Origin of the sequence: Leuconostoc miyukkimchii, from assembly GCF_019656055.1 — a bacterium.
Classification (GTDB): domain Bacteria; phylum Bacillota; class Bacilli; order Lactobacillales; family Lactobacillaceae; genus Leuconostoc; species Leuconostoc miyukkimchii.
Genome location: NZ_BPKY01000001.1, coordinates 1 through 230,686 on the forward strand (window position 1 = coordinate 1; position 230,686 = coordinate 230,686).

Sequence of the window (230,686 nt, forward strand, 5' to 3'; positions counted from 1 at the left end):
TTCAATTTGTACTTCTTTTGAGAACATAACAAACCCCCGTAAGTTTGGATTTACTCCAACTTACGGGGGTCAGTTCACTCAATAAACTTTTGAGGCTTTTTTAGTATCAAGACAAATAACGTAAGAATGTTATTAGATTAGCATTTGTTTTCGTTTTATGAGCGTTCATTCGAGTGGTTATTCGACTATTTGGTTATAAATAGGGTATAATATAGTGTTGTGACTTTTTCACATCTTTATATTTTGTCGGAGGAAAGACATGCCTGAAGATAACAAAAAAACAGTTTATACGCCTAATGATCCGCGTGGGTTAAATGAACCATTTTTACCAGTGTCTATTGCGAAACAAATTGATTTACCTGGTAATGAAAACGTTGCTGATGCCCCTTTAAAGGTAAGCGGACGCTATATTACAAAAGAATACGATATGGGAACAGGGCGCAACGAAAAAATCCAAGCGATTTTAAACCCTTTAAAGTCTAAAAAAGAAAAATTCTGGGGACTTAAAGGCATTTCTTTTGATGTTTTTGAAGGTGATGTTGTTGGGGTTGTCGGTGTTAATGGTTCCGGAAAATCAACTTTACTCAACATTTTAAGTGGCGCATTAGTGGAAACATCAGGTCGTTTAATTCTTAAGGGACAGACGTCACTACTATCTGTGTGGGACGGGTTGCGTGATAATTTAACAGGATTAGAAAATATTCGCTTGAAATCATTAATGATGGGACTATCGAATAAAGAAATTGACGCACAAATTGATGATATTGCGGATTTTTCTGAATTAGGTAAATTCATTAAACAACCTGTTAAAAATTATTCTTCAGGGATGCGTTCTAAGTTAGGATTTTCTATCGCAGTTCATCAAGATCCAGATATTATGATTATTGATGAGGCACTTTCTGTTGGGGACCAAACATTTACCAGAAAAGCTTTGAATAAGATGAAGGAATTCAAGGCAGCAGGAAAAACAATATTTTTTGTTTCTCACGCATTGGGTCAAATTGAAGAGTTCACTGATAAAACAATGTGGATTCAGTATGGCGAATTACGTGCCTATGGTGATACACCAACTATTTTACAAGAATATAAAGATTGGACAAAATGGTACAATCAACTAGACGATGACGTAAAAAAATCTTATGTTGCAGCGCGTAAGCAAGCACAAAATGATTTTAATCGAGCACAATTGGCAAAACGAATTGCAGAGGATCACCATTTATCAGATATTGAGAAGAAAAAGATTGCTCGTGATAACGCAGTTGGTGGTCGACTTACTTGGTGGAACTGGTTATTAGCAATCGCTGGAACTGGTGTTTTTGCTTATGCAGTCTATCTTTATGTTTATTTGGGACGGTAATTAAATTATGAGAGAAATTTGGCTTGTGCTGCGGGAGCAAATAAAATACTTCCCCGTCATGTTACGTTTGGCTCGCTATGAAACTCGTGCCAAATATAAAGATCATTCGTTAGGTGTTTTGTGGGACATTATTAATCCAGTGATGCAAATTGCAACCTATTGGCTAGTGTTCGGTATAGGATTACGTCAAGGTGGTACAACGGATGGCGTACCTTATGTTGGTTGGTTAGTTATTGGGCAGGCAACCTGGTTATTTTTGAATACATCATTTATGGATGCTACTTGGAGTATACGTAGCAATGTGCGACAAGTGTCTAAGATGAATTTTCCGATTAGTATTATGCCAACTGTTCGTACCTGGATTAACGTCATACCATTTGCAATAACATTGGCAGTAGGTGTACTCATTGCAGTGGGTTCAGGCGTTGACCTAACAATGCATGCTTTTCAATTTATTTATTATTTTTTAGCTATGCTGGCATTTTTACATGCGTTAGGTATATTTAATGCTACAATTACGGTATTATTTCCTGATTATCAGCAATTGATTCAGACAATTATGCGATTCGTCTTTTGGTTCTCTGGTGCAGTGATTGATATTGCCGATAAGTTGGGACCAACACATGCGCGTATTGGACGCTTAATTGAATTGAACCCATTCTATTACTTGATATCAGGTGTTCGTGATTCTTTTCTCAGTACAGGTTGGATTTGGGATCATCCTTCGCAAAATATTGCTTTTTGGATGTTCGTGTTAGTAACACTACTACTAGGATCGCATTTGCACTTAAAGTTCCGCGCTTATTTTGCGGACCTTGTTTAAAATAAGGTAAAAAGGGGTGTGGGCATAGCCCACCCCCTATTTGCATACATAATTAAAATAGGAGCTCTAAACATGACAGAACCAATTGTTCATCTACCAAAAAATTACGATAGACCAGTAACGGTTACCAAAAAGAGTCATCGAATTAATACACGTTTAAGTGTAGTTGTTCCAATGTATAATGTGGCATTATTTTTGCGAGAAGCTCTAGATTCTTTGTTACGTCAAGGTGTTAATGAGGTGATGCAGGTTATTCTAATTGACGATGGTTCCAAGGATGAATCATCTGAAATTGCCAAGGAATACGTTGAACAGTATCCTGACATTTTTGAGTTGTATATTTTTGAGAATGGTGGGTTAGGTGCAGCACGTAATCGTGGCACAAATCTAGCAGAGGGAGAATATATTACCTATGTTGATCCAGATGATATTGTAGTGGATTATTCTTATCGTAAAATGTTATCGATTATTGAGCGGACTAGTTCTGATCTTATTGGTGGAGCAGTACGCCGATTTAATAGTTCCGGCAAAACATGGACTTCTTATGTACATAACCAGGCATATCATGATACTTATGAAGCAACAACATTAGAAGAACACCCAGAAATGGTTTGGGATTCAACGGCTTGGAATAAAATATATCGATTAGATTTTATTCTCAAGTTTAGTTTGTATTTTCCAGAAAAAATGTTGTACGAGGATATGCCAACTGTTGTACCGATGTACAGTTTAGCTAAGACAATTGATATATTAGATGAAGTCGTTTATTGGTGGCGTGCGAGAGATGCGGGTGCACCTTCAATAACGCAAGCGACAGGACAAATTACTAATTTCACAGATCGTGTAAAAGGTATGAAAATAATTTTGAACAGTTTGAAGGCGTATAATGCGCCAAAAATTGCTCAAGACGAACAGTTACACAAGATGTTAGATTTTGATTTGACGTTACCATTCACGTATGATAATTTTTTGATTTTAGATCAATCATATAAGGATGCGATATACAATAATGTCAAATCTTTCTTAGAAATGTTAACACCACAACAATTTGAACAGTCACGATTTTGGTATCGAGCCTTGTACACAGTGTGGTTGTCTCAACCACAAGATGTGGTTGAAAAGGCAATCGAAAAGTATGCTAAGCGTGAATTTCACATAACATTTGATCGTCAAAATAAAACATTACATAGCACATATCAAGATGAGTTTGATTTTGAATTACCAACATTTTTAGCTGATTTTGAAAGCAAAACACGATTATATTCTGTTGTGAAGGAAGATGACAAAATCATATTAGAGGGTCATTTGTACCATCGTTATTTAGAAGTTACGAATGAAACAGATCGATCTTCTGCAACAGTTCGGTATATCAACAAATACAAAAACAAAATAGCTAACTTTACAGGTAAAGTAGTGTTCACTGAAGATCCTGATATTACAGCTTATAGTGGGTTTGATAATACACAAACTAAGGTTGAGAAACCAGCGCATGAATATCGATTCAGTCACTACCGCGTTGAGATGCCGTTAGCTGATTTTAAAGCCATCAATGAGTCAGTCTATATTGAGTTAGTACAGAATGTTCATGGTATTGAATTGAGCACACTGATTAGTGAACCTGTTCCAGGTGATAAACCTCGTCCTGAAGGATATGTGTTTGATGAAGATTTTATTCTGCCAAATTATTCATCAGATTGGCGTTTTAAAATCGACCGTTTTGAAGAGGCACCATGTGTGACGGCTAGTCAATACCATAAAAATAACTATACTTTTGTCATTCGCTATGCTAAAGCAATTGTTGCTTTGAGAGATTCACGTGATGAAACAGTAATTGAATTAGAGAAGGTTGGTAACAACTATACATTATCAGCTGAGGTTCAGCATCGATTAAGTCAGAATTCTTCGGATGCAAAGCGATGGTGGCAACTGATAACAACTGATGATCTTCAAGATAGCACGCAATTTGAATTAGTTCGTATGAATCAAACAGCTGTGGTTGAACCGCATAGTGTTGGACAAAACATGTCCGTATTTCATGTATCTAATCATGTTGCAACACTCGCTATTTCATGGGAATATCCGATTGTTAAATCATTAGAAATTATCAAAGATAAAGCGATTATCCAGTTTTGGTTAGGTGGTTGGACCAAAACTGCACTCTGGGTCAATTTAACTTTTGAAGAAGATGAATTAGAAAATCGTTATAAGGCAAGAAAGTTGTCGCATGGGTTTGGTGAGCGACAGCTTTGGGAAGTGGCTATGCCGCTATCGTTTGGTCAATATGGGGACAAGCAATGGTTGCATCCAAATATTTCTATGAAATTTATACAGCGGCCAGCATTCTCAATGCCATTGAGGTGGGGAAAATCAATTCATAAACTACTTCGTGAAACAGTTCCAGTTGGGAGGCTAGAATGGCGTTTTATATCTCATGATTCAGAAGAGCATCGACAAGTTGCTGTTAGACAAAACACCAATCGTAGTGATTTTAAAGAAATGAACCAAAAAGTTGATTTTTGGCAAAATGAGTATAAAGAGTACCTAAAGCAACCTTTGCTTTCAAAAACAATAGTCTATTCTTCTTTGTGGGGTGGTAAGTTTGATGACAATCCACGCGCTATTTATGAGTATTTAAATTCTCATTATGAAGGTTTTGAACACGTCGTTGTTATGAAAAATATACTAGTGAATACAACTTTATCTAATGTTCGATTTATATCATTTGGTACAAAGGAATATTGGTATTATCTTGCGCGTGCTAAGTATTTTGTCAACAATGTTAATTTTGAACAAACAGAACGTATTAAACGTCAGGGTCAGGTAGAACTTCAAACAATGCATGGGACACCGTTAAAAAAGATGGGATTTGATGTATTAAATGAATGGTCATCTGCTGGATACGAGCGTTATTTGAAGAAAAATAAAAATTGGGATTATTTAACAGTTCCATCTGATTTTGTTGCTAGCGTTGCACAGAATGCCTATCGACATCAAGCAAAAGTTTTGAACACGGGCTATCCAAGAAATGATGCGTTGTTCAAAAAGTCTGATACTACGGAAATCAATGAATTAAAACGTTTAATGAACCTGCCCGTTGATAAAAAAATTATATTGTATGCACCAACGTGGAGAAAGCGTGGTGATGTGACATTGGCACTGGAGTATGATAGTTTAAGTCAAAGTCTTCCGGAAGATGTGGTATTAGTAATTCGTGGTCACTATTGGACAAATGTTGTGGGTGTTCCTAATATGAAAAATATTAAGTTGGCTGATTTTAACTTTTCAATAGATGATTACTATCTTGTTGCAGATGCAATGATTACAGACTATTCGTCAACTATGTTTGATTATGCATTGTTAAATAAGCCGATGATATTCTATGTGTATGATTATAATTCATATACAATATCGAGAGGGTTGAATTTTGATTTTGAGACTGATGCACCAGGTCCATTAGTATATAATCAATCAGAACTGGAAGCAGCTATTGTAAACTTTGAATCGATACCAACTAATTATGCTGATAAAATTAGTCAGTTTAATCAAAAGTTTATTCAATATGATGATGGACATGCGAGTCAAAAGGTTGTCGAAGCAGTTTTTGCTGAGGATATTTAGTTATGAAAAACGAAATTGACTCGAAAATAAAACACATGAGTTTTAGGAGGATATGGCCCTACTTTGTTATTTTTACCGTTGCACTTATATATGCAATCCCTCAATTACATGTACGGGGAATTTATGTTGGTGCAGATAGTGCTTTTCATTTTAATCGTGCATTCGAAGCAATGGAACGTATTAAAAACTTTAATTTTCATAATACGCAAATGTCATTATATGGCTTCAACAAATCAGGAAGAGTTGTTAACGCATTGTATGGTCCAGGGCTAGGATATTTTTTTGGAATTATCTTACTGCTAACAAAATCATGGTTAAAATTTCAATTAATAACTAACTTTATATTAACAATTGGATCAATAGGATTAAGCTATTGGCTTTTCAATAAATATTCGAAACAACCTTTTCTTAGTCTAGTATTTGCAATTGTGTTGTCTTTAACTAGTCCTTGGTCAATTAGTTATTGGTATCAAAGCTCAGGAGGAATGCCTTGGGGAATGATGTTTATGCCGCTTGTAATTGATGCCGGTATTCAAATGTACTCTAATCGAGAAAAGCCAGTACGTATTTTGAGATTAGGTGTCATAATGGCTCTTATTTTGGAGAGCCATATGCTATCTTTTGTATTTGGTGTAAGTATTTTAAGTGTATTTTTTATTGCCGGTATGATTACTAATCCGAAACGTTTACAATTGTTCAAACAAAGTGTGGTTGCGGCTACTATTTCTTTGGGTTTAACGTTGGGTTATTGGTCAGACTACATAAGTATTGTTCATACTCAAAACATTCTAAGTCCATTTGTCAACTTAAACCCTGCTAATTTATCATCTAATATATTCCAGGGTTTGAATTTTTGGTTAATTGTTCTTTCAGTAACACTTATTATTTCGTTTTCTGGAAAGCTACAAAATTGGCAATGGATAGTATTTGTTACTGGAATTGGTTTTTTAATAGTTGCTTCAGGACCAAAGTTCATTCTCGAACATTGGAACAATATTGGGTTCTTACGTACGGTTCAATTTCCTATGCGTTTCACTTTGCCAGGGGTATACTTACTGTCTTTTTTTGTAGTAACTATGTTATCTCGTTTTCATGATAAATCTCCACAAAACAAGTCCTATATAATTGCTATTGCAGTAGGTGTATTATTAGTTTCAGGTTCGACAATTAAAAACTCTTTTTTAAATTACTATACAGTTAACCAAAAATTTTGGCAAAATCCTAATTATGTAACATCCAAATTTTCAACATCTAGGAACATTACACAAACAAACATAAAAAAAATTCTTGAAAATAGAAATGATGATTTTGAAAAAAGCATTAATGTGGTAAACTTCTCAGCACCTGACTACTTACCCGGTAGAGGTCAAGTTTATTATGAAGATGCAAATTATCGTGTTATAGAAAAAGAAATAATTAATCCGAGAATCATTGTTAAGAAGAGTCTTAGTAAGACAGGCAACTTGGTTGTAAAATGGCATCAACATAAGACACATGTTACAAATCTTCCGATAATTGTATATCGACAATCAGTTGTAAAACTTAATGGATACAAAATAACCCCTGAAAAAAATAACAACGGTGTGCTGAAGGTGATAGGAAATTCAGGATTAAATACTGTTGAGGTAGGGATTAAGGTACCAAAAATGGTACAAATAGCAAAATTAGGCCCTATTGTTGTTTCGGTGGTAGTAGTTGGGATACTAATTAATTCTAAAAGAAAGAGATGACTATGTCAGCAAAGTATGATGTGTTAGATGTCTTTAAATTGATCGCGGCATTTTTTGTGGTTGGAATACATGCATGGCCGCTGCCAGATATAAACAGTAATATTATTTTATTTCAAGGTTTAGGACGTTTTGCCGTTCCCTTTTTTCTCCTATCATCAGGATTTTTATTAGAAAAAAAATTACAAAACGTAATGGAGAAAAAAGTATACATCCTTCAATATGTTAAACGACTTTTTCTGTTTTATGTTGCATGGTGGATAACATATTTGTGGTTAACTCCTCTAACATGGGGGGGAGTTTATCGTTTTGAGGGTCAGCAGGGTATACAATTATTTAAATCAATTTTAAACCAATATATCTTTAATTTTTTTACAGGAAGCACATTTATTGGTTCTTGGTATATTTCGGCAACAATTATTGGTATAGTAATTGTATTTATTATGTTTGATCGAATATCGTATTTGATGCAATTTTTGATTGGTGTAACTTGGTTTAGTGTTTTATTAGTTATCCTATTACAAGGGAATAAAATTTCAAGTATCACAATCATTTTAAAATATTTGCCACATGTGTTACCAGCTGAGACGTTTTTAGTGGCAGTACCTTTTTTAATTTTTGGTCGTATTATTGCACGATATGAAGAAAAATTAAATAAAATCCCAATTGCATTATTGACTGTTACTGTAATAGGTTTATTACCCGTCATTGCTAAGGAAATATTTTTTTGGCGCTCAACAGGGAGTACAATTTCTAATGAACAGTTATTTTTCGCTGACATCCTAGCTATGGTTGTTTTGATAATTGCAATAAATACATCTACTCGAAAAATACAAATACCATCAGCTAAGCATTTACGTGGATTCTCTAGCTTTGTATATATGGGACAATTTGGTTTGTTAATTCTGGCTCCTATATTGCATAAATATTTTGGTATAATGTTTTCAAAATGGACAATGTATACTGTAATTATATTATTGCTATTTTTACTGTTTGAAACATTGAATTTATTTTCAAGTAAAAGAATGAAGTTTATAAAATATTTGTGGTAAAAATTTTATAATTAAAATTCTTTAAAAAAGTATAAACATGTGAATTACAAAATTAATAAGGAAACCAACAAAATGACTGAAAAAACAGTAGCAGCTGCGATTGTGACCTATAACCGTTTAGAGCTTTTGAAAGAATCATTAGCTGCTGTTCTGGCACAAACTAAATATTTATCACATGTGATTGTTGTTAATAATTTATCAACAGATGGTACAAAAGAATATTTGGATAATTTGGATGATGAGCGCGTTGTGGTTTACCATGCATCTGAAAATCTTGGTGGTGCTGGTGGATTTAATCAAGCAGTTCGCTTGTTTGGCGAAAAATTGCAAGATGATTTTATATGGCTTATGGATGATGATACGATACCAGAAGCAGCTGCGTTAGAGCATTTGGTTGATTTTATGCTGACACATCCGAAATCGGGTTTTGTTAACTCACAGGTGCGTTGGGGGAGTGTTACTGGAAATCCTTCATGGATGAACGTGACTGCTCCGAGAGCATTTACATGGCAGCGTTATCTCACAGATACTAAAAATCCTGCAGTCGAAGTTGTGAATTCAACTTTTGTGTCTGTCATGTTTTCTCGTGAAATGGTGGCAATGGTTGGGTTACCTCAAAAGGAATATTTCATTTGGGGAGACGACATGGAATACACGAATCGTATCGCCGACATTCAGCGTGGGTATATGGTTATGAACTCGCTTGCGATCCATAAATCTAAAGAAAATACTAAACCAGGTGACATCGTTGCTGAAGTCGATGATACGCGGTTATGGCGTTACAACTTTGAGTACCGTAACCGAGTTTTGACAGCTAGAAGAATATCCAAAAAAGAAATGATCAAAACTTTAATGGTTGCTATCGTACGTGATTTCCGTAAAACCTTACTAAAAAGTGGTGTTGCATATCGTGGTAAGAAGCTTGGTGTTATCATACGTGGTTTATGGCGCGGTTTGTTCTTTAATCCTGCAATTGAGTATGCAGAAGGGTTGCGTAAGCCAAAAACTAAGAGCCTTCACGACAAGGAAATGGATTTATTGGATTAACTTAGCTTCACAACATTCTGATACTAGCTTAATGACTGTTATTTTATATCAAACCAATATTTTTATGATGATTTAGTCTATTCGATGAGATAAAAGTTAAAATACTATTGACATTTTTTTATATTGTGGTTATGATATTATCAACGATGAAAAGATGAGTAGTTTGATATCAGTTTTAAGAGAGTTTACGTTTGGTGAGAGTAAACAACAAAGTCGAATGAAAATGGTCTTGGAGTACAGTTGTTGTGAGCATGGGAATAATACCATACAAGCATGAACCGGGAGAGCCCGTTATAGCTACCATGATTCCTGTGATGCTATTTTTATAACTAGCAGCGATCATGTATGAGGTGTGCTTTTTTTTGCATACGAAAACCGGGTGGTAACACGAGAAGTCGTCCCGCAATCTGATTAGGTTCAGATTGCGGGATTTTTTTGTGTCATTAAGGTATTAAAACATAGGGGAATGGTAGATAATGGCAAACAAGTTAAAACGTATGATGAGTGCGCGTCAGATACAAATGATAGGACTCGCTAGTGGTATTGGAACGGGATTATTTTTATCCTCTGCTTTTACTATTCATGAGGCTGGTGCATTTGGTGCAATATTAGCGTATTCTGTTGGTGCCTTTTTGGTTTACCTGGTGATGTTGAGTGTCGCAGAATTATCAATTGCCATGCCGCAAACAGGTGCTTTTCACTATCACGCGCAAAAATTAATCGGTCCGGCCACTGGATTCTTTGTTGCAATCTCTTATTGGCTTACTTGGACAATTGCACTGGGTTCTGAATTTACAGCATCAGGAATTATTATGCAAAAATGGTTCCCAAATATTCCAGTGTGGGCATTTTCAGGACTATTCATTGTTATCATCTTATTGAGTAATATTTTTTCAGTGAAAATATTTGGAGAAAGTGAGTATTGGTTGGCAGCCATTAAGGTCGTGGCAATTATTGCATTTCTTGTCATTGGTGTATTGATTCTAACTGGTGTGTTACATTCGAGTCAAACAAGAGAAGCTGGTTTTCAAAACATTTTTAGTCATGGTGTGTTCCCAAATGGTATTGGTGCTGTATTTACAACAATGTTAGCAGTTAATTTTGCCTTTAGTGGTACAGAATTGATGGGAATTACTGCTGGTGAGGCTAAAAATCCAAGTCAGGCTATCCCTAAAGCAATTAAAGCAGTGTGGTGGCGGCAACTTATCTTTTTTGTGGGGAGTATTACAATCTTAGCAGCCATTATTCCTTACAATAAAGCAGGTATTACTGAAAGTCCATTTGTAACAGTATTTAGTATGATTGGCATACCTTATGCTGCTGATATTATGAACTTTGTTATCCTAACGGGAATTATTTCAATGGCAAATTCTGGATTATATGCATCAACACGAATGTTATGGTCGTTAAGTCATGAAGGATTAATATCACCAAAATTTGAAAGAACTAATAAAAATGGCATTCCAGTATTAGCATTATTTGCGAGTTTAATAGGCGGCTTATTAGCCCTAGGTTCTAGTGTAATTGCTGCCGGATCACTATATTTGATTTTGGTAGAAGTTTCAGGTTTAGCTGTTGTGTTCGTCTGGGTGGCAATTAGTTGGTCGCATTATAAATATTATCAACTATTGAAACAAGAAAATAGATTACAAGATTTAAGGTATCCTAATTGGGCCTATCCTTTATTACCATTAGCAGGATTTATTGGTTCGTCGTTGTCAATTATTTTAGTTGTCTTTGATCCAGTTCAAAGGCCGGCGTTACTTTGGTCAGTACCATTTATTATTATTGTATACGGCTATTATTATTTACGATTTACACGACATGCCAAAGTAAATCTAAATCAAACAAAAAAATTTGAGGAAGAAATCCTATAATGACACAATTTAATGAGTTACTCGTGAAAGACAAAACAATTATATTAGATGGTGGGTTTGGTAGTGAACTAGAGAAAAGGGCAATAGATTTGGACAATAATCTATGGTCAGCCAGCGCACTGATTCAATCTCCCGATACTGTGAAAGAAATCCATCAAGATTATCTTAATTCCGGGGCTGAAATTTTAATCACTGATACGTATCAAGCAAATCCAAAAACTTTTACGAATGCGGGCATTAGTGAAGAGCAAGCATTTCAATTAATTGATGTGGCTGTACAACAAGCAAAAGCGGCAATTAAAGCTAGCCACAATAGTGCTGTAGTAGCAGGTTCAGTCGGACCTTATGGCGCATTTTTGGCAAATGGTGCAGAATATACTGGTGACTACAGCTTGTCTAGTGCAGAGTACAAAGCCTTTCATCGACCTCAAATAGCACGATTAATAGCAAACGATGTTGATTTAATCGCTTTAGAGACGTTACCTAATTTTGAAGAGGCAAAAGCATTAGCAGAACTATTGCAGGATGAGTTTCCTTTGATAGATGCATATTTTAGTTTTTCTACAGAAGCAGGAGATCACTTGTGGGATGGCACTAAACTGTCAGAGGCAGTGGCGTATTTTGAACCATATCAACAAATTAAAGCTATTGGCATTAATTGTACGGCACCTGAAAATATTTTAATCGCATTAGGAAACATCGTACCAAACACGACAAAAAAAGTCATTGTTTATCCAAATGCAGGAGAAATATATGATCCGATATCTAAGGCTTGGCTGACAAAAAGTGGACCAATTAATTGGCAACAGTTAGTGCCTGTTTGGCAGGAAGCCGGGGCCGATATTATTGGTGGCTGTTGCCGTACGAGTCCTACTGATATTAAAGCAATTTATCAAGCAGCTAAATAATATCGTAGTGTGTATTTAAGGGGAGGTTTAGTAGTCTATTGTAATAGACTATTTTATAATTAAAATTTATGACAAAAATAACAACAATTTATCAAAAAAAACAAGCGCCAGTACTATCTTTTGAACTTTTCCACCGAAAAAAGACAGTGCCATTGAATCGCTCTACCACACATTAAATGAGGTAGATCCGCAAGCACTTGGCGTCGACTTTATTAGCGTCACATATGGTGCTGGTGGTTCAGGTAATAGCGAAAAAACAAGACAGCTTGCCGAATATATTCAAAATACATATCATATACCGGCGTTACATCATTTAACAGGTGTTAATCAAACACCTAAGTCATTAAGAGAAAATCTAGATGCCATCCAATCAGCAGGTATAGAGAATATTTTGGCATTACGTGGTGATTTACCAAATGATGATTATGTCAACAATGATTATCCATTTGCAAAAGATTTAATTCAAGATATTAAGTCATACACTGATTTAAATGTTGGGGCAGCAGTTTACCCAGAAGGACATGTTGACAATCCAGTAACTGGTATTAGTTTAAATGGCGTCAGGGAAAAAATATTGAGTGGAACAGATTTTTTGATTTCACAATTATTTTTTGAAAATAATGTTTTTTATGGCATGCAGGATGCATTGCGAGCAAATTATATGAAGATACCAGTATCTGCTGGTATTATGCCAATCATTAGTAAATCACAAGTTGATAGAATGACGTACATGATTGGTTCCTCATTACCAGCACATCTGATTAAAATCGTCCATAAATATGAAAATGATCCCGAAAGCTTGCAGCAAGCAGGAATTGAATATGCCTTAGAACAGATACATGATTTAATCAATCATGGCGTTGATGGTATACATATTTACGCGATGAACAGATCAAAAGTTCTAGAAGACATGTTACCAGTTATTAATCAAGAAATTCAGAAAAAGGCATTAATAAAATAAGTTTATATTTTAAATTAAACGGAGAAGGTATGTAGTATGAGTGAGAGTAATTTAAAAAGAACGTTATCGACAAAAGATTTGGTAGTTTATGGCATTATATTTATGATACCGGTAGCACCAATAGCATTTTATGGCTCGTTCCTAGTACCTGCCAATGGCATGGTAGCCTTAGCTTATTTGGTAGGAATGGTCGCTATGCTTTTCACTGGTTTTAGTTATGCGACAATGTCGAACAAATATCCCTTTTCTGGCTCTGTATATACCTATATTCAGCAAGGAACAAATTCAGCTTTGGGATTCATTGCAGGATGGGGAATTTGTTTAGATTATTTCCTTATTCCAACAATTACTTATCTTATTAGTGCTACGTTTGGTAAACAGTTATTGCCATTTGTACCATTTTGGGCTTGGATTATTATTCTAACTGTAGTCAACACAGTCATTAATCTATTGGGTGTAGATGTTGTTTCTAAAATTAGCTGGGGTCTATTTGGTCTACAAGCGATCGTGTTATTGAGTTTTATAATTGGTACAGTGTTTGGGTTAATCAACGGAACGATACAGCCACATTCAATTTCATTATATAATCCACAACATTTTAATTTCTCCGGCGTACTTCAAGCAACAGGTATAGTAATTGTTTCATATTTAGGATTTGATGCGATTAGTACACTATCTGAGGAAGCAAAAGATCCAAAAAAATCTATTGGAAAGGCTATTTTATTATCCATCATTTCAATTGGAACGTTATTTGTGATAATAACAATTTTAGCTGGATTCGTCGCACCGGACTATACAAAATTAAATCCTGACACTGCATTTCTAGATATTCTAGGCAAGGTTGGTGGTCAATGGTTAGTTACGTTAGCCAATATTTCTATTATTTTGTCATTTGGATTTGCCAGTGGTCAAGAAGGTCAAACTGCTATTTCAAGAATTCTATTTGCAATGGGCCGAGATGGCATATTACCTAGACAACTGGCTTGGATACATCCAAAATACCGTACACCGTGGGTGGCAATTATTTTTGTAGGTATAGCAGCGTTAGTCACATCATTTCTACTAGACATGACAACAGTATCTAATCTAGTTAGCTTTGGTGCCTTATTCGGATTTATTTTGTTAAATTTTGCGGTAATATGGCAATTTTATATACGAAATTCGGATAAGTCTTTGATTAATACGATAAAGTATGCCATATCACCATTGATTGGCTTGCTGGTTAGTGGCTGGATATTCATCAGTTTGTCACCTATTGCTAAAATTGTTGGGTCGGTATGGTTACTTGTTGGTGTTTTAATTCTTGTTGCTAATACACGATTTTTTACAACAAGTATTCCCAGATTTAAATTTGAACAAGTTGCTGAATTAGAAAGAAAAGAGGATAAATAATATGGCAGAATCTATTAATTTATTACAAACGTTGCATGCACTTAAAGCTTCTAAATGGGTGGATTTGACACATGAATTTGGACCTAATAGTCCGCATTTTCCAGCGTTTGATCCAGCTCGTTTTGAAACTCTTTTTACAGTTGAAAAAGATGGATTTTATGTTAAAAAATATACCTTCCCTGGTCAATATGGCACTCATATTGATCCACCAGTTCATTTTGATGATTCAAAACAAGTTTACATTGAAGATTTAGAATTAAAAGATTTATTTTTGCCGCTTGTTGTCATTGATTTTTCCAAATCTGCTCAGCAAAATCCCGATCAATCTATAGGGGTTGCAGACATCAAAAATTGGGAAGAAGAGAATGGTGAGATTCCTGCTAATTCATTTGTCGCGTTGCGAACTGATTGGGGAAAGCGCTGGCCTGACGTGAAAAGTTTTGAGAATCAAGATGACAGTGGGCAAAATCACTATCCTGGTTGGTCAGTTGCTGCTTTACAGTATATTTATGAAACAAGACATGCTTTTGCAAATGGACATGAGACGTATGATACTGATACTGCGGTCGAACAAACAAATGGTTTACCAGCAGAATTTTATGTCTTGAGTCATGGCCATTATCAAGTAGAGTTACTAACCAATTTGGATCAAGTACCTGCAACTGGCAGCATCATATCTATTGGTGTACCAAAGGCAGAAGAAGCACCAGGTTTTCCAGTGCGAGCATTTGCTATTATTCCAGAAAAATAATAGCTAAAATAGTTAAAAAATGAATGAAAGGTCGTTATGGATGAGAGTCTTAAGTCAGATTGTTTATTATTTACATACTAATAAAATTGTGACAGCGGTTTTCTTAACTGGCAGCGGTGCGATGGATATTGTCATGTGACATGATACGTTTGTTTGTAGACGTTGAATGGTTCATAAAAAGGAGAATACACATGACACATCAAGTAAAATCATCTGGTTTGGGTTATCCAAGAATAGGTGAGCAACGTGAATGGAAGAAACTATTAGAACAATACTGGCATGGAAATATTGATGACAATGCATTTGAAGATACAGCTAAATCACTTCGCTTGGACAATTTAAAAAAGCAAGTTGCATTCGGTTTAGATGTTATTCCTGTAGCAGATAACTCAAACTATGATCATGTTTTAGACACATTAGCTGCATTTAATTTAATTCCCACAAGATTTGGGAGCTACAATAGGCCACTAACATTGAATGAATATTATGCTGTAGCACGGGGTAATAAAAACAATGTTGCGGCTGATATGACCAAATGGTTTAACATTAACTATCATTACACGGTACCAGAATTTGATCATACACAACCACGATTACTAGAGAACCGTTGGTTAAAGTATTGGCAAGAAGCGAAAAACGAATTAAATATTAATGGTAAGCCGGTAATTTTGGGGCCTATTACATTGATAAAATTAGGTAAGCTAAATGGTGACTATGTTTCAAATAGTGAATCTATTAACCAATTACTTGATCAAATCTTACCACTTTATGTTCAAGTTTTTGAAGAATTACAGGCAGCAGGAGTTGAGTGGGTGCAATTAGATGAGCCAACGTTAGTTAAGATTGAAGATGACTCAGAAGTTGCGCCATATCAACGTGCTATAGAAGCATTACGTGCAGCCGCACCTCAATTAAACATTGAATTACAAACTTATTTTGATGCAATTGATCCTTACGAAGCAATTACAAAACTACCAGTTCAAGCAATCGGACTTGATTTTGTGCATGGCCATGATGAAAATATTGAAAATATTCGTCAGTTTGGATTCCCAGAAGATAAAATTTTAGCTGCTGGTGTGATTGATGGGCATAATATTTGGGCTGCTAATTTAGATGAAAAGTTAGCGCTAATTAATGATTTAAAAAAATCGTCATCAGCACTTTGGATTCAACCATCTAATTCCTTACTTCATGTACCAATTACAAAAAAATATGAGACACAAGCATCACCAGAGTTATTTGGTGGTTTGGCGTTTGCAGATGAAAAAATACAAGAAATTGTTAACTTGACAAAAGCAACTAATGATCAAGATGTGACTGAAGCATTTGAAGAAAACCGACAAGCATTACGACAACTGAAAGAATCAGCTGCACGTAATAATGAAGCTGTGCAAGCCGCAATTGCCCAGTTACCAGACCAAAAATTCGAAAGACAAGCTGTGTATGCCAAGCGTCAATTGAAACAACAAAAAAGACTAAATTTACCCAAGTTACCAACAACTACGATTGGGTCATTTCCACAATCATCAGAAGTTCGCGCCCAACGCGCAGCTTGGAAAAAAGGCAAAATAACTGATGAACAATATCAACAATTTATCCAATCTGAAACAAAGCGCTGGTTGAAAATACAAGAGAAAATAGGACTTGATGTATTAGTACATGGTGAATTTGAGCGGACAGATATGGTTGAATATTTTGGTCAAAAATTAGCCGGATTTTACGCAACACAAAATGGTTGGGTACAATCATATGGCTCACGTGGTGTGCGACCACCAGTAATATTTGGTGATGTCAGCTATACAGAACCAATTACTGTCAAAGAAACGGCTTTTGCACAATCTCAAACTGACAAGCCGGTGAAGGGCATGCTAACTGCGCCGTTAACAATTATCAATTGGTCATTTGTGCGTGATGACATCCCACGTGCAACAGTACAAAATCAAATAGCGCTCTCATTACGTCAAGAAGTCAATAATTTAGAAGAAGCTGATATCAAAATTATTCAAGTTGATGAGCCAGCTTTGCGTGAAGGGTTACCTTTAAAAAAGCGCCATTGGCAGAATTATTTAGATGAAGCAGTCTATTCATTTAAAATTACAACAACTGGTGTACGTGATGATACACAAATTCATACACATATGTGTTATTCTGATTTTGAGGACATTATCGATACAATTTCGAATTTAGATGCTGATGTGATTTCAATTGAAACTTCGCGTTCACACGGGGAAATTATTTCGGCTTTTGAAAAAGTAGCCTATGATAAGCAAATTGGACTCGGTGTGTATGATATTCACTCACCACGTATTCCATCCGTTGATGAGATAGCTGAAAATATACGTAGAGGGCTGAAAGTCATTAATGACCAACAATTCTGGGTGAATCCTGATTGTGGCTTGAAAACACGTACTGAAGAGCAGACAATAGCAGCATTGACTAATCTAGAAGAGGCACGAAATCGTGTACTATCTGAATTAACAGTAGCCTCACGTTAGAATAACGTGATCAATTAAATCGTGCGAGTTAATACCCAAAATATTATTTTGGGTATTTTATTTTGATTAAATATGAAGTGAATAAAAAAACAGCTATCTGATAAAAGAACAGCTGTTTTTCAAAGAAAATATTGTATGTGATTGTATGATTAAGTTCATCATACAATATATCTCTGCGTATCTTAATTTATGAACTCGTTTACAAGCATACCCATCATGATGCTATCATGATATTGCCCTTCAGCGAAGAAGTGTCCACGAAGAACACCTTCTTCAATAAAGCCTACTTTTTTATAGATATGAATGGCAGCAGCGTTATCTATATCGACATACAAATACACTTTGTGCATGTTAAGTACCTTGAAAGCATACTCGACACCTGCCATCATAGCAGCTTGTGCATAACCGTTACCTTGATGATCTGGATGAATGATAATTTGAATTTCTGTATTTCTGTGCAAAGTGTCAATATAGACAAGCTCCACGACACCGATGAATTGATTATCATCTTCCACAACAAAACGTCGCTCAGTTTGATCTAATATATGGCGTTCGTACAAAATTTGTAGTTCTTCAAGTGATGTATATGCTTCCTGAAACCACAAAGCCATTACTTTTCGTGAGTTTTCTTGTTGATAAATATACGGTAAATCTTTCTTTTCAAGCGGTCTAATTTTCATTTTTACTCTTTCAGTTGCTTTCAGTCATTGTTTTGATGAAAAATCAAACCGCCACAGGTGCCTTAATGGCTGGTTCACTTTCATAATCTAATACTTTGATATCATCCATCGTGTAGTCAAATAAAGACTTGACCTCAGGATTTAACCATAGCTTTGGTAACTTATGCATGGGGCGTGAAAGTTGTTCAGTAATTTGATCAATGTGATTATTGTATATATGTGTGTCGCCAATGGTATGAACAAAATCACCAACTTCATAACCGGTTTGAGCAGCGACCATGTGTAGTAGGAGAGAATATGAGGCAATGTTAAAAGGCACACCTAAGAAAAAGTCTCCAGAACGTTGGTAGAGTTGTACGCTTAATTTACCATCAGCGACATAAAATTGACTTAAAACATGGCAAGAAGGTAATGGCGCTTGAGGCGTTGTCTCGGCATTCCAAGCAGTTAGAATCAAACGTCTGGAATCAGGCGTTGTTTTAATTTGTTCAATAAGCCGGCTCACTTGGTCAATGGTATCTGCGCCTGCAGTAAGTGAAGAGGTTTCCCAATTGCGCCAAAGCTTACCATAAACATCCCCAACATAGCCAAAGGTTTCCATAAAATCGTCATCAGTAAGAATTTTATCAACAAAAATTGCTTTTTGTTGTTTATATTCGGCGGCGAAAGCTTCATCTTCTAAAACACGATGTCCAAAGTTAGTCATATCTGGTCCGGTATACTGATCAGACTCAATCCAATTTTTAAAAGCCCACTCGTCCCAAATATGGTTGTTATGTTGTAATAGGAAACGAATATTATTATCCCCACGTAAGAACCAAAGTAGTTCAGACTTAATTAAACCAAAGTACACTTTTTTAGTGGTGAGCAATGGAAATCCTTCTTGTAGGTCAAAACGCATTTGTGTACCAAACAAAGAATGTGTACCAGTTCCGGTACGATCTCCCTTTAAACTGCCTTCATTGATTATTTTTTGTGCCAGATCCAGATATTGTTGTTCATTTTTTGACATATTATATTTAGTACGTAAATGACTACTTCACGCATTTCCTTTCAGGGTTTACCTTACTTAAATACTAACGAAAAGTCAGCTATTAATCAAGTTTAAAAACTAGTGATGAGTTGAAGCAGGTTATCGCGTTTTAAAATAAAAAAGCCGGTTAAAAGTTACTGATATTCGTTTTCTAAAATAAAAAACTGTGATAAAATTAATTATAGTTCGTTATTAACAGAAAATTTATAGATTACGTATTGGATTATTCAAAAGAAATAAATTGGTTGAGATCAATTTGCGCTGCAGTCTGTTTTGAAAAAGGTACTTGTTGTAAAGTAACGTGTTTTGTAGCTAACAGTTCTTCGGCGAAAGCGTCATTATGATAGTCGCGCATAAAGTTGATTTTTGTTATGCCAGATTGGAGAAGAAGCTTTGTGCATTGTACACAAGGTACGTCTGTAACATACACTTCAGCTCCTGCAACACTAATACCCATTTGTGCAGCCTGCATGAGTGCGTTTTGTTCAGCATGAACAGCGCGTATACAGTGACCATCAACAATCAAGTCACCCACATCTGTACAGTGAGGTGTTCCTGATACTGAACCATTGTAACCACTAGCTATGATTCTGTTGTTTTGAACAATAACGGCGCCCACATGTAGGCGAGTACAGGTTGAACGTGTTGATAAAATAGCAGCTTGCGCGATAAAGTATTGATCCCAACTGATACGATTTTGTGACATACGGTACTCCAGTGAATTTATTTTGTTAAGAAGAATATAACATAAAACACAGAACAAGCGAAGGAGCTTTTTGATGACTGAAATACTTGATGGGGCGGCAGTAGCCAAAATAACAAATGCAAAGACTGCTAAACGTGTATCAGATTTAGGGAAACCAATTACACTAGCAGTTGTCTACGATCCAGAAAATGATGGTAGTCGTTTGTATGTTGGCATGAAGTCAAAAAAAGCAGCGGCTCTTGGTATTGCAACAATGGATATTCCAACAGATGCCCATGCAACAACCGAAAGTGTTACCAAATTAATTGAGAAACTTAATGCGGATGATAATATAACTGGTATTTTGGTTCAAAGTCCACTCGCTAAAGGGGTCAAGGAGCGTGAAATATTTTCAGCTGTAGCACCTCATAAAGATGCGGACGGTTTAGGAGCCACTGTACAAGGCATGTTATTTGGGGATGCCTTGCAGGATTACACAGTTGCTGCCACGCCACAAGGCGTGATGACCTTGTTGAATCATTATGGTATTGAAATAGCAGGGAAAAGGGCATTGGTCATTGGTCGCTCTCAATTATTTGGTCGACCAATGTTTGCGCTATTAACCAATGCAGATGCAACAGTAACATTAGCTCATCGTTATACGCCAGAAGAGCAACTAAAATCCTATTTAAAAGAAGCCGACATCGTTGTGGTCGGTGTTGGAAAGCCAAACTTCATTAACGGAGCTGACTTAAAGGTTGGTGCAGTAGTAGTTGATGTTGGTATGAATTATGTTGATGGCGTTGCAGTTGGGGATGTCAACTTTCAGTCTGCACAAGGCGTTGCTAGCTACATTACACCAGTTCCTGGTGGTGTTGGTCCAATGACAATTGCAACATTGCTAGAAAATACAGTGACATTAGCAGAAAGATCTTAAGTTGTATATTAAAATGGGTATCGGCAATTAAGTATTGCTGACACCCATTTTAATTCTGTTATTAAGACTATGAAAAATAAATATTGTGATGTAGGTTACAATTAGGATTGAAATCGTGGCCACAATTCGGGCATTTTATGTTTTTGCTGTAGGTATTGCCAGTCATTTCTAATTGGCAAATACCACACATGACACTAACGTGAGTCATTGGCATGGGTTGAAAGATATGATCTTTTAAATCATCATGACAAAGATAACAGGCAAAGTATGTGTCACATTCATGACATTTGTTAGCAATAACGTCAAATGAATCATGCCAATGTATACAACGACCGGCTTCATCAATACCAATACCTAAAATCGTAATCTTAGGCATGGCTTAAAGCAGTGAACCGTTGCCGTAAAGTGAGTGTCAGTATTGTTGCTACAATAGACTTGACGATATCACCAGGAATAAATGTGAGTTGAAAAATAAGTGCTTTTGGCAAGGGCATGTTGGTGGTAATATGAAGACCGACTGCACCAGAAAGATCAATAAGAATAACACCAAAAACAATAATAGTTAGTAAGATAGTAACAAAATTAACACGATTAAAACGGGTGAGTGCTTGTAAACTCAAACCAATGAATAGTGCAGCCACTGGGTAAGCCCAAATATATCCAGCTGTTGCGCCAAAGAAAGGTGCGATACCACCAGATCCACCAGTCAATACAGGTAGACCTAAAGCAGCCATTAGCAGCCAAATGATAATAGCTAATAAGCCATTTCGCCAGCCCAGTATAGCTCCAGCTAGCATGACACCAATGTTTTGAATTGTCAGTGGCACAGGTCCAAGAGGAATTGCTGGTATATAGGCCATGACAACAAGAATGGCGACCATAACAACAGTTAATGTTAATTTTTGCGTTTTCATAACGTCTCCCTTAGTAAACTTTTTTATTTTTATAAGTTTACTATACTTTTTTTAAGTTGTCAATAAAACAAAAAAGTGCAAGCATACAATTTCGTATGCTTGCACTTTTTGTTTGTGAGTTTAATCGTGATAAAAAAAGTTTTGAACAGCCTGAACAGCTGTTTCATTGCCAACAAAATACAATGTATCGCCGCGTTCAATTACCGCGTACGGTCCAGGAGAAACGACAAGCTCATCATTGTGTAGTAAGGCAACAATAGTTGTACCTGTTGTTTGCCAAAGGGTTAAACTACCAATTGATTGCCCAAATTTTTGACTCTCGTCGCGAAGCTCTAATTCGTAGGGACTCAAGGGACTATGACGTTGGATACGTTGATTTTGTTCAAATAAAAGTGCTAAGGAATCTTCCAATGCTTTAATTTCTTGTTTTTGATTGGCGATTAAAGTATTAATTTGCGTATGTATACTCTGAATATCCAATGTTTCTTGTGCTTGATTTAAAAATGCTTTTGCCTTTTCGCGTGACAAGACTTCAACACCACTACCATGGATTGGTTTGACAATTTGTAGATCTGCTAACACACTGACGGCTTTACGTGCCGTTTCCGATGATACACCAAAAGCAGCTGATAATGTAGATCTAGCATGTAGTTTACTACCTACGGTGTATTCATTATCGGCTATTTTTTGTGCCATTTGATATGCGATTTTTCGGTATCGAGGTTCTCTGATTGTTTGCATATTGTTCTCCAAAAAAAGGTACTGGTTTGACAAAAGTGACAACTTGTGACAAAATAGAAGACATCACTTAGTGGCAATCTGTTTCAAAAAACAAGTTGTCACTTTGAAGTATAAAATAATTCGAAGAAAGAGTCAATGGTGAATGATGCGAATTGCATTGTTCACTAAACAATGGAGGATTCATGGCTAAAGTAGAGATCAAGCATCTCACAAAAATATTCGGTAAGCGACCTAAAGCTGCACTGAAAATGGTAAAACAGAAAAAAAGCAAAGATGAAATCGTCGAAAAAACTGGTAGTACAGTTGGTGTATATGATGTTAATATGAGCATTGAAGAAGGCGAAATATTTGTTATCATGGGCTTATCTGGTTCAGGAAAGTCTACCTTGATTCGATTGCTGAATCGCTTAATTGAGCCAACTGAAGGTCAATTGTTTATCGACGGACAAGAAATAACAAAATTTAACAAAAAACAAATGTTAGATATTCGTCGTCAAAAAATGAGCATGGTATTTCAAAACTTTGGATTATTTCCACATCGTACATTACTGGAAAATACCGAATATGGTTTAGAAATTCAAGGTATCAATAAAGAAGAACGCCGTCAGCGTGCTGAACAAGCTTTGGATAATGCGAAGTTGTTGAGTTATAAAGATCAATATCCTAGTCAATTATCAGGTGGTATGCAGCAGCGTGTTGGTCTTGCTCGTGCTTTGACAAATGATCCCGATATTTTATTAATGGATGAGGCGTTTTCAGCCTTAGATCCACTTGTACGTGGCGAGATGCAAGATGAACTATTAGAATTACAGGCTAATGTTCAAAAAACAATTATTTTCATTACACATGATTTAAATGAAGCATTACATATTGGTGATAACATTGCAATCATGAAAGATGGACAAGTACAGCAAATTGGAACAGGTGAAGAAATTTTAACCAATCCTGCTAATGACTATGTTAAATCATTTATTGGTGGTGTTGACCGTTCAAAGGTTTTGACCGCAGAAAGTATTATGATTCCGTCTTTAACGACTAACATTGACGTTGACGGGCCAACTGTGGCATTGCGTAAAATGGCAGACGAGGAAGTTTCTGGATTGGTGGCTGTGAATCGTAAGCGTGAACTTTTAGGCTATCTCTCATCAGATGAGGCGCTTAAGGCACGACGTAGTCAAACACCATTGAAAGATGCTATATTACCAATGCCAACTGTTGAACTCGATACGCTAGTGGCAGATATTATGCCAATCATTTACGATGCACAAACACCAGTCGCCGTCATTGATAGTAATAACCGTGCACGAGGTGTCATTATTCGAGGTTCTGTTTTGGAAGCGTTAGCCGATACGGAAGGAGATGAAAACGATGCCTAATATACCGAAGTTACCACTAGAAAGCTGGGTAAGTGATGCCGTAAATTGGCTTACTAATCATTTGTCTGGATTATTTAACCTGATGCAAAAGGGTGGGCAAAACATTATGGATGCCCTTACCAATGGATTGACAGCTATACCAATGCCATTGATGATTATTGGTATCACTCTGATTGCTATTTTAACAACACCTAAAAAATATGGTTTTCCATTGTTTGCTTTTGTTGGATTAGTTTTAATTGCCAATCAAAATTTATGGTCTGATTTGATGAGCACGGTGACACTTGTCATTATGGCTTCCGTCATTTCGTTGATAATTGGTATTCCATTAGGAATTTTAACTGCTAAATCACCAAAAACAGCAGCAATTGTTAAACCTGTCTTAGATTTCATGCAGACAATGCCTGGTTTCGTTTACCTTATTCCTGCTGTTGCTTTCTTTGGAATAGGTGTTGTACCTGGTGTGTTTGCATCTATTATCTTTGCATTGCCACCAATGGTTCGAATGACTGACTTAGGTATTCGTCAGGTTCCCGTTTCTTTAGTAGAAGCTGCGGATTCATTTGGATCAACAACTTGGCAAAAATTAATCAAATTAGAATTACCAAATGCTCGTAATACAATTTTAGCCGGTGCAAACCAAACAATTATGTTAGCATTATCTATGGTTGTTACAGCATCTATGATTGGTGCACCAGGACTTGGTCGTGGTGTGTTATCTGCTGTGCAACGTGCTGATGTTGGTTCTGGATTTGTTAATGGTCTTGGTTTAGTTATTTTAGCGATTATAATTGATCGTTTTACACAAAAACTAAATACAAAACCAGAACAAAAAGTTGCCAATAAACCTTGGCGTCGATGGACAATATTGGCTACAGTTATTATCATGATTGGTGGTGGTATTGTTAACGCGGTAACCACGCAAAAAAGTTCCGGTCAAAAAGTCAATTTAGGCTATGTTGCTTGGGATTCTGAAGTTGCTTCAACAAATGTATTAGCTGAATCAATGCGTCAACATGGTTATGATGTTAGCACGACGCCACTTGATAATGCTGTCTTATGGCAATCTGTTGCTAATGGCCAAATTGATGGTGCGGTTAGCGCATGGTTACCTTATACACATAAAGCACTATATGATAAGTATAAGAATGATCTATCGTTACTTGGTCCTAACTTGCATGGTGCAAAAACGGGACTTGTCGTACCTAGTTATATGAAAGTCAATTCAATTGCTGATTTAACTAATGAAGCTAATAAAACGGTTACTGGTATTGAACCTGGTGCAGGTGAAATGGCCACGGCAAAGAAGACACTTGAAAGTTATCCAAACCTTCAGGGATGGAATTTACTGGGTTCATCTTCAGGAGCCATGGCAACGGCTCTTGATAAAGCATACAAGTCTAAACAAGATATTATTGTTACCGGATGGTCACCACACTGGATGTTTAGTAAATACTCTTTGAAGTACTTAAAAGATCCTAAGGGAACAATGGGTAAAAACGAAAGTATCAACACAATTACTCGTAAAAACTTGAAAAAGGACAATCCTAAAGTTGAGAAAATTCTAGATAAATTCAACTGGACAAAAGAAGATATGGAAAGCGTCATGCTCGATATTCAAAACGGTCAAACGCCAAAACAAGCGGCTGACAAGTGGTTGAAAGCAAATCCAAAACTTGTCCAAAGTTGGTATAAATAATTCCTAATTAAGAACTTATTTATTTCAATATCTAAACTAAAAAGCACTAAGTGAGCTATTTAATGTAACTCACTTAGTGCTTTTAATTTGCTATAAATTATCGTTAAGTTTTTTATCTTGATCAATAATCCAATTATTGAGTGTATGGTCTTCAATTCTAGTAGGATGTTTTTTTAGAAATTGGCGATAAAGTGAGCCGATACGTTTACTAAATATGAGTGTATTAGGAGCGACTAAATCATCACTCAATAACTGATAAGTACGAATTGTGTAGCTGATAAATGTGAGTTGCTTAGCTATTGCTGTTTCGTCTAAGCCATGCTCTTCGTTTAATAAATGCTGACGTGCAGCGTAACCAAGTGCCTGTTGAAAGCGATTTAAATTTGTTGGCTCAATACTTGAATCAGGACCAATGGCTAGTATTGTTGCCTTAAAGCGTTCAATTGCTTCAGGTGTTGCTTTGTTAGTTAACTCAAAGCGTTGAAATGCAACACCGTCGGTTGTTTCGCGCGTTTCATACTTGTACCACTTATTATTTGTTAAAAAGAAGGGAGTAACAGTCATCATATGGCTCCAAATCATATACTAGTTTTTATTTTTAATATTTTTAATGAGTTGAGACATGATCTTATCATCACTGTAAGATAAGACATTTTTAGCATAGATACTTTGACCCATCCAAGCAAGTGAAATCATAGCAACGACAGCAATTAGGAGTGATATAATTGCTGCTGGCCATGTTTCAACTTTGGTAACTAAGCGTACAGGCATCATACTTTGGGAGATAAAAGGAACATAACTTAATACCTTAATAGCCAAGTTATTTGGCATGTTAGTCATGATAAAACTAAACATATAACCAATCATTGCTAAAAATGTAATCGGTTGTACGGCTTGTTGGACTTGTGCATTATCATTAACAAGTGATGCAATCATGGCTGTTAAAATAAGATATAACGCAACTGCGACTAAAATAAAACTAATAGCATATAGCGTGAATCCAAGCGTGATACCTGAAAACATTTGGATCACGTTACTAAACAGCTTGTTGTTTTGTAATACGATATAGCCAATGACACCTGCAACAACATAGATTGCCATGTGTGTTACTGCAAGAGCGAAGATACCAATCATTTTTCCGAAATACTGAATACTGGCTGAAGTGGCGGCTAATAATGTTTCCATAATTCGTGATGATTTTTCGTTGGCAATTTCAGTTGCAATCATTGACGCATACCACATCACAATCATTGTTGTAACAATACCAATAGCTACGGCAATACCGTAATTTGCCATATCAGAACTATCACCGTTTGTAGATTCATTATTTGATTGTTTGACGACTGACTTTAAATTAAAAGGTTTAATCAAGTTTTGTGTCTGTTCAGCGGTCAAACCGTAATCAGCGGCCTTTTGGCTACGTGATAGATTACCTAGAACACTAACAATTGCTTCTTTATTAATGCTATTACTTTTTGGTTGTGTAGTTAATGTGGCATTGTCGTTGTCAATGGTTAATATGCCATCTAAATCTTGTGAAGCTAAAGATTTGTTTGCTTGTTTGCTGTCTGTAATTTTTGAAACGTCAATTTCTAGAGATTTTTCATCACGTTTAAAAATTTGTCGTACCTGTGAATTACCAATTATTGCTACTTTTGGTGTGGTATTACCTTGCATTTGAGAGATACCAAACCCAATAGCACCAAGAATTACTGCAAATATGAGTGGGGATAAAACAAGTAACCAGAAACCTCTAGTTTTAAAGTGGCTGCGGTAGGTTTGTTTAATGACAATAATTAGACTTTTATTCATGATAAGCGACCTCCTGACGGAAAATATCATCGAGTGTTGGGGGTTGTTGTGAAAATGCTGGAATGTAGCCGTTACGTGTCACATAGTCAAAAATGTGATGGCCAACAGATTCATTAGCGATTGTTATATCGAATCCAGCACCTTGTTGTTTGATATTTGTAATACCAGCAATGTTTGAAAGCTCTGATGTTGAAAAGGGCCCTTCAACATAGATTTTTGTGCGACCAAACTTTTCACGAATCTCTTGTACGCCACCTTGTAATACAATTTTACCTTGTTTGAGCATAGTTAAATTATCAGAAATTTTAGTGACATTGTTCATATCATGACTTGAAAAAATAATCATAGCACCATTATCACGCATACGAATAATTTCATTCATCATAATGCTCGTGTTGACGGGATCGAGACCTGAAAATGGCTCATCTAATATAATAAATTCAGGATTGAAAATAAGCGATGCAATCATTTGGATTTTTTGTGCATTTCCTTTTGATAGTGATTGCACTTTATCAGTTGCTTTACCTACGACATCAAGACGCTTTAACCAGTCAGTTAGGGCAGTCTTAGCATCTGAGCGTGACATGCCATGTAGCTCAGCAAAATAGAGAATTTGTTCTTCAATGGTTAGTTTCTGATATAGGCCGCGTTCTTCGGGTAAAAATCCGATTTTTTGTTTGTCGGATTGGGTTATTGGATGATTATCCCAAGTGATTTTACCAGACGTTGGAGTAATGAAATTTAAAATCATGCGAAATGTCGTTGTTTTGCCAGCGCCATTTTGACCAATTAGTCCCATAACTTTACCAGGTTCTAATGTCATGTTCATGCTATTAACAGCAATGTTATTGCCAAATGTTTTGTTGATATTTGTTAGTTGAATCATATATTTTTCCTTTATAATATTTTCTTGAAAAACCAACGTAATAATAATTGTAAAATAAATATTAAAGCCAGTGGAGCTAGCAGGTACCAAATATACTGTGTGAAGAATATGCTTAATACAAAGGCTAAATAGGCTACAACAACTATTATCTTAAGTAAGAATGCATCAGCATACTGGTTTGCAGTTTGAATGCGTTCATCGGTTGCAGCTATCTTTTTACGATGAAGAGTCGTGGGATTAGATAAATAGACCATGCTAGTCAGCTTGATTCCGATTGCACCGCCAAATAGACCACTGTATAGACCTGATGTGAAGCTGCCTAATTTATGACCATAAAAATAGTAGACCAGGAAACTATTTGCAAATAAAAAGCAGGATAATAATATAAAAAATACAGTGAAAAAGTTGGATTGGTATCTCATTAAATTAGCATAATCTTCGTCACTCATGCCTTGCTTTGGTCTCTCGAATAGTTTCTTCAACATTTATATGCCCTCCTTCAAAAATAAAAACTTCTTCTATTGATAATCCAAAAAACTCAGCAATATCATGCGCTAAAAACAACGAAGCGTTATACTTACCCTTTTCTAGAGAGATAATAGTTTGTCTAGTTACTTCCAAAACATCGGCAAGTTCAGCTTGTGTCATTTTGTGAGATTTTCTGAGTTCCTGAATGCGATTTTGCATCAATACAACCTCGATTGATATGAATTTATTGTTCTTATAAAGTATAGCAAGCTTGACATTAAAAGTAAAGTTTACTATACTTTTTTGTTTAAATTTGCATTTTTAATAAAAAAGAACTATAACAAAGATATAGATAAGGGGGCCATAAAATGGCAGATGAAAAATATCAAACTTTAGATCTTCCTATGAGTGAAGTCTTTGACTGGAGTGAGGAACAAACCCCATTACGTGATGCACTTTGGAATCATTATATGGAAGAAAGCAATAAGAACACATCATCAACTTTGAAGCACTTAAAAGCTTATCAAGCGATGAACGGTAACGAAATTAAAGTTGAAGCCGAAAAGGTGTTAAAGTAAATTAAAAAGGCGAGCAGGGTGCTGTTCGCTTTTTTGATTTCTAGTATTTGTTGTGGAAATTGTTGACGTATTAACTTTTTTTCTGTATACTTATATCTTGTTATGGCGCTATGGTCAAGTGGTTAAGACGTCGGCTTCTCAGGCCGAAATCGAGGGTTCGACTCCCTCTAGCGCTATTAAGTATTGTATGGCGTTGCATAGGGTTGCAAAAACCTTGATGTAGCGCCTTTTCTTATAAAAAGCATTTCATTACATTGCATGGTATTTCAAGCAAAATAACACATAAATAACACATAAAATTAAATGATGATTGAGCGACAGGACGGCATTTGAGCCGTTTTTTGTTTGACCAAATAACACAAAAATAAAATGTGGTACATAAATGACATATATACGGAATTAATTGTATATATACAGTATAATATTCATAAGTATAACTAAAATTAGTTTTGTCATTTCAAATGACGAAACTAGGGAGGCAACTATGACGACCACATGGACTAATCGTGAAATATTAAAAATCTATTTTCGATGGATAATAGATTTACAGATTGAGTACATGAACAATTATCCAGATATGAATAATGATTATAGACGTGAGAATGAAGTTTTTATAAAAACAGTTAAAACAGATTTAGATGAGTTTAGTTGCAAACTGTCGCCAGAATTAAAAGAGATGTATGTAGCCAAGTCCAAGTATAAGGATAATAAACCGTTTATAGAGTTCTATAACGTTGTAGCACCTACGGGCTACATTATGGCTTTAAACAAAGAATTAAACGCCTTAGTCAGCAAGATAGAACGACCTCAGGAGAGATTATATGAGTGATTTATTAGTGGTAGAAACAAGTAATTTAGATATTCTAACTGATTATTTTACAGGAAGATACACATTTTACTTGGAGTTTATACAATATTCAGACGAATCAGTTACTGATAAGAAACGTTTTGTATTAGAAGTCTTGGGTAAATTAGATCCATTTGTTAGCAATATGGAATCAGATTTGTTAAGCATTTACGTTGATAAGTACAGGACACATAAACCTTTCATCTTTTACGCTAATAACTTGGCACAACAGGCTGTCATAAATTCACTTAATAAGAAATTAAACAGACTGGTTAAGGACATTAAAAGACCGCAAATAGCTTTTAAATGTCAATCAACAGGTTTGCTATCACACAATGTTATAGCGACACAGGAGGCAATATAATGGCAGATAGTACAGATAAGATGTTGAGAGATTACTTCTCTGGTCGATTGAAGCTCATGTCAGAAATTGATCCAAAACATAAACAAGAGATTGCTGATATAACATTTTGCTTGTCAGTCGTCCAACCGGAACACAGCCAGGTTATTAAACGTTACTACAGTGATAAGTTCCTAACATGGGATGAAGTAGTCATTGAAGCAGGTAAAGGTAATTCTACTTTAAAAACTTGGCGGAGTGACTTTAAAACATTGTTAAATATCATCTTGCAACACGGGGATGAGTTCATAAACTTACGACAAGAAGCATTGCAAGCGTAGTGCTTTTTTTGTTTACAATAAAAAAACACCCCCGCCCCTATGTACCAGGAGGAAACGTCACAAGGTGGCGTCCTGAAATCTTAAGAATGCAGAAATCAAAACTTTTTATAAGGCGTTTTTAGAATATAAAATGCTGATATATAGGCATTTCTAACTAAAAATAGGCGTTTAGGGGTAGCACAAACATTGGCCATTAGTAGCGTGATTTGATGTAAAAGCAGTCAAGTTTTTAACATACTATGACAAATAGCTATTCATTTGTTCTGCCCATTTTGAAGGAACAAAGTAAGTTACATTAAAAGAGGCAATGTTGTTTATAAAAAAGGGGTCGGTATTATAGATTTGTGTTAGTTCTTCCAAAGATTCGGCCTGAGCTATAATCATGCCACCTGTTCGTGGTTCTTTTCTACCAGACATAATAAAATGCCCTGATTTATAGTACCTATCTAAGTATTCAATATGAGCTGGTAAATAATGTTCAACATCAGCAATCGGTTTGATATAAGTTAATTCAATTATAAACATATTTTTTTCTCCTAATAATATTTATTAATTAAATAATACTAAAGTGTTTTTTTCTTGTCAACTGGACGCGCTAATGAAGTAAATCCAAAAGTAGGGTAGGAATAAGGGGTACTTTTTACGGTAGTTTGGACGTAAAGCACCTCAAACCCTTGTGGCTGTAGTTCTAAATTGTCCCCGTTTTAGAAATCATAGTGTTGTAAACGTTGATATAACGGCATTTCTGTGGTTTATAGTAGAATTTATAAACGCCTTTATATCAACGTTTGTGGCATAGCCCCCCTATAAAAAAGTTTTCAAAATTCAACATTTTTATAAGACGACGATATGTGTGCGCTCTTTAATCTGGTAAAAAGGGGCGGGGGTGTTTTGTATTCAGCCAACCTGATTAGCAAATTACTCGCTATCGTTTGAAACGATAACGAAATCCGTTATCAATATAATTGATATCGAGGTCAATCAGATTGACAGCGAGCAATGTGACTGTAACCACGGTTGTTAGGGTTGCTGTTACATGCACACCTAAAAATGACGACAAATAAAAAGGGGCCGGTAAAATACAGATACCTGACGTAGCAAATTGCGACACCAGCTTAAACTAAATACATATGTTATTGAGTTGCATACGATAGCGTATATCTTACTAACAAAGCACAAGTGTAGGTAAAACTACGGTTGTTGTGTGTCGTGATACATTTAATAAGTTTCATCCCCGAACACGTCCGTATAGTATATTTGCTGATATTCAACGCACGCTAGGTTAAATATAGAGTTTAATATATAAACGAGTACATTTATACTAAAACAATTAACAACGCTTAAAACGCCTCTCATAGCGTTAAAATAGACACAATAAAACCACGACCTAGCTTAGAGCTAGAGCGTGGTTTTTAAATTATATACTTTGTATTTCTCTGATTTTTAAGAATAGCATCGTACTGTTTACTTATTTCATCAGCATGTTTTTGTTTGTTAATATTTACTACACTATATAGCAACAGTGCCTTATTAATTAATTTATCAATGTGCTCAATTTTGTCGTTGTAAGTACGCCAGTGCATCCCTTTAGGTTTATTATGTAGTGACAAGGTTATTGGGTCATAACGTAAATAGCTGGAAAATACCCACTCAAATGCGGGATTTAATTCCGTCCGGGCTTTCGATAATTGACGATCATAATAAAAGAATTGTGAAACACTATCACGTTGTATTTTATTTTCTTGCAGTGGGTAATATAGTTTGGCACAAGAACTACAAGACATTACTGATTTCACATCATATAATGTGCCTTTACGTTTACCACAGATAGGGCATACAAGCCAATAACGCACACCACCATAATTAGGGGATGTTGTCGTGAGTTCTATTTTATGGCCATTGAATCTAACGTAATCCTTAACACTGTGAATATTAGAGACAACATCCTTTATATTTAGTTGTTTATAGTCTGTAACTGTACGCATATCCTGTCTAAATCATTAAGCAAATTTTGTGACATGTTGTAACCTTAATTGATTGTATAGGTCTATTATACTTGATATGGTAGGCGTTACAAACGTTGTCACAATGTGTAACCTTGTTACAAAAAAGGTTACACTTTAATGGTCACAAGGTCATAAAAAGGTGTCACATTTAGCGTTGCAACCTTTTATTTTCTCACGAGGTGATAAGTAACACAAAATAATACTGTATGAAACATCCTAAATTAAATAGTTAGAATAAATAAAAAACGCCCCGACTGATCATACCTGAACCTCAACCGTAAGATTATAAAAAAATTCTTGGTATAATGGAGTTGATTAAATATATTATAGATGAAAGGCTGCTAGTCAAACAGTGTACACTTTTACAATGCTTGTCACAATGATGTTTATCACATTTATTATAGGATTTATTGGAGGAATTTTATTTATCTGTAGCTATGATAATGATTAGTTTTTTAACACTGTATCACCAATATCAATACTACTTGAATAAATGGGAGATGTGCCGGTTATCTGAAGAGGATTGACATCTAATATGTTGGTTTGAGAAATTGGGAAAGTGAGCTTCGGGCTTGTCGACTGCGGTTTAACCATAGTGACCCTTTCAAATACGTTAGCTGCATAAACAGTAGCTTTAGTAGCACCTGGGACTGTTTCTAATACCTTACCGGAATCAGGATCTTTAATTTCTATACCTTCTTTGGATCTAATGGTAAATTTATCTCCTTCTTTTATACCATCTGCTTGGCCACCTGTAATATATAAGGTTGTTGAATCTATAATTTTTGCTACTTTAAAGATTTTCATTATTAATTTCTCCTGTTGTTTCATTTGTTAACAAATTTTGTAATTCTTCACTACTTGATTTAACGTGTTCTCGTTGTTTTTCAGTTAGCGTTGCATATGTTAAATTCACAAGCCCTGTAAGTTGCATAATCTGAATGTCTTTTTCTCTAATTATATTTGAAAGCATGGCACGATCCGACACTAATCCTGATATATTTTCCTGCAATTCTTTAATTTTATTGTCATTTGTAACATTTTGGCCATCTTTCGATAACCTAAGTTTTTCTCGTATGTCTAATGCCCATAATATAGTTGTCAAATTATAAAGAAAAAATATCAGCGCTATTTGAACAAAAATAGTCTCAATAGAATCGTGCCAGACCGAAAAAATAACAGCCCAAAAAGTTGATATTCCGGCATAAAGTTTCCAAGTATTTGGCATGAGAAATTTAATTAGTTTCACAATGGCTATTACCTCAAAAAAATTTTAACTTTTTAACGTGAATGCTTGGCACGTATGTATGCACTCTGTGAGTGCTTTTTTTATTAATCGAAGTTGTATTGTGTATGTGCCTTAATGAACTGCCGAACACCGTCACGCGGATATCTGGTACGTCCATTGCTGTCTTCAAATTTTGGAAAACCTCTCATATTGACTAGATCGCTATAATTGTTATTGTTATATCCAGTCATCTTTTGGAGCTGCTTAACGTTCATTAAGTCTGGGAAAAATAGTATCTCTTCTTTTTCAATGTTAGTCATATATTAATACACCTTGCTTTTGTAAATTTAATTGTATATGGCTATGCTAAGAAACGCCATGAAGTCATATAGTTTGCAGTGATAGTAGCGAGATTATTTACTTATTTTAGAGACTGCATTGTCCATGACTTGTTAAGTTAAATGAAATTAATAAAAAAGAGGGATTCCTAGGAATCCCTCGAGCCATTTGGCTCTATATAAGTTAGATCAGCGTATAACTAATCGGTGCCTGTAGCACTATAACGTCGATTATACGCATACTAATCAAAATAATCAAGAGGGACTAAATTATTGAAGATAGTTTGGTTTTTAATTTGTTGATTGAATTCTCAGATAAAGAGATGTTTCCGGAAATAGTATATTCAGATACTTTTTTAGCTCTTAATTTACTGACGGTTGTAATGTTATTAACGTCAGCGTAAGTAGACTTTGTATATCGTTCCATTCTTTCTTCTAATTTGTTGAATAGTTGAATTTCATTTTGTAACTCAACTATTTTATTATTAATTTCGTTCGTTTTATTCAAAAATATTTCTGCTTTTCCAACGAATAGTTTAACATTTTTTGCTTTACTGAAATTGCGATGGGTCTTCAAATTGTTTAAAGTATTATAAAAATCATCGTTTGAATGTAGATCAGAACTTATATTTATTTTAAAAGAAGATGTGTCCTCAATACCATTTTCTCTAAGTACAGTCGTTTCAATTTCATTAGAAAAAGAAAAATGAGTATTTGAATCCTGAAATTCTTTAATAAAAGCATCTTTTTCTTTCTCAAGTGATTCTATCTTTTGTAAGCAAGAATCACTTCTTTTATTTAGTAACTTTGAACATTCTTCCATAACTTCATAATCAAGGGAGACATAACGATTCTTTTCTTTAGAAGTTAAAGGAACAACTATAATATTACGTTCATGCTTGTTATCTTCTTTATTTAAGACGACACCAAAATGACCACCACTTATCTCTCCGCCAATCCTTACGCCAAAGTCAACCATCACAATCGTTCCCTGATTAAATTTTTTATAATAATTTCCAATTTTATGATTCTGTTCTAGAGATATTAATGAACTAAATTTTCCGGTCCAAATGGGCAATAATTGAGTTTTAAAGTCTTGTGAATCAGAAAAATATACCTTTCTAAATGATTCAAAATTAGCATTTTTTGTTTTGGCATCTATCTCTATCATCTCGCCTTACCTCTCGTATTTAAATTACAAAATGTTTTGCAACGCTTTTTAATTGAATAATCAGCAGGGATGTCATCCCCATATATTGATTAAGTCACTTACCGATAGTAGGTGGCTTTTATTTATAGAAAAAATAAGTCATAACGCTAATAAAACTTGCCAATAACATCACTATTCCTGACACACGATACTTTTCATTCTTTTCATTTTTACTTAGTATTAAAAATGCTAGTCCAGTCGTAGCCATTGGAAAGGTTGCTAATAAGTCCATGAAGTTCCCCCAAGTTATATATTCTTCAAAACAGCACTCTCGAGCGACATAGGTATACCAAAGTATGCCATGAAGTCGTATAGTTTCTGGTGATAGCGATGAGATTATTTGCTTATTTTAGAGACTTCATTGTCTATGACTTGTTAAATTAGATGAAATTAATAAAAAAAGAGGGATTTCTAGGAATCCCTCGAGCCGTTTAGCTCTATATAAGTTAGATTAGTGTATAACTAATCGGTGCCTGTAGCACTATAACGCCGATTATACGCATACTAATCAAGAGGGACTAAATTATTGAAGAAAGTTTAGTTTTTAATTTGCTGACGGTTGTAATGTTATTAACGTCAGCGTAAGTAAACTTTGTATATCGTTCCATTCTTTGTTCTAATTTTTGAATAGTTGAATTTCATTTTGTAACTCACTATTTTATTATTAATTTCGTTCGCTTTATTCAAAAATATTTCTGTTTTTTTAACGAATAGTTAAACATTTTTTGCTTTACTGAAATTGCGATGGTGGCTTCAAATTGTTTAAAGTTATTATAAAAATCATCGTTTGAATATAGATCAGAACTCATATTTACTTTAAAAGAAGATGCGTCTTCAATACCATTTTCTCTAAGTATGGTTGTTTCAATTTCATTTAGAGGTATTTGTTTTTGTTAAATATACAGTCTTCGTCAACTGTATATTTAACAAATGAACTGATAATGTTCTTGATGTGGAAAACAGACGATTTAACATGTGTTTTTCCATATTCATTGATTAATTTTTGAAAATCGGCGGTTGTTATATCTGAAAGTTTTTTATTCTGCTACTTTTCTTTTGATAAGTTATAAATAGCGTTATGATAGGCTTTACTTTTTGTTTCTAGTTGTGGTTCTTTAAAAACTATGTACCAGTCATAAAGCATGTCAGCGATTATACTGTCTTTGGTATTTAATTTATTGTTTAGTTTTTAACTTTCGGATCCAATAGCCCAATTATTTGCCTTTTTTGTGATGAATCCAGATTTTGTCTTCTTTTTGTACGTTCCATTAATAAGAATAGAAAAACTTGCCGACCAATTTTTACCACGTTTGTAGATTGAGGCATTATAAAAATGCCCCGTGCGTTTTAATTTTAATTTTTAGCACACCCAACAGTCTGTCCGGAAGGATTGTTCTTTTTATTTATGATGAAGATACAAGAAGAATAGTAATGCGGCTGCTATTATGATACCTGAAACTGCGTAGAGCACGATATATAAATACTTCAAATGAAATAGGGTGTAATTAAAAAAGTGTGCCATTATATTACTCCTTTGTACGCCCGAAAGGGCGTGTGTTAATATATCCGAGTTCTTTCTTTGTCGCCATGAATCACTAGATATTCAGATACCTTAGCAGTTTTGTTGAGATAATATCATAAAACTTTCTGTGCTAATAACTGTTGAACCTGCGCAAGAGCTTCGCCTTTACCAAATTGTAGCTTTTCAGAAGGTTCTACTTGGCCAGAAATCCAAATTTTCACTTCACCATCTAAATCGAAATGTCCAGCGGTCTCTGTTGCAAATTTAGAGATTCCACGGTAAGCAATAGATTTATATTCTACTTTTTTAGCTGTTAAACCTTGTTTGTCTGTCAAAATCAAGCGTTTATTTGTAAAAATAACCAAATCACGTACTAATTTGAAGGCATTTTCAATATTTTCACCTTCAATCAATAAGGGTGAAATTTCTTCGCGCACAGATTCAATGTTAACACTACCAGCATTACCTAAAATACCATCTAATAATCCCATTTTATATCTCCTTAAACCTTTTAATGTGACTGTTTAGCACTTATGTACGCCCATGAGGGCATCGTTACATGATGTTAGCGTTCTGATTTACGGAATCCTGCAGCTTGTGCCTCGGCTTCACTATTAAAGTAAACGGCATTTGATGAGTTCATATGGTATCCCGCTTGACCAGGAACATGGTATATATGAGATCGCGCATTACCAATAATTTGTTGGCTAGATCCTGTGTAGGTCTGTGTTGTATCTGTAGCGTTTTGTTGTGTTGCATTCGAGACTGAGGCAGCCTCTGCTGCTTGTTCGGATTGAACACGCGCTTGAGATTCAGCAACAGAATTGGCTTGTGAGGCACTTGCTGATTCTTGACTAGCTTGTTTTTCTGATGCGATAGATGATTCAATGCTGGATCCTTCTTTTTCAGAAACTGCTATACTAGCCTCCTTAGCTTTAGAGCTAGCAAAGGCTTTAGAACTGGCCTCTTTAGCCTTAGAACTAGCAACAGCTTTAGAACTGGCCTCTTTAGCTTTAGAGCTAGCAACAGCTTTAGAACTAGCTTCCTTAGCTTTGGAACTAGCGGCAGCTTTTTTAGAGGACTCATTTTTTGCTAACTTACTGGAACTAGTTTGTTTATTGCTTTGGCTACTGTTATTTGAACTGTCTGCCGTAGCCCCAGCAGCAATAAGACTAACTGACATTACAACAAGCGAACTAATGATAGCTTGTTTAAATTTTCGAAAAGGTTTATGCCTTGTTTTGTTAATAATCCAATAAATTGGAAGCACAACACTAGTTAAAAAAGCTATAGCAAAAACAAAAGTAAAAAAATCACTCATCCCTAAAATCCTCCCAAAACTTTTTAACGTGAACGCTCGGCACGTATATGAGCCTTAATGATGCTTTTATTCGTTTAAAATGTTGTTAGGTTGCTTTTGTATGATGATTGTCCAATACCAAAATTATATTAATATTATTATGTTAACTATACCAAATAAAAACATATTTTTCAGTTTTGACCCAATTTATTCTTTATTTCTTGTAACTCTGATTTTATATCTTGTAATTCCTTTTTCAGTAAAATATTTTCTTTGTCCGACTGTTCATCAACGAAAAATGCTGTCACAGTACTAGTCACACTTCCAATTAGACCAATTCCCAGTATCATTAATACAACTGCAATGAGTCTACCGACCTCTGTGTGAGGGGATATATCACCATAACCGACTGTTGTTGTAGTAGCAATTGCCCACCATAAAGAGTTCATATAGTTGACACTTTCAGCAACAGAGTATATTTCAGCGCCAATCAATATGAGTATGACTGTTGTGATGATTAGATAAATGAATCCATTTGTATTGAAAAATCGTTTAATGTTCTTCTGTATTTTCCCAGTGAATCCTACAATTCTAATCAGGCGTAATAATTTTATAACACGTAACACTCTGAACGCTCGAAAAAAATAGAATATTGAGTCGAACGGAATAATTGCCAATAAATCAAAAATATTCTCTTTTAAAAAAACCTTTTTATCTTGTGCTTTGAACAGTCTAACAACATAATCAACCCAAAAAAAAGTTAAAATACCTTTGTCTGTGTAATTATATGGGTAAACGTTGATATTGACAATATTTGAAATATCTAATAATGCTAAAAAAATTGATATTAGCGAAAACAAAAGGACGGCAAAGTAGTAAAATTTTTTCATCATATTTAAACCATTTAATTTATTTTGCAACGTTTTGTTCTTCAAGCGGGAGCAAAATTTTGAGCGTGAACCAATTTGATTTTGAATTAATGGTCATTTTGCCATTATATTTCTCAGTAATGTATTTGATGCTTTTTAAGCCATAGCCGTGATTTTTTTTATCTTGTTTAGTGGAAGATGGTAATTCTTCAGTGAGTTGGGGAGAGTTTTCTGTATAGTTTTCAACTGAAAAAATAATAAAACCTGCCTGTTGCTTAATATGTACATTAATTAATCTTTTTTCGGTATCGTTAACTTGTAAGCTGGATTCAATGGCATTGTCCAAAGCATTTCCGAGTAAGCTACACAAGTCCATGGTATCAATACTATTTAAGATTTTACCGTCAGCAATACACGTAAAGGCAATTTGATTTTTGATGCATTGAAAATTTTTGTGCGTTAAAATAACGTCAGCAATTGGATTCCCAGTTTTAATGTAGGATTGATACTGTCGAATATCTTTTTCAATTTGTTGTACATATGCTATACGCTTAGGTGTATTTTCTTCTAGTGAAATGACAGCTAATTGATGTTTTAAATCGTGCAAACGCTGGTTAATCAACTCGGTGCTTTCACGAAAGGTTTGATATTGTTCATATTGAGATTGAAACATATTATTCATTTCGGAAAGATCTTGATGCAAAAACATTTCATAACGTTGATTTTCTTGTAGAGAAAGTAAAAGGACACCACAAAAACCAATTGACGTACGTAATATGAAAATCGCAAGTGAATCACCTAGGCTTAAAAAAGTGCCACTGAGAATAAATCCTAAATTACTGATAAAAAAAATAATAATGGCAGTAATTGCCGCACTATAAGAATCGTGTAGTGCAATATTATTAATTGAATACTGATAATTTGGTCTTGTTTCCATACGGTAAAACATGAGTAATAGAAGGACATAACTTGTAAGTACAAAACACGTTTCAACTAACCAGTAATTTGTGAATGGCAAAATTAACCAACAAAAAACCAGCCAAGTAGCTGAAGCCCAAAACTCAGCAAAAATAAAAGCTTTACAAAGATGATAAACAGAGATTTGAAATGGCACTTTTTCTATTAATAGCAGTGTTAAAAACATATAACCAATATTAAGTAGCATGCCTGGTAGCCACATCAACAATGGAAATGTACCGGCTAAAAACTGAAAGAAAATTTGCCCAATACTAAGCAAAAGTAATTTAAGTACCCATGTGTTCTCTCTTTTTCTTGCCGGAAGTTGAAGAATCATTAATAGGGTAGCCAAAACTTCGGCAAGAGCAGTAAATATTCGGGGAATATTAGGTAGCACGATTGTCATTTTAATTATCTACCTTTCCTAAATAATTCGTAAGCGCTTGGATAAACAATTTCTTTCTAGGACGGCTAATTTGTAAGTCATAATGTCCAACTTGAACAATATTGCCAGTAAAGTTATTGACATGAGCTAAGTTAACCAGATAACCATTGTTGCAACGGAAGAAATTTTTTGATGTCAGTTCACTTTCAATTTTTTTCATAGAACCTATCGTTTCTATATTTTTTTCGACCGTATGGAAGATGAGGTAATGCCCATCACTTTCTACAAAATAGAGATTATTTAAGAGAATTCGAATCATACCATTTTTATTTTTGATCAGAATTGATTTGCTAGTTTCTAAAATTTTGCGTTGGATTTTCTTAAAATGTTCAGTGAAAACAAAATAGGATAATGGCTTTAATATGAAGTCAAAAGCATTAACAGAATAGCCTTCCACTGCCCATTGTACATAGTTAGTTAAAAATACGATGATCACGTTTTCGTCAACTTGGCGAATCTTTTTAGCAGCAGTCATACCATCCATGATTGGCATTTGTACATCGAAATAAATGACATCAAAGTTAGAGCGGTAATTATCCACTATTTCTAACCCATTTGAGAAATATGTGACTGTTATTGGTATTTGCTGATCTGTACTATATGTTTTTATAAATTCACCCAACTGCTGCTGTATTTCTTTTTTATCATCAACAATTGCAATACGCATCGAAAACTTTCCTCCTAGTAGTTTTATACAAAATCATTATATCAATTTTGGTAAATTTCTGTTGTCTTACATTTTGCATTTATTTGCGTTGATGACAGCTTATGCATGAAAACAGTCAAATTATGATTAAACTATATATAAGCGCTTACATTTTTGGTAAAGTACAGGTGGTGGTGAAATAGTATGATAAAAAATAAAAACTTAATCAGTAAATTATCGCTGGAAGAAAAAGCGTCGCTTTTATCTGGCAAGTCGACTTGGGAAACTGTTAATGTTGACAAGGTTATACCTAGCATGTTTTTGTCTGATGGACCACATGGGTTACGAAAACAGTCTGGCGCAGCAGATCACTTGGGATTAAATGCGAGTGATCTTGCAACTTGTTTTCCAACAGCCGCAACGCTAGCTAATAGTTGGGATGCTGAAATGATTACGCAAGTGGGACACGCATTAGGCAACGAGGCAAAAAACTTAGACGTGCAAGTGGTATTAGGTCCAGGATTAAATATTAAAAGAAATCCTCTGGGCGGTCGTAATTTTGAATATTATAGCGAAGATCCATATTTGTCAGGTAAATTTGGCGCTGCAATGATTCGAGGTATTCAAAGCACACAAACAATTGCAAGTCCTAAGCATTTTGCTGCGAATAGCCAGGAGTATCGCAGAATGGCATCTAATTCTGTCATTGATGAGCGTACATTAAGAGAACTATATACCACGAACTTCGAAATTGCGGTAAAAGAAGGTAGCCCAAAGGTTATTATGTCGGCTTATAATCAAATTAATGGGACATATGCTAATGAAAATGCTTACCTCTTGGAGGATGTTTTACGTAAAGAATGGCATTTTGATGGTTTTGTTGTGACTGATTGGGGCGGTGACAATAATCATGTTGCAGGTGTTGCAAATGGTAGTAATTTGGTTATGCCAACACTTGGACTTAACGGTACATTAGAATTGGTTGATGCTGTTAATAGCGGTGAGTTGCAAGAAGAGGTTATCGATGAACGTGTTGATGAATTGTTGTCCGTTATTTTAGAGTCTACCGCTGTTAAAAAAAGTCCAGTAGAAATAAACTGGGAAAAGCAACACCAAATTGCGCATAAAGCTGCTGAAGAAAGTATCGTCCTGTTAAAAAATAATGATGATATTCTACCACTAAAAAAAGATACTAAAGTTGCCTTAGTTGGTGACTTTGCAGAAACACCACGTTATCAAGGTGCAGGTTCTTCATTAGTGAACACGAAAAATTTAGAGACAATTACTGAATCTATTAAGAATTATCAACTCAATACTGTGGGATTTGCACAAGGATATATGCGTGCAAATAAGAAGACCAATGAAGAACAATTAAGAAATGAAGCTATTGAATTGGTTAAAAAAAGTGATGTCGCAATTGTTTTTCTTGGCCTAGATGAAATATCTGAAAGCGAGGGTGCCGATCGGAAGCATATGCGCATTCCTGCTGCTCAAGAACGTCTTTTAGATGAACTAGCTAAAACAGCTATTCCCCTTGTCGTTGTTTTATCTGCAGGTTCTGTTATTGAAACACCATGGGTAAATCAAGTATCAGCGTTAGTGCATGGATATCTGGGTGGTGAAGCAGGTGCTAGTGCTATGCTTGATGTTTTAACTGGTCGACACAATCCATCTGGTAAATTGGCTGAAACTTATCCAGTCAAGTATGAGGATACACCATTTGCAGATGAGTTTCCGGCTAAGAAAAAAGATTCGTTTTATAAAGAAGGTCTGTTTGTCGGTTATCGCTACTACAACACAACTAATAAAAAAGTTCGCTTTCCTTTTGGTTTTGGTTTGAGCTATACGACATTTCAGTATGCTGATTTAAAAGTTAATCAAGAACAGGTGAGCTTAACCATTACAAATACTGGAACAACTGCTGGTGCTGAAATTGTTCAATTATATGTTGGGAAGAAGGATTCGTTGCTTGTTAGACCGGCAAAGGAATTAAAAGGGTTTACTAAAGTTTATTTGGAACCCGGTGAATCACGCCAGGTTACAATGCCATTTGATGATAAGACCTTTAGATACTATAATGCTCAAGCACACAGTTTTGAAATTGAAGATGGTAATTACCAGCTCTACCTCAGTGGTAATATTGAGGATGTGCGATTGTCTTCAGAAATTCATGTTAGTGGTAAAAAAGTCCAAAATCAAGCGAATTTGTTTCCAAAATATTTTTCTCATCAAATTTCTGATATAACATTAGCAGATTTTTCTGATCTTTATGGTGAAAAGCTGAGTGAAGACAATAATACTGGTATCTTAAAATTAGAGCAAAACAGTACAATTTCTGATATGGCATTTGCTAAAAGTTGGCTTGCAAGATTAGTGAGTCGATATTTAAGCCACGCTTTGAAAAAAAGCGAATCCAGAGGACAGCCCAATCTTAATATTTTGTTCATCTATAATATGCCTTTTCGTGCTATTAGCAAAATGACCAATGGAGCAGTCAGCTCACAAATGGTTGACGGTATGTTGCAGATAGTTAATGGGAAATTTTGGCGTGGATTAATAAAGTTAGTGCAAGAATTTTACATCAATAAGAAAAAAATTAAAAATAGAACTGTTTAGGACGGTAATGCATATGGATAATATTGTTGGGGTTACAAAAAAGTTTAAAAATAGCCATCCCGATTTATATGAATTTATTGTATTTAATATTATGAGTAATGTTGCGACCATAACAAATTTTCTTGTATTGTGGCTGGGTACTGGGTTATTATTTAATAAAATAGATGGACCATTTCATTGGTGGTTTTTTGACTACGGTACTGCGCAAGGTGGATTAGGAGGGTTTTTGAGTTTCCTACTCGCATATATCTGTGCACAGATAGTTAATTTTATTGTTCAGCGTAAAGTGGTTTTTGGTTCGAAAGTTCAAATTAGTCAAGTGATTTATATCTATATTTTAACTGTGGTTGTTGTAGGAATCATCTCGGTGTGGTTACCGCCTTATATTATTAAGCAGTTAGCACCAATTATTGGCGTATGGGCGGCGACAGTCGCAAATGTTGTAAACATTGTTGTTCAGGTTGTCATTAATTATCCAATGATGAAATTTGTAATTATGAAGTAGAGAAAAATATGAAATTATTAAGTATCATTGTTCCTTGTTATAATGCAGAATCTTTTATGGAACGCTGCGTAAATTCACTGATTTTGGGAGGTGATGAGATTGAAGTTATTTTAGTCAATGATGGTTCAACTGATAAAACGAAACAAATCATTGATTGGTATGTCAAAAAATTCCCACAAATTGTGGTCGCGATTCATCAAAAAAATGGTGGACATGGTGCTGCCATTAATAGTGGATTGAGGGAGGTAACAGCCGAATACGTGAAAGTCGTAGACAGTGATGACTGGCTTGATGTGGAGGCACTGCATCAAATTTTGAATTTTCTACGTGGGAATCTCGCAACAAAACAAAGCATTGATATGATAATCAGCAATTATATCTATGATAAACAAGGTAGTAAGCATAAAAAAGTGATTAACTATCCAAAAATCCCAAAAGACCAAGTATTATCATGGGATGATTTACACTTTTCAGTTGGTCAATATCTTTTAATGCATTCGGTTATTTATAGAACTGATATTTTAAAAAATGATGCAAAATTAAAATTACCACAACACAGTTTTTATGTAGATAATATTTATGTCTTTGAGCCTTTAGTTTATGTGAAAAAAATGTATTATCTTGATCTTGATTTATATCATTATTTCATCGGGCGCGAAGACCAATCTGTTAATGAAAAAGTGATGATTAAAAAAATTGACCAGCAATTGGCAGTTAATCGTCAACTCGTTAATTTTTACACTGAAAATGTTGATTTTGATACTGCAGTTGGGAAATACATGGGTAGATATGTTGAAATTATCACAACGATTTCATCGATTATTTTGTTAAAAGAAAATACAATGAATAGTTTGCAACGTAAAAAAGATTTATGGGATTTTATTGAACAGCAAGATGAATTATTATACAGAAAAATGCGTCGTCGCGTATTTGGAATTGGTGTTAATTTAACAGGAAAAATTGGTAGAAAAACCGCTGTGATTGCCTATCACATGGTACAAAAAGTTTATGGATTTAATTAGGATATTTTTGTTTGTTAAATCAGTTTTAATGTTATAGTTAAACTAAAAGCAACGAAGTATGAATAAATAATCAGATTTGTTGCTATTTTTTTAAAAGTAAAAGTAAACGCTTACATTTATTATTTTATAGTGAAGGATAAGGAAAAATGAAAAAATATCGTGGTCTTGTTATTTCTTTTATTATCGCAATAGCAGCAATTGGAGGAGGCGTGTGGTATATCAACGGCATACTCGCAGGGGGCATTGTTACAATGGCCGATATTATGGCGACTGTAAACAAAGTCATCAAATACTTCATCCCTTTGGTATTGCTTTTAGTAGTGATTATAATTTTATTCATCGTCTTTAGAAAACGAGACAAAAAGTTTAAATTTTGGTTGAAATGGGAATCATGGATTGTGTTTTTAGTAGCAGTGGTGTTAACTTTGAACGTTGTATTCTTGGTACCAATGTCAAGTTTGTTTAACTTAAATTATGCGAAAATGGGCACAGTCAGTAAACAAACACTTAAAAAAGGTGATACTGTCGCCCAAAATATCAGCCAAGAAGGCACAGTATTATTAAAAAATACAAACAATTATTTGCCACTTGAAAATCAAAAAAATATTAATGTTTTTGGCTGGGCATCTACTAACCCAGTTTATGGTGGCACGGGTTCTGGTGGTTCGGTTTCGAGTAATTCAGTGGATATTTATCAAGGTTTAAAATCAGCAGGATTCCAAACAAACAATGATTTGCGTAAATTTTATACTAAATATCAAGCACAACGGCCAGTAATCTCAATGATGGCACAAGATTGGACGTTGCCTGAACCAACACTCAGTAAGTATTCTAATAAACTCATTAATGATTCAAAGACATTTTCCAATACTGCATTAGTGGTTATCTCTCGTCCAGGTGGAGAAGGTGCTGATTTACCAAAAGACGTTAAGGCGAAAGGCATTACCTATAATGGCAACAAAGGAGACTTTAAAAAAGGTGATACGTATTTAGAGTTGACCAAATCAGAGCGTGATATGTTAAAAATGGTTAATTCAAATTTCCAAAACATTGTTGTATTGGTTAACTCTGCTAATCCCATGGCGTTAGGTTGGATCAATGAATACGATCATATTAAAGGGGCGCTATGGATGGCAGGACCTGGAGAGAAAGGTTTCTCTGCTTTAGGACAAGTTTTAAGAGGAGAAGTTAATCCGTCTGGACGAACAGTTGATACTTATGCTTATAGTATCAAGGATTCACCATCTTTTAATAACTTTGGAGATTTCAAATATTCGAATGGAAAATATAGCTTTGTAAATTATTCTGAAAGTATTTATGTTGGCTATAAATTCTACGAAACTTTCTATAAAGATAATGAAAGAGGCTATCAACAGGCTGTGCAATATCCATTTGGATATGGTATGAGTTACACGAGCTTTACGCAGAAAATGAGTAACTTGAATCAGTCAAGTGATGGAAACATTAGCTTTAATGTAACGGTTACAAATACTGGAAAAACTACAGGTAAAGATGTCGTTCAGGCATATTACACAGCACCATATACTAACGGTGGCATCGAAAAGTCAGCGACTAATCTATTAGATTTTAAGAAAACAAAGAATTTGGAACCTGGTGCTAGCCAAACTGTCAGTTTTGAACTGAACCGCTCAGATATGGCGTCATATAATGAGAAAGGTAGCGGATCGTATACTTTGGATCAGGGTAATTATCAAATTCAAGTGAAAGAAAATTCACATGAAGTTTTGGATTCAAAAAATTATCGTGTTAATCAAACAATTGTTTATGGAAAGAATAACAAGCGATCTTCTGATAAAAAAGCGGCAACAAATGAATTTGCAAATGCCGCCGGAAAGGTTGAATATTTAAGTCGTAAAGATAATTTTGCTAATTACAAACAGGCCACTGCTGTACCAAAAGCAGAAAAGCTAAGTGACAAGCAAAAAGCACAATTATCTGCTCTATCTGCTACAAATGATGCTAGTGCGATTGAAAAAATGCCTGTTACGAATCAAAAAAGTTCTCTTGAATTGGCTGATCTTCGTGGTAAAAGTTACGACAACAAGAATTGGGATAAGTTGTTAAACCAACTATCTGTTAGCGATATGAATAGGTTGATAACTTATGGTGGCTACCAAACAGTCGCCATTGACTCAATCAAAAAAGCACACACTTATGACTTTGATGGGCCTTCTGGATTTACTAGTTTCATGATTCCTGTTAAAGCAACCACATTTCCGGTAGCAACAATGATTGCTGCTACTTGGAATAAAGATCTTGCACAAGATCGCGGTAAAGTCATGGGTAAGCAGGCAAATGAGTTGGGTATTTCCGGATGGTATGGACCAGCAATGAATATTCATCGTAATGCTTTGTCTGGTAGAAACTTTGAATATTATTCTGAAGATGGGACATTATCTGGTGATATGGCTGCCAATGAAATCAGTGGTGCAAAACAATATGGTGTTTATGCTTATATGAAGCACTTCGCCATGAATGATCAAGAAACAAATCGTCTTAATAAGTTATTGACGTGGTCTTCTGAACAAGCAATCCGTGAAACTTATCTCAAACCATTTGAAATTGCTGTTAAGGATGGTAAGGCAACAGCAGCGATGTCATCATTTAATTATATTGGTGACAAGTGGAGTGGTGCGAACGATGCGCTATTACAAAAAGTGCTTCGTGGAGAATGGGGTTTCCGTGGTATGGTTGAAACTGACTACTTTGGTGGTTACGGCTTCATGAATGGTGATAATGCTATTAGAAACGGTAACGACGTGATGCTTTCAACGACAGGAGAAAGTGGATCAGCTATTACTGGCACGGATAAACCGGCGACAGTTAAAGCAATGAAGAATGCAGCGCATAATATCTTGTACACGGTGGTTAATAGCAGTGCATATAAAAATTATAATAAAGGTGATAGCCTAAAACTACCATGGCAAAAAACACTAATGAACTACAATATTTTAGCATTTGCAATATTTATAATGCTGCAAGGTTTGGCAATTTATTTGTATCGTCGTCAATATAGAAAATAATTTTAATTTTCTAAAGATATAGACAAAATCTAAGTACAGAAAAAACAACAAACATAATTAATTATGTTTGTTGTTTTTAGTTGTTATTCTCTAATATAGTCAATAAAGGATAGCGATTTCTTAAATGATTAAATAGATAAATAATTGCTGGATGAACTATGAAGAAAAATACTGGTACAGCTACGAAGAAAGTCTTCATCCAGTTATCGAAGTATCCAAGAAGGAAATGGGGATACAATTGACGGTGCATTTCAGTAAACCAGACCATCATTACGGACACGTTAAATGCGATGACAAGTAGTGGGACACTAACATGTTTTGGAATACGTTCAGTGACAATACTTGGAAAATATTGATGCAGTTTAAGTGCAATTGGTAGCGTCACATAGGCTCTTAGATAATAGATAAATGCAACAATAAATGGATAGACAATTAAAATTCGCAGAAACATACTTTCAGAAAATCCGTAACGAATGACTGTATTGTAACTGGCCATGATAGCCACCATGGTACTAATTAAAACCCAAGGTAGTGTGTTAGGATGATGCAGTACTTTGTGAAAAAATTGTTTAAATGATGTCATATATTTTTATTTTCCTCATGTTTAAAAAATATTAATAAAAAAATGTGAGCAAGATGATAATCAAAAATCACAATGCAGTCAAAAAAGTTGTTATTCCAAAAATGATGCCGGGAAAATTAGCAGTAGCTAGTGGTATATCCCGTTCTTCTTTGACCAAACCATAGACAACCCATAGGCCACAATTAATAGCAGCTACGAGTGGCTGCACAGGGTTACCTTTTGATCCTGATAAATTATCTATTATCTGGGGAATATAAGACACATACATTAAAATTGACATGATTGTGGCAGTCCAACTCAAATAAGTTATAAAATCTTTGCTTTTCATTATTCTCCTCTTAATAATAAGTATACGCTTATTTTGCTTATTTAATCAAATATGAACACGTTTGATACTTTTGATAGTAGGGTCTGTATATTTTTTTGAAAATAAGTTTTATGATATGATTATTAGCATAGGGGAGAATTATGACTAGAAAACTATTTTGTGAAATATCGCCATTAACGTATAAAATATCTTATGAGTCGCGAATTGTAAAACGTAAAGTATCGGATTATTTGTTAGGTCAGCTAGCAGTAGAAAAAATCTCAGATCAGCTACCTTATCTCGTATTTAGTCACAAATCACTTATGCGGCGTGGATTAAGAAGGGTGCCGGTTCCTGTTGAAGAAGCAAAAGTGGCTAATCTAAAATTGGCAGCGCCAAAAGTTAACCATATTCTCATTAAACCTGGAGAAACATTTTCTTTTTGGCATTTGGTGGGTCGGTGTACTGAAGCAGCCGGTTATCAAAATGGTTTAATGGTAGCAAACGATGGTGAGTTGAAAAAAGGAACTGGTGGTGGGCTGTGCCAGTTTAGTAATTTAATTCACTGGATGATTTTACATACGCCATTGGATGTTGTTGAAAAATATCATCATGAGCAGGTAGATATGTTTCCGGATGCAAACCGCGAAGTACCGTTTGGAAGCGGTACATCAATTGTGTATAATTACTTAGATTATCGTTTTAAAAATAACACAAATACGACATATCAATTGGTCACATATGTTGGCGAAACGCATTTATGTGGTGAACTTTATGCGTCTGATACTCAAGAGGATATTTATGAAGTTGGTATAACAGATGAACATTTTGAATTAGAAGACAGTACTGTTTACCGTTGTGGTCAAATATATCAATATCAGTACGATAAAGATCGTCATTTGGTTAATAAGACATTAATAAAAACAAATCATGCTAGAGTAGCCTATGATACAAGTCAATTATCTGTCATAACAAAATCATAATTAGTCGCTGTGTATTTTGAATCCGGTCATGACAGCACCTTTAAATGTAGACACAGGTTAGTAATACCAAGTGTTTTAGACTGAAATTGAAATAGGCTATGATATAATGAAGAAATTGAATTAAGGAGGATTGCTATATGTTGTTGACCACTATATTAATAGGCATTGCTGCTGGATTCATTTCTGGTATGGTGAAAATTGGTTGGGAGGCAATATTGCCACCTAGAAGTCAGGCTAGAGATGAAACTAATCCACCACAACAGCTATTACAGCAAATGGGTGTGCCACGTCGTATAACACATGCCTATGTTTATTATTCTAAAGATCAAAAAGTGCATTATGTCGCCCTGATATTACACTTTTCTTTTTCCATCTTTTTTGCGGTTCTTTTTGCACTAACATATAAAACACTACCCATTGTTGGTTTATGGCAGGGTAGTTTATATGGGATTATTATTTGGGTTGCATTCCATATTATTCTTATGCCATTACTCAAGACGGTCCCATCTCCAGTAAAACAACCATTTCCTGAGCATTTTTCTGAATTTTTCGGACATATTGTATGGTCGTGGACTATTTATCTAGTTGTGGTCGCTTTGTTAGGGCAGTAATATATGAATGATGTTACAATTTTAATTTCAAGGCTCGTTTAATTTAACTTTTGGTTTAATATAGCCTAATAATGTGGTAGTAAAGCGACCCAAGGGTCGCTTTTTTTTCGTTCAAAATGTTACAATAATAGCATGATAACACGTGTTGATAATGTTGATATACTGCCAGGTGTTGGCCCAAAACGCCTAACTGCTTTACATGAACTTGGTATTTTTACAATTGAAGATTTGATTAGTTATTTTCCATTTCGATACGAAGATTTAGGTGAAAGATTACCTTCTGAAACTTTGGATGGCGACAAGGTGACATTTAAAGGCATTGTTAGTGCACCACCGGTTGTCACACGATTTGGAAAGAAAAACCAAACACGATTTGGTTTATTAATTGCGCGTGAAAATATAAGAATCACTTTTTTTAATCAACCTTGGATTGCGCAAAATATCGATGTCGGTCAAGAAGTTGCTGTCTATGGCACCTATAATGCTGCTAAGGCAGCGCTTACTGGGATGAAAATGATTAATGCTAGTACTGATGCGCTTGATCCTATTTATCCATCATCTAAGCAAATTACAGCTAAAACCATTCGTCATTTGATTGAATTAGCTTGGGCAGATATTCGAGGCACCCTGGATTCTTTAGTGCCTATAGAAATTAGAACAAAATATCGTTTATTAGACCGCAATACACAAATTGAGTCCATGCATTTTCCAGTAGATATGACAGCAGCAAAGGCAGGACGTCGTAGTGCAGCATTTGAAGAATTTTTTATTTTTCAAATGCGTTTACAATTGCTCAAACTAGCTGATCAAAATTTTGCTGGCGAAGGTGTCGTTTATGATCCAAGTGCACTTGGAAAATTTGAATTAAGTTTGCCTTTTAAGTTAACAAAGGCACAAAAAAAAGTTATTGCAGAAATTTTGCAAGATCAAAAACGCGCAAGACATATGAACCGATTATTACAAGGGGATGTCGGTTCTGGAAAAACGGTTGTTGCAGCAATGGCAATGTATGCTGTGGTGACAGCGGGAATGCAAGCTGCTATCATGGCGCCAACTGAAATTTTAGCACAACAGCATGCGCTTAATATGGCACAATTATTTGAAAATGCAAATATACCATTGCGTGTTGAATTATTAACTAGTGGTTTAAAAGTATCAGCTCGTCGGCAACTACTAGAAGATTTAGTGAATGGTGAGATTGATATTTTAGTTGGCACACATGCTTTACTGCAACCAGATGTTGCCTTTCATCATCTAGGGCTGGCTGTTATTGATGAACAACATCGGTTTGGTGTGAATCAACGTGCCGCATTGCGTGAAAATGGCGTTAACCCAGATATTCTAGCCATGACTGCAACACCTATCCCAAGAACACTATCAATTACGGCATATGGGGAAATGGATGTCTCAGTAATCGACCAATTACCTTCAGGTCGAAAAGAAATTAAAACCACGCGAATGAGCCATAATCAACTTGATAATGCGATTGCATTTGTTAAAAATCAAATTGATGTGGGGGCACAAGCATACATAGTGACACCATTAATTGAGGAATCTGAGTCACTTGACGTGCAAAATGCTACAGCAATGTACGAAGCTATGCAATTAGAATTACCACAATACAAGATTGGTTTGCTACACGGTCGTTTATCAAATGAAGAAAAAAAGAAACTGATGGCTGAATTTAAAGATAATCAGATTCAAATATTAGTGGCAACCACAGTTATTGAAGTTGGTGTGGATGTACCAAATGCGACTGTGATGCTTATTTTAGATGCTGATCGTTTTGGTTTAGCACAACTTCATCAATTACGTGGTCGCGTTGGCCGTGGCAGTAGACAATCTTACACTATTCTTGTGGCTGATCCCAAAACAGATTATGGCACTGCCAGATTAGATGCGATGGTTGAAACCACTAATGGCTTCATATTAGCCCAAAAAGACTTGGAATTACGTGGTTCAGGCGATATTTTGGGTACAAAACAATCGGGTGTGCCAGAGTTTATGGTGGGCGATCCGATTAAAGATCTTACCATGATGGAAATTGCGCAACAAGAAGCCATTAAGTTAGTGAGTGAAGAAAATTGGGATAGAAAACCAAACAATCAAGCACTGGTTGACTATTTATCGCGAACCATGGCACACTATCGACACTTTGACTAAAATTGTATGAACGACATTTTAAATTATAAGCAATAGGAGATTTTCCACAAATGGCCAAAGTTACTGAAACACCGATGATGGTACAGTATCATGAAATTAAATCACAATATCCAGACGCCTTTGTTTTTTATCGCCTAGGTGATTTTTATGAATTATTTGAACAAGATGCGATTTTGGGAGCAAAAATTCTAGAATTGACTCTTACAGCACGAAACAAAAACTCTGAAAATCCAGTGCCTATGGCTGGAATTCCGCACCATGCTGCAAAAAACTATATTGATATTTTAGTTGATCAAGGTCATAAAGTGGCTATTGTTGAACAAATGGAAGACCCAGCTGTTGCTAAGGGTATGGTCAAACGCGATGTGGTGCAACTGATAACACCTGGCACTAAAATGTTTGATGGTGCAAGATCTGATAAACAAAACAACTATCTGGCAGCAATTTTGCCAAGTAATAGCACATGGACAATAGCATATATTGATTTATCAACTGGTGAATTGAAAGCCACGACAGTCAATCGATTTGCTGATGTGATAGATGAATTAAGTTCGTTAGAAGTTAAAGAAGTTGTTTTGCGTAAAAATGATGAAGAAACCGTTGCGCAGCAAATCGCGACACGTCTTGGTGAACGTGGTTTGGTTATCTCAATGCAGACGTCAATTGAACAAAATGCGACAGTAAGTTTTCTGACACAGCCATTGTCTAAAGAAAATGAATCTGCGACAACAGCAATGTTGCTTAATTATATATTTGATACGCAGCGTCGTAACTTGGATCATATCGTGCCAGCAATTAGTTACGAACGGTTGTCATATTTAAAATTTAATCAAGATACACGTACAAATTTAGATTTAGTTGAGAACACACGCACAAAAAAAAGAGCGGGATCTTTGCTAGGATTAATAGATGAAACACACACAGCGATGGGTAGTCGCTTGCTTAAACAATGGTTATTAAAACCGCTACGAGACCAAGAAAAAATTGAAGCACGACTGGATTTGATTCAAGCTTTTCAGGATGATTTTTTTACACGCGGTGCACTACAAGATAATTTGAAAAATGTTTATGATTTAGAGCGGTTATCTGCACGTGCCGCCATGGGGACAATGAATGCTCGGGAACTAGTTCAGCTTAAACGCTCATTATTAGCAATTCCAGAAATTAAAACAATTTTGTCTCAGACAACAAGCCTTTTAAGTCTGGCTGGTGAAAAACTAGATGATATTGCTGATTTAGCCAAACTCGTTGAAGCAGCAATAGTTAGTGATCCACCGATCAGTGTACGTGATGGCGATATTATTAATGATGGCTTTGATGATAAAATTGACAGTTATCGTCAAGTTTTGCATGATAATCAGCAATGGTTAGCGCAATTAGAAGCAGATGAGCGTTCAGCGACGGGTATAAATTCATTAAAAGTTGGCTATAATAAGAATTTTGGTTATTTCATTGAAGTAACCAAGGCAAATATTAGCAAATTAGAAGAGAATCGTTATGAGCGTTTGCAAACATTAACTAACGCCGAAAGATTTGTCACACCTGAATTAAAAGAACACGAACGTCTCATTATTGAAGCACAAGTTAAAAGAACACAACGTGAGTATGAGTTGTTTGTGACCATACGTGATCGTGTAAAATCAGACATCAGTCGTGTTCAAAAACTAGCACAACAAATTGCCCGTCTTGACGTGTTATCCGCACTAGCTGATGTAGCAGATAATCAACGTTTTATTCGCCCTACTTTTACAGCCAACAATACTATTGAAATCAAGCAGGGACGACATCCTGTAGTTGAATCTTTATTAGAGGCTGGCTCTTTTGTTGCCAATGATGTCTTGCTTGATAAAAATATAAATATGCAACTCATTACTGGCCCAAATATGGCTGGAAAATCTACATATATGCGTGAATTAGCCCTGATTGTTATTTTGGCTCAAATGGGTAGTTTTGTACCGGCAACGTCTGCTGAGCTGCCAATTTTTGATCAAATTTTTACGCGCATTGGTGCTAATGATGATATTGCTATGGGACAATCAACATTTATGGTCGAAATGGCAGAGGCTAATCATGCCTTACAGGAAGCTACGGCGCATTCATTGGTTTTATTTGACGAACTAGGTCGCGGTACAGCAACATATGATGGTATGGCGTTAGCTCAAGCGATTATTGAATTTTTAGATGCTCATATTCACGCAAAAACGTTATTTTCGACACATTATCATGAACTAACAACGCTTGCTGATCAACATGATGGCATTCAAAATGTTCACGTAGGTGCTGTAGAAGATGACTCAGGGCAATTGCATTTTTTGCATCAAATACAATCAGGACCAGCAGATAAGTCTTATGGTATTCATGTTGCTGCATTAGCAGGTCTACCAGATGAGTTAATTCACAATGCCACGAGAATTTTGTCTGAATTGGAAAACCAAAAAGCAGTTGTAGTGACACAAAATCATGTCGAAACTGATTTTAAAATGAAAACAGATGAATTGTCTGAACAGGTAGCCTTATTTAATGTTTCTGATGTTGATTCAGAAACGAAGAAACTAATTGAAACGTTGGATAGTTTTGATATTTTGAATATGACACCAGTTGATGCAATGAATGCATTAAATACATTAAAAAAATTGAGACAATAGGAGGGGGCGCCTGCCCACGTGGACAAAATGGGAAAAATACATGAATTATCAAACTTATTAGCCAACCAAATTGCCGCTGGTGAAGTGATTGAGCGACCAGCAAGTGTTGTTAAAGAACTCGTTGAAAATGCAATCGACTCAGGCGCAACGCAAATTGAAGTCGTTGTTGAAAATGCAGGTGAAACGCTCATCCGTGTTGTTGATAATGGAACTGGTATTGAAGCAGAAGATGTACCATTAGCATTTACAAGACATGCAACAAGTAAAATAGTTGATCGCCATGATTTATTTAATATTGTGTCCCTTGGTTTTCGTGGCGAGGCGTTGCCTTCAATTGCAGCAATATCAGATGTTACGTTAAACACGACAACGGAGCGCAATTCAGAAGGTGTCATGTATCATATAAAAGGTGGCAAACAAGTGAGTGCAACACCTGCCAATGGTCGTCGGGGTACCATAATTTCTGTACGTGATTTGTTTTATAATACACCAGCGCGATTGAAGTATCTTAAGCGACCACAAACAGAACTCTCAAAAGTTGCTGATATCATGAATCGCTTGGCGTTATCATATACCAATATCGCATTTTCCGTGTCTGCTGATGGACGATCATTGCTCAAAACAACTGGAAATGGCAATCAACAGCAAGTTATTGCAGCAATTTATGGTCGTGATGTCGCACAAAAAATGTTATCCTTTGCTAGCGAAGATGATGATTTTAATATTACTGGCTATATTTCTTTGCCAGAGCTCACACGTGGTTCACGTGAATATTTAACAATATTAGTCAATGGCCGTTTTGTTAAAAATTTTTCAATTTCAAATGCGCTTATTCATGGTTATGGTTCAAAGTTAATGGTGGGCCGTTTTCCAATGGGTGTTGTGAATATCAATACAGATCCTATTTTAATTGACGTGAATGTGCACCCGCAAAAATCCGAGATTCGTTTATCAAAAGAATCAGAGTTAACTGAATTATTGGTAAAAACAATTAAAGACAGGTTGGCTGGTGAAAATTTAATTCCTGACGCATATGCTAATTTGTATGGGCAAACACAAAAAACACCACACAAAAGGCAAGAAACAACCCAATCTGCACCCTGGGTTCAAACAGATAATGAAGTAACAGTACCCGCCAATCCCATTAGTAACACAGGATCTCATGTTACCGAAATCAGTATTACAAATCGTTTAGAATTATCAGGAAATAATATCAGTTCATTTGTTGACCGTTACACCAATGAATCACATTTACCAGTATTTGATGAGGTTGCAGTAAAACAAACAAAAATAAAGGAATCTGTTGAAACTTATCAGCCAGCCTTTACTGAACCCGATATTGCAAGTCAGAAAACATTGGATTTATCCTCAGAAAAATCAACTGGTTTTCCAGATTTATCATATATTGGTCAAATGCACGGTACTTTTTTATTTGCGCAAAGCGAGAATGGTTTATTTTTAATTGACCAACATGCAGCACAAGAGCGAATAAATTATGAATATTATCGTCAAAAAATTGGTGAAGTCAGCACCGATAAACAAAGACTGTTAGTACCGATTACAATCAATTATACGGCATCTGATATGTTGAAAATTGCTGACAATGAACAAGAATTATTAGATGTTGGCTTGTCAGTTGTACCATTTGGACCGACGACTGTAATTGTTCGAGAACATCCAACGTGGTTTGAAAAGGGTCAAGAAGAAGCGACTATTCGTGAAATGATTGATTGGATTTTACGTGAAGGTTCGCTAACGGTTGCTGAATTTAGAGAACGGACAGCGATTATGATGAGCTGTAAGCGAGCGATACGCGCTAATATGCACTTGTCTGACGGACAAGCAAAAACATTGATACAAACATTATCTCATGCAGAAAATCCATATAACTGTCCTCACGGTCGACCCATTTTGACACAATTTACAATCACTGAAATGGAAAAAATGTTTAAACGTATTCAAGATTCTCACGAAAAATGGGAGACATACGATAACCATCCCTACTAATTAAAAGCGATCAATTGTTTCGCTGAACATGAAGGAAAATAGTAATGAACAATAATGATATAATTATCCGATTACGATATGCACTTAATATTAAAAACGCAGATATGATTAAAATTTTTAAATATGGTGGGATATCGATCGACGAAAATCAATTACATGTTTTGCTCGCTAAGCAGGATGAGGGAAGTAAACGTGATGAAAAAGTTACGACCAAAACGTTAGAATCATTTATGAATGGTCTCATTATTTCCCAGCGTGGACAAAAATTTGGTGCTGATTTAAAGCCTGTACCACCAACATTTGATATGAATGCAGAGGCAGATATTAATAATGTTGTCATGAAAAAACTTAAAATTGCGATGTCTTATACTAGTGATGATTATATGAGCTTTTTAAAAACAGCAGGAATCACGATTTCACCTAACGAGCTTAGTGCAGTTTTGAGACGATCAGATCATCGTAATTACAAGCCGGCTGGCGATAGGTATTTAAGAAACATTTTAAAAGGTATGGCTATGGAATATCGGCCAGATGATGTTAAAAAAACAGCACGAAAATAATAACTTGTTAGCGCTTTCAATTTCATGTACAATCAAAGTGAAGTAACATATAAGGAGAATAATATGACAGAACAAACGTTGATGTTAATCAAACCTGATGGTGTTAAACGTGCTATGATTGGAAACATTATTAATCGTGTTGAAAACAAGGGGTATCGTATTATTGATATGAAAATGGTCGTGCCAACAGAGCAGTTACTTAACAAGCATTATGCTGAACATGTAGGAAAATCATTTTACCCGGCTCTTTTAGAGTATATGACATCTGGACCAGTTGTTGTGATGATAGGAGAAGGCACAAATGTCGTTTCAGGCTGGCGTGCAATGATGGGTGAAACCAATCCAACAAGCGCAATGCCTGGCACAATTCGTGGTGATTTAGGACGAGAGTGGGACGAGCCTGCCATGATGAATGTTGTTCACGGATCAGATAGTGTCACAACAGCAAAGTATGAAATTAGCTTATGGTTTGATTAAATTTATTGCTTGACAAAGGGTCTAATGATCTTTTAGTCAAGTTTTTTTATTCATTTTAGGTGGTCTAGCTAAAAGTTTGGTAAAATAGAAGATATAGACTCGGAGTTAAAAAATGCAATTAAATAATATAACAATACTTGAAAAACAAACTTTGGCACCCTATGCACACACACAAGCTGGTGGTGTCGTAGATTATTTAGCGTTACCTAAAACACATCAAGAACTACAACAACTATTATCGTGGGCAAAATTACAAAAACAATCAGTTCACATTTTTGGTAGACTGTCTAATTTAGTTGTGCGAAATGGTGGTTTACGTGGATTATCTATCTTATTGCATGATATGCATCATATTCAGGTGCAAGAAAACACGATAACAGCTGATGCCGGTGCAGATTTGATTTTAGTAACAGAAATGGCTATGTCACATGGTCTTGCTGGGTTAGAATGGGCTGCAGGTATTCCAGGATCTGTTGGTGGTGCGGTATTTATGAATGCGGGCGCCTATGGCGGGCAAACCGATATGGTTGTATCGGCAGTTACAGCAATCATGCCAGATGGACATATTCAAATGTTTTCTGCACATGAGCTTGAGTTTGGTTACCGAAAGTCTGTTTTTCAAAAAAATGGTGGTGTTATATTGAGTGTCACATTTGCATTGATACCAGATTCTAAACGTAACATACAGTTAAAAATGGACGATAATAATTTTCGACGGGCAGATAAGCAGCCATTGAACTATCCTTCCAATGGTTCAGTTTTTAAGCGACCAGAGGGTTATTTTGCTGGTAAATTAATTATGGATTCAAATCTTCAGGGTGCACGCATTGGCGGTGTTGAAGTATCAAAAAAACATGCTGGATTCATGGTGAATGTTGGTAATGGTACTGGTAATGATTATGAAGATTTGATCAAATACGTTCAAGCGACGGTTAAAGATAAATTTAATGTGACGTTAGAAACCGAAGTACGTATCATGGGAGAACGTTAAGTTTATGGTCATAATAGAATTAATTGTTATATTAATTGTGTCAGTTACAATATCAAACGTCATTTCACATTTTATTCCTGATGTACCAATCAGCTTATTCCAAATTGCTATTGGACTTGTATTATCATTAATATTTGGTGTTTTTATTCAAGTTGATTCACACTGGTTTATGTTATTATTTGTAGCGCCATTGTTATATAATGATGCTTGGCGATTTCCAAAACATGAACTTTGGGAATTGCGAGGACCTATTTTAGGCAACGCAATTGTACTCGTTTTACTGACAACATTGGTTGGTGGTTTTTTTATACACTTATTGATGCCACAGTTTCCAAAATCTGTCGCTTTGGCTTTGGCAGCCGTTGTTTCACCAACAGACCCTGTTGCAGTCCAAGCCATTGCTAGGCGTGTTAAACTACCAAGTAACGTGTTACATATTGTTTCAGGTGAAAGCCTTATAAATGATGCGAGCGGTCTTGTAAGTTTTAATACAGCGATTAAAGCGACTGTTGCTGGTACTTTTTTACTTAGTGGGGCGATAGGTAATTTTTTTTGGATGACAGTTGTTGGACTAACCGTTGGATTAGTATTGGGAACACTTTTAAATTGGTTAAATGATGTATTTGATCGTGTGGGCCTAAATGATGTTGTATTTCATACAGTAACAACATTGTTAGCGCCATTTCTGATTTATTGGGCTGCAGAAGATCTGCTACACTCTTCAGGTGTTATTGCAGTTGTTGCAGGGGCTATTTTAACAAAAGTATTAAGTGACCAACATGTTGATGCGCGTAGTCCAGAGGTTGCAGTAACAGCTGTTAGAACATGGGAAATATTTGTATATTTACTCAATGGTGTTATTTTTGTGTTACTAGGTATCGAATTACCACCAGCTGTTTCTGCAGTAGTTCAAAGTACACAAATGCATACAGGACGAGCCATTTTTTATGGTATTGTTGTTTGGTTCATTGTTTTCATTATTAGAGTAATTTGGGCATATGGTAATCAAAGCATTTTATATGTTAAAAATAGGGACATCAAGCCATCGTTCAAAACAGCTGTGACATCTGGATTAACAGGCGTACGAGGGGCTGTTACAATGGCGGCTGTTATGACTGTGCCGACAGTTATTAGTGATGGTTCAGCTTTCCCACAAAGGGATCTATTAGTCTTTATAGCTGCTGTAGTTGTGATTGTTAGTTTGCTTGTGGCAACAATAATGCTACCAATTGTGACTAAAGAACGTTCAGCTCATGATTTTACGCAACCAGAAATGTCAGATTCGGAAGTGACAACAAATGAAACAAGCAAACCGGAAATGACTGAATCACAGGCGCGTATATTTGCTATTCAAGTCGGTATTCAAACCTTGCGTGAACAGCAACGAGAAGAGAATCGTGCAATTATTTATGAGCTAATTACTCGTAAACAAAGAACAATTGTACGCATTAAGCGTCAATTGATCGGTGATAAAACTGGATATAAAAGTGTGGATGATTCAGAGTTACGACTAATTGCACTGAAAGCACAGCGTGATCGATTGCAACAGTTGCTTGTTAATGAAGATATTTCACCACTAACATTCTCATCACAATCTAGACGTTTAGAACGATTAGAAAATTTGATAAATGCGGACAAGTACTATCATTTTTCTTCACAATGGTTATGGGTGCTTATCCGACGAGGTTTCCGTAGTGTACGTGTATGGCTTTCTGATGAAACGAGTGAAAAGATAAGAAATGAAACTTCATTAGCTGTGCGCGAAACATCCAAGTCAGCAATTAAAGCATTATCTGTTCATATGGAGCAGCATAACGGGGATACGGTCACAAATCGTGTAGAACGTCAACATGCTTATAATTTGATTGTTAGCTATCGCTATCGTATTGAAAACGAAAAGCATGAGGATACGCAACAGCAACGTGAAATAGATGACAAATTGCGCATGGACTTAGAGTTAAAAGCATTAAATGCGCAACGTGAGACGATTCAAAATCTATACGAACAAGGCAGAATTACCCGACAAGCAGGTATTAATATTAGGCAGTTTATTAATTTTTCTGAAACGTCTGCGCTGGCTGGAAAAGATGAATCGTGATTTTAAAAATCAGTTATTGTAATTCGTTACCAACAGAAATAAGAAAATAGTGTGCAACAAGCGCTAGTATTTAAACGACATAAAGGAGAAAACATGTTATCGTACCTAACAACGAATAATTTTATGCACGCAGTAGATATCATGATTATTTGGTTTTTACTGTATAAAATTATTCAATTTATGGAAGGCACACGTGCATTACAAATTCTATTTGGCGTTGGCACGGTGATTTTAGTCAAAGTCGTTAGCTGGTATCTTGGATTGATGACCTTATCATGGGTAATGGATCAATTGATTACTTGGGCACCTATTGCTTTGGTTGTTATCTTTCAACAAGAAATTAGGCGTGGGTTGGAAAGTTTGGGACGTCGCTTGACCGTTCGCCGTGCACGAATTGATAATGCGGTCGAACATCAGTTAATCAAAAGCTTAGATTCAGCATTACAATATATGTCCAAAAGGCGTATTGGTGCCTTGATTACTATTCAACGTGAAGCCAATTTAGATGAATATATTAAAACGGGCATTAAGTTAGATGCTAATATTACTGGTCAATTATTAATTAATACCTTTATACCAAACACGCCACTTCATGATGGTGCAGTGATTATAAGTAAAGATCGTATTGCTGTAGCAGCAGCCTATCTACCACTTTCAGAAAGTACGCGAATTCCAAAGGAGCTCGGAACCAGGCATCGTGCGGCAGTTGGTATTTCTGAGGCGAGTGATGCCATCACTGTAGTGGTTTCAGAAGAAACTGGCGAAATTTCCATTACGCAAAAAGGTGATTTACTCCGTCATATGGACCAAGAGAGTTATATTAACTTTTTCGAACGTCAGTTTTTACCTGCTATAGATGGTGCTGTTGGTAAAAATCATTGGTGGCGTAAAGGAGGGCGAATACGATGAAAAAAATAGGACAGTCAAGAATTGTTAATGTTGTCATTGCCTTTGTCATTGCTATTTTGTTATCATCCTATGTCTTAAGTACAAAATCCACAAGCTCTACGACGAACGGTTCAAATAATTTTTCAACATTGATTCCAGAAAAAAAAGCATCACTTAATGTTGCCTTAAATGTTCAGTTTAACAATGATAAGTATGTTGTTATTGGAGCACCAGCAACGGTGCAGGTCGATATTCAAGGATCAGGAGCATTGGTTTCTGCAACCCAAAGTCGAAATGATATTCAGGCAACTATAGATTTACGTGGTTTAAAACCTGGTAAGCGAACCGTTGCTGTGGCATTACGCGGTGTCAACGCATCGCTTACTTCAACAATTAATCCACAAAAAGTAACAGTGACAATTGCCAACAAAACCTCCAAAACTTTGCCAGTTGACGTGAGTTATTCTAGAGAAAATATTGCACAAGGGTATACAGCCAGTGACCCAACTTCAGACGTCAAACATATTACAATTAGCGGTCCTCAGACTAACGTTGATGCAGTTAGCACTGTTGTAGCACGTATGGATTTACCAACTGGGGCAAAAGAACCACTCACCCAGTCTGTTAGGCTTGTCGCATTGGATCGAAATGGTAATGAAGTTGAAGTGAATTTGGATCGTCGTACGGTCAATGCATCATTAACGATTGCACCCGAAGATTCAAAACGACTATCATTAGTCGCTGATGCTAAAAATGGTGGCGCTAACAATTATCAGATTAACTTTGATCCCAAAACTGTTATAGCATATGGATCATCCGATATACTCAATACAATGACTAGTATTACAGTGCCAGTTGATGTTGGCAACATCAGCAATAAAGAAACGATTGAAGTCGAGTTGCCTAATATTTCTGGTATTGTACATTATGACAGGTTGAAAGTTAAGGTAACAGTATCACAACAAGAAAAAAGTAGCAGTAGTAGTGATAGTTCAAGTACAAACGCGAGTTCATCTTCTGCAGGATCATCCAGCTCATCGGATTCCAGCGATACAAGTGATGCCAATTCTGCAAGTAGTAACTAGAGAATGTGAGAGAAAAACATGTCAGATATTAAATTAAAATATTTTGGAACAGATGGTGTGCGTGGTATTGCAAATGAAACATTAACACCTGAACTAGCCTTTCGTTTAGGTCGTGCAGGTGGTGCAATTTTGACGCAACACGCAGAGGGTAATAAAAAGCCCGTTGTGATCGTAGGACGCGATACGAGAATCTCTGGTGAGATGTTACAGCAATCAATTATTTCCGGGTTTTTATCAGTGGGAATAGATGTTTTACGTTTAGGAATTATTACGACACCAGCAGTTGCTTTTTTGGTACAAAATTTAGAGGCAGATGCTGGTGTACAAATTACAGCATCGCATAATCCAGCAGCAGATAATGGTATTAAATTCTTTGGTAAAGATGGTTTTAAATTATCTGATGAACTTGAATATGAAATTGAGCAGTTGTTAGATGAACCAAATGATACATTACCAAGACCCAGCGCTGACGGATTAGGTGTTGCTAATAACTATCCTGAAGGTGCTCTCAAGTATATGAGCTTTTTACAAAAAACAATTCCAACCGATCTAGCAGGTATGCGTGTCGCACTTGACGGCGCCAATGGGGCTACAAGTGGTTTGTTGGCACGATTATTTGCGGATTTGAATGCAGATTTTGTTACCATGGGAACGGAGCCCAATGGTTTAAATATTAATGACGGTGTCGGTTCAACACATCCGGAGGCATTGGCAGAGCTTGTTAAAAATGATGATGTACAGGCTGGTTTGGCGTTTGATGGCGATGGGGACCGTTTAATTGCAGTTGATGAGAATGGTGAAATTGTCGATGGTGACAAAATTATGTTTATCATTGGTAAATTCATGAACGAGCAAGGGCGCCTCAAGCATAGTACCGTTGTGTCCACAGTGATGAGTAACATTGGTTTTTACAAAGCATTGACAGAAAACAATATGACAAGCGTAAAGACTGCTGTGGGTGATCGTTATGTCATGGCAGAAATGCTTGAATCAGATTATAATCTTGGTGGTGAACAATCTGGACATATTATTTTCCGTGATTGGGCTACAACTGGGGATGGCCTACTGACTGCCTTACAACTGCTTTATGTTATGAAAGAAACAGGAAGCACACTATCAGAATTAGCTAGTGATGTTCAAGTTTATCCACAAAAGTTAGTAAACATTAAGGTCAAGGATAAAGTTGCTATTCAACGAAATCCGGCCGTAGTAGGTAAGATTGCTGAAGTAGAGGCAGAAATGGCTGGGGATGGTCGTGTTCTTGTACGACCTTCAGGAACAGAATCATTGCTTCGTGTCATGGCTGAAGCACCGACAACTGAACTTGTAGAACGTTATGTTGAAATGATTGCTTCAGTTGTTCGTGATCAGTCGACTAACTAAAACCAAAAAAGTGCTAAATTTATTAAAAATAAGGCGCTTTTTTTGATATAATAAGATATAAAACTATGATCTCAAAGGAAAGAGCCGTGTCACAAGACATTTTTAAAAAACATTTATTAACAGAATTCAATATTCAATTTAACGATGAATCTTTGCTGCAGGAAGCTTTGACACAGCGTAATTATTTAAATGAACATCAAGAGGTCAGTGGTCGTGATTATCAACGATTAGAGTTTTTAGGTGACTCTGTGATGCAAGTTTCGGTGGCTGAATATCTTTTTAAGCGTTATCCTAACTGGCATGAGGGACAACTCACAGAGATGCGAATCACAATGGTTCAAACACGATCATTTGCACATTTTTCACGCGTAGCGCATTTGAATGAGGGCATTCGTCTAGGTAAAGGTGAAGAAATGTCTGGTGCACGTAATCGTGATTCACTTTTAGAAGATATTTGGGAAGCCTTCATTGGTGCTTTATATTTGGATCAAGGAATGGATGCTGTACGAGCATTCTTAGACCAAACATTATTTGCAGCAATAGATACCGATTTTTTTGACAGATTTATTGACTTTAAGAGTCGGTTGCAAGAGAAACTTCAAAAAAACGGTGCGGTCGATATTTATTATCGTACTGAAAGTGAGCAACAACTACCGGATAACTCACAACTATTTGAAGCCAGTGTATCGGTTGCTGATCGTGAGTTAGCACGTGGTACTGGAAAATCAATCAAAGATGCTGAAAAATCTGCAGCACGCACAGCACTAAAATTATTGGAAGATAAGTAGTCTATGAAACTTAAATCACTTGAAATCAGTGGCTTTAAGTCTTTTGCTGATAAAACAATTATTGAATTCATGCCTGGTATGACTGGTATTGTTGGCCCTAATGGTTCTGGTAAATCCAATATTATTGAGGCAATACGTTGGGTTATGGGCGAACAAAGCGCCAAGGACTTACGTGGCACTAAGATGTCAGATATTATTTTTGGCGGCACCAATAAGAGAGGTGCTTTAAGCCGTTCCGAAGTATCGATGACTTTTGATAATTCAGATCACTACGTCAAGTCAGAATTTAACGAAATTCGTATCACTAGAAAGTTGTATCGTTCTGGAGAGAGTTCATATCAAATTAACGGTGTTGATAGCCGATTGCGTGATATTCATGAATTATTTATGGATACTGGACTTGGTAGAGAAAGTTTTTCAATTATATCTCAAGGGCGTGTGGAAGGCATATTCAATGCTAAACCAGAAAATCGACGTGGCATTATTGAAGAAGTTGCAGGCGTTTATAAGTATAAACAAAACAAAGAACGTGCCCAAAAAGAATTAGTGCAAACAAGTGATAATCTAGCACGAGTTGCTGATATCATTCATGAAATTCAAGATCGAATTGCGCCACTTGCAGAACAATCAGCACAAGCAACGGACTATATTGCACAAAAGGAACGCTTTGAAAAATTAGATACGTTAAGCTTGGCTCTGACATACCAGAATTTAGAAATACAAATCAAAGAAGCAACGGACAAAGTTGAAACACAAGATACTCGTGTTAACCAAATCAAATCGTCGCTAGATGTCGTTCATAAGTCACTGTCAGAACAACGTCAAGAGCGTGTGAGTACACAACTCAAACGAGATAAATTACAACAAGATATCTTATACAATACACAAGAACGAGAACGATTAATCGGTGCTAGAAATCTTAGTACACAACAAATTGAGGCCTTAGAACAAAGTATTATACAAACGGGTAATCAAGAAACAGACTGGTTAACACGTTTAGATAGTATTGACTCTAATATTGATGAAATAAATGCTGAAAAGAAGCAGTTACAAATACAAAAAGGTAATTTGCAAAACCAAATTTCAGCTTTTGATGTCGCGATCCAAGCAACTGTACAAAATGAATTACAAGGAAAAATTGACAATCATCGTCACGATTATATTCAAACCATGCAAGATATTGCGGCCTTGCGTAACGCAGTACAATCTGATGAAAAATCAAAGGAACGTTTAACTAAACGAGCACAGTCGTTATCACAACAATTGACAAAGGAATCTTCAATTTTAACTACTTTACAGGAGTCCTTAAAAGAAACAAATCAAAATGATAACCCGCATGTTGAACAGTTACAGCAGAATGTTGATAAGCTGCAAGATCGTTATGAACAAGAAATACTGAATCATCAAAAGCATGAAAAACGTTGGTACAGTGTCCTAAATGATTTAAATAAATTACGTAGTCAGCGAGATGCCTTATCTGCACTAGATGATTATGCGGGGTTCTATCAGGGTGTACGTGCGTTAATGCAACCGCATACACGACAAAAGTTTTCTGGTATTAAAGGTGTCGTTGCTGAATTGATGAATGTTCCAGCTGATTATACGCAAGCAGTAGAAACAGTTTTGGGTGCTGCATTACAACAGGTTGTTGTAGATACCACAGCAACAGCCAAGCAAGTGATTCAATATCTCACTCAAAAGCGTGCTGGTCGTGTGACTATTTTGCCGATTGATACAATTAAACCCAAGTATCTAACTGCCATTGAAAATATTAGATTGATAGATGGATTTATAGGTATTGCAGCTGATTTAGTTGAAATGCCTGTGGATATGGGTGCTATTAAGTCAAGTTTATTAGGTAGTACAATAATTGCTAAAGACTTGAATGCAGCAACGCAAATTGCAAAAACTGGAAAATATCGTTTTAGGGTTGTGAGTTTAGATGGTCAGGTGGTTAATGCTGGTGGGTCAATGACGGGTGGCGCACATCAAAAATCTAACACAATGATTTTGAGTCGTCAAAATGAATTGAGTCAGCTAAACGTTAAAGTTGAAGAGATAACTCAGAAAACTGAGTCATTGGAAGCTACTGTACAAAAACAAAGTGTCCAAACAGATACACTAAAAAAAGAATTGGCGTTGGCACAAAAATTATTATTAACAGCTAAGAATGAAACAGCACAAGTTGATTATGATTTAACGCGAAAGCAGGATGCAGTTAAGCAACAGCAACGTGTTGTGCAAGTGTTGCAGATGGAAAATCAAGATATTAATACACAACTGAATGATAACAATACTCAGTTACGTGTTAATGTTCAAAAAATAGAAGCAGCACAGATTTTACAAAAGGAACAAGAGCTTGAGGAAAAACAGTTAGATCAAGCACTTTTAGATGTTTCAAATCAATCACAAATTAGCAGTGAACAAAAAAGTATTGTTCAGACAGCTTATGCAACGGTTCAGACTAAAATAGATAGCTTAGGTGCACAGCTTGCACAATTAGGTACGCAACGTGACGATGCGCAAATGCAATTAAGTCGCATTCAAAAAGAACTAGAGGCAGCTAACAATCAATTGGGTCATGCTAAAGCAGACGCTAAAAATGTAGAAAAAGTTGATGGTATAACAACGCAACTTCAGGTTATGCAAACTCAGTTTGATGAATATACTACTGTATTAAATCAATTGTCAGATTCAATCATCATACTAGAAAATCAATTTACAAAACAACAAGAAACTCTACGAATCAATGTTAATACACAAAATCATTCAGTTGCAGAATTAACACGAATTAAGACGCAACTTGATAGCATAAAAACCCAATTATTAACACAATATGATATTGTAGATATAACAGATATTGTCAAGTCACATCAAATTGATGAATTATCTGAACTTAAAACGCAGTTAGGTTTATTACGGCGTAGTTTAGATGAAATTGGTTCAGTTAATTTGAGTGCAATTGCAGAGTATGAATCAGTCAATGCGCGTTTTGAATTTTTGACCAAGCAGCGCAATGATTTGAAAGATGCGCGTGATACGCTGTTGCAAACAATTGATGAGATGGATAGTGAGGTTCAAATCCGTTTTAAACAAACATTTGATGCCGTTGCAGCAAAATTCTCAATTATTTATGAGCAAATGTTTGGTGGTGGTCGTGCCGAAATTCGTTTAACAGATCCAAAGCATCTTTTGACTACTGGGATAGACATTATAGCGCAACCGCCTGGAAAAAAGTTTCAGCAAATGAGCTTATTGTCTGGTGGCGAAAAAGCATTGACGGCTATCACGCTGTTGTTTGCAATTTTACATGTCAGACCTGTACCATTTGTCGTTCTTGATGAAGCAGAAGCGGCATTAGATGAAGCAAACGTTGATCGATTTGCTAATTATTTATATCATTTTTCTGGTGATACACAGTTTATTGTTATCACACATCGTAAGGGTACAATGATGAAAGCTAATTTATTGTATGGTGTGACAATGCAGGAAGCTGGTGTATCTAAAATGATTGCTGTGGATTTGGATAAGGCAGCAGAAAGCGTAGGCTAATATGGGATTATTTGATATTTTTCGCAAAAAGAAAACTGAAGAAATTGATGAAGCAGTAGAATCAACAGATGAATTAGTATCCGAGCAAGAAAACTCGGATGAACCGTCTGATGAAATCGAAGTAGCAAATCAAAGTAGTGATGAAACACAGACAACAACACCTGAATATGTTTCTGAAAACCAGGAAATAACAGCAGAAGTTGAAGAACAACAAATATACGATAAAGGGTTAGAAAAATCGCGTACTGGTTTTTCTGCAAGATTCAATAAATTTTTAGCAAATTTCCGTTCAGTCGATGAAGATTTTTTTGAGGACTTAGAAGAAACTCTAGTTGGTGCTGATGTCGGTTTTGATATGGCAATTAAAATTTCAGACGAATTGCGTGAAGAAGTGAAATTAGAAAACGCTAAACGCAAGGAAGATGTGCGCGATGTCATTATAAAAAAATTGGTTGATCTGTATGAAGCTGATGGTGTGAATGAAGATGGCACAATGCATTTTAATTTGCAGGGCACAACTGTTATTTTATTAGTTGGCGTTAACGGTGTTGGTAAAACCACGACAATTGGTAAACTTGCCACCAAGTATCAGCAACAAGGTAAGTCAGTTTTACTTGCAGCAGCAGATACTTTTCGTGCTGGTGCAACCAAGCAATTACAGGAATGGGGCAAACGTGCAGGAGTTCCAGTAGTGTCTGGTAAAGAGAAAGCTGACCCAGCCTCAGTTGTCTTTGAAGCCGTAACAAAAGCACGTGATGAAAACTATGATGTTTTATTTGTTGACACAGCTGGTCGCCTACAAAATAATGTTAACTTGATGCAAGAACTAGAAAAGATGAAACGTATTATTAAGCGTGAGATTCCTAGTGCACCACATGAAGTACTTTTAGTACTTGATGCTACAACAGGTCAAAATGCATTGCAACAAGCAAAACTATTTAAAGATTCTTCAGATGTTACTGGTATTGTTTTGACAAAAATGGATGGTACTGCAAAAGGTGGTATGGTTTTTGCCATTAGAAATGAGATGCATTTGCCTGTGAAGTGGGTTGGTTTTGGCGAAAAAGCCAGTGATTTACGCGAATTTAAATCAGAAGAATTTATTTATGGGCTGTTTAAGGATCTAATTGCATGAATTTTAAAGAGAAAAATCATATTAATGCCTTATTTGGTTTCTATGGCGAGTTACTAACGACCAAGCAACAAGACTATTTACGTTACTATTTTGAAGACGATTTTTCAATTGTTGAAATTGCAGAAGTAGAAGTAGTCAGTCGCCAAGCAGTATCTGATAATATTAAGCGTGGTATTGACCAACTTGTAAAATATGAACAAGTTTTACATCTTCAGGCTAATTTTGAAGCGCGTTCGAAAATTGAAATTGCAGTACAAGATTACATTGCAGTGTATTATAATGAAGATGTAAGACTTAAAGAACTTGTTTCTCAACTTATGGCACATGAGATTGAAGACTAAAATTATACTCTAAAAAGGGGAAAAGTGTTCGGTGTTTAAAAATATATATGGTTATAAAATTGTATATTTTATGCGTTCACTCTAATATTATATTATGGCTTTTGAAAATTTAACTGAGCGCCTTTCTAAGGCGATGAAGAATCTAACCGGTCGTGGCCGGGTGAGTGAAGAAGATCTCCGTGCAACAATGCGGGAAATTCGTTTAGCGTTGTTAGAGGCCGATGTTAATTATGGCACAGTGAAAAAATTTGTTGCCAATGTTCGAGAAAAGGCAAGTGGTGCTGATATTTTAGAAGGTTTAAATCCAGCACAACAAATTGTCAAAATAGTTAATGATGAGTTAACAGCAACAATGGGTGAAGAGGCAGTGCCTTTGAATAAATCACCTAAAATTCCTACAATAATCATGATGGCCGGCTTACAAGGTGCAGGAAAAACAACAACAGTTGCCAAGTTAGCTTATAAATTAAAACAAGAACAACATGCACGACCACTATTGATCGCTGCTGACGTTTACCGACCCGCAGCAATTGATCAATTGGAAATATTGGGACGTGACTTGGAGATACCAGTTTTTCAAATTGGAACAGATGTTGATCCACGAGAAATTGTTCGTCAAGGTTTAGCGCAAGGTATTGCAAATAAAAATGATTATATATTCATTGATACGGCAGGGCGTCTGCAAATTGATGAAGAATTGATGCAAGAACTTAAGGATATAGCAAATATAGCACAACCAAACGAAATTTTACTAACCGTTGATGCTATGACTGGACAAAATGCGGCTGAAACAGCTAAAGGCTTCTCAGAAGCACTTGATTTAACAGGTGTTGTTCTAACTAAATTAGATGGTGATACGCGTGGTGGTGCGGCGTTATCAATTCGTGATGTGACTGGTAAGCCAATTAAGTTTATTGGACAAGGTGAAAAGCCAACGGATCTTGATGTTTTCTACCCTGAGCGTATGGCATCGCGTATCTTGGGTATGGGTGATGTTCTTACACTGATTGAAAAAGCACAACGTGATTTTGACGAAGAAGCGCAAGCTAAACAGCTTGAAAAAATGCGCCAAAACACTTTTGATTTCAATGATTTCGTTGCGCAACTCAAACAAGTTCAGAGTATGGGACCAATGGAAGATTTATTGAAAATGATTCCAGGTATGGCGAATAATCCTGCTTTAGCAAATGTGAATATTGATGCTAAGCAATTTTCACACTTAGAAGCTATTGTGAGTTCAATGACACCGGCTGAACGTGAAGATCCAGACTTGATTAATCCTTCACGTCGTCGCCGTTTGGCTGCTGGTGCTGGTCGTCCAATCGTTGAAGTCAACCGTATGATAAAACAATTTGACCAGATGCGTAAAATGATGAATCAAGCGACAAATGGTAATTTTGGTGGTATGGATAAAATGATGGGTGGTGCCGGTTTAGATATGTCCGCAATGATGGGTGGCGGGGGTATGCCATCTGGTAATTTTGGTCAGAAGGTCCAAAACTTTGCAATTAAGCAAGCGGCACGTCGACTGCAAAAGGCCAAAAAAAAGCGTGGTAAAAAGTAATGAAGCGGCTAGAAGTGGTATTGCCTACGTTCGTTTTTGTTGTCTTACTTGGTGCTAATCTACTCAATGCGCCTCACTTGTCGTTGTTAGTCATAGTAAGTGTTGTACTATTATCTGCGATTCCGAGTCTCGTGGTGTTTGGTTTGATTAAATTTTTAACGTGGTGGATGTTGCGTTAAAAATATTTTTTTAAAATCAATGTGACATGACGAAAGCATTTGAAACTAAAGGAGAAATATGTCGATTAAATTAATTGCCTCAGATCTTGATGCGACGTTTTTAAAAAACGATAAAACATTTAATGAAGTCTTATTTCAAGAAGTACTTGATAAATTACATGCAAAAGGTGGACAATTTGTTGTTGCCACTGGTAACCATGTTCAGAAAGTTCAAGACTACTTTAAAAATTTTGATGGTCAGTATCAATTAATTGCAAATAATGGTGCTGAGGTTATTTTGGATGGTAAATTAACTCATGTTTGGTCAGTGCCAGAAGATGTCCCTGCTATAATTGATAAACTAGCTGATAAGTATGTTGATCAAATTCAGTTGGGCGTATCATTTGTTGCCGCTGATAAGGCTTTTGCAATTGTTAAACGACCTAACGACGAGCAACTTGAATTTTCAAAAAAATATTTTGAAAATTTGACAATTATTCAGTCTGTTACTGAAATAAATGAGCCAATTTTAAAAATATCTTTGGTTTTACCTGACTTAGAGTATGAATTTATGCGCGAAGTGAAATTACTTCTGGGAAATAGAATTCATGTCACGACATCAGGTTATGGTGCGATTGATATTGTGAATTCTGAGGTTAATAAAGCAAATGCCTTGAGCTATATTGCAGATACACTTCACATCTCCCCCTCTGAAATCATGGCTTTCGGTGATGGTTTAAATGATTTAGAAATGTTGGAATATGTTGGGCAACCTTTTGCTATGACGAATTCAGACCAAGAACTGTTTCAACATGATTTTTCACGTAGTGTGACAGATAATGATAATGACGGTGTTTTGAAGACAATTTTAGAAAAATTATAACACGCTTATTAGCGTGTTTTTTTGTGAATTTTTTTAAATGATTGTTAGGTATTACAATTATAAATGGAAAAAAACTATTATAATTGGCATGATCTAATACTTTTTGTCAAAAATTAGATGAGTATTTCCGGAAGTATGTGGCAAGTAATTCAATAGAAATGTAAGCGCTTTCTTGATAAACTAAAGGTAGTTAAATTAAGTAGGAGGAAGGAAAATGCAGAACAAATTACCAAAAGACTTTCTTTGGGGTGGCGCTGTTGCTGCGCATCAATTAGAAGGTGGTTGGCAAGAAGGCGGTAAAGGCCTTAGTGTAGCTGATGTTATGACTGTTGGCACACCTACTCATGAGCGATCAATTACAGATGGTGTGATGGCAAACGAGTATTATCCCAATCATGAAGCAATTGATTTTTATCACCGTTATAAAGAAGATATCGCTTTGTTTAAAGAAATGGGTTTTAAATCTTTTCGGACATCCATTGCTTGGACTAGAATATATCCTACAGGAGAGGAAACTGAGCCAAACGAAGCAGGTCTTCAATTTTATGACGATTTGTTTGATGAATTGATAAAAAATAATATTGAGCCGATTATTACGCTCTCACATTTTGAATTACCATATAATTTAGTGACGAAGTATGGTGGTTTTCGTAATCGAAAGTTAATTGATCTGTTTGTTAAATTTGCTGTGACTTGTTTTGAACGTTATAAAAATAAAGTTAAATATTGGATGACGTTTAATGAAATTAACAACCAAGCAAATTATGAAAGCGATTTTCTAGTATTTACTAATTCAGGTTTGCGATATAAGCCAGGTGAAAACCGAGAGGAAGGCATGTATCAATCAGCTCATAACGAACTGGTAGCAAGTGCACGAGCAGTCAAATTAGGGCATGAAATTAATCCGGATTTTCAAATTGGTTGCATGATTGCAATGGGACCAGTTTATCCGGCAACAATGAATCCAGACGACGTTTTGGCAGCTCAAAAAATGATGGAGAAAAACTATTTCTTTGCAGATGTGCATGTCAATGGTGTTTATCCAGCGTTTTTGAAAAAATATTGGGCACGAAAGGGATTCGATATTAACATAACAGAACAGGATTTGGAAGATTTAAAAAACGGAACAGTTGATTACATCGGATTTAGTTATTACATGTCACATGCTGGTAAAAAAGAAAGTAATATCCAATTTGATGACATGACGCCACAAAATAGCACAGTTCGTAATACTTATTTAGAGGCAAGCGATTGGGGTTGGCAAATTGATCCTAAGGGTTTGCGTTATGCACTGAATTGGTTTACGGATAAATATCATTTACCATTATTTATTGTTGAAAATGGTTTCGGTGCGTATGATAAAGTTGAAACGGATGGAGCCATACACGATGATTATCGTATTAGTTATTTAAGAGAGCATATTCGTCAAATGACTTTGGCTGTAGTAGAAGACGGTGTTGATCTAATCGGCTATACACCTTGGGGATGTATTGATTTAGTATCAGCTGGTACTGGCGAAATGGATAAACGTTATGGTTTTATCTATGTGGATAAAAATAATAAAAACGAAGGAACATTAAGGCGTAGTAAAAAAGATTCGTTTTATTGGTATAAGGCAGTCATCGCTTCAAACGGTGATAACCTTGATTAGAAAGGAAGATATATCATGAAAAAAGCGTTAATTATTTGTGCGGCTGGCATGTCATCATCAATGATGGCTAAGAAAACTACTGATTATTTTAAGGAACGAAATATTGATATTGAAATGGATGCTATTACAGCAACAGAAGGTGAGGAAGCAATCCGTGAAAGCGATTTTGATCTATTTTTAGTTAGTCCTCAGACCACTATGTACCTTGATAATTTTAAAAAAGTAGGCCAAGAAGTAGGAAAACCTGTCGTTTCAATTCCATTCAATGCCTATATTCCGATACCAATGGGCATTGAAAAGATGGCTAAATTAGTTGAAGCAAATACTTGAATGTGACGTGAGGCATGGCTAATGATGAAGCAAAAAGAGAATGATTTACTACGTTATTTACTAGATAACCAAGATCATTTTGTGACTAGTGAGGAACTTGCTGAAGTCTTATCATTATCATCAAGAACTATTCGCAATTATGCTAAAAGATTAAAAACGCAGTTAAATATGCATGGTGCAACATTTGAAGCTAAGCCAAGTTTGGGTTATCGATTACACATTTCTCAGCCAGTTGCATTTGATTTATATTTGACTAAAAATTATCAATTAGCTGATGATTCTGTTGAAATTGATGTGTCAGACCGTCAAAAGTATATTTTAAATAAACTTGTCATTGAGAATGAGGCATTTCCAATTGATGATCTCATGGATCGTTTATTTGTTACGCGTTCAACTTTATCAAAAGACTTGTCCATGATTCGAAAAGAGTTAATGCCATATGAGTTAGTCATTGACAGTAAACCAAATAAAGGCATATTTATTACAGGATTAGAACGTAACAGACGTCATTTTATTTTAGACTATTTTTTTAATCATAGTGATAATTCATTGCAACATTATATGTCAAATAAGTCATTTTTTAAAAGGATTAGTTTCGATCAAATAACAATTATCGTACTTGATGAATGTCGTGAGTCGGGTATTCATCTGACGGACTTTACAATTCAAAATATTGTTTTATATCTTGCTTTAAGTGTACAACGCATGGCAGAAGGATTTGAATTACAAAACATACAACTTGATGACAAAGTAGAAACACGAAGTGTATACATTGTGGCTCAAAAAATTATTCGTCGTATTGAAAATGGGTATCAAATACATGTACCAGAAAGTGAAGTTGAGTACCTCACAATTCAGCTATTAGCTAACGGAAAAAATACGACAATAATTAGTGATGCTGGTATACATGATGATATTGATTCTGTTTTACAAAAAATAGAATTAGAAATCGGATACCCAATATCACAAGACTATGAACTCAAAAAAAATTTAATTGAACATTTAAAACCGATGCTTGTGAGATTAGAACAAGGGTTACAGTTGAAGAATCCTTTATTACATGAAATTAAAACAAATTATTTACCTTACTTTTTAGATGCTAAGCGCTATATTAGCTGGTCCACATATTTATCGCAATTTGAAATAAATGATGATGAGGTAGCGTATTTGACACTTCACTTAATGGCAGCTGTAGAAAAATATCAAGACTTCAATAAACCACGAACCTTAATCATTTGTGCAACCGGTTATGGCTCTGCACAATTGTTGAAAAACCGTTTAAAAAAAGAATATAGTGAGTATCTAAATATTGTTGGCGTTAAGGGCTACTATGAAGTTGATAATTTGGCCTTAGCGGACGTTGATTTAATCATCAGTGCAATAGACTTATCAACGCAAATATTCAAGGTTCCTGTAATACAAGTCAGTATTTTTCTAACAGAAAGTGATATTAAAAAGATCAATCATTTCTTTTATCATTCACGTACAAATTTAAATCATCATATTGAAATTAATGACGAAAGTTCGCTGGAGAATGATCAGTTGAATTACTTTGAGCAATTCACGGATGAATCGTATTTTAAAATATGGCAAGACTCGACCACGCGAGAAGAGGTATTGGATCAGTTAAGTGATATGGTAACTAAAAATGAGTCAACAAGTTTTAAAAAAGAGTTATTAGATCAAATTGATCAAAGAGAATTGTTAAGCGCAATCACTTTTAGCAATACAATTGCGGTACCACATCCAGCAAAAGCTCTAAGTAAAGTACCTCAAATCGCTATTGGTGTGATACCAAATGGTCTAAAATGGTCGGATAAATATACAAATATCAAACTTGTATTTCTTTTGTCACCGTCATATTGGAATAATCAAGGTTTGACAGCGATAACGCAAACAATTGTTGCGTTAGTCGAAAATCCAGAAGCGCAATCAGATTTGATTTCAGTAAAAGATTTTTATGATTTTCAACAAAAATTTGTATTATTGATGAAAGGGGGTAGAAAGCATGAATTCAGAAGAAATACAGGTCATCGCATTTGAAATTATCTTTCATAGTGGTAACTCACGTACCAATGTACACGAAGCTTTTGATGCTATGCGCCACAAAGATTTTGAATTGTCAGACCAAAAGCTATCAGATTCAAATAAAGAGTTATTATTAGCACACAAATCACAAACAAAATTGCTTCAAAATTATGCTTCTGGAACAAAAATTGATATGGAAATTATATTAGTTCATGCGCAAGACCATCTCATGACTACGATGACCTTACGAGAAATGGCAATTGAAATGCAAGCCTTATATAAGGAGGTTAAAACAATTGAAGACAGCAAAGAATCAACAAGGTAAAATGATATTACCAAAAAAATCTAAGTTGATGACCGATGACATTGAAAAAAATCGTAAAGATATGAGTCTCAAGAATATGCAATTTAATCGTTTTCTTTTTATTCGTTATGCGACGGCTTTCTTTTTCTTTGTTAATTTGTATTGGGCATTAATCATGAGACAGACCTTGATTGTACTAATTCCGATAGCTATTATGATAGTTGCTTCGCTTGCTATTGTTGAGCAAATTAAATTATTTGGTCAGCATGATAATCAATTAAGGTACTCGAAGTTTTACTTTAGATCACAATTATTAGTCAATATTGTACTCATGGTGAGTACAATAACACCAGAATTTGTAACATTATTTCGATTTGTAAATAATACGAGTCAAAATAGATTAATCATTTTAGTAACGTTATTACTTGGATCTATTATTGTTATGTTAGTTAACCAACGATTAAATTTAATTGCAAGTAACCATGATAAGTACTATTCACGTTTGGTAGCTTATCAAATTGCTCTCAAGAATAACAAGGAGATGAAATAGTTATGGAAAATGGACGTTTGTTTAATTTCTTACAAAAAATGCTATTAAAGCCAATGACAAAAATAGCACAATATAGGATAGTTCGTGCTATTATGGCGGCAGGAATGGCTTCAATTCCGTTTACAATTGTAGGATCAATGATATTGGTATTAAATATATTACCAACAGTATTTCCGTTTTTAACCACGTTTTTTAATGCAACATTCTTTAAGTTTAGTGACCTCTATATGATTGCTAATACTGCGACAATGGGAATTTTGGCAATGTATTTCAGTTTAGCAATTGGATTTGAATTAACACGCATCATTCAAACAGAGGACAAACTAAAAGTTGCGCCATTAAACGGTGCTTTCTTATCAATGTTTGCTTTCTTTATGTGTTTGCCAGAATTAGTTATGCGTGATGGTAAGATGGTTTTATTTAATGTTTTCAATGATAACGAAAAAGTGATTAATGGCTTTAGAATGACGAGCACAATTGATAGAATTGGTACAAGTGGCATCTTCACTGCTATTATTATGGCAATTTTAGCAGTATCATTGTATAGTTTCTGTGTGAGACATAATTGGACGATTAAAATGCCAGATGCTGTACCAGAAGGTGTTTCACGTTCCTTTACAGCACTGATTCCTACATTTGTTATTGCTCTTGTCGTAATAGTAATTAATGGTGGATTAGTGTTACTTGGAACAGATATTTTCAAAATGATTGCTATTCCATTTAGTTTCGTAACAAGTATGACAAGTACTTGGTTAGGTGTTATGGTTATTGAATTCTTGATTCATGCATTGTGGATTGTTGGTATTCATGGTGCTAATATTATCTCGGCATTTATTACACCAATTGTCTTAGCTAATATGGTAACAAATTCGCAAGGAGCCAACATACCTTTTGCCGGCGAGTTTAATAATGCGTTTGCCATTTTAGGAGGTTCAGGAGCAACATTGGGATTGTGTATATTTATTGCATTACTAGCACGTTCGGAACAATTGAAAGTGTTGGGACGTGCATCAATCGTACCGTCACTATTTAATATTAATGAGCCATTGATATTTGGCTTACCTATTGTTTATAATCCTTACCTTGCTATTCCGTTCTTCTTGGCACCAATGGTAACAGCATCAGTTGCATATGCAGCGATCAATTTCCACTTTATTCGACCTATTGTTATTCAAGCACCTTGGCCTTCTCCAGCAGGTGTTGGGGCATTTATATCTACTGTTGATTGGAGAGCGGCAATCTTAGCTATTATCTGTGTTATTATTGCCTTCTTAATTTATCTACCTTTTATTAAAATATATGATACAAAACTATATCGTGATGAACAAGGTATCACTGAAGCTTAAAATAACGTATCGTTGCAACATTGGTGTATACTCTGCTACAATGTTTTGAAGGAGTGACAGCATATGAAAAAAAAAGATGGGCACACACATACACGTTTTTCACATCATGGTTCTCATGAAAAACTAGAAAAATATATTGAACGAGCAATTTCACTAGGATTCACAGAATATGTCGTCACAGAACATGCGCCATTACCACAAAAATTTTTGGCTGAGTTCACTGGGCCAACTGACTCACGAGATAATTCTGCGATGCATTTAGATGAGTTGCCACTATATCAACAGGATGTTAAAGCTGTTCAGGAAAAATATGGTAGTCAGATATCTATTAAAAGTGGTTTTGAGATTGATTATTTATCTGACTACGAATCTGATATCAGGCAATTTATAATAGCCCAATCAGAATGGCTAGATGAGCTGGTTTTGTCAGTTCATTTTTTGCCAAATCACGATGCTTTTGTTGCACCAATTGACTATGACCCAGAAACTTTAAACACCTACTTTCCAGAAATTAAGCAAGCACCCCAAAGTGTTTTTAAAAATTATTTTGATACAATTCAAAAAAGCCTTGATTTTGCTGAAACATTACCTAAAAATGTAGTTATTAGAATTGGACATATGACATTAATTAGGAAATATCAAAAGTATTTTAATTTACCAAAATTTGATAGTAACAATCAAACACTCATTGATCAGTTATTACTAAAAATTAAACAAAATGATTTTCAATTAGATTTCAATACGGCCGGTTTTGCTAAGTCATATAACGGAGAAGCTTATCCAACACCAGACATTGTTAGAAAGGGGCAGCAACTTGGCATTAAATTTGTCTATGGATCAGATGCGCACGAAGTGAGTGCTATTGGTCAATTTTATGATTTAGCAGAGGCAATTGTTTCACAATGAGTAAGATAAGTATTGACATATAAATAAATGGGTGTATGATTAAGATAATCTAATACAAAATACTAAAATCGGAAGAGTAATCAAAATCACGCTGTACAGGAAGTGCTTAAGCTAACGCATTGAGATGAGCGCCTGCGTATTTGATGAAACACACCGATGAGTAGAATGATTAAATCATTCGGAAACTCCCGATACCGAGTATGCCTGTAATATCAGGTTAATGAGTAGGTGAATGTAAGTTTACCTAGAATCAAGGTGGGAACACGTGAAAACGTCCTTGCAAACTATTATTGTTAGTTTGCAAGGACGTTTTTAATTGTAAAAAATATTATAATTTGGAGAGATTAATGAGCGATAAAATTTTAGCAGCAGGGTCACATGACGAATTTGGTGAATCCTTGGTTCAAAAGCAACAAATATCTCATTTAATTAGCAAAACACTGAACACGAAAAAATTTATTGCAATTAACACACCGTTGATTGAAAGAGAAAGTGTGTTTGAACAGTATCAACCTGATAATGTTTTTCATTTGCGTGATCAGATTGGTGGTAATTTGGTTTTGCGACCAGATTTAACATTACCTATTGCCCGCTTTTTAGCTTCTAAGGCACATCAAAAAGATGTACAGAAATTTTACTATATTGGTGATGTTTTTCGACGAACAGATTATTTATCAGGAGAGTATAATCAAGAAACTCAAGCTGGGATTGAATTGATAGGTGATGCGAGTTTTGATGCTGAAATTCAAGCATTAGACATCATGTTGGATTTCGCACAGCAATTTGGTATTGCAGATGTGCAGGTTGTCATCAGTGACACAAGATTAATTGATCGTGTTTTGGCTACGTTAAACATTAATAATGCACAACAAGATGCACTCAAACAGGCGATTGAAAGTAAAAACATGACAGCATTTGAGAAGGTGCGCGTAACAATTGAGGATTTTCCAGAAAATTTACAACGTTGGCCGTTAGCATTCGGTGAAGACGGTGAAACAGTGATGTGGCAGTTACAAGACTTGCCTGAATTTAATGATATTGTTGCACGGTGGCTAAAATTAGCAGATTTCGTTCATAAACAATATCCAGATGTGGCAGTCACAGTAGATCTTGCAGCAGCATCACCGCAACCATATTACACAGGCACCATCATACGTGGATTTGTACCGAGTTTAGGTCGTTATCTTTTCAGTGGTGGTCGGTATGATCGCTTACTGGAAAATTTTCAAAAAAATAGTTTACCGGCAGTCGGTATGGGACTAAATATCGACACGATCATGGCAGAATGGCGACATGAAGCAATTGATCATCAAAGAATTGATCCAATTGTTGTTGTTTTAGCTAAAGGACGTGTTGCAGAAGATACCAAGCCATTACTAAAAGCTGCTGGCGTTGACATCACACCGCTAGAACATCCAGAACGTAAACTCATATTTGATAGTCCGGATGGTATTTATCGTTTTATTCTTGTTAAACCAGATGATGTTGTTAAGTATCTTGATCGCGGTATCGGGGATGTTGGTATTGTTGGCTCTGATACAATTGCCGAACAAATTCAAAATCATTACGACGTATTAAATTTACAAACTGGACAAGCAAAATTTGTACTTGCAGCATTATCAGATTTCAATATCAATGACATTGAACGTAAACGCATTGCAACGAAGTATCCCAAAGTAGCTAGTCAATATTTTTCTAAACGCGGTGAAGACGTTGAGTTAGTCAAATTATCTGGTTCTGTAGAATTAGGACCATTAACTGGTTTATCAGATGCGATTATTGATATTACACAAACGGGTCATACTTTACACGAAAACAATTTAGTTATTTATGACACAGTTGCTGATGTCGCAACACATTTACTTGTTCGTCCGGGTGCATTATTGCAATTTCAAACAGAGTTGAAGCGACTCATCGAGAATATTATGACGTTGTTAAGTGAGAAAGTATAAGGGAAAAATGATGCAAATTATAAAAAATGAATCAATTCAGCAAATTAAAGCACGCATACGCCAACAAACAGAAAAAACTAGTAATCCAGTAATTGAGTCACAAGTGGCAAGTATCATCGAAACAGTGAGAAAAAATGGTGATCGTGCTTTGAAAACATATGCCAAAAAATTTGACGATGTTGCTTTAGATCAACTCAAAGTAACCAATGAACAAATTGAATTAGCAATACAAAGTGTTGATCCTGCAGTGATTAAAGCTTTAAATAAAGCGGCGGAAAATATTCGATCATTTCACCAACTTGAGACACAAGAATCCTTTGAGGACGCATCACGTCCTGGTGTGATAAGGGGAACCAAAGTTACCCCGTTATCAGCAGTCGGTATTTATGTACCTGGAGGAACTGCAGCTTATCCGTCATCTGTTTTGATGAATGCCATACCGGCAAAAATAGCAGGTGTTAAAAATATTGTGATGGTTACACCACCGCAAAAAGATGGGGTAAATCATGCAGTTTTGGCAGCAGCAAAAATAGCAGGCGTTGATAGTATTTATCAGGTGGGTGGTGCGCAAGCGATTGCGGCGTTGGCATATGGCACAGAATCAATTCCACAAGTCGATAAAATTACAGGGCCAGGAAATGCCTATGTTGCTACTGCAAAAAAAGCAGTTTATGGGCAAGTCGCCATTGATATGATTGCTGGGCCATCAGAAATCGGTATTTTAGCAGATTCATCCGCACAGGCAGCTGACGTTGCAGCTGATTTGATATCTCAAGCAGAACACGATGTTAATGCACGAGCAATTTTAATTACTAATTCGGAAAAATTAGCAGATGCAGTGTCTCAGGTGCTAACTGAGCAGCTAAAAACGTTGCCAAGAAGAGCCATTGCAAGTGAAGCAATCAATAATAATGGTTTCATCTATCTAGTTGAAACCATTGATGACATGATTGATCTCATGAATGCTGTTGCACCGGAGCATTTAGAAATTCAATTAGAAAATGCATACCAATACATTAATAAAATAACAAACGCTGGATCAGTCTTTTTAGGAAAATATGCATCTGAACCATTGGGAGATTACTTAGCTGGACCAAATCATATTTTACCTACTGGTGGTACAGCTAAATTTAGTTCTGCATTAGGTGTCTGGGATTTTCAAAAACGTATTCAATATTTACAATATTCACAAGAAGCACTACGCGAGGATGCTACGGATGTTACAGCGTTGGCTCGTGAGGAGGGACTAGAGGCACATGCGAGAGCAATTGAAGTACGCCAAATCACCTAAAACAATCAAAGCCATTGATAGATTGTTTCGTCACGAGCTATTATCTGAAAGGAATTGAATCAGCCATGTCAAGAACAGTAACTATTACACGAGATACATTTGAAACACAAATTGTACTGACACTCAACATTGATGAACAAACGCCGATTTCAATCGACACTGGTATTGGTTATATTGATCACATGCTGACACTTTTTGCTAAACATGGTCGATTTGGGTTACAAGCGCAGGTTAAAGGCGATTTGAATGTTGACTCACATCATACGACAGAAGATATTGGTATTGCTTTAGGTGAGGCGTTTGCAAAAGCTTTAGGGGATAAAGCTGGTATTGAACGTTATGGCGCACAATTTGTTCCAATGGATGAAACACTGACACGCGCGGTCGTTGATTTGTCTGGCCGTGCCTATCTAGTTTTTATTGCAGAGTTAACGACACCCATATTAGGGACATTTGAAACAGAAGTTGTTGAGGACTTTTGGCAAGGTTTTGCGGATCAAGCACATGCGAATGTTCATATTGAAGTATTATATGGTCGTAATACACACCATAAAATAGAAAGTGTTTTTAAAGCAATGGCGCGAGCGATGCGTCAAGCAGTAACGCTTAATCCTGAAATTGAAGGGGTTAATTCCACAAAGGGAGTGATTTAATGTCAAAAGAAGAACCATTTATTGCAGTTATTGATTATGGGGCGGGAAATATTCGTAATGTTATGAAAGCGATAGCTTATGTTGGTTTGCCCGCTAAACTGACTAAAAATCCGACTGAAATTTTATCTGCAGATGGCGTTGTTATTCCAGGTGTTGGTGCTTATAAATCTGCAATGGATAAAATTCATGCCAATCAACTATTAGAACCAATTAAAAAAGCTGCTAAGCTTGGAAAACCAATTCTTGGTATTTGTCTAGGTATGCAATTATTGTTTGATTCTTCTACCGAATTTGGTGAGACGAAAGGATTTGGGCTCATCCCAGGAGAAGTTGTTGCATTACCAGCAAATGAAGGTTATAAAGTACCACAAATGGGATGGAATCAAAATAATATTACTATTAAAAATGTATTAACACGCGGTATAGAAAATGAGTATACCTATTTTGTTCATTCGTATTATGTTAAGACCAGTGATCAGTACATTGCAGCAAGTGTTGATTACGGTGTCAAAGTACCGAGTATCGTGATTAAAGATAATATTATTGGCGCACAATTTCATCCAGAAAAATCAGGTGAAGTTGGTTTACGCGTTTGGCAAGCGTTCGCGGACATGGTCTCAGATAAGGCGGTGCTAATATGATATTACCTGCAATTGATATACTTGGTGGTCAATCAGTTCGATTATTAAAAGGTAATTATAATGAAGTTACAGTGATTAATTCTAATCCGATCCGCCAAGCACTACAAATAAATGCTGCTGGTTTACGTGCTTTACATGTGGTCGATTTGGATGGTGCAAAGACTGGTTTGTCAGCAAATATTGAAACAATTATTGAAATAAGACAGAAATTTAATGGTTTCATGCAAGTTGGTGGAGGTATTCGAACATTCGAACAAATTGAAACATATAAAAATATAGGTGTGAACCGTGTTATTCTTGGCTCAATTGCACTAAAAAATCCTGATTTAATACAGCAAGCTGTTAAAAAATATGGTGATTTAATTGCAGTTGGTATCGATGGTACGGATGGCAAAGTTGCTGTTTCAGGTTGGCTAGAACAATCTGACGTATCGTTTGAAACGTTATTATCTGCTATGCAGGACATAGGAATTAAAAACTTTATTGTGACTGACGTCTCTCGTGATGGCACACTTCAGGGACCAAATGTAGCCTTGTTATCAAGTTTGCAGCGAACTTTTAATAAAGCTAACATCATCGCCAGTGGTGGTATTGCACGAATAAGTGATTTAATTGCACTAAATGAAGCAGGTATACAGGATATTATTATTGGCAAAGCTTTGGCAGCGGGCACGATATCACTAACAGCATTGGCTGCCTTGGAGGTGTAATATGGCATTAGCAAAACGTATCGTACCAGCACTTGACGTTAAAAATGGTCGTGTAGTCAAAGGCGTTAATTTTCTTAATTTACAAGATGTTGGCGATCCGGTTGATACAGCTATTGCTTATCAAAACGCTGGCGCAGACGAACTGGTATTCTTGGATATTTCTGCAACATTGGAAGGTCGAAGTACCATGATAGATATGATTGAACGTGTATCATCAGCTGTTTTTATACCGTTGACTGCAGGTGGCGGTGTTACTGATTTAGAAAGTATGCGTGCAATTATTCAAGCAGGCGCTGATAAAGTATTTTTAAATTCAGCAGCAGTGAGTAATCCAGAACTAATTCGCCAAGGCGCAGAATTATTTGGTTCACAAGCTATTGTGGGTGCCATTGATTCAAAATGGGACGAAATTGAACAAAAACATCGTGTGTATGTTTCCGGAGGTACCAAAGCGACGAGTTTAGAGACAACAAACTGGGCGAAAAAGATGGTGCAGTATGGTGTTGGAGAATTGTTGGTTACTAGTATGAATACTGATGGTACAAAAAACGGGTATGATATTGCATTATACCAGGAACTAGACAAAATAATTAATGTACCAATTGTTGCGAGTGGTGGTGCTGGCAAGTTAAGTGATTTTTCCGCAGTATTTAAATCTGGACATGTAGATGCCGCATTAGCTGCTTCTGTTTTTCATTATGGTGAAATTGAAATAGCTGATTTAAAAAAGCAGTTACATAGTGAGGGGATGGTGATGAGATTATGACAACAGAGCAGGTACCTAATTTCAACAAACCTCACCAAAATAATCTTGTACCCGCCATTATAACTGACGCGGCAAACGGTGCAATTTTAATGTTGGGCTATATGAATGAAGAAAGTTATGCATTAACCAAATCAACTGGTGAAACATGGTTCTGGTCACGAGAAAGAGAAACATTATGGCATAAAGGTGCCACTAGTGGCAACACACAACGTGTTGTATCAATGACGCTAGATTGCGATTTAGATACAATACTTGTTCATGTCATACCAAATGGACCAGCATGTCATACTGGTGCATATTCCTGTTTTTTCAATAGTGTCACTGGTAACCAGCTCCAAAATAAAAATCAAGCACAAATATCTAATCAATGGACTGATGGCTATTTTCCAATTAATTATCCGTCATCACGAGTAAAGGAAGCAGAATAATGGCACAACAAACAATTGAATCACTTTATGAACAGGTTGTGGCGCGTAAGCAAACCCCAGAAGAAGGTTCATATACAAATTATCTTTATGATAAAGGATTAGATAAGATTCTTAAAAAAATTGGTGAAGAATCAACCGAAGTTATTTTAGGTGCAAAAAATACAAATGATGAGTTAATTTATGAAACTGCTGATTTGTTGTTTCATTTAATGGTATTATTGGTTGAAAAGGACGTGACGCTTGATGACATCAAAGATGAATTAGGTAAACGTGAAGGTCAGAAATCACGACTGCATGAGCGAAAGGATTGGAGAACAAAATAATGAAAGAATCAATCAAGAATATGACAGCCTATCAGGCAGAACTACCAGCTGAAACCGTTAAAACTAAATACGGTCTCAATCGTTTAGCACGGTTATCCGCCAATGAATCAGTGTATGGACCATCACCAGAAGTTGTTAAAGCTATTCAGGCAAGTGCAGATGATATCTTGGGTTACTACCCAGACGGACAAGCCACTTTATTGCGCGAGGCAGTTGCGAAACACGACGCTGTTGATCCTGAAAACTTGGTGTTTGGTGTTGGTGCTGATGAATTGATTCAATTGCTTACACGAACAGTTATCACACCTGGCTCAAATATTATCGTGGTAGACCCTACTTTTGGTGAATATGCCATGCACGCGCAAATAGAGCAAGCTGATACTAAAAAAATACCAATTAATACAGCAACGGGACACGTTGATTTTGAAGCAATGTTAGCAGCTGTTGATAACAATACAACCATGGTGTGGCTCGCTAATCCGAATAATCCAACAGGTGTTTTTGAAAAGCGGGTTGATATCTTGTCTTTCTTGGAGCAACTACCAAAGTCTGTGATATTGGTTGTTGATGAAGCTTATTATGATTTTGTGAGTGAATCTGATGCCACCGTTGCTACAGATGTTAAAACTTATGAGAATCTGGTTGTCTTGCGTACACTGTCAAAAGCCTATGGCTTAGCGAATTTGCGTGTTGGATATGGTATCATGCAAGATCCGTTGTATAGTGTAATGCAAGCAGTGCGTTTACCTTACAATTTAAATACATATCAAATTGTTGGTGGAACAGCAGCGATAGAAGATCAGTCCTATTTAAATGAAGTTGTTGATAAAACAAGAGCGGAAAGAGACAAATTCCAAGTATTCTTACGTGATAATGAGTTTACTTTTTATGATTCTGAAACTAATTTCATTTGGATTAAAGTCGGTGATACTAAAAAAGTCGGTGAATATCTCTTGTCAAAGGGGTACCAAGTTAATGATCGGTTAAATCCTGAATGGATCAGAATTGCCTTGGGAACAGCAGATGATAACGTAGGCATTCAATCAGCATTATTAAATATCACAAAGTGATATGCGTAAAATAGACTAGTCTGTTACTGAAACTAATCATGATTATCATGCTTATGATAGTCAAAGATAATATTTTACTGTTTTTGCTATATCTAAGAAACCAATAATATGGTAAAATTTATTAGTAAAAGACGTTTTCGTGTCTAACGTTCGTGTTTTGCTAAAAAATAAAATGTATATCCACAGAGGGACACTCACGGATAGGCGCAAACAGGTCTGTTATTGACAATGGACTTTCTCCGATAAACCTATCCCGTCTGAAAGCAGCTGAGGGTGTACTAGGAGAAAACTATGTCTGGTGTAATTGTTGTTGGTTCCCAATGGGGTGATGAAGGTAAAGGAAAGATTGTTGATTTTTTTGCGGAAAACGCAGATGCAGTTGTTCGCTACCAAGGTGGTAATAATGCGGGACATACAATATGGCATGGTGAAACCAAGTTTGAGTTGTCAGCATTACCTTCCGGTATTTTAACTGAAGGTCAATTGGCTATCTTGGGGAATGGTGTTGTTGTTAATCCTGAGGCATTACTTGCAGAAATCGCTAAAGTGCAATCAAAAGGTATTTCAATTGAAAACCTGCGTATCTCAAATCGCGCGCATGTGATTATGCCATATCATATTGCGCTTGATAAGGCTGCGGAATCCGCATCAAACAATCGTATTGGTACAACAAAAAAAGGAATCGGTCCAGCTTATACAGATAAGATTTCTCGTGTGGGTATTCGCGTAGCTGACTTGATTGACCCAACAGTTTTTGCAAAACTACTTAAAGAATATTTACCATTTAAAAATGATCAGCTAACCAAGTTGTATGGTGAAGATGCGTTAGATTATGATGAAATATATAATACTTATGTTGAATATGGTCGCCAATTAATGCCATATGTGACAGATACATCTTACTTATTAGGGCAGTTAATGGCCGATAAAAAGCGTGTTGTATTTGAAGGTGCGCAAGGTATTATGTTAGATGTTGATCATGGCACATATCCATACGTCACCAGTTCAAATCCAACCGCTGGTGGTGTTATGAATGGTGCAGGTGTGGGACCAAAGCAAATTCAAGATGTAGTGGGTGTTATTAAAGCTTATACATCACGTGTTGGTGAAGGACCTTTCCCAACAGAACTACATGATGCTATTGCAGATCACATACGTGAGGTAGGACATGAATATGGTGTTGTCACAAAACGTCCTCGTCGTATTGGTTGGTTAGATGCTGTAGCATTACGTCATGCGGTTCAAGTTTCTGGATTAACTAAATTAGCAATTAACTCTCTTGACGTTTTGTCTGGTCTAAAAGAATTGAAAATTGCGACGTCTTATACTTACAAAGGCGAACAAATTCATCATTTCCCAGCTTCAGATGCGTGGTTTGAAGGTTTGGACGTCAATTGTGAAGTATTACCTGGTTGGGATGAAGATATCACTGCAGTAAAATCTTTTGATGCGTTGCCAATTAACGCACAAAATTATTTAAAGCGCATATCAGAATTACTAGAAGTTGACTTACTAAGTTTTGCAGTTGGTCCAAAGCCAGAAGAAACACATCTTTTAAGTGAAGTTTGGCAATAAACGAAATCAGTGAATTGAAAGTAGACATATGAAAATACGAGCAGCAGATTTACTTTTTGTTAGCAATAAACATGGTGATATTGATGAAGCAATTGCCCAGTCCACGGGTCAGTATGTGCATGTTGGTATTGCTGTTAATCAGAATCAGGTCATTCATGCGACTTCAAAGTATGGTGTCATCATACAAGATATGACTCAGTTTATGGCTGAACAAATGCATGTTGATGTTTACCGCCCTTTAGTCAAAGATGTTAGTGGTGTTGTTGAACGTGCCAAAAAATTTGAATCACAACCTTATAACTTTTCTTTTTATCCTGACGGTTTGGGATTTTATTGTTCTCAGTTGGTAGCAGTGGCTTTTAAAAACATCATCTCTTTTAATGAACAACCAATGAAATTTGGTGATAATGAGCATGAAATATCTGATTTCTGGGTAAATTATTATTTAAAATTAGGTGTTGATGTACCGCTAAATCAACCAGGAACCAATCCTAGTGATTTAGCGGCTGCAGAAGAAATAGAGTATATAGGTACACTTTAAATGTTGTTACTATAAGAAAAAAGCGTTCTCACAGATGTGAGAACGCTTTTGTTATGCTTTGACATATTCATTTTCAGAAACAATAATATCATCTGTAATGCTGTCAATATCAGCGTATAGATCAGTAACTTCGGGATGTGCAAGATAGTAATCTGCTAAGCTGTCAGCGATTTTATCTTGAAGGACACGACGCAATGGACGTGCACCCAGTGCTGGACTGTAACCAAGCTCAACTAATTTATTTTTTGCTGCATCACTGACACTAACATGTAAATTGTTATCAGCTAAATTACTGTTCATATCTGATAACATAAGATCGACAATTGTTAGTAAATGTGTTTTTGATAATTGCTGGAATTCAATAATGTCATCGAATCGATTCAAAAATTCAGGTCTGAAATAGTTTTCTAAACGCTGTAGTAACTTGTTTTGAGCATCTAATTGATTGAATCCCATTGGCGCGTTACCTGTGTCGGTTGAACCAGCATTTGATGTCATAATGATCACTGTGTCTTTAAAACTAACAACATGACCTTGCGCATCAGTGAGGCGACCATCATCTAAAATTTGTAAAAACATGTTCATTACATCAGGATGCGCCTTTTCAACCTCATCAATCAAAACAAGTGAGTAAGGGTGACGACGCACTTGTTCAGTTAATTGACCAGCTTCCTCATAGCCAACATATCCTGCTGGTGCACCAATCATTTTTGAAACAGCGTGCTTTTCCATATATTCAGACATGTCAAAACGAATTAGGGCATCTTTACTACCAAACATTTCTTTTGCCAGTTGTTTTGCGAGTTCAGTCTTACCAACGCCTGTTGGACCAACAAATAAGAATGAGCCAATGGGTCTACCAGATTTAGTGAGGCCGATACGATTACGTCGAATAGCTTTCGCTACTGTCTCGACTGCAAAATTTTGTCCAATAATATGCTGTGACAACTGATTATCTAATTCTTGCAGTTGGTTAGCCTCATTATCCTTTAAATCACCAACCGGTATGTCTGTTTTATCTTCAATGATTTGGATAATGTCTTTTTCAGTGATTAATTGTGGTTTAAACATCTCAGGATGTGCTTCAACTTGTGCTTTTTGAGACTCAAGTTGATTTGTTTGATCACGCCAATAACTAGCTTTTTCAAAATCTTCTTTATCTATAGCATCTTGTTTAAGCTTATCAGCAGTGTCTATCTTAGTTTGAATAGCTTTTGGATCAGGAATTGTCATCGTAAGATTTTTCCGAGATCCAGCCTCGTCAATCAAATCAATGGCCTTGTCTGGTAAAAAGCGTTCAGGAATATAACGGTCAGATAGTTCAACTGCGGCGGCAATAGCTTCATCACTGAAAAGCACATGGTGATATTCTTCATAACGTTTTTGAATACCATGCAATATTGTCATTGTCGCTGCTTTTGATGGTTCTTCGATTTGAACTTGTTGGAAACGACGCGCAATTGCACCATCTTTTTCAATTTTACGATATTCATTTAATGTTGTCGCACCGATTAATTGGAACTCACCACGGGCTAGGGCAGGCTTTAAGATATTACCTGCATCCATACCACCTTCAGCATTTCCTGCACCCATGATTTCATGTATTTCATCAATAAATAAAATAACATCATCGTTGTCAGCTACTTCTTTCATTAACTGGCGCATTCTTGCTTCAAACTGCCCACGCATAGCAGTGCCTTGTACCATCGCAGACATGTCTAAACGAATAACATCTTTAGAACGCAATTTTTCTGGTACTTTGCTTGCCACAATTGCTTGCGCTAATCCTTCGACAACTGCTGTTTTACCAACACCAGGCTCACCTATGAGAACGGGATTGTTTTTTGTACGACGATTAAGAATTTCAATTGTACGCGCAACTTCGGAGTCGCGACCAATAACAGGATCCAGCTTGCCATCACGTGCTTGCTGCGTGAGGTTAATACCATATTCCTCTAGTAATGTAGGTCGTTTGTTGGTTTTATCTTTTTTATTTTTTTGTTGGCTAATATTAGATTGATCAGGTTGCTGTGCAGATTGCATTTGCTCGTTCATAGCACGCATCATTTCATCAAAATTAATGTTGCCAAATCCAAATGGGTCTTGTGATGCCATAATCTTAAGTAGTGTGAAACATCGTAACAAACGAACTTATCGTCTGTGATTTCACACGTCTCCTTTCTATAACATGGTTTAATTATAACACCCTAAGATTAAATTGCAATTAAAATTAGCACTCTTTTGTTTTGAGTGCTAAAAAGAATTATTGTATACTATATTATGAGGTATTAGTAATGAACTACGAAAAACTTTTAGAGGATTTACGTGATAGCAAAATAGATCAAATCGACATTACGCCAGAGACTTTCCCTGAATTTCAAAGGGTATGGCGGGATTTTCCTTCTCAAAATCGTATTCGAGGTGTTGCAGGAAAGTCAGGAAATGTCAAATATGTTCGGGCAAATTAGTCGGCAGAAGAAGTCGTTTTTATGCTACAATACTATAAGTTAAACATAAAATAAGGTATGCACATTTTTGATTTTAAAAAGCATAAAAGGGGCAGCATAGTGGCATTTTCATTTGGACAACGAAACGTTGGCATCGATCTTGGTACGGCCAACACATATGTATATATTGAAGGACGCGGCATTGTATTACGCGAGCCTTCTGTTGTAGCGCGCAATACGCAAACAAACGAAGTCGTCGCAGTAGGATCGGAAGCAAAAGATATGCTTGGCAGAACACCAGCTAGTATAGCAGCTATTCGCCCGATGCGTGATGGTGTTATTGCAGATTACGATACCACTGTGGCAATGATTCGTTACTACTTGCAAAAAGCATTAGGTGGACGTATTGGGAAACCATATGTCACAATTGGCGTTCCTTCTGGTGTTACGGCTGTTGAACGACGCGCAGTTATTGATGCAGCTCGTGTGGCTGGTGCCCGTGATGCATACGTAATTGAAGAACCATTTGCTGCAGCTGTTGGTGCAGGTTTGCCAGTCATGGATCCAACAGGATCGATGGTTGTTGATATGGGTGGTGGCACGACTGATGTTGCTACAATTTCCTTAGGTGGAATTGTTTCTAGTCGATCAATTCGTATAGCTGGTGACAAGCTCGATGAAGCAATTGCTAATTTTGTACGAAATAAATATAATGTTACAATAGGTGAACCAACAGCTGAGCGTTTAAAAATTGAAATTGGGGCAGCATCTCTGGAGTTGGCACGAACATTGCCAGATACTTCGGTACGTGGTCGAGACTTATTAACTGGCTTACCAAAGACAATTGATGTGACAGCTGAAGATGTTGCAACAGCTATTCAAGAACCGGTCCAAGAAATCGTTGTTGCGATTCGTGAAACGTTGGAATCCACGCAACCAGAATTGGCTGCAGATGTTATCGACCATGGTATGGTTTTAACTGGTGGTGGTGCAATGCTTAGAGATATGGACAAGATTATTCAAGAAGCTACAAAGGTACCAGTCTTAATTGCTAATGAACCGCTTGATGCCGTAGCTATTGGTACAGGTGAAGCGTTAAAATCTATTGACGTGATGCGGCAAAATTAATATTTAATTAGGATAATTTGAACACCAGCGTGGCGCTTGCGCTACGCTTTTATTTTTGAAACAAGAGGACAACAACATGCGTAAAATATTTTCGTCACGTGCCGTTGTAACAATTATTATTGCATTCATCTTGATTGTAGGTTTAATCGCTGGATCTAATTGGTGGGCAAAACGAACGAATACACCACCATTTTTACAACGTTTTGGTAATGATTTGGCGGGCGGCGTGAGTCGTATTATTTCAGTACCGACTGCTGCAGTTGGCAGAACGGCAAATAGTATTGGTAACTTAGTTGATACATTTGAAGAAAACCGTGAACTTAAATCAAAAATTGATGAATTTGCTCAAGATAAAGTGCGATTACAAACGGTCGAAGAAGAAAATAAATCACTTAAAAATCAGCTTAAACTCAAAGCAACATTGACAGATTATAAAACAGTTTCAGCAGTGACTATTAGTCGATCACCAACAACTTGGCAATCACAACTTGTCATTAACAAAGGATTGAAGTCTGGTCTTAAAAAAGGGATGCCGGTATTGTCTGGTGCTGGCATTATTGGTCGAATCAGTGAAGTTAATACAACCAATTCTAAGGTTGCTTTAATATCTGATACGAGTGAAGATGCTAACCGCTTTGCCATTACGATCAAAGGAGATAATGGTGATGTCAATGGTATTGTAACAAGCTTTAATCGTGAGAAAAATCAATTAATTATGGGACAGGTAACATCAGAAAACAAGATTAAATCTGGCGATTTAGTCGAAACGTCAGGTTTGGGTGGTGTTATTCCGTCTGGTTTGTATGTTGGAAAAGTGTCTAGCGTTACAAAAGACGATTATGGCTTATCAAAACGGATAAACATTCAACCAGCAGCTGACTTAGGGAACATCACGACGGTTGTAGTTGCTGTGTCAGAGATTGGAGAATAATAATGGCGTTTTGGCAGTTAACGCGTTTGCGCGTGGTATATCCAGTAGTGCTAGTATTTTTATTATTTGTTGATGGTTCCATAATGGCTAGTATGAGTGGTATTTTTACGGTTTTTCCATGGTATGTGCTGCCAACACTTACTTTGAGTTGGTTGTTTTATGGTGTTCAGTTTGATGCAGATAAAGATATGCCCTTTTGGGTCTATGTGCTTCTCATTGGCGTACTGTTTGATATGTACTATACGGGTATTTTCGGAACTTACACGTTAGCATTTGGAGCTGCTGTTGCTGTTATGAAACAACTGCATAAATTACTAGATGAACGACTATTAAGTGGTATATCAGTATATTTCCTTGGTATAGTCGTTTATTTGGTTGTAGCCTATGTTGCTGGTTTTATAATTGGTATTGCAAATATCTCTTTGACACATTTTTTCTTATTTGAAATGTTACCAACCATTACCTTAAATACCGTTATTGTGGCAGTATGTTATTATCCAATTTTGTCATTGTTTCAATTTTCAAGATAGCTATTGACAAAATTCAAAAAAAGACTATACTAAGATTTATATTAAAAAACGTTGAGCAAAAGAGTAGTTTAACATTTTCAAAAGGGAGTTTGCGGGTAGTGTGAGCAAATGGCTGTGTTAAATGAACCACATTTGCGAGTGTGTGATTGAATTAAGTAGGTTACACCGGGGTTGCCCGTTATTGCATACAGTCTTTTGACTTGTTGAGGTATTTCCAGTGATGGATATATGATAAGAGGTGGCACCGCGGAAAACGCCCTCTGAATACAATTGTATTCAGAGGGCGTTTTTGTGGTCGTAAAAGACTGACAGAGTAGTTTTGTGTGAACAAAATTAAAATCTGAGGTGGTACCACGCTTAGCGTCCTCTTGCAATTTATTATATTGCAAGAGTTTTTTTAATTAAAAAATGAGTTATGATAAAAAAGGAGTAGACAATGAACTATTTGCTAGAAATCTTACCAAGCCTTTTGTCAGGTTTGAAAATGACTTTAGGGGTATTCTTTTTCACAATCATTGGATCCGTACCACTAGGTATTATTGTGTCCTTAGGTATGAAATCTGAATATTTCACAATTCGTTGGTTAATTAACGGTTACATTTGGGTTATGCGTGGTACCCCGTTGCTATTGCAGTTAATTTTTGTTTATTATGGATTAGGCATGATGGGTGTTACTTTTCCGAGATTTGAAGCGGCAATTTTTGCTTTTATTATTAATTATGCGGCTTATTTAGCAGAAATATTTCGTGGTGGCTTACAGTCTGTACCGCGTGGACAATATGAGGCAGCTAAAGTACTAGGGTTTACACGAACACAAACATTTTTTAAAATTATATTGCCACAAGTTATTAAAATTATTGTGCCATCATTTGGTAATGAAGTTATTAATCTGGTTAAAGATACATCATTGGTCTATGTTATTGGACTAGGTGATATTCTACGCGCAGGAAATATTGCGGCTAGTCGAGATGTAACTTTGATTCCCTACTTGCTTGTTGGTCTGATTTATTTGCTTATGACGGCAATTGTCACTGTGCTACTAAGACGCACTGAAAAACGTTTAAATATTTGGAGATAAGCTATGTTAAACATTAAGAACTTAACAAAAGAATATAGTAGTAACATCATTTTTCGAGATTTAAATTTAACTGTTTCAGATGGGGAAGTGTTGAGTATCGTTGGACCTTCAGGTATTGGTAAAACAACTTTAATTAAAATATTAGCAGGTTTAGAAACTGCTAATGCAGGTGAATTAACTTTAAATGGGGAAAATTTACCTATTGATGGTACTCGCTCAGATGCTAAGGTTGGTCTTATATTTCAAGATTTTAATTTATTTCCGAATTACACTGTGATAGAAAATATCATATTGGCGCCAATCAATGTCAGTAAAATCGACAAAGCAACGGCTAAAAATCAGGCACGTGATATTCTTGAAACGTTGGGTATGCAAGACAAAGCAGATCTTTATCCGTTTCAATTATCTGGTGGACAAAAACAGCGTGTAGCGATTGCTCGTGCACTGGCTATGAAACCTCAAATTTTAGCTTATGATGAACCAACCAGCGGATTAGACGAAGATTCCACTAAACAAGTTGCTGAAGTTGTCAAAACACTAAAACAACAGGGTGTAACACAGATGATCATTACGCATGATCAGCCTTTTGCAGAAATGATTTCTGATCGTGTGTTTGACTTCGCCAAGGAGGTATTACGCTAATGGTAAGTATGAAAAAGAAAATCATTGTAAATACAATTGTTGGTTTGTTGTTTATTGGCGTTGTGGCATGGATTTCTGTGGCTTTAAATTCAACTGCTAAGCAAAGTAATCAAACTACAATACAAACTGATGAGTGGCAACGTATCAAACAAGATAAGCAAATTACTATTGGATTAGATGATACGTTTGTTCCTATGGGATTTCGAGATAAAAATGGTAAGATTATTGGATTTGATGTTGATTTGGCCAATGCCGTGTTTAAAACAATGGGGATCCAAGTAAAATGGCAACCAATTGATTGGTCAATGAAAGAAACCGAGTTGAATACTGGCAATATTGATGCGATTTGGAATGGTTATACTAAAACAGCTGCACGAGCCAAAAAAGTTGCTTTCTCTAATTCATACCACAAAGCAACACAGGTTTTAGTCACACTAAAGAAAAATAATATCAATCGTTTTTCTGACATGCAAGGCAAAGTATTAGGTGATCAAACGGCATCAAGCGGTGATGAGAGTTTTAATAAATATCCAAACATTTTGAAAAAGTATGTTAAAGATCAAAAAGTAATAGGTTATGATACTTTTGATAAGGCTTTTAATGACTTAAATGCTGGACGAATTGACGGTCTGTTAATTGATGAAGACTATGCACGTTATTATGTGGCACATCAAGCAAACCCTCAAAATTATACGGTTACGGTTGGTGGATTTTCAGTTGATGAAACGGCTGTTGGATTCCGAAAGTCGGATAAACAGTTACGTCAAGCAGTGAACGAAACATTAGCCAAATTCAAAGAAGATGGCCGAATGAGTCTGATCGAAGATAAGTGGTTCTCAAACTAGTGAAATTAAATCTAAAATGTCATAATGAGCACAAGGAATGTCTGTTTACAACAATTTCTTCGTGCTTTTTATATGTCAAATTGTCTAGTATTTAGCCTATTTTTTGAGGAATTTTGTCATGAAATCATTAAAAATGGTAAACTGGTATTACTACTATAAACTTGAAAAGAGATGACATGTTAAGGGATTCGCTGTGGATATTGATAGTAATACTTCTAGTTATTAACACGTTCGGTGCAATTATCACAGTGTTTAGTCAAAAACGTGATATCGCTACAATATGGGCGTGGCTGCTTGTTTTAATGATGTTACCAGTTGTTGGTTTTTTTATTTTTTTCTTGGTAGGAAGCCGTATATCTAATAAAAAGATTTTTCGTTTAAGAACCCAAGATCAACGCGGAATGGAGCGTATTGCAAATAATCAACGGCAACAACTACAAAAAATAGAGAAGTTATTACCAATTCCCGATTCTGCCTCAGAGCTTGTACGATTGTTTTTATCTGATGACTCAGTTTTAACACGTGGAAATGACATTAAAACGTTCACAGATGGCTATGACAAGTTTAATCAACTATTTGAAGATATCAACGAAGCCACCCATCATATTCATTTAGAATATTTTGCAATTTTTGATGACGAGATAGGCAACCAATTAATTGATTTACTGATAAAAAAAGCACGTGAAGGAATTGAAGTTCGCGTTGTCTTTGATCAGTTTGGATCGCATGGACAACATCGTAACATGTACAAACGTTTACGTGAAGCCGGTGGGAAAGCAGCGCCATTTTTGATGAGACGCTTTCAATTACTAACGCTGCGTTTTAATTTTAGAAATCATCGAAAAATAGCAATTATTGATGGTGTGATAGGCTATATTGGTGGTTTTAATATTGGGGATCAGTATATAGGTTCCTCTAAAAAATTTGGTTATTGGCGAGATACGCATGTTCGTATTCATGGGGATGCTGTTCTATCAATGCAGAACCGGTTTTTAATGGATTGGAATGCGACTGCTGAAGGAGACGAAGTACTTAAGGAAACAATAGATTACTTTCCTGAAATAGTACAATTACCTGGTCGGGCCATGGTTCAAATTGTCTCAAGTGGTCCGGATAATGATAAGTGGCAGATTAAACAAGGATTCATGAGAATGTTTGCCTCCGCTAAAACTGACATTATGATACAAACACCATATTTTATTCCTGATGCAGCCATTTTAGAAACCCTTGAAATTGCTATTATGTCAGGTGTACGCGTCAGATTAATGATTCCAAATAGACCTGATCATCCAATTGTGTATCGAGCAACGGAGTATTATGCTAAAGAATTAATCGAATTAGGTGCAGAAGTTTATCGTTATGATGGTGGTTTTTTACATAGTAAGGTAGTTAGCATCGATCATGAAATCAGTACTGTTGGTTCAGCGAATATGGATATTAGATCATTCGTATTAAATTTTGAAACAAATGCTTTTGTGTATGATCCGGAATTTGCATTGCAATTAGAAACATTTTTTGAACAAGATACTGAAAAGTCAACACGTTTAACGACAGAATATTTTGAAAAACAATCATTCTGGTTGACCTTTTTACAAAAATTTAGTCGGTTATTTTCCCCAATCCTATGAAAAAAATAAAAATAAAAAACGGTGTGAACCTTGTTGTTCTGCCTACAACACAATTTAAAACATTGCACATAGCTATCGATTTTGCCGCACCATTGGAAATCGATACTGTTTCAGCGCGTTCATTATTGACTTATCTAACAGCCGTGAGTTCAAAAAAGTATCCTAATCAACAAAAAGTTGCTCAAAAAACAATTGATTTATATGGGGCACAATATCAAACTGATGTTTTGCGTTTTGGTCAAACACATCATGTGCGCTATTCGCTTCAAATGCCAGCACCAACCTATATTGATACAGACGGTAATTTGTTGCATGATGCTTTTGAATTTTTACATGATATGATTTTTGATCCATTAGTTAGGGCTGAACAATTTGATCAAAATACGTTTGAAAAAGAACAGCAAAGTCTAATGAATGAATTGGCTAGTTTGTCTGATGACAAACAACGTTATGCTGCATCTAAGTTACGAGAATTGACTTACGCAGTTCCTGCAATGGCCATATCCTCTTCAGGACGGGTTAATGATGTTAAGGAACTCACTTCTAAAAGAGTTTATCAAGCTTATGAAGAGATGCTTGCAAACGATACGATGAATATCATTGTTTATGGTGATGTGGATGAAACACGTATTATTTCTGAATTAAAGAGTTGGCCACTTCTAGATCATCACGAGCCAGTACTCCAACCTTTTTATAGACAGAACTCTCGTGAGATCCTTGCTGCTGCAACTAATACACAGGCAGATATCAATCAAGCGATATTAATGATTGCATATCGTTTGGCTATTGCACCTGACGATCCACAGCGTTTTGTTGCGTTGGTGATGAATGCAATGTTTGGTGGTTCACCACTATCTAAACTGTTTATGAATGTGCGCGAAAAGGAGTCATTAGCATACAGTATTTATTCACGGTGGCAAAATGATACCGGATTTATTACTGTGGCGGTTGGACTTGATTCGGAAAAAATTCAGCAAACTGAGTCTATGATTCAAGCACAATTATCAGCCATTCAAGACGGTGATTTTAGTGAGGAAACTTTATTGGCAATTAAGGCTAGTTTAATCAATGATTATTTAAGTCAACAAGACTCACCAAACAGTGAGATCGCATTAATTTTTTCAAGGTTACTAACAAATCGTGAGACAAGTGTGACTGATTGGGTAAACGCTGTGAACGCTGTGACATCAAAAGATGTTGCTGCTTTAGCTCATGAGGTTACCATCCAAAGTCGCTTTACTTTAATGCCTGAGGCCTGATCATGCAAGAAAAAAAATATATAAAGCTGAAAGAAAACATATTAACAGAAATATTGGATAATGGTTTGAAGGTTGTGATGATCCCTAAACCTGAGTATCATAAAACATTTGCTGTTATCACGACACCTTTTGGCGCATTGGACCAAAAATTTCAAATTAATAATGACGTACCAATTACAATTCCTGCTGGTACGGCACATTTTTTGGAACATAAGTTGTTTGAAAAAGAGAATAGTGATGCTTTCACACGTTTTGGTGAGCTTGGTGCTGATGCTAATGCTTTTACCAACGCCTATCAAACAAGTTATTTGTTTTCTACGACCAAAAATTTAAAGCTATCGTTGACACACTTATTAGATTTCGTGCAAGCACCATATTTTAGTGAAAAAACAGTCGCAAAAGAGCAAGGAATTATTGGACAAGAAATCCAAATGTATGATGATGATCCAAACTGGGCAGTGTATATGGGACTTTTGGATTTGATGTACCCAGGTTCACCGTTAGCTGCAGACATTGCCGGTACTGAATCTACAATTGCTCAAATTACACCTGATTTATTATATAGTATTCATCGTGCCTTTTATCAACCTAATCAACTCACACTACAAATAGTAGGTCATTTTGATCCTGATGACATTTTGAAAACGATTGCTGATAATCAAGCAACCAAAAGTATTGAAACAGTCGATGTGCACAGATTTGAAATGCCAATTAATCAACCAAAAGATACAACAGTAATTAAGAAATTTGATGTGTCACGTCCAAAGATTGCTTTAGGTATACGATTAAATGAAAGCAAAGTAACTGGCAGTCAAGCGACTAAATGGGTACTAGCAGCTGATATTTTGTCTGATTTGTTGTTTGGTGAACAGACAGATTGGTATCAAAACCTGTATAATAAAGGTATCATTGATACTGAGTTTGAAACATCGTTTGATTTATTAAGGAATTACCAATTCGCAAGTTTTTTCTCTGAGACAACTGAATATGAAGCGTTGACTTTGGCAATACAAAGTCAAATCACTCACTATAAATCTGCTCTTGATGGTAAGAAACTTGAGTTTGAATCCTTGCGGCGTGCAACACTAGGCGAAGGTATTCAACGTTTGAACTCTTTGGAGAGTATTGCTTTACGCGGTGACGACGTATTGCATGGAACAAACTTATTCGATAAAATTATGTTATTACAAGATTTAACGTATAATGATATATTAGAGGTAGCTGAAAAAATATATAACGGCACTAATCTACAACGATTTATTCTACAGAAATGACATTTGAAAAACTATGAGTGAAACATTAACAAATCAAATAGGCGAGCAGTTAAAGGCTGCCCGACTTAAAAAAAATCTATCGTTAGCTGATGTACAAAATTCAACGAAAATTCAATTACGTTATCTTGAAGCGATTGAGAATAACAATCTAGGTATTTTACCAGGTGATTTTTATGTGCGTGCATTTATTCGACAATATGCGTTGGCTGTTGATTTAAATCCTAATGATTTATTAGGAGAAAACGGACCATCATCAATTTCTCGGAGTAATGATTTAAGTCGTGCACACCGCGACAACGACGGTGTTGTACGCGCAGGATTAGATAAAACACGATCAGCCAAGTCTCAATTATCAAATATGTTGCCAACGATTTGGATAACTATGTTAACAATTTTAGCGTTGGTTATTGTTTGGTTCATATTGACGCACTTGAATTTTAGTGGTCAACAATCAAGTGACAATGGTGCGGTGTCTGTGTCAACTTCCACAGTCCCATCTAGTAGTACAAACCAAAGTAGTTCGAATGAAGCCAGTTCAGCAACTAGTAAAAAGACTGAGAAAAAGCCAGCTGCAGCTCAAATTAAATTGGGCACACCGCAACAAAATGTGGCGTTACAAACAACGGTTTATAATCTATCAGGACAAAATACTAAAAAACATACAATTAAAATCACCGCTCAAGGTACAGGAACCAACGTCAAAGTGACAGTGGGTGAAAATATTTTATTAAACGAGATGGTTACTGCTGATAGAACGATTGATGTACCTGCCGATTCAGATGCGGTCAATGTACAATTTACAAATGTTATAAATGCGACTATGACTTTTGACGGTCAAAGAGTCAATGTGATAGATTCAGCAACGCCATTTTGGAATGTGCTTATGAATTTGAATAATTAAGAGGAAATCATGAATCTACCTAATAAACTAACTGTTTTTCGTATTATTTTAATCCCTATTTTTATACTTTTATTAACTATTCCATACACTTGGGGAACTTTAGTTCTTACAGGTACGGTCGTGCCCGTGAACTGGTTAATTGCTGCAGTTGTGTTTGCGGTTGCATGTTTGACAGATTTTTTAGATGGTAAAATAGCGCGTAGTCAACATCTTGTAACAAATTTTGGTAAATTTGCAGACCCTTTAGCAGATAAACTACTAGTAATGACCGCTTTAATTTTCTTAACAAGCTTTCATGTTGTCCCAGCCTGGATGACTGCTGTTATTATTATTAGAGAGTTAGCTATCACAGGGTTGAGAACATTGATTGTTGAAAATAACGGAAAAGTTTTAGCGGCACAAATGCCAGGTAAAATTAAAACTTTTTCACAAATGTTTGCTATTTTATTTTTATACATTAAAAATGTACCATTTGCATCAATTGGTTTTCCCATAGGAGATATTCTACTATGGCTTGCTGTTATTTTTACAGTCTATTCAGGTCTTGACTATTTCTGGAAAAATCGATACGTTTTCTCAGATGGCATGTAAAAGCGCAATGAGCGCTTTTTTCGTATCATGTTATTGAAGCGAACGTTATCGAACAATTGTTCGCAAAATGCTTGCTTTTGGCGACGAAAACAGGTAAACTAATGAAGAAATATAAAAGGAGTTAACCACAAATATGGTAACTAAAAAAACGGCTAAAAAAGATGATGTAGATAGTCAAGCTAAGGGTCGCAAAGCGGCACTTGATGAAGCGCTGAAAAAAATAGAAAAAAACTTTGGAAAAGGTTCAGTTATGGTGTTAGGAGATAATACACTAACACAAGTTGAAACTTATCCATCTGGATCTGTGAAGTTAGATGTAGCACTTGGTGTTGGTGGTTATCCAAAGGGCCGTATTATCGAAGTTTATGGTCCAGAATCATCTGGTAAAACCACAATAGCATTACATGCCGTTGCAGAAGTTCAAAAAGCCGGTGGAACAGCAGCATATATTGATGCTGAAAATGCTTTGGATGTTAAGTATGCTGAAGCACTAGGCGTTAAAAAAGATGAGTTGTTATTGTCTCAGCCTGATACTGGTGAACAAGGTTTGGAGATTGCAGATGCACTGGTTCAGTCTGGTGCAGTGGATATCATTGTTGTTGATTCAGTTGCTGCGCTAGTACCACGTGCAGAAATTGAAGGAGAAATGGGAGACTCTCACGTTGGCCTTCAAGCACGTCTGATGAGTCAAGCACTACGTAAATTGGCTGGTACATTGAATCGAACGGGTACAATTGCTATTTTCATTAATCAAATTCGTGAGAAGATTGGTGTGATGTTTGGTAATCCTGAAACAACGCCTGGTGGCCGTGCTTTAAAATTTTATTCAACAATTCGCTTGGAAGTACGCCGGTCAACGCAAATTAAAGACGGTACTGAAGTAACTGGAAACTTGACTAAAGTAAAGGTGGTTAAGAACAAAGTTGCGCCACCATTTAAAGTTGCAGAAGTAGATATTATGTATGGTAAAGGTATTTCACAAACTGGTGAAATTCTAGATTTGGGCGCTGAACAGGAAATTATTCGAAAGGCTGGAGCCTTCTATTATTATAATGATATTAAAGTTGGACAAGGTCGTGAAAAGGCTAAAGAATTTTTAGATGCACCCGAAAATGCTGAGATGCGAGAAGAAATTTATGCTAAAGTGCGTGATGCATTTGGTATAGGAACTGGTGAGACATTATCTGATCAAGTTGATGAGGATATTTCTGATGAACCTGAAACATTGCCTTTGTCTACTGATGACGATGATTTAACAGATGAACCAATTGTATAAATAATGTAAAAAAAGAAGAAATGCTAGGGCATCGCTTCTTTTTTTGTTACAATGCAAGTAGATAAACATTTGGAGAGGAATGCACTTAACGTCTAAAGGGTGTATTAAAATCATGACAAAAATTTTAGTAGTTGATGATGAACCAGCAATTTCAACATTGTTAAAATACAGTTTAGAACAAAACGGTTATCAAGTCATTGTGGCAACCGATGGCAAATCAGCTTATGATTTGATAAGTGAACAATCTTTTGATGCGGTTTTACTTGATTTAATGCTACCCATAATGGATGGTATGACCGTGTTGAAAAATGTGCGGCAAGATAAAATAACAACGCCGGTGCTTTTGGTTACAGCTAAAGGTGATGAGTTTGACCGTGTGTTTGGTTTAGAATTAGGGGCAGATGATTATATCACGAAACCATTTAGTCCTCGAGAGGTGGTTGCTCGCTTAAAGGCTGTATTACGGCGATCGCAGACTGATCAGGTGAAATCCAAAAAAACAGATATTATTGAAATTCAAAATATTGTGATTGATGATGATAAAAAAATAGTAACCAGATCTGGTGACACTTTAACATTGACGCCAAGAGAATATGAGCTATTATTATATTTCTCTCAAAGGGTTGGTCGTGTAATTGATCGCGAAACAATCCTAACAGCAGTATGGGGATATGAATTTGTCGGTGAAAGTAGAATGGTAGATATGCATATTAGTAATTTAAGAGAAAAAATTGAAAACAATCCTAAATCACCTCAGTTATTAAAAACGGTGAGAGGATTTGGCTACACACTTGTAAATTAAATTGTAAATTTCAATTTACAAACTTTACAGAACTATGACTATTTTACGACCATTTCTTTGACGTAACGCGTGTAATATATAGTTTGTAAACAAGGAAAGGCATCCAAGAGCCTCTACTACAGCCCAAGTTTACACTACATATGCTTCATGCGAAGCTGAAAAGGGAGAGTATTTCATGAACAAAACAATTGTCGGCGTCGTTGGTATTGGTGTTGTAGTTGCAGTTGGTTTTGCTATTTATAATAATACGCAAGCAACGGAAAGTAAGCAGAAAGCAACACCATCAAAGCTTACTGGTAAAGTACTGGCGCTAGGATCAACAGCTTTGCAACCATTAGCGGAGCAAGTGGGTACATCATTTCAGGAAAAAAATCCCGGATTGACGATTACGGTTCAAGGCGGTGGTTCAGGTGCTGGTTTAAGTCAAGTGGCAAATGGTTCGGTCCAAATTGGAAATTCTGATGTTTTCGCTGAAGAAAAAGAAGGTGTAGATGCCTCTAAATTACAGGATCATCAAGTAGCTGTTGTTGGTATTGCACCAATTGTCAATACTGACGTGCAGGTTTCAAACATCTCTAAAAAACAATTACAAGATATTTTTACAGGCAAGATTACCAATTGGCAAGAAGTTGGAGGTCAAGACAAAAAAATTGTTGTGATTAATCGTGCTACTGGTTCAGGTACACGATCAGTTTTTGAAAAAAACGTTTTATCTGATGGTCAAAGCGCGATTCAATCAACCGAACAAGATTCAAATGGCACAGTTCAAAAAATTGTATCAACAACACCTGGAGCAATTTCATATCTAGCGTTTGCTTACTTAGATGCATCGGGTATTAAAGCCTTGAACATTGATAAGGTGACACCTGACAAGAAAAATGTTGAAGACAACTCTTGGTCTATTTGGGCATATGAACATATGTATACTAAAGGTACACCAAATGGTGCAACGAAAGCTTTCCTAAAATATTTTGCTACAAAAGAAGTTCAAAAAAATATTGTACCAAAACTTGGCTACATTGGATTAACCGACATGAAAGTTACTCGTGATGCAACCGGTAAAGTTGAAAACAAGTAATTGCATCAAAAACCGCGAAAGCGGTTTTTTTGTTATGATAGTTATATTGGAGTATGCTATGAAAAAAAAATTACTTAAATTTATATATCTCTTAGTTGTCAATCTAATAATTAGTGCAATTTTTGGTATTGGCATGTCTTTTAATATGCAACAATGGGCGTTTATCGTTACTTTGATGCTTCTGGTAACACTCAGTGGTGTTTATATGGCAAAATTTTGGGAAACTAGACAATATAAAGAACTACAAGTTATGCAAGAGCGCATGCTAGCAACTGTTGAGGGTCACGAACCACGTGGTGTGTTAACAGAGCCAGATTCGTCATATTTTAAGTTGATTCGTCAATTTAATACATTACAAAACTATATTCGACAATCACAGGAAAAATCTCAAAGAGATGTGACAAACTATCAATCGCTATTGGCGAGTTTACCAGTAGGTGTGATTAATGTGAATAGACGTCATATGATTGATGTATTTAATGAAACTGCCGCTGACTTATTAGGGTTGCAACAACCAAATACACCGATTTTGGAGAGTCTGGTTATTCGACAATTTACTTTGTCGGAATTAATTACACAAACTTTCAATACAAGACGAAACCAACAGTCTATTTTAAATCTACAAATAAATGGTGAAATAAAACAATATGAGGTGACAACGTTGTTTCACCAAGGAGATCTTACCAACTCGGAGGTCATGATTATTTTGTATGATCTCACATCTGTGTTACAAGTTGAACGTATGCAGTCAGATTTTTTAGCCAATGCTTCGCACGAGCTTAAGACACCACTAACTGCAATTACCGGTTTTGTTGAAACACTACAAGGATCTGCGGGTGATGATGCTGCGACACGAAAACAATTTTTACAGATAGTTGCTGAAGAGGCGCAACGTTTGTCGTCTTTGGTTGTTGATATTTTATCCTTATCACGGGTACAACAAAAAAATGACACTATGCCTACTAAATTAATGATTAAAAATATGATTGATGAACAGTGGCAACACATTCAGCCTGCTGCTGCGATCAAAAATGTGACTTTTAAAAATGAAGTTGCAGAGCATATTTCTGTACAAGGAACCAAAAACGATGTCGAAACAATTTTACAAAACTTGCTCATCAATGCTGTAAAGTATAATGTGAACAATGGTAGCATTAACGTCACGATGTATAAAGATCATCAACATTGGCAAATTAATGTTAAGGATTCTGGTATTGGCATTCCTAAGAATCAACAATCCAGAATTTTTGAACGCTTTTATCGTGGGGATGAGTCTCGACAGCGTCAAATTGCTAGTGGAACAGGACTAGGATTAGCCATTGTTAACGAGATTGTAAGTAAGCACAACGGAGAAGTAAAAGTGAACTCACAAGTTGGTGTTGGGACCACTATTAGTGTGACGTTACCATTGTAATTATTTTCTTTACATAACCTTTACAAAACACAGCTAATACATTTACATCATTTTAAGATAATATAAGGGTAGTAGTTTAATCTTGGGAGGCATTATCATGTCGAAATCGCATCGCGGAACAATTGTGACTACAGTTGTTGCCGTCGCCGTTGTAGCAGCACTTGGAACTGCTTACGCAACACGAGAAAAAGGTAGTTCAGGAACGTCAATTACAGCTGTTGGTTCAACGGCTTTACAACCGTTCGTTGAAGCAGCCGGTGAAGAGTATGCAAAAACTAACCTTGGCACTTTTATTAACGTGCAAGGTGGTGGGACCGGAACAGGCTTGAGCCAGGTGTCACAGGGTGCTGTGGATCTCGGTAATTCGGATGTATTTGCCGAAGAAAAAGATGGTATTGATGCCAAAAAGCTAGTAGATCATCAGGTTGCTGTTGTTGGTATTGCACCACTTTTAAATAAGAATATTGGTATTACTGATTTATCAATAAAACAACTGCAAGCCGTGTTTACCGGTAAAGTAACTAACTGGAATCAGGTGGGTGGTAAAAATCAAAAAATTGTCATCATTAACCGCGCTGCTGGTTCTGGAACACGCGCAACATTTGAAAAATTTGGTTTAAAAGGTGCACAAAGTATCGAAGCACAAGAGCAAGACTCATCTGGTATGGTACGTTCAATTGTTGCTACAACACCTGGTGCAATATCATATACCGCTTTTGGTTATATTGATAAAACTGTTGTTGCAGCTTCAGTCGATCATATAGCACCAACAAATAAAAATGTTGCAGCCGGTAAGTATCCAATCTGGTCGTATGAACATATTTATACAAATGGTAAACCTAAACCAGCAGTTGCTAAATTTTTGAAGTACCTCACATCAGAGGAAATACAAAGTACTTTGGTACCGAAACTAGGCTATATTTCCATTCATGACATGCGTGTCATACGTCAAGTGGATGGTGAAATAACGGTAAAATAAGGCAAGATTGCGTGTTTTAAAAAATTGCAAATTTGTCTTATCATTATTGTTTTTACAAGAAAAGAAAATGCGCCTAATGATATTTGATGCGCTGGAGATAAAATGGATAAGATTACACAGAAGTTAATGCAAAAATCTGAATCAACGAAAAAGGATTCATTGGGGCGTGCCATTAGTTTGGCAGCGTTGTCATTGATTGTTATTGTTGTTATCTCGATTTTTACTTTCGTTATGAGTCGCGGTTTGTCAACTTTTTTTCATGACGGTGTACACGTTAAAGATTTTTTACTTGGATCAACATGGAATCCATCAGTTATCAACCCACAGACTAAACAACCCTATATTGGTGCCTTGCCAATGATTCTGGGATCATTTATTGTAACATTTTTAGCAGCAATTGTCGCGACACCTTTTGCTATTGGAACATCACTATTTATGACCGAAATTGCACAAAAACGTGGTGCAAAAATTATGCAACCAATTATTGAATTATTAGTTGGTATACCATCAGTTGTTTATGGTGTTATTGGTTTGACAGTTATTGTACCGTTTATAAGACAGATTTTTGGTGGTTCAGGATTTGGTATTTTGTCTGGAACAATTGTATTATTCGTGATGATTTTACCAACAATTACATCAATGACTGTTGATACCTTAAAATCAGTACCACGCCATTATCGTGAATCTGCTTTAGCAATTGGCGCAACACGTTGGCAAATGATTTACAAGGTTGTGTTGCGAGCAGCGACACCGGGTATTTTAACTGCGATTGTGTTTGGTATGGCACGTGCTTTTGGTGAAGCATTAGCTGTTCAAATGGTAATTGGAAATGCTGCCTTAATGCCACATGACTTGACATCTCCTGCTTCAACATTAACATCAGTACTGACGATGGGTATAGGAAATACCGTCATGGGTTCATTACAAAATGATGTTTTGTGGACGTTGGCAATGATTCTACTTTTGATGTCGTTAGTATTTAACCTAGTTGTGCGAGCAATTGGGCGTAAAGGAGAGCTAAAGTAATGAATGCAAAAACTGCTGATAAAATAGCAACGGGTGTGATTTATGCAATTTCTGGCATTGTGGCTTTAATTTTAATTTCAATGTTAGCGTTTATTCTAATTCGTGGTGTGCCTCATTTATCTTGGCACTTCTTAACATCACCAGCAAGGGCTTTTGAAGCTGGTGGCGGTATTGGGATTCAACTTTTTAATTCCTTTTATCTATTAATATTAGCTATGTTGATTAGTTTTCCAATCGCATTAGGCGCAGCAATTTATTTAAATGAATACGCAAAAAAAGGACGATTTACAAGTATTGTACGTACCGCAATTGAAATTTTGAGTTCTTTACCTTCGGTTGTTGTTGGTTTGTTTGGATTTTTGATATTTGTTGTTCAGTTTGGCTTTGGATTTTCTATTCTATCTGGTGCTATTGCACTAACTATTTTCAATTTACCATTATTAACTCGTTCAATTGAAACGAGTTTAGCACAAATTCCTAATTTGCAACGTGAAGCTGGTTCAGCATTAGGATTATCACGATGGGAAACTGTCATACATGTTATTTTACCCGCAGCAGTACCTTCGATTGTCACAGGTGTCGTTTTATCCGCAGGTCGTGTTTTTGGTGAAGCTGCTGCGTTAATTTATACGGCTGGGCAATCTGCACCTGCGTTAAACTTTGCTGATTGGAATCCATTTAACATTTCAAGTCCATTAAATCCGATGAGACCTGCTGAAACATTGGCGGTTCATATTTGGAAAATTAATTCGGAAGGTATTATGCCCGACTTAAATGCTGTATCTGCCGGTGCATCTGCTGTCTTGATTATTGTTGTCTTGCTATTTAACTTTAGCGCACGCAAAATTGGTGCAAAGCTATATAAAAAGCTGACAAGTGCCTAAGTATAATTAGTAATATTTCAAATTAGCGTAAACAAATAGAGTTATGGAGAAAAAATGGTTAATAATAGTGATTTAAAACCAGTGAGTGAATTTATCACGGAAGATAAACCAGAACGCTACATTCATGATATGAGTACCGATAAACATGAAATTGCAATATCAACAAAAGATCTGCAAGTGTATTATGGGGATAATTTAGCGTTAAGTGAAGGCGATCTGGCGTTTGAACGTTACAAAATTACGAGTTTAATTGGTGCGTCTGGTTCAGGTAAATCAACATTTTTACGTTCTTTGAATCGCATGAATGACAGTGTTGCCACTGTTAAAGGAAATATCATGTATCGTGGCCTTGATATTAACAAAAAAGCAATTGATGTTTATGAGATGCGACGCCATATTGGCATGGTATTCCAACGTCCAAATCCTTTTGCTAAATCAATTTACAATAATATTACTTTTGCCCTTACTCAGCGTGGACACTACACGAAGCAGGAACTTGATGAAATTGTTGAAACAAGTTTGAAACAGGCTGCATTGTGGGACCAAGTTAAAGATGAATTGAATAAGTCAGCCTTATCATTGTCTGGTGGTCAGGCACAACGGTTAGTTATTGCACGAGCGCTAGCATTGAAACCTGATATTTTACTATTAGACGAACCATCCAGTGCATTAGATCCGATTTCTTCTGCTCAGGTTGAAGATACATTGCTTGAATTGAAAAATCAATATACAATTATAATTGTGACACACAACATGCAGCAAGCTGCGCGTATTAGTGATTATACAGCTTTCTTCCATATGGGAAAGGTCATTGAATATGATTTAACACGTAAAATTTTTACTAGGCCTAAAGTTGCGTTGACAAATGATTACATTTCGGGGAACTTCGGATGACAGATAGTAAACAAAAAAACATACTTGAGACGCGTGATGTGAAATTATGGTACGGTCAAAAGGAAGCATTGCATGGCATTAATTTAAATTTTCCTCAAAAGGGAATCACAGCGTTAATTGGACCCTCTGGGTCAGGGAAATCAACTTATCTACGTGCAATCAATCGGATGCATGATTTAGAAGAAAATATAACTGTTACTGGATCATTTAATTTTAATGGTACTGACATTTATGCACCAACAACCGATACGGTTGATTTGCGTAAACGCATTGGGATGGTGTTCCAACAGCCTAATCCTTTTCCATTCTCAATCTATGAAAATGTTATTTTCGGTTTGAAATTGGCAGGAATTAAAGACAAGTCAGCGTTGGATGAAGCGGTAGAAAAATCTTTAAAACAGGCTTCACTATGGGATGAGGTAAAAGACGATTTACATAAGTCAGCACTTGGCTTGTCTGGTGGACAACAGCAACGAGTTTCCTTGGCTCGTGTTCTGGCAACATCACCAGAATTATTATTATTAGATGAACCAACGTCAGCTTTAGATCCAGTTTCTAGTCATAATATTGAAGAAACACTATTGAACTTACGTAATGATTATGCGATGATTATTGTTACACATTCAATGTCTCAAGCGTCCCGTATTTCAGACCGCACAGCTTTCTTTTTAAGTGGTAATTTGATTGAGTTGGACGACACGAAACATATTTTCTTGAACCCACAAAAACAAGAAACACAAGACTATGTTAGTGGACGGTTTGGGTGATCACATGGAAGCTACAGTTAAGAAAAGGAGAAACACTATGCGACGATTATTTGATGAAGAGCTAGCAGATTTAGATAATTCATTCACAGAAATGGGTATGCTCGTTGCCCAAACAATTCAAAAATCTGTGCAATCTTTTGTAGATCATGATCGTGAAGGGGCAAAAGCCATTTTAGAAAATGATCATCAAATTAACGAAAGAGAAGCAGCAATTGAGAAAAAAACTTTTGAAATGATTGCGTTATACCAACCCGTAACGACTGATTTGCGTGAAATTGTGACTATTTTAAAAGCTGTTTCAGTCTTAGAACGAATGGGTGATCAAGCGCGCAATATTGCAAATTCAACGATTCGTGTCAAAGGAACTAAGCACATTTCAGGTGTTGAAGTGGCACTGGGCGAAATGGGCGAACAAGTAGCTAAAATGGTGTCTGCTGTTATGGACTACTACATTAAAAATGATGCATTAGGTGCAGAGTCAATTGCTGAGCAAAACCAAACCTTATCAAAACGTGCAGCACAAGTACGCTTTGATTCCGTTGAAGGCATGAAGGAAGATGCAGAATTAGTTGATTCAGCCGCCGATTACTTGGTAATTGCAGGATATTTGAAGCGTATAGGCGATTATACAACAGACATTGCAGAATGGATTGTTTATAAGCGGACTGGTAAAATTATCGAGCTAAATCCTGGATACAATTACTTTATTTAATTGAGTAAAATTTTGTTGTCGTAGGCGACTATGTTGCAATTAATAAGTCTTTTAATGAACGATTAGATTGAATTTTAATCGTTTTTTGTGTCTCATAGTGAAAAGTTTTGGTATAATGAAGGTATTGTATATTATTCATCAAGCGTATGATAACAATATGTTAAGCGCTTACAAAATGTTACACTAGGAGGAAATATGCGTTTTTTAGCACGATTAGCGATAACAATGCTTGTCTTTTTAATTATATCAGCACTTTTCCCAATTGAATTTCGTGTTGATAACTGGGTAACTGCTTTAGGTGCAGCATTAGTTTTGGCGGTATTAAACACCATTATCAAGCCAATATTAACTATATTGACATTACCCTTAACGTTTCTAACATTTGGTTTATTTACCATTGTTATTAATGCCATTATGCTAGAAATGACGGCCAATCTTGTTGGTGGTTTTGAATTTGCAAGCTTTGGTTGGGCAATGTTCACAGCCATTATTTTGTCAATTGTAAACACACTCTTAACAAGTGATTTAGGCGTACACGTAGAAAGAAAATAAAATGGCACAAAATTCTGTAACAGTTAGACAATTAGTAGAAAACACACGTCTAGATATTGTGGCTGGAGAGCAATATCTAGAACGTTTAATCACCACAGCAGATATTTCACGACCTGGATTAGAAATGACCGGTTATTTCAATTACTATGCACCAGAACGTGTGCAATTACTTGGTATTACAGAAACATCATTTTCAGAACGTATGGGTCATGAAGAATTACTGATGGTTTTTCGGCGAATGGCAGATATTAAAACACCAGCATTCGTTGTATCAACAGGTTTACCAATTAGTGATGAATTGAAACAAGCGGCTGATGAGGCAAAAATTCCAATTTTGACGTCTACTTTGACATCGTCACGGATTTTATCTAACATGACATATTACTTAGGCGGTCAGTTAGCACCGCGTGAAAATGTTCACGGTGTGTTAATTGATGTTCATGGTTTGGGTGTTTTGATCACTGGAGATGCTGGTATTGGAAAAACAGAATCTGCATTGGAGTTGATTCAGCAAGACAAAGCAAGATTAGTTGCCGACGATCGCGTAGACATTTATCAAGAAGACGAAGAACGTTTAATTGGTGAGCCCAATGGCGTTTTACGTAACATGATGGAAATACGCGGAGTCGGTATCATTGATGTACAACAGGTATACGGAGCGGTTTCTGTTCGTTCACATGCAACAATTGCTCTGAATATTCATTTATCAAATGGTAAAATTGGTGAGGCTAATTTTGATCGTTTGGGTAATGATAATGATACACTTGAAATTTTAGGTGTAAAAATCAAAAGAATGGTTGTACCAGTAACTCCAGGACGTAATACGGCGAGTGTGATTGATGCTGCTGCTGTAAAGTTCCGTACGGCTAATATGGGTATTGATGCCTTAAAAACACTTGAAGAACGTATGTCTGAAGAAATGATTAAAAACGAAAAAAAAGATCTGGAGAGCAAAAATGACTAAAATAGCTGTGCTCGGTGCCGGTTCTTGGGGAACTGCATTAGCTAATACTGCTTCAGAAAATGGACATGATGTCCGTTTGTGGACACATAATTCAGATCAAGTTGAAGAAATTAATCAGCGTCATACAAATCACAAATATCTACCTAATGCTGTATTAGTCCCATCTCTTATTGCAACTGACGACATGGCAACGGCTGTTAAAGAAGTTGAAATCGTTTTAAGTGTCGTACCCACCAAAGCGGTCCGAGAAGTGGCTAAACAGTTAGCAGCTGTCTTGACTGAACAATCGCATAAAATTATTCTAGCTCATGCAACTAAAGGGTTAGAACAAGGCACATATAAAAGAATTTCTGAAATGTTAGCCGAAGAGGTGCCAGAGACATATAGATCTGCCTTAGTCGTTATTTCGGGTCCATCTCATGCAGAAGATGTCATCAAACATGATCTAACTGCCGTTTCTATTGGTAGTTCAGATGAATATGCGGCACAATTAGTGCAACGTGTGTTGTCAAATGACACTTTTCGCGCATATACAAATCATGACTTACTTGGTTCTGAGCTATTTGCGGCTTTGAAAAATATTGTGGCGATTGCATCAGGGGCTTTAGTCGGTCTAGGCTACGGTGTGAATGCTCAAGCTGCATTGTTAACGAGAAGCTTAGTTGAAATGCGAGCACTTGGTTTAGCAATGGGCGCGGAAGAAAAAACACTTTATGAACTAGCTGGGATTGGTGATCTAATTGTCACTGGCATGTCTCCAAATTCACGTAATTATCGTGCTGGTCTCGGTTTGGGTGAAGGTAAGAGTTTGCAGCAAGTGACAGAGGACATGGGAATGGTGATTGAAGGCGTGAACACGACCAAAGCAGTTTATGATTTTTCGAAAACCTATCATGTCGATATGCCCATTACGGATGCCGTTTATCAAGTTTTATATGAAAATAAACCATTAAGAGATGTCATTAAAGAACTGATGGCTAGACCATTAAAATCTGAAGATTAATCAAAACTATGTCCTATAAGACAAATAAGAAAGAGAGTTATTAAAATGAAACCAGTACGTAAAGCAGTTATTCCAGCAGCCGGACTTGGCACACGCTTTTTACCAGCTACTAAAGCTTTGGCAAAAGAGATGTTACCAATTGTTGACACACCTACAATCGAATATATTGTGCGTGAAGCTATTGCCTCTGGCATTGAGGATATTGTGATTGTTGATGGTAAGTCTAAACGATCAATTGAAGATCACTTCGATTCAAATCCTGAATTAGAGAATAATTTACGTGACAAAGGCAAGGATGAACTATTAAAAATAGTACAAGAAACAACCGACATTAATATGTACTTTATCCGTCAATCACATCCTAAGGGACTTGGGGATGCTGTTCTCACAGCTAAAGCCTTTATTGGCGATGAGCCCTTTGTTGTCCTTCTTGGTGATGATTTGATGGAGGACGAGGTACCTTTAACAAAACAATTAATTGAACGTTATGAAGAAACTGGCGAATCAACTTTGGCCGTGATGAAGGTTCCTCATGATCAAGTTTCTGAGTATGGTGTAATTGATCCAGCAGCGGAAGCGTCTGATGGCCTGTACCGTGTCAAATCGTTTGTTGAAAAACCTAAACCAGAAGATGCCCCTTCAGACTTGGCAATTATTGGTCGTTACTTGTTAACACCTGAAATTTTTGAAGAGTTAGAAAATACACAACCAGGTAAAGGAAATGAAATTCAATTGACAGATGCAATTGACTCATTAAACAATCGACAACATGTCTATGCACATGAATTCAAGGGCAGTCGATACGATATCGGATCAAAAATTGGCTTTTTAGAAACTAATATTGAGTTTGGATTGAAACATCCACAAACAAAAGATCAGCTACGTGCTTATATAAAAGAGCTTGCAGCAAAACTATAATTAAATTACAAATGGTGATTAAGAAGTTAAAATTCGACAAATAACCTAAATGCGTGTAAAATTAGATTAACAAAAAGTAAGTGAAATGAGGTCGAACAGATGGCAGAAACAAAGCAATATGATGTTGTAATAATTGGTGCAGGACCTGCAGGAATGACGGCTGCAACTTATGCATCACGTGCAAATCTATCTGTTTTAATGCTGGATCGTGGTATTTATGGCGGTCAAATGAATAATACGGCTGAGGTTGAAAATTATCCAGGTTTTGATTCCATTTTAGGACCCGATCTTTCAGAAAAAATGTATGCTTCTTCAACACGTTTTGGCGCAGAGTATGGTTTTGGTACAGTAGAAAGCATTGAAATAGATGGCCAAAATAAAATAATTAATACTGATATGGATCGTTATATTACTAAAGCGATTATTATTGCAACTGGATCTGAGCACATACATTTGGGCACTGATGGTGAGGAACATTACCAAGGTCGCGGTGTAAGTTACTGTGCAGTCTGTGATGGCGCATTTTTCCGTAATGAGGATGTTGTCGTTGTTGGTGGTGGCGATTCTGCTATTGAAGAAGGACTATATTTAACCAACTTGGCAAAATCTGTTACGGTGTTACATCGTCGTGATAAGCTTCGTGCGCAACAAATCATTCAAAATCGTGCTTTTTCAAATGAAAAAATGTCATTTCGTTGGCATACAGAAGTCGTGTCAATCAATGGAGACGATGATAAGGTCACAAGTGTGAGTGTAATTAATAATCAAACACAAGAAGTTTCTCAAATTAATGCGAGTGGTGTGTTTGTTTATGTTGGTTTAAAGGCTAACACACAAGGTTTTGAAAATCTGAATATCACAGATGATGATGGTTGGATAATTACTGATGATCATATGAGAACAGCTATACCAGGTATATTTGCTGTGGGAGATGTCCGCGTTAAAGAGCTACGCCAAATTACAACAGCTGTTGGTGATGGCAGTATAGCAGGACAGGGTGTCTATGATTATATTAGTGCCTTAGCAGCTGAGACAAATGAACAAGTTATATAATGTTGAAAACAAATTTTTATAAATTTGTTTTTTTTTATATTTATCTCATGAAATCTCTTTTAAGGTTATAAAATCAATAGTGTAAAAAAATGATTATTTTCTGAAAACAATAGCATAATAATTTCACTTTGGAAAACGTTTGACAATTAAGGTGCAAGCGGTTACAATTATTTGTGTTAAGATGCACAATATAATTGTTTTACAGAACGGAACCGGTTCTATAATGTGTTAGAGGAGAAGATAATGCAAAGTCAAGATAAGTGGATTACCAAAGTTGCGTTTTTGGGTGTTTCATTCATGCTAACTAGCGCGTATGCAATCAATGGGGCAATGCCTCAGATGACGAAGGCGCTGAATGTTTCAGCCACAGAGGTGCAGGCTTTAGCAACAACACCATCTATTGTTGTCACAGTGTTCGTATTACTCAGTTCGTTTATTGCCGCAAAGTTAGGAGATAAAAAAACAATCATATTAGGCATGCTGTTAGTTGGTTTTGCTGGAATTGTGCCTTTCTTTGTGACATCTTATCCCGTTATTCTCATATCAAGAATGGTCCTTGGTGCAGGATTCGGTATTTTTAACTCATTAGCTGTATCAATGATCGCTGTCATGTATCAAGGGCAAACACGTTCAGTTATGTTAGGGTGGCGTGCAGCCGTTGAACAAATTGGACAGGCAGTTTTAACTTTTATCGCAGGATTGCTTTTAAATTTTGGTTGGCAAGCAACATTTTTAGTTTATCTACTCGCCTTTCCAATTCTATATCTCTTTTATGTTCGCGTACCAGATACGTCGGAAATGTTGGCAGAAAGAGAAAAGAATAGTACAAAAGAACAGTTATCGATTGATTCACCTCAAAAAATTAGTCCTTTGGTTTGGCTTTTGACATTATTTGCTGCTTTCTTAGTGATTGATTACATGGCTATTCAATTGAGCTTTCCATTTATGGCCCAGAACTTAGGTGTTAAAGGGTTAATTGTCTCTACAATCTTATCTCTTATGTTAGTTGCAGCAATGGTTGGTGGCTTAGTGTATGGGGGTATGCAAAAACTATTTGGACGATTTACCTTGCAAATTGGTTTAGTCTTGATGTTTGTGTCTAACTTCTTAGTTGCATTCTCAAATGGTAATTTTATCGTATTAACAATTGGTGTACTACTCATTGGATTTCCAATGCAACTGATTTCACCATTTATTTTTAGCCAATTACCTAATTTAGCACCATTAAAGAAGCAACCTTTTGTGACATCAGTTGTACTCATTGGCTTTAACGTCGGCGTCTTTGTCGAACCATTTGTGTTATCGCTATTAGCCAGAATAATGGGAAATCCAACTAGCAGTGTTTCTGAAGCAGCATACAGGACTATTCCATTGTTTGGTGTGATTCTATTAATAATTGCATTTGTGACACTTATCACTAATCGTAAAAAAATATAACATTTGCGCCTAATGGTGGCGCATTACAAGTAACCTAAGTTAATTTTAATGCCATAAATTGGTTTTATATAAGGAGAACAAAAAATCATGAAGAAACTTACTAATGAAGCGATGCTCATCACATACGCTGACTCACTTGGCAAAAACTTGAAAGAACTCGATCAAGTTCTTTCAAATGAGCTTAATGGTGTTGTAGGTGGTGTCCACGTCTTACCATTTTTCCCATCAACAGGGGATCGCGGATTTGCGCCTGAAGAGTATGAAACAGTAGATCCACAATTTGGTGACTGGTCTGATATTGATAAGTTAGCAGAAAAGTATTATTTAATGTTTGATTTTATGTTAAATCATATTTCACCACAATCAAAATATTTCCAAGACTTTTTGGAAAAAAAGGAAGAATCAGAATATTATGATATGTTTTTGAAGTATTCTGAATTCTGGCCTGAAAATCGTCCAACAGATGCTGATATTGATTTGATCTATAAGCGTAAGGATAAGGCACCATTTTCACCTGTTACATTTGCTGATGGCACGACTGATCAAGTATGGAATACATTTGGTGATCAACAAATGGATTTGGATGTTACTAAGGAAGTAACAAAAAAGTTCATTAAGGATTCATTGGTTAATTTAGCTCATCATGGTGCTTCTGTTATTCGTCTGGATGCTTTTGCTTATGCAATCAAGAAGTTAGATACAAATGATTTCTTCGTTGAACCTGAAATTTGGGCTATTTTGGATGAAGTACGCGAAATTCTTGCAGCTGAAGGTTCAGAAGTTTTGCCTGAAATTCATGAACATTACAAGATCGTACGTAAGATTACTGAACATGACATGTATTCATATGACTTTGCTTTGCCATTAATTACATTGTATTCATTGTATTCAGGTAAAACAGAACGTATTGCTGATTGGCTACGTCAAAGTCCAATGAAGCAATTTACAACATTGGATACTCATGATGGTATTGGTGTTGTTGATGCTAAGGATTTGTTGACACAAGAAGAAACTGATTTCACAACTGAAGAAATGTACAAGGTTGGCGCAAACGTCAAGAAAATATTCTCTTCAGCTGCATATAACAATTTGGACATTTATCAAATTAATACAACATATTACTCTGCTTTGGGTAACAATGATGCAGCTTACTTATTGGCTCGTGCAGCGCAAATATTTGCGCCTGGTATTCCACAAATTTACTATGTAGGTTTACTTGCAGGTGAAAATGATATTGAACTTTTGGAAAACTCAAAAGAAGGTCGTAACATTAACCGTCATTATTATGATTTAGCTGAAATTGCTGAAACAACAAAGCGTCCAGTTGTTTCTAACTTGTTTGATCTGTTGCGTTTCCGTAACACAAGTACAGCCTTTGATTTAGATGGTTCAATTGAAGTTGTTAACAACGGTGAAAATGAATTAGTAGTAACACGTACATCAGCTGATGGTAAGACAACAGCCACATTAGATGCTAACTTTGCTACAAAAAACTTTACTGTATCAGAAAATGGTAAAGAAATATTCACAACAAAGTAATTTTATCAATCAAAGCGCCCAGGCGCTTTTTTGATTACATAAAATCAGGATGCTGATTTTTATGTCGTGCAACAGGGTTAGATGATTTAAAAATTAAATTTTGTTATAATGAGAATAAAGTATATAGGAGAAAATAATGAGCTATCAAGAAAGTTTGGCACAATGGCAAGCAGCAAAGCTACCTGACTATTTAGCCGAGAATTTGACGTCATATACGCCAGAACAACAAGAAGATGCATTTTATCAAAATTTGAGTTTTGGTACTGCTGGTATGCGCGGTATTTTAGGTGCAGGGACTAACCGGATGAACATTTTCACAGTGCGTCAAGTAACAGAGGCGCTAGCTCGCTATATTGATGCACAGGGTGAAACAGCCAAAAAACGTGGTGTTGCAATTAGTTTTGATTCAAGACACTTCTCACCAGAATTTGCTAAAGATGCAGCGCGCGTGTTATCAGCGCACGATATTAAATCATATTTATTTAGTAGTTTACGACCAACACCTGAGTTGTCCTTTACAGTAAGAGAATTGGATGCTTTTGCAGGAATTATGATTACTGCCTCACATAATCCAAAAGAATATAATGGCTACAAGGTTTATGGTGAAGATGGTGGCCAGATGGTGCCGGAAGCTGTTGAAACAATTGTCACTGAGTTAGAAAAAATTTCAGATATATTTAATATTACACTTGATCTAGACGACAAAAATATTCAAATTATTGATCAAGAATTAGATGATAAGTATTTAGAAAACATTGCAACAATAACAGTTGATAAAGAACTTGTGGCTAATGAGGGTAAATCATTAAAGTTTGTTTATACACCTTTACATGGGACAGGACAATATATTGGTGAAAAAGCACTACAACAAGCAGGTTTTACTAATTATTCCATTGTCAAAGAACAAGCAGTGATTGATGGTGACTTTCCAACCGTAAAAAAGCCTAATCCGGAGGATGCTGCTGCCCTAGAAATGGCAATTAACTATGCACAAAATAACGGGGCGGATGTTGTCGTTGCAACAGATCCAGATGCCGATCGTATGGGCGCTGCTGTTAAATTAGCAGATGGTACTTTCCAAGTGTTAACTGGTAATCAAATTGCGGCAGTTTTAGTTAATTATTTGTTAACTGCTAAGAAAAATACAAACACACTACCAAAAAATGGGGCAATTGTGACCTCAGTTGTATCGTCACGTTTTGCGTCAAAGGTGGCGGATAGCTTTGGTGTAATTACCGCTGATGTGTTAACAGGATTTAAATATATTGCGGCTACTATTGATGAATATGAAGCCACAAAAGAACACACTTTTTTATTTGGTTTTGAAGAAAGTTTTGGTTACCTTGTTAAGCCTTTTTCACATGATAAGGATGCCATTCAAGCACTTGTTTTGTTCGCGGAAGTGTCTGCGTACTATAAGTCTCAAGGGAAAACTTTTGCAGATGGTTTGCAAGAATTATTTGAAAAGTTTGGTTACTTTGAAGAAAAGACGATTAGTTTAGATTTCCCTGGTATTCATGGTAATGACGAAATGGCTGCTATTATTGCAAAGTTCCGTGATAATCAACCAAGTAAAATTGGCGATTTGAATGTTATACGTACACAAGATTTTTCTACTGCCACTGAGACAACAGCTGATGGCGAGACAGCGAAGTTACCACAACCAAAAGCAAACGTATTAAAGTATTGGCTTGAAGATGGTTCTTGGGTTGCCGTGCGCCCTTCAGGCACAGAGCCAAAACTAAAGTTTTACATTGGTGTTGAATCTAGTTCACAAGCGATATCACAATCAAAAATTGATATCATTACAAGTGATTTAATGACGTATACAAAGTGATTCTGGACAAAACGTTTGTAATTTGATACAATACTTAAAGGCTTAAGTGCCATATTAACGATAATCCGCTGCGCGATTAGCCTACGGGCGAGTGTAAGATTGTCGACTAGGAGAATGACCAATGCGTCAAAATAGTATTTTAGAAAACATTACATCAGCACAATTACGTTCTGATATTCCTGACTTCCGCGCCGGTGACACTGTTAAGGTGTACGCTAAGATCGTCGAAGGTTCACGTGAACGTATCCAATTGTTTGAAGGCGTTGTCATCAAGCGTAAGGGTGCTGGCATTCAAGCAACATACACAGTTCGTAAGATTTCATCTGGTGTTGGTGTGGAACGTACATTCCCATTGCATTCACCACGTGTTGAAAAAATTGAAGTGGTTCGCTTTGGTGCCGTACGTCGTGCCAAGTTGTACTACTTGCGTGCATTGCAAGGTAAAGCAGCTCGTATTAAGGAACGTCGTCGCGACGTATAACCTTATTGAAAACACTCTATTGGGTGTTTTTTTTTTACAAAATAATCCTAAAACAGGGAAATATGCTTATAAAAACATGTAATATTTACGTAACAAAACAGAAAAAAATATGATACATAAATTAGCAAATTATAGTATATAATTAAGACATACTCGAATGATATTTGAGTTTCATTACTCCCCTAGTAATGTTTCAATCAGCCCCCCAATTACTGATTGAATTAACTGATAGCTTCGGTTATCGTCCCCCTGACCATTGCCCTCTTCGGTCAGGGGGTTTTTATGTGTCATTTAATTTTAAGAATACCATTAAATATATAACGTGTTGATAGGCGAACTTATGTTCGTTGTGTTAAAATATGCTTATGGCAGAGATTTTTATAACAACCGATAGACGTAAAATTTTACACGTTGATCTCGATGCGTTTTATGCACAAGTTGAGATGCGTGATAATCCATTATTACGTGATAAAGCACTCATTATCTCAGGTAACCCAGATGAGACAAAGGGACGTGGTGTCGTAACCACAGCAAATTATATAGCCAGAAAACTCGGGGTGCATTCAGCAATGAGTGCAGCGGAAGCAAAACGATTAGCTCCCAATGCTATATTTCTTTCGCCTAATTTTAATAAATATAGAATTATTTCTAAACAAATTCATGATATTTTTTATACAATTACAAATAAAGTTGAGCCAATCGCATTGGATGAAGCCTATCTTGATATTACAGAGCTACAACAATCAAGTACAGAGGTAGCTGGTTACATTCGTCATGAAATTCTGAGAAAAACTGGTCTGACGAGCTCTATTGGTGTGTCTCACAATAAATTATTGGCGAAACTCGGCTCTAAATTTAATAAACCAAATGGTGTAACCGTTATTACGTCAGAGAATATGCTATGCTTTCTTGATGAATTAGCTATTGGTGATTTTCGTGGTGTTGGTAAAAAAACGCGTGAAAAATTTGAAAAAATACATATAACCAATGGTGCGCAGTTACGTGGACTAACTTATGAAGAATTGCGGTCGTTATTTGGAAAAATGGGTGAAAATTTATATTGGCAAGCGCGTGGTGTTCATTTTGGAGAGGTTGCATGGCAACGTCAGCAACAATCTATTGGTAAGGAAGAAACATTTGGTCAATTCTTACATGATGAGGCAGATGTGCAATCAGAGTTTAGGAAGTTAGCGGTAGCAATGATAAATGTTATGAAATCACGACACCTTGCGGGTAGAACTTTTAACGTGAAAATTCGTGATGACGCTTTTAATACAATTACACGTGCAATCACAAGAGAAAGTCCATGGCCATTATCAGAGGATTTGCTTGTCAAAAATGCTCAAAATATATTTGAAGATGTTATAACCTTACCATTTTCAATTCGATTATTGGGCTTGTCGATGAGTAATTTGCAATCAAGTACTTTTGAGGAAATGACGTTGTTTTAAACGTGATATACTAGATAAAGACATACAAATTTAAGTGTATTCACGATAAATTAGAAAGATAGAATGATGGCAACAATTGAAGAACAACTATTACAGCAAATTAAAAGATATGATACGATTATTATTCATAGGCATCAACGCCCTGATCCAGATGCATTTGGTTCACAATTAGGATTGAAAGCGATTTTACAGGCAAGTTTTCCAGAAAAACATATCTATGCTGTCGGGAAATCAGTACCAGGCTTAATGTGGATGAGTGAAGATGATCAGTTCATGGATGATATTCCTGATAAAACTTATAATAATGCTTTGGTTATTATGGTTGATACAGCAAATTCACCTCGTATTGATGATCAACGTTGGTCTACAGGGTTAGAAACCATAAAAATTGATCATCATCCAAACGATGAACCTTATGGCGATTGGCAATGGGTAAAAGAAGGTCATTCGGCAACAAGCACAATGATTTACGAATTTTATGAATTGCTTAAGACGCAAGGCTTGGTAATGACTAATCAAGCTGCACGATTATTGTATATTGGTATTGTTGGTGATACTGGGCGATTCATGTATAGTATGGATAAAGAAACTTTCCGAGTTGTATCCGAATTATTTAATTATAATTTTGACTATCAGGCAATTCTCCATCACATGGAAACTATTTCTGAAAATGCTGCAAAGCTTTCGGGGTATGTTCTTCAAAATCTGAATATTTTACCTTCAGGTTTTGCATATGTTGTCTTAACAAAGGCTTTGATTAAAGAATTTGATTTGCGAGAATCAGGGACTGCGTTTGTTGTATCGTTACCATCAAAAATTGATAAAGTTAAAGCATGGGCCATTTTCGAAGAGCAGGATGAAGGCAATTATCGTGTACGATTGCGATCACGAACCATCGTGATCAATAAAATTGCTAATCAGTTTGAGGGTGGTGGACATCCAATGGCTTCAGGTGCTTGGGCACAAACAACGCAAGATATTGATCGTTTAATAAAAAATGTAGATATGGCCTTAACTAAACAATATGGGGTCGCAAAAATTAGTTCAGAAAATAACTGAACATATCGAAAGTAGAGAAAATTGATGGCAGAAACTGCAAACCAATTTGGACAATTTAATTTAAAAACAGAAATAATTACAGCCTTAACAGCAATAGGATTCACACAACCTACGCCAGTTCAAGCTAAGCTCATTCCTAGTATATTAAAAGGAAATGATGTTGTTGGTCAATCTCAGACAGGTTCTGGGAAAACACATACTTTTTTGATTCCAATCTTTAATCAATTGATTAAAGATGAACAGTATGTGCAAGCTGTGATAACGACACCATCACGTGAATTAGCTGCGCAAATTACAAAAGCAGCCAAAGACTTTGCAAACAAATTGGCAGAAGATATTACTATTTCGGAATTTGTTGGTGGAACGGACAAATTACGACAGATTAAGCAACTTGAAAAAAATCAACCACAAATTGTTATTGGCACACCTGGCCGTATTAAGGACCTTGCATCATCTGGTGCCCTCAAATTACATGATGTTAAGACATTGGTTGTTGATGAAGCAGATATGACGCTTGACTTGGGCTTTTTGAATGAAGTTGATTTCATAGCTGGGGCAATGCCCGAAAAGCTACAAACATTGGTATTTAGCGCAACAATGCCTGAAAAGCTAAAGCCGTTCTTAAAAAAATATTTAGACAATCCGCAATTTGAAGCTATTCCTGTATCAACGGTCATTGCAGATACAATTGATAATTGGTTACTTGCCACTAAGTCTAAAGATAGAAATGATGTTATTTATCAAGTACTGTCAATTGGCAATCCATACTTGGCTTTAGTGTTTGCTAATACTAAAGAACGCGCAAAAGAAATTGCTTCGAATTTGCGTGGACGCGGCTTGAAAATTGCAGAGATACATGGTGATATTGAACCTCGTGAACGTCGACGAGTAATGAAATCTATTCAAAACTTAGAATACCAATATGTTGTTGCAACAGATCTAGCGGCTCGTGGTATTGATATAGAAGGTGTATCTCATGTGATTAATGACGATATTCCTGATGAATTAGAATTTTTCGTACATCGTGTTGGACGAACTGGCCGTAATGGATTAGCAGGTGTCGCTATTACATTATATGGACCGGATGAAGAGCAAGAAGTTGCTGAATTAGAAGCGTTAGGTATTAATTTCAAAGCTAAACAGATTAAAGAAAATGAGATTGTTGATATTAAAGACCGTCGTGCGCGTAAACAGCGTGTCGCAACAACCAAAAAGTTAGATCCAACGATGGTAGGTATGGTGAAAAAGAAAAAGAAAATAGTTAAACCTGGATATAAGCGTCGTATTAAGGCTGCTATTCAACGTAAAGATCAAATGGATCGTCGTATCTCAAAACGAGAAGATATGCGTGCAGTCCGCAAAGAAAATAAGAAACGTGGCGAAAAATAATAAAAAGATGGTGACTTCATTTGAAGTCACCATCTTTTTATTATTATCGCTGTGTCATGCGTGATAGTGGGACAATGACTTTAGATTGGAGTATCTTAACAACTTCTGGATTATCCGGCAAGCTTGAATGTTGTGCGTTATCTCCAGAAAGGATTGTTTGTGTGTAGGACTTGACATGTTTTTGGTATATGTATTTACCGGCAATAACGCTTTGAATTGGTACAATACCGTCATCAGTGTAATCTTCGGTCCCAGCGATAGAATACATGGATAGGTTAGATGGTAAATTTTTACCACCTTGAACAAAATCTTTAAGCATCTCTGTTCGGTGTTGTAACGAAGACTCTGAAAAATTAAAGGGTGTGCCCAGGGTAGTTAAAGTTGGTACATTAAATGAGTCACTATCATAGTAATTTTCAAAATAATTAGTCCATATTAAGCCGCCATTGGAGTGACCTACTGCAGCAAAGGTCTTAAAATGATAACGCTCTTGCAAAGAATCTAGTGCACTGGTAAGCCACTGCGTTTGTTTTTTTATATTATCATAACCATCTTTATTATTTTCGAATCCGATAACTATAAATGGTTGCCGATCAGTAGCGTTAATATTACCTTGATAGACTAAGTCGCCATTTTTTTTAACCAGAACTTTTAAAATACTATGTGCTGGCCCGTTACTATTAATCGTAGTGAGTAAATTATCAAATCGATTAACAGTAGCGCTTGAACCTGGAATGAAAATAACAGGCGTCATACGAGAGTTTTGGAGCTTGGCTTGGTTAGTGCTAGTTTGGGAAACCCAATATTGACCGTAAAATCCCAAAATAATAATTAGTATAAGACTGAATCCTAAGATTATTCTATTTTTCATTAGGTACCTCTATCATCAGACGTTTAGTAAATGGATAATAAATTAGAAGAGAAAGACAAAAAATGAGAATTGCGATGATGGTGGATTGAATAGGTGTACTGCTTGCAAGTGTTGGCAGGAGAACATTTGGCATACCAGAAGGTGTAATAAAAACAACTGGTTGTGTGAAATGTAAAAAGACAGCCAGATAAGCAATCAAAGTGCCGATAATATTAATCAGGAGCATAGGTATTAACATCAATGGTCGCAAAAATATTGGTATACCAGCGTAAAGTAAAAAGTTATTATCAAACAAGCTTGGAAGCCAAGCTAGAATAGCCAATCGTCGGTATTTCTTTGACGCTGCAAATAATAGCAGTAGATTTAGAGCTAGTGTATTGCCAATGCCACCAAATAGCGTAAATGAACCATAAATACTATACAAATTTTCTGGAAACGGTAATGTTGAGATACTGTGTGTTAACATAGCATCCAAATTCGATATAACTGTATTAAGTGTTGTCTGGTTATTTGTCAACTCAGGTGGTATGGAGAAGCCTAAAACAAATAAAAAAGGTGCTAGAATGGCAATAAGTAGTAGCCCTAAAAAGCTTGTAAAAAAATTTTGAGATAAAAGTGTAGCAAACATTGTTTGTAATCGTGGCCACTGAATAATGGGATGAAGCATCACGTTAAATGAAATAATAATGATAGACCATAACAAATATTTTAAATTAAACGGTGATGTTGTGGCTGAAAAATGTTTATGAAGCCAATAATATGTGGCGCAACTTAGCAATGTTAAAATCGTAATTAATAGATATTGAATTGTGATATATGTTGGTAATTGGTCTTTTTGAAATAACAAGATATAAGTTGCTATAAAGTTAGTGACAATGGGAAGACTAGTATTTTTAACACCTCTTGCCGTCAAATAATGATATGTTAAGCCAATTACAAAAACCATTGCCACAGCGATATCCAAATTTGATAATATGAATCTGGCATGGTCAACAATTGTATCCGGAAAAATGGGATATTTTTTTAATATATTTGCAAATAATGCATCTGGAAATAAGATTAATTTGAAAACTAATCGGCAATAAATGTCGATTGCTAAAATGGGGATGGATTGTTGTATAGCAAGCGCTATCGACTGGAACGCGGGACGATGAATTAACCGATCATCCCAACGTTGTACGGTATTAATTAAGTAATTGAACATGGCGTCTCCAAGTTTAGGGAAATAATTATTACGATAAAAAAGTAGATATTTAAAATGTTTGTGCTATAATTGCTATAAATGTTTTTATAGTACATCAAATAAGTACTATGTCGATTATACATTAAATCACAGATACGGGGGTAACGTGAAATGTTTACACGTTTTTTTAGGCGACCGACTATCAATTTTGTTATTCGGACGCTATTTTATTTTGTTGTTATCTTAGCGCTTGTATATCTTTATAGTTACTCAGGCGTAGGCGAAGGACACTTTATTTACAATGAATTTTAACTTAGGACAATTAATATGATTACTGAAAATATCATAGAAGCTATCGACACAACTGCACAAGAACAAGGGCAGACGATTGCTTATGACGAATTAGGAAAAACGCAAACATACGCACAACTGAAACAATATTCAGATCATTTAGCCGCTTTTATAGAAACTTTACAAATTAGTGATGATGCACCAATTATGATATATGGTGGGCAACAATTCGAAATGATAGCCAGTTTTTTGGGTAGTGTTAAGTCTGGTCATGCTTATATTCCAGTTGATGTTAACTCCGCCGATGAACGATTGACTGATATTGTTGAAATTGGAAAACCTGCAGTAGTAATTGCGGTAGACGACTTACCTGTAAAAATACCAGACATTCCGGTGATTAATAAAGCGCAACTTACAAAAATCTTTAATACACCGAATAATTTTAAAATGACACACCCAGTTCATGATAACGATAATTTTTACATTATTTTTACATCAGGTACCACTGGCAAACCAAAGGGTGTGCAAATTTCACATAATAATTTACTGAGTTTTACTAATTGGGTGCTCGGAGATGAATTCAATTGGCAGTCCGAAAGTAATGTTCTCGCACAGCCACCTTATTCATTTGATTTGTCTGTTATGGACTGGGTACCAACATTAGTTTCAAAGGGAACTTTGAAAGCTTTACCAAAAACAGCTGCTGATGATTTTAAAACTTTGTTTAAAGTATTACCAACGTTACATTTAAATAAGTGGGTATCAACGCCTTCTTTTGCTGATGTAGTTTTACTTGATCCAGAATTCACACAGGAAAATCATCCGGATTTAGATGGCTTCATGTTTTGTGGTGAAGTTTTGACAAAAACAACAGCGCAAAAGTTATTGGCGCGTTTTCCAAAGGCAAGTATTTATAATACTTACGGCCCAACAGAGGCAACAGTCGCCGTCACCGGATTAAAGATAACAAAAGACACGATTGAAAATAACGATAAAATGCCAATTGGCTATGTTAAATCTGATACGAAAATCATCATTCAAGATAGCGATGGACAGGCAGTGCCTGACGGTCAACCGGGTGAAATTGTTATCGTAGGGCCATCTGTGTCACAAGGTTATCTAAACAATCCTGAAAAAACAAGCCAAGCATTCACGACAGTTAATGGAATTAGCGCTTATAAAACAGGTGACTTAGCCCTACGTGATAAGAATGGTTTGTTGCATTATAAGGGACGTAGTGATTTTCAAATCAAATTGCATGGTTTCCGAATTGAACTTGAAGAAGTTGCGCAACAATTACAACAAAGCCAATGGGTTGATCAAGCCGTAGCTGTACCAAGATATGATGCAGATGGTAAAGTGAAACAATTATTAGCAATTATTGTAGCTAAAAATAACAACTTTGAGAAACCAATATTATTAACTACTGCTATCAAGAACAATCTTGAGAATATTATGATGCCATATATGGTGCCAAGCCGCTTTATGTATCGTGATAAAATGCCATTAACACCTAATGGTAAAATTGATCTGAAGGGTTTGATTGCAGAGGTGAACGGTCATGGTTAATTTGCAGCCATACACTGACCCAATGTATTTTATTATATTATTGTTGGCACTATTACCACTGGCAATTGCTCTGTATTTTGGTAAGCGTTTATCTTGGTATGAAGTTATTGTGTCACTGGTATTTATTTTCTTGATGTTTAATGGCAAAAAATATCATGAAGGTTACGCTATTATTTTATTCATGATATGGCAATGGTTGCTTGTTTGGGCATACACGTTGTATCGTAAAAAATCAAATAATACAGTGGTATTCTATGTTGCAACAATCCTTGCAATTGTGCCGTTATTTTTAGTCAAATTAGCACCGGTAGCACATTGGACACATGTATCAACATTACTAGGCTTTCTGGGGATTTCATATTTAACATTCCGTTCAGTTGGTATGATACTTGAGACACGAGATGGTGCAATTAAAGAATTTAACCCTTGGTTGTTCTTGCGGTTTATGTTATTTATGCCGTCAATTTCATCAGGTCCAATTGATCGTTATCGTCGATTTGTCAAAGATATTACGACTGTGCCTGATCGAGAAAAGTATCTCGGCATGTTAGAAAAAGCAGTTTGGTATTTCTTTCTTGGCTTTTTATATAAATTTGTCTTATCTCATATCTTAGGAACATTATTGTTACCGCGATTTGAAAGTTTGGCTATATTATCAGCAAGCGTTCATCATGGTTGGTCATGGTGGTTGGTACCAGTTATGTATACCTATGGGTTAGATTTGTTCTTTGATTTTGCCGGTTATTCATTATTTGCTGTTGCCACAAGTTATGTCATGGGTGTCGAATTGCCAATGAACTTCGACAAACCATTCTTGGCAAAAAACTTGAAGGATTTCTGGAATCGCTGGCATATTACATTGTCATTTTGGTTCCGTGATTATATTTTTATGCGACTTGTCTTCATGATGATGAAGAAAAAATGGTTTAAGAGCCGTTTGACAACGTCAAATATTGCCTATATTATTAACATGTTGATTATGGGATTTTGGCACGGGTTACACTGGTACTATATTGCCTATGGTTTATTCCATGGTGTGGGATTAGTTATCAATGATGCATGGCTTCGATTCAAAAAGAAGCATAAAGTGCCACATAATAAATTTACAGAAGTATTTGCGATTTTTGTTACATTTAACGTTGTTATGGTGAGTTTCTTGCTATTTAGCGGATTTTTGGACAAATTATGGTTTAAGTAGTAGTATCTAACAGAAAGAAGGAAATAAACATGGCAGTAAAAGAAGAAGTAATTGAAATTTTAAATACAATTATTGGTGAAGACATCAATGACCAACTCGATGATGATTTCTTTGACAGTGGGTTGCTTGACTCGATGGCTACAGTTGAATTGTTACTTGATCTTGAAAGTAAGTTTGATATTCAAGCACCAGTATCAGAATTTAATCGTGATGAATGGAATACACCTAACAAAGTGATTGCCAAAGTTGAATCTTTGATTGGGTAACTCACTATGAAAAAACGGGGGTTATGGTGGATTTTTGGGCCAGTAATTGTGGCTTTCGCGCTCGTTATGGCATTATTGTTAGCACCGTTTTCGCTAATTCATATCACGCAAAAAAGTACGCGTGATTCATCTGTTTCTTTTTCCAAAAATATTTTTAAGGGAGAAGCAGTAAAAATGGCTGCATTTAATGATAAGTCTGAGCGCTATGTACCATTCTTTGGATCAAGTGAATTGTTGCGTTTGGATACAATGCATCCATCTATGTTAGCTGCTAAGTATCAGCGTAATTATCAGCCATTTTTATTGGGCCAAGCTGGTACAGAATCATTGACGCATTATTTAGGTATGCAGGAAATGACACCAGCCTTGCATAAAAAACAAGCGGTTTTCATTGTTTCTCAACAGTGGTTTACTAAAAAAAATACAAAAGTATTTTTCCCTGAGTTTTATTCACCACTGCAAACAGTTGATTGGCTGACTCACATTAAACAAATCACGCCAACAGATCGTTTCATAGCACAGCGTTTGTTGCAACAAAAACAGATTAAAGATAGTACATTTTATAATCATATGATTATAAAAATTAGTGATAATAAACCATTATCTAAAACTGATATCAATTTGTTACGCTTCCGTCACCGTGTCTTGTTACGTGAGGATCAACTTTTCTCTAATTTTTCAAGATCGGAAAATTGGTCGAAGCATGTTGAACCAGCAACCAAAAAATTGCCAGCTGAGGATAACTACTCTTTGTTATCACAGGAAGCAGAACGAACTGGTGCACGAGAGACAACAAATAATCCATTTCAAGTTAAAAATTCGTTTTATAAATATCGTGTCAAAATGCGATTAAAACAATTGGCAGGTAGTCAGGAAAAATTTGATTATCGTCAGTCAGATGAGTATGCCGATTTTCAGGCTGTATTAGCTGAGTTTGCAAAACAACATACTGACGTTTTATTCATCATACAACCTGTTAATCAGCGTTGGTCTGATTATACTGGTTTAAGAAAGAATATGTATTATCAGAGTGTTGATAAAGTAAAGAAGCAGTTACGTTCGCAAGGGTTTAACAATATAGCCGATTTCTCACATGATGGTGGTAAAAACTACTTCATGCAAGATACAATTCATATGGGTTGGCAAGGTTGGGTTGCGGCAGATAAACGTATTAAGCCATTTTTGCAAAATGGTTATCAGCCAACTGATTATCATATTAATAACAATTATCTATCACGTGACTGGCAAAATCTTATGCCAACAACTAAAAATCTGAATCAATTTAAATAAAAACCGCTAATGTATCACCATGAGATAAACCAAATTTGGCTTATCTCATGGTGATACACAGCGGTTTTTTTGTTGATTATAAACGAGGTGATTGTGACTCTGTTGGGAAGTTAAACGGATCAATGTTGTCGTCACCTGACATAGCGCTCAGGCTTTGGGGTTCATCTTTAGGTAAGTCAATATCGTCGAACTTGAAGGCTAGTAATGAATCAGTAATTGATTGTTCACGTGAGATGTCATCATCGCCACGGACATTGATAATTTTAGCATGCTCAATGTTCTCATGAGTTTGTCTTAGAAAAGATTCTCGTGCTGCGACACGTTGTTTAATATCAGACACATCAACGGTTTCGTTTAAATCAGTGACAACATCAAAGCTAACACCTTCATTTTTTTTCAAAAACTTGAAAGTTGCTTCTGCAATTGCACCAGTTTGTGTTTCAAGTTGTTGGGCTAAAAAGCCAGCTTCTAAACTAAAATCAGCAGATTTGTTAAGACTTAAGCGTTGCTGGACTAAATCGCCAGTTAAATACCAACGTTGATTTTTGTTATCTTGTGATGCAATTTCTAATTTACCAAAACCAGCATTATCAAAAAATTCTACAACAGAAGAGAGCGCATCAGTTGGAAACTGTCGTGCAATTTCTTTACCAGCCCAATAAAGAATGTGTGGATAGTCTTCTTGTAATAAGTTTTTTAAAAGACCGTCACGTAGGAGTGTCAAAGCAAAGCTATTGACTTGGAAGTTAGTTTGTAAAATTTTATCGTAATCATTGATGTTCATGAGTTTATATAAACCTTTCAGACTTTTATTATACCAAACTTTTGGCGGCTAGAACTTGCATTCTCAATTTTTTCATTCATAATTATAGATATGAATAAAAATAATCCAATCGGAATGGTTGATTCTGGTGTTGGTGGCTTGACAGTCATCAAAGAAGCCCAGAAACAACTACCTAATGAACAATTTATCTTTATTGGCGATACAGCGCGTATGCCTTATGGCCCAAGAACGACTGAAGAAGTGATTAATTATACTTGGCAAATGGCAGATTATTTGGTGACTAAAAAGAAAATCAAGATGCTAGTAATTGCCTGTAATACTGCAACAGCACGTGCTTTACCATATCTTGAGTCGAAACTGTCCATTCCAGTTATTGGTGTCATTGAACCAGGTGGAAAAGCAGCACATTTAGCAACAAAAAATAACAAAATTGGCGTGATTGCTACTGAGGGAACGGTTGAATCTGGTGCATATGATACAATCATACATCAATACGATACTGATACACTAATTGTCTCCCAAGGTGAACCAGATTTTGTGAAAATAGTAGAGGCCAATCAATATCAAGATCAACAGGCTCGTGATCTTGTAATGACACACTTAGCACCTCTTCAAGCATCTGGAATTGATACATTGATCTTAGGGTGTACGCATTTTCCGCTACTTGAATCAGCCATTCAAGCGGCTATGGGGTCCAAGGTCAAGTTAATTGATTCTGGTCGTGAAACGGTTCAAATAATTAAGCAAACGTTGGATGAATTGAACCTAAATACAGTAACTAAGCATAATCATGACTATGATGTTTATTACACAACAAGTCCAAATAGTGATGATACTTTTAAAATTATTGCAACAAATTGGTTAACACGAGATATTGCACTTGATGTACGTCATCTGCAAATTATAGGTTCTCAAAACCAACAACACTTAGAGGAGATTGCCATGCCTAAATTGATTGTAGCTAGCAATAATGCACATAAAATTTCTGAAATTGAGGCCATTTTAAAAAGTAGTCATATTAACCTCGAAGTGTTACCGTTACGTGATTTAGGTGGCAACGTGCCTGAAATAATTGAAGACGGGCATACATTTGAAGAAAACGCGACAAAAAAAGTACAGGCAATCGCTAAAATTGCACCAAATGATTATATTTTAGCTGATGATTCAGGTTTATCAATCAATGCTTTAAATGGTGATCCTGGAATTTATTCTGCAAGATATGCCGGTGATCATGATGATGATGCAAATATTGACAAAGTGTTAAATAATCTTGTAGACGTAAAGGATCGTTCTGCATATTTTAGTAGTGTCATGGTACTTATTGGACCTAATAAACCTAAATTAGTTGCTACTGGTAAAATAGGTGGCACGATTACGAACCAGCGGCATGGCGAAAACGGCTTTGGCTATGATCCAATTTTCTTTGTACCTACTTTCGAAAAAACGTTTGCAGAGCTAACAGCAGCGGAAAAGAATCAAGTGAGCCACCGTGGTTTAGCTTTACAGGAATTGGGAAAAAACTTGCCAAAATGGTTGAAAGGAGAGTAGAGAACAACATCTGTTCTCTACATGTAAATTTCATATGTCAAAATTTTTAATTGTATCAGATGTTCATGGAGATCGTGACATATTGTCACAAATTATCGATAAGTGGCGGCCCCATGTAGATGGTTTATTTTTCAATGGCGATTCTGAACTTTCAGCGCAAGATAACGTTTTTGATGGGGTATCAACAGTCATTGGTAACATGGATTACGACCCCAACTTTGCCGAATCCAATACGGTCACACTAAAAGATGTTACTTTTTTTCAAACACATGGCCATCTTTACGATGTACGCGCATTTAATGCTTGGGCCAACTTAGAAAAATTAGATACATCTGCTGAAAAAAACGGTGCGCAAATTGTATTATTTGGTCATACACATCTTGATGGTGCAGTTGCCTACAATAATAAGCTATTTATAAATCCCGGTTCAACGACATTGCCGAAGGGGCCACGATCTATTATTGGGGGCACATACGCCTTATTGCTGGTTGAACAAAATAAATTTATTGTACAGTTTTATAATCGTTCACATCAGCTATTAGAAGATTTAACGGTAGAAATGTCACGTTGATTTGGCAACCAGCCTTTTTAACTGTTGACTTATAAAGGTGGTAAAATTATAACTATGGTGGCACAACAAGAACCACAATTTAACCAATGGTATGACGAAAATACCACAGACGATAAATTATTACGTGATGCGGCGGCAAATGAAGCTGAACAACATAACGAATTATCATTGCGTCCGCAATTTTTGCGTGAGTATATTGGACAAACTGCCTTAAAAGATGAACTCAATGTTTATATTTCTGCGGCGAAACAACGTGAAGAGGCATTAGATCATGTGCTTCTTTTTGGACCACCTGGATTAGGTAAGACAACATTGGCAATGATTATTGCTAATGAAATGGCAGTGCATATTAAAACAACTTCTGGTCCAGCAATTGAAAAACCTGGTGATTTAGTAGCCTTGCTAAACGAGCTAGAGCCAGGAGATATATTATTTATTGATGAAATTCATCGTTTGCCAACAAATATTGAAGAAATTATGTACTCTGCAATGGAGGATTATTTCGTTGACATTATGGTGGGTCAAGGGCCAACAGCCAGAGCAGTACATTTTCCATTACCGCCATTTACCTTAATTGGCGCAACGACACGTCCAGGTATGTTGTCAAAGCCATTGCGTGATCGGTTTGGTATTATTAATTCAATGGCTTATTATACGCCAGAAGAATTACAAGAAATTGTTATCCGTTCTTCTGATATTTTCAAGGCACCAATTAAAACTGAAGGTGCTTATGAGGTGGCTTTGCGTTCTCGTGGCACACCACGTATAGCTAATCGCCTATTAAAACGTGTTCGTGATTTTGCTCAAGTTCAGGGTAAGGCTGCCATTGATAAAGATATTGTTGATGTTGCTTTGCATCAGTTACGCGTGGATAATCGCGGCTTGGATGAAACTGATCACAAGTTTTTAGGTACCATGATAACGTATTATAAGGGTGGACCTGTCGGATTGAATACAATTGCGGCCAACATTGGCGAAGAAGCTGAAACTTTAGAATCAATGGTGGAACCTTATTTGTTACAAATTGGCTTTTTGCAACGCACGCCTCGTGGGCGTGTGGTTACTGAAACTGCCTATGAGCATCTTAAAATACCATATCAAAAGGAATTGTAATGCAATATATTGTTTCGGATACACATTTTAATCACGATAAAATTTTGTTTTTTGATCAATCACGTGCAGAATCGCTTAGAAAACTTGGTATCGAACCAAATATTGAAAATATGGACAGTTATCTTGAAAAGGCATGGAATGATGTTGTAACAAATGATGATACTGTTTATTTTTTGGGTGACCTTGGCATGTTTGGAAAAAAGCAAGAGTTTGTTGCACAATTGATACGTTTAAATGGTAAAAAGGTATTTTTTAAGGGGAATCATGATCATACTGATCAAATAAAAGCTGCCTTAAAAACACCAGAAACAGGTATCGTTGAATTTGTTAAAACAGCCAAAGCGCTCAAAATAAATGGCATCCAAGTGTGGCTTAGTCATTATGCAATTGATCTACCATATCCAATATTATCTATACACGGACATATTCACGAAGCTGAGTACAAGTCAGCGGGCATGGTCAATCTGTCCTTAGATTCTGCATACATGCAAACTCGAAATTTCGGTGCGCCAATTAGTTTTGATGAACTGACGCCAACTTTAATTGCTCGTAAAGAGATGATTACACAAACATATCAAATTGAATCAGAAAATAAACGCTATGATCGTATGATAGAGCGGGCCTTTTCTGAAACAATTACAATTAATAAACCAACAGCAAGTCAACGGCATCAGTTGGCTTTACTAGTTGATTATCTCAACACACATGATTTAACCTATGCGGATGTTTTGGAAAAATTCAATATACCAAATGTTGACAAAGTCATTAATGAGGTAGAAAAAGAAAAGGTCGCGCTAACAGGATTTGAACTTGAACAGGCAGCTAAGACACAAGATAATAAGATTGAGGAAAAAGATGACTGAAGAAACACACTACCAATTATCAGATTTTGATTATAATTTACCAGAAGAGCTGATTGCTCAAACACCCTTGAAACAACGTGATTCTTCACGTTTATTGGTGCTTAATGCTGATAATGGTGCTTATGAAGATAAGCATTTTTATGATATTTTAGATTATGTGGCGCCTGGTGATGCGATTGTCATGAATAATTCGCGTGTTTTGCCAGCGCGGCTACATGGCGCACGACCTGAGACAGGCGGACATGCGGAAGTATTATTATTACGTCAGGATCATGGGGACGTTTGGGAGACGCTTGTTAAACCAGCTAAAAAGTCACCCGTTGGATCGACAATCGTTTTTGGTGATGATATCAAAAATCCTATTATGACTGCGACAGTCGTTGGCGAACTTGAACATGGTGGTCGATATATTGAGTTCCATTATAACGGTATTTTTATGGAACTATTGGAAAAATTAGGGGAAATGCCGTTACCACCATATATTAAAGAAAAGTTAGATGATCAAGAGCGATATCAAACGGTTTACTCAAAGGTTGAGGGCTCTGCAGCCGCACCAACAGCTGGTTTACACTGGACACCAGAACTATTAGATAAAGTCCGTGCTAAGGGTGTTAAAACAGTTGAACTCACCTTGCATGTTGGTTTGGGGACATTCCGACCAGTTGAAGAAGAAAATATTGAAGATCATCACATGCACAGTGAGTTTTATCAGTTGAGTCAAGAAGCTGCAGATACTTTGAATGATGTGCATGCTCACGGCGGTCGTGTGATTGCAACTGGAACAACTTCTATCCGTACCCTGGAAACTATTGGTTCTAAGTTTGATGGGAAATTACAAGCAGATTCAGGGTGGACTGACATTTTTATCAAACCAGGCTATCATTGGACAACAGTTGATGCTTTTATTACGAATTTTCATTTACCAAAATCAACATTAGTCATGCTAGTTGCAGCATTTACCGGACGTGAGAATATTTTGAACGCCTATCAGCATGCGGTAGATGATAAATATCGTTTCTTTAGTTTTGGTGACGCCATGTTTATTAAACGTTAATTTTATTCTTTGCGACAATTCTTGTTTTTTATATGATAAACTAAAAACATTGAGTTTAAGGGAGAATGAAACGTGTACGAGTATATCAATGGTTTAATTACAAATATTTATCCAGCTTATCTGGTTATTGCGGATCGTAGTGGCGTTGGGTATAAATTATTTGTAGCTAACCCTTATCGATTTGAACAAAATGTGGAATCTCATGTTTATGTTGAACAGGTTGTTCGTGAGAATGAAATGACGCTGTACGGGTTTATCGATGAGAACGAAAAAAAATTGTTCAATAAATTATTAAATGTTTCTGGTATTGGACCTAAAAGTGCATTAGCAATTTTAGCTAGTGGGGATGCTACTGGATTAATTCAGGCTATTGCAAATGATGACGCAACATATTTAACACAATTTCCTGGTGTGGGTAAAAAAACAGCACAACAAATTGTGCTTGATTTAAAAGGTAAATTGGATGATTTGGCTGATGATGCCGGTGTATCAACGACAGAAACGTCAACTGCACATATCAACCAAAACTTGTCTGACGCGTTAGCAGCACTTGAATCATTAGGATATAGTGCTAAAGAGGTTGCAAAGTTGGAAAAAACTTTGGCTTCTCAACATGATACAACAGATGGTTATATTCGTTCAGCACTGAAGCTTTTAGTTCACTAAAAAAACGTACCCAGTATTTTGAGGGGTACGTTTTTTAATGAATTGTTTTTAAAGCATCGTCGATTTGTTGTAGGATAATTTTTTGGTTCTCTTTTTTCTCTAAATCAAAAGTTTGTAAGTCTATTTTGATTTTTGGAGAGGCATCATATGCTTCAAACCAATCGCGATATGCCGACCACATACGGAAATAATATTGGCGTAAATCATCGTTATGGTCAAATTGTTCATAATCACGACCACGCTTTTTGATGCGGTATAAAATCGTTTCAAAATCTGTTTCTGCATAAACTAACAAATCAGGGGCTTTTTTAGGTAATTTTTGTAATTCAGCCATCATATTGTCAAGTAAATTTGTGTAGACACTCATTTCAGCATCGGTGATGTTACCATCTTTATGATTTTCTGACGTGAATAAAGCATCTTCATAAATTGAGCGATCTAAGACATTGTTATCATCTTCCAACGCTCTTTTAATCATGTCAAAACGACGATTAAGAAAATAAATCTGTAATAAAAATCCATACTGTTTTGGGTCAGAATAATAAAGTGGGAGTACGGGATTATCACCCACCGGTTCATAAAAGGCTTGCGTGCCAAAATGCTCAGCAATCAGTCCAGTTAATGTTGTTTTTCCAACGCCAATCATTCCTGCAGTAATAATCACCATGACGACCTCCAATAATTTAGTAACTTAATAACTATACAAAAAATCCATCCAAATGACAAGGTCAGGTTTTGGATGGATTTTCTATAAAAGACGAATATTAAGCCTTTTTTTCAGCTTCCAACAAATCGCGAATTTCAGTTAAAATTTCTAATTCAGGATTTACCGTAGCTGCTTCCTCTTTATTCTTACGGAAAAGACGGTTAATGACTTTAATTAATAGAAAGACCACAAAGGCTGTAATTAAGAAATTAATGACGTCATTCAAGAATGCACCATACTTAAAAGTGAGTTGCTGAGTGATAACAAGTTGTAGTTTTGCTAAATCTGAAGTACCACCAGTAACAAATGTGATAATTGGTCCAAGCAAATTATTTGTTAGTGACTTAACAATAGCAGTGAAGGCACCACCAATAATCACACCAACTGCCAAATCAAGTACGTTGCCACGCATGATAAAAGTTTTGAATTCTGAGAGCATAATAATAGTTGTGCATAAGAAATTATTAACTATATGCACTTTCCTTTCATTTCTAATATTCTCTATAACATTATTTTACCCGAAAACATCAAGATTACAATATATTCAGAAAAATTTGCTGTTTGTTTAATGTAAAATTGTAAAAAAGATCATTTTCAAACACACTGTAACCCCAGCTATATCCTATGAATCACACCTATTCTCATGAAATAAAATCCGAGGCATGATAAAATATAAATAATTGGTTGAAGGAGAAGACTATGAACGAAAAAGAGCAATGGGCTGCATGGCATGAGCAGTTAATTGATATTATTAATGATATCAACACACCACACACACTGGGTGGCATCACTAATGAAGCCAATCGTGCACACGACTCACGATTAGCACGACGTGCATTAGATAATCTTATTATACTAAGTGAAGAAATTAATGCTAAACGTCATGATTAAAACAAACCAAGGTATGATACCAAAAGATGCGCAAAGTTTACCACAATCTGTCAAAAAAATGTGGTTATTAATTAATCTTTTGGGCCTAGCAGTTATTTTAATTGTTGCTGTAGTGATCAATATATTTTTAAAATTTGACTGGCAGAATCCAATATTACTTGGCCTGAATGGTGTAGTAGGCATTCTGTTAATTATTGCAATTGTAGATATCGTTCTTATTCCGTATAATTATCATTTTTATAAGTATATTTTAAATGAAGATGCTATTTCTGTTTACAAAGGGTTCTTTTTGCGTAAATCAGAAACGATTCCATTAAATCGTATTCAAAATGTGGATACAAGGCAAGGCCCGATTCTCAGATTGTTTCATTTACACAATATAGTCATTGTGACTGCGGCTAATGCATTTAAAATTGAAGGAATTAGCGAAGATGTTGCACAATATTTAAGAACGCAATTAATTTCGGCTGCACGGCAAGCGCGTGAGGTAGAAACCGATGAATAATCGCAAACATCAGTCGAAGTTAGCGATCTTAGCAGAGTCGATTTCTGCCTTACGAACCATTATTTGGCCCATCATATTCATCTTTTTCCGAGGTGGCAATAGTTGGTACATACAAGGGTTGATAGTTGTTGGGCTATTAGTGCTATCAGTCATACTTGGTTTACTTAACTGGTGGTTCTTCACGTATCAAATTACACCCCATGAAATATCATTAACACGCGGTATTCTTGTTAAAAAACAGGCGCACATACCTTTTGAGCGTGTTCAGACAATTACACGAACACAGCCAATCTATTTTCAGCCATTCCATGTATTCAAAGTTAGTATTGAAACTTCTGGTAAAAATGATGATAAGTTATTATTTAATGCACTAGCCTTAAATGAAATTGAGAATATTGAGTCGCTACGCAAACAAGCGCAAACAAAACGGCATGAAGAGCAAGTTGTTAATGATCAAGAGCCAAAAATAGATGCACAGTATCAAATTAATAATCGAGAGTTATGCGTTTACGCTTTAACCTCATTAGGCAGCTTAGGAACAATTGGTGTTGCAGTTGCCATCTTAACAAATATTAATGATTTATTGCCTAATAATTTTCAGAATCAGTTTAACCATTGGATAAATAGTCAAACAGTTGCTAGTTATGCGATGCTAATTGCTATTGCTGTATTTGTTGGTTTTATTGGTGCTTTTTTACGTCTATATAATCGCTATTTTCAATTCACAATAAAACGTACTGCTGCTCAGTTATTTCTTTCACGCGGTCTGTTGACGAAACAAAATGTACAATTACGTATGTCTCGTATACAAGCGGTTCACTACGAACAGTCGTTGTTACGCCGTTTGGTTGGTCTGATGTCAGTGAGTGTTTTATTGGCTTCATCAGTGTCAAATGAAGAGGTAGATAAGCAAACGAGTATTATGCCTGTCGTAAAGGAAGATGACACGGATCCAGTATTGAAGCAATTTTTACCTGATTATCAGTTTGGTCGACCTCAAAAAGCGCCAATGGTTGAAAAAGCAATATTTTATCAGTTACGCTATGTCTTTTTCATAAATTGTGCCATAATCGCTTTTGTGTCAGTAGTATATACGTTATTTAAAACATTGACACATATTCAGATGCCATATGACTTCGCAATAATGAGTGGTGTATTTTTTGTACTACTTGTTTATTCGCTAGCTTCTGCATACGCTAAGATAGCCATGCAAGCTATTAGTGTTGATGAAAATTATATGATTATACAAATAGCGATGGGGTTTACCAAGAATATTTATTTCATACCGCGTGAAAAAATTCAGAGTTTTTCAACCACGCAAACGATTTTCATGGTAAATAAAAATGGACAACATTTTAACGTTATTATACGCGATGGTGATGGCAGGCGACAAGTCTCGTTGCGCTACCTTGATCAGGCTGCCCTAGACAAAATTACGAATTGGCTAGTTGATGTCAAGTAAAAACACTTGACATCAACTGTATTTAGTGCGATACTAGTTAAGTAAATTAAAGTGCAAAAAGCACAAAAGAAATTTGGAGGACATTAATATGTCAGTTAAGATCCGTTTGAAGCGTATGGGTGCAAAGAAGCGTCCATTTTACCGTGTTGTTATTGCTGATTCACGTTCACCTCGTGATGGCCGTTTTATCGAAACAGTTGGTACATATAACCCAATCTCACAACCTGCAGAAATCAAGTTGGACGAAACAAAGATTTTGTCATGGTTGAGCAATGGCGCACAACCATCAGAAACTGTTCGTAACTTGTTGAGCGAATCTGGTATTTTGGCAAAGCATGCTGAATCAAAGTCAGGTAAGAAGCCAGCTTCTGCCAAGGCAACAACTTCAGTAGCAAAGCCAACAGAAAAGAATACAGTTGCTGAAATTAAAGCTTATTTGGATGCCCAAGGCACAGAATACGCTTCTTCAGCTAAGAAAGCTGACTTGTTAGCTTTGGTATAAAAGTTAATTTGTTATAAAAGGAGTCAAACGTCATGTCATGGTGTTTGGCTTTTTTTGCGAAATATTCACATATCCGCTATAATAAAGTTATCCAAATTGGGAAGCGCTTTCTTTAACTTTGGAAATAACGGAGAAAATAATGTTAACAAAACCTAAATTGTTTTTAGATATGGATAACGTCTTGGTCGATACTTTACCCGTTTTAAATCGTATTGATATGACAAATCAAACAGTCGAAAAGCCAGATCAAATTCCTGGTATTTTTCGCCATTTACCACCAGTAGCCGGTGCAGTTGCTGCGGTTCAATCTTTGTCAGATGTGTATGAATTGCATATTCTATCGACTGCACCCTGGAAAAATGCCAGTGCTTGGCAAGATAAATTATCTTGGTTGGCACAATATTTTGGAGATGATGCGTCTAGCCCATTTTATAAACGAGTCACGTTAACCCATGATAAAGGCCTTGCCCATGGCGCAGGTGGAATTTTAATTGATGACCGTCCTTATCATGGCGCAAGTGATTGGCAGGATGCAAGCACAGATAGTCTATGGTTACAATATGGTTATGATCCAAAACTGATTTGGTCAAATGAACTTGTGTCTTATTTAAAACTAGTTGGTCAAGCGTACCAGACTTCTGGAAAACTACGTGAGAGTGCAGAGCAAGTTGCACAACAATCAGGATATCAACTTTTTAGTAGCGATGGCAGCTTTGAAAAAGCAGCTTGGGAAGCTTAACTTACAACGATGCAATAAAGAAATGTTATACTCTAAAGTTTAAAAATAATCCATAATTTTTTATACCGTGTAGCCTTGATTGGGTTGCACGGTATTTTTTTGAAACTTTATGAACTAATTTGGTGTTAATAACTTGCAAAAATGTTTAAAAAGGGTTATTATTGTTTTGTAAAGAAAGCGCTTACATTTAACGGAGAGAATCATGATAGTAGAGGAACGACAGAAACGATTACTCAGTGTGATCCAAAAAAACAAATTTATTTCATTACAAGAATTAAAGGCGGTAACGCAAACTTCAATATCAACGATTAGACGAGACATTGAAAATTTAACAGCAACAGGACATGTGCGTCGTGTACATGGTGGCGTTGAGTTTATCGAGCCAGACCGAACTGACCTAACAGTTAACCAACGTGTACCGATTTATCAAGCTGATAAGCGTAAAATTGCGCAAAGAGCCGTACAACAGTTAGCAGGCGGAGAAATCATTTTTCTAGATGCTGGATCGACTACAGGAGAAATGATTTCTTATCTGGCAGATAAGAAGCCTGCGGTGACGGTGGTAACCAATTCGGTTCATCATGCCGCTAGGTTGTCTGACCTCATGATTCCGGTGATGATTATTGGCGGTCAGGTCAAACAAACGACTGATGCTGTTATTGGTGCAGCTGCAGTGGCTCAAATTAATAGTATGGTATTTGATGTCAGTTTTGTTGGGGCAGATGGGTTGTCAGTAGATTTTGGATTGACGACACCAGACTTGGAAGAAGCAGCGATTAAACGCGCTGTTGTGGCTCGTTCACAACTCAGTTATGTTTTAGCAGATGCCAGTAAAATTGGCACGGCATCTTTTGCAAAAGCTGTTGATTTAGAACAAGTTGTGCTGGTGACGGCACAACTAACAACAGAACAACGTGCGCGATTAAAACATGAAATGACAGTTTTAGAGGCGGAGGGCACCTTATGATTTATACAGTTACATTAAATCCATCACTGGATTACATGACACGATTAGACAGTTTAACGCTTGGTGTAACCAATCGAGCACAATCTGAAACAATTTTTCCGGGTGGTAAGGGAATAAATGTGAGTCGTTTGTTAGGAAATTTAGATATTGATAATACAGCTTTAGGATTTTTAGGTGGCTTTACCGGTCAGTATCTTCAACAAAGATTAGCCCACACGCATATGAAACAAGCATTTACCCCAATTGCTGGACAAACACGCATTAACCTTAAAATCAAAGCAGCAATTGAAACTGAGATCAATGCTACCGGTCCGGCAATTACCGATCAAGAAGTTACCAATTTTTTAGACAACTTCGAACTGTTAACGCAACAAGATGTTGTTATTTTATCAGGGAGCGTGCCTCGTAGTTTGAATCCTGCAATTTATCAACAGTTACTTGTAAAAATTTTGGCACAAGGCGCACGCTTTGTCATTGATACAACAGGTGAGCAGTTGCAGTCGGCATTGGCTAGTCATCCTTTACTAGTCAAACCTAATCGTGGTGAATTGGCACAGCTTTATCATGTGAGCTTAGAAACGCAAGATGATTTTATCAAATGGGGTAGGCAATTAATTAGTGATGGCGCGCAGTATGCTATTGTGTCACTTGCAGGAGATGGTGCATTGTTCTTTACTGCTGATGCGCAGTACTTTGCTAAACCAGTATCTGGTCAGGTCAAAAATTCAGCTGGTGCTGGCGACTCTATGATTGCTGGATTTATTGGTACCTGGTTATCAACTAAAGATGACTTGGAAAGCTTTAAAATGGCTGTAGCAAGTGGTACCGCAACAACATTTAGTGATGATATTGCAACAAAACAAAAGATTTTAGATATTTACCAACAAGTTAATATTATCCCATTAGATAGGTGAGGCATATTATGAAAATTAGTGAATTATTAATACCCGAAGTCATGGTTTTAGACTTACAAGCGACTACAAAAGAAGCAGTTTTCAATGAAATGATTGACCAACTTTCAAAAGCGGGTCGCATTACGAATAAACAAGAATTTTTATCTGGTATTTTAGCGCGTGAAGCGCAGACAACAACTGGCTTAGGTGATGGTATTGCAATGCCCCACGCTAAAAATGAAGCTGTTAAATTACCAACAATTGTGTTTGGCAGATCTGAAAAAGGTGTTGATTACCAGGCAATGGATGGCGAACCTGTGCATTTGCTATTTATGATTGCCGTACCTGCTGACGCAAATAATACGCATTTAGAAGCCTTAGCCAGTCTATCGCGGTATCTTTTACAAGATGGTTTTACTGATAAATTGAAACAAGCTGAAACACCGACTGACGTCTTGGCATTATTTACAGAACAAGAAGAGACAGTGGCACCAACACATCAGGTCGCTGCTGACGCACCGTACTTGGTTGCCGTGACAGCATGTACCACAGGTATTGCCCATACTTATATGGCTGAGGAATCTTTAAAAAAACAGGCTGAAAAATTAGGCATTCAAATTAAAGTTGAAACAAATGGTGCTGGAGGCGTGGGTAATCGGCTGACTGATGAAGAAATTGCTCGCTCACAAGGTGTGATTATTGCGGCTGATAAAAAAGTTGAAATGGCGCGCTTTGATGGTAAGCCACTCATTAATCGGCCAGTCGCCGATGGCATTCGTAAGCCAGACGAATTAATAAAGTCCGCACTAGATCCAGCTGCACCTATTTATCACAGCCAAGAACCTCATGAAAATCATGTTGCTGGTGGCAATGGTGCACAGTCAATTGGTAAAGCATTCTACCGTCACTTAATGGGTGGTGTGTCAAGTATGCTCCCATTTGTAATTGGTGGTGGTATTGCCATTGCGATGGCATTCTTGATTGATCAAAGCTTAGGTGTCCCACAAAATGCTTTAGCTCAGTTAGGTTCCTACCATCCAATAGCTGCATTGTTTAAACAAATTGGTGGCGCTGCCTTTAACTTCATGTTACCTGTATTAGCAGGATATATTGCTTACTCCATCGCTGAAAAGCCAGGCTTAGTTGCGGGATTCGTGGCTGGTGCGTTAGCTGCTAATGGCTATAACTTTTACAACGTTGGGTTAGATCCAGCGCATGCGCCAATTCCTTCAGGTTTCTTGGGAGCTTTGGTCGGTGGTTTCTTGGCTGGTGGCGTGATGCTGCTACTCAAGAAGGCACTTCAAAAGTTGCCTAAGTCATTGGACGGTATTAAAACGATCCTATTCTACCCAGTATTTGGTGTCCTATTGACTGGGTTTGCGATGTTATTTATTAATATTCCAATGTCTGCCATCAATACTGGTCTTAATGGCTTCCTATCTGGCTTAGATGGGACAAACGCAGTACTTCTAGGGGCAATTCTAGGTGGCATGATGGCAATTGATATGGGTGGCCCAATTAACAAGGCGGCTTATGTCTTTGGCACAGGTACGTTAGCTGCGACAGTGTCTACAGGTGGTTCGACAATCATGGCCGCCGTTATGGCAGGTGGTATGGTACCGCCTTTGGCAATATTTGTTGCGACACTATTATTTAAACATAAGTTTAGTCAACAGGATCGACAAGCTGGCTTGACAAATATCGTGATGGGGCTTTCTTTCATCACAGAAGGTGCAATTCCGTTTGCCGCAGCTGATCCAGCTCGTGCAATTCCAAGTTTCATGTTTGGTTCGATCTTGTCTGGTGGTCTGGTTGGTTTGACTGGTATTAAATTACTTGCACCGCATGGTGGTGTTTTCGTTATAGCTCTGACGAGTTCACCGATACTTTATATTATTTTTATAGCAGCAGGTGCTGTGGTTTCTGGTATTATTTATGGGACATTAAAAAAAGCATAGTGTTGTTTAAAGTCTAATTGTTGATTATCACATTAGACTTTTTTTAATGCATGAAAATCAACGTTGGTAAGTAGACTATCTTTGTGATAGATGTTACTTTATAATGGTATAGTGAGTTATGTCGGATTAAAGTCACTTGACTCTAGTGACGACAAATTATTTGGAGGTTTTTATGTTATTAAATTTTATTAATGTGACCCTGGTGTTTAGTATTGGGTTACTATTGATGAACGTGATTGCTTTGGCAATTAGTCGACGAACTAAGTTCTTTTTACTAACAACGTTGATCGAACTCATTGTGATTTATCTGGTGTTATATATTCAAATGCCACCAAAGAACATGACAGCGTTGTTAAACATTAATCTGTTTCTAGCTATTGGGGCAGTTATTATTAATTTTATTGGCAATGTCGGCTTGTCTGCTGTAGATAAAATACGTGAATTGGGACAAGAAAGCAATCATAAGCATGCGCGTAATGTTAATGTGCCTGATAAACAAGTGCATTTTTTGCGACGTTATATCGTTGTTGCTTTGGTGCCAATTGCGTTGTGGTTTATTGTTGGCGCAACCGCATTTGTCACAAAAATTACAAGTATTGATAATGTTTATGAGTCTATTCCAACGCAAACAAAGCGTTCGGCAGAGTTATTGACTTCAGCTAAAGATATGCCAATCGCACTGGCACCAGATACTGCAAAACGTAAAATGCAGCAAAAATTTAGTGTCATTCCAAATTCAAACATGTATGAATTAGATGGTATTACAGCACAAACAGTTAATGGTGAGTACGTGTATGTTGCAACGGTTGAATTTAACGGATTCTTCAAGTGGCTAAAAAATAAATACGTTCCAGGTTATTTCATCATTAGTGCAACAGATGTTAATGCGCAACCTAGATTTGTCAAAGAACGCTTGAAATATACGACGTCAGCGTATCTCAATGATGATGCTGCCAGAAAAATCTATGCTAAAGCCCCAACCTATGCTAGTACTGGTCGTATGAATTTAGAAATTGACGATAAGGGTGTGCCTTATTATATTCAGACTTTGTATCGAGAATATGGTGTATCTGGACGTATGAAATTTAATGAGTTTAAAACTGCCGTGCTTAATGCACAAACCGGTGTTGTTAAAATTTATGATGCCAATAAAGCGCCAAAGTTCATTGATGCGCCCATTACTAGTTCTGCAGCCAATCAAATGAATGAATTTTACGGTCGATACCAAAAGGGTTGGTGGAACCAAACATCATTAGGTGCAAAGCGCGATGTCAAGGTGCCAACGGATAACGGCATTTATTCTGGTGGACAAATCACACCATTAATCGATTCAAAGGGTCATTTGGTATACTTTACGGACTTCACCTCTGGTAACAACGATCAAGACTCAGCATTGGGTTATTCATTAGTTGATGCCCGAACTGGTCAATTAACTTATTATCGTGATACGCGCTCAGGTCTGATGGATTCAGATGGTGCTATTAGTATCGCAGATAAGATATACCCCGAAAAGAAGTGGCAAGCGCATATGCCAATTTTGTATAATATTGATGGCACGCCAACATGGGTGGTTTCATTATTAGATACAAAGGGAATTTTCAAAAAATATGTCTATATCAATGCCATTGATAATGATATTGTCATTGACGGTGATAACGCCCAAGAATCATTAGATGATTATCGAAAAGATTTAGCAGAATCTGGGTCAAATAATCGTTCAACAGATCCAAAAACGCAGAAGACATTTACTGGTAAAGTATCTCGTGTGGCACTGGTTAATGATGGTAAGACAACAATTGTTAATTTTATGATTGACGGACAACCAACTGTCTTTAAAATAGATGCTGATAGTAATCCGACGGTTGTTTTCCTAAAATCAGGGGATGAAGTATCATTTAAGGCGAATGTTTTGGATCAAGCTAAAATCGCAACGATTGACGATATCACAATTAAAGATTTGAAATAATAAATGGAAAACGGTTATTGCGGTAACTGTTTTTTTATATAGAAATGATATAAAAAATGACGTATAATTAGCATACTTAGAGACTAGAAAGGTAGACATCATGATAACCTATGACACAGCACCGTTTTTGGATCGACAATTGACGCTTTTTAAAAGTCGTGATGCCCTTGTTTTCATCAGTCTGGCGGATGATGCATGTGCGGATTTTCATTCTTTCTATCCTGACGAACACGTGACACGTGATGAAATACCAGAAATGCGTTATTTTCAAAGTTATGCTGCTGGTCAATTTGTTGATTGGGCACAACTAAAAACTGCGTATCTCAAGGGAACGCCATTCCAGCGCGATGTCTGGCAAGCCATGAATAATATGAAATTATCTGAGACACTGACTTATTCTGAATTAGCAATCCGTGCCAACCATCCAACAGCTATTCGAGCAGTGGCCTCGGCAGTTGGCCGAAATCCATTAACGATTATCAATCCATGCCATCGTATTCTGCCAAAAAGTGGTGGGATTGGCAAGTTTCGTTATGGTTCAGTGATTAAACAAGCCATATTAGCATTAGATCAACAGCTGATATTAGTAAAGTGACAGTAAAAATCTGATATAATAACATTATGACAAATACAGAAAATTATTTTAAAGTTGGCACTATTGTGAATACACACGGCATTCGTGGAGAAGTAAAAATCATGGCAATTACTGATTTTGCTTCTGATCGTTTTAAAAAGGGTGCTGAGTTACAAATCGATACAAATCAAGGGTTTGTTCCAGTGAAAGTGCAAGCATCACGCATGCACAAAAACATGTGGTTAGTCTTATTTGAAGGCGTCACAAATATTAATGAGATTGAAAAATATAAAACACATGATATCTATGTATATGGCGAAGAACGTGCAGTATTAGGCGATGATGAGTATTATTATGATGAAATCATTGGTTGCCGTGTTGTCGATCTTGCTGGCAATGCGATTGGCACAATCTCTGAAATCATGGAAACTGGCGCCAATGATGTCTGGATTATCCAGCGTGATGGCAAGTCGGACGCCTTAATTCCTATGATTGATGATGTTGTTAAGCAAGTAGATGTTGAGAATAAGTTGGTAACAATTGACGCGCTGGAAGGGTTGATAGATTAATGCGGATTGATGTTTTAAGTTTGTTCCCTGATATGTTTACGCCCTTGAAACAATCGATTTTAGGCAAAGCAATTGATAAAGGGGCGTTAGATTTTCATGTCACAGATTTTCGTGACTATACCGACAATAAGCATAATAACGTTGATGACTATCCATTTGGTGGTGGTGCGGGGATGTTATTGATGGCGCAACCTATTTTTGATGCGATGTCTGCTGTTGAAAAGCAAGCTGGCAGTAAGGGACATGTTGTACTACTCGACCCAGCTGGTCGTAAATTTGACCATCATGTTGCGGAAGAATTAGCACAAAAGGAGCACTTAACCTTTATTGCCGGCCACTATGAAGGTTATGATGAACGTATTCGTGAATTAGTTGATGATGAAATATCGTTAGGTGATTATGTTCTAACTGGCGGAGAACTTGGTGCCATGGTTATTATTGACGCAACAGCACGATTTTTACCTGATGTCTTGGGGAATAATGTCAGTGCTGCGGAAGATTCATTTCAAGATAACCTACTAGAATTTCCACAATATACACGACCTGCTGAATTTCGTGGGCGGAAAGTACCAGATGTGCTAATGAGTGGTAATCATGCAAAAATTGCTGATTGGCGTCTCAAAGAGTCATTAAGACGCACATGGCAACGACGACCAGATCTACTAGCAAACCGCCCCCTAACAAAAAAAGAACGCGACCTACTAGATGATGTAAAGCACGAGTCCGAGCTTTAGCTCGCAACCGTGACTTATCTCAATGGAATGGTGGTAAAGCACGAGTCCGAGCTTTAGCTCGCAACCGTGACTTATCTCAATGATACAAAGAAAAAGCAAAGCACAAAATATGTGCTTTGCTTTTTTGTAATATTAACGTAATGGCATAGTTGTCTACTAATCGGTATACTTGAGGTATAAACATTAAAGATAGATTAAAATATTGACGTTTCGTTGATGTGATAAAAATTCTAATCTCATGATGGTAAACACGTTCCTAATAAAATTGTAGCTAGTCCTTAAAAGCCAATTCATCAGTCAAAGATTGTTGTGTCTTTAAAAAAGGGAAAAACTTAATACTTAAAGCTCACAATCTTATCAAGCAAGATGAAACTGGCAATCAGGCTGTCTATTGGCTATTTTATCGACACAGTTGATGAGAAGTGAGGATACTAAAAATGAATCAAGATGAATTTAAAGTATCAGTTGTTATAGCACATTACAATGCTGGAGAGTACATTCGTAAAGCGTTAGACTCTCTAGTTCGGCAAACAATGCCGCAAGAAGATTTTGAAATCATCATTGTTGATGACAAAAGTACGCAACCGTTGGATATTATTCAAGCGTATCGTGATAAAATATCACATTTAAAAGTAATTATTGAAGAAAAAAATCATGGCTATCCTAGTATTCCTAGAAATCATGGCATTGATAACGCACGAGGAACTTTCGTGATGTTGATGGATCAAGATGATAATCTAGCTGACGATACGTTACAGGCCTTTGTGACATTTGCTGGTGATGATTCGGATGTCATCATTGGTAAATATGCAGCAGGTAAAAAATTTAATGGTACACAGGTGCCATTTAAAATTAGACATAATATTAAAAATGCTGATATGGTAAAAAATCACATTTTAAGTACACTAGCGCCACATAAGATGTACCGTAGATCGATGTTAAATGCGCATCATGTTCGTTTCTATGACAGTGGCTATATTCCAGTCGAAGAAGATCAAGTGTTCAACATCAAGGCTTATTCGGTAGCTAGAAATATTTCGATTTTAGCAGATAAAAACTATTATTTTTGGAATCAACGAGATGATTTTGGTAATCTTGGCAAAAGTTCAACTTATACCTATGATGAACCATGGAAATTTTTAAATATTTTATCAGAAGTTTTTACTATTGTCGAATCATCACCCAAATGGACCACAGAATTAAAGTCACGGCTTAAAGCGATGTATATTGGTCGCTTATTCAATAGTGCGTATACTGATGTTCTTGAAATTATTAAGATTCAAAAAAATGAGCAACAAAGAGGCATATTAATTGCCGGTCTGAGAGAAATCATTAACAAGCGTATGGCTTATCCAAGTCTTTGGGATGTACCACAAGCGAGTCAGTGGCTTGTTCTGGGAATTAAGGAGGGGATGAACTATGATGAATTACTAAATCTCAAAACAGAGCTCTTTTTACCTAGTCGTTTATTAGTAGAACACACGTACTTTCTCAATGGTAAGCATGTGAGGGATATGAATATTAAAGGTCAATTTTATCCCGTGCCAATTGATTTTTTAGAAGATAGTGCGCCAATTGATGTCTGTTAACAGCGGATAATAATCTGTTGTGATGTTGTACATTTAAGGAGAAAAAAATGAAAGGTATTATTTTAGCTGGTGGTTCCGGATCGCGATTGTATCCGATTACGCGATCGACAAGTAAGCAACTTGTTCCAATTTATGATAAACCAATGATTTATTATCCACTATCTGTTTTGATGTTGGCAGGTATTAAAGAAATTTTACTGATTTCCACACCAGAGTATGTTAGTCAGTTTGAGGAGCTGTTTGGTGATGGCCATGATATCGGGCTCAACATCACATATGCTATTCAAGACCAACCGCGTGGGTTAGCAGATGCCTTTATTGTTGGTGCTGATTTTATTGGTCAGGACACAGTAGCACTAGTTCTAGGTGACAATATATTTTACGGGGCTGGGTTATCTGAAAAACTGCAAGAAGCGGCTCAAAAATCATCTGGTGCCACAGTTTTTGGTTATCAAGTCAAAGATCCAGAACGTTTTGGCGTTGTCGCTTTTGACAAACAGGGGAAAGCCGTATCAATCGTTGAAAAACCGGAAAAACCAGAATCAAATTATGCAGTGACTGGACTTTATTTTTATGATAATGATGTGGTCGATATTGCTACTAGCGTTAAGCCTTCAGCACGTGGTGAAATTGAAATTTCTGATGTTAATCAAGCATATTTAGATCGTGGCGACCTAGATGTTCAGGTTATGGGACGTGGTTATGCATGGCTTGATACGGGAACACATGATTCGCTACTTGAGGCTTCGTCGTTTATCGCTACGATTCAAAAACAACAAAATTTGAAAGTCGCTTCAATTGAAGAAATTGCTTATCGTATGGGATATATTGATCTTGCACAATTAGAAGCATTGGCACAGCCACTTAAAAAGAACGATTATGGGCAATATTTGTTACGACTTGTAGATGAAGAAAGTTAACAACGTTACATGAGTTTTAAATTCAAGCTGTCACTGAGACAATTAGCGTCTGAGTGACTTTTTATTACTCGGTATTTATGTGAAATAATTAATGATAGGTCACGATAACAATGACAAAAGACAAACTAAAACCAGCTAACTTGAAAACAACTGTCTCACAGATACAATATGGGACGGCACATGAATACTTACGAACATTGGGAAATCATACTATTCGAGATAGAGAACTTGTAGGTATTGCTAGACTAATGACACACTTTACTGAAGATGTGTCAGCTTTTCAGCATGTCTATATTGGTTATGCTATACCACAGTTGAGTAAAGAATTTGATCTATTAATAATTGATAAACAACACCATGTCATTAACATTGAACTTAAAAGTGATCTTTACTATGACGAAGAAAAAGTTAGGAAACAACTTGTCAGTAATAAGCATTATCTTGATCAGGTTGTGAGCCATGTGCAATTGTTTACTTACAATTCCGACATGGATGTGATTTATACTTTAACTGAGATGAACACTTTAGAAAAAATGAGTTTGAGTGATCATAATCGTTTCAGACAATCTCATTTTTACCAATCAATCATGAATTTTAAGAGTATATCACTTGGTGATATTGACCAATTACTTTATCCAAGAGTCTATGGCTTGTCGCCATTCAAAGATACGGCAGAATTTTTAGCTGGTAATTATCAACTTACTTACGCGCAAAAACAAGTGCAGGATAAAATGCTAACCATTCAGACTCCAGGCGTTTACGTAGTTAAAGTAACAACAGGGGTCGACAAAACATTAATGGTATATGACACAGTTAAAAGTCTGAAGCCTGATGCAACAGTATTAACAGTACATATTGGGCAATTGAATAAGGCACATAATGAGCTAAAAAAACATGCTGGTTGGGATATTTTACCTGAACGTCAGTTTTTAAAAAAAGTTAAAAGTGACCGTATGCAGTATTTTGACTATATTGTTATTGATGAGGCAGAAAAATTATCAGTGAAACATGTGAATATGTTGACGAAATATTTTAAGCAACAAAATACGATTGTTTTTTTGATTGGTGATCCAAATAGAAACAGTATATATTCAGGAAAAATGGATACTTTTGTGATACAAAAAGCAATATTTAGTGCATGAAAGTGTTATAAAAATAGACTATTAGTGATTTTTATCACTTTTTAGTATGTTTTAAAACCCCTAAATGATTAACGTTAAGCAAAAAATATGAGTAAAAAAAGAGATATAAATAAGCAAGTGTAACATTTTTGTAAAGACAACGTAATAGGTTAGTTTTCATTTAATATGTATACTAAAAGAATACATATTAATGTGAAAATAATATGATATTCATACAGTATGAGTAGTTATGGCGCAATTTTTATAGTTAGAGATGGAATTTTCGTTAAAATCAGATAATAATACTTTTTATCAAAAATTTTGAATACTTGGCTTGGATGGGAGTGTGTATGAATATTACGGCGTCGGGACATTCAGTTTACAGAAATTATATTAAGCGACCAATAGATCTTTTTTCGGCATTATTGCTTCTTATTTTATTGTCACCCATATTCTTAATAGTTTTTGTCGTGTTACGTCTCACAACAAAAGATAGTGCTTTTTATCAACAAGAACGCGTTGGACAGTACGGAAAAACGTTTCAAATTTACAAATTCAGAACACTGCCTAAAAACACACCAATTTTGGTTGGTAAACAGCGCGTTAAGATTAGAAACCGTGTTTCAAAGTTTGCAAGATTTTTAAGAAGTACATCAATTGATGAATTACCGCAGCTGATTAATGTTGTTAAGGGTGATATGAGTTTAATTGGTCCACGCCCTGTTGTGCCACAAGAAGCTGAGCTGACAGACTTACGAGAAGCATCGGGTGCACTGAGTGTAAAACCTGGACTGACTGGGTTGGCTCAAGTTAACGGGCGTAAACATTTAGGAAATATGCAGAAAGCTGATTTTGATGCGAAATATGCAGAACGCTTAACTTTTTTGGGTGATGTGGCTATTATTTTACGCACATTACCAATTATTATTGAAAGAGATGGTGTGAGAAAATTTTTCAAAAAAAGGTATTAATACTAACTTCCACAGCATCGTTTTTAGCGCAATTTAATCATCGTAATATTGAAATTTTGCAAAATATGAATTATGAAGTTCACGTTGCGGCAAACTTCACACATTATGGGACACTTTCTGGAAAAAGTAATCAGAAATTTATTGATTGGTTATATAAAAAAGGTGTGGTTGTTCATGATGTCAGTATTAGGCGTGGTCTTGGTAATTTATTAGATAATTTGAATGCACTATTGAAAATAAATAAATTGATGAAACAAGAACAATTCTCGTTTGTTCATGTACATACACCCATAGCATCTGTGCTAGGCAGAGTTATGGCTTTCAAAAATCGTGTGCCAGTTATATACACTGCACATGGTTTTCATTTTTCAAAAACAAGCGCTAAAGTTAATTGGTTAATTTTCCCGATAGAATGGTCTTTGTCTTATATCACCCGACAGCTGATTGTTATTAATCAAGAAGACTATTTGTTTGCGATACGACATCTACATGCTAAATCTATTGATTATCAGGCTGGTGTTGGCATTAACTTTAATCTAGTCAAAACGACAACATTGGCTGAACATATTGAAGCTAACAAAGCATTAAGAGATAAATTTAATCTACCTGATGACGTGCGTATCATTGTTTCGGTTGGTGAGTTATCTGCTCGAAAAAATCATCGTATCGTTATTGAAGCACTCAAGAAGATAGAAAGAACTGATGTACATTATGTCATTGCTGGTAAGGGTCATTTATTATCGTACTTGAAGTCACTTGCAGGAGAACTTGACATAGAATCACAAGTGCATTTTATCAATTATACAACGGCGATTAGAAGATTAAATTTGGCAGCAGATGTTGCGATTTTACCATCTTTGCGTGAGGGACTATCACGCGCTGGATTGGAAGCCATACGTGATGGTGCTTATCTACTAGGTTCTGATATTCGTGGCATTAAGGACTATATTGTCAATGATGACGTAGGCAAAACATTCGATCCACATGATAGTGAGGCATTAGCCAAACTATTAATACAAACAATTGATGAACCGCGTCATAAGCTCAATCAACAAAGTATTGACAACCTGATGATTTTTGATCGAAAAAACATCGATCGACAAATGCGAGCTGTGTATAAAAAAATAGGGATAGAAAATGCCAATTGATTTTGTAATACTTTGGGTGGATGATCAAGACCCTAAATGGCAATTAAAAAAAAATCAATATCAAATTGCTAGTCAAGAACTGAATAACAAAGAGCGTTATCGGGATTATGGCACATTGAAATATTGGTTCCGTATGGTTGAAGAAAATGCGCCTTGGGTTAATAAAATTTATTTGGTGACCGATCATCAAGTACCATCATGGTTGAATGCCAACCATCCCAAAATACACATTGTAAATCATGAAGATTTTATGCCACATGATGTATTGCCAACATTTAATTCAAATGCCATTCAGATGTATATTCATAACATTAAAGGCTTATCAGAACATTTTGTACTGTTTGATGATGATATGTTTATTGTCAAACCAATAAAGGAAAATATTTTTTTCAATAGTAAAGGCATCCCTAAAGATATATTGGGGTTTAATGTGATTAACCCGGTTGATGAGTTTGCCCACATATTTATTAATAATTTGAGTCTTGTGAATGCAGCGTACAATAAGCATTCAGTTGTTAAAAAACACTTTTTCAAAGTTTTTAATTGGCGGTATGGCATCATTAACTTGGTCAATTTATATTTATTGCCATTTCCGACCTTTACGCGATTTTTTGACAGTCATATTCCTTATGCCTATCAAAAGTCTCAGTATCGAACAGTTATGAATTTGTATGTAACACAGCAAAACAAAACTGGTCATCATCGTTTTCGCGAAATAACAGATATTAGTCATTGGTTGGTGAGATATCTGAGGTTAGTTCAAGGAAATTTTGTACCCATGCATAAAAGCGTGGGTAGGTTACAGTATTTAGGAGAACGATTTAATAAACATGTTAAGTTAATGACAATCTCTGATCGTCAAATGGACGATGAGCAATTTGATAAAACAGTTCGTCAGTTAAAGCTAGTTTTTGAAGATAAATATAAAAAATCAACATTTGAGAAATGAGCTATGAGTGAAGAAAAAATAAAAATTAGCGTTAAAAATATTACCAAGCGTTTTGAATTAATGAAGACACGTTCAGAAAAAATATTGAACATGCTCAGTTTTTCTGAAAAGAAAGACCGGGCTTTTTGGGCGTTGAAAGGCGTTTCTTTTGATGTATTCGCTGGTGAAGCAATCGGTGTCGTCGGTTTGAACGGATCAGGCAAATCAACGCTATTAAATATTGTGAGTGAAATTTATCCACAAACCACCGGAGAATTAACGATTAATGGGAATACTTCGATTATTAGTATAGGCGCTGGCTTGAAACCAGCTTTGACTGGTAGAGATAACATCCAATTAAAATTGTTGATGTCTGGATTAACAAAGAAACAGATTAAAGCCGTAGCACCAACGATTATAGCGTTTTCAGAGTTAGGTGATTTTATTGATCAACCAGTTAAAAGTTATTCGTCAGGTATGAAAGCTAAGCTTGGTTTTTCAATCATGGCACATACTGATCCTGATATTATGATTATTGACGAAGCACTTTCTGTTGGTGATTCAACTTTTGCCAATAAAAGTTTTGAAAAAATTAGAGAATTTAAAGCGCAGGGGAAAACAATTTTCTTTGTGAGTCACTCTGCAGGTCAAGTGAAGCAAATAGCTGATCGGGTCATTTGGATGCATTTTGGTGAAATGCGTGAGATTGGTGAAACTGCTGAAGTCATGCCTCATTATGAGCAATGGCAAAAGGACTTTAACAAAAAGCCTAAAAAAGAACGAGAACAATATATTGTCGATATGAAAGCTGCTCAGAAAAAATTTTCAGCGACAGATATTGCCGTTCAACAGTTAAATCTTACAATTCCAGAAGCTAATGATAGTTCACGTGTTGCACGCGAACAACGTAAAGAATTAGAATCTCAAAAAGATAAGCTAATTAAAAAAGCTACGAAACAAACACAAAAACAGATTCAAAATACTAAGTTTGGTATCTTGAACTGGCTTGTAATTCTAGTACTAGTTGGTTTAATAGCTTCGACTAGCACGCATGCTTTAGCTGATTCTCAAAACAAAAGAGATGAAAAAGCAATTAAACTAAAAAATAAACGAGACGACAAACAAAAGGCAATACAAAAAAAACCATCTACGTCTGACACGCAGAAGAAGTCCTCAGAACAAAGCGTACAAAGTAGTTCGTCAGTAGTAGAAAATAGCGAAGCAGTTCAGCAAGAACCCACGCCTCCTCTTGATGTTAATGGTAATGGCATACCTGATGATCAAGAAACTGATACAACTGTGGCGGATAGCAGTGTCGTACCTGCGCCGGCAGTACCAGTTGTGCCTTACACTGAACCTGTAGCGCCTGCTCCGGTCGTACCGCAGACCCCTGCTGCGCCAAGTGACTCGACAGTGTCGGAAAACAATGGTACCAGTACCACTACAGCACCTTCTGATAGTAGTAATAGTGTGTCTTCTGATGGAACAAGTAGTGGAAACGATGGAAATGGGGTAACACCATGATGAATGCGATGAAGATTGTGTGGAATCAGATTCTATATTTTCCACTAATTATTAGAATGGTTAAGTATGGGGATCAAAGTACGTATCAAAACTTCTTCTTAGGACAAGCTTGGAAAATTATTAATCCTATTCTTCAAGTCAGTGTTTATTTTGTTATTTTTGGATTGGGCTTGCGAAATATGAATCAGGGTGGTGACCCTTGGACATATGCGTCTTGGATGATGCTTGGTATGGCTATGTGGCGTTTTATGAATGAAGCCATAATGAACGGCTCACAATCTATTAAGAAACAAATTGGGATGGTTTCAAAAATGAAATTTCCACTCTCGATTTTACCATCAATATCCATTGCTTCTGCAATTTGGACGTTTATTGCTCTTGGAACAATTTCAACGATATTTATTTATGTTGGTGGATCCACAATTAACTCTCATTGGCCATGGGTATTCTATTACTTTTTTGCAGCAGTTTGTTTAAGTTATAGTTTTGCATTACTTAATTCAACCATTGTGATACTGATCCCAGATTATATAAGCATCTTAAGATTAGTAATGTCAATGGGTATGTGGTTGGCTGGGGTCATCTTTAGAATTGACAGTGTGGATAATGTTGTTGGGGATGTTTTGAGATTGAGTCCGTTTTACTATGTTGTGGATGGTATTCGGGATGCTTGGTTAAAATCAGATTACATGTTTGAAAGTCACTTTCAAACTGGAACCATTATTTTTTGGAGTACTGTTGTGCTATTTTTAATGTTAGGATCGTTCTTACATTTGAAATTTAAAAAAGATTTTATGGAATATTTATAATTTAATATATATGGTTCTATTTAATCGTGCATAACTATAATGAGGAGACTAATGGAAAAAGCACAAATAGTTAATATTACAATTATCAATGGTGAACTTGTGGTCACCTTAAGTAATGATTATGACATGTCCAAAATACCAAATATTTTAATTAAACATGATGATGAAGTCATTAAAATTAAACCCAATTTAGTTGAAAATAATGTTTTGTTTTTTTCTTTGAATAAAGTACCATTTGGTTTGAAACAAATTATTCGATTTACTGAAGTCAATCAAATAATTAATTTTTTAAGTAATCATACTCAAATTTTACCAAATTCAGTAGTAAGTCTAGCTACTACTAACAATGGTTTAATCTATCTGAATAAAACTGATCGTTTGGATCTACAGCTATTATCTCAAGATATTTTGGATAGTAATCAAGAAATAGTTTTTCAACTACCGGTTTTGAAATTAGTTAATAGAACCATTATTTTTAATGATTTGGAACGATGGTCTCTTTATAAAAACAATCCATTTGGTGACTTTGGTTATTTGATTCATACGGTCGATGGAAACAACTATTTTAAAAGAATAACTCAGTCTAGAAAAAATATAGATATAGAAACTCAAATTAATTTTGTTGTTGACAAATATGTTGTTGAACAAAATAAATTAACGGTGGAGCTTTCTTTACCATTATCTATTGAACATGCGCTTATTTCAGTTAACGATATTGTCATAGGCGGGCAAATTGACGATAGTAAGGTTACATTTAATTTTTCAAAATTAGATGAATTACCTTCTTATGATTCTGGAAGATGGCAGTTACAGATTTTAACTGGTGGACAATTGTTATGTGGTGAAATTTCTTTTCCAAAACAAAATTTTATTTTTATAACAGAAAAAATACTTATATCAAATAAAAAATTGCGACTTCTTGGAGATTTACACTATCAAAAATTACCTGCAGTAAAAGCATTTGATATGGCTGGTAATGTGTCTGTCTCTATTATACAAACTGAGTATGGTACATTGAGTTTAAAATTTTCTCATCTAATGAATCAAGTGGAGTTGATTCTAAGGCGAAGAGGAAAAAATATATTTAAGCGATTTAATGGTAAATTTGATTTCACAAGTAATGCTATGTCATTTAACATGTCACTTTTTTTCGACGAAAATACAGCAATTTTAGCTGGTCGCCGATGGGACTTATATATAATATCATACCTTGATGATAAAAAAGTTGTGAATCGCTTAGTTGTTGATGACGATATACATAAGCAAAAACATTTAAATTATGGTGCATTGATTGAGAATGAAGGTGTAGTTAAGACAACTTACAATCAAAAATTTCAATTTTATATCACAGAAAAAAAACAACTATCATTAGTTAAGAACAGCGAGTCAAAATTAATTGCCGAACGCTTTAACTTAAAAGCAGAGTTGATAAATCTTAATCTTAAAATAAATGGCAAATTTAAGTTTTTAGTAAGTGTACAGGGTGATTTATTATCTGAAATTAAGTTTGGTAATATACTACTTGTAAATCGTAATACTCAATCATACGACAAAATTGATTTACCAACACGTATCATTAAAAATACTAAAAAAGAGTGGGCTGCACAAGCAACCTTAAAATTGGATAATAAAAAATTAGTACCGTTTTATTGGGATATTTATATCGAAGTAGTTGATGAGAACGGACGTCAATCTTTGGTTAAAATTGAAAAGGCTGCAGCAAAGGTAAGAAACATTGTTAGAAAGAATGCATTGCATTTACAGATACGGCGCGCAGGTCAATTATTAGCACCGTATGTGACAGTTAATAATAATCTTGCATTTGTATATCACGCAACTCAGGATTTTGAAACACGTTTTAATTATTTAAAAGAAAACATGGCACGTGTTATCGAAAAAATATTTAGAAAACAACTCAAAAATAAACATATTTGGATTAGTTATGAAAAAAACGCAATGGGGGCACATGACAATGCATTTGCTTTCTTCGAATATATGTATAACCATGAACATCATGATCAATTCTATTACGTGATACGTAAAGATTCACCGGAATTTAAAAATTTAGCAAACATGAATAACAGAGTTCTTAAATTTATGAGTTTAAAATATTTTATATATATGTTTAGTTCTGAATTATTTATTAGTTCTGATACGAAGTATCATGGTTATAATTTACATCAAAGAGATTCTTGGCTAGGTCAACGCATGTCCCGCGTTAAAGAAGTATATTTGCAACATGGAGTTAACGGACTCAAACAAGTTCCTGCTTTTCATAAAAAAAGAGGATTATTAGATTTCATTGTTGTGCCTGATGAGTATGAAAGACGTATGGTTTTAGATCAATGGGGTTATGATGAACATCAAGTTACTACTACTGGATTAGCACGTTGGGATAAATACACGGATTTGACAGATACAATACCATATAAACAAATATTTGTTATGCCAACTTGGCGAAAATGGATGGACGGCATGACTCCCGAAAAGTTTGTTGAAACACCATTTTACCAACAGTATCAACAGTTTTTATCTTCACCTAAATTAAAAGAATTATTAACTAAAAATAATACAAGAATTGCTTTCTTTTTACATCCCTATTTCAAAAATTATGTTCATCTATTTAAAGTAGATAAAACTATTATAGATCAACACGATTATTTAGATGTGGATATGGGTAAGGAAATTCAAAAGTCATCAATGATGATTTCTGATTATTCAAGTGTTTTATGGGATATGTATTATTTAGAAAAACCGGTTCTGTTCTATCAATTTGATAGATCTGAGTATCTATTAACAGAGAAAAGTTACATGGATTATGAGACGGAACTTTTTGGTGATGAAACTTTTGATTTTAAAGAAACAATCGAAATTATAGAAGAATACATTAAGAGAGACTTTTTAGAAAAAGATCAATATAAAAGTATGAGAAATAAATATTTCTCATATATGGATAACAATAATAGTGAACGCATTTATCATGCGATCAAAGGGTGGAAAAAATAATTATTAAATGTAGTTATAAAACACTGTAATAGAAAGAAGTGAAAATATGAATTACTTAATATCACAAATTTCATATAATAACAATGCAATAGTATTTAGTTCAGATGTTGACATAAAAGAATTGTATTTGAATGATAAAATACTAAATTTATCAAGAATAAATGATAAATCATACAAGTTAGATTTTACTGATTTAACACTTGATGATTTTGAGTTTGGACGATTTCAAATATTTGCAAAAGTTGGAACAGAACTTGTACGTTTGAGAAGTTTTGATTTTGAAAAAATATTAGAAGCAGACCGCTATTTCAATGTTGATGGAACCTCAGGCGCTTTTGTCTATCTAACCATAAACGGATATTTGAACTTTGCTTATCTTAGTGGATCGTCTTACTTAAGAGTTATCGAACGTAGTTATGCTAATTTCAATTATGAATCGCATGATATTATGATAGATAATTTTAGTATTGATAATAACATTGCAACTTTATCTGAAATTCCAAAATTTAATGAAGTATTAGTTGCCTCTCAAAAAAATGAAAAAATGTATTCAGTACCATTTACTAGAGTTGATGGTATAACTAAGATTGATTTTTCTGTATTACTTGATAGCGATATCGATCGCTATTTTATATTTTTAAGAATTGCTGATAAAAACATTAGAATTCGCTATTCTGAAATCCTGAAGCATGATGTAGAACAGCGTTACTTCGAATTAAAAAAAGGCTACTCAGTCTTAACCCCTAATTTAGAATCGACTCAAAAATTTCTTTATTTTTCAGTTAATGGTCGCTTAGCATTTTTAAAATCTAAACAATCAAAATTTAAATGGTATAATTACACCGATTCAGTTGGTGTTGAATCTTTTAATTTTGATTTGTTTTCTAATAACTTGTCTGTTCATATGGTGAGCGATCTATCTGAGGGTTCCTATTTCTTGGAAATGCGTGATGACCAGCATGTATTTACAATAAATCCAATAAATAAGTCCAGCAAAGAAATAACATTTGATCTTAGTAATATTGTGGTTAATGATAAAATTAAGTATTTAATTTCACTGAAGTTTGTTAATCGAAATCAAGAAATATTTAATTCTCTTGTTAAAGTCAGTCACCAGAAATATAAGCAGTTAGCTACGAAAGATTATACAATTGACGTTTCTTTAGAAAAAGAATTATTATTTTTGACATTCAACGATAGACAGTTTTTTTATACTAAGAAAAACATGATTTTGTCCAACGCCAAATTTATTAATGAACATCAAATTTTAATTTCTCCTGAAAGTTTTGTGTTCCAAGTTATTCCTCAAATTGTTGCCCAATCAAGAACATCAAAAAAGGTAACTCTCTTATCAGCTGAACAGGTAGGACAAAATTATCTGGTTGATATTGATGCGATTAATGAACATGCTCAAAATGAAATTTTTGATATTTATGTTGTAATAGATAATAAAAAATATACTTTTAAAAATTTAGATGCTTTAACTATACCTGTAAAAAAGCGCTATCAAGAAATAGAGATAAATGATTTTCGATTGAGTGTTTATTCTACTTTGGGTGGTACTCTAGCTTTACGTAAAGATGAGATAGATCAAGAAAATAGACAACTATATAAATATAGAACTGATGATTTAGTTGTTAATGAGATAAAATCAAACGATAACTATCTTGCAATCAATTTACCCGATAAAGTTGTTAGTGTAACTGAAGTTAGTATTTTACCTCGTAAGGGGACCAATTTTCTTGATATTTTAGACTTTGAATTTGATAATGAAAATAATGATCTTAATATTTTTAATATAAATACACTTGTAGAAAGCCAAACAAAACAGTTGTTTAACTATTTTGCTGATTATTTATTAACTTGGATTGATGATAAAGGTACTGTGCACACAAGTTATTTGAAGGCTCTTAATTTTGATTCAATAGCGAAACCACTTCGAAAATTTAAGCCTTATAGGCCAGAACAAGAAAACAATATATCAGTACAAAATTATCTCAATGGTGCACATAATCTTTCTGTGCAAATCAAAAATTTGTATTATGCGGAAAACTATGACAATCTACCAATAGATAACAATATTGTTTTGTATGAAACTCGTGATGGTAAATCTTTCGTGGACTCTCCACTATACATTTTTAAATATTTGTTAAGCCACGAACAGTATAAAGATTTAAGACATATTGTAGTATTGGATGATTTAGATGGTCAAGCAGCAAAATATAACAAAAAAAAGTATGGAGATAAATTAATATTAGTTGAACGAGATACAGAGCAATATGCTAAATATCTATTGACTGCAAAATATTTAATTAATAATTCAACATTTCCAAGTTATTTTTTAAAGCGAGATGAACAAATCTATGTTAATACTTGGCATGGTACACCATTGAAACTTATGGGAATGGAGATGCCATACCCAGCTAACGCATCACAGAATGTTTTACGTAATCTTCTGATGACAGATTATGTTGTCGCACAAAATGATCGAATGTATGATATGTATACAAAATCATATCGTATGAACGGTATTTACTCTGGCCGTATAACAAAATTTGGTTATCCACGCATGGATTCTTTGATTAATGATAAAGTGTATGATTCTGAAGAACTATTGGAATTTGGTATAAAAATTAATAAAAAACTACCTACTATTTTATATGCACCAACTCACAATGGACAAAATCAGTCTAATCCGGGTGATGGTGTATTACATGTAGTTGACGATTTGGTACGGTTACGGTCCTACTTTGCACAAGATTACAATGTTCTTATTAAGGTCCACCCTTTTGTTTATGATTTAGTTAAGGACAATGAATGGTTGAAAGGGGCACTTATTCCAGATTATTTGGATACTAATTATGTATTAAAATTTGCAGATATATTAATCACAGATTTTTCATCAATATTTGTTGATTTTCTTGGAAAAAACAAACGAATTATATTCTTCGTCCCTAACTTTGAACAGTATGTTGAGGAAAGAGGTGTTTACGACAGTGTAGATAATTGGCCAGGCGAGGTAATCAATAATCTATCAGAACTTCGTGAATCTCTTAAACATAATGAAGAGGAATATTATGTTGATAAGCGCCAAAAATCTATTGATTATTATCTAAAGTTTGATGATGGAAAAGCGACTCAAAAGTTGGTTGAGACAGTATTTGATAAAATAGTTTATGAAAATGTCTTTATAGTTAAAAATAACAAAAAAAATATTTTAATCTACCCAGGTGGAATGGCAACTAATGGTATTACGAGTGTTGCCTTAAATCTAACTTCCAAGATAAACCACGATGAATATAATGTGTTCATCATAATGAATTCCGCAAATATCAATGAAGAAGATCAATTTAATAATTATCTTTCTCTTGATGAGAAAATTGTACCAATTTTTATTTTTGGCAGAAATATATTTGATGTAGAAACCAATATAGTAGATTATGAATATCAAACTTTTGGTATTCCAAAATCTGAGAGTATTTTGGCAACAAAACTTTATGGTAGGGAGGTGAAACGTATTCTGCCCAATGTTAACATTAATACTGCAATTGATTTTAGTGGGTATTCGTACTATTTTGCACGGTATATACTTGGTGCAAATGCTGATAATAGACTAATTTATATGCATAATGATCTGTATTCTGATGCAAGACGATCAATTAATGGGGAATTCCCGCATTACCATAATTTATCTGTTCTTTTTACCGCTTATAAATATTTTGATAAATTTGTTAACGTATCAAAAGCCTCTGAAGTTGTTAATAGAGACAAATTACAAGGTTTTGTAGATGTGTCACGTATGACGACTGTTGACAATCCGTTAGCAATTGAATCTATAATTGAACGTTCTAACGAACAAATTGATTGGGATGGTGTTAAAACAATTGACGGAAAAAAGATTGAATTTATTAATCCAAACTTCACCACCTATATTACTGCAGCGCGATTATCTCCTGAAAAAAATCAATTGAATCTTGTAAAAGCGTTTGCCGAATTTAGTAAGAAAAATCCGGAAAATAGATTATTTATCTTAGGAGATGGTCCGTTAAGGCAAGACTTGCAAAAAATTATCAAAGACACTAAGTCTGAAAGTAATATTTTTATGATGGGTAGAATTTCTAATCCTATGCCTTATATTAAAAATTCTGATGTATTTGTCCTACCATCTCTATATGAGGGGCAACCAATGTCTATGATGGAAGCAATGACTTTGGAAGTGAAGTACATTTTAAGCTCAAATATTCCACAGTCTGTTGAATTGTTGGAAAATGGTAAATTAGGGTATATAACTAATGGGACAACTAGTGAAGATATTCTAATAGGATTGCGAAACGTTGTAAATCAAGAGTATACAAAATTTGATCCTTATGCGCATAACCAGAAGGCGATGAATTTATTTTATGAAAAAGTAAAGTAGGAGAGCTCATTATGGTTAACGTTGACAAAATAGTTTCTGTAATTATGCCTACGCATAATGTTACAAAAAAAACAATTAATGGTATTCCATCAGTTAATTCCACAATTCAATCTTTTTTAAACCAAAAAATTGATGGTAAAGAGTTGATTATTATCGATGATGCAAGTTCGGATGAATCTCTAAAATATCTATCAGAATATATAAAAACGAACGATAAAAATAGAGAAATTAGGTTAATTGCTCTATCTGAAAACAGAGGACCAGGTGGAGCAAGGAATGCAGGGTTAGATGAAGCACTTGGGAAATATATATTTTTCTTAGATGCTGATGACTTAATAGGTGAAAATTCACTTAAAATTTTAATTTCTAAGGCAAAACATTGGAATAGTGATTTTATTTTAGGACAGTATGTGGCCCTGAAGAGAAACTATGCCAAATATTTTGCTAAAAATGGGGATGTCGTAGATGCTGATATTGAAAAAAATAGTTTGTTGAGCACTGTTGGACCTTGGGGTAAGTTATTCGTCCATGATATAATCACTCAACATAATATTAGATTTCCTGAAAAACTTATGATGTATGAGGATGCAACGTTTTTATTTGAGTATTTAGGATACTCAAATAAAAATAGCATTAGTGTTGCTGAAACGCCACATTATATTTTGCGAAATAATGATGAAGAAATGGACAATTTGACGAACAGAACAATTGATTTACCAGAACGTTTACGTGGCTTAGAATCTGTTCTATCGGCTGTTTCTAGCCACTCTTCAAGATTAAAAGCATTAGCATTTGAGAGGCTGTTTAACTATAAGAGTCAGTCAAATCCGTTTAAAATAATTTGGGATGATAAGGCTAAACAGGGAATGTATCTATCCGAGTATAGGAAAATATTGTTTAAATATAATGTTGATTCTTGGTTAAAAGTTATTCCATCTAGAGATATTCGTGTCACAGTAGAAACCTTACTTAAAAATTATGATATAGAAGATTTAATTAGTATTTCGTCATTCGCAGAAAAAAATATTAATAAATGGACATCGTTTTATTCAACTCAGCCTTTTTCATCAAATTTAAGAGAAATTTTATATATTGATCATGTTAATAAAGAGTTTTCAAAAAACAATTTTGTTGAATTTAAAATAGAAAACTCAAATGTAGTAACTTTTGAAAGTAACGAACATTTTGGGAAAACATTTATAATTTTTCAGAATCGTTATGATGACTCAAATTTTGTGAAATATCTTTTTCATGAAAATCGATTAATGATGGATATGAAAAAAGTGCGAACACAATTAGCGACTACTAATCAATTAACAGATGTGTATGTTGAATATGAGTATAGAAATGTAGTGATTAAAAAAATGTTAATGGTAAACAAGTGTGTTATTCCAAAAAATATGCTTTTTTATAAAAATTGGAGAAATGGATTGAGTTATAAGTTTGATAATTAATAGTTGCTGAATTTTAACACTTATTGCATTAGATATGGTTAATTTTTCCTGTTATATGTATAAGTGATAGCGTAAAGTTTTTCAAAGGAGAAAAATCATGAAAAGAATAATAACATACGGAACGTTTGACATGTTGCATTATGGACATATTAACCTGTTGAAACGCGCAAAAGAAATGGGAGACTATTTGATTGTTGTTTTGTCAACAGATGAATTTAATTGGAACTCAAAACAGAAGAAAACATATTTTTCTTATGAAAAGAGAAAGCAACTACTAGAGGCAATACGATATGTTGACTTGGTAATTCCAGAAGAGGCATGGGATCAAAAAGTTACAGATGTTAATTTGTATCAAGTTGATACGTTCGTAATGGGTGATGACTGGAAAGGACAATTCGACTTCATTCAAGAAGATACAGATGCAGAGGTTGTTTATTTAGAGCGAACACCAGAAATTTCAACGACACAAATTAAAAAAGATTTAAATAAAAAAAGCCTTGCAACTGAGCACGTATCAAAGGTAGAATAATCAGTTGTTATTTAGGAGAGGGAAAAATGAATGAGAAAGAAGTTAGTATACTAACTTCCACAGTCCCAGAATATTTTGGTGGAAGAACACAATCACTATTAAAGCGCGCACGATTATTTGATGAATTTGGCATTAATGTTCGCATAATTACTACGAATTTCAATCAAAATTATTCACGTATAATTAATTCACTAGTTGAACGTAATTATGTTAGTAAGAATGTATCTTTTTTAAATATCTTTGATTATTTCAAAGGAACCGATATCCAAGAAAATAATGTTGATTTATTTATTCAACAAAAATTTGGGAATATTGATCACTACGATGTCGTTAAACGTGATGAAAATATGGATTATTATGATAAAAATACGAGTAAACGTATTTTTTCGCTTCGCTATAACGATTATAAGATAATTCTTATTGATGAATTCATAAGTCAAAAACGACCAAAATACAGATATTATGTGAGCGACCAAGGCCAGGTTAGTAAAAAAAGAACCTATGTTGAGGGTACATGGAACATCATATGTGATGATATTTTAAAAAATGATTTTGAAACTATTGTTAGCTTTAAATTTGTTAATAATAAAAAATCAGAAGTTGTTCTTTTTTTAAAAAAGCAATTAATTTTTAAAAACGAAAAACAGTTTTTTAAATTCTTTTTTGATGAAATATTTCTTCCTAATGAAAAAGTCATTAATGATGCACGTTTACTTGATAAACCACTGTTGGATACAAATCAAAGTGTTGATAAGTTTTTTCAAATACACAGTACCCATCTTCAAGATCCAGCAGATTATCATTCTGGTATTAAAAAATCATATAAATCATTACTCAACTCTGATGAAAATATAAATATTATTGTGTTAACCAATGAACAGAAAAGGGTTATACTTGGCGAAGTACCTCATAAGGAAGATAAATTATACGTTATTCCACATTCAATTTCGAATAAGAAACCTATAAAAGTTGGAAATACACATCATGCGGTTATTGTTTCTAGATTAGTTAAAGAAAAAAATATTGAAGAGGGAATTATTGCCTTCAGTATGTTTCAAAAGATATATTCAGACTATGTTCTTGATATTTATGGAAACGGCGATAATTTGGAAAATCTCGAGCAACTGACCAACACTCTAAATTTGGGAAATAGTGTTATTTTCCACGGTTATACTGATAATCCTAATCACGCATACCAGGGAGCAGACTTTTCTATTGTTTCTAGTAACTATGAAGCATTTGCTTTAAATGTTTTAGAAAGTATAGCTAATGGAACACAGGTAGTAAGCTATGATGTTAATTTTGGTCCGAAGGAAATTTTAGGAAACTCTGCAGGATTTATTTCACAACAAAGAACACCAGAGTCACTTGCTCAATGTATGATTGAGGCGGTTGAAAAGCCGAAGTTATTAGAAGATATAGTATCGAGGGCCAATGAATATTCAGATAAAATATTTCTAGAACGATGGCTGAAAATTTTGGAAATACAATAGTTCGATTACTAATATTGGACGCACATATAGCAAAATTATTGTTAATAAGAAAGCAATTAATAGATGATTTTTACGAAAAAAAATAGTTTTTATATTAAAAGTAGGCATACCACAGATATTACTAGGGTTAATAATGACTTTTCTTTGAGAAAAAATAATCGTCAAAAATTGCAACGACAATTAGCATGGCGACCTGTATATTCTGATGCATATAGGTTAGAAAATGGAGAATATAAGCGATACCGTTTATCATTTAGTTATTTTTTCTTATTATTTTTTTTCTCTTATAAATATCAAACCAAATTAGAAAATGGTATGATTTGGTATCCGTTTGCTACAAAAAAAGGATACCTATCTTTTTCTTATAGATCAGATAACGGTTTTACAAAAAAAATGCGATATAAGCAGTTCTTTGGTACGGTATTAGCCAGTATAGTAAATATATGTTTTCCTTTCAGGCGTCCAAACTTAATTTTTGAAAAATTGAGTTTTAGAGCACAAGAGTCTGCGTTTTCATATTTTAACTATGTGAATAGATTCTATAAAAACGAAAAAAATTATTTCATTATAAAAAAGGAATCGCCAGATTATACAAAACTGGAAGGTTTATCTAATGTTGTTATACATGGTAGTCTCAAACACTTTTATTTATTAATAAGATCAAATTTGTTTATTAGCTCGGAAACACCTGGGCACGCGTACTTTTGGCGAGAAAACATGGGTCTCACGGCTAATGTTGTAAGAACAAAACCATATGTTTTCTTACAACATGGTGTATTAGGTTTTAAACAGCTTGACAACTTGTTTTATGGTGATAGACTCACTGCTCCAGTTCGTTTAATAACGTCATCTCAGTTCGAACAAGACATTGTGACTCAACAGCTTGAATACGATGTTGAGCGGGCACCGATTACTGGATTGGCGCGTTGGGATTTAATTGATTTAAAACAAGAACGGACCAATTTAAGAGATAAAGTATTATTATTCTACACTTGGAGACCTTGGTTGGATGATGTTGATGATGCAACATTTGTGCAATCGGAATACTTTTTGTCAATTAAAGTAGCCATTCGTTCACTTAAAGAAATGAATCTTGATAAGCAAATTGTAGTTATGATGCATCCTAAAATGCATGCAGCATTGAACGATAATGAAATATTAAATATTAAGCTTTGGACAGATGAAGATGGGCCACTAAATGAGCTCATGTCGTCTGTTGCGGTACTAATCACAGACTACTCATCGTTATCATGGGAAGCCTATTATCGAGAGATACCTGTTATTTTTGATATGTTTGATCAACAAAGATATGAAAAAGAAGTGGGCAGTTATATTGATTTAAATCAAGTACCATTTGGTAATAAGGTCATAAAGAATCTAATAGACAGCTTGGAAACTGTAATCAGTAGACAGTACCAATTAAGTGAAGAAGAATTAAAAAACAAGAAACGATATTTTGCTTTTGAGGATCAAAATGCTAGTCAACGCATTCATGAAGTTGTTAAAAATATTGATTTAAGAGCAATAAATCGTGATAAGAGACGTTTAATGTTCCGTGCGATTCTTCGAATAATATTTAAAAAGTAATTGAATAGTTAACAATTAAAATTAGCCAATAACAGATAAATATATCTGCTATTGGCTTTTTAATTGCACATAGTTAATTACTGGATTGTTTATTTTCGGTAGAGTTTGTCGATTTTTAAATGATTTATCAAGGTTATAAATTTAAATTGATTGTCATATAATTTAAAAACAAGCAAACTTTAAAGTTGCTTCTATTCTAGAAATAGCCTATTGTATAAGTTAAGTAGACTGAGTTAGTACAATTAAAAATAATTAAGAGTTATTTTTGTTAAACATTGCTGATGAATAGAGAATAAAAGGAGGGTTTTATGACTGAGATTTTTTTCGAAAAAGAATTAGCAGGGCGTCCAATCACTGCCATTCCAGGAATGATTGAATTTGATATTCCTGTTCACGGCGATAATCGTGGTTGGTTTAAAGAGAATTTTCAAAAAGAAAAAATGTTACCTTTAGGCTTTCCTGAAGCATTCTTTAAAGATGATAAGCTACAAAACAACGTGTCGTTATCACGTCAAGGTGTGTTACGTGGATTACATGCAGAACCATGGGATAAATATATCTCAGTGGCTGATAACGGTCGTGTTTTAGGATCTTGGGTTGATTTACGTGAAGGTGATTCATTTGGTCATGTTTATCAGACTGTCATTGATGCCAGCAAAGGTATTTATGTCCCACGTGGGGTTGCCAATGGCTTTCAAGTCTTGAGTGAAACAGTATCTTATTCATACTTGGTTAATGATTATTGGGCACTAGACCTTAAGCCGAAGTACGCTTTTGTTAACTATGCGGATCCTGCTTTGGGTATTACATGGGATGATGTTGAACACGCTGAAGTGAGCGATGCAGATAAAAACCATCCGTTGTTAAAAGATGTCGTACCGTTAAAAAGTGAACAACTGTAAATAGGAGAATATGCATGACTGAATATAAGAATATTTTAGTAACTGGTGGTGCTGGTTTTATTGGTGCCAACTTTGTCCGTTACTTGGTTGAGGAACATCCCGATGTTTTTGTCACTGTTTTAGATAAATTAACTTATGCTGGTAACAAAGCCAACTTGGCTGGTTTGCCAGAAAACCGTGTGAAACTCGTTGTTGGTGATATTGCCGATGCACCACTGGTCGACCAGTTAGTATCTGAAACGGATGCGGTTATCCATTATGCTGCCGAAAGCCATAATGATAATTCATTGAAAGATCCATCGCCATTCTTGCAAACTAACATTATTGGCACATACACTTTAATTGAAGCAGCGCGCAAGTACAATAAACGATTCCACCATGTATCAACTGATGAAGTTTATGGTGATTTACCATTGCGTGAAGATTTACCAGAACATGGTGAGGGCGTTGGCGAAAAGTTTACCCCAGAGTCACAGTATCGACCATCGAGTCCTTATTCATCAACTAAGGCCGGTTCTGATTTATTAGTTCGCGCTTGGGTCCGTTCATTTAACTTACAAGCAACTATTTCTAACACGTCAAATAACTATGGCCCATATCAACACATTGAGAAGTTTATCCCCAGACAAGTCACAAATATTCTCAGTGGCATTAAGCCAAAGTTATACGGTAATGGTAAGAATGTCCGTGATTGGATTCATACATATGACCATGCGACCGCAGTTTGGGCAATTTTGACACAGGGTAAAATTGGTGAAACTTATTTAGTTGGTGCCGATGGTGAAAAAGATAATATCACAGTATTGCGTGCTATTTTGAAAGACATGGGCAAGGCCGAGGATGATTTTGACTTTGTTCAAGATCGTTCCGGACATGATTTGCGTTATGCGATTGATGCCACAAAAATTCGTGAAGAATTGGGTTGGACACCAAAGTACACTAATTTTGAAGCTGGCTTAGCTGATACAATTAAGTGGTATGACGAACATCAATCATGGTGGCAAGCTGAAAAAGATGACGTTGAAGCTAAGTACGCACAAAATAATCAATAAATTAAAACTCACAACATGTGAGTTTTTTGTCTATCAGGGAGAATGTAAATGAAATTTTTAATCACAGGTGCGAATGGTCAATTAGGGCAAGAATTACAAAAGTTATTGCGTGAACGGCAATTAGATTTTGTGGCTTTTGACTCAAAGCAACTTGATATCACGAATCGCGAGAACGTTTTATCCGTTTTTGAACAAGAAAAACCAGATGTTGTCTTACACGCTGCTGCTTACACTAAAGTTGATTTAGCTGAAGATGATGGGCGTGCGCTAAATTGGCAAGTCAACGTTGACGGTACTAAAAATGTTGCGGATGCGACCAAAGCAATTGGCGCAAAGTTGGTTGCTGTTTCAACGGACTACGTGTTTGAAGGCACGAGTAATGATGAATACCATGAGACAGATGCTGTTAATCCGCAAAACGCCTATGGTCGCGCTAAATTAGCTGGTGAATTGGCCGTGATTGAAAGTGGTGTAGCAGCGTATATTGTCCGTACAAGTTGGGTATTTGGTGAGTTCGGCAATAACTTTGTGTTCACGATGCAACGATTAGCTGCAACACACCCCAAGTTAACAGTTGTTAATGATCAGTTAGGCCGACCAACTTGGACCCGTACATTGGCAGAGTTCATGGTTCATCTCGTTGATGTGAAAGCAAATTATGGTATTTATCATTTGTCAAATGAGGGCACGACGACTTGGTTTGATTTTGCTCGGGAGATCTTAAAAGATACAACAGTTGAGGTGGCACCAGTAACGAGTGCGGAATTTCCACAAAAGGCTTACCGACCAAGACATTCCGTGATGAGTTTGGATAAAGCCAAAGCTACGGGTTTTGAGATTATAAATTGGCGTGAAGCTTTGCGGGGATTTTTGACGGGTTTGAGTTTGAACGATACGAATGACTGACGAAAATTGAATTATATTTATTGTAAGTAGAAAGCGTTTGCATTGTCAAAAGACAATGCAAACGCTTTTATAATTAAGAAATACCAAGCCTATTTCTATATTTTTTTGGGGTGATATTTTTGGCGTGTTTGAATGAAGATGTGAAATGGCTGACACTTGCAAATGCTAAATTTTCTGCAATATCACTAATAGATAAATCGGTATTGATCAATAGCTGGGCTGCTTCTTCTATTTTTCTATGAATAATATAGGATTTAATTGATTCATGATATTTTTCTTTAAATATAGGATTTAAATTATTAATTGGTATAGTCAGTGTGAAGGCAATATCGTTTAACGTCAACTTTTGATTTGTATGTGCGTCAATATAATTTTTAATTATATCTGCAGTAGGTAAGCCGTGCTTTTGATTAAATTTTTTCATCTCTCTAAAGTATAACCATCCTAAGTCTATCAGTATTTTTTTTAGGTTTGTAAAATGTGATGATAATTCAATTTTATTGACAATCACACTTTGTAATTTAAGAGAGAGGTTAGTGGGATAACCGTGTGTAATAATATTACGATGAATAATTGAAACATAGCTAATTAATACGTTTTTTTCACCACGTGTTAAGTCGCCATATGATAAACGTTTACCATTAATGGGCAAATTAATAAACTGATTTAAAAAAATTTTAAATGATTTTTCATCTGAATCATTAATCGCCATCATTAAGTTAGTGCTTATAATTGATATGTCCCCTAATCTGTGGTCGTTAAGAAGTAAATCATAATTAGTTGAAAAATCAGTGTCTAATTTTCGAAAAAGTATTTGTTTTCTTGGTGTTTGCTTTTTTGTATAAGCGGCATAGAGTGCTTGACACAAAATTTTTTTATCACTCATGATGCGTATTAGGTTAGTTTCAAGACTGAAAAAATTTAAATTTTCTTGCTGAAACACAACAAAAAAAATTGTTGTGTTTTTTGATATTTTTATTCGTAATACAAAACCACTTGTAAAAATGAATATCTCATATATATTTTTTACTTTCACAAGATTAATTTTTCGAGTGAGTTTGTCAATATCTACTTTTTGTTGCGAATTAATGCTGTCACTGTAATAAGTTTGATTGTGTGGTGGATCAAGTAATAAAACAGACCCATCAAATAATTTAGCTAATAGTATTAAGTTATCCATAATGTTCCCCCTCCCCCGAACAGATCATACTAAATCAACAGCTCTAAAATTTAGTACGTTGATTTTTTCATTATAGCAATAAAATTTGTATCTTTTATGAAAAACAGTTAAATCAGTTGTTTTTTGATATAAAAAAGTTATTTTGTGATAAATGTTGAAAAAAATGATGTGATAGACTCAGTTTAGAATCATTTTAACATGAAAGGAAAACTAATTATGCACAAGAAACATATGTATTACAAATTGTTTACTAGTTTATAAGAGTAAATAATAAATTAGAGGCGTGAGAAATAAGGATTGGGGAGAAGAGTAATTATGCTTGATAAAAATAATAATAAGTTATTAAAGAAGAATGAAAATAAGCATTATAAGCTTTACAAAGATGGTAAGTTTTGGGTAACAGCTTTGGCTGGTATCACATTTAGTATGGTATCAACTTTCACTTCTGTGAGTGCGGATGTCACAACAGCAAATCAAAACAATCCCACAGTAACAGCAACGGCAAAGCCTACTGATGTAGCAACCGATGCTCAAAAGCAAGCTGCAAAAGAAACTATTGATAACGAATCTACCAAAATCACTGCTAATATTAATAATGACGCCAAACTGTCTTCAGATGATAAAACTAAACAGGGTCAAAACGTAGCTGACGTTGCTACGAAGGCTAAAAATAATGTTGACCAATCTACTACACCAGATGATATTAATAATATACAATCTGCTAGTATTACTAATATTGATAATCAATACGTTCCTGGTACTAGTGACGATAGTCAGAATTTAGACGAAAATGCAACTGATGATAATCAAAATCAAGCAGAAAGCGACAATACTACTCCGGCTGCTAAGGAACAAAAGGTAAATCAGGTCACAACGCCAACGAGTACTAATCAAACTAAAGACGTCGCAAATTCATCTACATCAGCAAATGATAGCCAAAATCAAGATATTGCAAGTTCAACGTCACCAGCAAACGATAATCAAAACAAAGATTTAAAAACAGCTGTAACGCCAACGAGTGATAGCCAAGACAAAGACGTTGCAGATTCAACAACACCAGCAAATGATAGCCAAAATCAAGATATTGCAAGTTCAACGCCACCAGTAAATGATAATCAAAACAAAAATGTGACAAAGCCTGTAACATCAATGAATGATAGTCAGAATTCTGAAGATACAAAAATTACAGTGCCAGTTAATAACTTGGCGCAAACAGACATAGCAGATACTGATAACAATCAAAAAAGTACTAATTTATTAATGCAACGACTAGCGGCAACTAATTTACTGGCAACCACTAGTGATGATGATATTAATCCATCAATATTACCACATGGTGATTTAAATAATTTTGATGGTTGGATTGCGGCAACAAAACGGGGAGATGTTTATACACAAAGAGCGTTATCAGACACGCCAGGAACTGATGGTTATTATCAAACTAAAGATATGGATGTAGCAAGGTATAAGCCTAACGGTAATAGTAGTATGACTGTTAAGCAGACTAACAATGGTGGTCAAGCTGCTAGTATTGCGACACAGACAGATAATTTGATATCAGGTGATAGATATCAATTATCATTCAGTACAAAATACCCCACAAATTCAAAAGAATTATTGATGAAGTTTAGAATTGTAAAACCAAGTGACTTTACAAATTCAACTGTTCCAGGATTAACAGCTACTATAGACGGAAAAGATGTCTCGTATAAGAGCTCTTGGATGGCACCAAGTGATGGTAATCACACTATGGACTTTACAAGTACATCAGATAGCAATTATTTAATAGAATTTCGTACTTATACTCAAAGCAGTGGTTCTTTAAACTTTAACGGTATTAATTTTATAGATGTCACCCCAGCAGGTATTCCAAGTATTAATGCTATAAGTGAAGGTCAAAATGCTATTTCAGGTAAAGTTTCACAAAGTGACACAAGCACTGGTGGCAGAACAATTTTAAAAGGCGACACTGTTAATGTTTACCAAACAAACGATCAAGGACAAAATATATTAGTAGGTAGAACTGTAGTAGATGAAAATAACAATTGGAGTTTACCTTTAGATAATTCTGCTGTATTAAATCAACAATATACGGCCATAGTTACTAATAATAGTTCAGGGCAAAAAAGCGCCGCTTCAAATAGCATTGTTCAATATAATCCAGCTATACACCAACAAACATATAAACAAAACCTTCAAGATGAGCATGACAAAATTGTAAATGATATCGCTAATGATTCAACATTAACGACAGAAGAAAAAGCTAAACAGACTGGGGATGCTGGACAAGCATTGACTAACGGACAAGCTGAAATTGACAAGGGAACAACTGCTGATCAAATTGATAGTGCTTATAATCAAGGTAAGACAAACATTGATGCTAGTCATGTACCTGGCACGAGTCTTGAAGATCAAAAGTCAGCACAAAAGCAGAACCTGCAAGTTGAACATGACAAGATAGTAAACGATATTACTAACGATCCAACGTTAACTTCGGCAGAAAAAGCTAAACAAACGAGCGATGCGGATCAAGCGTTGACAGCTGGACAAGATAATGTGGACAAGTCCACTACAGCTGATGAAATCAATAGCGCTTATGATCAAGGCAAGACAAATATTGATGCCAGTCATGTACCTGGAACAAAACTTGAAGATCAAAAGTCAGCACAAAAGCAAAATTTGCAAGCTGAACACGACAAAATTGTAAACGATATTACTAATGATCCAACGTTAACTTCGGCAGAAAAAGCTAAACAAACAAGCGATGCGGATCAAGCGCTAACAACTGGACAAGATAACGTCGAGAAGTCCACTACAGCAGATGAAGTGAACAGTGCTTATGACCAAGGTAAGAATAATATTGATGCTAGTCATATACTTGGCACGAGTCTTGACGATCAAAAAACAGCACAAAAGCAAAATTTGCAAGCTGAACACGACAAGATTGTCAATGACATTGCTAACGATCCAACGTTGATAACAGCAGAAAAGCAAAAGCAAACGACTGATGCCGATCAAGCATTAGCAACTGGACAAGATAATATCGACAAGTCAACTACGGCAGATGAAGTGAATAGTGCTTATGATCAAGGGAAGACAAACATTGATGCCAGTCATGTACCTGGCACGAGTCTTGACGATCAAAAAACAGCACAAAAGCAAAATTTGCAAGCCGAACACGACAAGATTGTCAATGATATCGCTAACGATCCAACGTTAACTTCGGCCGAAAAGCAAACGCAAACCAGCGATGCAGATCAAGCCTTGACAACTGGACAAAATGCAATTGATGCCGCTAAAAATGCCGATGACATTAATAGTGCTTATGATCAAGGCAAGACCAATATTGATGCTAGTCATGTACCTGGGACAAAACTTGACGATCAAAAGTCAGCACAAAAGCAAAACTTACAAGCTGAACACGACAAAATTGTCAATGATATCGCTAACGATCCAACGTTAACTTCGGCCGAAAAGCAAAAGCAAACCAGCGATGCAGATCAAGCATTAACTGCAGAACAAACTGCGATTGATGTGGCTAAAAACGCCGATGAAGTGAATAGTGCTTATGATCAAGGGAAGACAAACATTGATGCCAGTCATGTACCTGGTACGAAGCTTGAAGATCAAAAGTCAACACAAAAGCAAAATTTGCAAGCTGAACACGACAAGATTGTCAATGACATTGATAAAGATCCAACGTTGACAACAGCAGAAAAGCAAAAGCAAACGAGTGATGCGGATCAAGCATTAGCAACTGGACAAGATAATATCGACAAGTCAACTACGGCAGATGAAGTGAATAGTGCTTATGATCAAGGTAAAACAGCAATTGATAATGCTTATCAACCTGGTATGAATCTTGACGATCAAAAGTCACTGCAAAAGCAAAATTTGCAAGCTGAACACGACAAGATAGTCAATGACATTGATAAAGATCCAACGTTGACAACAGCAGAAAAGCAAAAGCAAACGAGTGATGCCGATCAAGCATTAGCAACTGGACAAGATAATATCGACAAGTCAACTACGGCAGATGAAGTGAATAGTGCTTATGATCAAGGTAAAACAGCAATTGATAATGCTTATCAACCTGGTATGAATCTTGACGATCAAAAGTCACTGCAAAAGCAAAATTTGCAAGCTGAACACGACAAGATAGTCAATGACATTGATAAAGATCCAACGTTGACAACAGCAGAAAAGCAAAAGCAAACGAGTGATGCGGATCAAGCATTAGCAACTGGACAAGATAATATCGACAAGTCAACTATGGCAGATGAAGTGAATAGTGCTTATGATCAAGGTAAAACAGCAATTGATAATGCTTATCAACCTGGTATGAATCTTGACGATCAAAAGTCACTGCAAAAGCAAAACTTGCAAGCTGAACACGACAAGATAGTCAACGACATTGCTAAAGATTCAACGTTGACTTCGGCAGAAAAGCAAAAGCAAACAAGCAATGCAGATCAAGCATTAACTAACGGACAAGCTGAAATTGACAAGGGAACAACTGCTGATCAAATTGGTAGTGCTTATAATCAAGGTAAGACAAACATTGATGCTAGTCATGTACCTGGCACGAATCTTGACGATCAAAAGTCAACACAAAAGCAGAACCTGCAAGTTGAACATGACAAGATAGTAAACGATATTACTAACGATCCAACGTTAACTTCGGCAGAAAAAGCTAAACAAACGAGCGATGCGGATCAAGCGTTGACAGCTGGACAAGATAGTGTGGACAAGTCAACTACAGCTGACGAAATTAATACGGCTTATGACCAAGGTAAAACAAATATTGATGCTAGTCATGTACCTGGCACGAAGCTTGACGATCAACAGTCAACACAAAAGCAAAACTTGCAAACCGAACATGACAAGATAGTCAACGAGATTGCTAATGATCCAACGTTGACTGCGGCTGAAAAAGCTAAACAAACAAGCGATGCGGATAAAGCATTAACGACTGGACAAACTGCGATTGATGCCGCTAAAAATGCCGATGAAGTCAATAGCGCTTATGACCAAGGTAAGACAAATATTGATGCTAGTCATGTACCTGGTACGAAACTTGAAGATCAACAGTCAGCACAAAAGCAAAACTTGCAAGCTGAACATGACAAGATAGTAAACGATATTGCTAACGATCCAACGTTGACTGCGACTGAAAAAGCAAAACAAACCAGCGATGCAGATCAAGCGTTAACGACCGAACAAAATTCAATTGATGCTGCTAACAATGCCGATGACATCAATAGTGCTTATGACCAAGGTAAAACTAATATTGATGCTAGTCATGTACCTGGCACGAAGCTTGACGATCAACAGTCAGCACAAAAGCAAAACTTGCAAACCGAACATGACAAGATAGTCAACGAGATTGCTAATGATCCAACGTTGACTGCGGCTGAAAAAGCTAAACAAACAAGCGATGCGGATAAAGCATTAACGACTGGACAAACTGAGATTGATGCCGCTAAAAATGCCGATGAAGTCAATAGCGCTTATGACCAAGGTAAGACAAATATTGATAATACTTATCAAACTGGCACGAGTCTCGATGATCAAAAAACAGCACAAAAGCAAAACTTGCAAGCTGAACACGACAAGATTGTCAATGACATTGCTAACGATCCAACGTTGACTGCGGCAGAAAAAGCTAAACAAACGAGCGATGCAGATCAAGCGTTGACAACTGGACAAGATAATGTGGACAAGTCAACTACAGCAGATGAAGTGAACAGTGCTTATGATCAAGGTAAGAACAATATTGATGCTAGTCATGTACTTGGCACAAAACTTGACGATCAAAAGTCAGCGCAAAAACAAAACTTACAAGCTGAACACGACAAGATAGTCAATGATATCGCTAACGACCCAACGTTGACTTCAGCAGAAAAACAAAAGCAAACAAGCGATGCAGATCAAGCGTTAACGATTGGACAAGATAATGTCGAGAAGTCAACTACAGCAGATGACATCAACAGTGCTTATGATCAAGGCAAGACCAATATTGATGCTAGTCATGTACCTGGGACAAAACTTGACGATCAAAAGTCAGCACAAAAGCAAAACTTACAAGCCGAACACGACAAGATAGTAAACGACATTGCTAACGACCCAACGTTAACTTCGGCAGAAAAACAAAATCAAACAATCAATGCCGATCAAGCATTAACTGCAGGTCAAACTGCGATTGACGCGGCTAAAAATGCCGATGACATCAATAGCGCTTATGATCAAGGTAAAATAGCAATTGATAATGCTTATCAACCTGGTATGAATCTTGACGATCAAAAGTCACTGCAAAAGCAAAACTTGCAAGCTGAACACGACAAGATAGTCAATGACATTGCTAATGACCCAACGTTGACAACAGCAGAAAAGCAAAAGCAAACGGACGAGGCGGATCAAGCGTTAACGACTGGACAAGATAATATCGACAAGTCAACTACAGCTGACGAAATTAACACAGCTTATGACCAAGGCACGACAAATATTGATGCCAGTCATGTACCTGGCACGAAACTTGACGATCAAAAGTCAGCGCAAAAGCAAAACTTGCAAGCTGAACACGACAAGATAGTAAACGATATCGCTAAAGATCCAACGTTAACTGCGACTGAAAAAGCAAAGCAAACAAGTGATGCAGATCAAGCCTTGACAACTGGACAAGCTGCAATTGATACAGCTAAAAATGTCGATGAAGTCAATAGTGCTTATGACCAAGGCAAGACAAGCATTGATGCTAGTCATGTACCCGGCACGAGTCTTGAAGATCAAAAGTCAGTACAAAAGCAAAACTTGCAAGCCGAACACGACAAAATCGTAAACGATATCGCTAATGACCCAACGTTGACAACAGCAGAAAAGCAAAAGCAGATTAGCGATGCCAATCAAGCATTAACAACTGGACAAACTGCGATTGATGCCGCTAAAAACGCAGATGAAGTGAATAGTGCTTATGATCAGGGTAAGATAAACATCGATGCCACTCATGTACCTGGAATAAGTGTTCACAATTCAAAGTCAAAACATGACAAAACTATTAGTGATATTCAAAATAACCCAACGCTGATAATTGAAAAGAAGCAAAAGTCGAATGTTAATGCCAATCAAACTTTGAGAAAAAGCAAATCAAATAGTGATGATACAGTTTTACCTAATACTGGCACTACTAATCAAGTAGCAAATAATGTCATTTTAGAATTAGTCATCGGTTTGACAATTGGTTTGACTTCACTCATAAAATTAAGGCGTAACAATAAAGAATAATTTATTGACGGATTCAAGGGCAATATAGTGCTTAATATACAGCCAGTCATTTGAATTAAAATAAATTTTAAAATAAAAACCAATATATGATATTACATCAGTTATTGGTTTTTGTCTTTAGTTGAATAATTTTGACATGTATATCAGATAAAAATATACGAAAGAAATGATCAATATTGTGTTAGGTATCAAAAGCTTGATGCATATTGTCACTCAAAAAATAAAATAGTTTAAAAAATAAATAGCTAGTCATCGGTATTATACCGATGACTAGCCATTTATTTTTTACCTTGAATTTTTCAGAAGAAATCATGCTACAGGGAATCACGCATTTGAATAGTTGAGGGAATACGCGTATTTTTTGTGAGAATAACATCGTCTTTAATGCTATGTGCTAATTTATCGGCAGCTGTTCGGCCAATTTCTTGTGGGTTTTGTGCAACAGATGCAATAGCTGGTGAAAGCATATCTGCAAATTGATCATCATCATATCCAATTAAACCAACGTCTTCGGGTACATTTATCTGCTGTTGTTTCAAAAAACGAACTGCTGACCATAAAACCTGGCCATTCAGTGCAAAAATGCCTATACGATTCGTGGTATGTAATTTATCTTTGAGAACCGCTTGCCAATTCGAATCATCAATTTCAATGAGATCTACTGTGATAGGGCTATCATTTAAACCAGCCTTTAATCCATTGAGTCGATTCATACGGCTTGATATACCTTGAATGTGATTAGCTAAAACAATGATCGTGTCATAATGTTTGTCTTTAAATATTTGAGCAAGTTCAACAGATTTTTGGAAATTATCAGATACCACAGCAGGCCAAGTGAAGGGTTCAATATAGCGGTCAACCTGAACAACAGGAATTTTTTGGTCGATTAAAAATTGATAGTGATCGGGCTGGTGGACGAGTGGTTGTAAAATAATACCATCGACTTGCTCTGATATCATTTTTTCGAGATTGTTTAACTCACGATCAACAGTATTATCAGCATCCATAATGAGAACTTGATAAGTCGTTTTTTGAAAATAGGCACCAATACCTTTTAACAGACGTGAAGTATACATATTAGAAATATCAGCAACAGAAACACCAATTAAAAACGAGTTCCGGGCTTTTAATGCCTGAGCTTGACGACTGGGGCGATAATCGAGTTCAGCAATGGTTTGTTCAATGCGAATCTTTGTGGCAGCTGACATATTATCGAATTTACCATTCAAATAGCGCGATACTGTTGTTTTTGAAACGCTTGCTTGAGCAGCAATATCATTAATTGTGAGTTTTTTATCCATGTAGATATTATACGACAAAATAAAAATAGGGGTTGACAAATCTTTGTAACCGTTTACAATATATCTTGTAAACCGGTTTCCGAAAACGGTAAACTAAAAAGGACAGGAACATGGAAAAAGAGAAAATTTATATTGATCCAGAAAAATTTGCCTTACGTTTTATTTCATCATTTAATTTTGAGTTCAATCCAAAAGAACTTGAGGTGATGGCCAAAAAAGAGTTAGCTGCGTACTTATCGGCATATTTCCTTGTTGAGAAGTTCAATAAAATAGAAGGTGAAAACTTTGATCGCACACAACCAAATAATTTATCAGATTTAGGATTTGATGATTTGTTGGCACACGTGACTGATTTAAATAAATATTAAGGAGCGCATCATGAATAAATCGCAAATTGTATTAAACCACTTAGTATTCTCGGATGATCGTGATAGAGGGGAACAACAATTAGAGATGTTAAAAAAGGTTGTTGCGTTGGACATACATTCAGCAGAATTACGACGAGAATACTTTGATGACATTGCATCAGAATCACCAGCAATTGCAAGCTATGCTGAATCAGAGGGGTTAAAACTATTTTATTCAGTACCAGATGAACTATTTGTGAATCATCGTGTCAATCCAAAGCTGAGTCAATATTATGAGGAAGCCAAACAGCTAGGTGTCACAGTCATTAAATTCAACATTGGAGATTTTGAGTCATTAGTACCTGAAGATATTACAATGCTTGAAAGTGTACTTGTTTCCGGTATACAGACAAATATTGAAAATGATCAAACACAAACTTCTGGTAAAATTGCTGCAATTGAAAAATTCATGGTAGCCGCGCATGCTGAAAAATTAGACATAGGTTATGTGTATGATATGGGTAATTGGCGTTATGTAGGCGAAGATGAAGAAATCGCAGCCCAAGAATTAGCATCTTATGTGCGTTATATTCATGTGAAAGATGATAAAGGAACAGGGAGTAATTTAGTAACTGTTCCACTAAATGACGGCGAAATTCGCTGGCAAGAAATTCTGAAAATTTTGCCACAAAATGTGCCAGTGGCAGTTGAATATCCGACAGCAAATGAACAGACAATTCGTGATGGCGTGCAGGCGCTGATCCCATTGGGTTGAGGTTGATCATGATTAATATTATTATCAGCATTTTGTTACTACTAACATTTATTGGCTTTATCTTTTATATTATCAAAGGTGGTAACTTAGTCATTGGGTTCTTTGTGATGGCGTTACTATGGTCAATAATTGGCCTTGTACCTTTTGATCAAGTCGTTCAAGAGGTTATTGCAAAGCCAGCATTGAATTATGGGCCGACAATCATATATATTGTTTTTGGATCATGGTTTGGTCGGGTATTGGTTGATTCTGGTATTGCAGGTTCAATCTCCGCACAGACTCAAAAGGTTGGTCGTAAGGCACCTATATTGGCGGCTATTTTAGTTGTTTTGGTTACTGCACTGATATTCTCATCAGCCTACGGTGTTGGCTCAGTCATTGCGATTGGTGTGATCTTGATTCCAATTTTGTTGTCAATTGGCGTTCCTAAAAAAATAGCCATTCCAGCGTTTACGATGGCAATTGGCGCACCGATGTATATTAACGTCGTGTTGTTTAATCAAATTAAGGCATTTTTTCCATCGGTCAGTTTTTCCGGCAAATATTTAGCCTTTGGTCTAACTGCCATGAGTGTCCAATTACTTGGTGTAATTATATTTATTTTAATAAATAGTAAACAAATCAAAAATGGCAAAATTGAAACGATTGCAGCCAACAGTCAAGTTGACTTTAAACAGACACATCCAATTACTTTCGTTGTACCCGTGTTACCAGTTGCATTAAATATGTTTTTTCACTGGGATGCGATTCCAGCACTATTGTTAGCAACAATCATTGCCTTACTTTTAACTGGTCAAATGAAATCTTACAAGGAATTAGTTGAATTTATTAACAAAACAGTGTCTCAAGCAATTAATGATATTTCAGGATTAATTATATTTTTGATGGCATTAGTAATGTTTGCTGGTGCGGCAACGATGAATGTACCGCATTTCAAAGACATTATTGCAGTTGTTTTGCCAAGTAGTCCGTTGGTATTAGCAATAGCAGTTGGTATTTTGGCACCGTTGGCATTATTCCGTGGACCATTGCATGTCTGGGGTGCTGGTGCTGCTACGGCAGCGGTGCTTGCTGCAACTGGTACATTCCAGCCGATTTTCTTGCTACCATTACTTTACACGGCAAGCATCATGGCAGTTTCAATTGATCTGACGCAGTCGTGGAATTCATGGGCGCTAACATATTCTAAACTGGAAACAAAAGAATTTTTGAAAATGGGAATTCCGGTTATGTGGATCATATCAATTGTCAATGAGCTGATTGTCTATGCATTTTTTGGACATTAACTTGAAATATTGAAGGAGAGAAAATGAGTGAAATTTTGACATTAGGTGAACCAATTGTCACCTTTACATCAACAGATTTAAATGCTGGATTAGTTGATAGTATCAATTATTATAAATTTTTGGGCGGAGCCGAATTAAACGTTATGATTGGGGCTAGTCGTTTAGGTCACAGTACGGAATACATTTCTCAAGTTGGGGCTGATCCATTAGGACAATTTGCAGTGAATGAAATAGCCAAACATCATGTCGGTAATCATTATATTTCTACAGATGAAAATAATTGGACAGCATTTCAACTAAAAGAATTAGTTGACAAAGGCGATCCAGCGACCTATAATTTTCGTCGTGGATCAGCCGCAGCACATTTTGATAAGTCAAATATTGATCATATTAATTTTGATGGTGTTAAAATCGCTCATTTATCGGGTATATTTCCAGCCATTTCAGCACAGGCACGCGAAGCATTTCGATATTTCGCCGAACAACTCATTTCGCGTGGGATTCGTACAACATTTGACCCTAATTTACGGCCGGCACTATGGGAATCAAAAGATGTGATGATTAAAACAATTAACGATTTAGCTAGATATGGCGAAATTGTTTTGCCTGGCATTAATGAAGGTGAGATATTGATGGGATCACGTGATCCTGAAAAAATAGCTGATTTTTACTTAGAAAACAGTGACCGGACACAGACCGTGGTAGTAAAGCTTGGTCCAGCCGGTGCTTATGTCAAAAATAAGTCAGGTGATAGTTATACTGTCCCAGGATTTAAAGTGCAACAGGTGGTGGATACAGTTGGTGCTGGGGATGGTTTTGCTTTAGGGTTAATTACTGGATTAATTGAAGGGTTACCAACACTTTCAGCAGTTGAACGTGCCAATGCAGTTGGTGCGTTGCAGGTGCAAACAACTGGCGACAACGATGGTTATCCGACACCTGAACAGTTAGAAAAATACTTAACAGAACAGAAAGCGAGATAAAATTATGACACAACAAGTATATTTACCAGATGATATTCCAGCAGTTGGGAAGAAAATTTTAACAGATGCAGGTTTTGATGTGATTGTTGGGTCGGGGCGTGATCGTGATGTGATGAAAAAAGAAGGTAGCAATGCAAATGCCGTTTTAATTGGCACACAGCCATTTGATGCCGACATTATGGACGCTATGCCTAATTTAAAAGTTATTGCTCGAAACGGTGTAGGCTATGATGCAGTCGATGTTGAAGCAGCGACAGAACGCGGTATTTACGTGGTTAACACACCTAAAGCTTTATCTGATTCAGTTGCTGAAACAGCTGTATTAGAATTACTTGCAATTAGTAAGAACTTATATCAAGATTCTAAGGCGATTTATGACGACAACTGGAAATATCGTAAAACACATCCTGGTCGTGATGTCGCTGGTAAAACCGTCGGAATCCTTGGATTTGGTCGCATTGGTCAACAAGTTGCTAAAAAGTTAAGTGGTTTTGATGTCAAGGTAATTGCATATGATCCATTCGCCAAATCAACCGATACAGTTGAAATTGTTGATCGTGATACGATTTTCAAAACATCAGATTATGTCATGGTTCATCTACCTGCACTACCTGAAACAGAACATTCAATCGGTACTGCGGAGTTTAAAATGATGAAAAATGACGCCTACTTGATTAATATGGCACGTGGAATCATTATTGTGACATCAGAATTAGTTGATGCTTTAAAAAATGGTGACATTGCTGGTGCCGCGCTGGATGTTTTTGAAGAAGAACCTTTGCCAGTAACTGATGAATTGGTTAGTTTAGAAAATGTTTTGCTAACACCCCATATTGCTTCAAATACTATTGAGACAAAAGCCAGAATGGCAGTTGATGCAACACAAGATATCGTACGTGTGTTACATGGTGACCAACCAAAATCTGCTGTCAACCGGTTAGATGACTAACGTATTAAAAACAATGTTAATTACTTGCTAAACGAGTGATTAATATTGTTTTTTTGATTTCTCAGAAAGATAACGTGTCTATTTTTTCTCTTGTGACAAGTCACTAATCATGGTTTAATAGATTATAGATGTAATGAGCATTAAGGTTATAATGAGTCACTTTATTGGGAGAATTAAGAAATGGGAACTGATATTGATTCAGATAGTTATGCAACCATTAGTTTTTCAAATGATACTGGTATTCCAGTAGATAGTCACACTACAAGCGAATACTATATACTTGGTCCTCAAAATAATGCATCGACGAGTGACATATTTATTGGTGTAAATAATTATCAAGAAAAAAGAAATGCGTTGCCTAATACAGGAATTTCATTAGAAGTAGATATCTTGTTTTTAATTACTCTTTACATTACAATTGTACTGGTATTATTGCACACATTTCGTCAGTCAACGTATGGGATAGATGGAAAAGAAATAGGGAGAGAACCATGATTAATAAAAAATATACAACACTGCTATTAGGATCTGTAGCAGCAACAGCGTTAGTATCTGTAGGCCAAGTGTCCGCAGATAGTGTTTCAAATGGAACTGTTACTTTTGAACAAAGTACAGACGGTATTAAAATTTTAGATCCAAATGATAATACAAAGGAGTTTACACCGGGTCCAACTGATGGAAAAGCCGATCTGACTAACTCTATTGATAATGGGCTTTATTTAGCTTACGTCCCTAATTTTAATTTTAATACGCACAAAGTGAACCAGATTCGTGATAAGGTATTTTTTGCTAATACGCAAGCTGAAGGTCGTCCTAATTTTGTTCAAGTATCCGATCTACGCTCAAAGAACAGTAGTAACTGGAAACTGGATGTTAGTGTGGGTGCATTTACAAATCAAGCTGATTCAACTGGTAAAGATAAGTTAGATGGTGCTGCGCTTATTTTTCGAAATGTCAATGATCAAAATGTGACTGCCGGTACAAATTCAACACTTACTGGTGCTACAACACTTGGAGATAACTTTGCTAGTTTGATCAATGCACAAAATGCAGCAGCAAATGCTACTGCAAATGAAAGTGCGTTTAGTATGCAAGCTGATGGATCATCAAATTCTTTGGTAAAGGGAGCTAACGGCACACATTTGTTCACTGCCGGTGACCAAGGTACGGCTGCTGTCAGTGTCGGTTTGTATGTTCCTAGAAATACCCAATCCGCTGCAAAGTATGATTCAAATATTACATGGAAATTATCTCTTGATCCTACTTCAGGAAATTAAATATCACAATGAATAGTACATGGATCAAAAAACATCGGTTTATGACTTCTATGTTGATTATGTTGTTTGCCTGCTCATTTTTTCCAATTTTAGCGCATGCTGATGAATCAACAACAGGATCGGGTTTATCTTTCACTGTTAAGACAAATGTGCCAATTAATCAAATTGATAAAAATAATGACTTTTATCAGTTGAAAATGGTACCTGGTCAAAAGCAAACTGTCACAGCAACGGTATATAACACCACGGATAAGCCGACAACGGTTAATATTAATGTGCAGAGTGCATCAACATCGATTAATGGAACAATTGATTATTCTAAAACACTGACTAGTTGGGACAAATCGTTGAAATACAAACTAAATGAAATTGTGTCTTATCCAGAGAGTATTACGGTACCAGCAGGTAAAGCACAAGATGTTGCATTTACCATTTCAATGCCAAAAGATAGCTACAAAGGAATTTTACTAGGTGGTATTACATTCAATCAAGTAGATGATAATGAATCAAAATCGTCTAGTAATGCTGCCAGCATTCGAAACAAATATGCTTATGCGGTAGCTATGATCTTGAAAGAGTCAGATGATCAGGTGACCCCTAATATTAATTTGCAGTCGATAAAAGCTGGGCAAAACAACGGGCATAATGTGATTAATGTTAATTTACAAAATGATCAATCTTTGTTAATGTCAAATGTTAAGGTTGTCGCGAAGATATACTCTGAAAAAGGTAAAAAACCAGTATATACGGCTATCAAGTCTGATATGCAGATTACACCAAACAGTCAGTTTAAGTATCCTGTATCATTGCAGGGTACACCAATGCAAGCAGGAAAGTATCGATTAGAGTTAGCAGTGACTGGCACCGCTTATAAAGAACCCAAAACTTGGCATTTTAGTAAAAATTTTACGATCAAGCGTCAGGAAGCATTTGGTCTTAATCAGTCAGATGTTGATGTTTCTGCTAATACCAACAACCATACGAATATTTTAATTATTATTGGTATTATATTTTTAATTGTTATTGGTATTTTACTTATTCTTTTTATTTTAAGAAAAAAAGCGAATAGGTCTAAATAATTTAGTAAACCGTTTTTATTTGTCACCAATGGATCAGGTTATTTAGTAGATTAAGAGGTAAAGGCAAAAGAGATTTTGCTTTTTATTTTTTCACAAATAATTTACAAAGATGGAAAATATTTGTGAAATCTTCTTAATGGTGTGCCCATTTATATATGATTCATGATTTTATATGGGAAGGAAGTATGTTATGATCCATAATAAAAAAATTGTTTTTTTGATTACTTCTCTGATAGTATTTTCGGGTATATTTGTTGTTTATTATAGGGTTAACAAACCTACAATAGCTATGAACGAGTTACAAGCAAAAGCATTGCGACAAAACAAAATAAAACAGTTGGCTAATGAATCTGGTACCACTGTTAATTCCGGATTAACTGACGCTGGGAACTGGGTTACTAGTTTTCCAGTCGATCAAACAGGTATATTAGGTATTGCTGCCAATTTCAATATCTTTGCTAATCGTATTTCAAGTACAAATTATCAGCCATTGACTGGTAATTTTGCCACAAAAAGTTTATTAAGTGATAGCAGTATAGGGACAAAGAATACGACATCTTATATTCAATCTGAAATCAAAACTTCATGGGGAACTGTTAATAATAATTCAGGTAAGTTAGTATTGGGGAATATATTTAGTTATGTCAAAAACTCAGCCATGCTAACCGATGGTAATAATAATGTTAATATATCTAACAATGGATTGTATCGTGAAAATAGTAATCAAATAAATTTTGATAATGAATTCAATCGTTTAAAAGAAAACTCAAAGAAAATTGCGGAATTTGCTCAAAATAACAATCCTATAATTACTGATCCAGGTGTTTGGGGAAAACAAAATGTTGATTTAAAAAATTTGAATCCTGTTAATGGTGTATTATATATCAATTTTAAAAATTTAACTGAATTGCAGACTTTTTATAATTCAACATCTTCGAATATGCCAGCTGATGTAAAAAATATTATAGTGAATATGAATGCTACAACTGACTTAATGCTTAGTTTAGGCTCTCAAAACCAATCATTAATTGGCAAAAAAGTGATGTTCAATTTTTATAACATGGATCAAAATCAGCAGTTTGATAGAACTATTAGTTTAGAAAGTCAGAGTGATGTTAATTTAGGATTAATATTAGCTCCTTCAGCTACTGTTAATACATCTTTTGGATATACAGGTAGTGTGGTTGCCAATCAAGTTAATCACTCGACTCAAATGCCATTGACACCATTTTCTGATATTGATATGCCAACGGATGACAATAAACCAAAGTCTAGTTTGGATGTTCCTGAAAATATTGATTTTGGCAAAATATCAATTAACTCGGCTAATTCGCTTACTAAAGAATGGTCATCATCTGAACAACGACAATTGATAGTCGGAGGGGAAAAGGATAGTAACTTAAAAATTAATTTGTCTGTGTCTAACCAAAAGTTTAATGGCAATAACCTTACTGAACAACAAGCATTAATTTGGAATTTAATTTATACAGATCCGAAAGTACCTTCAAACAGCCATACACAAAATATTAATCAGGGTTCGGGTATTATTAACTATTGGCGTTGGAGTGGGAACCAAGAAAGTATGTGGTATCCACTCCAAGATTGGACTTGGAATAAAGCACATCAAGATAATCCGTACTATGAATTTCAAATCACAGATCTCAAAAATATTCAACAGGCTGGGCAGTATACAGCAGATTTAACATGGACTATTAATGATGCGCCCTAACAGAAAAAAGATTAGACCAAAAAGTTTTTTTCAACATTTTATAGTTGTAGCTACTTTTTTTTCTTTGTTGATTATTTCATCGTATGCATCCGAAATATCATTTTCAGTTAATACGGTTATTCCTGATAATCAAATTGATAAATCAAAAACTTACTTCAATCTGAAACTGGTTCCTGACCAGCAGCAAGATATCATTGTTACATTGAAAAATGATACAAAAAAGAACATTACTGTTGAAATAGGTGTTAATCCTGCTAAAACTAACTCGAATGGTGTAGTCGAATATGGAAAAACAAATATTAAAAATGATAATTCTTTAACATATCCAATTAGTGATGTTGTTAAGGGGCCATCCAGTCTAGTTCTTCCTGCTGGTTCTTCTAAAAATGTTACTTTTCATATTACAATGCCAAAGGAATCATTTGATGGTATTCTACTTGGTGGCTTGACATTCCAACAAAAATCTAGTGAAGTTAATCAGAGCGATAGTAAAAAAAATACAACTATTCAAAATGAGTTTGCCTATGCAGTCGCCATTTTATTGAGAGAAAATGATAAAGTGGTGAAACCAAACTTATCACTTATATCTGTTAAACCAGGACAAGAAAATTATCGTAATGTTATTAATGCAGAAATAAAAAATAATCAAGCGGTATTATTATCTGAGGTTAAGGTAGATGCCAAAGTTTATGCTAAAAACAGTAAAAAACCAGTATACACGTCGATTAAACATGATATGCAAATAGCACCGAACAGCCTTTTTCGATATCCAATATCATTGAATGGCACTGAAATGAAGCCTGGTGAGTACACTTACCATATGAAGGTGACAGGAAAGTCTAATAATCAAAGTAAAACTTGGCAATTTACAAAGCAATTCAAAATTGAAGCCAAAAAGGCAAAAGCACTTAATCAATCTGATGTTGATGTTAACGCTAATACAAATAACACTAATTGGGTATATCCTTTAATTGCACTTGTGTTATTGGTTATTGTCATTATATTGCTTATTATTGTTATTTTATTACAGCGTAAGAAAAAGACTGATTCTGGTAAAAAATAATCATAGTATGTTTGAATAAATAGACCATAAAAAACTCAACAATTAATTGTTGAGTTTTTTTGTGAACTAAATTAAGCGTGTTGTGCTAACGTTTGTACCAACAGATTTTCTTCTTGAGTGAGTACGTGGTTTTTTCTAAAGGCAACACTACCAGTAAATGAAGGCTGTGTGTCATCTTTGAGTGGCAAAACAACAATATCAGGCGATGTTGGTTTAACAATATTCGTAAGTATCGCAACACCGAGGTTTGCGCCAACCATATTCATTAGAAAATTAATATCGTTTGTTCTCATAAAATATTTTGGTCGAAATCCAGCTTGTGAACTCATTTCTTTAATGGCTTGGTTATGAATAAAGCTTGAATCCAACGAGACAAATTGCTGTGGTTGCAAATCTGAGAAAAACACAGCTTTTTGTTGTGCTAGAGTGTTTTTCTTTGAAACATAGACACAAAAGTGCGACTGAACGAAGGGCATAATTAATAAATCTTTTTCATGAGGCTGACTGAGTGAACCGAGTAAAGCAATATCAATGTCACCAGCAATGAGCGCTTTTTTTAAAATATTTGATCCGGCTTCGTAAATATTCATGTTAGTAATATTAAACTGACGATCAAATTGTTTTGTAGCAATAGCAATTTTGGCGAAATAAGCACTTTTTAAAATCGGTGGTAAACCTATTGTTGTAATATGAGATTTTAAGTGATTTAACTCGTGTTGTGCACTTGAAACTTCTGAAAGAATAGACAATGTATGTTGAAAAAGTTGTTCACCAGCAGGTGTAAACTTTAATTCAGCTTGTGTATTGCCACGAATAACTAGTTTGACATCGAAAAATTTTTCTAAGCGTTTGATGGCCGTACTAATGGATGGTTGACTCACACCATAATTTTTGGCAACTTTTGTAAAACTTTTTTGATTATATAATTCGTTAAAATATTTAAAATCTTCTAGTTGCATTATAAATCCCCTTAAATCAACGTTTAAAAATGTGTTATAAAAATATTTTATAGGAAACGACTAGTTTGACTATAAATCAAACACACGTGTATAGTCAAGACTGTTGTTAAATATGTTACAAATTTCTTGGAGGAAATAAAGATGACTACAGCAGGCTATGCAATTTTAAGAAACCCTTTTTTAAATAAAGGAACAGCATTTACATTGCAAGAACGTGAAAATTTAGGTTTAATTGGTACGCTACCAAGCAAAGTACAAACAATTGACGAGCAAAGTGAGCAAGCATATCAACAATTCCTATCAAAAGACAAGTTACTAGAGAAACGTATATTTTTGATGAATCTTTTTAATGAGAATGTAACACTCTTTTATCACTTAATGGATCAACATGTGTCAGAATTTATGCCAATTGTTTATGATCCGGTTGTTGCTGATTCAATTGAACAATATAATGAAATTTTTACTAACCCACAAAATGCTGCATTCTTATCAATTGATCGACCAGAAGATATCACAGATACTTTGCGAAATGCATCTGATGGTAGAGATATAAAATTAGTAGTTGTAACAGATGCCGAAGGCATATTAGGTATGGGTGATTGGGGTGTCAACGGTGTTGACATCGCAGTTGGTAAGTTGATGGTCTACACAGCTGCGGCTGGTATTGATCCGTCTACTGTACTTGCAGTTAGCATAGATGCCGGTACGAATAATCAAAGTTTGTTAAATGATTCGCTATATTTGGGTAACAAGCATGCGCGTATTGCCGGAAATGAATATCTTAAATTCATCGATCAATTTGTTTCAGCTGAACAACAATTGTTCCCAGAATCTTTGTTGCATTGGGAAGATTTTGGTCGTGCTAATGCACAAGTTATTCTTGATAAGTACAAAGATAGTATTGCAACGTTCAACGACGATATTCAAGGCACGGGGATGATTGTGTTGGCTGGTATATTTGGCGCTTTAAATATTTCAAAAGAAAAGCTTGTTGATCAAAAATTTGTAACATTTGGTGCGGGTACTGCTGGTATGGGTATCGTCAATCAAATTTTTGCAGAGTTGAAACAAGCTGGACTATCAGATCAAGAAGCACGTAGTCATTTTTACCTTGTTGACAAGCAAGGTTTGCTGTTTGACGACACTGCTGGATTGACTGACGCACAAAAATCATTCACACGTTCACACGAAGAATTTGAAAACGCAACTGAATTAACTGATTTAGAATCAGTAATCAAGGCAGTAAAACCGACTGTGTTGATTGGTACTTCAACACAGCCAGGAACATTCACAGAAGAAATTGTTAAAGAAATGGCTGCACATACAAAACGTCCAATTATTTTCCCGTTGTCTAATCCAACAAAGTTGGCAGAAGCAACAGCTGAAAACTTGATTAAATGGACTGATGGGAATGCTTTAATTGCAACAGGCATCCCAGCTGCTAACGTAGAATATAAAGGCATAACTTATAAAATTGGGCAAGGAAACAATGCATTAATTTATCCGGGATTAGGTTTTGGTTTAGTCGCTTCAACTGCTAAGTTATTGACACAAGAAACAATTTCGGCAGCAATTCATGCCTTGGGTGGCTTGGTAGATGCTGATGAAGCAGGTGCTGCTGTATTACCACCGGTGTCAAATTTGACTGAATTTTCACAAAAAATTGCCGAAATAACTGCACAAAGCGTTCTCGATCAAAAGTTAAATCGTGAACCAATTGTTGATTCAAAACAGGCAGTGAAAGATGCTAAATGGTCAGCAGAATATTAATGAGGCTTAGGGAAAATGACAAAAATTAAGATTAGTGGCGTCAGTTTACCGCTGTACATTCTAATGATTGTAATATTAGCGATAACAATTGCACTAAATAAATTGCCACTCAACATGCTTGGACTAACTTTATTGTTGGTATTACTTGGTCACCTATTTTATTATATTGGCAACATTTTACCTATTTTCAAATCATATCTTGGCGGTGGCTCGGTTTTTACAATATTTGCTTCAGCTGCTCTAGCATCAACTGGTGTAATTCCCTCAAATATCGTGGGTGCTACTAAAACATTTTTAAATGAGCAAGGATTATTAGATTTCTATATTGCTGCATTAATTGTTGGTGCAATTTTAGGTATGAATCGTAATTTATTGTTAAAAGCTGCTGTTCGATTTATTCCAGTTTCATTGGCATCTATGGTTATTGGCTTTTTTTCCGTTGGATTAGTCGGCATGGCTTTAGGGCTTGGGTTTGGTCATTCAGTCATGTTTGTTTCTATGCCAATGATGGCAGGTGGTATTGGTGCCGGAGCAGTACCATTATCACATATTTATTCACAAGGTTTAGGAGTTAGTTCGGGAACCATGTTCTCACAATTAATACCAGCAGTGACGCTGGGAAATGTAATGGCTGTTATTGGTGCGGCGTTAATTGCGAAAATTGGTGCAAATACAAAGTATGATGGACATGGTGTATTGTTACCAATTACTGAAAACGAAAAAACGCAACCTATAAAAAATTTGGATGCCACGCGGATAGGAATTGGCATGATGATTGCCTTTTCTTTTTTCTTGGTTGGCACAATTTTAAATAGTTTTATACCAAAAGTGCACACATATGCTTTTATTATTATTTTAGTCATTCTTGTAAAAGGATTTAACTTGATACCAAAGCATTTGGAAGAATCAGTTGTGATGTTTAACCAAGTTATTATGAATAATTTGACCCATGCTGTGTTAGCAGGTATTGGTTTGGCACTGATAGATTTGGGCGTATTACAACAATCATTGACCTGGAAATTTGTGGTTCTAACATTAACAAGCGTTCTTGTGATGGGTATTTCAAGTGCGTTGATAGGCAAGTTATTTGGCCTGTATCCAGTTGAATCTGCAATTGCTGCTGGTATGTGTGACAACAGTATGGGTGGTACAGGAAATGTTGCTGTACTATCAGCTTCGAATCGCATGAGCATGATTGCGTTCGCCCAAATGGGTAATAGGATGGGTGGTGCTATTGTGTTAGTTCTTGGCGGTATATTAATTCATTATTTGCATTAAGGGGTAATCTCGTCAAGGTAGTTAATACATTTTACTCTTAACGTGATCTGTGGTAATATTACTTATAAATAATAAGTATATTATAATCTTTAGTTAAAAGAGGTATAGCCATGAGTAAAGTTTTGAGTTTGGTCAGTCAACAATTAGATGCATTATTGACAGGCGAAACAAATGTGGTTTCAAATTTGTCAAATGCTGCCGCCTTAATATTCCAAAATTATGAAGATATCAATTGGGCCGGATTTTACATTTACAATTCTAATTCCGATACATTGGACTTGGGTCCGTTTCAGGGCAAAGTAGCATGTATGCATATCCAACCTGGATCTGGTGTGGTTGGTACAGCTTTTTCAGAAAATGAAAGTCTCGTGGTGCCAAATGTTCATGACTTTGCAGGACATATAGCATGTGATGCAGATAGTAATTCTGAACTTGTGGTGCCAGTGTACAAGAATGACAGAATATATGGCATTATTGATATTGATTCACCACGTTTGAACCGTTTTGGTGAAATTGAAAAAAATGAAGTTGAAGAGTTATCTGAAATTTTATCAAAGTATATTTAATTGTTAGATTTTTTTTGTGTCAAGTGATAAGTCAAGTTGAATAAATTAAAAAGACTCAGGGTGTTGTAGCCGTTATTTAATTGGCATCAATACCTTGAGTCTTTTATTATTAAAATAATTTTTTCAAAGCTGGCTTTTAATTCATCTTAAATATGTAATATGTTATACTTGGAAAAGTCAAATTAATTATGAATAAAAGTATTAGGGTGGTGTTTATGCTGGGAATAATTATTAATATAATAACTCTTTCAGCGATGTGTATTGGACTATGTTTTTCTTTGTTACCAATTTTGCGTTTTCATCAAAAAAGTAACATAGCAGAAAGCTATCTCATTGTGATTGTGATTTTTTTACCACTCTTATATAGTTTTCTTTCTGTTTCTAATATTGTTTTGGGAAACATTTATTTATATTATATGCTGGCAATACTTGTTTACACATACATCGATTCACGAGTAGGGAACATTTATTTTTTGTTGAGTAGCCTCGTGATAGTGGGTTATTTATCCATTTTACAGCAGCAGTTTTCTCTTTCATTTGCTATGTTGGTTATAGCCAATGGCGTATTGACATGGTTGTTAACAATGTTGATAAATTTATTAAAAATTAATCAATCAATCAAGGTAGTGCTCTGTGTTATATTTATGCTGATATTTGAAACGTTGTTTTGTGGATATGTATCACAAAATGGTGCACATGATTTTAACGGTAACGTTGTGTCAGTCATTTCTGCAATTTTAGTGTTAACAGCTGTTCATTACTTTAATAAGTATTTAACGCAGAGGCAAATGGATATTGATGAGTTAATTCGTCAAGCAAATAATGACGAATTAACAGGATTTTTTAATCTACATCATTTACAACAAAATTTTAGTTCTAAAATATTCAAAGAAGAAACATTGGCCATAATCATGGTGGACTTAGATTATTTTAAATCAATAAACGATAAGTATGGACATACAGTTGGAAATAATGTTTTAGTGTTTTTCTCTGAAAAATTGAACTATTTTTTGGAAGGAAAAATAGGAATTGAAAATTTTGAGTTGTATCGTTATGGTGGGGAAGAATTTGTTGTTACAATCAAAAAAACAGTACTAGTGGATAATTTAGTAGATCTTTTTGAAGAATTACAAGAGTTTATTGCAAAATTAGAAATTGAAAATTCGGATGAAAAATTAAGTTTTTCTGCTGGGATTGCTTATTTGGAAAATCATGCATATGATGCTTTAAGAACATTTGAATCGGCCGATCATTTATTATATTTAGCAAAAGAAACAGGAAAAAAGCAAACGCGTTTTGAAAGTAGAGAAGGATACTAGCTGTTTTAATAAATTGAGGATAATAATTTTGAACAGTTCCCTATTTTAGTTTGGCTTACTTTAAAATATACATATTAATAATTTTTGATTGTGTTATAATTTCAAGGGCAGCATATTTATTTAATAAGTAGACGATTACTATGTCAGTCAGTGTAATTTGAATATATAAAAATTTTTTTGTGATGAATCCTAATAATTTAGTTATTGTATTAGTAGAAGCATGTTTAAAGGGTCAAACAATACAGAAAATGAAAAACAATTAAGTTGAGCTTGTTATTTCATTGCATCATTTTGGATAAATAAATTAAAAATCATAATATTGATTAACAGAAAGAAACCAAATCGATCAATCCTATCTAAAAATTTGATGAAAAGGCAATTTAATTATGAAAGACAAGTTCTATTTTATAAAGCAACCTGTTGTTGATGTTGATGATAAGGGATGTCCAACTGTATTATTTTATGAATTGTTATTGCGAGAAACTAGCACAAAACGATTTCCTGGTACAAACTTTTTTGATTTTATTGCCACTGAGTTAGGAAATTATGTATTTTTAAATTTTCTAGCAAGAAAAATACAACAATTACTTAAAAATGGTCAACAGTATAAATATTCTGTTAATATAGAGACTGTACAAATAGATTTCAATGATACGTATCTGTTTTTAGATAATATGAAAGCACAGGCAGCAAATATTATATTAGAAATAACAGAGCGTCAATATAGTTCATCGAATTCAATAGGAATAATAAAGTTTGTAAGTTATGCCAGAAAACTTGGTTATACTGTGCTTATAGATGATATAGATAATTATAATAATTCAAATGATTGTAACATGCTACTCAATGAAGTTGATGGTATAAAATTTTCGCATCAATTAATTAAACAAAATCCTTTGAACAAAGCTTTAGAAATGATTTCAAAATTTCAAGATGATTATGGAAAATATGATTTATTGATAATCGTAGAAGGTGTCGATGATCAAAGTCATTTGCACAAATTACGTGATATTGGTATTAATAATCAACAGGGTTATTATTTTATAGAAAAAAATAGTAATTACTTGGTTGAATGATAACGTAGCCAATAATGAGACAGTTTCATGATGTCTTATTATTGGCTTTTTCTATGAGTGTTATCCCAAACATCCATGTTAAAGTATGGTAAGCTAGATATATCGAAAATATTATCTTATAATTTAATTATATAATCAAACGGAACAAAGTATTTGGAGGAAACGCACATCGAAGTGCGATACAAATGAGTATGAAAATAGCAATTGCAGGTTTTGGTGCGCTTGGTTCACGCTTGGGGGTTAAGCTACAACATGCTGGTCATGAGGTCACAGGTATTGATGGTTGGCCTGCGCATATCGCTGCGATCAATACAGATGGTTTAACAGTTATCCACGAAGATCAAGCGCCTAAAAAGTATTTCGTGCCAATTGTGACACCCACAGAAGTAACTGGCGAATATGATTTAATTATCTTACTAACAAAAACACCACAATTAGATCGCATGCTTTCTGATATAGCCAATATTATTACACAAAAAACAAAATTATTAGTTCTGTCCAATGGTTTGGGTAACATTGAAGTAATCGAGAAACATGTTGGTCGTGATCAAATTTTAGCTGGAGTCACACTTTGGACATCTTCGTTGGTTAAACCGGGTGAAATTCACACGACAGGTACAGGGTCAATTAAATTACAGGCAGTTGGGAATGCAGATGTAAATCCAATTGTTGAAGCATTGAACCAAGCTAATTTAAATGTTGAAGTGACTGATGACGTTTTGAAGGCAATTTGGCATAAGGCTGGAATTAACTCAGTTTTGAATCCCTTATCAGTGTTACTTGATGCCAATATATTGGAATTTGGCACAGCAGGTAATGCGATGGATTTGGCGTTACATATTCTTAATGAAATTCAAAAAGTCGGTGCTTCACAGGGAATTAAAGTTGATATTCCTGGTATTATGAGTGACCTGACAAATTTGTTGGCACCTGAAAATGCTGGTAATCATTATCCATCAATGTATCAAGATATTCAAAATGGTAAGTACACGGAGATTGATTTTTTGAATGGCTATTTTGCGAAAATAGGACGACAAGAAAACATTGATACGCCCTTCAATGCGTTGATTACTAATCTCATTCATGCTAAAGAAGATATTGAACGTGTCAAACTTGCCAAGCAAAAGGAAACTTTTGAAATTTAAATCTCATTAGCGTAATATAAAAAGAATAAATGCTGCGCTCTTTTCGTTAGAAGCGCGTGATGCCGTGGAGGATCCAAATGACAAAAAATATTGAAACAGCAATTTTTGCAGGTGGTTGTTTTTGGTGTATGGTACAACCATTTGACTCATTACCAGGTATTGAAAAAGTACGTTCAGGTTATACGGGTGGAAATACTGTTAATCCAACATACGAAGAAGTGTGCTCGCATACAACAGGTCATACCGAGGCCGTTAAAATTTGGTTTGATTCTGAAAAGATGACTTACGACGAATTAGTCAGTATTTATTGGGAACAAACTGATCCGACTGATGCGATGGGACAATTTCAAGATCGTGGTGACAGTTATCGGCCGGTTATTTTTGTGGCAGATGATCAGCAACGTGCTGTTGCTGAAAAATCAAAAGCAGCATTAATTGCTTCAAAACGATTTGACAAACCAATTGTAACAGCAATTGAAGAGGCTAAACCATTTTACGAGGCTGAGGAATATCATCAGGATTTTTATAAAAAAGATCCCGCACGAGAAGCCTTAGAAATAGCGCAACGTCAATCATTTCAACAAAAAAACTGGCGTAAAAATTAAGCAGCGAAAGCTGTTTTTTATTTTGTATTCGGATTGTGACTTCATCACCGTGTGTTATATGGTAAAATAGTTAAGTTATAGATGATATACGAACATCTAATTGATTTAGGAGAATGCGTTAAGTTCGATCATGATTATGGTCTAATGAAAACGATCAAAGTAAAATGCAACTTGAATTCTTAGGCACTGGTTCTGGTCAGCCATCAAAATTTAGAAACGTTACAAGTATTGCGTTACGCTTACTTGATGAGCGTAACGCGGTATGGCTATTTGATGTTGGAGAAGCAACCCAACATCAAATATTAAAAACAACTTTACGACCACGTAAAGTTGAAAAAATATTTATATCGCATTTACATGGCGATCATATTTTTGGTTTACCTGGATTCTTGAGTTCAAGATCTTTCCAAGGTGCTGATAAAAATGAACCCTTAACGATTTATGGTCCAAAAGGGGTAAAAGAGTTTGTTCAAACTGCTCTACGTGTCTCTGAGACACGATTATCTTATCCCTTAGTGTACGTTGAAGTGACTGAAGGTGTTATTTTTGACGACAAAACATTTCGTGTCGTTGCAGCAAAGATGCGACACCGTATTGAAACGTGGGGTTATCGTGTCGAAGAAAAAGATCATGAAGGTGAGCTGTTAGTTGATAAATTGCGTCAAGAATCTATTCCTTCAGGACCAATATTTGGTCAACTTAAAGCAGGTAAAAAAGTCACGTTACCAGATGGTCGTATTTTAGATGGTCGCGACTATATCGGAGCCGCCAAAAAAGGTCGCATTGTCACATTTATTCTAGATACAAGACCGAATGATAATATTGCAATTCTTGCACATAACGCAGATGTACTTGTTCATGAGAGTACATACGGCGCAGGTGAAGAAGAAGCTAAGCTAGCAAAGTCTCATGCACATTCCACAAGTGTCAATGCAGCTAATGTTGCTAAACGAGCGAATGTGGAAAAATTGGTACTGACACACTTGTCAGCGCGCTATATTGGGCCGATGTTTAAATCACTTATTACTGATGTCCGGTATATTTTTCCAAATACAATCATCGCTAGGGATTTTGATGTGATTGACATTCCATTTAAGAAATAATTGTGAGTCGTATTTTACACGTTAAAAGAAGGTTATAATGAGTCAAAATAATTGGCATGTCTTGCCACAACCACCTGAAAAGACGATACATCAATTGACAACACAACTAAATATTGATCAATTAACAGCTACGATTGTGGCACAAAAGGGCTATACAACACCAGAAACAGCGTTTCAATACTTGCAGCCTAGTGTTGATCAATTACATGATCCAATGCAATTACACGATATGGATAAGGTCTTCACACGCTTAACAGAGGCTGCATTTGGCGGTGAAAAAATTGTCGTTTATGGTGATTATGATTTAGATGGTGTGACAAGTACAGCCGTTATGGTCGAAGCCTTGGAAGTTTTGGGAGCAGACGTGACGGCGTATATACCCAACCGCTTCAAAGATGGCTATGGACCAAACATTGATGTCTATAAGCGCTTAATTGATGAAAACGTGCAGCTCATTATTACGGTTGATAATGGCGTTAGTGGTAATGAGGCTGTTGCATATGCAATGACACACGGCGTTGATGTGATTATTACGGATCATCATGAAATGCCAGACGTGTTACCTGATGCATACGCTATCGTACACCCAAGACATCCGAACGGTGGTTATCCATTTGGTGATTTGTCGGGTGTTGGTGTGGCGTTTAAAGTTGCACAAGCATTGTTAACAGACGGTCAAGCGATTACAAACCGCAGCGAATTGCCAACTGAAATGTTAGATTTGGTAGCTTTAGGCGAAATCGCCGATATGGTGTCTTTAACAGATGAAAATCGCACGTTAGTTTCATGGGGACTTGAGCAAATAAACGTTAGTCCACGTCCAGGGTTATTAGCATTGTTGAAAAATGCAGGGCAATTAGCCAATCAACCAATTATTTCAGAAACTGTCTCATTCAAAATTGCACCACGTTTGAATGCTGTTGGCCGTTTAGGTGATGCCCAACTTGCACTTGATTTGTTGTTAAGCCAAGATTCAAATGAAGCAACTGATATGGCATCACAAATCGAAGCGATAAATGCGCAACGTCAAGAAATTGTTGAAGAAGTTTTTGGTGCAGCTAAGCAGATTGCATTGTCTGATGAACACGCTAACGACCAAGTGTTGGTTGTTGCTGGAAAAGATTGGCATCAGGGCATTTTAGGTATTGTTGCCAGTCGATTAGTTGAGTTACTTCACAAACCAGTGATCGTCTTAAGTTTAGTGGCGGGTAGTTACAAAGGATCTGGGCGTACATATAATGATATTGATTTGTACGAATTAATGAGCCAATATCGTGAGTTATACGAGACATTTGGTGGTCATGCTAGTGCGCTGGGGCTGGCCATATCTGAGTCTAATTTGAAGTTACTCCATGAAAAGCTGACTAGATTACCGGCATTTGAAACACCTAAAAAAACAATTGATGTCAACATGATGTTGCCTTTAAAGCAAATGACTACTTCGGTATATGATGCACTCACTTTGTTAGAACCTTTTGGTACTGGCAATAGCCAACCAATATTTGGTGTTCAAAAACCAACAATTGAAAAAGCGATAACAATGGGATCAACTGGACAGCACCTGAAGTTAACATTAGCAAACCATATTGAAGCAGTAGGGTTTAATCATCCAGATTGGACAACAATTGCTGCTAATCCAGTGAACATATCATTTGTTGCAACGATTGGTTTGAATTATTTCCGAGGTCAAAAACGGCTGCAATTACTTTTGAATGATGTATCAATACCAGAAATTGTTGAAAATGACAGCCATAAACAATTTTTTGCTCAGGTTTATAAATTCATTTATGGGCACCAAGACCTCAACTTTGGACAAAATTTGGATAGCATAGCAAAACAACTCCATCTAACTAAAGATGATTTAAATATTATGATTCAAGTTTTTATTGAACTAGGCTTTGTTCAAGTTGTAAATGGTGGTTTTGTACGGATTATCCCCAACGCACCACAAAAGCCATTAACAACGTCAGTAACTTATCATAAATTCTTAGCAAATCGTTAACGTGAATTAATATTAAATAGAAAGCATGAGTGCTGAATGTAGAAACACATCAGTTGATGTCAAAATATAACTGACTACTAATATATTGCCAGCTGGATTTTATGTTGGTAAGTTATATTATGTTATTGACAACTTTAAGCTGATTTATGTTCATACTCTGAGAAAAAAATGACAGTAGATTTACATGAATATGTAGCAACAGTAGAAAATTTTCCTGAAAAGGGTGTGAGTTTTCGTGATTTATCACCCTTAATGGGTAATGGTGTTGCTTATAGGCAAACTATTGACGCCATTGCTGATTTTGCAAAGGACTTATCAATAGACCTCATTGCAGGTCCTGAATCACGTGGCTTTATAGTGGGTTCACCACTCGCTTATGCGCTTAATGTTGGATTTATCCCCGCACGAAAAGGTGGTAAGTTACCGCGTGCAGCTGTTAGTGCGGCATATTCGTTAGAATATGGTGATGAAAATGTTCTTGAAATCCACAAAGATGCTATTAAACCAGGTCAGCGTGTCTTGATTGTTGATGATCTTTTAGCAACTGGGGGCACAATCAATGCGACACGCGAGATCATTGAAGAACTTGGTGGCGTTGTAGCTGGTGTTGCGTTTATTATTGAATTAAAAGATTTACATGGTCGTGAGAAAATTATGCAAGCAGGGGATGTGCCATTTCTTGCGTTAATGACCTATTAAAAAATGAGGTGAGAACTTTTGTTCTCACCTCATTTTACGCTATAAACTTGATCTTGAATGAAGTCAAAGGGGATATGGTGTCGATTGAGTAGTATTGGTGTGGACAAGTCAGCATTTTGCCAAAAGCCTTTGGAGTTTGTTGCCTTGTTTTTTTCACCAATGACAATAAAATCGCCAGTAAAATTCTGCTGGCGTAAGGCATGTAAAATTTCAAGGTCACTTTGATCGGTGTCAGGTGCCCAACTCATGATAATAACGTCAAAAGAAAAAGCGTGAATCGCTTCTATAGCAGACATTTTATGTACTTGTGTCCAAGGTGCGGGTAATCTAATGCCTTGTTCTTGCCAAGAAAAATTATCAGTTGCTACAATATCATCCCCAAGTTGACGTAGGTTGGATGTAATGATAGCATTGCCTGCCATGACTTCAAGTACACGTCGACCATGAATGAACTGATGAAGATCAGCAATCCAAGCTTGATTGGGTAAATGCCAAATACAAAAAGAACTGATTAATTCTTGTCTAAAATCAAATAGTAAATCATCTAGTGGCATGAGGCTTGGTTCATTTAAAATTTGATTTTCAGTGAAAAATAGCTGTGGTAAAGGTTGGTTAGGTATTTGATGCGCTTCTAACGCACGTAATGTATTGATTGCAGTGTTTACTTTGTGTTGTATCCAAGGTTTAGTATCAAATAACTGCGCATAATACGCTAATTGATCAATCATCATCTGTGACATCGCGTCGCCCATTTTTTTCAGTAGAACGTGACATGTAAATATTATAATTTTTGCCTTTGTGTACGAATTCAACACCATTTGATTTTTTGATATGACGTTTTATGCGCCATATTGTAATCAAAGTAGCAACACCACCGATAGCAAATATCACTAAAAGAACCAAGAGTACGACTGCAATAATTGACAAGATAACAGGTACAGCAACGCCAATGATAGTTAAGAGGATCGGTATGAGGATAAGCAAACCAATAATTGCTGTGAAAATGGCACCAATGAATTCAAATATTTTCTTCATGAGATGGCCTCAGTTTTAATATTCATCTGCTTAATATTTTCTAGCAAGATTTCTGCATTAATATTTGGGGTGAAGTGTGGTGCAAAGGAGAGCACTAAATCGTTAACAGAAAAATCAGTTAAGACATTAATCTCTTGTTCTTCAGAAAATTCAACGGCAATACCAGTTGCACTATTTTGGATTGTTTTTTGTGCAAATTTTTGGTCCTTAATAATAGCAGAAATAGCCTCATCTGTTACACGATTAGTCAAAAAGTCAGGGTAGTTGATACCATTACCAGTGATCAGTTTTTTAACAAGTTGACGTGTATAAGGTTGTTTATTAACAATAAGTTCATGCTGCAATTGTATTAAAAAGTGGCGTGCTTTTTTATTGCCTTCGAGCTGAGCGGCCTTAAAATCAAGGATAACATTGAAAACAGTTACTATATTATCGATACTACCAGAATCTTGCTCTGTTAAATCTATGGCTTTATTTTCTAATTTTGTGATGAAATTAATATCAATCAGTGGCACAAAGTATAGTTGAATACTTTCAGTAATATCCAACGCTATACTTTGTAAGCATTGTGCCGTTGTCAAACAATCGGCTGAAAGTGGGTTTGAAAAATGATAAATATCGATCATGGTTCTTTCTCCGTCAAGTAGTTGTTGTTTTTTAGCATATTTTAATATCCAAATTGTAATTGTACGCGTAAAATTATGTCTTGTCGACTGATATGCCTAAAACAATTGGTTAAATTCAAAACAAAATAAAATATGTGTTAAAATGAAGAGTATGAGTTAAACATCACACACACATTTCAACAATAACCAGCTGTAATTTAGCTAATATGTTCTAGATTGAACGCGTTTGTTGCATATTGTCGTGACATGCTTAACACAATATGATAATGATTTAGAAAGAGGTGTCGGCATGGATTGGAATCGATTTTTCGTTCCGTACCAGCAGACGGTAACAGAATTAAAAATTAAATTACGTGGTTTACGCGATCAGTTCGAAAAAGATGGTAAAAATTCACCTATCGAATTCGTTACAGGTCGTGTGAAATCACAAGAATCAATTGAAGAAAAAATTGTACGTCGCCATTTAGACGAATCACGATTGTCATTAGATTTACAAGATATTGCTGGTGTACGTATCATGACAAAATATGTCGAAGATGTTTACAAAGTCGTCGAGTTATTACGTGATAGAACAGATTTTCAAATATTAGAAGAACGTGACTATGTTACCAATGCAAAGCCTTCAGGCTATCGTTCATATCATATAGTCATTGAATATCCAGTACAAATGTATAGTGGAGAACGTAAGGTACTTGCTGAAATACAAGTACGAACAATTGCTATGAATGTTTGGGCAACAATAGAGCACGATTTACGTTATAAACATGGTGATGATTTACCAATTGAAATTGCCGAACAACTCACATTATTAGCAGAAGAGAATTTCGAATGGGATCAGAAAGTAAGTGAAATTCGGGCGGCAGAATGAAAATTGCAATTTTTAATAACAATGTTATAAGTTCACAGGCAATTACAAAAGACTTAACATTAGCCTTACAAAAAAATAATATTGAAATCGATAACGATGAACCTGATATAGTTATTTCAGTTGGCGGAGACGGGACGCTTTTGGGCGCTTTCCAACATTATGTTGACCAAATTGATCATATCAGGTTTGTTGGTTTACATACTGGTCATTTAGGTTTTTATACAGATTGGTTAGCTTCTGGTTTGAATGAATTGGTTAATAGTTTAGTACATGATAATAGCCAAAAGGTGAGTTATCCATTACTAGATATGACTGTTGTTTATGAAAGTGGCGAACAGTATCATTTTTTGGCACTAAATGAAGCTGCAATTAAACAGCCAACAGGAACATTAGTTGCTGATATCTATTTAGGTGACCAACTTTTTGAGCGCTTTCGTGGTGATGGTATTGCTGTTGCAACACCAACTGGTTCGACAGCTTATAATAAGGCAAATGGTGGGGCTGTGCTACATCCTAGTTTACCAGCGATACAAATGTCTGAAATTGCCTCAATAAACAATCGCGTGTTTCGAACTTTAGGATCACCCTTAGTAGTACCACAAGGACAAGAAATTGTGATGAAACCAAAAAGTAATCATTTCTTGGTCATGTATGATCAATGTGATATAAAAGTGAAAAATATTACAGAATTACGATTTCGCGTTGCAGATCAACAGGTACATTTTGCAGCGTATCGACACGTAAACTTTTGGCAGCGCGTTCATCGTGCGTTCATTAGTGATGTTGAGTAAGATTCTGATTCTCCATAACAAATCTTTAAATCAATCAATTAATTAATTAATGAAGGGAAGCATACAACATGTGCGACTTGTTGTATGTACGACAAATCAATGCAATTTACATGGACCTATTCGGGAAGTGAACAACGTAAAGTACGAACATTTTTACAGGCACATGGTGTATCACACCGCATGTTTAGTCAAATGAAGCATAATGGTGGGGCAATTTTAAAAAATGATAAGCAAGTATACACGTCAGATTATTTAGATGATGGTGATCAAGTGACTATTATTATGCCCACAGAGGAAAGCAATGACCTCGTGGTGGCAGATTATAAGCCATTAGATATTATTTTTGAAAATGAACATTGGTTAGTCGTTGATAAGCCATATGGTATCACAACTGTTCCCGGACATGCAGACAGATTACACACACTTGTTAATCAAGTAAAAGGACATTTGGAAGAGACAAATGCAGAAGATTTGGTACCACATGTTGTGACCAGACTAGATCGTGATACTTCTGGTATTGTTTTACTAGCCAAACATCGCTTTGCGCATGCGGTTATGGATCAACAATTGCAAGAGCATACTGTTGAAAAATTTTACTTGGCATATACGAGTGGTATTTTACCTGAGGATCATGATGATATTAACGCACCAATTGGACGAGTAGATGGTGATTTCATTAAGCGCGAAGTTCGTGATGATGGCAAACCATCACGAACAGAATATTGGGTAGAACGTCGATACGATGAAGATGGTAAGCAGCCCATGACACGTGTTAAGGTACAACTTCATACCGGCAGAACACATCAAATTCGTGTACATTTCAAAAATATTGGACATCCCCTAGTTGGGGATGATTTATATGGTGGACCCCTATGGTATGGTCTAAAACGTCAGGCGTTGCATGCCTACCACATGAAATTCTATGATCCCTTTATTGAAGAATATCGAGAATTTAATACAAAATTACCAGAAGATTTGAAAGGGTTACGTGATTTGGTATAAATAGTGTGGCGGGCTGATACCATATACATATAAGAACTAGACAGTAACTAAATGTCAAATAGTGAGGGAATATGGCTGATCAAACCGAACAATTACATCAAACAATTCAATTTTTAGCTGATTTACTGCAATCGGGCCAAGATAGTGAATTCATAGAAAGTTTTGAATCTCTACATGATTTTGAAATGGCACAAGTCTATGCTGAACTACCAGAGCAGCTTCGTGCAGTGGCATGGCGTTTATTGTCTATTGATATATTGGCCAGTGTTTTTGATAATTTAGATGTTGATGAAGTTGATATTGTCACATTGTTAAAAGAGATGCCACCGCAGCGTGGTGCGCTTGTATTGCAAAGAATGTATGCAGATAATGCAGCTGATTTGCTCCAAGAGATGCCTGACCGTCTGGTGGCAACGTACTTGAGTTTAATGCCGAAATCTGAGGCTGATGATGTACGTAAGTTAATAAATTATGATGATCAAACTGCTGGATCGTTGATGTCTACTGAATATTTGGCAGTGGAAGAAGATCTTCACGTTGACGAGGTTATGCGCCTGGTCAAAAAACAAGCCCTAGAGGCTGAAGCAATCAGTTACGTGTATGTGTTAGATTTTCAAGATCAATTGTCCGGTGTTATTTCATTGCGTGATTTGCTGACACATCCTGATGATCTTGCTGTTTCTGAGATTACCAACGATCGCATTATTAGTGTGAAAGCTGGTGATGATCAAGAAGATGTTGCCCAAATTGTTGCGGATTATAATTTTCTATCGATTCCAGTTACAGATGATAATAACCGTTTGCTGGGTGTTATTACTGTCGATGATATTGTCGATGTTATTGGAGAAGAGGCGGTAGAAGATTATTCTGGTTTGGCTGCCGTTAACGTTAGTCAGATTAATGATACACCTTGGCATTCAGCGATTAAGCGTATTCCATGGCTGATTGCCTTATTACTGTTAGGTATGGCAACAGCCACTCTAATTAGTTCATATGATGATTTAGTACGGCAAGCTTCAATTTTAGCTGCATTTATTTCACTCATCACTGGGACGGCTGGAAATGCTGGTACGCAAGCACTGGCATTGGCGGTGCGTCGTATTGCAGTGGGTAGTGAAAATAGTGGCTTTAAAACCTTTTTTAGTGAAATTATTGCTGGCATTATTGTTGGTGTAGCAACAGGTTTAGCTGTTTTTCTCATTGTAGCAGTTTGGAAGCAAAATAGTATACTTGGGTTGGCAGTTGGCATTGCAATGACTGTGGCTATCATAGTGGCTAATTTAGCTGGTTATTTAATTCCAGTTTTGATTGACAAAATGGGATTTGATCCAGCTGTAGCTAGTGGACCATTTATCACAACGCTGTCTGATTTAACATCGGTGTTAATTTATTTCAATGTTGCACAATTATTCATTTCCCATTTCATCGGAAGTTGAGTATTTAATCAGAAATTAACTTTTGTCATGCTATAATGTATGATGAAACTATTGTAGGAGTAGTAGACATGCCAACACGAGAAGAAATTAGATTAGGTAATAATGGGAAACAAAATCGACCTAAAAAAAGGCACCGAATTCGCAATACCATTCTGCTAATTCTAGCATTGGTTGTTTTAACTGGCGTCGGAACGGGTGCCTATGCTTATTATAAGATGAATAAAACAATTACCAAAATCCAAAATCCGTCACAGATGACAAAAAAGGCGGATAAAGTCACGTCAGCTAAAAAGCCGGTATCTTATCTGTTATTGGGAACAGATACAGGTGAGTTGGGTAGAGATTACAAAGGCCGAACAGATACAATGATGATCATGACCGTTAATCCGAAAACAAACGTGACAACAATGACATCGATTGCGCGTGATACATTAGTTACTGTTAATGGACAACAAATGAAAATTAACGCTGCATTTGCATATGGAACAGCTGATTCAGCCTTGGAAGCTGTTGAAAATTTGTTGAACATCAAGATTAATGGTGGCTATATTTTGATTAATATGGGTGGCTTAGTTAGAATGGTTGATGCTGTTGGTGGTGTTGATGTGACTTCACCACTAACCTTTACCACTGAAGGGGATGATACACAGGCTGACTCTAAGAATCAATATTCATTTACAGCTGGTCAAACGTATCATATGGATGGTAATGAAGCTTTGGCATTCTCAAGGATGCGTCATTCTGACCCTAACGGGGACTATGGTCGTCAGATGAGACAACAATTGATTATCAGAGGTATATTAAAAAATTCAGCAAGTGTTGGTACACTGTTTAATGATTCATTATTGAACACACTATCAAACAATGTTCAAACTGATGTCTCAACAACATCTATGAAGAATCTAGCATTGAGCTATCGTTCAGCATTTGGAAATATAAAACAGGATCAACTACGCGGCACAACACAAAGCATGGGTGGTTTGGGATCTGTTGAAGTCATGAGTCAAACAGAAATTGATCGCGTTCACTCAAGCATTTTGGAACAAATGGCAGAATAAGTAAGGTAAAACAAGTCGCGATACTTGTTTTTTTTTGCAAAAATATACATATAAATAACCAATATACAATATTATAATGTATATAGTCAGTATACTATTGAATAAATAAACAATTTGCGGTAATATAAATTCATAGATAAATACGGAGGACAAAAACATGACAGAAAAATTAGTATTGGCATATTCAGGTGGCTTGGACACATCAGTAGCAATTCCTTGGTTGAAGGAAAAGGGTTATGACATTATTGCTGTTGTTTTGAATGTTGGACAACACGGTAAAGATATGAACATGATTCAAGAGAAAGCATTAAAAGTCGGCGCTGTTCAATCAATTGTAATTGATGCACAAGCTGAATTTGCTAATGAATATGTCGCACCCGTAATCAAAGCTAACATGCTATATGAAGGTGAATATCCAATGGTGTCCGCCTTATCACGGCCATTGATCATTAAAAAACTTGTTGACATTGCGCATGAAAATGATGCAGTTGCTATTGCCCACGGATCAACAGGTCATGGAAATGATCAAGTACGTTTTGAAGCAGCAATTCATGCTTTGGATCCTGACATGAAAATCGAAGCACCAATTCGTGAGTTCCAGTGGTCACGTGAAGAAGAGATTGCATATGCAGCCGAACATAATGTACCAGTACCAGTTGGTTTGGAATCACCTTATTCTATTGATGAGAACCTTTGGGGACGTGCGAATGAAGCTGGTATTTTAGAAAATCCTTGGAACCAAGCACCAGAAGGTGCATATGCATTAACAGCACCAATTGAAAAAACGCCTGATGAAGCTGAGTTTATTGATGTCACATTTGCTGAAGGTGTGCCAGTTGCACTAGATGGTGTAGCAATGCCATTAGCTGATTTAATTATTAAATTAAACGTACTGGCTGGCGCGCACGGTATTGGCAGAATTGACCATATCGAAAATCGTTTAGTTGGTATCAAGTCACGTGAGATTTATGAAGCGCCTGCTGCAGCGGTATTGATGACAGCACATAAAGATTTGGAAGATTTAACATTAGAACGTGATGTTGCACATTTCAAGCCAATAGTTGAACAACAATTAGCTAACTTAGTTTATGAAGCAAAATGGGTGTCACCTTTGTTTGATGCACTAATGTCATTTATTGATGAAACACAAAAAAATGTGAATGGTGTTGTTAAAATGAAGATGTTTAAAGGTAATGCGATTGCGGTTGCACGTCAATCAGAACATAACTCACTATACGATGAGGATTTGGCAACATATACAAGTGCTTCGTCATTTGATCAGGAAGCAGCAGTTGGATTTATCAAATTATGGACTTTGAGTAACACAGTTTACGAACAAGTTAACCATGTCCATTCAACTGATAAGAAGAATAAAATTAAGTAGTTTAAAGGCGTTTACGCCGTACATAAGGGAGAAGGTTTATGGCAACAACAAAACTATGGGGTGGTCGTTTTACTGCTAAAGCAGCGGAGTGGGTAGATGAATTTGGTGCATCAATTCATTTTGATCAACAAATGGCTGCTGAAGACCTTGAGGGTTCAATTGCGCATGCAACAATGCTTGGCAAGCAGGGTATTATTACTGTTGATGAGTCAACACAAATTGTTGAGGGCTTAAAAGTATTGCAAAAAGACTTGGCAGATGGCACGTTGGTTTTTGATGTTAAAAATGAAGATATCCATATGAACATGGAATCACTGCTGACTCAAAAAATTGGTGCTGTTGCAGGAAAGCTGCATACGGCACGCTCACGTAATGATCAGGTAGCAACTGATTTTCATTTATGGGTTAAACATCGATTACCACATGTTTTAGAAGCTATTACTGAGCTACAACAAGAATTACTAAAGCTAGCCACAACGCATGCTGGGACTATCATGTCAGGTTACACACATTTACAACACGCTCAGCCAATTACTTACGGTCACTATTTATTAGCTTATTTTGATATGTTCCAACGCGATTATGAGCGTTTTGAATTTAATCAGTTGCACACAGATATTTTACCATTAGGTGCAGCGGCATTAGCCGGAACAACATTTCCAATTGATCGAGAATTTGTAGCAAATCAACTGGGTTTTAATGACATTTATCATAATTCACTTGATGCCGTATCCGACCGGGATTTTGCACTTGAATTTTTGTCAAATTCAGCTATGATGATGATGCACTTGTCACGTATGGCGGAAGAACTCATTTTATGGTCAACATATGAATTCAACTATATTGAACTATCAGACGATTTTTCAACTGGATCATCAATCATGCCACAAAAAAAGAATGCTGATTTTGCTGAGCTTGTTCGTGGTAAAACAGGGCGGACATATGGTGCGCTGATGGCATTGTTAACAACTATGAAATCTTTACCACTAGCCTATAATAAAGATATGCAAGAGGATAAGGAACAAGTATTTGATGTCATGGATACTGTTATTGCCTCAGTAAAAATCTTTACTGGTATGTTGAGTGGCTTGAAAGTTCACGAGGAACGTATGTTGGCTAGCACACAAGATGATTTCTCTAACGCGACAGAACTAGCCGATTATTTAGCAACAAAAGGTGTCCCATTCCGTGAGGCTCATGCTATTGTTGGACAACTTGTATTGCAAGGATTACAAACACATACACCATTACAAAAAATGTCTCTAGCGATATTGCAGTCTGCGGCACCACAAATCGAAGATGACATTTTTAATGTGTTAAAATCTGAAACAGCAGTGAATCGTCGTACCTCAATTGGTGGTACAGCAGTGGCTAATGTAAAAAAAGAGATTGCTCGGCATCAAATAAAATTGGAGGCACGTCAATGAGTTCACATTTTCAAGGAAAATCTTTTTTAAAAGAAATCGATTTTAGTAAAAAAGAATTAGAAACATTAATTGATTTAGCAGCCCATTTCAAATATTTAAAGCAGAAAAATATACCGCACCAATATTTGCAAGGGAAAAATATTGCCTTACTTTTTGAAAAAACATCTACTCGTACACGATCAAGTTTCACTGTGGCTGCTAACGACTTAGGTGCACATGCAGAGTTTCTAGGTAAAAACGATATTCAGTTTGGAAAAAAAGAATCATTGGAAGATACGGCTAAGGTGTTTGGTCGTATGTATGATGGCATTGAGTATCGTGGCTTTTCACAAGAAACAGTGGAAGGACTAGCAAAATATTCAGGTGTACCTGTATGGAATGGGTTAACCGATGACTGGCATCCGACTCAAATGTTAGCAGATTTTCTGACTATTAAGGAACAGTTTAATCATCTAGAAGGCATCACACTAGCCTATCTGGGGGATGGTCGTAACAACGTTGCCAACTCTTTATTGGTTACTGGCGCTATTTTGGGTGTTAATATCCATATTGTAGCGCCTAAAAGTTTACAACCGACTTCAGAAATTCAAGCTTTAGCTCAGAAAAAAGCAGACGAGTCTGGCGCTGAGTTGCTCATTACCGATAATGTTGCTCAGGGTGTTGCAGGTGTTGATGTCTTATATACTGACGTTTGGGCCTCCATGGGTGAGGAAGAAACATTTGAAGAACGAATTAAATTATTAACACCATATCAAATTAATGCGGCGCTTGTTGCTTCAACACATAACGACCAAGTCATTGTTTTGCATGATTTACCAGCTTTTCATGATCTAAAAACGACAATGGCACAAGAAATATATCAGCAATTTGGCATTCAAGAAATGGAAATTACTGATGATGTGTTTCATGCGCCCTATGCTCACCAGTTTGAACAAGCAGAAAATCGGTTACATACGATTAAAGCAGTGATGGCCGCAACTTTAGGTCATATGTTTATTCCTGAAATCTAAAAAAGTTGACTACTCAGTAGTCAACTTTTTTGGTCTGTGGTTTAATATCACAAATATGATGAGAGAAATAAAAATAGCAAAAGCGATGCCACCAATACCATGTTGTGAGCCAGTAATTATGCCGTTATTTGGATTTTTATTCATAGCTGTGGTGATAACTTGGGCAACAATAGCAGTAGATGTTGCGCCAATAAATTGTTGCGCAGTATTTAAAATACCATTGCCATCTGTCGTTTCACCAACCGGAAGCGCTGCTAACGTTATAGTCATGAAGTTAGCATATGAAAAGCCAATACCCACCATAAGTAACATATGAGTTAACATGAGTGTCCAAAAATTTAGTGACTGAAAGTAAAAAAACATCACACTAAGCGCAAGAGTCGATACAATCAGTCCAAATAAAATAGGTCGATATTGCCCAAATTTATCCAGTAAAGAACCTGATAAAGGTGCTAGAGAAGCACTAATAAGGGCACCTGGGAACATAAATGCGCCTGCTGCAGCTGCGCTAACATTCAAGTGTAATTGTAAATAATTAGGTAGAATAAAGGATAGACCTAATAGCGTAGCCTGGTAAGCTAAAAAACCATACATATACAAATCAAACCGCGCGTTTTTAAAAAGACTCAAACGTAATAATTTTTGCTTTTTGTTCATGAAATAAAAAATAACAAGTGATAGAGTACCAATACTTGCCATACTGAATGAAACTTTTTCAATGGCTAATAAAAGAAGGCCTAAGCCAATTGCTAAAAAGACAAATGTACTCGCGGGGAACTTTTCTGTTCGACGGACTTGCTCAGTTGGTATACTGACAAGCCCCATGATTAGGGAAACAAGAATTAAAATAATTAAGAACCAAAATATTGCTCGCCAGCCCATGGTATTTAGTAAAACGCCGCCATAAGTGGGTCCGATGGCTGGCGCAAGAGATGTAATCATACTACCAATTCCCATCATCATACCACGACGATTTATTGGTGATTTGGTGAGTATAATGTGAAACATCAAAGGTAACGCAATACCAGTACCAACACCTTGTAAGACTCTACCGGCCAGTAGCAATGGTAATGTAGGAGACACACAATCCAAAAGAATACCAAGTAGAAAAACGCTATTTGACAGGATGAATAGTGTTCGTGTTGAAAAATTTCGAATTAAAAATGCTGATATTGGTACGATGATGGCAATTGCTAAAAGATAGCCTGTAGTTACCCATTGTACACCGTTTGTATCTGTATTAAATTCAGTCATTAGTTTAGGAAATGTGACATTCATTGATGTTTCTATCAAAACACCACTAAAACTTAAAATACCAGTTGCAATGACAGCAGGAATAACTTTCCAATTATTTTTTTGCATGATTTCTCCTTAAAAAATAAAAAGAGGTGTGACATTATCAAAAAATGATAATGTCACGCCTCTTTTTTCGGCACATATAAATCTGTGCTATCTGTACGAAACAACATAGACTAATTTAACAGAAATCGGCCTTGTTTGTCAAATGCAATATTTAATTGCAAGATAATTATTTGATTTTTAGTTGAGAGACAAGACTTGCTTCTGGTGTCACAAACAGTGTTTGGTGCCCTTCAAAAATAACAAATCCCGGTTTTGAACCATTTGGTTTACGTAGTTTTCCTGCTGGTAGGTAATCAACAGGAACATTTGCAGAATTACGTGCCTTACTGTAGTAGGCAGCAAGCTTTGCTGCTTCGATTAATGTTACATCGGATGGATTAGGTGAATGAATAATAACATGAGAACCAGGAATTTTTTGGACGTGTAACCAGATGTCTCGTCGATCAGCTTGTTTAAGTGATAACCGTTCATTTTGTAAGTTGTTTTTACCAACTTCAATTAAGGTGCCATCTGAACTTTTAAATTTATCCGGTTTGGAAACTTTAGGTTTTTGTTTGTTTTTCTTATTTGCTCGAATATATCCGCCATTCGTGAGTTCTAAACGAATATCTTCAACATCTTTAGGCGATGCCACTTCGAGTTGTGCAACAATATTATTAAAATATTCAATTTCGGCATCAGTTAATGTCATTTGTTCGTTAACATAGGCGATAGCTGTCCGCAACTTGCGATATTTTGTGAAATATCGTTCGGCATTTTTTAAGCCATCACGTTTAGGATCTAGTGGGATATTAAGTAAATTATTGTCGTCATAATAGTTTTCAATTGCAACTGATGTCATGCCCTTTTTAACAAGGTGGGGATATGTAATTAGTAAATCACCCTTAACTTTGAGGTCATCTGCATTTTCCGCATCATCTAATGTGGCTAGTAATTTTTTTCGTTTTGAATTATTTTTTTTGAGTTCATTTTTAACAACACGAATCAATGAACCAGCCTGTTGATTAACACGCTCACGTTCTGCTTTTCCGATGTAATAGGCGTCTAACATATCACCTAATGTTTGGAAATTCTCACTTGTTACGGAATCTTGCAACCAATTAAAGGCCGAATAGCTCAAAGCACCATTATTAGAAGTAAACAGGGTGGGTTCTAAGTCATTAAAACGTGCTAACCAGTTGTTTGCATGTGCTAAATGATCGCCATCCTGATTAATTGTGCGGGCCAATACTGTCGCTGAATCACGACCAAAACCTTGGTAGGTTGACTGAATAAAAGTGGCCCAATCATCAAACGGCGTGTCTAAAATCATAGGTGCTAAACCATCTAGTCCAGCTGTGAATGGATTGGTAAGGTTCTGAGCAGGCGGGAGAATATATGTTGCGCCGGGCATTAATGAACGCACACGATTTTGATCTGCTGGTACATGTTTGATAAGCTCTAAAATACGTGAGTCGTTTTCACGTACTAAAAATAAATTGGAATGGCGACCCATCATTTCAAGTGTTAAACGGATTTCTTGAATATCACCTAATTCATTGCGCGCATTGACATAAAAATTAATAATACGATCATTTTCAACTTGTTCAATTTTTTGAAGTTTTGCGCCTTCTAAATAACGGCGTAAGAACATCACGAAATTAGGTGCAGTCTGTGGGTTTTCGTAAGGAATATGTGTAATTTGTGCACGGGCATAAGTCGGGTGAGCACTTAGAAGCAGGGGATAGTTTACACTGTTATTTCGAACGACTAATACAATTTCGTTAGGATACGGTTGGTGGACTTTGGTAATTCTACCACCAACAATTAATTCATTAAATTCATGCACCAAAGCATGCGTAAATAGGCCATCTAAGGGCATAAGTAATCTACCTCGTTTGTTATTTTATTGTATAGACAATATCAGTGTAACAACTGACAAGCAATCATTTTTATAAAAAAAGTCCCTTAACTGTTTTGTTAAAGTGACCAATTTGTAACTAAATAATGTGAGATCCATGCACTTCACTGACACCAAGTGTATCAGCGATAATCTGTGAATTTTCAGCAGTAATGCCACCACCGGGTAAAATTGTTAAATCAGCAGGTGCTATATTCACGAGTCTTTGTAAGTGGGGCAATAATGTCATAATGGGTGTGGAAAGTTTTCCGCCATGTGTCAAAATACGTGTGACGCCATGATCGGATAACCAGTACATCGCATTTTCTTGCTGATCAACGTCAATATCATCAAACGCCATATGCATCACGACTTTTAAATCTAATTCATCTGCAAGTGTCAGCAACATCAACATCGCGTCTTTATCCAGTAGATGATTCCGTACAACGCCAAATGTGACAAACTGTCCGCCAAGATCAGCAATTTGTTGTAAAGTATCTTGCATTTGTTGCAGTTCAATGTCAGTATAGGCAAAATCACCACCACGAGGACGTACCATGATGACAACAGGAATATCATCAATATTGATTAACGTATCAATAATGGTGCGTGAGTCAGGTGTTAAGCCACCTAAATCTAAACGACTATTTAGTTCAATCCGATTAGCGCCTTTGCGGCGCATTTGTTTGGCAGCTTCTACAGAATCAACCGCTGCTTCTTTAATTGTAATTGTCATGTTACCATTTTACCATAAAATTGCAAACAAAAAACCTGTGCCGTAATGGTACAGGTTATAATGTGTAATTACTTCTTTTCTGTAACTTGCTTGCCGTTGTAAACACCAGAAGGTGAGACACGGTGAGCTACGCGGTATTCACCAGTTGTTTGATCCAACACGATGTTAGGAACATTCAAACCAATGTGTCCGCGGCGGTTACGCTTGTGAGACTTTGAATTCTTGTTTGATGGGGTAGCCATAATGGCACCTCCTTTCGTTTCAATTTATCAACTAGTCAAGTTTACCGAAATTTAAGGCTTTTGTCAATAGGTTTTTGAAAAACAATGTCAAGGCATTTTACTTGACATTGTTTTGTGCCAGTTGTGCCGTGATTTCTTTGTGATGAAACCATGATGATTGTGCAATGGCTAAGACATCATTTGCGAAATACATCAGGTAAGTGACTAAAATTACGAGAGCCGAAGCACCAAGTGCGCCACCAGCAGCGACAGTTAAGCCCCATAGCGCAATTTGCATAAGACCTTGTAATAGCCAAGCAAACCAGCTTTCTGAAAATCGAAAAGTTGTTAAGACGGCACCAACTAATCCCGTACCTAGAACCAATGAATCAGAAATAGGTCGTGGTGTGTGTAATACTTGTGTCTCAAATAGGTAGGCAGCTACAAAGGCTACAATAGCAACTAATGCGACAACACTATACCAGAATACTTTGCCATGCTTTTCGCCTCTGATATCAGTTTCATGAATAAAGCGCACGTGTTTATCGGTGTCTTTAACCCACGATGGCATAATTAAAACTGGAATGTCTAGTAAAATGACGTATGTTAACTGTAAAACAGCATCGGCGGGATTTTTGTGTAACCAAGCGACATAAATATAGATAGCTGCTGATAGTAATCCGAATAAACCGTTCATCGGTTTTGCTTCTTTTAAACCAAGGACAGTAGTCCAACCAAACGCTGCTGCAAAAAATGTTGCAAAGGTCATACTGTTAATAGGTGCTCCCATGCCAAAACTAGTGTAAGCAATGATTAATAGACCAACAGACAGTAGGGTATAAGACAGGCGTGTCCAACCCTTGAATTGTTCAGCATACCAAAGTGGATTTAATAGTTGCCAATGGGAAATTTGTGTGGATGAAGAATTTGTCATGTGTATTATTTTACCAAGATTAAGGCACTCTGTGTGGTTTCTGCTTTAAAAGCAGTGCTTTGAGAGAGCGGCTTGGCACCTTTCGTATTTTAGATTATTGTTGACATTAAATCAGTTTACCTAGATATTTATTGGGTGTGATATCGAAGAAGTCATAGTCTGCTAATTCGGCAGTTGACGTTACATGTGCATCCGTACCAAATGATAGCATCAAATTAACTGGGTGCTTGTCTAAATTACCAGCAAACACGGAAACAACTGGTGTGTTTGATGCAACGGAATATCCCAATTCCATAGCTGTGCCACTATCTGCATCTTCAGCTTCAAAAACAGCCACAGTAATATCAGAGTTGTCTATTGCTTTAATATCTGCTTTGTAGGTCATAGCACCCCATTCAAAGTCTGGTTCATTATTTGAATCACCTAATGCTATACCACCATATTGATGTAACAAAGGCACATGAATATGTGCAATGCTAGGATTGGCGCTTAGTTGGATAAACGCGTCCTTTAATAATGATTCTTGTGTATCTGAAAACCAACCGGCTGCTAGATAGACGTTTTTCGCACCAGGCAACTTTTTAGTTTGATCAACAGAACGGTTGATATCTTCAAGATCGGCAATAAGCTTTGTTTCATTCATGTGTTATCTCCTTATGATTTTTAACATAATATTACTTTACAACAGATTATTTTGGATATGTTGTAAAGTTTGTTAATGGACAAATTTTGTCCAAAATTAATTTTATCACGTACTTCAAAAATATGTGATGTGAGTTTTTATTATGTGCGATATAAAATATGTGTTACACTATTCATATTCGAAAAATTTAAGTTAGGGGAACGTGTGTCACGCAAACCTTTATTATCGGTTTGATGATACATACTATTCACATGTTTTTAATAGATTTCATCCTCCATATTGACGTACACATTGCCACCCTAGTGACACAGTTTGGATCATGGACATATTTGATTTTATTTGCCATCATTTTTATAGAGACAGGTATAGTCGTTATGCCTTTTCTACCTGGTGATTCATTATTATTTGCAGCTGGCGCTGTTGCCGCAACCCCAGCAGGAATTGCAGCTGGTTTAAATCATTGGGTGTTTATGATTTTGTTTTTTATTGCTGCAGTGGCAGGTGATTCACTCAATTTTTGGATTGGTCGCACAGGTGGTTATAAGCTCATAAGACATCCACTAATCGGGCGTTTTATTAAAGAGGAACATATTCGTGAAGCAGAAGGCTTTTTCGAAAAACGTGGTGCAGCAGCAATTATTATAGGGCGTTATATGCCAATTGTTCGTACGTTCATTCCTTTTGTTGCAGGAATTAGTCAATTTTCTTATGGTGTCTTTCTCAGAAACAATGTCATAGCTGCCTTTTCGTGGAGTTTAATTGCCACCGGAGCAGGCTATATGTTTGGTAATATTCCTTTTGTCAGCGCACATTTTTCTGTTATTATTTTGGGTATTGCCTTAGTCACATTATTACCAACTATTAGTGGTATTATCCGGTCTATCGTTGTTAGCCGTCGCGCCAAAAAAATAACAAAGTCAAAAAATTAAAACTGCCTTAGGGTGGTTTTTTTAGTATAATGAACTTATGAATAATTTAGAAAAATTACAACAATTAACAGGAATTACAGCTGAGGAAATCAGTGATGCATTAGATGTTGACTTATCTTTGGTGTTATCTTGGCAAAATGATGAAGAAATGCCCACTGTCGCTGAGTTTGAAGCACTGGTTGGCATCTTTTCTAGTCAGCTTGATGCACAAGGCATCGAACAACAGTCAAAACAACATCCAATACATATTCGTTTATCGTTAGATTATTTGATGAATATTGGTTTGACAACGTCTGACTGGATAACGTTGAAATGGGCATTTGAAGGGCAATGGCATGGTGATAAGTTAGCCGTTGGATTCTTTGATCAAGGAAAATTAGTCAGAACAGTTGAATCCAATAATGCCTTCGTAGAAGCATTTGCAGGTTACTTGATTTTGCAAACTGAGGGTGAATTTGAACCTTATATTGATGAATTTGATGATGATAAAGAATATGACTGGCGACTATTGCGTGTATCTGGTGATCAATTTAAGGATGTTACTCAAAGCCTAATCACAACTCACTTGCCGGAGATTATGTTATGACAGACAATTTAATTCTAGCAACAGATGCCTATAAACTAACACACCACTTACAATACCCAACAAACATTACGAAACTATACTCTTATGGTGAAGCACGCGTAGGTGGTCGTTTTGATACGGTAAGTTGGTTTGGTTTTGGTATGATTTTGCATGATTATTTTCGTCAATCGATTACAACTGAAATGATTGATGAGGCTGAAAAAATTTCTGAATTAACATTTGGAACAAAAGCCTATTTTAATCGTTTGGTTTGGGAAAAAGTACGTGAATTAGGTTACTTTCCAGTCAAAATTAAAGCGTTACCTGAAGGACTTGAGGTACCTACTGGTAATGCTTTATTTACTATTGAATCTACTGCTGATTGGTTTGCAACGAGTTTGAATGCACTCGAGGTTACTTTGATGCATGTCTGGTATCCGACGACAATTGCTACGAACTCTTTGTATATTAAAAAACAGTTGGTGCCTCTATTTAAAAAAACTGGAACATTAGCGGGCCTTAGCTTGGCTGTCAATGATTTTGGCTTGCGTGGCGCAACATCACTTGAATCTGGTAAGCGTGGCGGATCAGCACATTTATTGCATTTTAGAGGGTCTGATAATATGGCAGCATCTAAATATTTTGAAGATGTTTACGGTGTTGCTGGGCGTGCATTATCTGTTTGGGCGACAGAACATTCAGTTGCGACGGCTTATGGTTCAGGTCAAGGTGAGTTTGATTATGTGAATGCACAGCTTGATCGTGCACCAGATGATGCCATTCTTTCAATTGTTATTGATTCATATGATGCCTTAAACTTCATTAAGCACGTCATTGGTTCTCCAGAAATCAGTACCCGTATTATTAAGCGTTCAGGACGCATCGTTTTGAGACCAGACTCAGGTAATCCGCAAGCAATTGATTTACAGGTACTTGATTTATTGGCAGAAATTTTTGGCACGATAGTTAATGACAAAGGGTATAAACTGTTGAAACATAATGTTGTTGTGATTCAAGGTGATGGTATGCGAGCTGATACAATTGTTGCGCTATACGAAGCACTGATTCATGCTGGCTGGTCTGCAGATAATTTAGTAGTTGGATCGGGTGGTGGTTTGTTGCAAGAAGGATTTACACGTGACACAGAGCGTTTTGCTATCAAGGCTTCGTATGCTGAAACTGCTGATGGAAAAACAATAAATATCCAAAAAAAGCCTAAAACTGATACGACAAAAACATCAAAACCTGGATTGCTGAAAGTTATTTTGAAAGACAATCGACTTGTGACCGTTTCTCAAAGTGAACCTGGACAAGATTTGTTAGAGACTGTTTATGAGAATGGGGCAATGGCATTTGCTAGTGGCAAGACCATTATTGAGCGCGCATTTGGTGAGGTGTAATATGAACTACCAATTTAAAAAGCAATCTGAATCAACGGATGAGGTTAAAGTAAGCATGCTTGACGAAAAGCTAGCCGCCCAAGCATACCGAGAACGTGAAAAACGGGATAAAAAAATAACGAGTGAACCCGAAAATATTTTGATTGGTCATGGTGTGCAGGCACTTGGGACAGAATCGGCAATTGGTAAAGACGAGCGTAAGGCCCAGGTTGCGGCATTATTTAATCAAGGTATGACGAGTTATATCGATTTGGCTTTTGAAATGAATTTAGCTGAATCAACGATCCAACAATATGGCCGAGAACTCGGATTAAAATTCATTGATACAGCATATTAAATTATAAGATTGACATTTTTTAAGCATTAAGTTATGATTATGACAACATAAAAATTTAATTTCACATAGAGGTCGCGATTGACAAAAGTCACTTATTTGAACTGCTGTAGCAGTTTTGAAAATAAGTAAAAGGGGATATCGCCGAAACGATTAATCATTACAGAGATAGGATTGTTGGGCCAATAGTTAATAGCTATTGGACTGTCGTCAGAAATGACGGTGAGCTATGGGATCAGTCAAAACTGCTAAACATAAAGCCTTTTGTCCGTGACCTAGTCTCGAGCAAAGGGCTTTTTATGTGAATTTGATGGGAAAATGGGCTATTTTATGTACAGGCGAGGGTACCTAAATGCCATATTAGGAGAGCAAATGAAATATTCAACAAACACGTCACAACATTTAACTATTGGTCATGTTGACGCTATTGATTTGGCCCAGTCTTATGGTACACCGTTATATGTTTATGATGTTAGTAAAATACGTCACACAATGCGGGCATTCAAAGCAATTTTTGAAAAAGAAAATGTACCATACGTTGTTAGCTATGCTTCTAAGGCATTTGCCACAAAAGCCATATATCAAGTTGCGCAACAAGAAGGTATTCACGCTGATATTGTTTCGGGTGGTGAATTATATACTGCACTAAAAGCAGGATTTGACCCTAAGCACTTAAGTTTTAATGGTAATAATAAAAGTTGGGATGAGCTAACTGTTGCAGTCGAAAAAGGTGTTGGAACAATTATTGTTGATAATTTCTTAGAATTACAGATATTATCAGAAATAGCTGCGCAACAAAATGTCAAGCAAGATATTTTATTGCGCATATCACCAGGCATATCAGCACATACACATGAATTTATTAGTACAGGGCAACAAGATTCAAAATTTGGATTTGATTTGTTAACTGGACAAGCTAAAAAAGCCTATGATATTGCTCAAAAGGATGAAAATTTCAATTTACGAGGACTTCATGCGCATATTGGATCGCAAATTTTTGATGTAACTGGTTTTGAAAAAAATGCTGCTCTGTTAGCTGAAACAGCACAGAGTTGGGGTTGGCAACCGGCTGTAATCAATGTTGGTGGTGGTTTTG

The 230,686-nt window shown here is 35.9% G+C and carries 212 protein-coding genes, 1 tRNA gene, 1 riboswitch and 2 other annotated features (1 of these 216 cut by a window edge); of the genes, 169 read left to right on the forward strand and 44 right to left on the reverse strand.

Annotated elements, in window-relative coordinates:
• Positions 1-259 precede the first annotated feature (259 nt).
• From K5Q13_RS00005 to metE, 12 genes are all read left to right on the forward strand, one after another.
• Positions 260-1,357 (forward strand): ABC transporter ATP-binding protein, encoded by a 1,098-nt coding sequence (locus tag K5Q13_RS00005; protein ID WP_220738584.1) that lies wholly within the window; start codon positions 260-262, stop codon positions 1,355-1,357.
• A gap of 7 nt (positions 1,358-1,364) precedes the next feature.
• Positions 1,365-2,180, forward strand: a complete 816-nt coding sequence (locus K5Q13_RS00010) for an ABC transporter permease (protein WP_220738586.1) — start codon at positions 1,365-1,367, stop codon at positions 2,178-2,180.
• A gap of 72 nt (positions 2,181-2,252) precedes the next feature.
• Positions 2,253-5,798, forward strand: coding sequence for a bifunctional glycosyltransferase/CDP-glycerol:glycerophosphate glycerophosphotransferase (locus K5Q13_RS00015; protein WP_220738588.1), 3,546 nt, complete (start codon positions 2,253-2,255; stop codon positions 5,796-5,798).
• Positions 5,799-5,800: 2 nt separating this feature from the next.
• A complete protein-coding gene (locus K5Q13_RS00020; protein ID WP_246574083.1) occupies positions 5,801-7,528 on the forward strand; it encodes a putative glycosyltransferase family protein in 1,728 nt (575 codons plus the stop codon).
• Positions 7,529-7,530: 2 nt separating this feature from the next.
• Positions 7,531-8,577, forward strand: coding sequence for an acyltransferase family protein (locus K5Q13_RS00025; protein ID WP_220738590.1), 1,047 nt, complete (start codon positions 7,531-7,533; stop codon positions 8,575-8,577).
• A 72-nt stretch (positions 8,578-8,649) separates the two neighbouring features.
• Positions 8,650-9,624 carry a glycosyltransferase family 2 protein gene (locus K5Q13_RS00030; protein WP_220738592.1) on the forward strand — a complete coding sequence of 325 codons (975 nt, stop codon included), beginning with the start codon at positions 8,650-8,652 and terminating at the stop codon, positions 9,622-9,624.
• Between the two features lie 137 nt (positions 9,625-9,761).
• Positions 9,762-10,030 (forward strand) — a binding site (T-box leader).
• 70 nt (positions 10,031-10,100) lie between these two features.
• A complete protein-coding gene (locus K5Q13_RS00035; RefSeq protein WP_220738594.1) occupies positions 10,101-11,501 on the forward strand; it encodes an amino acid permease in 1,401 nt (466 codons plus the stop codon).
• Positions 11,501-12,409, forward strand: coding sequence for a homocysteine S-methyltransferase (mmuM, locus tag K5Q13_RS00040; protein ID WP_220738596.1), 909 nt, complete (start codon positions 11,501-11,503; stop codon positions 12,407-12,409). Before K5Q13_RS00035 ends, mmuM begins: the two co-directional genes overlap by 1 nt.
• 151 nt (positions 12,410-12,560) lie before the next feature.
• The gene (locus K5Q13_RS00045; RefSeq protein ID WP_246574121.1) at positions 12,561-13,370 is read left to right on the forward strand and encodes a methylenetetrahydrofolate reductase; all 810 of its coding nucleotides are present in this window, start codon (positions 12,561-12,563) and stop codon (positions 13,368-13,370) included.
• Positions 13,371-13,406: 36 nt separating this feature from the next.
• Entirely contained in the window at positions 13,407-14,762 is a 1,356-nt protein-coding gene (locus K5Q13_RS00050; protein ID WP_220738598.1) for an APC family permease, read from the forward strand.
• Between the two features lies 1 nt (position 14,763).
• Complete coding sequence (locus K5Q13_RS00055) at positions 14,764-15,513, forward strand: cyclase family protein (protein ID WP_220738600.1); 750 nt, start codon at positions 14,764-14,766, stop codon at positions 15,511-15,513.
• 191 nt (positions 15,514-15,704) lie between these two features.
• Positions 15,705-18,008, forward strand: coding sequence for a 5-methyltetrahydropteroyltriglutamate--homocysteine S-methyltransferase (metE, locus tag K5Q13_RS00060; RefSeq protein ID WP_220738602.1), 2,304 nt, complete (start codon positions 15,705-15,707; stop codon positions 18,006-18,008).
• A 182-nt stretch (positions 18,009-18,190) separates the two neighbouring features.
• On the opposite strand, the gene K5Q13_RS00065 is transcribed toward metE, so the two are convergent.
• The 3 genes from K5Q13_RS00065 to K5Q13_RS00075 form a co-directional block, all read right to left on the reverse strand.
• Positions 18,191-18,688, reverse strand: a complete 498-nt coding sequence (locus K5Q13_RS00065; protein ID WP_220738604.1) for a GNAT family N-acetyltransferase — start codon at positions 18,686-18,688, stop codon at positions 18,191-18,193.
• A gap of 43 nt (positions 18,689-18,731) precedes the next feature.
• Positions 18,732-19,700: a thymidylate synthase gene (locus tag K5Q13_RS00070; protein WP_220738606.1), complete on the reverse strand. Its 969-nt coding sequence runs from the start codon at positions 19,698-19,700 to the stop codon at positions 18,732-18,734.
• 244 nt (positions 19,701-19,944) lie between these two features.
• Positions 19,945-20,427 (reverse strand): deaminase, encoded by a 483-nt coding sequence (locus tag K5Q13_RS00075; RefSeq protein WP_220738608.1) that lies wholly within the window; start codon positions 20,425-20,427, stop codon positions 19,945-19,947.
• 73 nt (positions 20,428-20,500) lie between these two features.
• Between K5Q13_RS00075 and K5Q13_RS00080 the strand changes: the two genes are divergently transcribed.
• Complete coding sequence (locus tag K5Q13_RS00080) at positions 20,501-21,343, forward strand: bifunctional 5,10-methylenetetrahydrofolate dehydrogenase/5,10-methenyltetrahydrofolate cyclohydrolase (RefSeq protein WP_220738610.1); 843 nt, start codon at positions 20,501-20,503, stop codon at positions 21,341-21,343.
• Between the two features lie 67 nt (positions 21,344-21,410).
• Here K5Q13_RS00080 and K5Q13_RS00085 read toward each other — a convergent pair whose 3' ends face one another.
• From K5Q13_RS00085 to K5Q13_RS00095, 3 genes are all read right to left on the reverse strand, one after another.
• Complete coding sequence (locus tag K5Q13_RS00085; RefSeq protein ID WP_220738612.1) at positions 21,411-21,719, reverse strand: CHY zinc finger protein; 309 nt, start codon at positions 21,717-21,719, stop codon at positions 21,411-21,413.
• On the reverse strand, positions 21,712-22,257 hold the full coding sequence (locus K5Q13_RS00090) for a biotin transporter BioY (protein ID WP_220738614.1): 546 nt from the start codon (positions 22,255-22,257) through the stop codon (positions 21,712-21,714). Before K5Q13_RS00090 ends, K5Q13_RS00085 begins: the two co-directional genes overlap by 8 nt.
• A gap of 120 nt (positions 22,258-22,377) precedes the next feature.
• On the reverse strand, positions 22,378-22,998 hold the full coding sequence (locus K5Q13_RS00095) for a GntR family transcriptional regulator (protein WP_220738616.1): 621 nt from the start codon (positions 22,996-22,998) through the stop codon (positions 22,378-22,380).
• A 182-nt stretch (positions 22,999-23,180) separates the two neighbouring features.
• Between K5Q13_RS00095 and K5Q13_RS00100 the strand changes: the two genes are divergently transcribed.
• Positions 23,181-24,374, forward strand: a complete 1,194-nt coding sequence (locus K5Q13_RS00100; RefSeq protein ID WP_220738618.1) for a quaternary amine ABC transporter ATP-binding protein — start codon at positions 23,181-23,183, stop codon at positions 24,372-24,374.
• A complete protein-coding gene (locus K5Q13_RS00105; protein ID WP_220738620.1) occupies positions 24,367-26,073 on the forward strand; it encodes an ABC transporter permease/substrate binding protein in 1,707 nt (568 codons plus the stop codon). Before K5Q13_RS00100 ends, K5Q13_RS00105 begins: the two co-directional genes overlap by 8 nt.
• Positions 26,074-26,163: 90 nt before the next feature.
• Here K5Q13_RS00105 and K5Q13_RS00110 read toward each other — a convergent pair whose 3' ends face one another.
• From K5Q13_RS00110 to K5Q13_RS00130, 5 genes are read right to left on the reverse strand one after another with little or no spacing between them, the layout of a single operon-like run.
• On the reverse strand, positions 26,164-26,637 hold the full coding sequence (locus K5Q13_RS00110) for a substrate-binding protein (protein ID WP_220739490.1): 474 nt from the start codon (positions 26,635-26,637) through the stop codon (positions 26,164-26,166).
• A gap of 21 nt (positions 26,638-26,658) precedes the next feature.
• Entirely contained in the window at positions 26,659-27,885 is a 1,227-nt protein-coding gene (locus tag K5Q13_RS00115) for an ABC transporter permease (RefSeq protein ID WP_220738622.1), read from the reverse strand.
• Positions 27,878-28,771: an ABC transporter ATP-binding protein gene (locus K5Q13_RS00120; RefSeq protein ID WP_220738624.1), complete on the reverse strand. Its 894-nt coding sequence runs from the start codon at positions 28,769-28,771 to the stop codon at positions 27,878-27,880. Before K5Q13_RS00120 ends, K5Q13_RS00115 begins: the two co-directional genes overlap by 8 nt.
• An 11-nt stretch (positions 28,772-28,782) precedes the next feature.
• Positions 28,783-29,256, reverse strand: coding sequence for a hypothetical protein (locus tag K5Q13_RS00125; RefSeq protein WP_220738626.1), 474 nt, complete (start codon positions 29,254-29,256; stop codon positions 28,783-28,785).
• On the reverse strand, positions 29,213-29,458 hold the full coding sequence (locus K5Q13_RS00130) for a helix-turn-helix transcriptional regulator (RefSeq protein WP_220738628.1): 246 nt from the start codon (positions 29,456-29,458) through the stop codon (positions 29,213-29,215). Before K5Q13_RS00130 ends, K5Q13_RS00125 begins: the two co-directional genes overlap by 44 nt.
• Before the next feature lie 149 nt (positions 29,459-29,607).
• Here K5Q13_RS00130 and K5Q13_RS00135 point away from each other — a divergent pair, with 149 nt between their 5' ends.
• The 5 genes from K5Q13_RS00135 to K5Q13_RS00155 all read left to right on the forward strand — a co-directional run bounded on the left by K5Q13_RS00135 (position 29,608) and on the right by K5Q13_RS00155 (position 31,345).
• The gene (locus K5Q13_RS00135; RefSeq protein WP_220738630.1) at positions 29,608-29,817 is read left to right on the forward strand and encodes a P8 family protein; all 210 of its coding nucleotides are present in this window, start codon (positions 29,608-29,610) and stop codon (positions 29,815-29,817) included.
• A 104-nt stretch (positions 29,818-29,921) separates the two neighbouring features.
• Positions 29,922-29,993 (forward strand) — tRNA-Glu (locus tag K5Q13_RS00140).
• Between the two features lie 308 nt (positions 29,994-30,301).
• Positions 30,302-30,646: a hypothetical protein gene (locus tag K5Q13_RS00145; protein WP_220738632.1), complete on the forward strand. Its 345-nt coding sequence runs from the start codon at positions 30,302-30,304 to the stop codon at positions 30,644-30,646.
• Complete coding sequence (locus K5Q13_RS00150) at positions 30,639-31,028, forward strand: hypothetical protein (RefSeq protein ID WP_220738634.1); 390 nt, start codon at positions 30,639-30,641, stop codon at positions 31,026-31,028. Before K5Q13_RS00145 ends, K5Q13_RS00150 begins: the two co-directional genes overlap by 8 nt.
• Positions 31,028-31,345, forward strand: a complete 318-nt coding sequence (locus K5Q13_RS00155) for a hypothetical protein (protein WP_220738636.1) — start codon at positions 31,028-31,030, stop codon at positions 31,343-31,345. Before K5Q13_RS00150 ends, K5Q13_RS00155 begins: the two co-directional genes overlap by 1 nt.
• Before the next feature lie 237 nt (positions 31,346-31,582).
• Here K5Q13_RS00155 and K5Q13_RS00160 read toward each other — a convergent pair whose 3' ends face one another.
• The 13 genes from K5Q13_RS00160 to K5Q13_RS00215 all read right to left on the reverse strand — a co-directional run bounded on the left by K5Q13_RS00160 (position 31,583) and on the right by K5Q13_RS00215 (position 41,887).
• A complete protein-coding gene (locus tag K5Q13_RS00160; protein ID WP_220738638.1) occupies positions 31,583-31,870 on the reverse strand; it encodes a YciI family protein in 288 nt (95 codons plus the stop codon).
• Positions 31,871-32,757: 887 nt separating this feature from the next.
• Complete coding sequence (locus K5Q13_RS00165) at positions 32,758-33,330, reverse strand: hypothetical protein (protein WP_220738640.1); 573 nt, start codon at positions 33,328-33,330, stop codon at positions 32,758-32,760.
• A gap of 468 nt (positions 33,331-33,798) precedes the next feature.
• Positions 33,799-34,158 (reverse strand): hypothetical protein, encoded by a 360-nt coding sequence (locus tag K5Q13_RS00170; RefSeq protein ID WP_220738642.1) that lies wholly within the window; start codon positions 34,156-34,158, stop codon positions 33,799-33,801.
• Positions 34,145-34,600 (reverse strand): hypothetical protein, encoded by a 456-nt coding sequence (locus tag K5Q13_RS00175; protein ID WP_220738644.1) that lies wholly within the window; start codon positions 34,598-34,600, stop codon positions 34,145-34,147. The genes K5Q13_RS00170 and K5Q13_RS00175 overlap by 14 nt, the downstream gene beginning before the upstream one ends.
• An 83-nt stretch (positions 34,601-34,683) precedes the next feature.
• Positions 34,684-34,899 (reverse strand): hypothetical protein, encoded by a 216-nt coding sequence (locus K5Q13_RS00180; protein ID WP_220738646.1) that lies wholly within the window; start codon positions 34,897-34,899, stop codon positions 34,684-34,686.
• A gap of 283 nt (positions 34,900-35,182) precedes the next feature.
• Positions 35,183-36,088 (reverse strand): type II toxin-antitoxin system PemK/MazF family toxin, encoded by a 906-nt coding sequence (locus tag K5Q13_RS00185; RefSeq protein ID WP_220738648.1) that lies wholly within the window; start codon positions 36,086-36,088, stop codon positions 35,183-35,185.
• Positions 36,089-36,206: 118 nt separating this feature from the next.
• Positions 36,207-36,359: a hypothetical protein gene (locus tag K5Q13_RS00190; RefSeq protein WP_220738650.1), complete on the reverse strand. Its 153-nt coding sequence runs from the start codon at positions 36,357-36,359 to the stop codon at positions 36,207-36,209.
• Between the two features lie 957 nt (positions 36,360-37,316).
• Positions 37,317-37,445, reverse strand: coding sequence for an Arm DNA-binding domain-containing protein (locus tag K5Q13_RS09720; RefSeq protein WP_505744184.1), 129 nt, complete (start codon positions 37,443-37,445; stop codon positions 37,317-37,319).
• Positions 37,446-37,762: 317 nt separating this feature from the next.
• Entirely contained in the window at positions 37,763-38,140 is a 378-nt protein-coding gene (locus K5Q13_RS00195) for a PH domain-containing protein (protein WP_220738652.1), read from the reverse strand.
• A 74-nt stretch (positions 38,141-38,214) separates the two neighbouring features.
• Positions 38,215-38,970 (reverse strand): sunset domain-containing protein, encoded by a 756-nt coding sequence (locus K5Q13_RS00200; protein WP_220738654.1) that lies wholly within the window; start codon positions 38,968-38,970, stop codon positions 38,215-38,217.
• Positions 38,971-39,140: 170 nt separating this feature from the next.
• Positions 39,141-39,842, reverse strand: coding sequence for an ion transporter (locus tag K5Q13_RS00205; protein ID WP_246574087.1), 702 nt, complete (start codon positions 39,840-39,842; stop codon positions 39,141-39,143).
• A 16-nt stretch (positions 39,843-39,858) separates the two neighbouring features.
• Positions 39,859-41,181 carry an ATP-binding protein gene (locus K5Q13_RS00210; protein WP_220738656.1) on the reverse strand — a complete coding sequence of 441 codons (1,323 nt, stop codon included), beginning with the start codon at positions 41,179-41,181 and terminating at the stop codon, positions 39,859-39,861.
• Between the two features lies 1 nt (position 41,182).
• A complete protein-coding gene (locus K5Q13_RS00215; protein ID WP_220738658.1) occupies positions 41,183-41,887 on the reverse strand; it encodes a LytR/AlgR family response regulator transcription factor in 705 nt (234 codons plus the stop codon).
• A gap of 183 nt (positions 41,888-42,070) precedes the next feature.
• Here K5Q13_RS00215 and K5Q13_RS00220 point away from each other — a divergent pair, with 183 nt between their 5' ends.
• The 4 genes from K5Q13_RS00220 to K5Q13_RS00235 all read left to right on the forward strand — a co-directional run bounded on the left by K5Q13_RS00220 (position 42,071) and on the right by K5Q13_RS00235 (position 49,053).
• On the forward strand, positions 42,071-44,482 hold the full coding sequence (locus K5Q13_RS00220) for a beta-glucosidase family protein (protein WP_220738660.1): 2,412 nt from the start codon (positions 42,071-42,073) through the stop codon (positions 44,480-44,482).
• Between the two features lie 13 nt (positions 44,483-44,495).
• Positions 44,496-44,987 carry a hypothetical protein gene (locus tag K5Q13_RS00225; protein WP_373306363.1) on the forward strand — a complete coding sequence of 164 codons (492 nt, stop codon included), beginning with the start codon at positions 44,496-44,498 and terminating at the stop codon, positions 44,985-44,987.
• A gap of 8 nt (positions 44,988-44,995) precedes the next feature.
• Positions 44,996-46,009 carry a glycosyltransferase family 2 protein gene (locus K5Q13_RS00230; protein ID WP_220738664.1) on the forward strand — a complete coding sequence of 338 codons (1,014 nt, stop codon included), beginning with the start codon at positions 44,996-44,998 and terminating at the stop codon, positions 46,007-46,009.
• Positions 46,010-46,155: 146 nt separating this feature from the next.
• On the forward strand, positions 46,156-49,053 hold the full coding sequence (locus tag K5Q13_RS00235) for a beta-glucosidase (RefSeq protein ID WP_220738666.1): 2,898 nt from the start codon (positions 46,156-46,158) through the stop codon (positions 49,051-49,053).
• Between the two features lie 76 nt (positions 49,054-49,129).
• Here the strand turns inward: K5Q13_RS00235 and K5Q13_RS00240 are convergent, their stop codons facing one another.
• On the reverse strand, positions 49,130-49,636 hold the full coding sequence (locus tag K5Q13_RS00240; protein WP_220738668.1) for a hypothetical protein: 507 nt from the start codon (positions 49,634-49,636) through the stop codon (positions 49,130-49,132).
• A gap of 67 nt (positions 49,637-49,703) precedes the next feature.
• The gene (locus K5Q13_RS00245) at positions 49,704-49,964 is read right to left on the reverse strand and encodes a SemiSWEET family transporter (RefSeq protein ID WP_220738670.1); all 261 of its coding nucleotides are present in this window, start codon (positions 49,962-49,964) and stop codon (positions 49,704-49,706) included.
• Between the two features lie 140 nt (positions 49,965-50,104).
• On the opposite strand from K5Q13_RS00245, the gene K5Q13_RS00250 reads away from it, so the two are divergent.
• The 37 genes from K5Q13_RS00250 to K5Q13_RS00430 all read left to right on the forward strand — a co-directional run bounded on the left by K5Q13_RS00250 (position 50,105) and on the right by K5Q13_RS00430 (position 91,320).
• Positions 50,105-50,926 (forward strand): VanW family protein, encoded by an 822-nt coding sequence (locus K5Q13_RS00250; protein WP_220738671.1) that lies wholly within the window; start codon positions 50,105-50,107, stop codon positions 50,924-50,926.
• A gap of 137 nt (positions 50,927-51,063) precedes the next feature.
• Positions 51,064-51,537, forward strand: coding sequence for a YagU family protein (locus tag K5Q13_RS00255; protein ID WP_220738674.1), 474 nt, complete (start codon positions 51,064-51,066; stop codon positions 51,535-51,537).
• A gap of 132 nt (positions 51,538-51,669) precedes the next feature.
• Complete coding sequence (gene recG / locus K5Q13_RS00260) at positions 51,670-53,700, forward strand: ATP-dependent DNA helicase RecG (RefSeq protein ID WP_220738676.1); 2,031 nt, start codon at positions 51,670-51,672, stop codon at positions 53,698-53,700.
• A 50-nt stretch (positions 53,701-53,750) separates the two neighbouring features.
• Positions 53,751-56,345, forward strand: a complete 2,595-nt coding sequence (gene mutS / locus K5Q13_RS00265) for a DNA mismatch repair protein MutS (protein WP_220738678.1) — start codon at positions 53,751-53,753, stop codon at positions 56,343-56,345.
• A 27-nt stretch (positions 56,346-56,372) separates the two neighbouring features.
• The gene (mutL, locus tag K5Q13_RS00270; RefSeq protein ID WP_220739494.1) at positions 56,373-58,352 is read left to right on the forward strand and encodes a DNA mismatch repair endonuclease MutL; all 1,980 of its coding nucleotides are present in this window, start codon (positions 56,373-56,375) and stop codon (positions 58,350-58,352) included.
• A 44-nt stretch (positions 58,353-58,396) separates the two neighbouring features.
• Positions 58,397-58,912: a YehS family protein gene (locus K5Q13_RS00275; RefSeq protein ID WP_220738680.1), complete on the forward strand. Its 516-nt coding sequence runs from the start codon at positions 58,397-58,399 to the stop codon at positions 58,910-58,912.
• 63 nt (positions 58,913-58,975) lie between these two features.
• Positions 58,976-59,389 carry a nucleoside-diphosphate kinase gene (ndk, locus tag K5Q13_RS00280; protein WP_220738683.1) on the forward strand — a complete coding sequence of 138 codons (414 nt, stop codon included), beginning with the start codon at positions 58,976-58,978 and terminating at the stop codon, positions 59,387-59,389.
• Between the two features lie 112 nt (positions 59,390-59,501).
• Positions 59,502-60,380: a UDP-N-acetylmuramate dehydrogenase gene (gene murB, locus K5Q13_RS00285; protein WP_220738685.1), complete on the forward strand. Its 879-nt coding sequence runs from the start codon at positions 59,502-59,504 to the stop codon at positions 60,378-60,380.
• Between the two features lie 4 nt (positions 60,381-60,384).
• Positions 60,385-62,478, forward strand: a complete 2,094-nt coding sequence (locus tag K5Q13_RS00290; protein ID WP_220738687.1) for a cation:proton antiporter — start codon at positions 60,385-60,387, stop codon at positions 62,476-62,478.
• A gap of 93 nt (positions 62,479-62,571) precedes the next feature.
• On the forward strand, positions 62,572-63,387 hold the full coding sequence (gene cdaA, locus K5Q13_RS00295; protein ID WP_220738689.1) for a diadenylate cyclase CdaA: 816 nt from the start codon (positions 62,572-62,574) through the stop codon (positions 63,385-63,387).
• Positions 63,384-64,451 carry a CdaR family protein gene (locus K5Q13_RS00300; protein ID WP_220738691.1) on the forward strand — a complete coding sequence of 356 codons (1,068 nt, stop codon included), beginning with the start codon at positions 63,384-63,386 and terminating at the stop codon, positions 64,449-64,451. The genes cdaA and K5Q13_RS00300 overlap by 4 nt, the downstream gene beginning before the upstream one ends.
• 18 nt (positions 64,452-64,469) lie before the next feature.
• Positions 64,470-65,834, forward strand: coding sequence for a phosphoglucosamine mutase (gene glmM, locus K5Q13_RS00305; RefSeq protein ID WP_220738693.1), 1,365 nt, complete (start codon positions 64,470-64,472; stop codon positions 65,832-65,834).
• 86 nt (positions 65,835-65,920) lie between these two features.
• Positions 65,921-66,622, forward strand: coding sequence for a ribonuclease III (rnc, locus tag K5Q13_RS00310; RefSeq protein ID WP_220738695.1), 702 nt, complete (start codon positions 65,921-65,923; stop codon positions 66,620-66,622).
• 3 nt (positions 66,623-66,625) lie between these two features.
• Complete coding sequence (smc, locus tag K5Q13_RS00315; RefSeq protein WP_220738697.1) at positions 66,626-70,174, forward strand: chromosome segregation protein SMC; 3,549 nt, start codon at positions 66,626-66,628, stop codon at positions 70,172-70,174.
• A 1-nt stretch (position 70,175) separates the two neighbouring features.
• The gene (ftsY, locus tag K5Q13_RS00320) at positions 70,176-71,309 is read left to right on the forward strand and encodes a signal recognition particle-docking protein FtsY (RefSeq protein WP_220738699.1); all 1,134 of its coding nucleotides are present in this window, start codon (positions 70,176-70,178) and stop codon (positions 71,307-71,309) included.
• Complete coding sequence (ylxM, locus tag K5Q13_RS00325) at positions 71,306-71,650, forward strand: YlxM family DNA-binding protein (RefSeq protein ID WP_220738701.1); 345 nt, start codon at positions 71,306-71,308, stop codon at positions 71,648-71,650. Before ftsY ends, ylxM begins: the two co-directional genes overlap by 4 nt.
• A gap of 94 nt (positions 71,651-71,744) precedes the next feature.
• Positions 71,745-73,214, forward strand: coding sequence for a signal recognition particle protein (gene ffh, locus K5Q13_RS00330; protein ID WP_220738703.1), 1,470 nt, complete (start codon positions 71,745-71,747; stop codon positions 73,212-73,214).
• Complete coding sequence (locus K5Q13_RS00335; RefSeq protein ID WP_220738705.1) at positions 73,214-73,393, forward strand: hypothetical protein; 180 nt, start codon at positions 73,214-73,216, stop codon at positions 73,391-73,393. The genes ffh and K5Q13_RS00335 overlap by 1 nt, the downstream gene beginning before the upstream one ends.
• A 58-nt stretch (positions 73,394-73,451) precedes the next feature.
• Positions 73,452-74,255 (forward strand): Cof-type HAD-IIB family hydrolase, encoded by an 804-nt coding sequence (locus K5Q13_RS00340; RefSeq protein ID WP_220738708.1) that lies wholly within the window; start codon positions 73,452-73,454, stop codon positions 74,253-74,255.
• 214 nt (positions 74,256-74,469) lie between these two features.
• Positions 74,470-75,906 (forward strand): 6-phospho-beta-glucosidase, encoded by a 1,437-nt coding sequence (locus K5Q13_RS00345; RefSeq protein ID WP_220738710.1) that lies wholly within the window; start codon positions 74,470-74,472, stop codon positions 75,904-75,906.
• A gap of 15 nt (positions 75,907-75,921) precedes the next feature.
• Entirely contained in the window at positions 75,922-76,236 is a 315-nt protein-coding gene (locus K5Q13_RS00350) for a PTS cellobiose transporter subunit IIB (RefSeq protein ID WP_220738712.1), read from the forward strand.
• A 24-nt stretch (positions 76,237-76,260) separates the two neighbouring features.
• Complete coding sequence (locus K5Q13_RS00355; RefSeq protein ID WP_220739496.1) at positions 76,261-78,279, forward strand: BglG family transcription antiterminator; 2,019 nt, start codon at positions 76,261-76,263, stop codon at positions 78,277-78,279.
• Positions 78,245-78,589 (forward strand): PTS cellobiose transporter subunit IIA, encoded by a 345-nt coding sequence (locus tag K5Q13_RS00360; protein WP_220738714.1) that lies wholly within the window; start codon positions 78,245-78,247, stop codon positions 78,587-78,589. The genes K5Q13_RS00355 and K5Q13_RS00360 overlap by 35 nt, the downstream gene beginning before the upstream one ends.
• A complete protein-coding gene (locus K5Q13_RS00365) occupies positions 78,561-79,118 on the forward strand; it encodes a sugar transporter (RefSeq protein ID WP_246574092.1) in 558 nt (185 codons plus the stop codon). Before K5Q13_RS00360 ends, K5Q13_RS00365 begins: the two co-directional genes overlap by 29 nt.
• Positions 79,119-79,135: 17 nt before the next feature.
• Positions 79,136-80,464 (forward strand): PTS cellobiose transporter subunit IIC, encoded by a 1,329-nt coding sequence (gene celB / locus K5Q13_RS00370; RefSeq protein ID WP_220739500.1) that lies wholly within the window; start codon positions 79,136-79,138, stop codon positions 80,462-80,464.
• A 63-nt stretch (positions 80,465-80,527) separates the two neighbouring features.
• Positions 80,528-81,370, forward strand: coding sequence for a histidinol-phosphatase HisJ (hisJ, locus tag K5Q13_RS00375; RefSeq protein WP_220738716.1), 843 nt, complete (start codon positions 80,528-80,530; stop codon positions 81,368-81,370).
• 347 nt (positions 81,371-81,717) lie between these two features.
• Complete coding sequence (gene hisG / locus K5Q13_RS00380; RefSeq protein ID WP_220738718.1) at positions 81,718-83,322, forward strand: ATP phosphoribosyltransferase; 1,605 nt, start codon at positions 81,718-81,720, stop codon at positions 83,320-83,322.
• A gap of 10 nt (positions 83,323-83,332) precedes the next feature.
• The gene (gene hisD, locus K5Q13_RS00385; protein ID WP_220738720.1) at positions 83,333-84,613 is read left to right on the forward strand and encodes a histidinol dehydrogenase; all 1,281 of its coding nucleotides are present in this window, start codon (positions 83,333-83,335) and stop codon (positions 84,611-84,613) included.
• 65 nt (positions 84,614-84,678) lie between these two features.
• Positions 84,679-85,266 (forward strand): imidazoleglycerol-phosphate dehydratase HisB, encoded by a 588-nt coding sequence (gene hisB, locus K5Q13_RS00390; RefSeq protein ID WP_220738722.1) that lies wholly within the window; start codon positions 84,679-84,681, stop codon positions 85,264-85,266.
• Positions 85,266-85,907, forward strand: coding sequence for an imidazole glycerol phosphate synthase subunit HisH (gene hisH / locus K5Q13_RS00395; RefSeq protein WP_220738724.1), 642 nt, complete (start codon positions 85,266-85,268; stop codon positions 85,905-85,907). The genes hisB and hisH overlap by 1 nt, the downstream gene beginning before the upstream one ends.
• Positions 85,904-86,617 carry a 1-(5-phosphoribosyl)-5-[(5-phosphoribosylamino)methylideneamino]imidazole-4-carboxamide isomerase gene (gene hisA, locus K5Q13_RS00400; RefSeq protein ID WP_220738726.1) on the forward strand — a complete coding sequence of 238 codons (714 nt, stop codon included), beginning with the start codon at positions 85,904-85,906 and terminating at the stop codon, positions 86,615-86,617. Before hisH ends, hisA begins: the two co-directional genes overlap by 4 nt.
• Before the next feature lies 1 nt (position 86,618).
• Positions 86,619-87,383 (forward strand): imidazole glycerol phosphate synthase subunit HisF, encoded by a 765-nt coding sequence (gene hisF, locus K5Q13_RS00405; RefSeq protein WP_220738728.1) that lies wholly within the window; start codon positions 86,619-86,621, stop codon positions 87,381-87,383.
• Entirely contained in the window at positions 87,380-87,811 is a 432-nt protein-coding gene (gene hisI, locus K5Q13_RS00410) for a phosphoribosyl-AMP cyclohydrolase (protein WP_220738730.1), read from the forward strand. The genes hisF and hisI overlap by 4 nt, the downstream gene beginning before the upstream one ends.
• The gene (gene hisE / locus K5Q13_RS00415; RefSeq protein WP_220738732.1) at positions 87,811-88,134 is read left to right on the forward strand and encodes a phosphoribosyl-ATP diphosphatase; all 324 of its coding nucleotides are present in this window, start codon (positions 87,811-87,813) and stop codon (positions 88,132-88,134) included. The genes hisI and hisE overlap by 1 nt, the downstream gene beginning before the upstream one ends.
• Positions 88,134-89,204 carry a histidinol-phosphate transaminase gene (hisC, locus tag K5Q13_RS00420; RefSeq protein WP_220738734.1) on the forward strand — a complete coding sequence of 357 codons (1,071 nt, stop codon included), beginning with the start codon at positions 88,134-88,136 and terminating at the stop codon, positions 89,202-89,204. The genes hisE and hisC overlap by 1 nt, the downstream gene beginning before the upstream one ends.
• A 291-nt stretch (positions 89,205-89,495) precedes the next feature.
• Positions 89,496-90,779, forward strand: a complete 1,284-nt coding sequence (locus K5Q13_RS00425) for an adenylosuccinate synthase (RefSeq protein ID WP_220738736.1) — start codon at positions 89,496-89,498, stop codon at positions 90,777-90,779.
• A gap of 28 nt (positions 90,780-90,807) precedes the next feature.
• Positions 90,808-91,320: a YiiX/YebB-like N1pC/P60 family cysteine hydrolase gene (locus K5Q13_RS00430; protein ID WP_220738739.1), complete on the forward strand. Its 513-nt coding sequence runs from the start codon at positions 90,808-90,810 to the stop codon at positions 91,318-91,320.
• Between the two features lie 51 nt (positions 91,321-91,371).
• Here K5Q13_RS00430 and K5Q13_RS00435 read toward each other — a convergent pair whose 3' ends face one another.
• Entirely contained in the window at positions 91,372-93,435 is a 2,064-nt protein-coding gene (locus K5Q13_RS00435; RefSeq protein WP_220738741.1) for an ATP-dependent Clp protease ATP-binding subunit, read from the reverse strand.
• Between the two features lie 179 nt (positions 93,436-93,614).
• On the opposite strand from K5Q13_RS00435, the gene ykzS reads away from it, so the two are divergent.
• The 34 genes from ykzS to K5Q13_RS00605 all read left to right on the forward strand — a co-directional run bounded on the left by ykzS (position 93,615) and on the right by K5Q13_RS00605 (position 128,089).
• Complete coding sequence (gene ykzS / locus K5Q13_RS00440; RefSeq protein ID WP_220738743.1) at positions 93,615-93,788, forward strand: protein YkzS; 174 nt, start codon at positions 93,615-93,617, stop codon at positions 93,786-93,788.
• A gap of 99 nt (positions 93,789-93,887) precedes the next feature.
• Positions 93,888-94,895: a rod shape-determining protein gene (locus K5Q13_RS00445; RefSeq protein WP_220738745.1), complete on the forward strand. Its 1,008-nt coding sequence runs from the start codon at positions 93,888-93,890 to the stop codon at positions 94,893-94,895.
• Between the two features lie 76 nt (positions 94,896-94,971).
• Complete coding sequence (gene mreC / locus K5Q13_RS00450) at positions 94,972-95,826, forward strand: rod shape-determining protein MreC (RefSeq protein ID WP_220738747.1); 855 nt, start codon at positions 94,972-94,974, stop codon at positions 95,824-95,826.
• Positions 95,827-95,828: 2 nt separating this feature from the next.
• Positions 95,829-96,356, forward strand: a complete 528-nt coding sequence (gene mreD / locus K5Q13_RS00455) for a rod shape-determining protein MreD (protein ID WP_220738748.1) — start codon at positions 95,829-95,831, stop codon at positions 96,354-96,356.
• 42 nt (positions 96,357-96,398) lie between these two features.
• Positions 96,399-96,727, forward strand: a binding site (T-box leader).
• A 65-nt stretch (positions 96,728-96,792) separates the two neighbouring features.
• A complete protein-coding gene (locus tag K5Q13_RS00460) occupies positions 96,793-97,434 on the forward strand; it encodes an amino acid ABC transporter permease (protein ID WP_220738749.1) in 642 nt (213 codons plus the stop codon).
• 3 nt (positions 97,435-97,437) lie between these two features.
• Complete coding sequence (locus tag K5Q13_RS00465) at positions 97,438-98,076, forward strand: amino acid ABC transporter ATP-binding protein (protein ID WP_220738750.1); 639 nt, start codon at positions 97,438-97,440, stop codon at positions 98,074-98,076.
• On the forward strand, positions 98,076-98,921 hold the full coding sequence (locus tag K5Q13_RS00470; protein WP_220738751.1) for an amino acid ABC transporter substrate-binding protein: 846 nt from the start codon (positions 98,076-98,078) through the stop codon (positions 98,919-98,921). The genes K5Q13_RS00465 and K5Q13_RS00470 overlap by 1 nt, the downstream gene beginning before the upstream one ends.
• A gap of 176 nt (positions 98,922-99,097) precedes the next feature.
• The gene (cls, locus tag K5Q13_RS00475; protein WP_220738752.1) at positions 99,098-100,549 is read left to right on the forward strand and encodes a cardiolipin synthase; all 1,452 of its coding nucleotides are present in this window, start codon (positions 99,098-99,100) and stop codon (positions 100,547-100,549) included.
• Entirely contained in the window at positions 100,546-101,808 is a 1,263-nt protein-coding gene (yfmF, locus tag K5Q13_RS00480) for an EF-P 5-aminopentanol modification-associated protein YfmF (RefSeq protein ID WP_220738753.1), read from the forward strand. The genes cls and yfmF overlap by 4 nt, the downstream gene beginning before the upstream one ends.
• Before the next feature lie 2 nt (positions 101,809-101,810).
• Complete coding sequence (yfmH, locus tag K5Q13_RS00485) at positions 101,811-103,082, forward strand: EF-P 5-aminopentanol modification-associated protein YfmH (protein ID WP_220738754.1); 1,272 nt, start codon at positions 101,811-101,813, stop codon at positions 103,080-103,082.
• Between the two features lie 13 nt (positions 103,083-103,095).
• Positions 103,096-103,983 carry a helix-turn-helix domain-containing protein gene (locus tag K5Q13_RS00490; RefSeq protein ID WP_220738755.1) on the forward strand — a complete coding sequence of 296 codons (888 nt, stop codon included), beginning with the start codon at positions 103,096-103,098 and terminating at the stop codon, positions 103,981-103,983.
• A gap of 9 nt (positions 103,984-103,992) precedes the next feature.
• Positions 103,993-104,574, forward strand: coding sequence for a CDP-diacylglycerol--glycerol-3-phosphate 3-phosphatidyltransferase (gene pgsA / locus K5Q13_RS00495; protein WP_220738756.1), 582 nt, complete (start codon positions 103,993-103,995; stop codon positions 104,572-104,574).
• Positions 104,575-104,707: 133 nt separating this feature from the next.
• Positions 104,708-105,850: a recombinase RecA gene (gene recA, locus K5Q13_RS00500; RefSeq protein ID WP_220738758.1), complete on the forward strand. Its 1,143-nt coding sequence runs from the start codon at positions 104,708-104,710 to the stop codon at positions 105,848-105,850.
• A 112-nt stretch (positions 105,851-105,962) separates the two neighbouring features.
• The gene (locus K5Q13_RS00505) at positions 105,963-106,652 is read left to right on the forward strand and encodes a response regulator transcription factor (protein WP_281420430.1); all 690 of its coding nucleotides are present in this window, start codon (positions 105,963-105,965) and stop codon (positions 106,650-106,652) included.
• 175 nt (positions 106,653-106,827) lie between these two features.
• On the forward strand, positions 106,828-107,730 hold the full coding sequence (locus K5Q13_RS00510; RefSeq protein ID WP_220738760.1) for a phosphate ABC transporter substrate-binding protein: 903 nt from the start codon (positions 106,828-106,830) through the stop codon (positions 107,728-107,730).
• Positions 107,731-107,788: 58 nt separating this feature from the next.
• The gene (locus tag K5Q13_RS00515; RefSeq protein WP_220738762.1) at positions 107,789-109,144 is read left to right on the forward strand and encodes a sensor histidine kinase; all 1,356 of its coding nucleotides are present in this window, start codon (positions 107,789-107,791) and stop codon (positions 109,142-109,144) included.
• A 97-nt stretch (positions 109,145-109,241) separates the two neighbouring features.
• On the forward strand, positions 109,242-110,123 hold the full coding sequence (locus K5Q13_RS00520; RefSeq protein WP_220738764.1) for a phosphate ABC transporter substrate-binding protein PstS family protein: 882 nt from the start codon (positions 109,242-109,244) through the stop codon (positions 110,121-110,123).
• Between the two features lie 102 nt (positions 110,124-110,225).
• A complete protein-coding gene (gene pstC, locus K5Q13_RS00525; RefSeq protein WP_220738766.1) occupies positions 110,226-111,149 on the forward strand; it encodes a phosphate ABC transporter permease subunit PstC in 924 nt (307 codons plus the stop codon).
• Positions 111,149-112,033, forward strand: coding sequence for a phosphate ABC transporter permease PstA (pstA, locus tag K5Q13_RS00530; protein WP_220738768.1), 885 nt, complete (start codon positions 111,149-111,151; stop codon positions 112,031-112,033). The genes pstC and pstA overlap by 1 nt, the downstream gene beginning before the upstream one ends.
• Positions 112,034-112,087: 54 nt before the next feature.
• Positions 112,088-112,927, forward strand: coding sequence for a phosphate ABC transporter ATP-binding protein PstB (gene pstB / locus K5Q13_RS00535; RefSeq protein WP_220738770.1), 840 nt, complete (start codon positions 112,088-112,090; stop codon positions 112,925-112,927).
• Positions 112,924-113,694 (forward strand): phosphate ABC transporter ATP-binding protein PstB, encoded by a 771-nt coding sequence (gene pstB / locus K5Q13_RS00540; RefSeq protein ID WP_220738773.1) that lies wholly within the window; start codon positions 112,924-112,926, stop codon positions 113,692-113,694. Before pstB (K5Q13_RS00535) ends, pstB (K5Q13_RS00540) begins: the two co-directional genes overlap by 4 nt.
• Before the next feature lie 37 nt (positions 113,695-113,731).
• Positions 113,732-114,406: a phosphate signaling complex protein PhoU gene (phoU, locus tag K5Q13_RS00545; protein ID WP_220738775.1), complete on the forward strand. Its 675-nt coding sequence runs from the start codon at positions 113,732-113,734 to the stop codon at positions 114,404-114,406.
• 195 nt (positions 114,407-114,601) lie between these two features.
• Positions 114,602-114,958: a phage holin family protein gene (locus tag K5Q13_RS00550; protein ID WP_220738777.1), complete on the forward strand. Its 357-nt coding sequence runs from the start codon at positions 114,602-114,604 to the stop codon at positions 114,956-114,958.
• Position 114,959: 1 nt separating this feature from the next.
• Positions 114,960-115,922, forward strand: a complete 963-nt coding sequence (hprK, locus tag K5Q13_RS00555) for an HPr(Ser) kinase/phosphatase (protein ID WP_220738779.1) — start codon at positions 114,960-114,962, stop codon at positions 115,920-115,922.
• Positions 115,915-116,925 carry an NAD(P)H-dependent glycerol-3-phosphate dehydrogenase gene (locus K5Q13_RS00560; protein ID WP_220738781.1) on the forward strand — a complete coding sequence of 337 codons (1,011 nt, stop codon included), beginning with the start codon at positions 115,915-115,917 and terminating at the stop codon, positions 116,923-116,925. The genes hprK and K5Q13_RS00560 overlap by 8 nt, the downstream gene beginning before the upstream one ends.
• A gap of 45 nt (positions 116,926-116,970) precedes the next feature.
• The gene (gene galU, locus K5Q13_RS00565; protein WP_220738783.1) at positions 116,971-117,843 is read left to right on the forward strand and encodes a UTP--glucose-1-phosphate uridylyltransferase GalU; all 873 of its coding nucleotides are present in this window, start codon (positions 116,971-116,973) and stop codon (positions 117,841-117,843) included.
• Positions 117,844-117,942: 99 nt separating this feature from the next.
• On the forward strand, positions 117,943-118,896 hold the full coding sequence (gene trxB / locus K5Q13_RS00570; protein ID WP_220738785.1) for a thioredoxin-disulfide reductase: 954 nt from the start codon (positions 117,943-117,945) through the stop codon (positions 118,894-118,896).
• A 243-nt stretch (positions 118,897-119,139) separates the two neighbouring features.
• The gene (locus K5Q13_RS00575) at positions 119,140-120,333 is read left to right on the forward strand and encodes an MFS transporter (protein WP_220738787.1); all 1,194 of its coding nucleotides are present in this window, start codon (positions 119,140-119,142) and stop codon (positions 120,331-120,333) included.
• Positions 120,334-120,420: 87 nt separating this feature from the next.
• Complete coding sequence (gene gtfA, locus K5Q13_RS00580; protein WP_220738789.1) at positions 120,421-121,872, forward strand: sucrose phosphorylase; 1,452 nt, start codon at positions 120,421-120,423, stop codon at positions 121,870-121,872.
• Between the two features lie 136 nt (positions 121,873-122,008).
• On the forward strand, positions 122,009-123,709 hold the full coding sequence (locus K5Q13_RS00585; RefSeq protein WP_220738790.1) for a phospho-sugar mutase: 1,701 nt from the start codon (positions 122,009-122,011) through the stop codon (positions 123,707-123,709).
• Positions 123,710-123,830: 121 nt separating this feature from the next.
• On the forward strand, positions 123,831-124,190 hold the full coding sequence (gene rplS, locus K5Q13_RS00590) for a 50S ribosomal protein L19 (protein ID WP_220738792.1): 360 nt from the start codon (positions 123,831-123,833) through the stop codon (positions 124,188-124,190).
• A gap of 365 nt (positions 124,191-124,555) precedes the next feature.
• Complete coding sequence (dinB, locus tag K5Q13_RS00595) at positions 124,556-125,641, forward strand: DNA polymerase IV (RefSeq protein ID WP_220738794.1); 1,086 nt, start codon at positions 124,556-124,558, stop codon at positions 125,639-125,641.
• 66 nt (positions 125,642-125,707) lie between these two features.
• Positions 125,708-126,700, forward strand: coding sequence for a DHH family phosphoesterase (locus K5Q13_RS00600; RefSeq protein ID WP_220739504.1), 993 nt, complete (start codon positions 125,708-125,710; stop codon positions 126,698-126,700).
• Between the two features lie 24 nt (positions 126,701-126,724).
• A complete protein-coding gene (locus K5Q13_RS00605) occupies positions 126,725-128,089 on the forward strand; it encodes a DEAD/DEAH box helicase (protein WP_220738796.1) in 1,365 nt (454 codons plus the stop codon).
• 43 nt (positions 128,090-128,132) lie between these two features.
• Here K5Q13_RS00605 and K5Q13_RS00610 read toward each other — a convergent pair whose 3' ends face one another.
• Entirely contained in the window at positions 128,133-128,960 is an 828-nt protein-coding gene (locus K5Q13_RS00610; RefSeq protein ID WP_220738798.1) for an alpha/beta hydrolase, read from the reverse strand.
• Positions 128,950-130,164, reverse strand: coding sequence for a PTS sugar transporter subunit IIC (locus K5Q13_RS00615; RefSeq protein WP_220738799.1), 1,215 nt, complete (start codon positions 130,162-130,164; stop codon positions 128,950-128,952). Before K5Q13_RS00615 ends, K5Q13_RS00610 begins: the two co-directional genes overlap by 11 nt.
• A gap of 150 nt (positions 130,165-130,314) precedes the next feature.
• Here K5Q13_RS00615 and K5Q13_RS00620 point away from each other — a divergent pair, with 150 nt between their 5' ends.
• From K5Q13_RS00620 to dltD, 5 genes are read left to right on the forward strand one after another with little or no spacing between them, the layout of a single operon-like run.
• On the forward strand, positions 130,315-130,455 hold the full coding sequence (locus K5Q13_RS00620; RefSeq protein ID WP_220738801.1) for a teichoic acid D-Ala incorporation-associated protein DltX: 141 nt from the start codon (positions 130,315-130,317) through the stop codon (positions 130,453-130,455).
• 15 nt (positions 130,456-130,470) lie between these two features.
• Positions 130,471-132,003: a D-alanine--poly(phosphoribitol) ligase subunit DltA gene (dltA, locus tag K5Q13_RS00625; RefSeq protein ID WP_220738803.1), complete on the forward strand. Its 1,533-nt coding sequence runs from the start codon at positions 130,471-130,473 to the stop codon at positions 132,001-132,003.
• A complete protein-coding gene (gene dltB, locus K5Q13_RS00630; protein WP_220738805.1) occupies positions 131,996-133,201 on the forward strand; it encodes a D-alanyl-lipoteichoic acid biosynthesis protein DltB in 1,206 nt (401 codons plus the stop codon). Before dltA ends, dltB begins: the two co-directional genes overlap by 8 nt.
• 29 nt (positions 133,202-133,230) lie before the next feature.
• Complete coding sequence (gene dltC / locus K5Q13_RS00635; RefSeq protein ID WP_220738807.1) at positions 133,231-133,467, forward strand: D-alanine--poly(phosphoribitol) ligase subunit DltC; 237 nt, start codon at positions 133,231-133,233, stop codon at positions 133,465-133,467.
• Between the two features lie 6 nt (positions 133,468-133,473).
• A complete protein-coding gene (gene dltD, locus K5Q13_RS00640) occupies positions 133,474-134,757 on the forward strand; it encodes a D-alanyl-lipoteichoic acid biosynthesis protein DltD (protein WP_220738809.1) in 1,284 nt (427 codons plus the stop codon).
• Positions 134,758-134,833: 76 nt separating this feature from the next.
• On the opposite strand, the gene K5Q13_RS00645 is transcribed toward dltD, so the two are convergent.
• Entirely contained in the window at positions 134,834-135,541 is a 708-nt protein-coding gene (locus K5Q13_RS00645) for a YslB family protein (protein ID WP_220738811.1), read from the reverse strand.
• 90 nt (positions 135,542-135,631) lie between these two features.
• Here K5Q13_RS00645 and murI point away from each other — a divergent pair, with 90 nt between their 5' ends.
• From murI to ruvA, 6 genes are all read left to right on the forward strand, one after another.
• Positions 135,632-137,089 carry a glutamate racemase gene (gene murI, locus K5Q13_RS00650; protein WP_220738813.1) on the forward strand — a complete coding sequence of 486 codons (1,458 nt, stop codon included), beginning with the start codon at positions 135,632-135,634 and terminating at the stop codon, positions 137,087-137,089.
• 34 nt (positions 137,090-137,123) lie between these two features.
• On the forward strand, positions 137,124-137,660 hold the full coding sequence (locus K5Q13_RS00655) for a YfcE family phosphodiesterase (protein ID WP_220738815.1): 537 nt from the start codon (positions 137,124-137,126) through the stop codon (positions 137,658-137,660).
• A gap of 54 nt (positions 137,661-137,714) precedes the next feature.
• A complete protein-coding gene (ruvB, locus tag K5Q13_RS00660) occupies positions 137,715-138,773 on the forward strand; it encodes a Holliday junction branch migration DNA helicase RuvB (protein WP_373306364.1) in 1,059 nt (352 codons plus the stop codon).
• Entirely contained in the window at positions 138,773-139,636 is an 864-nt protein-coding gene (locus K5Q13_RS00665) for a metallophosphoesterase family protein (RefSeq protein ID WP_220738817.1), read from the forward strand. The genes ruvB and K5Q13_RS00665 overlap by 1 nt, the downstream gene beginning before the upstream one ends.
• Entirely contained in the window at positions 139,629-140,690 is a 1,062-nt protein-coding gene (gene queA, locus K5Q13_RS00670; RefSeq protein WP_220738819.1) for a tRNA preQ1(34) S-adenosylmethionine ribosyltransferase-isomerase QueA, read from the forward strand. The genes K5Q13_RS00665 and queA overlap by 8 nt, the downstream gene beginning before the upstream one ends.
• A 72-nt stretch (positions 140,691-140,762) precedes the next feature.
• Complete coding sequence (gene ruvA / locus K5Q13_RS00675; RefSeq protein ID WP_220738821.1) at positions 140,763-141,356, forward strand: Holliday junction branch migration protein RuvA; 594 nt, start codon at positions 140,763-140,765, stop codon at positions 141,354-141,356.
• Positions 141,357-141,390: 34 nt separating this feature from the next.
• Here ruvA and K5Q13_RS00680 read toward each other — a convergent pair whose 3' ends face one another.
• Together K5Q13_RS00680 and mscL are read right to left on the reverse strand one after the other, a co-directional pair.
• Positions 141,391-142,023 carry a deoxynucleoside kinase gene (locus K5Q13_RS00680; protein ID WP_220738823.1) on the reverse strand — a complete coding sequence of 211 codons (633 nt, stop codon included), beginning with the start codon at positions 142,021-142,023 and terminating at the stop codon, positions 141,391-141,393.
• Between the two features lie 97 nt (positions 142,024-142,120).
• Positions 142,121-142,501: a large-conductance mechanosensitive channel protein MscL gene (gene mscL / locus K5Q13_RS00685; protein ID WP_220738825.1), complete on the reverse strand. Its 381-nt coding sequence runs from the start codon at positions 142,499-142,501 to the stop codon at positions 142,121-142,123.
• A gap of 260 nt (positions 142,502-142,761) precedes the next feature.
• Here mscL and K5Q13_RS00690 point away from each other — a divergent pair, with 260 nt between their 5' ends.
• The 29 genes from K5Q13_RS00690 to rfbD all read left to right on the forward strand — a co-directional run bounded on the left by K5Q13_RS00690 (position 142,762) and on the right by rfbD (position 178,178).
• Positions 142,762-142,953 (forward strand): hypothetical protein, encoded by a 192-nt coding sequence (locus tag K5Q13_RS00690; RefSeq protein WP_220738828.1) that lies wholly within the window; start codon positions 142,762-142,764, stop codon positions 142,951-142,953.
• Complete coding sequence (locus K5Q13_RS00695; protein WP_246574096.1) at positions 142,934-143,458, forward strand: PH domain-containing protein; 525 nt, start codon at positions 142,934-142,936, stop codon at positions 143,456-143,458. Before K5Q13_RS00690 ends, K5Q13_RS00695 begins: the two co-directional genes overlap by 20 nt.
• Positions 143,451-144,920 (forward strand): PH domain-containing protein, encoded by a 1,470-nt coding sequence (locus K5Q13_RS00700; protein ID WP_220738830.1) that lies wholly within the window; start codon positions 143,451-143,453, stop codon positions 144,918-144,920. Before K5Q13_RS00695 ends, K5Q13_RS00700 begins: the two co-directional genes overlap by 8 nt.
• Before the next feature lie 88 nt (positions 144,921-145,008).
• On the forward strand, positions 145,009-145,422 hold the full coding sequence (rpsP, locus tag K5Q13_RS00705) for a 30S ribosomal protein S16 (protein WP_220738832.1): 414 nt from the start codon (positions 145,009-145,011) through the stop codon (positions 145,420-145,422).
• 139 nt (positions 145,423-145,561) lie between these two features.
• Positions 145,562-146,161 carry a 5' nucleotidase, NT5C type gene (locus tag K5Q13_RS00710; RefSeq protein WP_220738834.1) on the forward strand — a complete coding sequence of 200 codons (600 nt, stop codon included), beginning with the start codon at positions 145,562-145,564 and terminating at the stop codon, positions 146,159-146,161.
• A 202-nt stretch (positions 146,162-146,363) separates the two neighbouring features.
• A complete protein-coding gene (locus K5Q13_RS00715; RefSeq protein ID WP_220738836.1) occupies positions 146,364-147,128 on the forward strand; it encodes a DeoR/GlpR family DNA-binding transcription regulator in 765 nt (254 codons plus the stop codon).
• The gene (gene pfkB, locus K5Q13_RS00720) at positions 147,125-148,042 is read left to right on the forward strand and encodes a 1-phosphofructokinase (protein WP_220738838.1); all 918 of its coding nucleotides are present in this window, start codon (positions 147,125-147,127) and stop codon (positions 148,040-148,042) included. Before K5Q13_RS00715 ends, pfkB begins: the two co-directional genes overlap by 4 nt.
• 8 nt (positions 148,043-148,050) lie before the next feature.
• The gene (locus K5Q13_RS00725; RefSeq protein ID WP_220738840.1) at positions 148,051-149,979 is read left to right on the forward strand and encodes a PTS fructose transporter subunit IIABC; all 1,929 of its coding nucleotides are present in this window, start codon (positions 148,051-148,053) and stop codon (positions 149,977-149,979) included.
• A gap of 172 nt (positions 149,980-150,151) precedes the next feature.
• Complete coding sequence (locus K5Q13_RS00730) at positions 150,152-151,945, forward strand: DNA-binding protein (protein WP_220738842.1); 1,794 nt, start codon at positions 150,152-150,154, stop codon at positions 151,943-151,945.
• Positions 151,946-152,045: 100 nt separating this feature from the next.
• Positions 152,046-152,540 carry a methylated-DNA--[protein]-cysteine S-methyltransferase gene (locus K5Q13_RS00735; RefSeq protein WP_220738844.1) on the forward strand — a complete coding sequence of 165 codons (495 nt, stop codon included), beginning with the start codon at positions 152,046-152,048 and terminating at the stop codon, positions 152,538-152,540.
• A 26-nt stretch (positions 152,541-152,566) separates the two neighbouring features.
• Positions 152,567-153,088 (forward strand): ribosome maturation factor RimM, encoded by a 522-nt coding sequence (gene rimM / locus K5Q13_RS00740; RefSeq protein WP_220738846.1) that lies wholly within the window; start codon positions 152,567-152,569, stop codon positions 153,086-153,088.
• The gene (trmD, locus tag K5Q13_RS00745) at positions 153,088-153,822 is read left to right on the forward strand and encodes a tRNA (guanosine(37)-N1)-methyltransferase TrmD (protein WP_013975108.1); all 735 of its coding nucleotides are present in this window, start codon (positions 153,088-153,090) and stop codon (positions 153,820-153,822) included. Before rimM ends, trmD begins: the two co-directional genes overlap by 1 nt.
• 437 nt (positions 153,823-154,259) lie before the next feature.
• Positions 154,260-155,411, forward strand: a complete 1,152-nt coding sequence (locus tag K5Q13_RS00750; protein ID WP_220738848.1) for a glycosyltransferase family 2 protein — start codon at positions 154,260-154,262, stop codon at positions 155,409-155,411.
• 47 nt (positions 155,412-155,458) lie between these two features.
• On the forward strand, positions 155,459-156,331 hold the full coding sequence (gene rfbA, locus K5Q13_RS00755; protein ID WP_220738850.1) for a glucose-1-phosphate thymidylyltransferase RfbA: 873 nt from the start codon (positions 155,459-155,461) through the stop codon (positions 156,329-156,331).
• Positions 156,332-156,441: 110 nt separating this feature from the next.
• Complete coding sequence (locus K5Q13_RS00760; protein WP_220738852.1) at positions 156,442-157,473, forward strand: AAA family ATPase; 1,032 nt, start codon at positions 156,442-156,444, stop codon at positions 157,471-157,473.
• Between the two features lie 329 nt (positions 157,474-157,802).
• On the forward strand, positions 157,803-158,423 hold the full coding sequence (locus K5Q13_RS00765; RefSeq protein WP_013975104.1) for a sugar transferase: 621 nt from the start codon (positions 157,803-157,805) through the stop codon (positions 158,421-158,423).
• 47 nt (positions 158,424-158,470) lie between these two features.
• On the forward strand, positions 158,471-159,571 hold the full coding sequence (locus tag K5Q13_RS00770) for a glycosyltransferase (RefSeq protein WP_246574123.1): 1,101 nt from the start codon (positions 158,471-158,473) through the stop codon (positions 159,569-159,571).
• Positions 159,561-160,520 (forward strand): stealth family protein, encoded by a 960-nt coding sequence (locus K5Q13_RS00775; RefSeq protein ID WP_220738854.1) that lies wholly within the window; start codon positions 159,561-159,563, stop codon positions 160,518-160,520. The genes K5Q13_RS00770 and K5Q13_RS00775 overlap by 11 nt, the downstream gene beginning before the upstream one ends.
• Positions 160,521-160,523: 3 nt before the next feature.
• Positions 160,524-162,023 (forward strand): ABC transporter ATP-binding protein, encoded by a 1,500-nt coding sequence (locus tag K5Q13_RS00780; protein ID WP_220738856.1) that lies wholly within the window; start codon positions 160,524-160,526, stop codon positions 162,021-162,023.
• A complete protein-coding gene (locus tag K5Q13_RS00785; RefSeq protein WP_220738858.1) occupies positions 162,020-162,832 on the forward strand; it encodes an ABC transporter permease in 813 nt (270 codons plus the stop codon). The genes K5Q13_RS00780 and K5Q13_RS00785 overlap by 4 nt, the downstream gene beginning before the upstream one ends.
• A 51-nt stretch (positions 162,833-162,883) precedes the next feature.
• Entirely contained in the window at positions 162,884-165,838 is a 2,955-nt protein-coding gene (locus tag K5Q13_RS00790) for a CDP-glycerol glycerophosphotransferase family protein (protein WP_220738860.1), read from the forward strand.
• Positions 165,839-165,884: 46 nt separating this feature from the next.
• A complete protein-coding gene (locus tag K5Q13_RS00795; protein ID WP_220738862.1) occupies positions 165,885-170,255 on the forward strand; it encodes a glycosyltransferase in 4,371 nt (1,456 codons plus the stop codon).
• Positions 170,256-170,266: 11 nt separating this feature from the next.
• Positions 170,267-171,709: a glycosyltransferase family 2 protein gene (locus K5Q13_RS00800; protein ID WP_220738864.1), complete on the forward strand. Its 1,443-nt coding sequence runs from the start codon at positions 170,267-170,269 to the stop codon at positions 171,707-171,709.
• Positions 171,710-171,806: 97 nt separating this feature from the next.
• A complete protein-coding gene (tagD, locus tag K5Q13_RS00805) occupies positions 171,807-172,238 on the forward strand; it encodes a glycerol-3-phosphate cytidylyltransferase (RefSeq protein WP_220738866.1) in 432 nt (143 codons plus the stop codon).
• A gap of 26 nt (positions 172,239-172,264) precedes the next feature.
• Positions 172,265-173,731, forward strand: a complete 1,467-nt coding sequence (locus K5Q13_RS00810) for a glycosyltransferase (RefSeq protein WP_220738869.1) — start codon at positions 172,265-172,267, stop codon at positions 173,729-173,731.
• 63 nt (positions 173,732-173,794) lie between these two features.
• Complete coding sequence (locus K5Q13_RS00815) at positions 173,795-175,318, forward strand: CDP-glycerol glycerophosphotransferase family protein (RefSeq protein WP_220738871.1); 1,524 nt, start codon at positions 173,795-173,797, stop codon at positions 175,316-175,318.
• Positions 175,319-175,626: 308 nt separating this feature from the next.
• Positions 175,627-176,220, forward strand: a complete 594-nt coding sequence (locus K5Q13_RS00820; RefSeq protein ID WP_220738873.1) for a dTDP-4-dehydrorhamnose 3,5-epimerase family protein — start codon at positions 175,627-175,629, stop codon at positions 176,218-176,220.
• 14 nt (positions 176,221-176,234) lie between these two features.
• Complete coding sequence (gene rfbB / locus K5Q13_RS00825; RefSeq protein WP_220738875.1) at positions 176,235-177,272, forward strand: dTDP-glucose 4,6-dehydratase; 1,038 nt, start codon at positions 176,235-176,237, stop codon at positions 177,270-177,272.
• Positions 177,273-177,320: 48 nt separating this feature from the next.
• Entirely contained in the window at positions 177,321-178,178 is an 858-nt protein-coding gene (rfbD, locus tag K5Q13_RS00830; protein WP_220738877.1) for a dTDP-4-dehydrorhamnose reductase, read from the forward strand.
• Positions 178,179-178,251: 73 nt separating this feature from the next.
• Here the strand turns inward: rfbD and K5Q13_RS00835 are convergent, their stop codons facing one another.
• Positions 178,252-179,358 carry an AraC family transcriptional regulator gene (locus tag K5Q13_RS00835; RefSeq protein ID WP_220738879.1) on the reverse strand — a complete coding sequence of 369 codons (1,107 nt, stop codon included), beginning with the start codon at positions 179,356-179,358 and terminating at the stop codon, positions 178,252-178,254.
• Between the two features lie 315 nt (positions 179,359-179,673).
• Here K5Q13_RS00835 and K5Q13_RS00840 point away from each other — a divergent pair, with 315 nt between their 5' ends.
• Positions 179,674-186,639 (forward strand): DUF1542 domain-containing protein, encoded by a 6,966-nt coding sequence (locus K5Q13_RS00840; RefSeq protein WP_220738881.1) that lies wholly within the window; start codon positions 179,674-179,676, stop codon positions 186,637-186,639.
• 314 nt (positions 186,640-186,953) lie between these two features.
• On the opposite strand, the gene K5Q13_RS00845 is transcribed toward K5Q13_RS00840, so the two are convergent.
• On the reverse strand, positions 186,954-187,940 hold the full coding sequence (locus K5Q13_RS00845; RefSeq protein ID WP_220738884.1) for a LacI family DNA-binding transcriptional regulator: 987 nt from the start codon (positions 187,938-187,940) through the stop codon (positions 186,954-186,956).
• A 110-nt stretch (positions 187,941-188,050) separates the two neighbouring features.
• Here K5Q13_RS00845 and K5Q13_RS00850 point away from each other — a divergent pair, with 110 nt between their 5' ends.
• The 10 genes from K5Q13_RS00850 to K5Q13_RS00895 all read left to right on the forward strand — a co-directional run bounded on the left by K5Q13_RS00850 (position 188,051) and on the right by K5Q13_RS00895 (position 197,428).
• On the forward strand, positions 188,051-188,308 hold the full coding sequence (locus K5Q13_RS00850; RefSeq protein WP_220738886.1) for a hypothetical protein: 258 nt from the start codon (positions 188,051-188,053) through the stop codon (positions 188,306-188,308).
• Between the two features lie 10 nt (positions 188,309-188,318).
• Positions 188,319-189,062, forward strand: a complete 744-nt coding sequence (locus K5Q13_RS00855) for a sugar phosphate isomerase/epimerase family protein (RefSeq protein ID WP_220738888.1) — start codon at positions 188,319-188,321, stop codon at positions 189,060-189,062.
• Between the two features lie 8 nt (positions 189,063-189,070).
• On the forward strand, positions 189,071-190,348 hold the full coding sequence (locus tag K5Q13_RS00860) for a gluconate:proton symporter (RefSeq protein WP_220738890.1): 1,278 nt from the start codon (positions 189,071-189,073) through the stop codon (positions 190,346-190,348).
• 23 nt (positions 190,349-190,371) lie between these two features.
• A complete protein-coding gene (locus K5Q13_RS00865) occupies positions 190,372-191,331 on the forward strand; it encodes a sugar kinase (RefSeq protein WP_220738892.1) in 960 nt (319 codons plus the stop codon).
• Positions 191,332-191,335: 4 nt separating this feature from the next.
• Entirely contained in the window at positions 191,336-192,280 is a 945-nt protein-coding gene (locus tag K5Q13_RS00870; RefSeq protein WP_220738894.1) for a phosphoglycerate dehydrogenase, read from the forward strand.
• A 180-nt stretch (positions 192,281-192,460) separates the two neighbouring features.
• The gene (locus K5Q13_RS00875) at positions 192,461-192,775 is read left to right on the forward strand and encodes a hypothetical protein (RefSeq protein ID WP_220738896.1); all 315 of its coding nucleotides are present in this window, start codon (positions 192,461-192,463) and stop codon (positions 192,773-192,775) included.
• The gene (locus K5Q13_RS00880; RefSeq protein WP_220738898.1) at positions 192,772-193,557 is read left to right on the forward strand and encodes a WxL domain-containing protein; all 786 of its coding nucleotides are present in this window, start codon (positions 192,772-192,774) and stop codon (positions 193,555-193,557) included. The genes K5Q13_RS00875 and K5Q13_RS00880 overlap by 4 nt, the downstream gene beginning before the upstream one ends.
• A gap of 8 nt (positions 193,558-193,565) precedes the next feature.
• Positions 193,566-194,636 (forward strand): WxLIP family cell surface protein, encoded by a 1,071-nt coding sequence (locus tag K5Q13_RS00885; RefSeq protein ID WP_220738900.1) that lies wholly within the window; start codon positions 193,566-193,568, stop codon positions 194,634-194,636.
• 190 nt (positions 194,637-194,826) lie between these two features.
• Entirely contained in the window at positions 194,827-196,365 is a 1,539-nt protein-coding gene (locus K5Q13_RS00890) for a collagen-binding domain-containing protein (protein ID WP_220738903.1), read from the forward strand.
• Positions 196,352-197,428, forward strand: a complete 1,077-nt coding sequence (locus K5Q13_RS00895; protein ID WP_246574097.1) for a WxLIP family cell surface protein — start codon at positions 196,352-196,354, stop codon at positions 197,426-197,428. The genes K5Q13_RS00890 and K5Q13_RS00895 overlap by 14 nt, the downstream gene beginning before the upstream one ends.
• 71 nt (positions 197,429-197,499) lie before the next feature.
• Here the strand turns inward: K5Q13_RS00895 and K5Q13_RS00900 are convergent, their stop codons facing one another.
• Positions 197,500-198,387 (reverse strand): LysR family transcriptional regulator, encoded by an 888-nt coding sequence (locus K5Q13_RS00900; RefSeq protein ID WP_220738905.1) that lies wholly within the window; start codon positions 198,385-198,387, stop codon positions 197,500-197,502.
• 141 nt (positions 198,388-198,528) lie between these two features.
• Here K5Q13_RS00900 and K5Q13_RS00905 point away from each other — a divergent pair, with 141 nt between their 5' ends.
• The 10 genes from K5Q13_RS00905 (at position 198,529) to K5Q13_RS00950 (ending at position 209,950) form a co-directional block, all read left to right on the forward strand.
• Positions 198,529-200,157 carry a malolactic enzyme gene (locus K5Q13_RS00905; RefSeq protein ID WP_220738907.1) on the forward strand — a complete coding sequence of 543 codons (1,629 nt, stop codon included), beginning with the start codon at positions 198,529-198,531 and terminating at the stop codon, positions 200,155-200,157.
• Positions 200,158-200,172: 15 nt separating this feature from the next.
• Positions 200,173-201,435 carry a 2-hydroxycarboxylate transporter family protein gene (locus tag K5Q13_RS00910; RefSeq protein ID WP_220738909.1) on the forward strand — a complete coding sequence of 421 codons (1,263 nt, stop codon included), beginning with the start codon at positions 200,173-200,175 and terminating at the stop codon, positions 201,433-201,435.
• 110 nt (positions 201,436-201,545) lie between these two features.
• On the forward strand, positions 201,546-202,001 hold the full coding sequence (gene msrC / locus K5Q13_RS00915; protein ID WP_220738911.1) for a free L-methionine (R)-S-oxide reductase MsrC: 456 nt from the start codon (positions 201,546-201,548) through the stop codon (positions 201,999-202,001).
• 215 nt (positions 202,002-202,216) lie between these two features.
• Positions 202,217-203,320, forward strand: coding sequence for a GGDEF domain-containing protein (locus tag K5Q13_RS00920; RefSeq protein ID WP_220738913.1), 1,104 nt, complete (start codon positions 202,217-202,219; stop codon positions 203,318-203,320).
• A gap of 386 nt (positions 203,321-203,706) precedes the next feature.
• Complete coding sequence (locus tag K5Q13_RS00925; protein ID WP_220738915.1) at positions 203,707-204,396, forward strand: EAL domain-containing protein; 690 nt, start codon at positions 203,707-203,709, stop codon at positions 204,394-204,396.
• 191 nt (positions 204,397-204,587) lie between these two features.
• Positions 204,588-205,541, forward strand: coding sequence for a ketopantoate reductase family protein (locus tag K5Q13_RS00930; RefSeq protein ID WP_220739515.1), 954 nt, complete (start codon positions 204,588-204,590; stop codon positions 205,539-205,541).
• Positions 205,542-205,618: 77 nt separating this feature from the next.
• On the forward strand, positions 205,619-206,146 hold the full coding sequence (gene msrA, locus K5Q13_RS00935; RefSeq protein WP_220738917.1) for a peptide-methionine (S)-S-oxide reductase MsrA: 528 nt from the start codon (positions 205,619-205,621) through the stop codon (positions 206,144-206,146).
• Between the two features lie 164 nt (positions 206,147-206,310).
• Positions 206,311-207,249 carry a ribonuclease Z gene (gene rnz, locus K5Q13_RS00940; protein WP_220738919.1) on the forward strand — a complete coding sequence of 313 codons (939 nt, stop codon included), beginning with the start codon at positions 206,311-206,313 and terminating at the stop codon, positions 207,247-207,249.
• A gap of 37 nt (positions 207,250-207,286) precedes the next feature.
• Positions 207,287-209,251, forward strand: coding sequence for a single-stranded-DNA-specific exonuclease RecJ (gene recJ / locus K5Q13_RS00945; RefSeq protein WP_220738921.1), 1,965 nt, complete (start codon positions 207,287-207,289; stop codon positions 209,249-209,251).
• 168 nt (positions 209,252-209,419) lie between these two features.
• Positions 209,420-209,950 carry an adenine phosphoribosyltransferase gene (locus K5Q13_RS00950; RefSeq protein ID WP_220738923.1) on the forward strand — a complete coding sequence of 177 codons (531 nt, stop codon included), beginning with the start codon at positions 209,420-209,422 and terminating at the stop codon, positions 209,948-209,950.
• Positions 209,951-209,979: 29 nt separating this feature from the next.
• Here the strand turns inward: K5Q13_RS00950 and K5Q13_RS00955 are convergent, their stop codons facing one another.
• Genes K5Q13_RS00955 through K5Q13_RS00965 form a run of 3 tightly spaced genes read right to left on the reverse strand, consistent with a single transcriptional unit; the run spans position 209,980 to position 211,611 of the window.
• On the reverse strand, positions 209,980-210,681 hold the full coding sequence (locus K5Q13_RS00955) for an SAM-dependent methyltransferase (protein WP_220739517.1): 702 nt from the start codon (positions 210,679-210,681) through the stop codon (positions 209,980-209,982).
• Entirely contained in the window at positions 210,671-210,985 is a 315-nt protein-coding gene (locus K5Q13_RS00960) for a hypothetical protein (RefSeq protein ID WP_220738925.1), read from the reverse strand. The genes K5Q13_RS00955 and K5Q13_RS00960 overlap by 11 nt, the downstream gene beginning before the upstream one ends.
• A complete protein-coding gene (locus K5Q13_RS00965; protein ID WP_220738927.1) occupies positions 210,982-211,611 on the reverse strand; it encodes a DsbA family protein in 630 nt (209 codons plus the stop codon). Before K5Q13_RS00965 ends, K5Q13_RS00960 begins: the two co-directional genes overlap by 4 nt.
• A gap of 289 nt (positions 211,612-211,900) precedes the next feature.
• Between K5Q13_RS00965 and K5Q13_RS00970 the strand changes: the two genes are divergently transcribed.
• The 8 genes from K5Q13_RS00970 (at position 211,901) to argF (ending at position 220,587) form a co-directional block, all read left to right on the forward strand.
• The gene (locus K5Q13_RS00970; RefSeq protein WP_220738929.1) at positions 211,901-212,479 is read left to right on the forward strand and encodes a GTP pyrophosphokinase; all 579 of its coding nucleotides are present in this window, start codon (positions 211,901-211,903) and stop codon (positions 212,477-212,479) included.
• Entirely contained in the window at positions 212,476-213,270 is a 795-nt protein-coding gene (locus K5Q13_RS00975; RefSeq protein ID WP_220738932.1) for an NAD kinase, read from the forward strand. Before K5Q13_RS00970 ends, K5Q13_RS00975 begins: the two co-directional genes overlap by 4 nt.
• Before the next feature lie 99 nt (positions 213,271-213,369).
• On the forward strand, positions 213,370-214,272 hold the full coding sequence (locus K5Q13_RS00980) for an RluA family pseudouridine synthase (protein ID WP_220738934.1): 903 nt from the start codon (positions 213,370-213,372) through the stop codon (positions 214,270-214,272).
• Positions 214,273-214,343: 71 nt separating this feature from the next.
• A complete protein-coding gene (gene mgtE, locus K5Q13_RS00985) occupies positions 214,344-215,708 on the forward strand; it encodes a magnesium transporter (RefSeq protein WP_220738936.1) in 1,365 nt (454 codons plus the stop codon).
• A gap of 68 nt (positions 215,709-215,776) precedes the next feature.
• Positions 215,777-216,766 carry an LCP family protein gene (locus K5Q13_RS00990; RefSeq protein ID WP_220738938.1) on the forward strand — a complete coding sequence of 330 codons (990 nt, stop codon included), beginning with the start codon at positions 215,777-215,779 and terminating at the stop codon, positions 216,764-216,766.
• Between the two features lie 157 nt (positions 216,767-216,923).
• Entirely contained in the window at positions 216,924-218,150 is a 1,227-nt protein-coding gene (locus K5Q13_RS00995; protein ID WP_220738940.1) for an argininosuccinate synthase, read from the forward strand.
• A gap of 38 nt (positions 218,151-218,188) precedes the next feature.
• Positions 218,189-219,577, forward strand: coding sequence for an argininosuccinate lyase (argH, locus tag K5Q13_RS01000; RefSeq protein WP_220738942.1), 1,389 nt, complete (start codon positions 218,189-218,191; stop codon positions 219,575-219,577).
• A complete protein-coding gene (argF, locus tag K5Q13_RS01005; RefSeq protein WP_220738944.1) occupies positions 219,574-220,587 on the forward strand; it encodes an ornithine carbamoyltransferase in 1,014 nt (337 codons plus the stop codon). Before argH ends, argF begins: the two co-directional genes overlap by 4 nt.
• 9 nt (positions 220,588-220,596) lie before the next feature.
• Here argF and K5Q13_RS01010 read toward each other — a convergent pair whose 3' ends face one another.
• The 6 genes from K5Q13_RS01010 to K5Q13_RS01035 all read right to left on the reverse strand — a co-directional run bounded on the left by K5Q13_RS01010 (position 220,597) and on the right by K5Q13_RS01035 (position 226,362).
• Entirely contained in the window at positions 220,597-221,949 is a 1,353-nt protein-coding gene (locus K5Q13_RS01010; protein WP_220738946.1) for an MFS transporter, read from the reverse strand.
• 166 nt (positions 221,950-222,115) lie between these two features.
• Positions 222,116-223,810, reverse strand: coding sequence for an NFACT RNA binding domain-containing protein (locus K5Q13_RS01015; protein WP_220738948.1), 1,695 nt, complete (start codon positions 223,808-223,810; stop codon positions 222,116-222,118).
• A gap of 118 nt (positions 223,811-223,928) precedes the next feature.
• Entirely contained in the window at positions 223,929-224,564 is a 636-nt protein-coding gene (locus K5Q13_RS01020) for a copper homeostasis protein CutC (RefSeq protein WP_220738950.1), read from the reverse strand.
• 68 nt (positions 224,565-224,632) lie between these two features.
• Positions 224,633-224,806 (reverse strand): 50S ribosomal protein L32, encoded by a 174-nt coding sequence (gene rpmF / locus K5Q13_RS01025; protein ID WP_013103890.1) that lies wholly within the window; start codon positions 224,804-224,806, stop codon positions 224,633-224,635.
• A gap of 97 nt (positions 224,807-224,903) precedes the next feature.
• The gene (gene pnuC / locus K5Q13_RS01030; RefSeq protein ID WP_220738952.1) at positions 224,904-225,719 is read right to left on the reverse strand and encodes a nicotinamide riboside transporter PnuC; all 816 of its coding nucleotides are present in this window, start codon (positions 225,717-225,719) and stop codon (positions 224,904-224,906) included.
• A gap of 106 nt (positions 225,720-225,825) precedes the next feature.
• Positions 225,826-226,362, reverse strand: coding sequence for a nucleoside 2-deoxyribosyltransferase (locus K5Q13_RS01035; protein WP_220738954.1), 537 nt, complete (start codon positions 226,360-226,362; stop codon positions 225,826-225,828).
• A gap of 251 nt (positions 226,363-226,613) precedes the next feature.
• Here K5Q13_RS01035 and K5Q13_RS01040 point away from each other — a divergent pair, with 251 nt between their 5' ends.
• The 5 genes from K5Q13_RS01040 to lysA all read left to right on the forward strand — a co-directional run.
• Positions 226,614-227,291 (forward strand): VTT domain-containing protein, encoded by a 678-nt coding sequence (locus K5Q13_RS01040; RefSeq protein WP_220738956.1) that lies wholly within the window; start codon positions 226,614-226,616, stop codon positions 227,289-227,291.
• 37 nt (positions 227,292-227,328) lie between these two features.
• Complete coding sequence (locus K5Q13_RS01045) at positions 227,329-227,877, forward strand: XRE family transcriptional regulator (protein WP_220738958.1); 549 nt, start codon at positions 227,329-227,331, stop codon at positions 227,875-227,877.
• Complete coding sequence (locus K5Q13_RS01050; RefSeq protein WP_220738960.1) at positions 227,874-229,256, forward strand: nicotinate phosphoribosyltransferase; 1,383 nt, start codon at positions 227,874-227,876, stop codon at positions 229,254-229,256. The genes K5Q13_RS01045 and K5Q13_RS01050 overlap by 4 nt, the downstream gene beginning before the upstream one ends.
• Position 229,257: 1 nt before the next feature.
• Positions 229,258-229,593 (forward strand): hypothetical protein, encoded by a 336-nt coding sequence (locus K5Q13_RS01055; RefSeq protein WP_220738961.1) that lies wholly within the window; start codon positions 229,258-229,260, stop codon positions 229,591-229,593.
• A gap of 58 nt (positions 229,594-229,651) precedes the next feature.
• Positions 229,652-229,828: riboswitch (Lysine riboswitch) on the forward strand.
• Positions 229,829-229,962: 134 nt separating this feature from the next.
• A protein-coding gene (lysA, locus tag K5Q13_RS01060; RefSeq protein WP_220738963.1) for a diaminopimelate decarboxylase crosses the window boundary here: on the forward strand, positions 229,963-230,686 show its 5' portion. It continues 572 nt past the right edge of the window; only the first 724 of its 1,296 coding nucleotides appear in the window; its start codon is at positions 229,963-229,965; the stop codon falls past the right edge of the window.

What these genes read in the sequence shown, in the direction of transcription:
- K5Q13_RS01055 (WP_220738961.1), top strand. Translation starts at nt 229,258, where the DNA reads ATGAACTACCAATTTAAAAAGCAATCTGAATCAACGGATGAGGTTAAA.
- K5Q13_RS00665 (WP_220738817.1), top strand. Translation starts at nt 138,773, where the DNA reads ATGCAATATATTGTTTCGGATACACATTTTAATCACGATAAAATTTTG.
- K5Q13_RS00430 (WP_220738739.1), top strand. Translation starts at nt 90,808, where the DNA reads ATGAAAATACGAGCAGCAGATTTACTTTTTGTTAGCAATAAACATGGT.
- K5Q13_RS00190 (WP_220738650.1), bottom strand. Translation starts at nt 36,359, where the DNA reads ATGGACTTATTAGCAACCTTTCCAATGGCTACGACTGGACTAGCATTT.
- K5Q13_RS00090 (WP_220738614.1), bottom strand. Translation starts at nt 22,257, where the DNA reads ATGAAAACGCAAAAATTAACATTAACTGTTGTTATGGTCGCCATTCTT.
- dltC (WP_220738807.1), top strand. Translation starts at nt 133,231, where the DNA reads ATGGCAGTAAAAGAAGAAGTAATTGAAATTTTAAATACAATTATTGGT.
- K5Q13_RS00035 (WP_220738594.1), top strand. Translation starts at nt 10,101, where the DNA reads ATGGCAAACAAGTTAAAACGTATGATGAGTGCGCGTCAGATACAAATG.
- K5Q13_RS00240 (WP_220738668.1), bottom strand. Translation starts at nt 49,636, where the DNA reads ATGACATCATTTAAACAATTTTTTCACAAAGTACTGCATCATCCTAAC.
- K5Q13_RS00895 (WP_246574097.1), top strand. Translation starts at nt 196,352, where the DNA reads ATGATGCGCCCTAACAGAAAAAAGATTAGACCAAAAAGTTTTTTTCAA.
- K5Q13_RS00700 (WP_220738830.1), top strand. Translation starts at nt 143,451, where the DNA reads ATGAATAATCGCAAACATCAGTCGAAGTTAGCGATCTTAGCAGAGTCG.
- K5Q13_RS00930 (WP_220739515.1), top strand. Translation starts at nt 204,588, where the DNA reads ATGAAAATAGCAATTGCAGGTTTTGGTGCGCTTGGTTCACGCTTGGGG.
- K5Q13_RS00655 (WP_220738815.1), top strand. Translation starts at nt 137,124, where the DNA reads ATGTCAAAATTTTTAATTGTATCAGATGTTCATGGAGATCGTGACATA.
- ylxM (WP_220738701.1), top strand. Translation starts at nt 71,306, where the DNA reads ATGAATTTTAAAGAGAAAAATCATATTAATGCCTTATTTGGTTTCTAT.
- queA (WP_220738819.1), top strand. Translation starts at nt 139,629, where the DNA reads ATGACTGAAGAAACACACTACCAATTATCAGATTTTGATTATAATTTA.
- K5Q13_RS00795 (WP_220738862.1), top strand. Translation starts at nt 165,885, where the DNA reads ATGAATTACTTAATATCACAAATTTCATATAATAACAATGCAATAGTA.
- K5Q13_RS00490 (WP_220738755.1), top strand. Translation starts at nt 103,096, where the DNA reads ATGAGTGAAACATTAACAAATCAAATAGGCGAGCAGTTAAAGGCTGCC.
- K5Q13_RS00910 (WP_220738909.1), top strand. Translation starts at nt 200,173, where the DNA reads ATGACAAAAATTAAGATTAGTGGCGTCAGTTTACCGCTGTACATTCTA.
- K5Q13_RS00200 (WP_220738654.1), bottom strand. Translation starts at nt 38,970, where the DNA reads ATGAGTGATTTTTTTACTTTTGTTTTTGCTATAGCTTTTTTAACTAGT.
- K5Q13_RS00085 (WP_220738612.1), bottom strand. Translation starts at nt 21,719, where the DNA reads ATGCCTAAGATTACGATTTTAGGTATTGGTATTGATGAAGCCGGTCGT.
- K5Q13_RS00600 (WP_220739504.1), top strand. Translation starts at nt 125,708, where the DNA reads ATGGCAACAATTGAAGAACAACTATTACAGCAAATTAAAAGATATGAT.
- K5Q13_RS00510 (WP_220738760.1), top strand. Translation starts at nt 106,828, where the DNA reads ATGAACAAAACAATTGTCGGCGTCGTTGGTATTGGTGTTGTAGTTGCA.
- hisJ (WP_220738716.1), top strand. Translation starts at nt 80,528, where the DNA reads ATGAAAAAAAAAGATGGGCACACACATACACGTTTTTCACATCATGGT.
- mutS (WP_220738678.1), top strand. Translation starts at nt 53,751, where the DNA reads ATGGCCAAAGTTACTGAAACACCGATGATGGTACAGTATCATGAAATT.
- ndk (WP_220738683.1), top strand. Translation starts at nt 58,976, where the DNA reads ATGACAGAACAAACGTTGATGTTAATCAAACCTGATGGTGTTAAACGT.
- K5Q13_RS00975 (WP_220738932.1), top strand. Translation starts at nt 212,476, where the DNA reads ATGAAAATTGCAATTTTTAATAACAATGTTATAAGTTCACAGGCAATT.
- ykzS (WP_220738743.1), top strand. Translation starts at nt 93,615, where the DNA reads ATGAACTACGAAAAACTTTTAGAGGATTTACGTGATAGCAAAATAGAT.
- K5Q13_RS00980 (WP_220738934.1), top strand. Translation starts at nt 213,370, where the DNA reads ATGCAATTTACATGGACCTATTCGGGAAGTGAACAACGTAAAGTACGA.
- K5Q13_RS00850 (WP_220738886.1), top strand. Translation starts at nt 188,051, where the DNA reads ATGGAAAAAGAGAAAATTTATATTGATCCAGAAAAATTTGCCTTACGT.
- K5Q13_RS00110 (WP_220739490.1), bottom strand. Translation starts at nt 26,637, where the DNA reads ATGACTGTTACTCCCTTCTTTTTAACAAATAATAAGTGGTACAAGTAT.
- K5Q13_RS00815 (WP_220738871.1), top strand. Translation starts at nt 173,795, where the DNA reads ATGATTTTTACGAAAAAAAATAGTTTTTATATTAAAAGTAGGCATACC.
- hisI (WP_220738730.1), top strand. Translation starts at nt 87,380, where the DNA reads ATGACAACAGAGCAGGTACCTAATTTCAACAAACCTCACCAAAATAAT.
- mmuM (WP_220738596.1), top strand. Translation starts at nt 11,501, where the DNA reads ATGACACAATTTAATGAGTTACTCGTGAAAGACAAAACAATTATATTA.
- glmM (WP_220738693.1), top strand. Translation starts at nt 64,470, where the DNA reads ATGTCAGATATTAAATTAAAATATTTTGGAACAGATGGTGTGCGTGGT.
- msrC (WP_220738911.1), top strand. Translation starts at nt 201,546, where the DNA reads ATGAGTAAAGTTTTGAGTTTGGTCAGTCAACAATTAGATGCATTATTG.
- K5Q13_RS00765 (WP_013975104.1), top strand. Translation starts at nt 157,803, where the DNA reads ATGAATATTACGGCGTCGGGACATTCAGTTTACAGAAATTATATTAAG.
- cdaA (WP_220738689.1), top strand. Translation starts at nt 62,572, where the DNA reads ATGTTATCGTACCTAACAACGAATAATTTTATGCACGCAGTAGATATC.
- rfbA (WP_220738850.1), top strand. Translation starts at nt 155,459, where the DNA reads ATGAAAGGTATTATTTTAGCTGGTGGTTCCGGATCGCGATTGTATCCG.
- msrA (WP_220738917.1), top strand. Translation starts at nt 205,619, where the DNA reads ATGACAAAAAATATTGAAACAGCAATTTTTGCAGGTGGTTGTTTTTGG.
- pfkB (WP_220738838.1), top strand. Translation starts at nt 147,125, where the DNA reads ATGATTTATACAGTTACATTAAATCCATCACTGGATTACATGACACGA.
- smc (WP_220738697.1), top strand. Translation starts at nt 66,626, where the DNA reads ATGAAACTTAAATCACTTGAAATCAGTGGCTTTAAGTCTTTTGCTGAT.
- K5Q13_RS01045 (WP_220738958.1), top strand. Translation starts at nt 227,329, where the DNA reads ATGAATAATTTAGAAAAATTACAACAATTAACAGGAATTACAGCTGAG.
- K5Q13_RS00065 (WP_220738604.1), bottom strand. Translation starts at nt 18,688, where the DNA reads ATGAAAATTAGACCGCTTGAAAAGAAAGATTTACCGTATATTTATCAA.
- K5Q13_RS00920 (WP_220738913.1), top strand. Translation starts at nt 202,217, where the DNA reads ATGCTGGGAATAATTATTAATATAATAACTCTTTCAGCGATGTGTATT.
- ffh (WP_220738703.1), top strand. Translation starts at nt 71,745, where the DNA reads ATGGCTTTTGAAAATTTAACTGAGCGCCTTTCTAAGGCGATGAAGAAT.
- K5Q13_RS00790 (WP_220738860.1), top strand. Translation starts at nt 162,884, where the DNA reads ATGGAAAAAGCACAAATAGTTAATATTACAATTATCAATGGTGAACTT.
- K5Q13_RS00015 (WP_220738588.1), top strand. Translation starts at nt 2,253, where the DNA reads ATGACAGAACCAATTGTTCATCTACCAAAAAATTACGATAGACCAGTA.
- K5Q13_RS00155 (WP_220738636.1), top strand. Translation starts at nt 31,028, where the DNA reads ATGGCAGATAGTACAGATAAGATGTTGAGAGATTACTTCTCTGGTCGA.
- K5Q13_RS00615 (WP_220738799.1), bottom strand. Translation starts at nt 130,164, where the DNA reads ATGTTCAATTACTTAATTAATACCGTACAACGTTGGGATGATCGGTTA.
- K5Q13_RS00550 (WP_220738777.1), top strand. Translation starts at nt 114,602, where the DNA reads ATGCGTTTTTTAGCACGATTAGCGATAACAATGCTTGTCTTTTTAATT.
- K5Q13_RS00515 (WP_220738762.1), top strand. Translation starts at nt 107,789, where the DNA reads ATGAAAAAAAAATTACTTAAATTTATATATCTCTTAGTTGTCAATCTA.
- hprK (WP_220738779.1), top strand. Translation starts at nt 114,960, where the DNA reads ATGGCACAAAATTCTGTAACAGTTAGACAATTAGTAGAAAACACACGT.
- K5Q13_RS00955 (WP_220739517.1), bottom strand. Translation starts at nt 210,681, where the DNA reads ATGATGATTGATCAATTAGCGTATTATGCGCAGTTATTTGATACTAAA.
- pnuC (WP_220738952.1), bottom strand. Translation starts at nt 225,719, where the DNA reads ATGACAAATTCTTCATCCACACAAATTTCCCATTGGCAACTATTAAAT.
- rnz (WP_220738919.1), top strand. Translation starts at nt 206,311, where the DNA reads ATGCAACTTGAATTCTTAGGCACTGGTTCTGGTCAGCCATCAAAATTT.
- recA (WP_220738758.1), top strand. Translation starts at nt 104,708, where the DNA reads ATGGTAACTAAAAAAACGGCTAAAAAAGATGATGTAGATAGTCAAGCT.
- argF (WP_220738944.1), top strand. Translation starts at nt 219,574, where the DNA reads ATGAGTTCACATTTTCAAGGAAAATCTTTTTTAAAAGAAATCGATTTT.
- metE (WP_220738602.1), top strand. Translation starts at nt 15,705, where the DNA reads ATGACACATCAAGTAAAATCATCTGGTTTGGGTTATCCAAGAATAGGT.
- K5Q13_RS00355 (WP_220739496.1), top strand. Translation starts at nt 76,261, where the DNA reads ATGAAGCAAAAAGAGAATGATTTACTACGTTATTTACTAGATAACCAA.
- K5Q13_RS00215 (WP_220738658.1), bottom strand. Translation starts at nt 41,887, where the DNA reads ATGCGTATTGCAATTGTTGATGATAAAAAAGAAATACAGCAGCAGTTG.
- K5Q13_RS00715 (WP_220738836.1), top strand. Translation starts at nt 146,364, where the DNA reads ATGATAGTAGAGGAACGACAGAAACGATTACTCAGTGTGATCCAAAAA.
- dltD (WP_220738809.1), top strand. Translation starts at nt 133,474, where the DNA reads ATGAAAAAACGGGGGTTATGGTGGATTTTTGGGCCAGTAATTGTGGCT.
- K5Q13_RS00100 (WP_220738618.1), top strand. Translation starts at nt 23,181, where the DNA reads ATGGCTAAAGTAGAGATCAAGCATCTCACAAAAATATTCGGTAAGCGA.
- K5Q13_RS00105 (WP_220738620.1), top strand. Translation starts at nt 24,367, where the DNA reads ATGCCTAATATACCGAAGTTACCACTAGAAAGCTGGGTAAGTGATGCC.
- K5Q13_RS00050 (WP_220738598.1), top strand. Translation starts at nt 13,407, where the DNA reads ATGAGTGAGAGTAATTTAAAAAGAACGTTATCGACAAAAGATTTGGTA.
- K5Q13_RS00235 (WP_220738666.1), top strand. Translation starts at nt 46,156, where the DNA reads ATGAAAAAATATCGTGGTCTTGTTATTTCTTTTATTATCGCAATAGCA.
- hisB (WP_220738722.1), top strand. Translation starts at nt 84,679, where the DNA reads ATGTCAAGAACAGTAACTATTACACGAGATACATTTGAAACACAAATT.
- K5Q13_RS00960 (WP_220738925.1), bottom strand. Translation starts at nt 210,985, where the DNA reads ATGAAGAAAATATTTGAATTCATTGGTGCCATTTTCACAGCAATTATT.
- K5Q13_RS00965 (WP_220738927.1), bottom strand. Translation starts at nt 211,611, where the DNA reads ATGATCGATATTTATCATTTTTCAAACCCACTTTCAGCCGATTGTTTG.
- K5Q13_RS00055 (WP_220738600.1), top strand. Translation starts at nt 14,764, where the DNA reads ATGGCAGAATCTATTAATTTATTACAAACGTTGCATGCACTTAAAGCT.
- K5Q13_RS00205 (WP_246574087.1), bottom strand. Translation starts at nt 39,842, where the DNA reads ATGATGAAAAAATTTTACTACTTTGCCGTCCTTTTGTTTTCGCTAATA.
- K5Q13_RS01015 (WP_220738948.1), bottom strand. Translation starts at nt 223,810, where the DNA reads ATGCCCTTAGATGGCCTATTTACGCATGCTTTGGTGCATGAATTTAAT.
- K5Q13_RS00275 (WP_220738680.1), top strand. Translation starts at nt 58,397, where the DNA reads ATGAACAATAATGATATAATTATCCGATTACGATATGCACTTAATATT.
- K5Q13_RS00905 (WP_220738907.1), top strand. Translation starts at nt 198,529, where the DNA reads ATGACTACAGCAGGCTATGCAATTTTAAGAAACCCTTTTTTAAATAAA.
- pstA (WP_220738768.1), top strand. Translation starts at nt 111,149, where the DNA reads ATGAATGCAAAAACTGCTGATAAAATAGCAACGGGTGTGATTTATGCA.
- K5Q13_RS00695 (WP_246574096.1), top strand. Translation starts at nt 142,934, where the DNA reads ATGCTAAACGTCATGATTAAAACAAACCAAGGTATGATACCAAAAGAT.
- K5Q13_RS00710 (WP_220738834.1), top strand. Translation starts at nt 145,562, where the DNA reads ATGTTAACAAAACCTAAATTGTTTTTAGATATGGATAACGTCTTGGTC.
- rpmF (WP_013103890.1), bottom strand. Translation starts at nt 224,806, where the DNA reads ATGGCTACCCCATCAAACAAGAATTCAAAGTCTCACAAGCGTAACCGC.
- K5Q13_RS00690 (WP_220738828.1), top strand. Translation starts at nt 142,762, where the DNA reads ATGAACGAAAAAGAGCAATGGGCTGCATGGCATGAGCAGTTAATTGAT.
- K5Q13_RS00875 (WP_220738896.1), top strand. Translation starts at nt 192,461, where the DNA reads ATGGGAACTGATATTGATTCAGATAGTTATGCAACCATTAGTTTTTCA.
- phoU (WP_220738775.1), top strand. Translation starts at nt 113,732, where the DNA reads ATGCGACGATTATTTGATGAAGAGCTAGCAGATTTAGATAATTCATTC.
- dltA (WP_220738803.1), top strand. Translation starts at nt 130,471, where the DNA reads ATGATTACTGAAAATATCATAGAAGCTATCGACACAACTGCACAAGAA.
- K5Q13_RS00230 (WP_220738664.1), top strand. Translation starts at nt 44,996, where the DNA reads ATGAAATTATTAAGTATCATTGTTCCTTGTTATAATGCAGAATCTTTT.
- K5Q13_RS00150 (WP_220738634.1), top strand. Translation starts at nt 30,639, where the DNA reads ATGAGTGATTTATTAGTGGTAGAAACAAGTAATTTAGATATTCTAACT.
- K5Q13_RS00835 (WP_220738879.1), bottom strand. Translation starts at nt 179,358, where the DNA reads ATGGATAACTTAATACTATTAGCTAAATTATTTGATGGGTCTGTTTTA.
- K5Q13_RS00970 (WP_220738929.1), top strand. Translation starts at nt 211,901, where the DNA reads ATGGATTGGAATCGATTTTTCGTTCCGTACCAGCAGACGGTAACAGAA.
- mgtE (WP_220738936.1), top strand. Translation starts at nt 214,344, where the DNA reads ATGGCTGATCAAACCGAACAATTACATCAAACAATTCAATTTTTAGCT.
- trmD (WP_013975108.1), top strand. Translation starts at nt 153,088, where the DNA reads ATGCGGATTGATGTTTTAAGTTTGTTCCCTGATATGTTTACGCCCTTG.
- hisH (WP_220738724.1), top strand. Translation starts at nt 85,266, where the DNA reads ATGTCAAAAGAAGAACCATTTATTGCAGTTATTGATTATGGGGCGGGA.
- mreD (WP_220738748.1), top strand. Translation starts at nt 95,829, where the DNA reads ATGGCGTTTTGGCAGTTAACGCGTTTGCGCGTGGTATATCCAGTAGTG.
- K5Q13_RS00725 (WP_220738840.1), top strand. Translation starts at nt 148,051, where the DNA reads ATGAAAATTAGTGAATTATTAATACCCGAAGTCATGGTTTTAGACTTA.
- K5Q13_RS00075 (WP_220738608.1), bottom strand. Translation starts at nt 20,427, where the DNA reads ATGTCACAAAATCGTATCAGTTGGGATCAATACTTTATCGCGCAAGCT.
- K5Q13_RS00855 (WP_220738888.1), top strand. Translation starts at nt 188,319, where the DNA reads ATGAATAAATCGCAAATTGTATTAAACCACTTAGTATTCTCGGATGAT.
- K5Q13_RS00575 (WP_220738787.1), top strand. Translation starts at nt 119,140, where the DNA reads ATGCAAAGTCAAGATAAGTGGATTACCAAAGTTGCGTTTTTGGGTGTT.
- yfmF (WP_220738753.1), top strand. Translation starts at nt 100,546, where the DNA reads ATGAAAAAAATAAAAATAAAAAACGGTGTGAACCTTGTTGTTCTGCCT.
- recG (WP_220738676.1), top strand. Translation starts at nt 51,670, where the DNA reads ATGATAACACGTGTTGATAATGTTGATATACTGCCAGGTGTTGGCCCA.
- K5Q13_RS00990 (WP_220738938.1), top strand. Translation starts at nt 215,777, where the DNA reads ATGCCAACACGAGAAGAAATTAGATTAGGTAATAATGGGAAACAAAAT.
- K5Q13_RS00810 (WP_220738869.1), top strand. Translation starts at nt 172,265, where the DNA reads ATGAATGAGAAAGAAGTTAGTATACTAACTTCCACAGTCCCAGAATAT.
- rpsP (WP_220738832.1), top strand. Translation starts at nt 145,009, where the DNA reads ATGTCAGTTAAGATCCGTTTGAAGCGTATGGGTGCAAAGAAGCGTCCA.
- K5Q13_RS00135 (WP_220738630.1), top strand. Translation starts at nt 29,608, where the DNA reads ATGGCAGATGAAAAATATCAAACTTTAGATCTTCCTATGAGTGAAGTC.
- K5Q13_RS00735 (WP_220738844.1), top strand. Translation starts at nt 152,046, where the DNA reads ATGATAACCTATGACACAGCACCGTTTTTGGATCGACAATTGACGCTT.
- hisG (WP_220738718.1), top strand. Translation starts at nt 81,718, where the DNA reads ATGAGCGATAAAATTTTAGCAGCAGGGTCACATGACGAATTTGGTGAA.
- K5Q13_RS01040 (WP_220738956.1), top strand. Translation starts at nt 226,614, where the DNA reads ATGTTTTTAATAGATTTCATCCTCCATATTGACGTACACATTGCCACC.
- K5Q13_RS00800 (WP_220738864.1), top strand. Translation starts at nt 170,267, where the DNA reads ATGGTTAACGTTGACAAAATAGTTTCTGTAATTATGCCTACGCATAAT.
- K5Q13_RS00145 (WP_220738632.1), top strand. Translation starts at nt 30,302, where the DNA reads ATGACGACCACATGGACTAATCGTGAAATATTAAAAATCTATTTTCGA.
- K5Q13_RS00900 (WP_220738905.1), bottom strand. Translation starts at nt 198,387, where the DNA reads ATGCAACTAGAAGATTTTAAATATTTTAACGAATTATATAATCAAAAA.
- K5Q13_RS00845 (WP_220738884.1), bottom strand. Translation starts at nt 187,940, where the DNA reads ATGGATAAAAAACTCACAATTAATGATATTGCTGCTCAAGCAAGCGTT.
- K5Q13_RS00210 (WP_220738656.1), bottom strand. Translation starts at nt 41,181, where the DNA reads ATGACAATCGTGCTACCTAATATTCCCCGAATATTTACTGCTCTTGCC.
- K5Q13_RS00870 (WP_220738894.1), top strand. Translation starts at nt 191,336, where the DNA reads ATGACACAACAAGTATATTTACCAGATGATATTCCAGCAGTTGGGAAG.
- pstC (WP_220738766.1), top strand. Translation starts at nt 110,226, where the DNA reads ATGGATAAGATTACACAGAAGTTAATGCAAAAATCTGAATCAACGAAA.
- K5Q13_RS00520 (WP_220738764.1), top strand. Translation starts at nt 109,242, where the DNA reads ATGTCGAAATCGCATCGCGGAACAATTGTGACTACAGTTGTTGCCGTC.
- K5Q13_RS00680 (WP_220738823.1), bottom strand. Translation starts at nt 142,023, where the DNA reads ATGGTGATTATTACTGCAGGAATGATTGGCGTTGGAAAAACAACATTA.
- K5Q13_RS00020 (WP_246574083.1), top strand. Translation starts at nt 5,801, where the DNA reads ATGAAAAACGAAATTGACTCGAAAATAAAACACATGAGTTTTAGGAGG.
- K5Q13_RS00120 (WP_220738624.1), bottom strand. Translation starts at nt 28,771, where the DNA reads ATGATTCAACTAACAAATATCAACAAAACATTTGGCAATAACATTGCT.
- K5Q13_RS00425 (WP_220738736.1), top strand. Translation starts at nt 89,496, where the DNA reads ATGTCTGGTGTAATTGTTGTTGGTTCCCAATGGGGTGATGAAGGTAAA.
- pstB (WP_220738770.1), top strand. Translation starts at nt 112,088, where the DNA reads ATGGTTAATAATAGTGATTTAAAACCAGTGAGTGAATTTATCACGGAA.
- argH (WP_220738942.1), top strand. Translation starts at nt 218,189, where the DNA reads ATGGCAACAACAAAACTATGGGGTGGTCGTTTTACTGCTAAAGCAGCG.
- K5Q13_RS00925 (WP_220738915.1), top strand. Translation starts at nt 203,707, where the DNA reads ATGAAAGACAAGTTCTATTTTATAAAGCAACCTGTTGTTGATGTTGAT.
- recJ (WP_220738921.1), top strand. Translation starts at nt 207,287, where the DNA reads ATGAGTCAAAATAATTGGCATGTCTTGCCACAACCACCTGAAAAGACG.
- rfbB (WP_220738875.1), top strand. Translation starts at nt 176,235, where the DNA reads ATGACTGAATATAAGAATATTTTAGTAACTGGTGGTGCTGGTTTTATT.
- K5Q13_RS01010 (WP_220738946.1), bottom strand. Translation starts at nt 221,949, where the DNA reads ATGCAAAAAAATAATTGGAAAGTTATTCCTGCTGTCATTGCAACTGGT.
- hisC (WP_220738734.1), top strand. Translation starts at nt 88,134, where the DNA reads ATGAAAGAATCAATCAAGAATATGACAGCCTATCAGGCAGAACTACCA.
- K5Q13_RS00165 (WP_220738640.1), bottom strand. Translation starts at nt 33,330, where the DNA reads ATGCGTACAGTTACAGACTATAAACAACTAAATATAAAGGATGTTGTC.
- murB (WP_220738685.1), top strand. Translation starts at nt 59,502, where the DNA reads ATGCAATTAAATAATATAACAATACTTGAAAAACAAACTTTGGCACCC.
- dltB (WP_220738805.1), top strand. Translation starts at nt 131,996, where the DNA reads ATGGTTAATTTGCAGCCATACACTGACCCAATGTATTTTATTATATTA.
- K5Q13_RS00350 (WP_220738712.1), top strand. Translation starts at nt 75,922, where the DNA reads ATGAAAAAAGCGTTAATTATTTGTGCGGCTGGCATGTCATCATCAATG.
- K5Q13_RS00095 (WP_220738616.1), bottom strand. Translation starts at nt 22,998, where the DNA reads ATGCAAACAATCAGAGAACCTCGATACCGAAAAATCGCATATCAAATG.
- hisE (WP_220738732.1), top strand. Translation starts at nt 87,811, where the DNA reads ATGGCACAACAAACAATTGAATCACTTTATGAACAGGTTGTGGCGCGT.
- K5Q13_RS00750 (WP_220738848.1), top strand. Translation starts at nt 154,260, where the DNA reads ATGAATCAAGATGAATTTAAAGTATCAGTTGTTATAGCACATTACAAT.
- hisD (WP_220738720.1), top strand. Translation starts at nt 83,333, where the DNA reads ATGCAAATTATAAAAAATGAATCAATTCAGCAAATTAAAGCACGCATA.
- K5Q13_RS00170 (WP_220738642.1), bottom strand. Translation starts at nt 34,158, where the DNA reads ATGAAAATCTTTAAAGTAGCAAAAATTATAGATTCAACAACCTTATAT.
- pstB (WP_220738773.1), top strand. Translation starts at nt 112,924, where the DNA reads ATGACAGATAGTAAACAAAAAAACATACTTGAGACGCGTGATGTGAAA.
- K5Q13_RS00080 (WP_220738610.1), top strand. Translation starts at nt 20,501, where the DNA reads ATGACTGAAATACTTGATGGGGCGGCAGTAGCCAAAATAACAAATGCA.
- K5Q13_RS00605 (WP_220738796.1), top strand. Translation starts at nt 126,725, where the DNA reads ATGGCAGAAACTGCAAACCAATTTGGACAATTTAATTTAAAAACAGAA.
- K5Q13_RS00010 (WP_220738586.1), top strand. Translation starts at nt 1,365, where the DNA reads ATGAGAGAAATTTGGCTTGTGCTGCGGGAGCAAATAAAATACTTCCCC.
- K5Q13_RS00995 (WP_220738940.1), top strand. Translation starts at nt 216,924, where the DNA reads ATGACAGAAAAATTAGTATTGGCATATTCAGGTGGCTTGGACACATCA.
- K5Q13_RS00585 (WP_220738790.1), top strand. Translation starts at nt 122,009, where the DNA reads ATGAGCTATCAAGAAAGTTTGGCACAATGGCAAGCAGCAAAGCTACCT.
- K5Q13_RS00820 (WP_220738873.1), top strand. Translation starts at nt 175,627, where the DNA reads ATGACTGAGATTTTTTTCGAAAAAGAATTAGCAGGGCGTCCAATCACT.
- K5Q13_RS00785 (WP_220738858.1), top strand. Translation starts at nt 162,020, where the DNA reads ATGATGAATGCGATGAAGATTGTGTGGAATCAGATTCTATATTTTCCA.
- K5Q13_RS00335 (WP_220738705.1), top strand. Translation starts at nt 73,214, where the DNA reads ATGAAGCGGCTAGAAGTGGTATTGCCTACGTTCGTTTTTGTTGTCTTA.
- mutL (WP_220739494.1), top strand. Translation starts at nt 56,373, where the DNA reads ATGGGAAAAATACATGAATTATCAAACTTATTAGCCAACCAAATTGCC.
- K5Q13_RS00730 (WP_220738842.1), top strand. Translation starts at nt 150,152, where the DNA reads ATGTTATTAAATTTTATTAATGTGACCCTGGTGTTTAGTATTGGGTTA.
- cls (WP_220738752.1), top strand. Translation starts at nt 99,098, where the DNA reads ATGTTAAGGGATTCGCTGTGGATATTGATAGTAATACTTCTAGTTATT.
- yfmH (WP_220738754.1), top strand. Translation starts at nt 101,811, where the DNA reads ATGCAAGAAAAAAAATATATAAAGCTGAAAGAAAACATATTAACAGAA.
- hisA (WP_220738726.1), top strand. Translation starts at nt 85,904, where the DNA reads ATGATATTACCTGCAATTGATATACTTGGTGGTCAATCAGTTCGATTA.
- K5Q13_RS01035 (WP_220738954.1), bottom strand. Translation starts at nt 226,362, where the DNA reads ATGAATGAAACAAAGCTTATTGCCGATCTTGAAGATATCAACCGTTCT.
- rfbD (WP_220738877.1), top strand. Translation starts at nt 177,321, where the DNA reads ATGAAATTTTTAATCACAGGTGCGAATGGTCAATTAGGGCAAGAATTA.
- K5Q13_RS00620 (WP_220738801.1), top strand. Translation starts at nt 130,315, where the DNA reads ATGTTTACACGTTTTTTTAGGCGACCGACTATCAATTTTGTTATTCGG.
- K5Q13_RS00460 (WP_220738749.1), top strand. Translation starts at nt 96,793, where the DNA reads ATGAACTATTTGCTAGAAATCTTACCAAGCCTTTTGTCAGGTTTGAAA.
- hisF (WP_220738728.1), top strand. Translation starts at nt 86,619, where the DNA reads ATGGCATTAGCAAAACGTATCGTACCAGCACTTGACGTTAAAAATGGT.
- rplS (WP_220738792.1), top strand. Translation starts at nt 123,831, where the DNA reads ATGCGTCAAAATAGTATTTTAGAAAACATTACATCAGCACAATTACGT.
- K5Q13_RS00125 (WP_220738626.1), bottom strand. Translation starts at nt 29,256, where the DNA reads ATGTTGAAGAAACTATTCGAGAGACCAAAGCAAGGCATGAGTGACGAA.
- K5Q13_RS00005 (WP_220738584.1), top strand. Translation starts at nt 260, where the DNA reads ATGCCTGAAGATAACAAAAAAACAGTTTATACGCCTAATGATCCGCGT.
- K5Q13_RS00130 (WP_220738628.1), bottom strand. Translation starts at nt 29,458, where the DNA reads ATGCAAAATCGCATTCAGGAACTCAGAAAATCTCACAAAATGACACAA.
- K5Q13_RS00185 (WP_220738648.1), bottom strand. Translation starts at nt 36,088, where the DNA reads ATGATAGAGATAGATGCCAAAACAAAAAATGCTAATTTTGAATCATTT.
- K5Q13_RS00250 (WP_220738671.1), top strand. Translation starts at nt 50,105, where the DNA reads ATGACTAGAAAACTATTTTGTGAAATATCGCCATTAACGTATAAAATA.
- tagD (WP_220738866.1), top strand. Translation starts at nt 171,807, where the DNA reads ATGAAAAGAATAATAACATACGGAACGTTTGACATGTTGCATTATGGA.
- K5Q13_RS00775 (WP_220738854.1), top strand. Translation starts at nt 159,561, where the DNA reads ATGCCAATTGATTTTGTAATACTTTGGGTGGATGATCAAGACCCTAAA.
- mscL (WP_220738825.1), bottom strand. Translation starts at nt 142,501, where the DNA reads ATGCTCTCAGAATTCAAAACTTTTATCATGCGTGGCAACGTACTTGAT.
- K5Q13_RS00340 (WP_220738708.1), top strand. Translation starts at nt 73,452, where the DNA reads ATGTCGATTAAATTAATTGCCTCAGATCTTGATGCGACGTTTTTAAAA.
- K5Q13_RS00760 (WP_220738852.1), top strand. Translation starts at nt 156,442, where the DNA reads ATGACAAAAGACAAACTAAAACCAGCTAACTTGAAAACAACTGTCTCA.
- K5Q13_RS00880 (WP_220738898.1), top strand. Translation starts at nt 192,772, where the DNA reads ATGATTAATAAAAAATATACAACACTGCTATTAGGATCTGTAGCAGCA.
- K5Q13_RS01020 (WP_220738950.1), bottom strand. Translation starts at nt 224,564, where the DNA reads ATGACAATTACAATTAAAGAAGCAGCGGTTGATTCTGTAGAAGCTGCC.
- K5Q13_RS00610 (WP_220738798.1), bottom strand. Translation starts at nt 128,960, where the DNA reads ATGAAAAATAGAATAATCTTAGGATTCAGTCTTATACTAATTATTATT.
- ftsY (WP_220738699.1), top strand. Translation starts at nt 70,176, where the DNA reads ATGGGATTATTTGATATTTTTCGCAAAAAGAAAACTGAAGAAATTGAT.
- K5Q13_RS00195 (WP_220738652.1), bottom strand. Translation starts at nt 38,140, where the DNA reads ATGGGATTATTAGATGGTATTTTAGGTAATGCTGGTAGTGTTAACATT.
- K5Q13_RS00245 (WP_220738670.1), bottom strand. Translation starts at nt 49,964, where the DNA reads ATGAAAAGCAAAGATTTTATAACTTATTTGAGTTGGACTGCCACAATC.
- K5Q13_RS00465 (WP_220738750.1), top strand. Translation starts at nt 97,438, where the DNA reads ATGTTAAACATTAAGAACTTAACAAAAGAATATAGTAGTAACATCATT.
- gtfA (WP_220738789.1), top strand. Translation starts at nt 120,421, where the DNA reads ATGAAGAAACTTACTAATGAAGCGATGCTCATCACATACGCTGACTCA.
- K5Q13_RS00255 (WP_220738674.1), top strand. Translation starts at nt 51,064, where the DNA reads ATGTTGTTGACCACTATATTAATAGGCATTGCTGCTGGATTCATTTCT.
- K5Q13_RS00780 (WP_220738856.1), top strand. Translation starts at nt 160,524, where the DNA reads ATGAGTGAAGAAAAAATAAAAATTAGCGTTAAAAATATTACCAAGCGT.
- K5Q13_RS00220 (WP_220738660.1), top strand. Translation starts at nt 42,071, where the DNA reads ATGATAAAAAATAAAAACTTAATCAGTAAATTATCGCTGGAAGAAAAA.
- K5Q13_RS00160 (WP_220738638.1), bottom strand. Translation starts at nt 31,870, where the DNA reads ATGTTTATAATTGAATTAACTTATATCAAACCGATTGCTGATGTTGAA.
- K5Q13_RS00345 (WP_220738710.1), top strand. Translation starts at nt 74,470, where the DNA reads ATGCAGAACAAATTACCAAAAGACTTTCTTTGGGGTGGCGCTGTTGCT.
- K5Q13_RS00470 (WP_220738751.1), top strand. Translation starts at nt 98,076, where the DNA reads ATGGTAAGTATGAAAAAGAAAATCATTGTAAATACAATTGTTGGTTTG.
- dinB (WP_220738794.1), top strand. Translation starts at nt 124,556, where the DNA reads ATGGCAGAGATTTTTATAACAACCGATAGACGTAAAATTTTACACGTT.
- K5Q13_RS00645 (WP_220738811.1), bottom strand. Translation starts at nt 135,541, where the DNA reads ATGAACATCAATGATTACGATAAAATTTTACAAACTAACTTCCAAGTC.
- murI (WP_220738813.1), top strand. Translation starts at nt 135,632, where the DNA reads ATGAATAAAAATAATCCAATCGGAATGGTTGATTCTGGTGTTGGTGGC.
- K5Q13_RS00225 (WP_373306363.1), top strand. Translation starts at nt 44,496, where the DNA reads ATGGATAATATTGTTGGGGTTACAAAAAAGTTTAAAAATAGCCATCCC.
- K5Q13_RS00505 (WP_281420430.1), top strand. Translation starts at nt 105,963, where the DNA reads ATGACAAAAATTTTAGTAGTTGATGATGAACCAGCAATTTCAACATTG.
- K5Q13_RS00300 (WP_220738691.1), top strand. Translation starts at nt 63,384, where the DNA reads ATGAAAAAAATAGGACAGTCAAGAATTGTTAATGTTGTCATTGCCTTT.
- K5Q13_RS01050 (WP_220738960.1), top strand. Translation starts at nt 227,874, where the DNA reads ATGACAGACAATTTAATTCTAGCAACAGATGCCTATAAACTAACACAC.
- K5Q13_RS00290 (WP_220738687.1), top strand. Translation starts at nt 60,385, where the DNA reads ATGGTCATAATAGAATTAATTGTTATATTAATTGTGTCAGTTACAATA.
- ruvB (WP_373306364.1), top strand. Translation starts at nt 137,715, where the DNA reads ATGGTGGCACAACAAGAACCACAATTTAACCAATGGTATGACGAAAAT.
- K5Q13_RS00025 (WP_220738590.1), top strand. Translation starts at nt 7,531, where the DNA reads ATGTCAGCAAAGTATGATGTGTTAGATGTCTTTAAATTGATCGCGGCA.
- K5Q13_RS00885 (WP_220738900.1), top strand. Translation starts at nt 193,566, where the DNA reads ATGAATAGTACATGGATCAAAAAACATCGGTTTATGACTTCTATGTTG.
- K5Q13_RS00560 (WP_220738781.1), top strand. Translation starts at nt 115,915, where the DNA reads ATGACTAAAATAGCTGTGCTCGGTGCCGGTTCTTGGGGAACTGCATTA.
- galU (WP_220738783.1), top strand. Translation starts at nt 116,971, where the DNA reads ATGAAACCAGTACGTAAAGCAGTTATTCCAGCAGCCGGACTTGGCACA.
- pgsA (WP_220738756.1), top strand. Translation starts at nt 103,993, where the DNA reads ATGAATCTACCTAATAAACTAACTGTTTTTCGTATTATTTTAATCCCT.
- K5Q13_RS00865 (WP_220738892.1), top strand. Translation starts at nt 190,372, where the DNA reads ATGAGTGAAATTTTGACATTAGGTGAACCAATTGTCACCTTTACATCA.
- K5Q13_RS00360 (WP_220738714.1), top strand. Translation starts at nt 78,245, where the DNA reads ATGAATTCAGAAGAAATACAGGTCATCGCATTTGAAATTATCTTTCAT.
- K5Q13_RS00030 (WP_220738592.1), top strand. Translation starts at nt 8,650, where the DNA reads ATGACTGAAAAAACAGTAGCAGCTGCGATTGTGACCTATAACCGTTTA.
- K5Q13_RS00180 (WP_220738646.1), bottom strand. Translation starts at nt 34,899, where the DNA reads ATGACTAACATTGAAAAAGAAGAGATACTATTTTTCCCAGACTTAATG.
- trxB (WP_220738785.1), top strand. Translation starts at nt 117,943, where the DNA reads ATGGCAGAAACAAAGCAATATGATGTTGTAATAATTGGTGCAGGACCT.
- K5Q13_RS00860 (WP_220738890.1), top strand. Translation starts at nt 189,071, where the DNA reads ATGATTAATATTATTATCAGCATTTTGTTACTACTAACATTTATTGGC.
- mreC (WP_220738747.1), top strand. Translation starts at nt 94,972, where the DNA reads ATGCGTAAAATATTTTCGTCACGTGCCGTTGTAACAATTATTATTGCA.
- K5Q13_RS00435 (WP_220738741.1), bottom strand. Translation starts at nt 93,435, where the DNA reads ATGGCATCACAAGACCCATTTGGATTTGGCAACATTAATTTTGATGAA.
- K5Q13_RS00950 (WP_220738923.1), top strand. Translation starts at nt 209,420, where the DNA reads ATGACAGTAGATTTACATGAATATGTAGCAACAGTAGAAAATTTTCCT.
- K5Q13_RS00070 (WP_220738606.1), bottom strand. Translation starts at nt 19,700, where the DNA reads ATGTCAAAAAATGAACAACAATATCTGGATCTGGCACAAAAAATAATC.
- K5Q13_RS00115 (WP_220738622.1), bottom strand. Translation starts at nt 27,885, where the DNA reads ATGAATAAAAGTCTAATTATTGTCATTAAACAAACCTACCGCAGCCAC.
- rimM (WP_220738846.1), top strand. Translation starts at nt 152,567, where the DNA reads ATGACAAATACAGAAAATTATTTTAAAGTTGGCACTATTGTGAATACA.
- K5Q13_RS00890 (WP_220738903.1), top strand. Translation starts at nt 194,827, where the DNA reads ATGATCCATAATAAAAAAATTGTTTTTTTGATTACTTCTCTGATAGTA.
- K5Q13_RS00840 (WP_220738881.1), top strand. Translation starts at nt 179,674, where the DNA reads ATGCTTGATAAAAATAATAATAAGTTATTAAAGAAGAATGAAAATAAG.